Below are 223,637 nucleotides of genomic sequence, written 5' to 3'. Positions count from 1 at the left end.
CTCCGTCGACGTGCCCGGAACCGTCTCCCACCTCCTCGCGCTGTCGATGAGTCTCGGGCTGGCCGTCCTGGCCCTGTTCCTGCTGCGGCCCGACGCCGACGACACGTTCTATGTCAACCGGGCGACCTGGGTCGCCACGCACGGTACGGCCTCCCGGATGGACACGATGTTCAGTCCCGGCGTGCTGGAGCCCGCGTATGCCGGCGGCATCCCAATGCCGTCGATCGAGGCCCTCCAAGGTGTCCTGGCGCACGCGCTCGGGCTGCAGGCGCCCACGTTGTGCTACCTCGTCGCCGGACCGGCCTTGGCGTGGTTGGTGGGATGGACGACCTGGCGCCTCCTGCGGGCCTGGGCACCCCGACGGGCCGGTCTGGCGCTCCTCGTGGCGCTGATCTTCCTGCTGGCGAGCGCGGACAGCATCGTAGGGAACTACTCGCTCGGACGCATCTGGCAGGGCAAGGCGACCGCGTACGCGATCCTGCTGCCGCTCGTGTGGCTGTTCATGACGCGCGTCGCGCGAGGACGAGGTCGCCGCTGTGACCTGGTGCTGCTCTTCGTGGCAGGCGTCGCGTTCGTCGGGCTCACCACGACGTCGTCACTCCTCGCGCCGGTGGTGGGGGGCGCAGGCCTGGGCGCCGCACTGCTGCTGCGGTCACCGCACCTGGCGAAGGGTGCGGCGTGCTTCCTCGCGGGGCCGGTCGTCGCCGGACTAGTTCAGATGTTGGGTCCGGCCGCGATCGGCGGCGGAGGCGACAATGCGATGATCGCTCCTTTGGGTGCGTTCACCATCGCGTTCGGTCCCCACCTCGCGATGACGCTGCTCGCGCTGGCCGCGCTCGTGCTCGCGCCTCGGATCATCACGGGCTCGGCCGCGGTGCTGATCGGCAGTGGCGTCGTCGTGTCGATGGTCGCACTCCTGCCCGGCGTTTTCGAGCTCGCCGACACCGTGACGGGCGCGGGCGCGGTCGCCTGGCGTCTTGTGATCGGCCTACCCCTCTGGGTCATGGTGGGCCTCCTGGTCACCTGGGCGCCGACCGGCAGCTCCAAGGCGCTCGTCGCCGCCGTGGTGGCCACCGTGCTCGCAGTCCCACTCGTCCAAGGACGATGGTTGTGGGACGCCGCGGGAGCGTCCCTGACCTCGGGACCGACGTGGAAGGTCGACCAGGACGCGTTGGCGGACGTGCGGGCACTGAGACGGCTCGAGGTCCCACGGGGATTGTGGCAGCTTCCTCCGACGCAGATGGAGGTCTTGGCGATCTCAACGGTCGACGTGCAGGCCGCGACCCCACGCGCGTACTACCTTCCGACGTTGCAGGTCCCTGACGCGGAGGTGGGCGACCGGGTGCGCCTGATGCGCCTGGAGGTGGGCCAGCCCGTTACGGTCACGGAGGTGCGCACCGCCCTCGAGCGACTGAACGTGGCGGTGGCGTGTGTCTCGTCGGGCAACGCGATGGCTCGCCGAACGTTGAGCCGGGCGGTCGGGTACGAACTCGAGCCGGTCGGCGGCATGCACTGCCACGTCGGACGCGCTGACGCCTGAGACGATTCGTCTAGTGCGGCCGTGCGCGCCTAGAATGCCGGGGTGCTGCCGACCTCCGACGAATCCCCGCGCACGCTGGTCGTGATCCCGGCGTGGAACGAGCAGGAGACGGTGGCGGCGACCATAGCCGAGCTGTTCCGCTCCCAGCCCCACGTCGACGTCCTCGTTGTCGATGACGGATCGGGGGACGCCACCGCTCGTGTCGCGCATCAGGCGGGGGCGAAGGTCTGCCAGCTGCCCTACAACCTCGGCGTGGGCGGCGCGATGCGTGCGGGCTACCGGTACGCGCTGCGTCATGACTATGACGTGGTGGCGCAGCTCGACGCAGACGGCCAGCACGATCCTGAGTACCTGCCCCAGTTGATCGCTGGCCTGGCCGATGCCGACGTCGTCGTGGGCGCCCGCTTCGCCGGGGTGGGCGCCTACAAGGTGGGACTCTTCCGCGGGCTGGCAATGCGCTTGCTCGCGACGACGCTGAGTCGTCTGGCGGGGACGCGACTGACCGACGTCACCAGCGGCTTCCGCGTGGTAGATCGGCGCGCGCTGGCCGTGTTCGCCGCTCACTACCCGGCCGAGTACCTCGGGGACACCGTCGAGTCGCTCGTCATCGCACTGCGCAGCGGCTGTCGGGTCGTCCAGGTCCCGGTCGCCATGCGAAGCCGCGCCGGGGGACGGCCCAGCCAGACCAGCCTGAAGGCGATCGTCTACCTGGCGCGTGCCGTCGTGGCACTCGGGCTGGCCTTGGTCCGGCGGTGGCCGGCCACCATGGAGACCCAGCCGAAGGAGATCGCATGAATGCAGTGCTCGCACTCGGCCTGATCGGTTCGCTGGCCATGTTCGTCTTCGTGTTCGAGCTGCTGCGTCGACGTCATCTGCGCGAAAAGTACGCGATCTTGTGGATCACGGTCGCCCTCGCATCGTTGATGCTCACCTTCTTCCCGGGAACGCTCACCTGGCTCTCGGGCCTGTTGGGTGTCGAGGTTCCGTCCAACCTCCTGTTCTTCCTCGCGCTGATGCTGTTGCTGCTGACCAGCATCCAGCACAGCTTCGAGGTCGGAAGGCTGGAGGAGAAGACGCGCACGCTGGCCGAGGAGACGGCGCTGTTGAGGCTCGCCCTGGACGAGCGTGAAGACCGCGATCGACCTCAACACTGATGTCGTCGTCTGCCGCGAGGTACCTCGTCGTCGGGCTTTTGAGCTACCTGATCGATGTCGGCATCCTCGCAGCGGCGTGGCACCTACTCGACCTGCCGCTGTGGCTGGCGACCAGTCTCGGATTCTGGACGAGCTTTGTCGCGAACTTCCTGCTGAGCCGGCACTGGACCTTCGAGTCGTCCCGCCAGCCATCGGGGGGACAACTGGCCCGCTACGTCAGTCTGGTCGCGGTCAACTACGTGGTGACTCTCGTGGCCGTCACTGTCCTGCACGAGGCCGGTCTCAAGGTGATCGTGGCCCGCACCGTGGTCCTCGCCCTGCTGACGGCGACGACATATCTGCTCTATCGTCGTTGGGTGTTCACCGACCGCACCCATGATCATGACTGAGCCCATCTGCGCCGTCTGCTCGACTCCCATGCACCAGCAGTGGGACGACTGGTGCTTCCGCTGCGCTACGTGTGGGACGTGGGCGTCGACCCTCCCGGTCCTCATCAACTCCGACGCCGCCCACCGGGCTCTCGACGAGGACCTGCGGGACATCGGGCTCGCGACGCTCCGGCGCCAGAACCTGGCCATCGTCGTTCAACAGCTCGTCGACTCGGGTGTCAGCCCGCCCGCCCGTTTGTTGGATGTCGGATCGGCGCATGGGTGGTTCCTCAGAGCCGCCTCCGAGCGCGGCTTCGATGCGGAGGGCGTCGAGCCCGACGAGGCGGTCGCCGCGCGCTCCGATGCGGGCCGGGTACGGGTGGGCTTCTTCCCGGGAGCCCTCGCGGAGGACGAGCAATTCGACGCCATCACCTACAACGACGTCCTGGAGCACCTTCCGGACGTCGACGCCATGGTGGCGGCTTCGGTCCGGCACCTCCGTCCGGGGGGCCTACTTTCGATCAACATTCCCGACAGCGGCGGGATGATCTTCTGGGTCGCGCGAGTGCTGCGACGCATCGGGATGAGATCGGCCTTCGACCGCCTGTGGCAGGTGGGCCTGCCCTCTCCTCACCTCTGGTACTTCGACCGCCGAGGACTGGTCAGACTGGGAGAGCGCCACGGCTTGGAGCCGGTCTACTCGGGATCGCTCGACAGCGTGAGCCGGGTCGGGTTGTGGCAGCGAGTGCATTCCGACCGGCGACCGTCGGTGACGAGCGTCGCGGGCTTCGCGCTGGCGTGGCTTGCCGCGCCGATCCTCAACGCCGGCCGGGCGAGCGACATCATGCACGTCGTGTTCAGGCGCCGGCACGACGCTGCCTGACCTCAGGCGAGCCAGGCCAGCACGACGGGGCCGGCGTGCTCAGCCCAGGTGGCGGTGAGGAGGCCGGTGGCCTCCGCGGGTGCGTGGGCGTCGACGACCCGGGCCACGTGGAGCGTGCCGTCGCCCGAGCCGCTGCCGTGCACCGACGCGGTGAACGAGCGACGGGAGATGGGGGTGCCGTCGGGTGTCAGCATCGTGACCTCGCCGCGGCCCTCGCGGATCACGGCGGTCGTCTCGGCGACGTAGACCGGGTCGGTCGCGCCGTCGTAGACCCAACGGCGACCCAGCGCCGAGTGGTCCATCTCGCCGACGAGGTCACCGCCCTCGAGCGGTGCAGAGCGGTAGGTCAGCGGAACGTGGACGACCGTGTCATCGACCGGCAGCAGGAACCCCTCGATCCCCACCTCGCCCTCGGGATCGTCGAAGCGGAAGTTGGCCTGGAAAGCGGGAACCGGCGCACCGGCAGGCCACCACGGCTGGCGCGGCAGCCACGCCTCCAGCAGCTCGGCCTTGGTCGGATTCAACTCGGATCCCGGATGCACGACGCCCATGGCGTCATCGTGCCACGGGTTGCAGCCGGGCGGCGGCCAGTGCGGCGGCGACGATCGACAGCAGCGCGGCGCCGACGATGGGCGCCACGTCGTTGAACCCGTAGAGCCCCGCGCCGAGGACGGGACCGGCCACGTAGGTGAGGCCCACGGTCGCCGAGAGCTGGCCCGCGACGGCGGCGTGCTCGCTCGGCTCGACCGCGAGGGTGGCACCGGCGTTGTAGCCCGGGACCGCGAGCCCCAGCCCCGCCGCCACGACGACCATCGCCGGCAGCAGGGTGGCCGTGCTCGAGGCGTACACGGCCCCCGTGTAGCCGACCGCCGCGACGAGGCTGCCGACCACGATCAGCGCGCGTGGACCGCCCGGCACCCGCGGTGCCACGAACGCCTGCGTCACCGCGAAGCCGATGCCGATCAGCACGCCGGCGACGGCGACGACCTGCGCCGTGGCGGTGTCCGACAGCCCGAGCCGGTCCTGCACGAGGAAGCCCAGGATGATCTCCACGAGCGCCAGGCCGAGGAACAGGGCGCCGCCGGCCAGCAGGAACGGCAGCACGCGCGGATCGCGGAACCCGAGGCGCTCGCGCTCCGGTCGCTCCTGCCGCTCGGGGACCGGCAGGAGCCAGACGGCGACCAGGGTGGCGCCGACCAGCACCGGCGCGAGGTACACCGGCAGCAGCAGCCCGCCGATCGCCGCGAGGCCGCCGAGGGCGGGCCCGACGACCAGCGAGATGCCCTGCACCGCGCCGAACGCGCCCATCGCCTTCGTGCGCTCGATCGCGCCCTGGCTCGTGGAGGCGAGGTAGGTCAGCGCCGCCACCGGGACGGCCGCGAAGCCCAGCCCGTAGAGCACGCCGCGCGTCAGCGCGAACGCACCGAGCACGACCCAGCGGGGCAGCTCCTCCCGCGCGGCGAACTCGGTCATCACGGCGAAGCCGACGGCACCGACGGTGGCGATCAGCAGCCCGCGGACGAGCACGGCGTGCACGCCGATCCGGTCGACCTCGCGACCCCACCAGGGCCCGGCGACCACGAGCATCGCCGCCGACAGCGTCATGACGGCACCGAGGTCGACCTCTCCGAGGCCGACGAGCCGTGTGACGGGCGCCAGGACGGGGACGAGCATCCCCTGCGCGCTGTAGACGACGAGGGCCGACACCAGGAGCGTCGTGGTCATGGTCCGGGTCGATGGCACCGGCACAGCCTGCCACGGAAACGCCCTGCTGGGCAGGCCACTAGCCTGATCCCATGCCGCTGGAGATCCCCGGAGCCACCCACCTGCACTCGGGCAAGGTGCGCGACCTGTACACGTACGGCGACCACCTGCTGATGGTCGCCTCCGACCGGGTGAGCGCGTACGACTTCATCCTCGAGCCGGGGATCCCCGACAAGGGCGAGATCCTCACCCGGATGAGCCTGTGGTGGTTCGACCAGCTGGCCGACCTCGTGCCGCACCACGTCGTCAGCACCGACGTGCCCGCCGAGGTGGCGGGGCGCGCGCTGGTCGTTGAGCGGCTGGACATGTTCCCGGTCGAGTGCGTCGCCCGCGGCTACCTCACCGGCTCGGGACTGATCGACTACCGCGAGACGGGCGCCGTGTGCGGCATCCCGCTGCCCGACGGACTCGTCGACGGCTCGCGCCTGGACGCGCCGATCTTCACGCCCGCCACGAAGGCCGACCTCGGCGAGCACGACGAGAACGTCTCCTTCGAGGCGATCGTGGAGACCGTCGGCGTCGAGATGGCCGAGCGCCTGCGCGACCTCACGCTCGCGGTCTACGGCCGCGCCGAGGAGATCGCCCGCGAGCGGGGGATCATCCTGGCCGACACGAAGCTCGAGTTCGGTGCCCGCCCCGACGGCACCATCGTCCTGGCCGACGAGGTGCTCACGCCCGACTCGTCGCGCTTCTGGCCCGCCGACCGGTACGTGCCCGGCCAGGCCCAGCCCAGCTACGACAAGCAGTTCGTCCGCGACTGGCTGACCTCGGCCGAGTCGGGATGGGACCGCGCCTCCGACACGCCCCCGCCGCGCCTGCCCGACGAGATCGTCGAGCGCACCCGCGAGCGGTACATCGAGGCCTACGAGAGGCTCACCGGCCTGACCTGGTGAGGGATGGGCAGGGTGTTCGCACCCTGCCGGCCCTCGATTACAGTGTCGATGTAACTGAGGACACACCCCCCGAAAGAAGGCACCGTGACCAACCTCGCCGCCATCCTCGACGACACGACCGCGAAGTACCCGGAGCGCACCGCCATCGTCTTCGGCGACACGCGCCTGAGCTACGCGCAGGTCAACGGTGCCGCCAACCAGGTCGCGAACCTGCTGGTCTCGCGGGGGATCAAGCCCGGCGACAAGGTCGCGATCTCGATCCCGAACCTGCCGTACTTCACGATCGTCTACTTCGGCATCCTCAAGGCCGGCGCGACGGTCGTCCCGCTGAACGTGCTGCTGTCCGAGCGTGAGGTCGCCTACCACCTCGACGACTCCGACGCCGTGGCCTTCTTCGCGTTCGAGGGCACCCCCGACCTGCCGATCGGCGACCGCGCCTGGGCCGGCTTCAACCAGGTCGAGGGCTGCAAGGAGTTCTTCCTCATCAAGCTCGACTCGGCCGCGCCCGAGCCCATGGAGGCGCCGGAGTTCTACGGCCCGCTCGTGGCGCAGCAGTCGCCCGAGTTCACCACGGTCGAGCGCGACGACGACGACACCGCGGTCATCCTCTACACGTCGGGCACCACGGGCCAGCCCAAGGGCGCCGAGCTGATGCACCGCAACCTGCGGGCCAACGCCGGCCTCGGCCCGTCGCTGTTCGGCGCCGACGAGAGCGACCCCGACACCTACCTCGCCGTGCTGCCGCTGTTCCACATCTTCGGCCAGAGCGTCATCCAGAACACCGCGATCCTGTTCGGCGGCACGATCGTCTACCTGCCGCGCTTCGAGCCCGACGCCGCGCTGGCGCTGCTGCTCAAGGAGAAGATCACCTTCTTCGCCGGCGTCCCGACGATGTACTGGGGCCTGCTGCAGGCCCTGGCGCAGTCCGACGGCGGCGTCGACGTCGAGGCGATCGCGGCGACCCTGCGCGTCGCCGCGTCCGGTGGCGCGGCGCTGCCCGTCGACATCCACCGCCAGTTCGAGGAGAAGTTCGGCATCGTCATCCAGGAGGGCTACGGCCTGTCCGAGACGTCGCCGGTCGCCTCGTTCGGTGTCCGTGGCGAGCCCGTCCGCGTCGGCTCGATCGGCCGGGCCGTCGAGGGCGTCGAGCTCAAGCTCATCAACGACGACTGGTCCGACCTGGCCCACGACCCCGAGGCGATCGGCGAGATCGCCATCAAGGGCCACGGCATCATGAAGGGCTACTACAACCGCCCCGCCGCCACCGCCGAGGCGATCCACGGCGAGTGGTTCCGCACGGGCGACCTCGCGCGCAAGGACGACGACGACTACTTCTACATCGTCGACCGCAGCAAGGACATGATCATCCGCGGCGGCTACAACGTGTACCCGCGCGAGCTGGAGGAGGTGCTGATGACGCACCCGGCGGTGTCGCTGGTCGCCGTCATCGGCGTCCCGCACGAGTCGCACGGCGAGGAGATCAAGGCGGTCGTGGTCAAGAACGCCGACGACGCCACCACCGAGGCCGAGCTGCGCGAGTGGGCCAAGGGCGAGTTCGCGCAGTACAAGTACCCGCGCATCGTGGAGTTCCGCGACTCGCTGCCGATGACCGCGACGGGCAAGATCCTCAAGCGCGAGATCGACTGATCGCACGGCCGGGCCGCTCCGGGGCTCGGCGGCCCTATCCCTTCGATCGAGAGCAGAGTTGATGACGTCACCGGTACCCACCACGCCACTGCGCGGTGGACAGCACGAAGTCCGAGACGGGGTCCGCATGCTGCGGGCTGATTCCGACATCCCGTACCGGGATGGTGCGGAGAACCGCCTGTTGGACATCGTCCGTCAGAGCACCGACATCAGCTCGGACAGCGCGGAGATGCTGGCTGAGGCCTCGGGTTGGGCACAGCAATATCACACGCACCCCGCTCGGGCGAACATCTTGAGGTCCGTCGATATCCCGGCCACCGCGAAAGTCCTGGAGATCGGTTCGGGGTGTGGACCCTTGACGCGTTATCTGGGAGAGGTTGCCTCGCTAGTCGATGCCGTCGAGCCGGTGCCGATGAGGGCGCGCGTCGGGCGCGAGCGCACTCGGGATCAACCGCACGTGGAGGTGTTCGCGGGCACGCTCGAGGACGTCCCGACTGAACCCGCCTATGACGTCGTTGTGGTCGTCGGCGTGCTGGAGTACGTGGCAGACGGCGCGGCCGACCCAGCCGCCTACGTCGCGTTTCTCGAGGGATGTCGGGCGCGATTGGTTCCCGGTGGTCAGTTGGTCGTGGCCATCGAGAACAAGCTCGGCGTCAAGTATCTGACCGGCGCGGGCGAGGACCACAGCGGGCGGATCTTCGACTCGCTGGAGGACTACCCTCGCGGGACGCCTGCACGGACCTTCAGCCTCCAAGGACTGTCGGAGCTGATCTCCGCGGCGGGACTCTTCCCCCGTGTCTACTCGGTGTTCCCGGACTACAAGCACACGCGGACCGTGTTCGACCCAGTGGCGATGTCTGTGAAGGTGCCATCGCTGATCGAGGATCTCCCTTCATTTCCCAGCCGGTTCGCGGGTACCCGGTCCTTGCCGCTGGCGAGCGAGAGAAGACTGTGGCGCGAACTCGTCCGCGACGGGGTCGCAGCTCACTTTCCCAATTCGTTCCTCATCATCGCCACCGCCACTGATGCCGACGCGACGTTGTGGCCCGAGGATCGCTTGGCCGTGTACTTCTCCATCGACCGGCGCCGCGAGTACACCGCGACGAGCATCGTGCATGCGACTCCGGATGGGGTCAAGATCGAACGCACCTACGCCGACGTGCCGGGGCCGATGATCTCGCGAGGGATGACGACGTGGGACTACGCGAGCGGGACGAGCTTCCTCGAGGTGTTTCTTCGGTCCGACGAAGCCGAGCGGCGGGCGATGTTACGCCAGTGGGTGTCGCTCGTGGACGCTTACATGAATGCCAACCATGTGGCTCCCCTGGACTTGATCCCGACCAACCTCATCGTCGCTGACGACGGGGAGCTGACATTCATCGATGACGAGTTCCACGCTGACGCCCCAATCGAGCAGGTGGTGGATCGCGGGCTGTTCTGGATGGCGCACACGGTGATGAAGGACACCGCGCCAGAGCTCTGGGCTCCAGCCACCACCATCGGCGACGTCTTCCGGCAACTGGCGAGCCTGCTCGACATCACCATGGATGCGACGCGAGTCTCTCGGTTCCTGGAGGATGAAGCAGCCTTTCAGGCCGCGGTAACGGTTCGCCATCTCGGACCCAGGGCGACCCACGAGGCTCGTGACGCACTCGTCGTTCTGCACGACCGGAGCGTGTGGGCGTCACCTCTGGGTCGTCGCCTGCACCACGACCACGACAACGCTGTGTCCGAGCGAGACCGCCTATTGAAGGCTGCCTCGGTCATGTCGGCCAAGCTCGATGCACTCAGGCAGCGGGCCCGTGCGCGCAAGGACGCTCTCGTGGCCGAGCGGCAGAAGGTGGCGAGACTGCGTCAGAAACTGAGTCAGACTCGCGCCGAGCTCCTGAGCGTGCAGTCCTCCCGTGCGTTTCGTGCCGCACGGAGGATCAGGCGGACGTTCCGCATCAAGTGAGCGCCGCCCGCATCTAGTCGTAGAGCGACTTGACGCGCCCGACCACCCGCGCAGCTGATCCAGCATCAGCATGATCGTGGAAGATGCGGCGTCGCCAAGCGTGTTCCTCGGCCATGGTGGGGTCGGGTTCGTCGAAAAAGCCGTCCAGCGCTGCGGCCAACTCGTCGAAGTCGCGGCAGACGGGGCCGGGAAGGACGCGTTCCAAGTCGTAGAAGAGTCCGCGCTCTCGGTTCGCGTAGTGATCGAGGTCGTAGGCAAAGCTCGCCAAGGGCCGTCCAGTGAGCATGAAGTCGACCAGACAACTGGAGTAGTCGCTGATCAGACCCGACGCGACCCGGTAAAGCACTTCCAGATCAGGGTACCTGCGGCTCGACAGGTCGAGTGAGCCCAGCGGTGCCAGCTGGTGCCAGTAGGTGCCAGCCTGATCTGCCATGTGCTCACGTACGCCGAGGACCGCGCCGTGACGATCCATCCAGTCGGCCAAGCGCTCGAGGTCAGCATCGGTGAATCGGTAGTATGCCTCGGCCTGCGCGTCCTTGAACGTGGGGAGGAACATCACCAGCCGCCGGTCTCCGACCTCGCCGCGCAGGCGCTGCTCTGTCTCGCGCAAGTCGGGCGGGAGTCGGTCAGCGTCGCACGTGACGAAATCGTTGCGTGGTAGTCCGGTGTTCCAGATTTCGGTGTAGGACAACGGCCAGAAGGCAGAGGTCATCGCCAATTGGTCCATCCGACTGGAGGCGATCACCGCGCGCGACCCGCCGTTGTTTCGAAGGAAGGTTCGCTCCAGGTCGCGAGTGACGGCGGTCGACGCCGACCCGAAGCGCTTGAGGGGAATTCCGTGCCAGAGGTTGATGAAGTTGTGAGTCAGTGGCGACACGGGCCAGTGACCGTTGATCTGCGGTCCGTGCTTGACGAAGATCTGGCGTGACCGGATCAAATGCTCCTGACCTGCACGGCTCATCAAAGGCACGACCACGACGTTCTCGCCGGCGAGGTCGACGCGGCGGGATCGAGTGAGGATGACCTTCTTGATCGACGGATCGTCGCGGACGTACTCGAAGACAGCGCGCTCGTTGCCTCCGAGCGTGTGGTCATACGCGCACACCGGGAAGGCCCACCAGTGGTCGTACGTCGGCGTCCCTTCGTCCTCCTGTCGAAGACGCGGCCAGGACAGCGGGTCCTGGTAGTCGATCGTCCCGTCCGATCGTGCCTCGACAGACAGGCTGCGTTGGAGGTGATCGTCAGCGCTCACCCGCAGGAGATTGTGCTCGTACAGGTCGACCTTGGCGCTCGGCACTCGCTGGCTGATCTGGTGCTTCCACGTCGCCAGACCGGGCATCCGCCGGGGATTCTCGGTGATGAGGTTGCGCTTGAGCAAGGGGAATCCCTGCTCCACGAGGCTCCAGTAGTCGGAGGTGTAGACGGGCAAGTAGGGATAGAGCCCATCGACATAGGTGTCGACATCGAATCCGCGGGTGAGCAGGTAGCGGCTCAGCCCCACCTCGTACTTGACGATGACCAGCGACTTGGACCTCTCGGTCGTCACCGCGTCGAGCCGCCGCCGGAAGCCCTCGTCGGCGATCACCGGGCGGCGGAAGGCCAAGAAGTACGAGCTCAAGTGCAGATGATCGATCGGATCGATCGCGTTGGCCGCGCGCCAACGCCGCTTTGCCTCGACCAACGGTAGTGGTGCCTCGTCGCCGCTGTCCCGCGAGTAGGGGCGCTTCGTGGCGTGTATGCCCCACCAGTCGGCGCTGCGGGCCGACATGGTCGCGAACACCTCGTCCAATGGCCTGAGCAGGTAGGCGCTGTCGTTTGCGAACAGCACCTCGTCGTAGGTCTCGAGCACGTCCCACCCGACGAGATCGCGGGCAAGCAGCGACCACGAGCCGAAGTCGTAGCGGCCGTGGCGGATCGCCCATGCCCCGCTCGTCACGGCCGAGAGCTTCTCCAGTTCGCCGGGGCTCACGGTGGCGTCGGTGAGGAAGTACACGTCGGCGTGGCGCGACAGCTCGGTGACGTAGTCGACCACGTAGTCGTCGATGATCCCGTCGGGGTCGTAGCCCGCGAAGAGGCAGACCCGACGCACGGGCTCGTCCGGCTCGAAGGACGTCGGCGGCCGTAGTTCGGAAGCGGGTGGAAGGGTGGGCAGGCAGGCGTGCTGTCCGGCGGCCAGGTGGTGGACGAGCGGATTGACGTCGTCGCGCGTCGGGTCGAGGTGTTCGCTCCAGTACCACCAAGCATCGAAGTCGATGCGAGGGTTGATCAGCTGCTTCCACCCGGAGGTGCAGAAGTGCTTGTAGGGAGCCCTCTGGACGCTCTTACTCGCAGGGAATATGGCGCGGTAGGCCTTGACGTCCAGCGCCCTCGCACTCTTGACCAGGGCGATCTCGCAGGCGAGGACGACCTCGTCAGACGCTCGGTCGGGGTCCGCCAGTTCCGGAAGTCCTTCAGCGAGCACATGGTCGAGCATCGCCTGGGCTCTGGAGTCGTCGGTGCCCCGTGCTGCGTCCCAGGCGGCCGCGAAGGCACGCCAGGTGTCGACAAACGCGCCGAGGCTCATGACAGTTGCCTCTTCGGTGCGAGTCCGAGGAGCCGCTCGACGACCCGCCTCGAGCTCCTTCCGTCTGCGTGCTCGACGAACAACTCGCGCACACGGGCGTACTGCCGAGACACGGTGGGATCGGCCAAGGCGCGATCGATCTCTGCTGCCAGTGCTTTGGTGTCGCGGCACACCGGGCCGGGAAACACGTGATCCAGGTCGTAAAGCAGCCGGCCGTCGAACTGCTCCAGGTCGTGGACGAAGCTGATCGCCGGGCGCCCGGTCAGGGTGAAGTCCAAAGCCACCCCGTCGACGTCCGTCACGACGAGGTCGGTCGCCCGCAATACTGCGTGCACGCTCGGATACCGCGTGACGGAGATGTCGAGCGCGCGGGTGCCGAAGGCGCGACTGGTGGCGCGATCGAGATCGCCGTCCGCCTCGCGAATCCCCAGCACTGCTCCGGCGTCCTCGGCCGCGGACGCGAGTCGGTCGACCTCGGTGGGGGTGAAAAGGTACGGCTCGGCGTCGAAGCCCCGGCGAGGAAGGATTGTCGTGAACAGCACGAGGCGCCGACCGTCGAGCTCCTCTCGTAGGCGCTGCTCCTGTTCGTGCAGGTCAGCGGGCACGTCGTCGCGGACCAGGAAGTCGTGTGCCGGGATCCCGGTCGGCCACGCGTCGACGTAGCGCGTGCTCCAGTTGGAGGCGACCGCGGCGAGCCGGTCGGCGTCCGAGGCGGCGAGCACAGCGTCGAATACCCGGGTGGGTGCGGGGTGCAGCATCTCGAGGGGTCCCTCATGCGTCGGACGAGCGCTCTGAACGACGCGGGGCGCGGCCGCGGTACGCCCGTACTTCAGCAAGGTCAGGCCCCGACGGACGGCGATGACGTGGTGGCGCTCGGTCTTGACCCGCACATCGGTGGCGCGCAGCGGACGGTCGGCGACCAGCACGATCCCCGAGCGCATCAGTGCCTCGCGGCCCTGTGGACTGCGGACTGGGAGGGTCACCACGTTCTCGCCACTGAGTGGGATCCGCCGGGACCGAGTGAGTATGACTTTTGTGATGCCGGGATCGTGTGCCACCTGCTCGAAGATCGCGCGGCTGTTGTCCGGTAGTTGGTGCGTCTCGCGGTCGACGACGAAGGCCCACTGACGCAGGTCCTGAGTGGCCGCGGCGTCTAGCTTGGAGAATCGGGTGGGAGTCATATCCCAGTCCGGCACGTCGACCGTTCCGTCGTCGCGCTCCTCGATGGCGAAGCTGCGCGCCAGGCCGTCGGCCGGAGCGGTGCGCAGCAGATTGGTCTCGAAGGCGTCCACGGGGGCATCAGGGATGATGGCCCGGACCGTCTCCTTCCACCGCGCGAGCGCGGGCACGTCGTAATGGTTCCGATAGAGAAGGAACCGCTTGAGCAAGGGGAACCCGTCGGCGATCAGCCCGAAGACCCTGCGGGTGTAGACCGGATGGAACGGTTGGAGCGTCGGGACGAAGGTCGAGAAGCGGTGACCGTGGCCGATCAGCAGGTGGGTCAGCCCGATCTCGTACTTCTGGATGACCAGGCGCTTCGAGCGCTGCGTCGTGACGCCGTTCACGAGCCTGCGGAAGACGGGACTGTTGAGCACGGGGCGCCGGAAGGCCAGGAAGTAGGAGCCGACGAGGAAGTCGTACGTCACTGCGTCCTCGAACCCGTCGAGCAGCTCCTCGCGGACGGTGTCGAGCGGGATCGGGTCGGGGAACCCGTTCTCGGGGACGTCGCGCGTCATCGCGATGCCCTTCGTGGCCTGCAGGCCCCACCAGTCGCACGCCTGCGCGTCCATCCGCTCGAACACCGCGTCGAGCGGTCGGACGAGGTAGGACGAGTCGTTGACGAACAGGACCTCGTCGTACTGCTCGAGCCGCTCCCAGCCGACGAGCTCGCGGGCCAGCATCGCGTAGGAGCCGAAGTCGTAGGCGCCGTGGCGGATCGCCCACGCGTCCTGCGCGACCTCGCGCAGCTTGGCGAGCTCGCTCTCGGGGAGGTAGCCGTCAAACAGGACGAAGACGTCGCTGAAGCGCGCCAGCTCCCGCAGGAGGATGAGGACCGCTTCGTCGACGATGCCTTGGGCGTCGAAACCGGCGAACAGGGTCGCGCGGCGCACCGCCCGGTCGGTGGGCAGCACCGCGCCGGGGCCCGACGTGGTGCTCGCCGGCCGGGTGGACAGTCCCGCGTCGCGACCGACGAGGGCGTAGTGGACGAGGGGGTTGGTCGCATCGTCGGCCGGGTCGAGGTGGTTGGCCCAGTACCACCAGACGTCGAAGTCGGCGCGGGGCTTGCGCAACTGCTTCCAGCCCGTGCTGCAGAAGTGCTCGAGCGGGTCCGTGACCGTGTCAGGTAGCTCGGGCAGGGAGCGCGCGTAGTAGGCCTCGTCGAAGTACGGGGCGGCGGCGGCCACCTCGGCCTCGAGACGCTCAAGTTCGGGCATGGCCTCGAGCGCAGCCAGACGGTCGGCGCTCACTGGTGCGTGCGGAGGTGGTTGAGGAGAGGGTTGCCCTTGCGGCGCGCCACCAGCGGGTGCCTGGCGAGGTAGTGCTTGGTACTGAACTCCGGACCGGGATCCTTGCCCTCGGCGGCACCGTAACGCAGGTAGTGCAGCGCCGGGCTCATGCCGGTGGCGACGACCGCAGGGTAGACCCGCAGGTACCAGGGGCCGTCGAACAGGGCCGAGGCGCGGAGCTCGCGCGCATCGGCCAGCTCTCTCTCGGTGGCAGCGTTCGGCAGGACGCGACGCTTCAGCCAGCCCTTGGGTCCTGTCGCCGTGGACTCCTGCGCCGTCAGTCTCGCGTCTAGGGCCTCGGCCAGCCGGGCAGCCTGGTCCGTGGCCCGATCTGCCTGCGCGGAGCTCTCCGCGGTCGCCTCGTAGCGGCGGCGCAGCTCGGCCAACTCCCGCCGGCACTGCTGCAAGGATTCCTCGAGCATGACGATCTCAGCCCCCGTGGTGTCCACCCCCGTGATCCTCCTCGTCGTGTCGGCCGGAACTCGGACCAGCATACCGGCGTGGCGTCGGGCTCAGGGCCTGCCCAGTGCTCGGTAGGTCCACCCAGCGGCGCGCCATTGTGCCGGGTCGAGCGCGTTGCGGCCGTCCAACACCTGCAACTTGGCGACCAGCTGCCCAACACGCACGGGATCGAGCTCGCGGTACTCGCGCCACTCGGTGAGCAGCAGCACGAGGTCGGCTCCGGTCAGGGCCTCGGCGGTGTCGTCCACGTAGAGCAGGTTCGGGTACGACGACTTCGCGTTGCCCAGAGCGGCGGGGTCGGTGACGCGCACCGTAGCGCCCTGCAGCCGCAGTTGCTCGGCCACGTTCAGCGCGGGGGAGTCGCGGATGTCGTCCGAGTCGGGCTTGAACGAGGCGCCGAGCACGGTGATGCTGCGGCCCATCAGCGAGCCACCGCACTCCTCCCGCGCGAGGTCGACCATGCGCACCCGGCGACGCGTGTTGATGGCGTCGACCTCGGCCAGGAAGCTCAGCGTCTGGTCGGCGCCCAGCTCGCCGGCGCGCGCCATGAACGCGCGGATGTCCTTGGGCAGGCAGCCGCCGCCGAAGCCCAGGCCGGCGTTGAGGAACTTGCGGCCGATGCGGTCGTCGAGGCCGATCGCGTCGGCGAGCGCCGTGACGTCGGCGTCGGTGCGCTCGCACAGCTCGGCCATCGCGTTGATGAAGGAGATCTTCGTGGCCAGGAAGGAGTTCGCGGCGACCTTGACCAGCTGGGCGGTCGCGGGATCCATCACCAGGCGCGGCGTGTCCTCGGCCAGGATCGTGGCGTAGACCTCGTCCAGCAGCGCGGTGGCGCGCTCGCCGGCCTCGCCGTCGGGCACGCCGTAGACGAGGCGGTCGGGGTGCAGCGTGTCCTGGACGGCGAAGCCCTCGCGCAGGAACTCGGGGTTCCACACGAGCATCGCGTCGGGCTGGACGTCGGCCAGCCGGGCCGCGAGCCGCTCCGCGGTGCCGACGGGCACCGTGGACTTGCCGGCGATCACCGCGCCCGGCGTGACGACCTCGAGCAGGCTCGCGAAGGCGCCGTCGACGTACCGGAGGTCGGCCGCGTACTCGCCCCGCTTCTGCGGGGTGCCCACGCAGAGGAAGTGCACCTGGGCGTCGGCCGCCTCGGCAAAGTCGGCGGTGAAGGAGAGCCGGCCGCTCGCGAGCGTGCGCTCGAGCAGCTCGGGCAGGTTCGGCTCGAAGAACGGGGCGCGGCCGGCGGCCAGGCTTTCGATCTTGGCCAGGTCGGTGTCGACGCCGACGACCTCGTGGCCGAGCTCCGCCATGCTCGCGGCGTGGACGGCGCCGAGGTACCCACAGCCGATGACACTGATCTTCATGGAGCCACCGTAGCGACCGCAACCGGGCCCCGGGAGCGAAGTCACCATCCGTCTCGCCCGCCTCCTCGCTCGTGGTGCACAGGGGAAAGCCGATGTGGGAGGGTCGGTCCATGACGGTCGACATCACGCACAACGAAGCGGAGCAGCAGTACGAGATCGCGGTCGACGGCGAGCGCGCCGGCTTCACCGAGGCGCGGGAGGAGGGCGACGTCGTCGTCTTCCCGCACACCGTGATCGACGAGCGGTTCGAGGGTCAGGGCCTGGCGAGCCAGCTCGTGACCTACGCGCTCGACGACGTGCGCGCCCGGGGCAAGAAGGCCAAGGTCCACTGCAGCTACATCAAGCGCTTCGTCGAGAAGCGCCCGCAGTACCAGGACCTGCTGGCCTAGTGACCCAGGTCCTGCGACGCCGGCTCACACTGCTGGGGCCGGCGTTCATCGCTGCGGTCGCCTACGTGGATCCGGGCAACGTCGCGACCAACCTGACCGCGGGGGCGCGGTTCGGCTACACCCTCGTGTGGGTCGTCGTGCTCGCCAACCTGATGGCCGTGCTGATCCAGTACCTCTCGGCCAAGCTCGGGCTCGTGACCCGTCGGTCGCTGGCGGCCCAGGTCGGCGGCCGCGTCTCGGTGCGCGTCCGCTTCCTCTACTGGCTCCAGGCCGAGGGGATCGCCATCGCGACCGACCTGGCCGAGGTCATCGGCGGGGCGATCGCATTCCACCTGCTCTTCGGCGTGCCGCTGCCGCTCGGTGCCCTGCTGACGGCGGTGGTGGCGATGCTCGTGCTCGCCATCGGCGACCGCTGGGGGCAGGGTGTGCTGGAGCGGATCATCGTCGGCTTCCTGCTGCTGATCGCCGTCGGGTTCCTCGCCGGACTCGTCGTCGGCCCGCCACCGGCCGGCGAGGTGGCGCAGGGCCTGGTGCCGCGCTTCGACGGCGCCGAGAGCGTGCTGCTGGCCTCGGGCATCGTCGGTGCCACGGTGATGCCCCACGCGGTCTACCTCCACTCGAGCCTCACCGCCGACCGGCTCGGCGTGCGCGGGGAGCACTCGTCCCTGCGCGACCTGCTGGCGGCCACTCGGATCGACGTCGTGCTGGCGCTCGTCCTGGCCGGCATGCTGAACCTCGGCCTGCTGCTGATGGCCGCCGCGAACCTGCAGGGCATGCCCGGCACCGACACGATCGCCGGCGCCCACGAGCTGATCGGCAGCGAGATCGGCGTGGGCGTGGCCCTGCTGTTCGCGGTCGCGCTGCTGGGCTCGGGCATCTCCTCCACCTCGGTGGGCAGCGCGGCGGGCGCCGAGGTGATGCGGGCCCTGACGCCGTGGTCGCTCAAGCCGGTCACCCGTCGGCTGATCACGCTCGTGCCGGCGCTGTTCGTCCTGCTGCTGGGCATCGACCCCACGCGCGCCCTGGTGGTCTCGCAGGTCGTGCTCTCGATGGGCATCCCCTTCGCGGTCGTCCCGCTGGTGTGGCTGACGGCGTCACGCGCCGTGATGGGCGAGCACGTCAACCGGCGCGTCACCACGGTGCTCGCGTCGCTGGCCGCCGCCGCGATCGTCGCGTTGAACGTCGTGCTGTTGTGGCTGACGTTCGCCGGATGAGGCTCGTAGGCTGACCCCATGCCCGAGATGCCCGAGGTCGAGGCCCTCGTCCACTGGCTGGGCGACAAGCTCGACGGTGCCGTGGTGGCCGAGATCGAGCCCGCGTCGTTCGCCGTGCTCAAGACCTACGACCCGCCCGTCTCGGCGTTCGCCGGACTGACCGTCACCGGCGTCACCCGGCACGGCAAGTTCATCGACATCGACGTGGACGGCCTGCACCTGGTGATCCACCTGGCCAAGGCCGGCTGGCTGCGGTGGTCGGACCACTTCGGGGACAGCCGCGTCAAGATGGGCGGCCCGCTCGCCCTGCGCTTCCGCGTGGACCGCGGCGACGGCCCGCACGAGGGCTTCGACCTCACCGAGGCGGGCACCCGCAAGGGCCTGGCCGTCTACGCCGTGCGCGATCCGCAGGAGGTCGCGGGGATCGTCCGGCTCGGCCCCGACCCGCTCGCGCCGGGATTCGACCTGCGGCCGCTGCTGCAGCGACGGATGCAGGTCAAGCGCCTGCTGCGCGACCAGACCGTCGTGGCCGGGATCGGCAACGCCTACAGCGACGAGATCCTGCACGCCGCGAGGCTGTCGCCGTTCGCGATCGCGGAGAAGCTGGACGAGGACGAGGTGGTGCGGCTGGAGGCCGCCGTGACCTCGGTGCTCACCGAGGCGGTCGCCGCGGCCGACGGCAAGCCCGCCGCCGACCTCAAGGACGCCAAGCGCGAGCGGATGCGCGTGCACGGCCGCGCGGGCCAGACGTGCGAGGTCTGCGGCGACACCGTGGCCGAGGTGGTGTTCGCCGACTCCTCGCTGCAGTACTGCCCGACCTGCCAGACCGGCGGCACGCTGCTCAAGGACCGCACGACGTCGAAGTTCCTGAAGTAGCCCGTACGCGGGCCGGGAACGACGAAGGGGCGAGAGCCTCGCGGCCCTCGCCCCTCCTTCACACCTGCGGTGCGGTCACTTCTTGACGGTGATGATGACCTTCACCTTGGCGCTGCCGCCGTAGCCGTCGCGGACGGTCACGTAGAGCGCCTTCTTGCCCTTGAACTTCTTGTTCGGCACGAACTTGAACTTCGGGCCCTTGCCGCTGACCTTGCCGACCTTCTTGCTGAGCTTGCCGGCCTTGTAGGTGAGGCGGTCGCCGTCGGCGTCCTTGGCGCGGATGACGAAGGACTTGGCCTTCTTGCTCTTCGTGACGACCTTGACCGTCTTCTTGCTGGCGACCGGTGCCCGGTTCGGGACCTTGATCGAGCCGAGCGCCAGGTTGGCCGGGCCGGTGCAGGTGAGGTTCGACGGGACCGTGGACTCGTCGGCGCGGTAGATCGTGGCCGCGATCGTGAACGCCTTCGGCACGCCGAGCGCGACGGTGTGCTTCGTGGTGGCGGGGGCCTTGAACGCCGGAACGGTGCCGGTGGCCGGGATCGTCCACGCCGCGCCGACGTTCTGCGGGACCGGGGTCCGCGGTGCGGCGAGGCTCGGGATGCGGACCGCGGTGCTGCGGCCGCCCGAGGTCAGCGTGAGCGAGGCATCGGTGGAGGCACCGGCGGCCTCGCGGCCCTGCAGCAGGCCGCTCGTCGCGGCGCGGAGATCCTCGGGGAGGGTCAGCGTGATGTTCACGGCGCGGGCGGGGACCGTCTGACCCGCGCGGACCGAGGTCGGCACGGTCGTGGAGATGGCCACGCCGATGTTGTGCCTGCCCAGGTCCAGCGGACCGGCGGTGACGGCGCAGTTGTAGGTGAAGTTCTTCGACAGTCGGACGTCGGCGGCGTTCGCCGTGCCGGCGCCGGCCATCGTCAGCGCGCCGGCCATGCCGGCGATCAGCGTGGCGGAGACAGGCACGGCCAAGCGGCGCGCCAGGGGAGCAGTTCGGGTCACGAGGAACCTTTCGGTAACGGAGCTCCGCACGGGTGGGATCGAGCGGAACGGAACGGTGGAGCGTCATCGTAACAAGGTTTTAACTGTGAGTTAAGCCACTATTTTCAAGCGTTCCCCACTGCCTCGGGATTTGCTCCCATTTCCACCTGTGAATCGCCATCCACAGCGCAAACAGGAGCAGATCTCGCGCGTTGCGCGACCGTCCTAGGCTGGTGACATGGGCATCGGGAAGACGGGGCGGCGCGTCAACGCCGCGGTCGGCGGGTTCACGACGCGGGTGGACGGGCAGACCGAGGTCGCCGCCGCGCGCGCGGCACAGGCGCTGCGCCTCGCGGTGCGGCTGCTGCGCTGGCCCTCGCTCGGCGTGATGGTGGTGTCGTGGCCCTTCCTGGCCGGCCTGGCGATCGTCAGCGTGCTGGCCGAGGACGCCTGGCTCAGCGTGCTAGCCGGGCTGATCGCGGTCGTCGGCGCCCTGCTGTCCGGCGCGTTCGCCTGGCGCCGGCAGCGGATCCTCGCCGCGGTGGAGGACGAGCCGCAGCTCGCCACCGAGCTGGGGATCGCGGTCGCGATGAGCGACGACGTCGGCGAGGCCCGCCTCGTGCTGGGGCAGCTGGCCGGCGCCACGGGCGGCGTCCGCGTGTTCTCGCGCCTGAAGGGCCTCCGGCGCGGCTTCGGTCTCGGGCCCGGCGTCCTCCAGGACGTCGCCGACCTGCCCCGGGCGCGCTGGTTCTTCCCGCCGACGGTCGGCACCACCGTCACCCTGTTCCTCGGCGTGCTGTGGCTCGTGCCCGTCTCGTTCGTCAGCTGCCTGCTGCTGGCGATCGCCCTCGCCGCCCGCTGACCCGTCCCACTCGCGACCCCGGAACGCGCCACTCGACGACGGCGGTGCCGCCCCCCGCGGCGCGGCGCGGTCTCAGGGCCGATCCGCCCGGCAGCCCGGGCCGGACGGGTCGTTAGGCTGGGGCGCGTGTCGCGCGACGTCGAACTCACCGTGGTCGAGGGCGGCAACGCCCTCTCGGCCTTCCGCTCCCGAGCCCTGTTGGCCCGCCTCCAGGAGGTGGCCCCCGGGCTGACCGACGTCCGTGCACGGCACGTGCACTGGGTCGCCAGCGAGCGACCCCTCGATGCCGCCACGACCGACACGGTGACCCGCATCCTCGACTACGGCGACCCGGTCCAGGACGGACCCGACGGCACCCTCGTCGTGGTCGGACCCCGGCTCGGCACGATCTCGCCGTGGTCGAGCAAGGCCACGGACATCGTGCACAACTGCGGCCTCGACGTGCGCCGCGTCGAGCGGGTCACCGAGTACACCCTCGTCGGCGCCGAGCCCACCCCCGAGCAGCTGGCCGCGTGCGCCGACGTGCTGCACGACCGCATGACCGAGACCGCGCTGTACTCCCGCGAGTCCGCCGCCGACCTCTTCGACGAGCGCGAGGCCGAGCCGATGCAGCGGATCGACGTCCTCGGTGGCGGCCGCGAGGCGCTCGTCGCGGCCGACACCGAGTTCGGCCTGGCGCTGTCCCCGGACGAGATCGACTATCTCGTCGACGCGTTCACGGACCTCGACCGGAACCCCACCGATGTCGAGCTGATGATGTTCGCGCAGGCGAACTCCGAGCACTGCCGCCACAAGATCTTCAACGCCGACTTCGTGGTCGACGGCGAGCCGCAGGACCGCTCGCTGTTCGCGATGATCCGGCACACCGAGGCGATCGCCGGTCACGGCACGGTCGTGGCCTACAAGGACAACGCCTCGATCATGGAGGGTGGCCCGGCCACGCGCTGGCTGCCCGAGGCGGCCGACGGACCCAGCCGCTACGCCCCCCGCGACGGCGAGGTGCACGTGCTCATGAAGGTCGAGACGCACAACCACCCGACGGCGATCTCTCCCTACCCGGGCGCCGCCACCGGCGCCGGTGGCGAGATCCGCGACGAGGGTGCCACCGGTCGCGGCTCGCAGCCCAAGGCCGGCCTGACGGGCTTCGTCGTGTCGAACCTCAACCTGCCCGGCACCGACGAGCCGTGGGAGACCGAGCAGTACGGCCGGCCCGCCCACATCGCCAGCCCGCTCGACATCATGACCGAGGGCCCGATCGGTGCCGCGGCGTTCAACAACGAGTTCGGGCGCCCGGGCCTCGGCGGCTTCTTCCGCGTGTACGAGCAGACCGTCGACGGCGTGCGTCGCGGCTATCACAAGCCGATCATGAGCGCGGGCGGACTGGGCTCGATCAGCGCCGAGATGACCGAGAAGATCGCGTTCCCGGCCGGCAGCCTGCTGGTGCAGCTGGGCGGACCCGGCATGCGCATCGGCATGGGCGGCAGTGCGGCCTCCTCCCAGGCGGCCGGCGCCAACGCCGCCGAGCTCGACTTCGACTCGGTGCAGCGCGGCAACCCCGAGATCGAGCGGCGCGCGCAGGAGGTCATCAACCACTGCTGGTCCCTCGGCGAGGACAACCCGATCCTGTCGATCCACGACGTGGGAGCGGGCGGACTCTCGAACGCGTTCCCCGAGCTGGTCGACGACGCCGGCGTCGGTGCCACCTTCGAGCTGGGCGCGGTGCCGCTCCTGGAGAGCGGCCTGGCGCCCAAGGAGGCCTGGTGCAACGAGAGCCAGGAGCGCTACGTCCTGGCGATCGCGCCGGAGTCGCTGGAGCGGTTCGCCGCGCTGGCCGAGCGCGAGCGCTGCCCGTTCGCCGTCGTGGGCGTCGCCCGTGACGACGCGCAGCTCGTCCTCGAGCCGGTCGACCCCGCCGACGAGACGCCGATCGACATGCCGCTCGAGGTCCTGCTCGGCAAGCCGCCGAAGATGACCCGCGACGCCACCCGCGTGGCCCGGTCGACCAGCGAGCTCGACCTCTCGGACGTCGACGTGGCCGAGGTGGCCCACGACGTCCTGCGCCACCCCTCGGTGGCCTCGAAGCGCTTCCTCGTCACGATCGGCGACCGCACGGTGGGTGGCCTCACCCACCGCGACCAGATGGTCGGGCCGTGGCAGGTGCCGGTGGCCGACGTCGCCGTGACGCTCTCGGACCACGTGGGCTTCGCCGGCCAGGCGATGGCCAGCGGCGAGCGCACCCCCCTGGCCGCGGTCGACGGCCCGGCGTCCGGCCGGATGGCCGTGGGCGAGGCGATCACGAACCTGCTGGCCGCGCCGATCCACCTGCCGGGCGTCAAGCTCTCGTGCAACTGGATGGCCGCGTGCGGCGAGGACGGCGAGGACGCCGCCCTCTACGACACGGTGCACGCCGTCGCGATGGAGCTGTGCCCGGCCCTGGGGATCTCGGTCCCGGTGGGCAAGGACTCGCTCTCGATGCGCACGCGCTGGACCGAGGAGGACGGCACCGAGAAGCAGGTGACCGCGCCCGTGTCCCTCGTCGTCACCGCGTTCGCGTCGCTGCCCGACGTGCGCGGCACGGCCACCCCCGAGCTGCCCGCCGGAGCGGCGCTGCTGCTGGCCGATCTCGGTGCCGGCCGCAACCGCCTCGGCGGCTCGATGCTGGCCCAGGTGCGCGGTGAGTTCGGCGGCACGGTGCCCGACCTCGACGACCCGGCGCGCCTCGTGGCCCTGGTCGACGGCGTCAACGCGCTGCGCGACGCCGGCCTGCTGCTGGGGTACCACGATCGCTCGGACGGCGGCCTGTGGGCCGCGGTGTGCGAGATGGCCTTCGCCGGCGGCGTGGGCGTCGACCTCGACGTCGCCGACCTGGCCGCCCTGTTCACCGAGGAGCTGGGCGCCGTCCTGGCTGTCCCCGTGGAGCGGGCCGACGAGGCCGTCGCGCTGCTGGAGCAGCACGGCCTGGCCGACCTCGTCCACCGTGTCGGCACCTCCACGGCGGAGCGCCACGTGCGTGTGCCGGGCCTCGGTCTGGACGAGCCGCTCGAGGGCCTCGCCCAGACGTGGGACGAGGTCTCGTGGCGGATCTCGCGCCTGCGCGACAACCCCGAGTGCGCCGACGCCGAGCACGCCGCCATCGGCGCCCCCGTCCCGACGCTCACCGTGGAGCCCACCTTCGACCCCACCGACGACGTCGCGGCGCCGTACCTCGTCGGCCGCGCCCGGCCGAAGGTCGCGATCCTGCGCGAGCAGGGCGTCAACTCCCACGTCGAGACCGCCTTCGGCTTCGACCGTGCCGGCTTCGACACGTACGACGTGCACATGACCGACCTGCAGTCGGGTCGCTTCGACCTCTCCGACGTGGTGGGCCTGGCGGCCTGCGGCGGGTTCTCCTACGGCGACACGCTGGGCGCCGGCGAGGGCTGGGCGCGATCCGTGCTGTTCAACCCCGCGCTCACCGACGCGTTCGCCGGGTTCTTCTCCCGGCCCGACACGTTCGGCATCGGCATCTGCAACGGCTGCCAGATGTTCGCGGCCCTGGCCGACATCATCCCGGGCGCCGAGGCGTGGCCGCGGTTCACCCGCAACGCCTCCGAGCAGTACGAGGCGCGCCTCTCCCTCGTCGAGGTGCTCGAGTCGCCCTCCGTCTTCTTCTCCGGCATGGCCGGCTCGAAGGTGCCGATCGCGGTGGCCCACGGTGAGGGCTTCGCCAACTTCTCGGTGCGCGGCGACGCCGCCACCGTGCAGCGGGCGGCGCGCTTCGTGGACGTGAGCGGTCAGGTCGCCACGGACTACCCGGCCAACCCGAACGGCTCGCCCGACGGCCTCACCGCCGTCACGACGACCGACGGCCGGTTCACCGCGATGATGCCCCACGCCGAGCGCGTGCAGCGCAACGCGCAGCTGTCGTGGACCTCGGCCGACCCGTCGGTGGAGAGCCCGTGGCTGCGGATGTTCCGCAACGCCCGCGTGTGGGTGGGCTGACAAGACCCGCAGCGGCCATCGGGAACTAGTCACAACGGACGGTTTTCGCTTCCGGACTTGGGATAGGGGGCCCTCACCCGCGTACTCTCGGTATGTGGCCCTGTACCCCCCCGGCGAACGCACGAGCGAGCCGCTCGACGATCGGCTGCGCGACGATGACGCGCTGGCCGAGATCGAGCTGACCTCTCGGCTGATGATCGCCGCGTCGGGAGCCGCCGAGCCACTCTCCCAGGATGAGATCGACGGACTCCTGGGCGTCGCCCCCGACGCCTGATCGGCCTCGGTTGGCGGCTGCGCTCGCCCAGCACCTACCATGGGCAGAGTCTGCCCGCCCCATGCCGAGGAGTACCCGCGTGCGTTTTCGCATCCGACCGGTCGAGGCCTCGTTCTACGACCTCTTCACCGAGATGGCCAACCACCTGGTCATCGGTTCGGGCATCGTCGCCCGGGTCCTGGACCCCGAGGCCGACAAAGCCGCGCTCGCCGCTCAGATGAGTGACGCCGAGCACGCGGCCGACGACACGACCCACGCGATCATCAAGCTGGTGAACAGCACGTTCATCACGCCGTTCGACCGCGAGGACATCTACGCGCTGGCCAGCAGCCTCGACGACGTCATGGACTACATGGAGGAGGTCGTCGACTGCACGGCCCTCTACGGCGTCACTGAGTTCCCCGAGGACTTCGCCGCCCAGGTCCAGGTCCTGCAGCGGGCGTCGAACATCACCGCCGAGGCCATGCCGCGCCTGCGCACGATGAAGGACCTCGACGAGTTCTGGATCGAGATCAACCGCCTCGAGAACGAGGGCGACCGCAACCACCGCCGCCTGCTCGCCGACCTGTTCGACGGCAACTACAAGGCGATGCAGGTGCTCAAGCTCAAGGACATCGTCGAGGCCGTCGAAGCGGCCATCGACGCGCTGGAGTCGGTGGCGAACACCGTCGAGCAGATCGCCGTCAAGGAGTCCTGAGTGGACCTTGTGATGGTCATGGTGGTCACGGTCGTCGTGATCGCCCTCGTCTTCGACTACACGAACGGCTTCCACGACGCCGCCAACGCCATCGCCACCTCGGTGTCGACGCGCGCCCTGACGCCTCGCGTCGCGCTCGCGATGGCCGCGGTGCTGAACTTCGTGGGTGCCTGGCTGGGTGTCGAGGTCGCCAAGACGATCCAGGGCATCATCGACATCGACGGAGCCACCGGGTCCAGTGCTGCCGACCGGGCCCATGCGCTGACGATCGTGCTGGCGGCCCTCGTCGGCGCGATCACCTGGAACCTCATCACGTGGTACTTCGGCATCCCCTCGTCGTCGTCCCACGCCCTGATCGGCGGCATCGTCGGCGCCGGCATCGCGTCGGCCACCACGGTGGAGTGGAACACGCTCGTGGACAAGGTCGCGATCCCGATGGTGCTGAGCCCGGCGCTGGGCTTCTTCCTCGCGTTCGGGCTCATGACGGCGATCATGTGGATCTTCCGCCGGGCCAAGCCGACCCGGGTGCAGCGCGGCTTCCGGGCGGCGCAGACCGTCTCGGCGGCTGCCATGGCGCTGGGCCACGGCCTCCAGGACGCCCAGAAGACGATGGGCATCATCGTCCTCGCGCTCACGGCCGGCGGCCTGCACACCACCGACGACGTTCCCCTGTGGGTCATCGTCGCCTCCGCCAGTGCGATCGCCGCGGGCACGTACTCCGGTGGCTTCCGCATCATGCGAACCCTCGGACGCCGCATCATCGAGCTCGACCCGCCGAAGGGCTTCGCCGCCGAGGCCACCGCTGCCAGCGTCCTGTACGTCATGGCCATCGGCCTGCACGCCCCGGTCTCCACCACCCACACGATCACCTCGGCCATCATGGGCGCGGGCGCCACGAAGCGCTTCAGCGCCGTGCGCTGGGGCGTGGCCAAGAACATCGTCGTGGCCTGGGTCATCACGATGCCGGCGGCCGCCGCCGTCGCCGCGGCCTTCTACTTCGTCGCCCGCCCGTTCCTGCCGTAAGTCGTCTGAAGCGCTGGGAGTGACGTTCCCGGGGCCGACACGCCGTCGCGCACCCCGCAAACGTCACTGCCAGCGTTGCCGGGACGCGGGCTCAGCCGAACCGACCCTGGATGTAGGCCTCCGTGGCCGGGTCCTCGGGGTTGGCGAACATCTTCTCGGTGGGCCCGAGCTCCACGAGCCGTCCCGGCTGGCCCACGCCGGCGAGGTTGAAGAACGCGGTCTGGTCCGAGACGCGCGCCGCCTGCTGCATGTTGTGGGTGACGATCACGATCGTGTAGTCGTTCTTGAGCTCGTGGATCAGGTCCTCGATGACGCTCGTCGAGATCGGGTCCAGGGCCGAGCACGGCTCGTCCATCAGCAGCACCTCGGGCTCCACGGCCACGGCGCGCGCGATGCACAGGCGCTGCTGCTGGCCGCCGGACAGGCTCGAGCCGGGACGCTCGAGGCGGTCCTTGACCTCGGCCCACAGGCCTGCGCGGCGCAGCGAGCGCTCCACCACGTCGTCGGCCTCCGACTTCTTCATGCGCTTGCTGTTGAGGCGCTGCCCCGCGAGCACGTTCTCCGCGATCGACATCGTCGGGAACGGGTTGGGGCGCTGGAAGACCATGCCGATCTTGCGGCGGACGTTCACCGGGTCCATGTCGGAGGCGTAGAGGTCCTGGCCGTCGACCAGCACCTTGCCCTCGACGCGGGCTCCGCGGATCACCTCGTGCATGCGGTTCAGCGACCGCAGGAACGTGGACTTGCCGCAGCCCGAGGGGCCGATGAAGGCCGTCACCGCGCGGGCGGGCACGGCGATGTTCACGCCTTCGACGGCGAGGAAGTCGCCGTAGTAGATGTTCAGGTCCGAGACGTCGATGCTCTTGGCCATGGGGGTTCCTTCCGGGAGGTCAGCGCTCGCCCTGGGGCGAGAAGAAGTGGGAGACGAGGCGGGCGACGAGGTTCAGCAGCATCACGATGAGCAGCAGCACGAGCGCCGCGCCCCAGGCCCGCTCGATGCTCGGCCCCGGCGGGACGCCGGGCTGCATGATGGAGGAGTAGGTGAAGACCGGCAGGGTCGCCATCCGGCCGTCGAACAGGTTGAAGTTCACCGAGTCGGTGGCCCCGGCGATCACCAGCAGGGGAGCGGTCTCGCCGATCACGCGGGCGATCGCCAGGGTGATGCCGGTGACGATGCCGGCCAGCGCGGTGGGCAGCACGACCTTCATGATGGTGCGCCACTTCGGCACGCCCAGCGCGTAGGAGGCCTCGCGCAGCTCGTTCGGGACGAGCTTGAGCATCTCCTCGCAGGAGCGGACGACGACCGGGACCATGAGCACCGAGAGCGCCACGGCGCCACCGATGCCCATCCGCACGCCGTCGCCGAAGAACACCACGAACAGCGCGTACGCGAACAGGCCGGCCACGATCGACGGGATGCCGGTCATGACGTCGACGAGGAAGCGGATCCACGTGGACAGCCGACCGTCCTCGCCGTACTCGATGAGGTAGATCGCGGTGAACAGGCCGATCGGGACCGAGATGACCGTGGCCGCCGCGGTGATCAGCAGGGTGCCGACGATCGCGTGGTAGATGCCGCCGCCCTCGCCGACGACGTTGCGCATCGAGTAGGTGAAGAACTCGCTGCTCAGCACGGGCAGGCCCTGCTCGAGGACGCTCCACATGATGCTGCCGAGCGGGATGAGCGCCAGCCCGAAGGCGGAGGCGACCAGCAGGGTCACGAGCCGGTCGGTGGCCTTGCGGCGTCCCTCGACGAAGCGCGACCAGAGCGGGACGATCCAGGCGAGCGCGTAGCCGACGAAGGCCAGCCGCAGGTCGACCAGCCCGAAGAGGCCCGCGAGGACCAGCAGGATGGCGACGGCGTGGATCGCCCGCGGGGCCGCGGTCGGCAGCGTGTGCGTCCGCAGCGAGTCGGCGAGGTCGCCGGACGGCGGGGCGGGGGGGAGAGTCGTGGTCATGTCAGTTCGCTCCGGAGAATTCCTTGTTGCGCTCGACGATGGCGCGGGCGGCGAAGTTCACGGCGAAGGTGATCACGAACAGCACCAGGCCGGTGGCGATCAGCACGTTCACGTTGAGGCCGCTGGCCTCGGGGAACGACTGGGCGATGTTCGCCGCGATCGTGTTGGGGTTGCCCGAGCTGATGACGTTGAAGGTGACGACGCCCGAGGCGCTCAGCACCATCGCGACGGCCATCGTCTCGCCCAGCGCGCGGCCCAGCGCCAGCATCGCGGCGGACACCATCCCCGAGCGCGCGTAGGGGAAGACGGCCATCTTGGTCATCTCCCAGCGGGTCGCGCCGAGGGCGAGTGCGGCCTCCTCGTGCAGGCGCGGCGTCTGCAGGAAGATCTCGCGGCAGATCGCCGTCATGATCGGCAGCACCATGATCGCCAGCACGAGGGCGGCGGTCAGCAGCGTGCGCCCGGTGGCCGAGGCCGGACCGGCGAAGAGCGGGATGAAGCCGAGGTTCTCCTCGAGCCACACGTACAGCGGCTGGATGGCCGACGAGAGCGTGATGATGCCCCACGTGCCGTAGACGACGCTGGGCACGGCGGCGAGCAGGTCGATGAGGTAGCCGATGGGCTGGGCCAGGCGGCGCGGCGCGTAGTGCGAGATGAACAGCGCCACGCCGATGGCGACCGGCGTGGCGATCACGAGGGCGATGAACGCGGCCCACAGCGTGCCGAAGACCAGGGGCCCGACGTACTGCAGGAACGACTCGCCGCTCTTGACCTCGTCGGGCGAGGCGGTGATGCCGGGGATCCCCTCGGCGGTCAGGAAGATGCCGACGCCGGCGAGCGTCGCCAGGATGACGACGGCCGCGCCCAGCGAGATGCCGCGGAAGACGCGATCTCCCGGGCGGGTCGCCGTGCGCGGTTCGGTGGAGGTGCTCACATGGTGTCCTTGATGGAGTTCGTCTGGTGCCCATGACCCGGGCGAGGAGGCAGCCCCCTCGCCCGGACCGAAGGCATCAGCTGATGGTGTCGATCGCGGCCTGGGCCTTGGCGGAGAAGTCCTCCGACAGGGGCGCGGAGCCGGCGGCCTCGGCGGACGCGTCCTGGCCCTCGGTGCCGGCGACGTACGTCAGCCACTCCTTGACGAGCTCGGCCTCGGCGGCGTCCTCGTACTTCTGGCAGGCGATCTGGTACGAGACCAGGACGATCGGGTAGACACCCGCGGCCTCGGTCTTGCGGTCGATCTCCAGGGCCAGGTCGGTCGCGGCGCGACCCTCGACCTGCGTGGCGGCGTCGAGGACCTTGGCGGCGGCCTCGGGCGTCGGGGCGACGAACTCCTCGCCGACCTTGACCGAGACGGTGCTCAGCTCGCCGGCCTGGCTGGCATCGGCGTAGCCGATCGTGCCCTGGCCGCCGGAGACCGCCTGGATCACGCCGGAGGTCTGCTGGGCGGCCTCGCCACCCTTGACCGGCCACTCCTCGACCTCACCGTGCGTCCACGAGCCACCGGAGGCGGCGTCGAGGTAGGCGGTGAAGTTCTCGGTCGTGCCCGAGGCGTCGCCGCGGTGGACGGGCGTGATCGTGGAGTCGGGCAGCTCGGCGTCCGGGTTGTCCGCGGCGATCGTCTCGTCGTTCCACTTCGTGACGTCGCCGGCGAAGATCGCGCCGATGGTCTTCGGCGAGAGCTGGAGGCCGTCGACGCCGTCGAGGTTGTAGACGACGGCGACCGGGCTGACGTAGACGGGCACGGTGACGACGTCGGAGCCGCAGCGCTCCTTCGCGGAGGTGACCTCCGCGTCGTCGAGGTAGGCGTCCGAGCCGGCGAACGAGACGCCGCCGGCGATGAACTGCTCACGACCGCCGCCGGAGCCGATGGCGTCGTAGTTGACCGTGACGTCGGCGTTGGCGGTCTGGAAGCCCTGCTTCCAGGCGTTCACGGCCGACTGCTGCGAGCTGGCGCCGGCGCCGTTGAGCGTGCCGCTGAGCGAGCTGTCGGAGGAATCGTCCGCGTTGGCGGACTCGTTGGCGGCACCACAGGCCGACAGGCCGAACAGCAGCGCGGAACCCGCCGCGGTGGCGGCCAGGGTGCGCATGGACTTGCGGTTCACGTGTGTTCCCTCTCTGGAGCGTGTGTGAGGCGACTGCCTCGAACACCGCCACGCTAGGAAGCGCAGGTGTAGGGAACTCGCGACGAGGGTGAACGGAAGGTGAACCCTGGCCGAAGGCTGGGAGATCGACCCCGGGAGTCCGGGCGGATCAGACCAGCTCGGAGGCCAGCACCTTGCCCTTGCGGTGGTGGATCACCAGGGCGTGGCCCGGCGCGAGCACGGGTCCGCTGACGCCGAGCGCGGCGTAGACGTCGCGCAGCGTGGGCCGGTGCGTGCAGGCCACGGTGGGTCGCTTGGTGCCCAGCAGGGCCTCGACGGCCCGCTCGACCTTGGCCGGGGACGCGCCCTCGACCAGCCGGTCGTCGAGCTCCAGCAGCTCGTCGGTGGCGGCGACGTACGGGTCCACCGTCTGCACCGTGCGGGTGGCCGGGCTGCTGACGATGCGCCGCACGCCGAAGGCACTGAGCAGCGGCACGAGCTCCTTGGCTCGGTCGTGACCTTCCGCGGCGAGGGGGCGGTCTCGGTCGCCGCCGTCGAAGGCGTCTCGCGGGACCGCCTTGGCGTGGCGCAGGACCACGAGCGTGCGCGCCTTGTGCGACTTCCTCGCCACGAGGTCCTCGAACGACTCCAGCAGCCGTCGGTCGTGCTCGTACGTGAGCTTCTTGCGGGCCGCGCGGGGCGCGAACCACCTGATGTCGTCGACCTCGCGGTTGGGGCGGAAGTCGCTCTGGTCGTCCACCGGACGGGCGACCCAGTACGCGACCTGCTTGAGGCCGCCGCGGACACGGTAGGTCACCTCGGGCAGGGGGTGGACCAGCCGCACGCGGTACCCGGTCTCCTCGAGGATCTCGCGGACGGCCGTGACGGGCAGCGCCTCGTCGGGATCGGCCTTGCCCTTCGGGAAGGTCCAGTCGTCGTACCCCGGTCGGTGCACGAGGAGCACCTCGATGCCGCCGGATCCGCTCGGACCGGCCTTGCGCCAGACGATGCCGCCCGCGGCGGGGATGACCTTGCTCGCCATGGTGACAGTGTGCGCTCTCAGGCCCGGGACCGGCGAGAGCGTGCCCGCTCGATGAGCAGTTCCTGGACGTTCGCGCCCACGACGCGGGTCCAGGCCCCGTCGGGGCCCAGGTGCCACGCGAGGGTCTCGTCCGACGCCATCGTCTCGAGCAGGCCGGCCAATTGGTCGACGTGGGCCTGCGACGGCACCCGGACGAGGACCTCGACGCGGCGGTCGAGGTTGCGGTGCATGAGGTCGGACGAGCCGATCCACACCTCGCGGTCGTCGCCCAGGCCGAAGACGAACACCCGGCTGTGCTCGAGGAAGCGCCCGAGGACGCTGCGCACGCGGATGCGCTCGGACAGGCCCGGGACGCCGGGGCGCAGCGCGCAGATCCCGCGGATGATGAGGTCGACCCCGACGCCGGCCCGGGAGGCCTCGTAGAGCTTGTCGATGATCGCCTCGTCGACGAGGGAGTTGAGCTTGAACGCGATGTGCGCGGGCTTGCCCTCACGGTGCCGCGTGATCTCGCGGTCGATCCGGTCGACCAGACCCGACCGCAGCTCGCGGGGGGCGACCAGCAGGGAGTCGTAGTCGCTGGTCATCGCGAAGCCGGAGAGGCTGTTGAACAGCTCGGTGAGGTCGTGCGTGATCTCGCGGTTCGAGGTCAGCAGTCCGAAGTCCTCGTAGTGACGGGCGGTCTTGGGGTTGTAGTTGCCGGTGCCGATGTGCGCGTAGCGGCGCAGGCCGTCGGGCTCGTCGCGGATCACCAGGGCGAGCTTGCAGTGCGTCTTGAGGCCGACGAGCCCGTAGACCACGTGGCAGCCGGCGCGCTCCAGCTTGCGGGCCCAGCGGATGTTGGCCTGCTCGTCGAACCGGGCCTTGATCTCCACGAGCACCAGCACCTGCTTGCCCGAGCGGGCCGCGTCGACCAGCGAGTCGATGATCGGGGAGTCGCCCGACGTGCGGTACAGCGTCTGCTTGATCGCGAGCACGTGCGGATCGGCGGCGGCCTGCTCGATGAACCGCTGGACGCTCGTGGCGAAGGAGTCGTAGGGGTGGTGCACCAGCACGTCGCGCTTGCGCAGCGCGCTGAACATGTCGGCCGGGCTCGCCGTCTCGACCTCGGCGAGGTGCTCGTGCGTGCCGGGGACGAACGGCGGGAACTTCAGGTCGGGACGGTCGTTGTCGGCGATCTCGTTGAGGCTGCGAAGGTCCAGCGGACCGCGCAGGCGGAAGACCTCCTCGTCCGAGACGCCCAGCTCGCTGACCAGCAGCTCCAGGACGGCGTCGGACATGTTCTCGTCGACCTCGAGCCGCACCGGCGGGCCGAAGCGACGGCGCAGCAGCTCCTTCTCGAGCGCCTTGAGCAGGTTCTCCGCGTCGTCCTCCTCGACCTCCAGGTCCTCGTTGCGCGTGACGCGGAACGTGTGGTGGTCGATGATCTCCATCCCCGGGAAGAGGCTGTCGAGGTTGGCAGCGATGACGTCCTCGAGTGCGACGTAGCGGCCGTCGGAGGCCTTGGTCCATCGATGGATCACCGGCGGGACCTTGACTCGCGCGAAGTGCTCCTTGCCGGTGCGGGGATTGCGCATCACGAGCGCGATGTTGAGCGACAGGCCCGAGATGTAGGGGAACGGGTGCGCCGGGTCGACCGCCAGCGGCGTCAGCACCGGGAAGACGCGGTGGTGGTAGAACTCCGTGATCTGGCCGCGCTCCTCGTCGGTGAGCTCGTGCCAGCGCAGCAGGTGGATCCGCTCGTCCGCGAGCGAGGGCATGATCGCGTCGTGGAGCAGGTTGGCCTGACGCTCCATCAGCACCCGGCTGGCCTGCAGGCTGGACGACAGGACGTCGCGGGGGTTCAGGCCGCTCGCGGAGGGGACCGCCACGCCGGCGGCGATCCGCCGCTTGAGGCCGGCGATCCGGACCATGAAGAACTCGTCGAGGTTGCTGCCGAAGATCGCCAGGAAGCGCGTGCGCTCCAGCAGCGGGAGGGAGTCGAGCTCGGCCAGCTCCAGCACGCGCGCGTTGAACGCGATCCACGACAGCTCGCGGTCGAGGAAGCGGTCGTCGGGCAGCCCCCCGTCGTGCGCGTCGTAGGGCGGATCGACGTCGAACTCGTCGGGAGAGGACGCGAAAGGCTCAGGGACCGTCAGGTCGGTGGTCTCCATGGGCTCACGATGGCACGGGAAGGTGACGGGAGGGTGAACTCAGCCGAGCGCCCGCACCACCAGGTAGGCTCCGCCGGCGATCATGGCCCACAGCGGGATGGACAGCAGCACGAGGAAGAGCATCGAGCGGCGGAAGCCGGGGCGGGCCACGGGCGTCTCGCCCAGGGGCGCGGCCAGGCTGGGCTGCGGGTCCCTCTGGTCGACCTTGATCGCTTTCGCAGTGGCCATCGACTTGTCCTCTCGTCGCCTACGAGACGTGGTGTCGTCCCCCTCATGATGCGCCATGTCGCCAGAAAATGCGCGCCAACGGTCGGATCGGCGTGACTGGCGTGACGGATGGGGCTGCTACGTTCGCCCCCATGAGCGTGTCAGCACGGGTGCGGCGGGCGGCCGTCGCCGCAGTCGGAGCGGCTCCGAAGCCGCTGAAACGGGCCGCCTTCGGCAGGCCGGTGCGGCATGGCGACCAGGTGCTGCACCCCGACATGCAGGCCCTGCTGGCGCTCCTGCGACTCGAGAATCCCGACCCCGCCGCGACCCCGATCAGCCGCCAGCGACGCGACCTGGTCCGGGCCGATCGGCTGCTCGGCGGCGCCCAGCCGATCGGCGCCGTCACCGAGCGCCAGATCGCCGGTCCCGCGGGCCCGGTCCGGCTCCGGTTCTACACGCCGCGGGACCTGCGCGGACCCTCGCCCGCGCTCGTGTGGTTCCACGGCGGCGGGTTCACACTCGGCGACCTCGACAGCCACGACGCGGTGTGTCGCTACCTGGCGGAGCACGCGATGGTGCGCGTGGTCGCGGTGGACTACCGGCTCGCTCCCGAGCACCCGTTCCCGGCGGCCGTCGACGACTGCGTCGCGGCGTGGAGGTGGGTCTGCGAGAACGCGTCGGGACTGGCGCTCGACCCCGATCGGATCGCGGCCGGCGGCGACAGTGCCGGGGGCAACCTCGCGACCGTCGTGGCGCAGGAGATGGTCCGCTCCGGCGGCCCGGCACCCCGGTTCCAGCTGCTCGTCTACCCCGTCACGGACTTCACCACGATCACGCGGAGCCGGCGCGAGCTCGGCCACGGGTACTTCCTCACCGAGGACCTCATGGACGAGTTCTCGGGTGCGTACCTGGCCCGCGACGAGGACCGCTCGGACCCGCGGATCTCGCCGATCCGGGGCGACCTCAGCGACCTGCCGCCCGCACACGTCGTCACCGCGGGGTTCGATCCGCTGCGCGACGAGGGCGAGGCCTACGCCGAGGCGCTGCGGAACGCCGGGGTGCCGGTGACGGCCCACCGCGAGGAGGGACTGATCCACGGCTTCGCGACCATGGTCGGGTTCGGCACCGCCGCGCCGGCCGCCGTGCGACGGATCGCCGCCGAGCTGCAGCGCGGCCTGGTCTGACTCAGTCCGCGGCGTAGAGGACGTCCCGCGCCTTCTCGGTGAACCCGAGGCGCCGGTAGACCGCCAACGCCGGGTCGTTGTCGCCCTCGACGTACAGGTCGATCGCCGCGACGTCCTGTGCCCACAGGTGCTGCAGGCCGACGGCCGTGAGCGCGGTGCCGAGCCCGCCGCCGTGGGCCGACGGGTCGACGCCGACCACGTAGACCTCGCCGACGCCGTCCTCGACCTTGGTCCAGTGGAAGCCGACCACCGCGCCGTCGCGCTCGGCGACGAACAGGCCCGCGGGGTCGAACCACGCCTGGGCCCGGCGCCGATCGAAGTCGGCGCGGTCCATCGCACCCTGCTCCGGGTGGTGCGCGAACGCACGGGCGTTGACCTCCACCACGGCATCGGCATCGGCGTCCCGGAAGGGCCGGATCGCGACACCGACGGGCAGGCGCGGCTCGGCGACATCACGATCGGTGGTGGTCAGGACGAGCAGCGTCCGCACGGCGCGCAGCCCCGCGGCCGCGGCCAGGGCCTGGGCGCCCGGCAGGTCGCCGTGGGCCCAGAAGCGGGTCTCGCCGCGGGCGACCAGGTCGTCGACGAGCGCACGGCCGCGGCCCTGACGGCGGTAGCGCGGGTGGACGACGAGCTCGACGGGGGCGTCACCGACCGCGACGGCGCCCACGACCTCGTCGTACCGCTCCAGGCGCAGGGGAGCGCCGTCGCGCAGCGCGATCGTGGTGGCCTCGTTGAACGCGGCGACGCCGTCGGCCTCGAGGGCGGCCTCGGCCAGGTCGAGGAGCATCATGCCCGCTCCCTCAGCTCACGCAGGTGATGGGCCACCTCGGCCGCCATCGCCCGGGCGAACGACTCGGGATCGTCGTCGTCCGGCTCGGGCACGAGGTGGTGCACCGCGCCGGACTCGTGGAGGTCGAAGGCGCTGATCCGCTGCTCGGCGGACAGTTGGGCGGCGTGGTCGACGTCGCCGAAGACGATGGCGCTGGCACCCTCGGGCGGCAGCGGCGACAGCCAGGAGTTCTCGGCCGCGATCGTGCGGGAGGCGGGCAGCAGCGCCAGCGCGCCGCCGCCGCAGCCCTGGCCCAGCAGGACCGAGACCGAGGGGACGCGCATCGTCGACATCGAGCTGATGCAGCGGGCGATCTCGCCGGCGATGGCACCCTGTTCGGCGTCGGGGGACAGCTCGGCGCCCGGGGTGTCGATGAAGGAGACCAGCGGCAGGCCGAGCTCGTTGGCGAGCTTCATCCCGCGGCGGGCCTCACGCAGGGCCGCGGGGCCCATCGGCTTGATCCGGCTCTGCGTCGTACGGTCCTGGCCGATCACGACGCAGGGCTCGCCGTCGATCCTGGCCAGGGCGACGATCATCGCGGCGTCGCGCTCGCCGCGCTCGGTGCCCTGCAGGCGGATGATCTCGTCGCAGCCCCAGCGCAGCACCTCGCGGACGCCGGGGCGGTCCGGGGTACGGGTGAGCAGCACCGAGTCCCACGTCTCGTGGCGGCGCTGCGTCGCGCCCGGACGCCGGGTCCGGCTGGACTCCCGCGGCGGGTCGATGAGGATCGACAGCGCCGTGTCCACCATGAACGGCAGCTCCTCGGGCATCACGACGGCGTCGATGATGCCGCGGTTCGCGAGGTTGTCCGAGGTCTGGATGCCCGGCGGGAAGGGAGCGCCGTTGAGCAGCTCGTAGACCTTCGGGCCGAGGAAGCCGATGAGGGCGCCCGGCTCGGCGATGGTGATGTGGCCGAGCGAGCCCCACGAGGCGAAGACGCCGCCGGTGGTGGGGTGGCGCAAGTAGATGAGGTAGGGCAGGCCGGCCGCCTTGTGGTCCATCAGTGCCCGGGAGATGTCGACCATGCGGACGAACGCGGGCGTGCCCTCCTGCATGCGGGTGCCGCCCGAGGCCGTCGTGGCCAGCACGGGGATCCCCTCGGCGGTGGCGCGGCGCACGGCGCGCACGATGCGCTCGGCCGCCACCTGGCCGATCGATCCCGCGAGGAACTTGAACTCGTTCACCAGGACCGCCACGGGCCGCCCTCGCATCAGGGCGCGACCGGTGATGATCGACTCGTCGGTGCCCGCGCGCTCGGCCGCGGCCAGCAGGTCGGTGCGGTACGGCTCGGGGTGGACGGTGTGGTCGACCGGCTCGTCCCACGACTCCCAGGATCCGGGGTCGAGGACGAGGTCGATCAGTTCACGGGCGGTGAGGCGGGACACGGCACCCAGTATGGCTGGCCGGGGCGCCGTCGACCCGTTACGCCGTACCTCGTGGACCACTACAGTGACCGCCGTGTCCACGTTCCACGCCATCATCCCGGCCGGCGGCGCCGGAACCCGCCTGTGGCCGCTGTCGCGGAAGGCCCGGCCGAAGTTCCTGCTCGACCTCGAGGGGACCGGCCGCACGCTGATCCAGCAGACGTGGGACCGGATGCTCCCGCTCGCGTCGGTCGAGCACATCCACGTGGTGTCCGGTGCGGCGCACGGCAGCGCGATCGCCGAGCAGCTGCCCGAGCTGGTGAACCTGCTGCTCGAGCCGTCGCCGCGCGAGTCGATGCCGGCGATCGGCCTGGCGGCCGCGATCATCGAGCGCGCCGACCCCGACGCCGTCGTGGGGTCGTTCGCCGCCGACCACCGCATCCCCGATCCCGACCGCTTCGCCGACGCCGTGCGCGAGGCGATCGCGGTGGCCGAGCAGGGCTTCATCGTCACGATCGGGGTCGAGCCCACCGAGCCGTCCACCGCGTTCGGCTACATCGCGTCGGGCGACCCGCTCGAGGGGTTCGGCTCGGCCCGCGCCGTGCGCAGCTTCGTGGAGAAGCCCGACGAGGCGACCGCACGCGGCTACCTCGCCTCGGGCGACTTCGTGTGGAACGCCGGGATGTTCGTGGCCCGCGCGTCGGTCCTGCTGGACTCGCTCGCGCGCTTCCAGCCCGAGCTCGCCGCCGGCCTGCGGGCGGTCGCGGCCGCGTGGGGCACCCCGTCCTTCGTGGCCGAGCTCGGCCGCACCTGGCCCACGCTGGCGAAGATCGCGATCGACCACGCCGTCGCCGAGCCGGTGGCGGCGGAGGGCGGCATGGCGGTCGTCCCGGCCACCTTCGGATGGGACGACCTCGGCGACTTCGCCTCCATCGCGCCGCTGGGCTCATCGCCCGACGTGCTCTGGGTGGACGCCGACGGCGTGGCCCGAGGGCAGGAGGGCGTGCAGATCGCCGTGCTGGGCCTGCGCAACGTGGCCGTCGTGCAGACCGACGACGCCGTGCTGGTGCTCGACCTCGCCCAGTCGCAGCGGGTCAAGGAGATCGTGGCGCAGCTGCCCGGACTCGACCGCGACGACCTGCTCTGACCCTCAGGGGATCGCGCGCACGGGCCGGTGGCCGACCAGGTCCTTGAGCTCGGAGTCGGGCGTGCCGGGACCGGGCAGGTAGATCTGGGCGATCTCGCCCGTGCCCACCAGGGTGAGGTCGCCGTCCTCGGCATCGGTGTAGACCGTCTCGCCGCGGCTCAGCGGGACCTTCTCGCCGCGGGCGTTCAGCAGCTGCACGGCACCGCCGATGCACATGACGATCGAGTGCGCGGCGGCGATGATCGAGACGCCGTCGGGGTCGGCGGGGGACACCTGGGTGACCGCGAGCGCGAACTCCTCGACCTCCGGGTGGTAGACCTCGGTGGAGAACGAGGGGTATCCCGGCTCGACCCGCGCGACGCGGGCCATGCCGGCCTCGAGGCAGCGGATCAGGCCCTCGGGGTCGAGCGCCTTGCGGGTGAGGCCGGCGCGCATGACGTTGTCGGAGTTGACCATGGCCTCCAGGCACAGGCCCGACAGGTGCGCGTGGATCACGCCCGTGCCCAGGAACATCGCCTCGCCCGGCTGCAGCGTGAAGCGGTTGAGCAGCAGCGAGACGACGATGCCCACGTCGTCGGGATGGTGGCGGGCGATCATCGCCGCAGTGCTGTAGGCGCGCTTGATGTCGACGCCGTCGTGCACGAGCGCCTTGCACTGGATGACGACCTGAGCGATCTCGGCCGGCGGGGGCGGCGCGATGAGCAGGTTCTCCAGCACGCGGACGATGCCCTTGAATCCCGTCTTCGCACGCAGGGTGGCCGACGCGGCGTTGATCGTGGGGGTGTCGAGCTGGGAGAAGACGCGCAGGATCTCGGCGGTGGGGCGAAAGCCGACGAGGGTGTCGAAGGTGCTGAGCGCGTAGACCATCTCGGGCTTGTGGTTGGGGTCCTTGAACACGCGCTGCGGCGAGTCCAGCGGCACGCCGGCGGCCTCCTCGCGCGCGAACCCCTCCCGGGCCTCGGCCTGGCCGGGGTGCACCTGGATCGACAGCGGCTGCTCGGCCGCGAGGATCTTGAGCATGAACGGGATCTCGCCGGCCACGTCGGACAACGGGCGCAGGCCCTCGGGCGTCTCGACCTGCGAGGGGGCCAGGGGATGGGTGCCCAGCCACATCTCGGCGACCGGTTCCCCCGATCCCGTGCGCCCCAGGAATCGAGGGATGTCACTCGTGGAGCCCCAGTCGTACGCCTGGGTCATGTTGTGCAGACGGCGCATGTACTCAACAGTAGACTCCCTCGCGTGTCCGGACCCCGACTCGTCGCATTCGATCTCGACGACACGCTCGCCCCGTCGAAGTGCGCGATCCCCGAGCCCATCGGCGACCAGCTCGTCCGGCTCGCCGAACGGGTCGAGGTGGCGATCATCTCCGGTGGCCAGCTGGAGCAGTTTCGCAAGCAGGTCGTGGAGCAGCTGCCGCCCGCGCCGGCCGAGGTCCTGGAGCGGATCCACCTGCTGCCCACGTGCGGCACCCAGTACTACCGCCTGCGCGGCGAGGAGATCGTCACGGTCTACGCGCACGCCCTGACCGAGGACGAGCGCGATCGCGCCCTCGCCGCGGTCGAGCAGGAGGCCAGGCGCCTCGGCCTGTGGGAGTCGCAGACCTGGGGCGACATCCTGGAGGACCGTGGCTCGCAGATCACGTTCTCCGCGCTCGGCCAGAAGGCGCCGATCGAGGCGAAGATGGCGTGGGACCCCGACGGGACGAAGAAGGGCGCGCTGCGCGACGCCGTCGCGGCGGCGCTGCCCGACCTCGAGGTGCGCTCGGGCGGCTCGACCTCGGTCGACATCACCCACCGCGGGATCGACAAGGCCTACGGGATGAAGCAGCTGGCGGACGCCACCGGCATCAGCCTCGACGAGATGCTGTTCGTCGGCGACCGTCTCGACCCGGAGGGCAACGACTACCCGGTGCTGGCGCTCGGCGTCCCCTGCCACGCGGTCGAGGGCTGGCCCGACACCGTGGAGTACCTCGAGGAGCTCATCCCCACGCTGGGCTGAGCCCCGCCCTCCCGTTCTGCGTCCGCGCGGAGGCGGTCAGGCGCGGCCGGCGACCTGGCGGCGTGCGGACTCCTGGCGCTCGGCGGCGCGCTCCGCCGCGACCTCGCCGGACTCGCGGCGCGAGACGAACCGGTAGCCCACGTTGCGGACGGTGCCGATGAGCGTCTCGTTCTCGGGGCCGAGCTTGGCGCGCAGGCGGCGAACGTGGACGTCCACCGTGCGGGTGCCGCCGAAGTAGTCGTAGCCCCACACCTCCTGCAGCAGCTGCTGGCGGGTGAACACGCGGCCCGGGTGCTGGGCCAGGAACTTGAGGAGCTCGAACTCCTTGAACGTCAGGTCCAGGACGCGGCCGTCGAGCTTGGCGGTGTAGGTGACGTCGTCGACGACCAGGCCGCTGGCGCTGATGATGTGGCTGTCGTCCTCGGACTTGTCGCCGTCGGCGGCGACGCGGCCCATGGCCAGCCGCAGGCGGGCCTCCAGCTCGGCCGGGCCGGCGGTGGTCAGGATGACGTCGTCCATGCCCCAGTCGGCGGCGGCGACGGTGAGGCCGCCCTCGGTGAGGATGAGGACGAGCGGGCACTCGATGCCGGTCGTGCGGATCACGCGCGTGAGGCTGCGGACCTGCGCCAGGTCGTGGCGGCCGTCGACCAAAACGGCGTCGCACTGGGGCGCGTCGATGAGGGCGCTGGCCTCCGCGGGCAGGATCTTGACGTGGTGGGGGAGCAGCGCGAGCGAGGGCAGGACCTCGACCGAGGACTGCGAGCTCTTCGTCAGCAGCAGCAGGTGGGACACGTGATTGGCCTCCTATACACGTCGAGGCCCCGACGAACGCACCGTGTTCATCGAAGCCTCATTGCCTCGTCGACCATACTTCATGTCACGTGGCTGTGACGAGCGGCGCCCGATGAATGCGAACCACGTCACACCGATGTCACACGGGAACGAGCCGAGGAGGAGAGCCGGTGGACGGAGTCGAGGTGCTCCTGGTGGCCGTCGTCGTGGCGGTCGTGCTGGCCGCAGCGATGCAGTGGAAGAACGGGCGGTTCGCCGGATCGTCGGGCGACGACGAGAGTGGGCGGCTCGGCCCGGACGACCTCGGCGTGCCGCTGGGCGAGCGGGCCACGCTCGTCCAGTTCTCCAGTGCCTTCTGCGCGCCGTGCCGAGCCACGCGGCAGGTGCTGGGGCAGGTGACCGCGCTCGTCCCGGGCGTCTCCACGGTGGAGATCGACGCCGAGTCCGAGCTCGATCTCGTCCGGCGGGTGGGCGTGCTGCGCACGCCCACGGTGCTGGTGCTCGACGCGTCCGGACGCATCGTGGAGCGGGCCTCGGGGGCTCCCACGCGCGACCAGGTGCTGGTGGCGCTGGACCGCGCGCTCGCCTGAGTCGACATGAGGTGAGAACGAGTCCAGCGGCGGACAATGAGCCGACGCTCGATTGCGGCGTACGATGACTCCGATCTGACGCACGGCCCCCCGGGACCGCTGCCGCGGGCGCCCGACCGTGGGACACGCAGCTGACGTACCGACTGGTAATATTGAACAGGTGGACAATTACGAGAGGCGCTGACATGGCGGACGACGCGCCGGAGGTGAAGCCACGGCGAGGGCGCCCCAGAGCCGAGGATCGCCCCGAAGGTGACACGCTGCGTGACCGGGTGATGCGCGAGGCTTCCGTGCTCTTCCGGCAGAAAGGCGCGGCGGGCACGACGATCGCGGAGATCGCCCGACAGTCCGGCGTGACGGCGCCGGCGCTCTATTGGCACTTCTCCTCCAAGGACGAGCTCCTCAGGGAGCTGCTGGACGAGACCTGGCGAGGATTCAACGAGACGTTGGCGGACGCACTGCGGTGGGACCTGGCGCCCGCGGAGCGGCTTCGTGCTCTCGTGGTCGCGCACACACGCTGGCGTCTGGCGGAGGTCGAGATGCCGTCCGGCCTGGCCTTCGTGCAACTCGTCGAGTCGTTGCCCCCCGAGATGAGTGCAGACCTGCGTGCTGGCCTGCGCGAGTACGTCGCCCAGATCTCGGCGATTCTGGAGAGCGGGCGACGGTCAGGGGAGATGCAGTTCGAGGATCTGCGTACGACGACGCGTGCCGTGCTCAACATCTGCTTGCACTCGGCACGGTCCGGTGAGCACCCGCCTGAGAAGATCGCTCAGTTGAACGGCGACCTGGTTCTGGCCATGGTGGGCGCGCGCTGAAGCCGGCACTCGCCTTCACCGGGCGCTCTCGAAGGGCGGTGCCCGCAGCGTGAACACGGTCGCGATGTACATGATCACCGCAACGGTCACCATGACGTACAGGCCCGGCGCGAAGCATTCAGGACGTGTCAGCAGTCCGAAGCCGAGCGGACCCAGCGCCGCGATCGCGTAGCCCACTCCCTGGACCAGGCCCGAGACCGTCGCGGCGCCGGCGAGGGTCCGGGTCTTGCGGTTGATCATGACCAGCGTGAAGCTGAACATCCCCGAACCCCAGCCCACGCAGGCCGCCCAGAGCCAAGTGTGCTGACCGGGAGCGTGGATCAGCCCCAGGAACCCGACCAAGTACGCCACGCTGCAGGACGACGTGATCGCGATCGGATGCGACGCACGCGCGACCCAGCGAGGGACGGCCAGCGTGGCGGCGAGGCCTGCGGCCCCGAAGACCGCGACCATCGAGCCCGCCTGAGCGGGCGTGAGGCCCGCGTGGATCACGATGTCCGGGAGCCACGCGAGGATCGTGTAGGTCGTGAGAGAGGTCGTCCCCATGACGATCGTCAGCGAGATGGTGAGGCTGGTCCATCGCCGTGAGCTCGGTTGAACGCCGGTGATCTCGACCGGCCGCGGCGCCGGCGTGCGCAGGGCCGCACGCCAGGCGACCGCCAGTGCGGGAGCGGCGAGGGCGGGAACGAGGGCCCACACGCCGAGCGATGTCCGCCATCCCCAGCTCTCGGCCAGGCTGACGGCCAGCAGCGGTGGGACGACCATGCCCAGCTGGAGCGTGAAGATGTAGGTCGTGGTCACCGAGTCCTGGTGCGCAGGGAAGTGCTGCTTGGTGAGCGGCGGCAGGAGCACGTTGCCCACGCCCATCGCTGCGAGCGACATCGCGGTGGCGACGGCGTAGATCGCGAAGCTTCCGGTCTGTGACCGCGCGGCCATGGCGACAGCGCAGGTGGTCATCGCCGCGATGGCCACCGCATGGATGCCGAAGCGGCTGATCAGGCCTGGGGTGGCCAGGCCAAGTACGCAGAAGCACAGGGGAGGCAGGGTCCCGATAAAGCCGATCTGGCTGGGGCCGAGCTGCAGTTCGGCCACCAGCCACGTGCCGAGGGGGGACGTCGAGGTCACCGCAATCCGCAGGGTCGCGGCGGTGAGCACGATCGCGAGGAGTGATCCGGCGGTGAGCAGAAGCGCGGAGGCTCGCGCTCGGGGCGAGGTGTCGGTGCAGATCGCGTCCATGAGAACCTCGCACAGTGAGCAGGAAATAGGTAGGATGACCCAATGACTGCCAGCGAGCGTACAGGTGGACCGCGGCCCAGCAAGTTCGGCCTTGGCTCTCGCACGGACCTCCGAGAGAGCGCTGTCGACTACCTCACGGAGCGCATCCAGTCCGGTGACTGGCCGGTCGGACAGCAGATCCCGACCGAGTCCGAGCTCGCAGCCGAGGCAGGCATCAGCCGGAACACGATCCGTGAGGCCGTGAGCTCGCTGGTGCACACCGGATTGCTCGAGCGACGCCAGGGCTCGGGGACGTTCGTCGTGAGCCAGTCCGAGCTCACCGGGCTCTTCGAGCGCCATCTGTCGTCGAAAGATCGCCAGGACGTGCTGGAGATCCGGCTCGCCCTCGAGGTGGTGGCCGCCGCACTGGCCGCGACGCGTCGGACTGACGAGGACATCGAGGGACTTCTCGCCTCGATGACGGCGCGGCGTGAGACGGCCGACCGCAATGATGTCGACGGCTACGTCGAGGCCGACCTCCAGCTGCACCGGCAGTTCGTCCGAGCGGCCCAGAATCCGCTGTTGATCGAGCTCTACGACTCGATGCTCGAAGGGTTCCGGGAGACGATCGCGTCGTACTTCATCGAGACCGGGGATCCGTGCCACGAGGAGCACGAGGCCTTGGTCCACGCCATCATCGCCGGCGATCCCCTGAACGCGGCGATCGAGCTGCGCGTATTCCTCGATTCGCATCTGTACCACGTCGAGTCGACGGCGTGGCCTCGCGTGCACCAGGAGGTTGGCTCGCGCGAGGTGTGAGGTGATTCACGCATTCTGCTTGCCCGAGCATTAAATTAACGATACCGTTAATAAAATGCGGGCTCAGGGCTCGTTCTCGCTAGGACTGCCTGGAAGTGGAGAATCATCATGCGACACGTTCAACGTCGAGCGCTCGGTGCTGGCATCGGGATCGGACTGCTCGTGCTGGCTGCTTGCTCCGGTGGGGGCGGTGGCGGCTCATCGGACACCGCGCGCGAGGCGACGGGGCCGGCTCCAGACGAAGTGACCATGGGAATCAGGTCCGACATCGACACGTTCGACCCGCACCAGACCCTTGGTCAGTTCGGCGCGGGCCAGATGGTGCGCCTCGTGTACTCGACCTTGGTCATGCGCACCTCCGACGGCGATCTGATTCCCGGTGTCGCGGAGAAGTGGGACGTGGACCCGCACGGTGGCGACTTCACGATCCAGGAGGGCGTTCTGTGCTCCGACGGGTCCGAGCTGACGGCCTCGGTCATCAAGAAGTCGTTCGACCGCATGCTCGATCCGGACAGCGGCGCGCAGTACGTGGAACGCCTCTTCGCCGGCGGTGACGTCGAGTTCACGGCGGACGACAGCACGCGGACGTTCTCGATGAAGCTGGAGAACCCGAATACCGACCTGCTCCCAGCGCTGGCGAACGTCGGACAGATCATCTGCGGCGCCGGCGTGGACAATCCGGAAGCCCTGGCCAGCGAGCCTCAGGGGTCGGGCCCCTTCCGTTTGGTCTCGGCCAAGCGCGGCGATAGCTACGAGTTCGAGCGACGCGACGACTACGTCTCCCTGCCCGAGGGGGTGGAGGTCACCGACCTGCCGAAGCGGCTGAGCCTGAAGTACATCGCCGACGATTCCGCGATGGTCAACGCCCTGCTCGCCGGCGAGCTGACGATCGGACCGGTGATGGGCCGCGACGGTGAGCGGCTGGAGACCCGCGACGAGTTCAACCACCTGCCGATCGAGTCGTACGGCGGCGACGGGCTGATCTTCAACCAGAGCCCCGGGCTTCCGGGGGCGGACCCGGCTTTCCGCAAGGCGCTCGCGATGGCGGTCGATCCCCAGCTCTACACGCGGGCGTCGACTTTCGACCGGAGCAAGCCGCTGCGCACGCTCTACACGCCGAACCTCGACTGCTACACGGAGGACAACGCCGATCTGCTGCCCGAGGTTTCCGTCGACGCTGCTGCACAGGCACTCGACGCGGCCGGCTACCCGCTGAAGGGCGACGCTCGCGTCGGACCGGACGGCAAGCCGGTCACCCTGCGCTTCGTCGGAGACACGCTCAAGAACAGCGGCCCGCAGTACATCACGGACCAGTTCGAGAAGCTCGGGATCGTGGTCGACCTCAGCATGAATGACACCGCGACGGGCATCCAGAAGGTCTTCTCCAACGAGTTCGACCTCTACATCTTCCCGTTCGCCGCGTCGCTGGGGACGCCGACGCAGCACCTCGGCTCGGTCAGCGAGGAGGGTGGCGTGAACGTGTCGCACATCGACAACGCCGAGTACAAGAAGGCCGCGCAGGTCGCTCTGTCCGATCCGGATCGTCGGTGCGAGGCGTGGCAGGAGGGGGAGGCTGCACTGCTCACGAACCTGGACCTGCTGCCCCTCACGTGGCCAGTGGCGCACTACTTCGCCAAGGACGTGACGTTCGAGGGGATCTACTACTCCCTTGATCCGTTCACGATCCGCTCCACGAAATGAGCGAAGGCATCCGTGAGTCCGTGGTGGTGACGCAGGCGACTGCGTCACCACCCCGGCCCGGAGCCTCGTCGAAGAGGCGCTCCGGTCCGTCGAACGTGTGGCTGCGTGTCCTGCGGCAGGGTCTGCTGCGGCTGGTCGCCGTGCTCGGTGTCCTGATTGTGTCGACCTTCGCCATGGTGCGCCTGGTCCCCGGCGATCCGGCCCGGCGCATCGTGGGTCTGGAGGGCAGTGAGGACGCCTACCTCCAGGCGCGAGAGCAGATGCACCTGGACGACCCGCTGGCGGTGCAATTCGTCGCCTACCTGAACGACCTGGTTCACTTCGATCTCGGCAACTCGTTCACGAACCGGGAGCCGGTCACCGAGCTCATTGCTGATCGTGCGGTGCCCACCCTGCAGCTGACTGCCCTCGCCGTGGTGCTGGCCCTGGCCTTCTCGGTGCCCATCGGCATCGCGGTCGCACACGCGACCCACGGCCGCCGAGCGTGGCTACGCAGTGGCTTCACCTCAATCACCGGTCTGATCAGCGGCCTGCCCCACTACCTGACGGCCACGGTCCTGGTGTTCCTCTTCGCCATCACACTGACGTGGTTCCCGCCCAGCGGGACGGACGGCTTCCTGTACTTGGTCCTGCCGGCTCTGGCGCTCGCCGCCCGGCCCACCGCGATGCTCGCTCGGCTGGTCCGAGTCGAGTCGACCCGGGTGCTGAACTTGGACTACATCCGCACTGCCCGCAGCAAGCGCCTGCCCACGCGGATCCTGCACCTGCGCCACGTGCTCCCGAACGTCCTCACACCAGCGGTCGCGGTGGCCGGCACGCTGGTCGCCAGCCTCATCTCTGGGGCGATCATCGTCGAGCAGGTCTTCGCACGCAGCGGGCTGGGCACCGAGCTCGTCTCGGCCGTCCTCGACGGTGACTACCCGGTGGTTCAGGGGATCACGCTCTTCCTGGGCGTCGGAGTCGTCGTGATCAACACGCTGGTCGAACTGCTGGTCGTCACGCTCGACCCGCAGTCCGCTCAATCGCAGGAGGGCACATGAGTGCGGTGACCATGACCCGGCCGACGAGGCGCACCGGCCTGTTCCGGCGGATGGGCCTCGGTGGCCGCGTCGCGCTCCTGATTCTCGTGACGCTTGCGATCGTGGCCGTGGTCGCCCCTGCGCTTCTGGGTGACGAGGCGGCCAGTCAGGACGTCGCGAACTCCTTCGCCCCGCCCAGTGCCGAGCACCCGCTGGGGACGGACGCCCTCGGCCGTGACGTCCTCAGCCGAACCCTCGTCGGGACGCGCCTGTCGCTGCAGCTCGCCCTCACCAGTGCGGCAATCGCCGTCGGGGTCGCCGTCCCGCTGGGTGCCCTGTTCGGCATGGCGCGGGCTCGCACGCGCAAGGTCGGCGCGAGCGTGATCGATGTCAGCCTGAGCCTGCCGGACATCCTGATCGCGGTCATCGTCGTCACGGTGCTGGGTCCGGGCGGCGTCGGGGCCGCCACGGCCATCGGCATCGCGTTCATTCCCTATACGGCCCGCGTCGTCTTCGTGCTCTCCCACCACGTGGCGAGCCGTGACTACGTCATGGTCGGGCGGCTGCTGGGCCTGAGTCGCGGCAAGCTCCTGCGCGCTTACGTCCTGCCGAACATCGCCGACGCGCTGGCCGTCGCGCTGCTCACCCTCCTGGCCGAGTGCATCGTGGCTGTCTCGGCCCTGTCCTTCCTCGGGCTCGGGGTCCAGCCGCCCGACATCGACTGGGGGAGCCTCCTGACAGAGGGAGTCAAGGAGTTCTACATGTCACCAGCGGCCGCGCTGGCACCCGCGGCGATGATCGCGGTCACCGGTCTGGCCCTGGCTCTCGTGGCCGACTCGGTCGCGCAGGGGATGGACCCGTTCCAGAAAAGGAGGACGCGATGATGAGCGCCGAGACGGTCCTGGAGGTCGCGAACCTGTGCGTGGGCGTCGGCGCACAGGGCGAGGGGGCCTCGCTGGTCCGCGACGTGAGCTTCTCGATGCGGCGCGGCGAGATCGTTGGCGTGGTGGGGGAGTCCGGGTGCGGCAAGTCCATGACGGCGCTGGCCATCGCGGACCTCCTGCCGGTAGGCGTGACCTCCTCCGCCGACCGGTTGAGCTTCGAGGGCGTCGACCTGACCACGGCGGACCGGCGGACGGCGCTCAGGACGAGAGGGCTGAATCAGGCGGTGGTGTTCCAGGACCCGCAGGCCTCCTTGAACCCGGCGCTGAAGCTGGGCACCCAGATGACCGAGGCGGTGATGCACCACCAACGGCTGCCCCGGGCCAGTGCCCTGCGCCGCGCGGCCGAGAACCTGAGCGAGGTCAAGATCGCCGGTGCGGAGCAGCGTCTGCGCGAGTACCCATATCAGCTGAGCGGCGGGATGCGGCAGCGCGCGATGATCGCGATGGGACTCATGATGAGCCCGTCGCTGCTGATCGCCGACGAGCCCACTACGGCTCTGGACGTCACCGTGCAGGCCGACGTGATGCGCATGCTGCGCCGGCTCAACGCCGAGCACGAGACGGCAATCCTCTTGGTGTCGCACCACATCGCGCTCCTGCAGCAGGTCTGCTCGCGCATCCTGGTCATGTACGCCGGAGAGCTTGTCGAGGACCTTCCCTCCGTCTCCCTCGTGAAGGACGCGCGTCATCCCTACACGCGCGCTCTGATCGCGTCGGTTCCCTCCCTCGCTCACGATCCCTCGCGCCGCCTGGTGACCATCCCGGGCACCTTGCCCGACCCCGGTGCCCGCGGGGACGGGTGCCCGTTCAGGAACCGATGCAACGAGGCGGACGAGCGCTGTGACATCGCGCCACCACTGACGCGAGCCGGCGACCATCGCGTCGCCTGCTGGAGAGCCGAGGAGAACGCCCATGCTTGAGGTCGAGAACCTGCGGATCAGGTATCCGGGCCGTGACCGACCCACGGTCATCGAGGACGTCTCGTTCGCGATCGCCCCGGGAGGCGCACTGGGCCTGGTCGGCGAGTCAGGCTCTGGCAAGTCGACGATCGCGAAGGCCATCGTGGGTCTGGCGCCCGTCACCGGTGGGTCGATCGCGGTCGACGGCAGCCCGATCGATCATGCGCGAGCGCGCTCCCGGCGCGCCTTGCACGATCGCGTCCAACTGGTGTTCCAGGATCCGCGTGCGTCCCTCAACCCCCGCCGGAGCGTGGGAGACGCCGTGGCGGACGCCTTCGTCGGCGGGGCCACGATCAGCACGAGTGTCGAGCGCGGCCGACGGCTAGCAGAGCTGCTCGAGCAGGTGGGCCTGCCCGCCTCGTTCGCCGAGCGCTTCCCCAGCGAGCTCTCCGGTGGTCAGGCCCAGCGCGTGGCCATTGCCCGCGCTCTGGGTCGCCGTCCTCGGCTGCTGTTGCTGGACGAGGTCACGGCCTCGCTCGACGTCTCGGTCCAGGCCTCCATCCTCAACTTGCTGCGCGACCTGCGGGACGAGCTTGGCCTGACCTACCTCGTGATCGCCCACGACCTGGCGATCGTGAGGTACCTGTGCGACCACGCGATGGTTCTGCAAGCCGGAGTCGTGCTGGAGCGTGCGGCCGTCGCCGAGCTCTTCGACGAGCCGCGTCATCCCTACACGAAGGTGCTCATCGACTCGGTGCCCGAGATGGAGTCGCCGGATGGCCGAGAGCTCGCTCTCGTGACCGGTGATCCGCCGGACCCGGCGCATCGCCCCTCCGGGTGCGTCTTCACCAGCCGCTGTCCGATCGGACCCCTGCACCGGGTTGGCCGCGAGATCTGCCTCAGCGATCGACCGCCGCTGTCGCCCCAGGGGGACGCCGAGGTCGCCTGCCACTTCCCGATCACCCATAGTGCCGGCGCTCGCGAGGTGTTCGATGCGCCTCGCACGGTGTCCACCTAAGCGTCGAAACATCGATGAACCGAACGAAGGGCTGAGATGAACATTGTCGAGTCGCTGTGGAACCACGCCGATCAGACTCCGGACAGGCTGGCGCTACGCGCCGGCGAGGAGCGAATCACCTACGGCGAGCTGCGGCGGAAGATCGCACGGGTGGCCGGAGCGCACGCAGCACGAGGACTCGGCCCTGGCGCCACGGTGGTCCTCGTCGCGTCCAGCACGCCGGACTTCGTCGTCCACTACTACGCGCTCCAGGCGCTCGGGTGCACGGTCGTGACGATGAACACGATGTCCACCGATCGCGAGTTGCGCCACGTGCTGGGGGACACCGACGTTTCACTGGTCCTCGTCGAGGACGCGTCCTGCGAAGCGGTGGCAACGGCATGTGGCGCGACCGGGAACGCCTGGGTCGTGATCGAGGCGATGGAGGAGTCGGCCGAGGTGGGCGGGCTCGAGCGCTGGCACGACAGCGACCCCGACCACCCCGCGGTCCTGCTCTACACGTCGGGCACCACGGGAGCCCCGAAGGGCGCGGAGCTCACGGTGGCGAACCTGTCGGCCATGACACGCGTGCTGCCGCCCGTCCTCGAGCTCACCGAGGACGACCGCTTCGGGACGGGACTTCCGTTGTTCCATGTCTTCGGGCAGGCCCTCATCATGAACACCATCCTCTCGATGGGCGGGTCGCTGTCGCTGCTCAGTCCCTTCTCGGCGTCCGGGATGGTCCAGTTGATCCGGGAGCACCGCCTATCGGTCGTCGCGGGCGTCCCGACGATGTGGAACGCCATGCTCCTGGTGGACAACGCGTATCGGGCCGAGGACTTCGCCGACCTGCGCATCGCTGCGTCCGGCGGGGCGAGCCTCCCGCGCAGCGTCATCGAGGACTTCGCGGACCGCTTCCGATGCACGATCCTCGAGGGCTACGGCCTGACCGAGTGCTGTGGCGCCGCGGCGTTCAACGATGTCCGGCGCGAGCCGAAGGTGGGCACGGTCGGCCCGGCGCTGCCGGGCGTCACCATTCGGGTGCGCGACGCGCAGGGTGTCGAGGTGCCGGTGGGGGAGACGGGCGAGATCCACGTCAGCGGTCCGATCGTGATGCGCGGCTATCACGGGCGGGAGGAGGCTACCGCCGAGACGCTCGTGGACGGCGAGCTGCGCACGGGAGACCTGGGCTTCCTGGACGAGGACGGCTACCTCACAATCGTCGACCGGGCCAAGGACCTGATCATCCGTGGCGGCTACAACGTGTACCCGCGCGAGGTCGAAGAGGTGCTGTACTCGCATCCCGACGTCGTCGAGGCGGCGGTGATCGGGGTGCCGGACACTCATCTGGGCGAAGAGATCGGCGCGGTCGTCGTGCTGGCCGACGGCAGCGCGACCACCGTTGACGATCTACGAGAGCTGGCCCGTCGCGAGCTGTCGGCCTACAAGATCCCGCGGCTCTACACGTTTGTCGAGACCCTGCCCAAGGGAGCCACCGGCAAGATCCTCAAGCGGCACCTTGCCTCGGGCGATCTGTTCGCCCGCGCCTGACACGGACAAGGGCCGCGACCACCGGTCGCGGCCCTCGTCTGCGGTGCAAGGCTCAGACGGCGATCTGCCGGAAGTCGCCGAGGTGGTCGCCGGAGGGGAAGTCGTAGCTGCGCCCGATGAGGTAGGGCAGGTAGACGCTCCGGTCGGGGGTGTCCAGCGTGAACTCCTCGCATCGCGTGAGGGCGAGATCGGAGTAGGTGTAGGTCGCGTCGCCCCAGGACACGATCGGGATCGTCTCCAGGGGGTCGTTCTCGCCCCCCAGGAGGTCGACGGAGGCGGTTCCGGTCCATTGCGAGTGAACGTTGCGATGGGCGCCCCACACGGCAACGACGCGCGGGTCCTCCTGCAACGCCAACCCGTTCGTGGCCATCGAGGCCTTCAGCTCCAGCGAGGTCGCCTCCTGGGGCACTCCCGCGACCTGCTCGGTGAAGTCAGCCTCGATGCGCACGATCTCGCGACCGTAGCGCGTGCAGGACCCTCGGAAGGTCTCTCCCACAAAGCCGAACTCGGTCTCGCCCCGCTTCTTCGGCTCGCCCCACTTCTCGCGACCGATCGTGATCGGCATGTCTCCACTGAACGTCATCATGAGGTTGTAGGCGCCGGTGATGTCTCCGAAGCGAGCAGCCAGCCGGACGGTCGTGCACGTGAAGATCTCCCGGTCGCTGGCCTGGTGGCTCATGCTGACCGAGCCGAGCGGCTCGTCTGCGAGTTCGAAGCACGGAGGAAGCACCTCGCGGACGAAGCTCTCCTTCGTGCGGAACCCCACGCTGACGGACTCCCCCGTGTACACCGGTCGGTCCAGGAGTTGCTGGATGGTGTCGAGCTCCTCCGGTGAACTCACGAATCCCATGTCTGCCTCTTCTCAGTGGGTGAAACCAATTAATCGAACGATGCGTCAATTAAGTCCTACTGTAGACCAAACTCGATCGGAGCGGCAGGGCCTTGGGTAGAATCCTTGCCGCAGTAACTATTTAAGAGTACGTTAATAAAGCGCAGGTCGTCTGCGCTGGCCACAGGAGGATGTGAAAATGGGTTACGTCAAGTCGGCTGAGGAACTCGCCGGGATCGAGGCGCAGTTCGCGCCGTCGCGGCACATCAGCGAAGCGGTCTCCGTTCCGTTCGTCACCGAGCCGGAGTTCATCCGCGAGATCCTGCCCCCGTGCTTCTCGCCGGCGGACGAGCCCGTCGGCACGCTGCTGATCGGACGTCAGGTGAGTGGCCGCGGTCCCTACGAGGGCTACGGCATCCACGTCGCGGCGCGGTTCGGGGAGATCGAGGGCTCCTTCATCGTCTCGATGGTCCTGGATCTGGACATGCCGGTGGTGCTCGGTCGTGAGCGGTGGGGCGAGCCCAAGAAGTACGGTCCGAGCGAGATGGCGTTCGAGGGACGGAGCTTCCGGGGCTCGACCAGCCGCAACGGCGTGGCGCTCGTCGAGGTCACCGCTGAGTTCACCGACGAGCTGCCGGACCTCGACACCGAGGGAACGGCACTCGAGCTGAAGATGATGATGGCCGCCGAGGGTCCGGCGCTCCACTCGGATCCGATTGTCCTCGTGGACCGGGGCCGGGCCACCCACCGGTCGAGGCGCCGTGGCACCGCCGAGGTGCGCCTGTCCGGCTCACCGACCGATCCGTTGGGCGACCTGCCGATCGTCTCGTGGGGCGAGGCGACGTACTCCTACTCGGACTCGGAGAACATCTCGTGCGAGGAGACCGTTCTCCACGGGGCGGACCATGCTGCCTACCTGCCGTTCCTGCATGGGCGCTACTACGACGCGGTCGCCGGCGACTTCCGCCAGCGGTTCACGCCGAGCGCTGTCTTCGCCTGACCCCTGCCGTGGCCCGGCCCCTGACCTCACGGGTCAGGGGTCGGGCCACGTGAAGGGCTCCGCGTCGAGGAACCTCCTCAGCACGTTCGTGGTGAGGCGCGCGACATCGTTGTCGTAGTCGTCAGTCGGCAATGCGGTGGCGTACGCGATCGAGCCCACGGAGAAGACGGCGCCACCGGCGGGGGTCTCGAAGAACACGATGTCCGAGCGGACCAGGGGGTTGTTCGTCCCATCCAGCTTGGCGGCCGTGACCTCGATGTCCTCCACCACGAGCTGGTAGTGCGAACTGTGCAGTCCTTCGGATGTCGCGATCCGCACGGCGTGAGCGGGGGTGCCCAGGCTCGGGTCACACCGATCTATCTCGTCGCCGGCCGCACCTCCGTAGCCGATGCCGTGCTCGCCGAACATGCCGTCCCGTGGGATGCCGTCGAACATGAAGTCCAGCCGCGACGACCGCGCTTCGGGCAGGAGTCGATAGCCGGGAGTGTGGCGGCCCCACCCCTGCGAGGTCATTCCGACGCCGACGTACTTCTGCGGGGCACGCCCGCGATGCCGCCAGAGCCCGCCCGGTTCTCCGGACGTCGAGTGCACGGACTCACCCGGGGCGTCCGACCAGGAGCGAGTGCCGGCATTCCCCCGGCGCACCTCGACGACGCTCGGATCGAGGTCGGAGATGCTTGTGACCCAGTACAGGCCGTTCCCGCCGAGGTACATCACCCGCCCGCCGGCCGCGATGAAACCCTCCAGTCCGTCGAGCATCTGGCGTGTCCAGTACTCGGGGTGCGTGGCCAAGATGAGCACCTTCGCTCCGGCAAGAGCGGCCGAGCCACGTTGATGCACGTCGTGGTCGGTGACCAGCGCGTGATCGACGTCGAGCCGGTCCAGCCACGCGGTGAGGTAGAGATCAGCTCCCAGATGTCGGGGGGCCGCGGTCTGTCGGAGGTAGTGGTCCGGCCGGAAGCCGGGGGCCGGTCGCCGCCACCCGGCGTAGTAGACCGGGCTTCCGTCACGGTGGACGTCGTAGGTCGACGAGCCCCACTCGGGGTGCCGGGCGAGGTCGGCATCCAGCGGATGGAGCGGATTGGGCTCGTCCACCAGGCCCATCGCCTCGTAGTCGATGCGTGCGCTCAGCCGACTGCACGAGTAGGCGACGTAGGTGGCGGTGGGCACGAGGACCACGACGTCCGCCACTTGGTCCGGTCTCCGGACGATGAAGGGAATGCGCTCCCGGCGTGTACCGGTCGACAACGTGGCTGCGTAGAAGCCAGGCCGGGCCCCGGCGGGCACCTGCGCCGTGAGGGTCGAGTCCCAGTCCAGGTCGACGATGTCGTCGTCGTGGAAGTGCACGGCGTCGTAGAGATCCGGAGCCATCCGGTAATCGATCTCACTGCCGTCGTGGCCGTGGCCGGCGGCGGCGCGCGCCGGCCAGTTCCTCAACGTGCCGACGCGGTCAGGGGAGCAGCGATCGGTGAAACTGACTTCGTCCGGGGCGCTTCCGAAGGCGACATCACTCACGGTGGTCCACGACTCGCCACCATCGGTCGTCACGTGGAGTCTGGGGCGTTCGAGCCTGCCGGTGAAGTGGTGCGTGAGCGTGCTGGTGGCTGCGAAGGTGAGGTCGAGTGATGTCGGTCCCCACGGTCCGGAGGTCAACGTGGTCGACTGCTCCAGCCTCCGGCCGGTGTCGAGGTCGGTGGCGCGGAGCGTCATGGACCCGCCGGGCCCGATCCAGATCTGCGCGTGCGACCAGGCTGCAGGACGGATCGGCGCGGCCAGGGTGACCGTGGCCTCGTGGCCCGAGCGTCGGACTCGCGCGGTGAGGTGGCCCTGGGTGTCGAGCGCGAGGATGAACCCTGAGGAGTCGGTGTCGGTCGCCTCGGTCACCACCTGCTCGCCGACGGGGGACAGCGGCACGCTCGTGTGCAGATGGAGGTCGAAGTACACCCCCGTGGCGTCGGCGGGCAGAGGAATGTCGTGCAGGTGGCCCGACGACCCCGCGAGTGCCTGCTGGTGCCGCGTCGCCACGCCTCTCCAGGACTCCCACTCGCGCGCGACCTCTTCGAGGAGGCCGGGTCCGCCCACGCCTGCGTCGTCGCCGTGCAGGAGCCGGACGACCTCCACGTCCACGGTTGATGTGGTGGAGCTGATTCGTAGGTCGAGCTGTTCGCCCGGTGCCACGACGAGCTCCTGGGCGTATCCGGTCAACTCGTCAACGGGAACGGGCATGTTGCCTCCTCGGGAAATTGAACGGCGGTCAGGAAGTGCCGACATTGCGTCCGCCGTCGATGGGGATGACCGCGCCGGTGATGAAGTCCGACAGGGGGGTGACGAGGAACTCCAGGAGGTTGGCGCAGTCTTCGACTGTGCCCGCGCGACCCAGGGGGATTCCTTTTGCGCCCGTCGTGTGGGGCGTGAGTCGCTCCATCACGCGACCGGTCGCGATGAGGCCCGGTGCCATGCAGTTGACGTTGACGCCGAACGGGGCCATCTCCTGGGCCAGGTAGCGGGTGTACATGGCGATCGCGGACTTGGCGGCTCCGTAGTGCGCGTACTCGCCTCCGGCCATCGCCATGGAGCCAGCGACCGAGCTGACGGTGACGATTCGCCCGGAGTGCTGGGACTTCATGACGGGAGCGACGGCACCGCAGAAGTTGGTGGTGCCGTAGAGATTTGCCTCAAGGACACCGGAGATGACCTCCTTGGTGAGAAGACTGGGGGTGGTCTCGGACGGGAGTCCAGAGCCGCCTCCGGCGTTCACCACCAAGATGTCGATCCGGCCCCACGCGTCATGGACCGACCGGCAGGCGGCGGTGACCGCGGCCTCGTCCGCGACATCCAGCTCGAAGGCCAGGAAGCGCCGCCCGAGGCCGGCGATGAGGTCAGAAACGGGCTCGTCGGCCACGTCGCGCTCTCGCGCGAACTCACGGTGTGCGAGGAGGTCGCGGTCGACGACGGCGACGTCGGCACCGAGCTCCGCCAGGCGGAGAGTGTAGGCGCGGCCCAGGCCGCGGGCTGCGCCGGTGACCACCGCCGTCATGCCTCGCAGGTCGTGCCGCTGGTGGGCGATGGTTTCGCGCATGGCGCCATTACAGCGTAAATTTAATGCGCGTTCAATAGCCGTGCTCGAGTGAAGTCGCCGGCACCATGCCGACATCTTGAAATGTGGACGCTCGTCTCATCAATTGAGATTCGAGCGAGGTGGGGTGTGCACAACCGCCTACTGTGGGCGCATGTTCACGACACACCTGACCCGACGCCGCGCAGTGGACAACTGCCGCACGCGTTCGGCGCTGTGTCGTCTGCGCTGACCTCCGCCCGCACGTCCGTCAGCCCTCACTCCTGTTCGGAGAACCTCCATGCCCAACGACACCTCCGTCGTCGATCCGCGCGCGCTCCGCTTCACCGCCGCGATCACCGCCGCCGTCCTGGCGCTGGTGCTCGTGCTGCCGTCCCCGTTCCGCGAGGTGCTGCTGACCGTCCAGGTCGTCGTCTTCGCCCTCGGGGTCTTCGTGTCGCTGTCGGCGTCGCCGTGGGCCTGGCTGTTCCGCACCGCCGTCCGCCCGCGGATCGGTGCTCCCGCCCGCACCGAGGACGCCCGCCCGCCGCGCTTCGCGCAGGCGGTGGGCCTGGTCTTCGCCCTGATCGGCCTCGTCGCCTTCGCGACCGGCCTGACCACCGCCGGATTCGTCGCCGTGGGCTTCGCCTTCGTCGCCGCGCTGCTCAACGCCACCACGGGCTTCTGCCTCGGCTGCGAGCTCTACCTGACCACCCGCCGTCTCGCCAGGCAACTGGCGTGAGCGCCTGAACCGCACGTCGCAACCACCACTCCGCAGAGGAAAAGGAACCACCATGAGCCGCGAGACCGCACTCGTCACCGCTGACTGGGTCGAGGAACACCTGAACGACGAGAACGTCGTCCTCATCGAGGTCGACGAGGACGTCGAGGCCTACGACAAGGGCCACATCCCCGGCGCCATCAAGCTGGACTGGAAGAAGGACCTGCAGGACGGCGTCCGCCACGACTTCATCAGCAAGGACCGCCTCGAGGCGCTGCTGAGCGAGAAGGGCGTGTCGAACGACGACACGATCGTCTTCTACGGCGGCAACAACAACTGGTTCGCGGCCTACGCCTACTGGTACCTGAAGTACTACGGCCACCAGAACCTGCGCCTGCTCGACGGCGGCCGCAAGAAGTGGGAGCTCGACAGCCGTGAGCTGACCGACGAGGCCCCGTCGCGGGCGGCCACCACCTACACGTCGCAGGAGCCCAACGAGGACATCCGCGCCTACCGCGAGGAGGTCGTCGGGGCCATCGGCACCAAGAACCTCATCGACGTGCGCAGCCCCGACGAATTCGCCGGACGCCTGCTCGCCCCGGCGCACCTGCCCCAGGAGGCCGCGCAGATCGGTGGCCACATCCCCACCGCCGGCAACGTGCCGTGGAGCAAGGCCGCGAACGACGACGGAACCTTCCGCAAGGACGAGGAGCTCTCGGCCCTGTACTCCGACGCGGGCCTCGACCAGGGCAAGGACACCATCGCGTACTGCCGCATCGGCGAGCGCAGCTCGCACACCTGGTTCGTGCTGAGCGAGATCCTCGGCTACCCGAACGTCAAGAACTACGACGGCTCGTGGAGCGAGTACGGCTCGCTGCGCGGCGTGCCGGTCGCCCTGGGCGACGAGCCCGGAAAGGCCTGACCATGTGCGGAGCGATCAAGGGCGGACCCAGCCTCGAGGGCGTCGACGTGACGAACCAGGCCGTGATCCAGGGTGTCGTGCTGCGCGGTGAGCAGCCGGTGGGCAACGCCTACGTGCGCCTGCTCGACCGCAACGGCGAGTTCACCGCCGAGGTGCCGACGTCGGCGACGGGACAGTTCCGGTTCTTCGCCGCGCCCGGCACCTGGACGCTGCGCACGCTCGCGCCGCGCGCGGAGGTGGTCGACTCGCAGGTGGTCGCCGCCAAGGGCTCGGTCGCGGACGTGGCCGTCGCCATCTGACCCAGCGGTACTGAGGGGCCCCGGGAGTTCTCCCGGGGCCCTTCGTCATGTCCACGGCGATCCGTTCCGAGCGGTACCGAAACCGTGCCGAAGTGGGGATCGAAGGTGGATTCAGTGTGGAGATTCCGTGGATCTGGCCTCCGTAGCGTTCTTCTTGTCAACCCGGCCAGGCCGCAGAGCGCGGCCGGCAACCGAACACAGGAGAATCACATGCGCACCAACCGTTCCACCAAGGTCCTCGTCCCCCTCGCCACGCTGCTGGCCGCCGGCGTCATCGCCGTGGGCTCGGGCGCTACCTTCAGCTCGACCACGGGCAACACCATCAGCGCCGCCACCGCCGGCACGCTGACGCAGAGCAACTCCAAGGCCGGCCAGGCCGTCTTCAACCTCGACAACCTCAAGCCCGGCGACGTCCTCAACGGCTCGCTCAAGCTGACCAACACCGGCACGCTGCCCGCCAACTTCTCGCTGACCGAGGTGGCCTCCACCAACGGCTTCGACGGCGAGAACCTCAAGCTCGTCATCAAGAACACGACGAAGAACACGACCGTCTACTCGGGCACCTTCGGCGGCCTGGCCGACGGCACCAAGAACACGCTCGGCACGTGGGCCGCCGGCGAGGCGAACGACTACACCTTCACGGTCACCCTCGACCAGGCCGCGTCCAACACGCAGCAGGGTAAGGGCGCGACCGCCACGTACACGTGGGACGCCGTCCAGCTGGACGGAACCACCACCAACCAGTGACGCCCCGCTCCGGGGAACTGGGTTGACGGCAGGGCGTCGTTCGGGCGCCCTGCCACCCAGCCCGGAGCACACCGACCATCTCGCACCGACCGACGAAGGAGTCCTCCGATGAAGCATCTCACGCGCGCAGCCCGCCTGCTCGGTCGTGGCGTCACCACGCTGCTCCTCGCCGTCGTCACCGTCGCCTGCGTGGCCTACATCGCGCCCAGCCTCTTCGGCTTCGAGCGCTACGTCATCACCGGCGGCTCCATGTCGGGCACGTTCGAGAAGGGTTCGATCGCCTTCGAGCGTCCTGTGCCGGTGGCCGACCTCGCCGTCGGCGACGTCATCACCTACCTCCCCCCGGCGGACAGCGGCGTCTCGACGCTCGTCACGCACCGCATCACGCAGATCGAGCCCGGCGAGGGCGGCGCCCGCATCTTCACGACCCAGGGCGACGCGAACCCCGACCCCGACCCGTGGCAGTTCAGCCTGCTCTCGGGCACCCAACCGGTCGTGGAGCAGACCGTCCCCCATGTCGGGTACGTCTTCATGGCCCTGGCCGAGCGCGAGACCCGCATGCTCGTCATCGGCGTGCCGGCCGGCCTCATCGCGCTCGTCGCCCTGACCGACCTCGGCCGCGCCCTGCGTCGCCCCGAGGACGACGACGCCCCCGCCCCGCTGACCCCCACCGCCGGCACCCCGGCGACGAAGGCCGGCGCCCGGGCCCTCCCCGCGGCCGTCGGCGGCCGCCACGCGCTCACCTGAGCCGTCACCGCGCGCGCCGCCCTGAGCCGTCACCGCGCCCCGCCGCCCTGAGCCGTCACCGCGCCCCGCCGCGAAGTGTGGAACTCCCGGGGATCTCGTGTGGATCACCCGTGGAGCGCTGCTCCGTAGCGTTGAGCACATGAACTGGAACCGGAAGGTAGGTGGACCCATGAGCATCGATGCCAAGCGCCGTCCCCTGACCCTGCTGGCCGTTCTGGCCCTGCTCGCCGTGGCCGCGTTCATCTCCCCGGGCTTCTCGTCCGCCACCTTCACCTCCACCACGCAGGGCACGGCCACCGTGCGCGCCGCGGCGGACTGGACGCCTCCGACCGTCGCCGTGACGTCCCCCGGCACGGCGGTCCAGGGCACCGTCACGATCGAGGCGCAGGCCTCCGACTCCGGCCTCGGCGTCAAGGACGTCACGATCGAGTACGCCCCCGCCGGATCCGGCACCTGGACCGCGCTGTGCACCGACGCGACCGCCCCGTACTCCTGTGCGTGGACCACCACCGCGCTCGCGGACGGCCGGTACGACCTCCGCGCCCGCGCGACGGACCGCGCCGGCTACGAGACCACCTCCGACTCGGTGCGCACGGCCGTCGCGAACAAGCTGCTCGTCGTGATGAACGACCCGGGCGAGACGCTCCGCGGCACGGTGCAGCTCTCCGCGGGCGTCTTCAACACCGGCACGCTCAGCCACACGGTGCGGCTCCAGTACCGGCTGGCGGGCGCCTCGACCTGGTCGACCGCCTGCTCGAGCCTCACGTCGCCGTACACCTGCTCGTGGAACTCGGCCGCCGTCGCCTCGGGTGACTACGAGTTCCGCGCCCAGCTCACGGCCGGGTCGACCACCACCACCTCGGAGGTCGTCACCGACGTCACCGTCGACAACGTCGCGCCGACCGTCACGATGACCGACCCCGGCACACCGCTGAGCGGCACGCGCACCTTCGCCGCCACGGCCGCCGACGCCCATTCCGGCGTCGCCACGGTCGAGCTCCAGTACGCGCTCTCCGGCACCTCCACCTGGAAGTCGCTGTGCACCATCGAGGCGGAGCCCTGGTCGTGCCGGGTCGCCACCTCGACCCTGGCGAACGGCACCTACTCCTTCCGCGCCGTCGCCACCGACGAGGCGGGCAACACGACGACCTCCACCGCCGTGGCGAACCGCGCCGTCGACAACACCGTCTCCTCGGTGTCGCTCGACGACCCCGGCGCCATGCTGCGTCGCACGGCCACGCTCACCGCCGTCGCCAGCTCCACCGCCGGCGTCACGTCGGTGCGGATCCAGTACGCCCCGACCGGCGGCTCCACCTGGAGCGACGTCTGCACCGACACCACGTCGCCCTACGCCTGCACGTGGGACACCACGAAGGTCGCCAGCGCCGTGTACGACCTGCGCGCGGTCCTGCTCGACGGCTCGGGCCGGACCACGATCTCCGCGCTGGAGACGGTGCCGGTGGACAACAGTCCTCTCGCGGGAGCCGACGTCCAGACCGCCAACGGCTCGGGCAGCACCGCCGGCCTGGTGGGTGCGAACGACACGATCACCTTCACCTACACCGCACAGGTCAACCCGGCCTCGATCATGGCGGGCTGGAACGGCTCGGCCACGAACGTGCAGGTCCGGATCCGTGACGGCAACCTGCCGACGCTGCTCCGCGGCAGCAAGGGCGACACGCTCGACGTCCTCAACGGCAGCTCGGCCGTGGGCCTGGGCTCGGTCAACCTCAAGGCCGACCACGTCCGCTTCCTGCGCACCGTCAGCCTGAACGCCACCATGACGGCGAGCACCGCCACGGTCAACGGCCTGGAGCGCACGGTCGTGACCCTGAGGCTGGGCACCTTCGCCAGCGGGAAGGCGAGCGATCTCACGACCAACTCCACCGCCGCGGCGATGGTCTGGACCCCGAGCAACGCCGCCACCGACCTGTTCGGCAACCGCAGCTCCACCTCGAACGTCACCGAGTCCGGTGCCCTGGACCGGGACTTCTGATGCGACGCCTGCGCACGACCGCCTCTCGCTGGGCCGCCGCCGCCTGTCTGGCGATCGGCCTGGTCTACCTCACCCTGCTGCCGGCGGCGCCGTCGCGCGTCTACGTCGTCATGGAGATCGTGATCGCCGTGGTCGCGGGGGCCACCGCCTTGAAGATGTGGATGCACAACTGCTTCGAGTCGCACCTGGGCGCCGGAGCGCTCGTGGCCGCGACGGCGGGCAGCAGCCTGCTGGCCATGACGGTGGGCCTTCCGGGCGAAGGTGGGGGAGACCTGTCCGGCACGCGCCTGGTGCTGCTCGCGCTCAGCGCGGCCGTCGTGGTGCTGCTGGTGCAGGACGGGCGCGTGAGACGCGAGCAGGCTCTTCGCCGCCGCCGGCCCTATGCTCGGTGACCGTGGCCACCCAAGTGCTGGTCGTCGAGGACGACGACAAGATCGCTCCACCGCTCGTCCGCACGCTCGAGCGTGAGGGCTACGCCGTCGAGCGGGTCGCCGAGGGCCTCACGGCGGTCGAGCGGATCGCCTCCGGCGGCGTCGATCTGGTGCTCCTGGACCTCGGCCTGCCCGACATCGACGGGCTCGAGGTGTGTCGCAGGGTCCGCGAGGGCGGCTACGTCGGCGGCATCATCATCCTCACCGCCCGCGACGGCGAGCTCGACCGCGTGGTCGGCCTCGACGTCGGCGCCGACGACTACCTGTCCAAGCCCTTCGCCCTGGCCGAGCTCCTCGCCCGCGCCCGCGCCCTGCTGCGCCGCAGCGCGGCCGTCGAGCCCGCCGCGCCGGCGGCTGCGGCACCCGCCGCCGCGGGTCTGCGCGTGGACCCGGCGTCACGTCGGATCTGGGTGGACGACACCGAGGTGGCCGTGACGTCGAAGGAGTTCGACGTGCTCGTCCTGCTCGACGAGGTCCGCGGCGCGGTGGTCACCCGCGAGCGCCTCACGAGCGACGTGTGGGACGAGAACTGGTTCGGGTCGACGAAGATGGTCGACGCCACGGTGGGTCGCCTGCGCCAGAAGCTCGAGGAGGCCGGGGCGCCGGTGCAGATCACGAACGTCCGGGGCGTGGGCTTCCGGTTGGAGGACCAGGCCGATGCGTGAGCGGCTGGTCGTGGCCCTCGTGGGCATGACCGCGGCGATGCTCGCCCTCTACGGCATCCCGCGCGCCTACATGCTCGCCGACCTCGTCACCTCCTACGAGGAGCGCAAGATCGAGCGGGCCGCCGACCAGCTCGCCGCGGTCGTCGACGAGCGCCGCAAGACCGACGACGCGGTGGACGTGGAGTTCCTCAGCGGCTTCCTCAGCGAGGCCGAGACCCTGACCTACGAGCCCGAGACCGGGGCGTCCGTCGTCGCGGGACCCGAGCCCGACCCCGCGGACGACATCGTGGAGACGCGCGACCTGGAGGACGGCGGGACGCTCACGCTGTCGCGATCGCGCGACCTCATCGAGGAGCGGATCTCCGACGCGCTCGTGCCGCTGATCCTCATCGGTCTCAGCCTCGTGGCGATCGCCGCCGGTTTCGGCTACGTCCTGGCGCGACGGCTGTCGCGGCCCTTCGACGAGCTCGCCGAGGCGGCCGACCGCCTGGGTCTCGGACGCTTCGACGTGGATCCGCCGCACTACTCGATCCCCGAGGCCGAGGCGATCGGCGAGGCCCTGCGGACGAGCTCCGCCCGGCTGGGTGAGCTCGTGCGCCGCGAGCGCGAGTTCGCGGCCAACGCCTCCCACCAGCTGCGGACGCCGATCACGGCGCTGCGACTCGAGCTGGAGGACCTCTCGATGTGGCCGCAGACGCCGCCCGAGGTCGCCGACGAGCTGAACCGCTACCTGCCCGAGCTCGACCGGCTGAGCAGCGCGATCGACGAGCTGCTGGGGCTGGCCCGGGGACAGCGGCTCGGCGACGCCTCCGACGTCGACCTGAGCGAGCTGGTGAGTGACGTCGTCGCCCGCTGGAAGCCCATCGTCTCGCCCGACAACTACATGGTGCACCAGATCGACCGGGGCCAGGTCTTCGCGCGGATCGTCCCGGGTCCGGTGGTGCAGATCCTCGACGTGCTGATCGAGAACGCGTCGAGCCACGGCGTCAGCCCGGTCACCGTCGAGGCCAAGGACACCGGCTCCTACGTGGAGATCGTGGTCGCCGACCGGGGCCGCCGCACCTTCGGCAACGAGATCTTCAACCGGGGCGCCACCCGCAAGCAGGGCGACGTGGGCGGCCTCGGACTCACGATCGCCGCCGACCTCGCGAGCACGCTGGGCGGCTACCTCGAGCTGGTCGAGGCCGATCACACGACCTTCCGGCTGCTGCTGCCGGGTCGCGGCGAGTCAGGTGAGGTCGCGGTAGTGGTCGAGCAGGCGTGAGAGGACGCCGAGCGCGTCCTGCATCTCCTCGATGTGCGCCGGGTCCAGCACCCGCAGCATCTCCTTGAGGCCCGTGGTGGAGATGCCCTTCGTCCGCGGCAGGTACTCCACGCGGCACAGGTCGGACAGGTCGTCGAACTTGCCCGTCCAGTCGTCGCCCATGACGAACACGTCGACACCCTGATCGACGATGTCGCGGCGCTTCTGCTCCCACGACTCCTCGGGCAGGACCAGGTCGACGCCCTTGATCGCGCCGACGATGGCGGCGCGATCGGCGTAGGGGACCACGGTGCTCTTGCCCTTCCCGGCGTTGAAGTCGTCGGTCGAGACGCCGACGACGAGCCGGTCGCCCATCGAGGACAGGCGCTCCAGCAGGCGCAGGTGGCCGATGTGGAAGAGGTCGAAGGTTCCGTAGGTCAGGACGGTCGTCACGCGACTCAGGATACGGACGGGGCCGGCGCCCTCCCGCCCGGCGCGCAGGCACGGGCGAGGTTACGGTCGGAGCATGACCGACTGGCAGGATCCCGCAGCCGTTTCCCTCATGCTCGACGACCTGGACACGTGGGCCGTCGTGGGGTTGTCGAACAACACCTCGCGCACCGCCTACTCGATCGCGCAGCTGCTCCAGCGTCGCGGCAAGCGCATCGTGCCCATCCATCCCGACGCGCCGGTGGTGCTGGGGGAGCAGGGCTACGCGACGCTGGCCGACGTGCCGTTCCCGATCGACGTCGTCGACGTGTTCCGCCGCTCCGAGGAGGCCGGCCCGTTCGCCGACCAGGCCGTGGAGATCGGCGCGCAGGCGGTCTGGTTCCAGCTGGGCGTGATCGACGAGGCCGCGTTCGAGCGCACGATCGACGCCGGCCTGGCCATGGTGATGGACACGTGCCCGGCGATCGAGTGGAACCGCCGGGGCGCCTAGGTCAGGAGACCTCTTCGGGGTCGGGCAGGACGTCGTCGGGGTACTTCTCCAGGTACTCCGCCATGGCGTCCTTGCTCAGCGCCGTGAACAGCTCCTCCATCTTGTCCTGCTGGAGCACGACGATGCTGCCGTAGGTGGGGTCGGTCTGGGTGCCCTGCACCGGGGCCGTCATGAACGTGACGTCGTCGGTGCGGATGCCGCGCAGCGACAGGGCCAGCTTGGCCATCGCCGTGCCCGACCAGCCCTCGTCGACCGTGAGGTTCTGGGTCAGCGCCGAGACCGTCTTGGTGAGCTTCGTCGGGTTCGTGGTGACGCCCGAGCTGAGCATCTTGCCCATGAGGGAGCGCATGAAGTTCTGCTGGCGCTTGATCCGGTCGAAGTCGCCGCCGGCGAGTCCGTACCGGGTGCGCACGTAGTCGAGGGCCTTCTTGCCCTCGAGGGTCTGCGTGCCCGCGTCCCACTGGATCTTCTGCTGGGGGTCGTAGAACGACTCCGGGATCGTGACCTCGACGCCACCGACCGCGGTCGACAGGTCCTTGAAGCCCTCCCAGTCGATGATCGTCAGGTGGTCCATCTTCAGGCCGGTGAGGCTCTCCACCGTGTTGATCGCCGCGCGCGGCCCGCCGGCGCTGAACGCGGCGTTGATCTTCTCGGAGTGGTCGGTCTCGCCCTTCTCGTCGTAGATCGGGACGAACGAGTCGCGGGGCAGCGAGACGAGGTAGACCTTCTTCCGGTCCGCCGGGATGTGCACCACCATGAGCGTGTCGCTGCGGTACTTGCCGGTGGGCCAGTCGCCGGAGGCGGCGTCCTCGGCGATGGTGGTCTTCTTCGGCTGGCCCTCCTTCGGCTCGCCCTTGTCCGAGCCCAGCAGCAGGATGTTGAGCGCGCGACCCTCGTCGGGGTCGGGCTGCTCCTCGATGACCTTGACCTTGTCGACGTCGTCGAGCTTGCGCTTGAGGTTGAAGGCGTAGGCGGCGCCGCCCACGAGCGGCAGCAGCACGATCAGCACGGCGGCCCAGACGACGGCGGGATGACGTTGACGGAAGGATCGACGGTTCGACGCGCGCGATCCGGGTCGCCGGATCGCCTCGGGGGCGTCTGTCACCGCAAGCTCCTCATGGTTGTCGCAACCTTCCCAGTATGACGGCCGTTGCTGAGAGGAGTTTTCAGGAATCCAACACGATCGTCACGGGCCCATCATTGACCAGCTCGACCGCCATGTCGGCGCCGAACACGCCGCGCTCCACGCGCACGCCCGTGCTCTCGACGGCGGCACAGAACGCGTCGTAGAGCGGTTCGGCCACGGGTCCGGGAGCCGCTCCGCCCCAGGAGGGGCGGCGGCCCTTGCGGGTGTCGGCGTACAGCGTGAACTGGCTGATCGCCAGCACGCCGCCGCCGATCTCGTCCACCGACCGCTCGCCGGCCATGATGCGGAGCCGGGCGATCTTGGTGGCCAGCTGCCGCGCGTCCTCGGCGGTGTCGTCGTGGGTGACGCCCAGCAGCACCACGAGCCCCGGCCCGTCGAGGCGGCCCACGGTCTCGCCCTCGACACGGACTTCGGCCCGGCTCACCCGCTGCACCACCGCACGCATGGCAGGAGCGTAGCGGCGGCTTCTCCTGCGGCCGATAGCATGGAACCCATGGCCTTCCAGATTCCCAGCGACCTGCACCCCGAGCTGGTGCCCGTGGCCTGGCTCCTCGGGACCTGGCACGGCAACGGCCGGGGCGACTACCCCACGATCGAGGCGTTCGGCTACGAGCAGGAGGTGGCCTTCGCCCACGACGGCCGGCCGTTCCTGCACTACTTCAGCCGCACCTGGATCACCGACGAGGCGGGGGAGCGTGTGCGCCCCGGCGCCCTCGAGACGGGCTTCCTGCGTCCCTCGGAGGAGGGCAGGGTCGAGCTGGTCCTCGCGCACCCCACCGGCTACGCCGAAATCTGGTACGGCGAGGTCGACGGGGCCCGGATCACCCTGGCCACCGACGTCGTGGCTCGCACCGTGACCGCCAAGGAGTACACGGCGGGGCAGCGGATGTACGGCCTCGTCGAGGGCGCGCTGATGTACGCCCACGACATGGCCGCCGAGGGCCAGCCCATGCAGTCCCACCTCTGGGGAAAGCTCGAGCGTGCGTAGCCCGCTGCTGGACCGCCAGGGCGCCGTCGACTCCGAGGGTCTCGACGCCGGCGTCGCAGCCCACTACGGCTCCACCTTCGCCGCCGAGCAGCGCACGCTGCTGTCGGGCGAGGGCTTCGTCGACCTGTCGAACCGCGACGTCCTGCGGATCACGGGCCCCGACCGGCTGACGTGGCTGCACTCGCTCACGACCCAGTACCTCGAGGGCCTGGCCGCCGGGCGCTGGACCGACGTGCTGCTGCTCTCGCCGCAGGGCCGCATCGAGCACGACTTCAGCGGCGTCGACGACGGCGAGACCTTCTGGGCCCACACCGAGCCCGGTGCTGGGGAGGCGCTCGTGCAGTTCCTCGACCGGATGCGCTTCATGTCGCGCGTCGAGGTCGCGGCGGTCGACGACCGCTTCGTGGTCGGCCGTTACGCCGATGGTCTCGTCACCGAGCTCACCGACGACCTGACCACCGTCGCGGGCACGCCCGTCGGCGTGCTGGCCTGGGAGGCGCTGCGGATCGAGGCGGGTCGGCCGCGCTTCGGCCTCGACACCGACGAGCGCACGATCCCCAACGAGGTCGGGCTGCTCGGCTCGGCCGTCCACCTCGACAAGGGCTGCTACCGGGGCCAGGAGACGGTGGCCCGTGTCTACAACCTCGGCCGCCCGCCCCGGCGGCTGACCCTGCTCCACGTCGACGGCTCCGTCGACCACCTCCCGGCGCACGGTGCCGACGTCCTCCTCGGCGACAAGGTCGTCGGGCAGGTCGGCAGCGCCGCACGCCACCACGAGCTCGGGCCCATCGCGCTCGCGCTGATCAAGCGGAACACCCCGGTCGACGCCACGCTCCTCGCCGACGGCGTCGCCGCCGCGCAGGAATCGATCGTCGACCCCGACGCAGGCCTGCACGTGCGGGCCGGATTGAACTTGTGATGACCGAAGAGACCTCATTCGACGACCTCGGCCTCGACGACTCGCTCGTCGCCGTGGTGCGTGGGCTCGGCTACGAGACGCCCAGCCCGATCCAGGCGCAGGCGATCCCCGCGCTGCTCAAGGGCGGCGACGTCGTGGGCCTGGCCCAGACCGGCACCGGCAAGACCGCCGCCTTCGCGCTGCCCATGGTCCAGCGCCTTGACCCCGGCTCGCCGCGCACGCAGGCGCTCGTCCTGGCGCCCACGCGCGAGCTCGCGCTGCAGGTCAGCGAGGCGATCCAGAGCTACTCCTCGGGCACGGGCCTGAAGGTGCTGCCGGTCTATGGCGGCCAGAGCTACGGCGCCCAGCTGCAGGGCCTCAAGCGCGGTGCGCAGGTCGTCGTCGGCACGCCCGGTCGCGTGATCGACCACCTCGACCGCGGCTCCCTCGACCTGTCGCACCTCGAGATGCTGGTGCTGGACGAGGCCGACGAGATGCTCAACATGGGCTTCGCCGAGGACGTCGAGCGCATCCTGGCCGACACCCCCGAGTACAAGCAGGTCGCGCTGTTCTCCGCGACGATGCCGCCGGGCATCCGCCGGCTGGCGAAGCGGTACCTGCACGATCCGCAGGACATCTCGACCCCCGAGGCGAAGCGCAGCACCACGAGCGTGCGCCAGCGGTGGATGCCGGTCTCGCACCACAACAAGCTCGACGCGCTGACGCGGGTGCTCGAGGTCGAGCAGGGCGACGCGATGCTGATCTTCGTGCGCACGAAGTCGGCCACCGAGGAGCTCGCCGAGAAGCTTCGCAGCCGCGGCTACACCGTGGCCGCGCTCAACGGCGACCTCGCCCAGGCCCAGCGCGAGCGCACCGTCGGCCAGCTCAAGAGCGGCGCGATCGACATCGTCGTGGCCACCGACGTGGCCGCCCGCGGTCTCGACGTCGACCGCATCACGCACGTCGTCAACTACGACATCCCGCACGACCCCGAGGCCTACGTGCACCGCATCGGCCGCACGGGCCGCGCCGGCCGCTCGGGCGACGCGATCGTGTTCGTCACCCCGCGCGAGCGCCGGATGCTCGAGTCCCTCGAGCGGGTCTCGGGCCGTCCGGTGGAGCAGATGCCGGTGCCGACGCCCGACGAGGTCAACGCCCGTCGCGCCGACCGGTTCGCCAGCTCGATCACGAACGCCATGGGCGATCCGCAGTTCAGCGTCTACCGCGGGCTCGTCGAGCAGTACGCGCAGGAGCACGACGTCGACATGACCGACATCGCGGCCGCGCTCGCGGTGATGGGCCAGGACGACAAGGAGTTCTTCCTGCGTCCCGACCCGCCGCAGGAGAAGCGGGCCCCGCGCGAGCGCAGTGAGCGCGCCCCGCGTCCCACCTCCGACGGCATGGCCTCCTACCGGCTCGCCGTGGGCAAGCGCCACAAGATCCGGCCCGCGATGGTCGTCGGCGCGCTCGCGAACGAGGGCGGCCTGAAGCGGTCGGACTTCGGCAAGATCACGATCGGGCTCGAGCACACGATCGTGGAGCTGCCGGCCGACCTGCCCGACGCGGTGTTCGACCAGCTGGCCGGCACCCGCATCTCGGGCCGGAAGATCGACATCCAGCCCGATGCGGGCCGTCCGGGCGGCGAGCGCAAGCGCCCGCCGTCGAAGCCCTACGCCAAGGGCGCGAGCAAGCCGTACTCCAAGCCCGCGGGCCAGGACAAGCCCGACGCGAAGGACAAGAAGCCCCGCCACAAGAAGGGCTGAGGCGCGGCGCCCTGGTCAGGAGACCTGGGCGCGCACCATCAGCGGGTGGTGGTCCGAGGGCAGCGGGGCCACGAAGCGGCCGCCGGACATCCGGCCGACGTTCGCCCACTGCACCACGCGCGAGCGGCCGGGCCGCACCCAGACCTTGTCCACGTGGTCGCCCCACGTGACACCGACGACGGGCTTCGTGGACCAGCGCGGGTTCGCGGTGTTGAAGTGCTGGCGCGACACCGAGCGGGCCTGCTCGTAGGCGTCGTAGAAGCCGTTCGCGTGCATCACGGTCTCGAGCCGGCTGTTGCCGGCGCGACTGCGGTTCGTGTTGAAGTCACCGAGCAGGACGACGGGCAGGTTGTGCATCCGCTTGCCCCACCAGGCGAGCTGACCGTTGAGGTCGGTGAAGATCTTCGACGTCTGGGAGGCGCGGACGGCGGCGTTGGAACGGGCCTCGTCGACCTTGAGGTGGATCCCCACGAAGACGACGGCCTGGCCGCTGGCCCGGTGGCGCAGGACCGACCAGGGCGCGTCCTTGCCCTCGGGCTGTGCGACGCCGTCGAGCGGCAGGACGCACGGCTCGACCCGCACGGGCTCGCCGCTGTCGTCGCGGACGACGCGGTTGGTGGTCGGGTCGCGCTGCAGCTCGCACTCGGACGACTGCTGGGTGGCCGTCAGCCGCTGCGTGACCTGCTCGAAGGCCGCGGTGCGGTAGAAGAGGCGGTTGTCCTTGCCGCCGAGGGTCTCGGTGTAGCCCGGGATCTGGGCGCCCTTCCACTGGCTGGCCTCCTGGACGGCCAGGACGTCGGGCTTGAGCCGCAGGACCTCCTTGACCACGAGGGGCATCCGCGAGCTCCAGCCGCTGCACGCGTTCGAGCAGACGTTGTAGCTCATCAGGCGGTAGGCGGGGTGCCGCTGGGTGCTGAGCGACTTCGACGCGGCGGGGGTCACGCGGGCGATGCGGGCCGACCGCTTGCCGGCCTTGGAGCCGTTCACGGCACGCACCTGGATCCACACGGTGCGGTTGCGGCGCAGCTTCGTGATCGTCGCCTTGCGGGACTTCGTGGTGACCCGTGCCTTCTTGGCCTTCAGGACGCCGGCGTGGGAGCCGGCGACGAAGACCTGGTACTTCTTCGCGCGCGTCGCCTTCGGCCAGGTGATCGAGACCTTGGCGTACTTCTTGCCCGCCGACTCGTACGTGGAGGCGCCGGTGACCGACACCAGGCCGACCCCGCCGGGCTTCTTGGAGGCGGCCTCGGCGGGCGCGCCGAGCGTGGCCGCGGTGAGGACGGCGATCACGGAGCAGGCGAGCAGGCGAAGACGCATGGTCGAGAGCCTAACCGCCGCATGTCACTTCAGTCACATGGTTTTCGGCGCGACGGCGGGGCCGGGCGTCAGTTGAGCGTGCCCGGTGCGACGTCCTCGTCGATCTCCGCGGGCACCGTGACGACCTCGGTGGGCTCCTTCACGAGCTCCTCGTCCTCGCGCTCGAGGGCCACGGTGGCGCCGATCATGTTGTGGTCGGACAGCCACGGCCCGACGTAGCTGGTGCCGTTCAGGCTCGCCCACTGCTTCCAGGCCGGGACGGCCCACGCGTCGGACACGTAGATGTGGTCGACGTGGTCGGCGGACATGATCGCGGAGTCGCCGCGGCGGCTGCCGGTGTTGACCTGGGCGTTCTCGGTCTCCTCGGCGACCTCGACGGTGTCGCGGTAGCCGTTCGCGCGAACGATCGGGCCGACGGTGTCGCCGTTTCGGTGCGTGCCGGAGTTGAAGTCGCCGGCCAGCACGACGGGGTCGCCCGCGGGATTGACCGACGCGAGGCCCCCCATGAGGGTGCGCATCTCGGAGGCACGCTTGCCGGTGTTGTTGTGCCCGCTGAGCAGGTGGACGCTGACGACGACGAACGGCCGCTCGGTCTCCTTGTCCTCCAGGCGTGCCCACGTGGCCCAGCGGCCGTGGCCCAGCGACCAGCGACCGCCGGCGAGCTGCTCGAACTTCTCGGGCGAGTAGAAGAGGTAGCGCGAGTTGCCGCCGCCCTCGGCCATCACGAGGCCGCGCGGCCCCCCGCTGAACGCGGCGTTGGTGCTGGGGCCGACGCGCTTCCCCCCGGCCTCCTGCACCGCCATGACGTCGACCTCGGCCGCGTGCACCTGCGCGGCCTGCGGGCCGCGGCGGCCGCCGTAGCCGGAGCACGCCTCGGCGCAGATGTTCCACGAGCCGATCGTGAACTCCGACGCCTCGGGGGGAGTGGTGACCTTGATCGGCGGGCCGAACTCGCTGACGCCGGCCTCGCCGACCGAGCGGACGCGCACGTAGTAGGTCTTCTCGGGCTTGAGCGAGGTGGTGGCGAAGGAGGTGCCGCCCTTGGCCAGGCGCCGGACCTTCCGCGGCAGGTCGCGCTTGGAGTGCGACACCGCGATGTCGTACGTGGTGGCGTAGGCGGCGCGCTTCCACTTCAGCACCGCGCCCTCGGGCGCCGTGAGCTTCACCTTCGGCTTCGTCGGCACGTGCGGCAGCAGCGTGACGGTGCCCTCGACCGCGAGCTCGGTGGCCCCCTCGTCGACCGCCTCGACGCGGTAGCTCACGCGGCCCTTGGGGTCGGCGGCCTCCGGCGTGGGCAGGACCGCCTGCGGCCGGGTGGTGATGATCGTGCGCGTGGGCTTGGTCAGGTCGTCGCCGAGGCTGACCCGGTACTCGCTGCCGTTGCCCGCCCACGCCAGCGAGACCTCGCGCGGGTCGACGTCGACCGACGTGACCTTGAGATAGGGCTTCTCGAGCCCCGCCAGCTCGACGACCGGGCCGTGGCCCTCGGAGTCGGTGGTGGCGGCCAGCAGGCCGGCGAACCCGGTCAGCGCGACACCCGCGCCCACCAGGCACACGGTGCGAAAAAGTCCGGCCACGTGGGCATCCTACGGGGTCGCGACGACCAGCCTCGCGACGACGGGATTGTGGTCGGACGGGAACGGCGTGGAGTATTCGCGGCCGGTCTCGGTCTGGATGAAGTTCGCCGGCATCGACCACGACTCGACCGTGATTCCCGAGCTCGGGACGAAGATCGCGTCGACGTGATGACCGTTGGCCTTCGGCACCGGGACGCCGGCGTTGGCGCTGTTCAGCTCGGCGTTGATGACCGAGCCCGCCAGCGCGAGCGAGTTCACGATGCCGTGGCGCGCGAAGCGCTGGGTGGGGGCGTCGAAGCCGCCCGGGTAATTGCTCTGGTTCGCGTTCGACTCGTTCGAGTTGAAGTCCCCGCCCCACACCACGGGGAGGCGGTGCGGGTTGATGGCGTTGACCTTCGAGATCAGGCGCGCGGTCTGCTTGAGGCGGAGCTCGTCGCGAGGGGCGCCCTTGTGCGGCTCCAGGTGGGCGTTGGCGACGATGAAGGCGGTGCCCGTCCTGCGGTCGCGCAGCAGGTTCCACGTGGCGTACCGGCCGGTGCCGGAGTCCAGCGTGAGGCCGCCGCCGCCGAGGGCGGTGAATCGCGACGACCGGAAGTAGATCGTCTTGGCGCTCTTGTAGGCGCCGCGACTGAACCCGGGCAGCTGGGTGTGGAAGGCAGTCTTGGTCGCCGACTCCTGCGTCAGCACGACGTCGGGGGAGCCCGACCGGACCACCGCGCCGGCCAGCGGCTTGCGAACGGCCCACTTCGGCACGTTGCGCAGGAACCACGCGCCGCTGTCGGCACTGCGGCACTTGTCCTCGCCGCACAGGTTGTACGTCGCGACGGTGACCCGCGAGGGAACGGCAGCCAGCCTGGTACGCGTGACGGGACCCCACGCGCCCTTGACCGTGCCGTTCACGCCACGCACGCGGGCGTGGTAGGTCATGCCGCCGTTGAGGCCGGTCACCTTGGCGCCGAGGCCGCGGCGGCTCGCCTGGATCACCCTGCCGCTGAAGCGATGGTTGGTCGACAGCTGGATCTGGTAGCTCGAGGCGCTCCTCACCGGCGTCCAGTTGTAGGACAGGTAGTGCCCGCGGCCACCCACGAGGCGGTTCGCGGTGCCCTTGCCGACGCGCAGGTTCGCCTTCTTCCAGCGCGTGGAGGCCTTGTACTTCCCGCGGTACGACGTGAGGCGGTAGTAGAAGTCGGTGCCGGAGTTCGGGCGCAGCTTGCGGAACGTGACGGAGTTCTTGCGCGTCCTGACCTTCCGGATGCAGGACTTCGCGCGGGGCGCGGTCTTGACGCAGATCGCGACCTTCTTGGCGCGGGCGGGACGCGCCCAGTGGATCGTGAGGGTCGACGTGCTCGTCTTCGCGCGGATCTTCGTGACCTTGGCCGGCTTCTTGGGGGCGGCGTCCGCGGCGGTGGCGGGAGCGATGAGGAGGGTGCCGGTGAGGGCGAACGCGAGCAGGGCCCGGTGGAGCAAGGAGGTCATGGAGAAGCGGGCTGGGTCGAAGATGCGGCCGCCCGAGAGCACATCGGCCACCACAGGCTAACCCGAGCCCCACGCGTTCCATGTATTCGCGTCCCCGTGTCCGGTGCATCACACTTGCTTGCAAATGCTAACTTTTGCAAGCACGCTGGAGGCATGGGAAAGCTGAACATGCCGGGAAGCGTCGGGTCGGCCGTGGGGTCGCTCGGCGAGTACCTGCGTGACCAGCGCACCCAGGCGCAGATGTCGCTACGACAGCTGGCCGAGCTCGCGGACGTCTCGAACCCGTACCTCAGCCAGATCGAGCGAGGTCTGCGCAAACCGTCCGCCGAGGTGCTGCAGCAGATCGCGAAGGCACTGAGGATCTCGGCCGAGTCGCTCTACGTCCGCGCCGGCATCCTCGATGCCGAGCAGTCGGGAGCGCCCCTGGTCGAGGACGCCATCGACCGCGATCCGCGGTTGACCGCCCGCCAGAAGACGGCGTTGCGGGACATCTACCGTTCGTTCGTCGGAACCGCAGACCTCGAGGAGAACCCATGAGCATTACCGACACCATCAACGCCCAGATCAAGTCCATCCTGGACGACATCGCCGCCCTGCCGTCCACGGTCAAGGGCTTCGACGTGAGCACCCTGCAGAAGAAGGCCGAGACCCTCGCGCAGACCGCGCTCGGCTCGGCCACGGCCGCCTACTCCGATCTCGTGAAGAAGAGCGACGACTTCCGCGTCCTGGCCAAGAGCCTGACCGTCGACGACGTCCGCACGGCCGCCGAGGACTTCTCGGCCCGCGCCGAGGCCTTCGTCGCCGAGCTGCGCGGCAAGGTCGAGGACGTCAAGGTCGACGACCTCAAGAGCGCGGTCGACGACTTCCGTGAGAAGGCCGACGACCTCGTCGACGACCTCAAGGGCAAGGCCGAGGAGATCATCGACGAGCTCACCGCCAAGGCCGAGGACCTGACCGGCAAGGCCGCCGAGGCCGTCGAGGACGCCACCGAGAGCGCCGGCGCGGCTGCCGCGTCGTTCGCCAGCTCGGCCCGCATCCGCAAGGCCACGGCGCCGTCTGGCACGAAGAAGGCCAAGCCGGCCAAGAAGTCGAGCACCTCGGCCTCGACCGCCGCGAAGAAGGAGTCGGCCGCGACGAAGGCCGCGGCCAAGAAGTCGACGACCAAGGCCACCGCGGCGAAGAAGTCGACGGCGGCGAAGTCCACCACCGCCAAGAAGGCCTCGACCGCCAAGAAGGCCCCGGCCGCGAAGTCCACGACGGCCAAGAAGGCGCCGGCGACGAAGTCCGCGTCCACCTCGACCGCGAAGAAGGCCCCGGCCGCCAAGAAGACGACACCGGCGAAGACGACGCCGGCGAAGACGACGCCGGCGAAGAAGGCCACGGCGACGAAGTCCACCGCCGCGAAGAAGGCGCCGGCCAAGAAGGCCGCGACCTCGTCGACGACCACGTCGTCCACGGGCACGCCGACCGCCTCGGCCTGACCTCGTCCCCGAGAGAATCCACGGTGGGCATCACCTCAGGGTGGTGCCCACCGTAGTCTTCCCCCCATGGGTTTCGTGACCGGACTGATCTGGTGGGTCTTGGTGTGCACCAAGGTCTTCGCCCTGGTCGACTGCATCCGCCGCAAGCCGTACGACTTCGAGATGGCCGGCACGCTGCCCAAGAACATCTGGCTGGTGATCCTGCCGCTGTCGATCTTCGTCGACATCGTCGTGCGCCAGCCGATCAGCATCCTGCCGCTGCTGGGCACCGTCGCCGCGCTGGTCTACCTCGCGCAGACGCGGGGCTCGGGCTACTGACCCTCGCCCCGCGCCGGCTCAGCTGCGGCTGCGGGCGTACGCCTTGCGGAAGCCGTCGAACGCCTCCCACAGGCTGACCAGGCCCACGCCCGCCGCGATCCCGTTCATCGCCTTCTGGGTGATGCCGGCGTCCCACCCGAGGTGGGCGACGAGGTCGGGGTTCACGATCGCCCCGTCGAGGAGCAGCACGATCGTGGGCACGGCGAACAGCAGGGTGAGCGCGAGGTTCGCCCAGGCCGCCGGCCAGGTCCACCCGGCGCGGTACACCCACAGCAGGTGCAGCAGCTCCAGGCCCAGCGTGACGAGCACCAGTGGCAGGTACCAGGACCACAGGTCGGGGTCGGCCATCGGGATCCGCTCGCCGTCGGCGAAGAACGGCGAGCCGACGTGCTGCCAGATGATCAGCGCGGCGAACACCGGCAGGAAGACCAGCCCGGCGATGAGATCGGACAGGCTCGTCCCGGTGTCCGGCTGAGGCAGCTGGTCGACGGACCAGGTCTCGACCTCGGCCTTCGTCCCCGTCCAGTCCAGGACCACGAACACGAGCGTCGTCCAGAAGACCAGGTGGACGATCATCTCGAGCATCATCCACACGCCGCCGCCGATGATCGACCCGATCGGGTCGCCGTCGAATGCGTCGACGAGGACGACGACCGCGGTGACGATCGGTGCCACGACCGCGACGAGGATCGTCGTCAGACGCAGCCACGGGAAGAACAGCCGAGGACCGATGAGCACGGGCTCGCGCCCCGTGTAGTCGACGGCCACGCGCAGCGGGTCGCCGAGCTCCTCGAGGGCCTCGCGCTCCGCGTCAGGCGTGCCGCCGCGGGCCGCGACGGTGTCGCCGATCCGCTCGCGCAGCTCGGCGGCGACCTCGGTGCGGGTGCTGCCCGGCAGCCAGCGGGTGGCTGCGTGGACGTACCGGTCGGTCAGGGTGGTGGTCATCAGCTTCCTCCGGAGGTGAGCCGCCCCAGGGCGGTGTCGATCTCGTGCCAGTCGGCCAGCAGTGCCTCGGTGAGGCGCTCCCCGGCTTCGCTCGTGCGGTAGAACTTCCGCGGCCGTGCCTCGTCGGTGTTCCACTCGCTGGTGAGCAGTCCCTGCTTCTCGAGGCGTCGCAGCAGGGGGTAGAGCGTGTTGCCGTCCACGGCGATGCCCGCCGTGGCCAGTGACTCGAGCAGGCCGTAGCCGTACCCGGGCTCGCGCAGGCTGAGCAGCGACGCGAGCACGACGGTGCCGCGGCGCAGCTCCTGCAGGTGTTGCTGGGTCAACTCGTCCATGCGTCACACCATAGTGTGTGGCACACACTATGCGCAAGACGCACAGGTTGGAGTCCGGGCTGGCGGCGAAACGAAGAACCCCTCCCCGGCGAGGCCGGGGAGGGGTTCGGGTGAAGCGGGGTCAGGTCACTTGCGCTTGCGGGCGGTGCGGGAGCGCTCGCCGGCGTCCAGGACCACCTTGCGGATGCGCACGTTGCCCGGGGTGACCTCGACGCACTCGTCCTCGCGGCAGAACTCCAGGCACTGCTCGAGCGAGAGCTTCTTCGGCGGGATGACCTTCTCGAAGTTGTCCGAGGTGGCCGAGCGGATGTTGGTCTGCTTCTTCTCCTTGGTGATGTTGACGTCCATGTCGTCATCACGGGAGTTCTCGCCGACGATCATGCCCTCGTAGACCTCGGTGGCGGGCTCGACGAACAGCGTGCCGCGCTCCTGGAGGTTGGTCATGGCGAACGAGGTGACGGCGCCGGCGCGGTCGGCCACCAGCGAGCCCGAGGGGCGCGTGGAGATCTCGCCGAACCACGGCTCGTAGCCCTCGGAGATGTGGTGCGCGATGCCGGTGCCGCGGGTGTCGGTGAGGAACTCGGTGCGGAAGCCGATCAGGCCGCGCGCCGGGACCAGGAACTCCATGCGGACCCAGCCGGTGCCGTGGTTGACCATCTGCTCCATGCGGCCCTTGCGGACGGCGAGCAGCTGGGTGATCGTGCCGAGGTACTCCTCGGGCGCGTCGATCGTGAGGCGCTCGACGGGCTCGTGCAGCTTGCCGTTGATCTCACGGGTGACGACCTGCGGCTTGCCGACGGTCAGCTCGTAGCCCTCGCGGCGCATCTGCTCGACGAGGATGGCCAGCGCCAGCTCGCCACGGCCCTGGACCTCCCAGGCGTCGGGACGCTCGGTGGGCAGCACGCGGATCGAGACGTTGCCGATCAGCTCGGACTCGAGACGGTCCTTGACGAGGCGGGCGGTGACCTTGGTGCCCTTCTCGCGGCCGGCCAGCGGCGACGTGTTGGTGCCGATGGTCATCGAGATCGCGGGCTCGTCGACGTGGATGAGCGGCAGCGCGACCGGGTTCTCCGGATCGGCCAGCGTCTCGCCGATGTTGATCTCGCTGATGCCCGCGATGGCGACGATGTCGCCGGGGCCGGCCTTCTCGCCGGGCTTGCGGTCGAGGGCCTCGGTGATGAGCAGCTCGGTGATCTTGACCCGCTCGACCGAGCCGTCGCGCTTCATCCACGCGACCTGCTGGCCCTTCTTGAGCTCGCCCTCCTCGACGCGCACGAGCGCCAGGCGGCCCAGGAACGGGGAGGAGTCGAGGTTCGTGACGTGCGCCTGCAGCGGCGCGCCCTCGGTGTACTCGGGGGCCGGGACGTGCTCCATGATCGTCTGGAACAGCGGGATGAGGTTCTCGCCGGCGGGCAGCGTGCCGTCCTCGGGCTTCTCCAGCGAGGCGATGCCGGCCTTGCCGGAGGCGTAGACGACGGGGAAGTCGAGCGCGTCGTCGGCGGCGTCCTCGGGCAGCAGGTCCATGAAGAGGTCGTAGGTCTCGTCGACGACCTCGGCGATGCGGGCGTCGGGACGGTCGACCTTGTTCACCACCAGGATGACGGGCATCTTCGCCAGCAGCGCCTTGCGCAGCACGAAGCGGGTCTGGGGCAGCGGGCCCTCGGAGGCGTCGACCAGGAGCACGACGGCGTCGACCATCGACAGGCCGCGCTCGACCTCGCCACCGAAGTCGGCGTGGCCGGGGGTGTCGATGATGTTGATCGTGACGGCGTTGCCGGGGATGTCCTCGGTGCCGGGTCCGTAGTACTTGACCGCGGTGTTCTTCGCGAGGATGGTGATGCCCTTCTCGCGCTCGAGATCACCCGAGTCCATGACCCGATCGGTCACTTCCTGGTGGTCGGAGTACGCGCCCTGCTGTTGCAGCATCGCGTCGACGAGAGTGGTCTTGCCATGGTCGACGTGGGCGACGATGGCGACATTGCGCAGATCAGAGCGTGTAGGCACTCGCGCAATTCTACGGCAGGTTCTGAAACTCCCGATCCACGCAGGGCGTAATGAAGGTCACGTCCCTGCAATAGTTGCGGGTGCGTTAGTATTCTCGAGCCATGAACGACTCACCCCACGCCTGCGCGTTCGCCGCCGTCCGAGACTTCCTCGGTCAGGTCTTCACGACGGCCGAGGGTGAGTCACTCGAGACGGTCGCGGGCCTGAAACTGTCCTTCACGCACGCCAGACTGGTCTTCGCGCTCGCCCATCACGACCATCCGGTCGCCATCGGCGACCTCGCCGAGGCGGTGGGGTTGTCGGCGGCCTCGGCCGGTCGCAACGTCGAGCAGCTGGTGCGCAAGAAGCTCCTCGTGCGCACCGAGAACCCGGAGGACCGAAGGGTCAAGCTCGTCGCCGTCACCGATCTCGGTCGGAGTCTGGCGCAGAGCCACCTCAAGTCGAAGGAGGACGCCGTGCGCACGCTGCTCGACGACCTCGACACCGCACAGTGCCTCGCCCTCGTCGAGGCCCTCAAGCCACTTTCGAAGGAAGAACCAGATGTCAGCCAGTCCTCCTGAAGGAGTCGTCATCGACGACGACGACAAGATCACCCCGGAGATCCTCAAGGTCGCCGGCGTGGTGGTGCTCGGCGCGATCATGTCCATCCTGGACGTCACGGTCGTCAACGTCGCACTGCCCACGTTCCAGACCGAGCTGTCCACCGACGGCGAGCCGCTGGCGTACGCCACCGTCGCCTGGACGGCCACCGCCTACATGCTGGCGCTCGCGGCCGTCATCCCCCTCACGGGCTGGGCCGCCGACCGCTTCGGCACCAAGCGTCTCTACATGACCGCGATCGCGCTGTTCACCCTCGGCTCCGTCCTGTGCGCCGCGGCGTGGAACATCGAGTCGCTCATCGCGTTCCGCGTGCTCCAGGGCCTCGGCGGCGGCATGCTGATGCCGCTGGGCATGACGATCATGACCCGGGCGGCCGGGCCGCACCGCATGGGTCGCCTCATGGCGATCCTGGGCATCCCGATGCTGCTCGGCCCCATCCTCGGCCCGATCATCGGCGGCATCCTCATCGACGTCGCGTCCTGGCACTGGGTGTTCCTCATCAACCTGCCGATCGGCGCGATCGGCCTGGTCTACGCGGCCCGCGTGCTGCCGAAGGACGCGCCCGAGCCGAGCGAGTCGCTCGACGTCGTCGGCATGCTGCTGATGTCGCCCGGCCTGGCGCTGCTGCTGTACGGCATCTCGTCGATCCCCGGCGAGGGCACGGCGCTCGCCACCAAGGTGATCGTCCCCACCCTCGTCGGCCTCGTCCTGATCGCCGGCTTCGTGGTCTGGTCGTTCAAGCCGAAGCACCCGCTGCTCGACCTGCGGCTGCTCGGCAACCGCAACCTGCGCGTGTCGCTCATCGTGATGTTCCTGTTCGCGAGCGCCTTCTTCGGCGCGCTGCTGCTGGTGCCCACGTACTTCCAGCAGGTGCACGGCGAGTCGGTCATGATGGCCGGCATCCTGGTCGCACCCCAGGGCATCGGCGCGATGCTGACGATGCCGATCGCCGGCGCGCTCGTCGACCGGATCCCGGTCGGCCGGATCGTGCCGTTCGGCTTCATCGGCATCCTGGTCGGCATGTTCGGCGTGGCGATGAGCACCGATCCCAGCACCCCGTACTGGCAGATCATCCTGTGGCTGTTCGTCATGGGGTTGGGCATGGGCGCCACGATGATGCCGATCTTCACGTCGGCGCTCAAGACCCTCACGTCGCACGAGGTGGCGCGCGGCTCGACGTTGCTGAACGTCGTGCAGCAGGTCGCCAGCGCCTCGGGCATCGCGGTCATCTCGGTCGTGCTGACCAACGGCATGCAGAAGGGCTCGATCATCCCGGGCTCGGAGAAGATCCCGGGCGTCGAGGAGGGCCTCACGCCCGCCCAGCTGGCGGCCGGGTCGCACACCGATCGCGGCTCGGAGCTCGTCTCCCTGCTCGGCGTGACGCCCGACCAGCTGCAGGCCGGGTTCAACGACCTGGCTCACGCGTTCGAGCAGTCCTACTGGGTCGCGTTCGCGGTGCTGCTGGTGACGCTGATCCCGGTCGCGTTCCTGCCCCGCAAGAGCGAGCCGGTGAAGCTGCTCGACGACCAGGGCCAGCCCCCGGTCGTCATGCACTGATCGACCAATCCCTCGAACGGCCCACCCGCACACCGGGTGGGCCGTTCGTCGTCCACGGGTGCGCGCGCGTGCAGGACTACTGTTCAGGCATGCCCAGTCCGGAGGCCCTGGCGACGTTCGCGCTCGCGTCGCTCGTGCTGATCCTCGTGCCCGGCCCGAGCGTCCTGTTCGTCATCGGCCGGTCGCTGGCGCACGGGCGCCGCGCCGGGATCCTCAGCGTCGTGGGGAACGGGCTCGGTGGTCTGCCGATCGTCGTGGCCGTGGCCCTCGGGCTCGGCGCGATCGTCGCCGGCTCGGCCGTGGTGTTCACCGTCGTGAAGGTGCTGGGCGCTGCCTACCTGATCCACCTGGGGATCCAGGCGATCCGTCACGGCCGGATCGACGTGGCGGCCGCTGAGGACGGCCCCGACACCGACTCGCCGTGGCGCAGCCTCGCCGAGGGATTCGTCGTCGGCGTCACCAATCCGAAGACGATCGTCTTCTTCGTCGCCGTGCTGCCGCAGTTCGTGGACTTCGGGGCGGGGGCGATCGGAGCGCAGATGCTCGTGCTCGGCGTCCTGTTCCTGCTCATCGCGGTCGTGTGCGACTCCGGCTGGGCGCTGCTGGCGGGCACGGCGCGCGCGTGGTTCGTGCGGTCACCCCGCCGGCTGGCGGCGGTGCGGCGCACGGGTGGCGCGATGCTCGTCGGGCTCGGTGGGATGCTGCTGACCGCCCCGCGCACCTGAGCCGTCAGCGGCGACCGGCCTGCAGGGCAGCCCACACGCGACGGTCGGCCGTCTGGTAGCCCGGCAGCCCCACGTTCCTGCGGTACGCGCGCACCGCGACGGCGGTGCGGGCGTCGTAGATGCCCGTCACCTGGACCGACTGGCCCGCGGCGCGCAGCGTGCGCTGGAGCCGGTGCACGGGCTCGCCGACCTTGCCACGCTTGAGCGCGATCGGCGTCTTGCCGCGCGACAGCAGGGCGGTCCACAGAGGGCGCGACGCCGACGAGGTCTGCTTCCATCCGAGCGAGGCCCGGTAGGAGTTGACGGCCTTCGTGGTGCGCGCGTTCCAGCGGCCGGTGACGGTGGCCCGGTGGCCGGCGCGCTTGAGCAGGCACTGCAGCAGCTTCACGTCGCCGCCGCGCGAGCCCGCCTTGAGGCTGCGGTAGCGCTTCAGCGTGGGCGTGATGCCGCAGACCTTCTGCTCCTTCTTGGCCTTGGACCCGCCACCCACGGTGACGACGTTCTTGTCGATCGTGACCTTGCGTCCGCCGTAGGAGACCGCCACGTTGTTGTGGTACTGGTGCAGCCGGTCGCGCCGCCAGAACGTGTTGGCGAGGTAGGGCCGGCCGTCGGTGTTCGCCTTCCTGTTCGTCCAGGCGAACCACATCTGGTCGGGGAAGTCGAAGCCCTTGCGGTTCGCGTGGCGCGCCTCGTCGACGGCCTGGATCGCGGCGGAGGCGCTGGAGTAGAGGCCGACCTTGTAGTCGCGCTGGTGGACGCGCTGGACGAACGCGTCGATGAAGGTCATCACGGAGGCGCTGCACCGCGCGTTGCCGCGGTCGTACCACTCGATGTCGAGGTAGACGGCGTTCCCCTTGGCGAAGCCGTACCGCGCGGCACTGCGCACCGCCTCGTCGGCGTCGGCGCGGGCCTGGGCGCGGGCCTTCGTCAGGTCGTACGACATGCGCTCCTTCGAGGACTTCGAGTCGAAGCAGGGCGCCTGGTAGCCGACGTGGATCGGCAGGAACAGCCAGCCGCGGGACGCCTGGCGCTGGACCCACGCGGGGCTGAGGTGCGGCTGCTTCGACTCGTCGCAGTAGCGCGAGTTGCCCGAGGTGTAGATGCCGACGACCGTGTAGGGCGACGCGACGTTCCACGCGTCCATGACCTCGTTGGAGGGGGACACGCAGGTGTCGAACGCATAGCCGCCGAAGCGCTTCGGCGAGCTGGGCTTCGCCGCGTGGGCGGGCGCTGCCAGCATCGAGGCGACGAGCAGGAGTCCCAGCACCACGGCCAGGCGGCGGGCGATCGGGACGAGGGTGGAGCGCATCGTTCCAGCCTAAGCGGAGGCGACGGTTCCTCCAACGGATTCGTGGGGAACGAGAGAATCCCCGGTCGGGGACCGGGGATCTCGAGGTGGTGGCCAGGGCCGGGGTCGAACCGGCGACCTTCCGCTTTTCAGGCGGACGCTCGTACCAACTGAGCTACCTGGCCGTGCTCTGACGAGCGACGTTCACCCTACCGCACCGGCTGGGACGCGCTGAAATCGGTCGGACGTATCAACGGCGGCGGTCGTGTCTCCCTGCGTGCGTACCGGCTCGCACGGACGACAGCCGCGCCGCCGGTCGACGCACCCGAGACGAGAGAAGGACCATGACCCCCGCTCCCTTGCTGCTCCCAGGCCAGGCCGCCGCCCCGGACGGGCCCGCCGACATGACGATGATGTACGTCCTGCACCACGCCTTCCGGCGCGACCTGCGCGACTTCGACCGGGCGGCCGCGACGACGGCGACGGGCGACGGCGCCCGGTGGACCCTGCTCGCACAGCGCTGGCAGCGCTTCACGCACGAGCTGCACCAGCACCACGCCAAGGAGGACGAGGTCCTCTGGCCGCTGCTGCTCGAACGCGTCCGCGCCGCCTCCGACGCGGCGTCCGAGCGCGTCCTGCAGGAGATGGAGGCCGAGCACGCCGTGCTGGACCCGTTGCTCACCGCGGCGACGACCGAGCTGGAGCGGCTGTCGCACACCGACGACCAGCGGGCTCACGACCTGCTCTGCGACACCCTCGGGGACCTCGTCGAGGTGCTGGGATACCACCTGGCCCACGAGGAGTCGGCGGCGATCGCGATCCTCCAGCGGTACGTCGGCGGTGACGAGTGGGAGGAGCTCGAGCGCACCCGCTTCCGCTCGAAGCAGAGCCTCGCGGAGGCCCGCTTCTTCGTGCCCTGGGCCCTCAAGGGCCTCCCGGCGCACGCCGAGCACCGGGTGCTGAACCTGGGCGGCCCGCCCCTGCGTGTGGTCCACGCACTCTCGCGCCGCAGGTTCGCTGCGCAGGAGGCCGAGGTGTTCGGCCCGCAGGCCGCCTGAACACCGGCGCAGGAATGACGAGAGCCCCGCCCATACGGGCGGGGCTCTCAGCGATGGCGACCCCGACGGGACTCGAACCCGCGACCTCCGCCGTGACAGGGCGGCGCGCTAACCAACTGCGCCACGGGGCCTCATGCTGTGCGGTTGAACCGCGACCGCAAGCCTACCCGACGGTTCTTCGAGTCTCCAAAACGGGGTCCCTCACAGCGTGACGACCCACGGCTCGGGCGAGAGCGCAGGGAGGTGGAGCTCGTCGAGCAGGGCCTCGGGTGACCGGGCGCGGACCCCGAGCGAGGCGCCGATGAGGTGCCAGGCGCGCTCGGGGGAGAGGTCGCGGAGCGTCACGGGGCCGTCGCGCTTCGCGAGCCGCCTGCCCTCGGCGTTGAGGGCGAGGGCCACGTGCGCGTAGGTCGGAGGGACGACTCCCAGCTCGTGGGTGAGGTACGCCTGCGCGGGGGCGGCGTGCAGCAGGTCGTCGCCGCGCACCACCTGGTCGACCCCCTGCGCCGCGTCGTCGACCACCACCGCGAGGTTGTAGGCGTGGGCGCCGTCGCCACGGCGCAGCACGAGGTCGTCCACGTGCCCGGTGACCTCGCCGTGGAGAGCGTCCCGGATCGTCCACGTGCGCTCGCGGGCGCGCAGCCGGAGGGCGGGTGGGCGCTCGGCCCGGCGGACGGCTCGCTCGGCCTCGTCGAGGTCGCGGCAGGTCCCGGGGTAGGAGCCCGGGGGTGCGTGGGGCGCGCTGACCGCCTCCGCGATCTCGCGCCGGGTGCAGTAGCACTCGAAGGTCAGGCCCTCCGCGGTGAGGCGCTCGAGCGCCGCGGCGTAGAGCGGGTCGCGCTCGGACTGCCGCACGACCGGCTCGTCCCACGTGAGGCCGAGTGCCTCGAGGTCGGCCAGCTGGCTCGCCTCGAACTCCGGACGCGAGCGCTGCCGGTCGAGGTCCTCCACGCGGACGAGGAACGGCCGGCCGGTCGAGCGGGCGAACCACCACGCGAGGATCGCCGTGCGCAGGTTCCCCAGGTGCAGGTCGCCCGAGGGCGAGGGTGCGAAGCGTCCGGCCACGGGGCGACCCTAGCGGCCCTCCTCGTCGGGCACGGTCGCGCGCGGAGCGACCGCGCGGGCGAGCAGAGGGCACACCAGGACCGTCACGGCTCCGGCTGCCACCAGCAGCGAGGCGTCGGCACTTGACATGAGGTCCTGGTCGACGGCCACCGAGGTCACCGCCACGATGATGGGCAGGCCGGTGGCGGCGTAGAACCCGATCGAGAGCGCGTCACGGTTCCCGAATCGCTCACGGGCCGGACCCGTGAACCGCGAGGCGAGGTAGACGGGAATTCCGCGGACGAGAAGGATCAGGACGATCACCGTCAGGAACGTCGCCGGGGCCTCGACGATCGCGCCCGGGTCGATCGCCATCCCGGAGGTGACGAAGAAGATCGGGATGAGGAAGCCGTAGGCGATCCCGTCGAGCTTGTGCTCGATGAGCTCCCAGCCGTCGGGGATCGCGAAGCGCAGGAGGAACCCGGCGGCGAAGGCGGCCAGGACGATGTCGAGCTCGAACGTGACGGCCACGGCTCCCAGCGACACGAGCAGCAGCATCGTGAGGCGGATCGGCAGCTGGGAGGTGGTCTCCGCACCCTCCTGCAGCGCCGCGCGCAGATGGCTCCCGCCGCCGCGCAGTCGCCGCACCAGGACCGCCAGGAGGCCGACGATGGCCACGAACACGATCAGGACCACCAGCGAGGCGAGCGAGCCGCGCGTCCCGAGTGCCACCGCGATGGCGACGATCGGGCCCAGCTCGCCGAACGCACCGTGCCGCAGCACCGACGCCCCGACCCGGGACGAGAGCAGCCCCCCGTCGCGCAGGATCGGCAGGAGGGTGCCCAGAGCGGTCGAGGTGAGCGCGATCGCCAGGGCGATGTCCTTCTCGCCGGAGCCGCGATCGCCCAGCAGCAGCGCCACGGCGCCGAAGGCCAGGGCCAGGCAGATGCACCACGTGAACAAGGCCCGCCGGCCCGCGCCGCCGGTGAGCTCCGAGACGTCGATCTCGTAGCCGGCGAGCAGGAACAGCAGCCCCAGGCCCAGCTCGCGCAGCATGCCGATCGCCGGGTCGATCCCGGCGAGGTCCAGGGCGAAGGGACCGATCACCAGCCCCAGCCCCAGCAGCAGGACGACCTCCGGCACCACACGACCGCGGACCAGCCCGGCGAGCAGAGGCGCGATGACCATCGCCAGGCTGATCCAGAACAGCGAGGTCGCTGCCTCCTGCTCCATCGGCACCTCCGTCGGCACGAGCGCTGCGTGGGAGCAGCATGTACCCATCATGGGCCTGGTCGGACGATCACGTGCCGTCGAACCCGATGGTGGCCCTTCGGGAGTAGAGCCACCGCGCGAGCCAAGCTGCGACGAGGGCGCTGAGGACCATGTCGTAGCGCCCGACCAGGGCGACCAGCAGGACCAGCGCGACGAAGAACCAGAGCAGGCCCACCACGACACGAACGCCGTCGCTGCCGTACGGACCGGTCACGGCGAGCCGCGGCACCAGGACGAGTCCCACGGCAACCGGAAGGAGGGAGAGTGCGACGCCGAGCGGCCAGGCCAGGCCGGAGTCCGCCACCGTGTAGGTCAGGACCCAGTGCGCGAGCGCGCAGCCGAACGCGAGCAGACCGAGCCCGCGCCGCGGTGTGCGCTCGCCGGCCGGGCGCGCAGGGACGTCGTGACGGCCCCGGCGCCCCAGGAGGAACGCGCACACCACGACCGCGACGAGCACGGCTCCGGCGACCACGAGGACGGCGAGAGGTGGTCGCTGGTCGAACTCTCCGTAGATCACGGGCGTCACCGCGAGCACCAGGCCGGCGAGGACGAGGCCGGGCAGACCCACCCACGGGCGGTGCCGCGCGCGGGGAACGAGCCATTCCACGACCAGGACCGAGGCGCAGATGCTGATCGCGGTGTGGAACGCCGTGAGGTGCCCGGCGAGGAGCACGTTCGTGTGCCACACGACGCTGTAGGTGCCGATGCCGGAGTCCTCCCAGAACTGCGGGAGGAACCAGTAGCGGTCGACGATCGCCTCCTCCCACACCGCGTAGGCGACGCCGAGCAGGACCAGGCCGGAGAAGGAGAGTCCGCACCGATGGGCGACCTCGCGACACACCAGCGCCCCGCAGCCGTACAGGGCGACCATGAACGCGAGGTGCCAGGGAAGCACCAGGTCCAGGGGCGGGCTGGAGCCCGACAGGCCCTCCCCGAAGAAGGGTGCGAGGAGCAGGATCAGCAGCACCGGGCTCGTGAGGGCTCGCCGGAGCCGTCCGGGCCGGACCTCGCTCTGTGCCATGGCTCGACTTTCTCAGGAGTGGAGCCCGCTGCACACCGGTGGCGCAGGCCTGCCAGCGTGGGACCGGGTCCGGCTTCACTGGCACGCCGGCGCGGACCCGAAGTCATGAAGCGCCCTCGCCGAGCCGTTGCTCGGCCGTCCCGGCAAGCGTGCGGTCGCCGTGCGCAGGTTCGGCAGGTGCAGGTCGCCCGAGGGCGAGGGCGAGGGTGCGAAGCGTCCGGCCACGGGGCGTCCCCAGTGACCGATCGGTAGGCCGGTGCGCCACGCACTAGAGTCGCCCCGTGACATCAGACGGGGCGGAACTCGAGGACCTCTCGGAGCTGGCAGCGCGCCGGCGCATGTCCTTCCAGCGCAGCCCGGCCGCCATCAGCCCCCGCGGGCTCTTCGACGACGTGCGGCCGGCGGGCCGCTTCCGCTTCCTGGTCGCGGCCGTCGTCGCCTTCTCGGGCCGGGGCTTCCACGCCACCACGACGCGCGACATCGCGAACGTCGCCATGGCCAGCCCCGCCAGCCTCTACACCTACTACGACACCAAGTCCGAGCTGCTGCACGAGATGGCGACCATCACGTTCCGCTACGTGATCGACCTGCTGGAGGAGGTCGTCGACCGAGGCGAGCCGCCCGTCGAGACGATGACGCGGATCACCCGCGAGTACCTGCGCTTCCACGCCGAGGAGAAGGTCGTCGTGCTCGTGGTGAACCGCGACTACCAGGCGCTGGGCATCAGTCAGCTCGCCGACCTGATGGGGATGGCCGACCAGATCCACCAGATCGTGGAGTCGGTGATCGTCGCCGGCATCGAGCGCGGTGAGTTCAGCGTCCCGGACGTGCACACGGCCGCCCGCGCGGTCCTGCGCCTCGCCGACGTCTCGCCCTGGTTCAACGAGCGCTCGTCACGCACGATCGACGAGCTGGCCGACCATCACGTGGGGCTGATCCTGCAGATGCTCGGGCACGTCACCGCGGACTGACGATGCTCAGCCCGCCGTCGAGCGCGATGACCGTTCCCGTCAGGTAGGAGCCGCCCGGGCTCGCCAGCAGGATCGCGAGCGCGGCCGCGTCGTCCGGACGCCCGATCCGGCCCAGCGGCGCCGCGCCCTCGAACTCCTCGCGGGACTCGGCGAGCACCGCGGCCATCATCTTCGACTCGAACGGCCCCGGCGCGATGGCGTTGACCGTGATCCCACGGGGTCCCAGCTCCACCGCGAGGACGCGGGTGAGGTGGTGCAGTGCCGCCTTGGACGCCGTATAGGAATAGGTGGAGAGGGTGGGCACGCGCAGCCCGTCGATCGAGCCCACGTTGACGACCCGCGAGGGGTCGTCGGCCCGGGCGGACTTCTCCAACAGACCCACGAGCTCGCGCACGAGGAAGAACGGCGACTTGAGGTTGAGGTCCAGGACCTTGTCCCAGGCGGCCGTGTCGAACTCCTCGAGCGGGGCGCCCCACGTCGCGCCGGCGTTGTTGACCAGCACGTCGAGGCGACCGGTCTCGGCGCTGAACTCGGCGGCGAAGTCGCGACACCCGGTCTCCGTCGACAGGTCGGCGGTCCACGGCCGCAGCCCGGCCTCGCTCAGCTCCTGCTCGTCGAGACGGCGTGACACCACGTGGACCTCGGCACCAGCGTCCGCGAATCCGTCGGCGATCATCCGTCCGATGCCGCGGCCGCCACCGGTGACCAGGACGGTCCGGCCCGAGACGTCGAACAGGTCGCTCACGCGTTCACCGTCGTGGGGGTGTCGTGGCCGGACTCGAGGGCGGCGGCCACGCGCTCACGGTAGAGCTCGACGTTGCGCATCTTGATGTGCTCGTACCCCCGGACGAGATCGGGCAGGGCGGCGATCTCGCTGGCCCGCTCGACCCCCAGGTCGGGCAGGTCGCGGGAGAGGCGGTCGACGAGCTCGATGTACTCCTCGCGCAGGCCGCGCTCGATCCGGCGCAGCTTCGCGATGCCGAACGGGTCGAACGCGGTGCCGCGCAGGCGGCGCATCGCGTAGAGGACGTGGAAGACCGGCTTGAACCAGGCACCGAGCGACAGCTTGCTCTTCATCCCCAGGGCGCGGAAGACCGGCGGGTGGATGCGGTACTGCGCCTTGGCGCCGGGGCCGAACTCCGCCTCGAGCGCCGCCTGGAGGGCGGGATCGATCGACAGCCGCGCGACCTCGTACTCGTCCTTGTACGCCATCAGCTTGTGCAGGTGCTGGGCCACCGCCAGGACGAGAGCCGTCGAACCCGGCGCCACCTGGGACTCGCGCTCGCGCACCGCGGCGACGACGTCGATGTAGCGGCGGGCGTAGGCCAGGCTCTGGTAGGACTCGAGGTCCGCGGCGCGCGACGTGACGAGCTCGGTGTCGGGGCCGCCGACGGGGAAGCCGGCCGCCGTGACGAGCGAGCGGACCTCGTCGGAGACAGGCGCCAGCTCGGTCTCGCCGTGATCGGCGACGAGGTCGGCGAGCAGGCCGTTCTGGTCGGCGACGAACTGGCGGCCCCGACGGAATGCCTGGACGTTCCGCTCGACCGCGACGCCGTTCAGCTCCAGCGCGGTCTCGAGGCTCTGCGACCGCACCGGCAGCGCTCCGGTCTGGTAGGCCACGCCCAGCAGGAAGACGTTCGCGTACTGGTCGTCGTCGAACAGGTCCAGCGTCAGGGCACGTGCGTCGACGAACTGGCTGTCGGCGGCGCGGGTCACCTGCTGGATGCGGCCGACCGTGCTCTCGGCCTCGGGGAAGGAGACGGTCGTGTCCGTCACCATCGCGCCGGTCGGCACCTCGGCCGTCGAGACGATCGCGACGGTGCGGTCCTCGCGGGCGACACCGAGGTAGTTCTCCTGCGCCGCGACGAGCACGTCGCAGCCGAGGTAGAGGTCGGCCTGGCCGCTGGCGATCTTGTTCGCCCGGTCGACCGGCCCGTTCGTGAGCTTGACGTCGGAGACGACGGCGCCGCCCTTCTGGGCCAGGCCCGTCTGGTCGAGACCACGGACGAAGCGTCCGTCGATCTGGGCCGCGGTGGCGACGATCTGCGAGACCGTGACGACGCCCGTGCCGCCGATGCCGGTGATGCGCATCTCGAAGGAGTCCGAGGAGACGACGCGCTCCGGCTCGGGCAGGACCTCGGCCGAGATCGCCGGGACCTCGCGCTTCACCTTCGAGCCACCCGGGCTGACGGTGAGGAACGACGGGCAGTCGCCGTCGAGGCACGAGAGGTCGATGTTGCACGACGCCTGGTGGATCTTGGTCTTGCGTCCGAGGGCAGTCGGCACGGGCTGGACCGAGAGGCAGTTGGACTTGTCGCCGCAGTCGCCACAGCCCTCGCACACGCGCTGGTTGATGAAGGCGCGGGTCGGCGGGGCGTCGATGATCTTGCGCTTGCGCTTGCGACGCAGCTCGGTCGCGCACTCCTGGTCGTTGATGAGGACGGTCACGCCGGAGGTCCGGCTGAGCTCCTCCTGCGTCTCCATCAGGCGGTCGCGGTGGCGCACGTCGACGCCGCGGGGGAGCCGGCGGCGGCGGTAGCGGCGGGGCTCCTCGGTGGTGATGACAACCTTGGCGACGCCCTCGGCGAGCAGCTCGGAGACGATCTCGTCGACCGTCATCAGGCCGACGGCCTCCTGGCCGCCGGTCATGGCGACGGCGGAGTTGTAGAGCAGCTTGTAGGTGATGTTGGCGCCGGACGCGACGGCGCCGCGGATCGCCAGAGACCCGGAGTGGTGGAACGTGCCGTCGCCCATGTTCTGGAACAGGTGGCCGCTCTCGACGAACGGCGCCATGCCGATCCACGTCGCGCCCTCGCCGCCCATCTGGGTCATGCCGATGACGTCCCCGACGCGCTCCTCCGGCATCAGCGAGACCATGCCCGAGCACCCGATGCCGGCGCCGACGAGGGAGCCCTCGGGGACCTTCGTCGAGCGGTTGTGGGGGCAGCCCGAGCAGAAGTAGGGGGTGCGGTTCGCCGAGAGCAGGGGCAGTGCGATGCGAGCGCGGCGGCGCGGGCGGGTCGTCAGCTCGAAGTCGACCTCGGGGAGCGTGACGTGCTCGGCCAGCCGGACCCGCAGGACGTCGGCGATGATCTCGGGCGTGAGGTCGGCGTCGGCGCGGAACAGCGGCAGGCCCGTGAGGGTCTTCTTGCCGCTGACCGACGGCGCCTCGATGTGGCCGTACAGGATCTCCTTGAGGGCCGACTCGATGAACGAGCGCTTCTCCTCCACGACGATGACCTCGCACAGGCCGAGTGCGAACTCCTTGACCTGGTCGGCGTCGATCGGGTGGACCGCCCCCAGCTTCAGCAGCCGGATGCCCTTGGCCTCGAGGTCCTCGTCGTCCAGGCCGAGGCCGGCGAGGGCCTGGCGCACGTCGCGGTAGGTCGGGCCGGCCGCGACGATGCCGACGACCGCGCCGTCGCCGGCACCCTCGGTGCGGTTGATCCCGTTGGCCACGACGTAGCGGCGGGCGAGCTCGATGCGCTCGTTGAACAGGCTCCGCTCGAGCTCGGAGAGGGTCGGCTGCAGGAAGCGCGCGCTCACCGTGTGCGTGAAGTCCCGCCCCGCGATCCGGCTGGACGGGAAGACGGGCTCGAAGTCGGACGAGACGGTCGTGCTGGCCGTTCCGTCGGCGACGTTCGTGGCGATCTTGAGGCCGGTCCACAGGCCGCTGAAGCGGGACAGGGTCACGGCGTGCAGTCCGAGCTCGAGGCACTCCGCGGGGTCGGCCGGCACGAGGACCGGCATCCCCAGCTCGGCGATCGCCATCTCGCTCGAGCTCGGGACGGTGGAGGACTTGGCGATCGAGTCGTCGCCGACGATCGCGACGGCCCCGCCCTCACGGTGGGCGCCACCGAGGTTCGCGTGCCGCAGGGCGTCGGAGGCGCGGTCCAGGCCCGGGGCCTTGCCGTACCAGTAGCCGACGATCCCGTCGTTGGTCCGGTCGGGAGCGTTGCCGGCCAGCTGGCTGCCCTGGACGATGTTGGCCGCGAGCTCCTCGTTGAGTCCGGGCTTGAACTGCACGTCGGCCTCGTCCAGCAGCTTCTGCTGGCGTGACAGCTCGAGGTCGTACCCGGCCAGGGGCGAGCCCTCGTACCCGGACACCAGGCCGGCGGTGCGGCGGCCCTGACGACGGTCGTGACGCGCCACGTCGAGGGGCAGGCGCACGAGCGCCTGCAGCCCGGACATGAACACGGTTCCGTCCTCGACGGTGTACCGATCCGAGAGCTTCATCGACGACCTCCTGTGACGTGGATCTCTGATTCAATCGGAGTCGGCCTGTGATTTCACCGGTCAGAATCCCGAAATCCGCGGCCGAGTACCGTTCGCTTTGGGGGATTCCACAAAGGAGGCATCATGGACGACCACGAGAAGGCGCTGGCGGCGGCGCTGTGCGCCCGGGTGGCCGCGGATCTGGACGATCTCGGACCGCGGATCACGCGCAGCATCAGGCTCGCCCAGCCCGAGTACTCCCTGGTGCCGCTGGACGACCACGTCGAGCACGTGACCGAGCAGCAGCGGCTGCTGCTCGTCGCCCTCGGTCGGCACGAGGTCGTCGGCGTCGGCCAGCGAGCGCGTGCCGCGGACCTCGGCCGGCTGCGGGCGACCCAGGGCGTCAGCGTCGCCACCGTGATCGGCGCCTACCACGTGGGCAACCGCGAGCTGTGGCAGACGCTCGTCGCGTACGCCCAGGACGAGACGCCGTGCCTGCCCGGCCTGGCGACCCTGCTCTGGCGATCTATCGAGGTCATGACGGCCGAGATCGTGGCCGCCTACGAGACGACGGCCCGGGCCCGCCAGAACCACGTGCTGTCGTTGCGCCAGCGACTGGTCGAGCTGCTGGAGCGCGACGAGCTCGCGTCGGAGGCGCACGACGTCGCGGCCACGCTCGGTCTCGACCCGGCGGGGGAGTTCGTGGCCGCGTGCGTCGGGCTGGACGACGACCCGCTGTCGCACGCCGCCCGCCTGACGACCGGCCTGCGCCGCGGCACGGTGCTCGCGGTCGGCCACGCCTCCGGAGTGCAGGTGCTCGCCCAGGGACTGACGGCCGACGAGCTCGAGGAGGGGATCCGCTCGGTCGAGCCGGGCGCGCGACTCGGGATCGGCCTGGCCCGTCCCGCGCTGGTGGGAGCGCGCGAGTCGCTCGTCGACGCCCGCCTGTGCCTCGAGGTCGCGACCGACGCGCACCCCACGCGGCGCTTCCAGGAGGACTGGATGCGGGCCACGATCCGGGCGCAGGTGGGGCGGCTGGAGCCCGTCGTGAGCGAGCTGCGCGAGGTGGTCGCGGCCAATCCGCATCTGGTCGAGACGCTCGACGTGTACGTTGACTCCGGCTTCTCGATCGCCGAGTCCGCGCGGGTGCTGCACCTGCATCCGAACAGCGTCGCCTACCGCTTGGAGCGGTGGAATCGTCTCACTGGGTGGGACGCAAAGACCTTTCGAGGCTTGAGCCAGTCACTGCTCGCCGCAATCTTGTAACGATTTTTGCCTGCAATATAACGATTTTACATTGCAGAAACGCAATGTTGACTAAGCGCTCGCTTGTCTCCCGCTATCTTCGGATGTCATAGTGCTGGATCTGTGACGGATGTCACGCGGAGCCGAAGAGGAGACAGAGCGCATGACGCAGTCCGAATTCGATGTGATCGTCGTCGGCGGCGGTATCGCCGGCGTGTCGATCGCCAGTGAGCTGTCCGCGGACCGGTCGGTCTGTCTGGTCGAGATGGAGTCGTCCCTGGCGTTCCACACGACGGGTCGATCGGCGGCCACGTTCCTGGAGACCTACGGCGGTCCCAACATCCGCGCCCTCACCACCGGGAGCCGCGAGTTCCTGACCCGGCCCCCGGCGGAGTTCGAGCAGATCCTGATGACGCCCCGCCCGTTGCTGCAGTTCGCCAAGCAGGGACGCGAGAGCGTCATCGAGGAGCTCCACGCCGACGTGCTGCCGCTCGTGCCCGACGCCGAGCTGGTCGACGAGGCCCGCATGATGGAGCTCTTCCCGCTGCTGCGTCCTGGCTTCTCGAACGTCGGCATGTACGAGCCCGGCGCCATGGAGCTCGACGTGCTGGCCATCCACGGCGGCTACGTCAGGACCGCCCGCCAGAACGGCGCGGAGATCCACAAGAGCGCTCGCGTCGAGCGCATCGAGCGCGGTGACGACGACCGCTGGTCCGTCACGACGAGCGACGGCGAGGCGCGCCGTGCACCCCTGGTCGTGAACGCGGCCGGCGCGTGGGCCGACGTCATCGCCCGCACCGCGGGGGTCCGCGAGATCGGCCTGCGCCCGCTGCTGCGGACGATCTTCATGGTCTCCTCGCCCGGCGGCGCCACGACGAAGGACCTTCCGATCCTCGGCGACATCGACCAGGCGTTCTACGTCAAGCCCGAGGGCGAGCAGTTCCTGTGCTCCCCGGCCGACGAGACGCCCAGCGATCCCAAGGACGCCAAGCCCGACTCGCTGGAGATCTCGCGGGCGATCGACGAGGTCAACGACGCGACCACGATCGGCGTCAAGGGCGTCTCGACCTCGTGGGGCGGCCTGCGCAGCTTCGTGCCGGACCGCAACTTCGTGGTCGGCGAGGACCCGGAGGCGCCCGGCTTCTTCTGGTTCGCAGGCCAGGGCGGCTACGGGATCCAGACGGCACCCGCGACGGCGCGGCTCGGCGCGGCACTCGCCCGCGGCGAGCAGGCTCCGAAGGACCTCGTCGACCGCGGCCTCGATCCGGCGGCCCTCGTCCCCCACCGCCCCGGCATGCTCGTCGACGCGGGGCACTGAGACCGCCATGGAACTCCTGCAACAGATCATCAACGGTCTGACCATCGGCAGCACGTACGCCCTCGTGGCGATCGGCTTCTCGGTCGTCTACGGCGCACTGGGCCTGGTCAACTTCGCCCACGGCGACATCCTCATGGCCGGTGCGTTCACCACGTACGGCCTGTACACCCTCGGTGTCCCGCTGCCGCTCGCATGCCTCGGCGGCATCGTCGTGGGCAGCCTGCTGGCGGTCGCGGTGGAGGAGGTCGCGGTACGGCCGGTCCTCAGTCAGCACCTCCTCATCCCGATGATGACGACGCTCGGCGCGGGACTCATCATCCGCAACGTCGTCGAGCGCATCTGGGGCAACGGCACGCTGCCCTTCCCGTCGTTCACCGGCGGTGGCTACGTGCACATCGGCGACCTGCAGATCTCCAAGTCCGCGGTCGTGACGCTGATCGTGGCGTTCATCGCGATGATCGCGTTCCTGGCCTTCCTGAAGTTCACCAAGGCCGGCTTCGCGATCCGGGCGGTCGCCCAGGACATGACCGCGGCCCGCCTCATGGGCGTGCCCGTCAACCGCACCATCGCCGTGGTCTACCTGACCGGTGGCGCCATGGGCGTCGTGGGCGGCCTGCTCTACGCGAACACGCTCGAGGTCGTCTACCTGGGCATGGGCTTCGCGGTGCTGCTCAAGGGCTTCGCGGCCGCGATCGTCGGCGGCATCGGCAATCTGCAGGGCGCGATGATCGGCGGCCTGATCATCGGCGTCCTGGAGTCGACGGTCGGACCCGCGGCCGGCTCGTACCGGGACGCCGTGGCCTTCGTCCTGCTGATCGCGATCCTGCTCATCCGTCCCACCGGCCTGCTCGGTGCCCGAATCCAGGAGCGTGTCTGATGTTGCAGGTCCTCCCCAAGAAGCTCCTCTGGGCGCTCGGTGCGGCCGCGCTCGTGGTGGCCGTGCTGCTGCCGCGGATGGTCGAGCCGTACACGGTGCGCGTCGCCGCGCTGATCCTCGTGTTCACGGTGTTCGCCACCGGCCTGAACATCATCCTGGGCTTCACCGGCCTGCTGAGCTTCGGCCACGCCGCGTTCTTCGGCGTCGGGGCCTACGTGACGGCGCGCCTCTTGCTCGACACCGGGATGCCGCTGCTGCTCGTGATGGTGTGCGCCACCGTCGGTGCCGGCGTGGTCGGCCTGCTCGTCGGCCTGACCTCCTGGCGCTCGGGTGGCGACTACCTCGCGCTCGTCACCCTCGGCGTGGGGCAGATCTTCTACCTCTTCCTGATCAACGAGAAGGAGCTCACCGGAGGGGCCACGGGCCTGCCCGGCGTGCCGGCCGGCAACTTCTTCGGCTGGGACCTGGCGCCGCTGGAGAACACCTACACGTTCATCCTCGCCGTGGCCGTCCTCGTGACGATCTTCGCCTGGGTGCTGGGGCGGTCGTACTTCGGCCGGGCCATGCTCGCGGTGCGTGAGGACGAGATCATCGCCCGCGCCCACGGCATCAACGTGCCGTTGACGAAGGTCCTGTCGTTCGGCATCGGCAGCGCGATCGCCGGTCTCGCCGGCGTCCTGCAGGTCCTGCTGCTCGGCTTCGTCGGCCCGGCCACCTTCAAGGTGGACCAGTCGATCCTCGTGGTCGAGATCGTCCTCATCGGCGGCATGGCCACCACGATCGGCCCGCTGCTCGGCTCGGCGCTGGTGATCGGCTCGACCGAGTACCTGCGAGCGCTCGCGGACTACCGCTCCGCGGTGTTCGGCGTGCTCATGCTCGTGATCCTGCTGTGGCGCCCGGGCGGCCTGGCGCAGATCTTCGGCCTCAGCTCGCGCACCCCGAACGCCGTCCGGCTGCCGTTCGTCGGCAAGTACCTGACACGGCGCGCCGTCGCCGCCCGGGCGCGCAAGATCGGCGACGGGAACGCCGAGGACACCCGCGAGAAGGAAGAGGTGGGCCGATGAGCACGACCCTGCTGAAGGCGACCGACGTCGGCTGCCGGTTTGGTGGCGTGATCGCCCTGGATCGCGTCGACTTCGAGGTGGCCGAGAACGAGATCGTCGGGCTGATCGGGCCGAACGGCTCGGGCAAGACGACGCTGCTGAACGTCCTGTCGGGCATCTACAAGCCGACGGCCGGCTCGCTCATGATCGACGGGGCGGAGGTCAGGTGGCCGTCCTCGCGCATCCTGAGCAAGAGGTACAAGCTCGCGCGGACGTTCCAGAACATCCGGCTGGCGCCCGGGCTGACGGTGCGCGACAACGTGCTCATCGGCATGCACTCGACGTTCCACTGGTACGACGCGCTGCGGCGGGGACGGTCCTCCCGCGAGGCGTCGTCCCGGAAGGCAGCCGACGAGATCCTCGAGTTCGTGGGCATCGCCGGCAAGGCCGACGACATCGCCACCGACCTCAGCTACGGCGACCAGCGCCGGGTCGAGATCTCGCGCGCCCTGGCGACCTCGCCGAAGCTGCTGCTGCTCGACGAGCCGGCCGCGGGCATGAACCCGCGCGAGGCGGCCTCGCTGGTCACGCTCATCCAGCAGATCCACGCCGAGCGCGACCTGTCCATCGTCGTGATCGAGCACAACATGAACGTCGTCATGAACACCGCCTCACGGGTCATGGTGCTCGACGCCGGCCTGTGCATCGCCCACGGCGATCCGAAGACCGTGAGCTCGGACGAGCAGGTGCTCGAGGCCTATCTGGGGAAGAGGTTCCGCGATGTCTGATCTGTTGCTCGAGGCCAAGGACCTGGTCGTGAACTACGGTCCCGTGGCGGCCCTGGAGGGCGTCTCGATCGAGGTGAACCGCGGCGAGATCGTGGCGCTCGTCGGGGCCAACGGCGCCGGCAAGTCGACGCTGCTGAAGACCCTCTCCGGACTGGTGCGGCCCGCGACCGGTCACATCACGTTCGAAGGCACCGAGATCACCCGCACGCCGGCCCACCGCATCGTGTCGGCCGGGCTGGTGCACGTGCCGGAGGGACGCCACGTGTTCCCGCGGTTCACCCTGCGCGAGAACCTCGTCGCCGGTGCCTACACCGGGGACTTCCGCTCGGCGGCCAAGCGTGCCGACGAGATCATCGCGTCGACGCCGATCCTGGCGCGCCGCGCCGGCAGCACCGCCGGGCAGCTGTCCGGCGGCGAGCAGCAGTGGCTGGTCGTGGAGCGCGCCCTCATGGGCAACCCCACGATGATCATGCTCGACGAGCCGTCGATGGGCCTCTCGCCCGTGCTCGCCGACCAGATCCTCGAGCTGGTGAGCCAGCTGCGCGACCGCGGCGTGACCGTGCTGCTGGTCGAGCAGAACGCGCTCGGCGCGATGGAGATCGCCGACCGGGTCTACGCGCTCGGCACCGGCTCGATCCTCTACTCCGGAACGTCGGCGGAGCTGCGCGACAACGAGCACTTCGCCGACCAGTTCCTGGGCGTCGTCTCGGCGGACGCCGAGGCGGCCGCCGCCCCCAACCCCCCGCAAGAGAAGTAGGAGAACACATGTTCAGCAAGCGCGTGGCCCTGGCCGCAGCCCTCAGCACGGCCCTGTTGGCCGGTGCGTGCGGCGGCGGATCCGGTGGCAGTGACTCCGACACCGTCGTCTTGGCGGTCGCCGGACCGATGACCGGCGACAGCGCCGAGTACGGACAGCAGCAGCTGGCCGGCATCCAGCTGGCGGTCGACCAGTACACCGAGGACGGCGGCATCCCCGAGGGTCCGCTCAAGGGCAAGAAGATCAAGGTCGTCAAGTACGACGACGCGGGTGACCCGAACCAGGCCGCCTCCGTGGCGCAGAAGATCTGCGACGACGGCGACGTCATGGGCGTCTTCGGCCACGTGAACTCCTCGGCCACGTTGGCTGCCGAGCCGATCTACGAGCGCTGCGGCGTGCCGCTGATCGTCAGCTACTCGTCCAACCCCGAGATCACCGCGGAGCTGCACGAGAACCTGTTCCGCACCCTGGTCGACGACGCCAAGCTGGGCGCCGAGATGGCCAGCTTCACGCAGGGCGAGCTCAAGGGCACGAAGGTCGGCGTCATCTCCTCCGACGACGACTACGGCGTCGGCCTGAAGGAGAACTTCGAGGCCACCGCCAAGGAGCTCGACCTCGACGTCGCGAAGAGCCTCGTGACCACGACGGGCCAGAAGGACTTCAGCCCGCAGCTGACCGAGCTGAAGAACGCCGGCATCGACAGCCTCGTGCTGCTGAACCTGTACACCGATGCCGCGCTGCAGATCAAGCAGGCCAAGGGGCTCGGGCTCGACGTGCCGATCCTCGTGACGGCCAGCGCCAACAACCCCGAGCTGGTCAACATCGCCGGCGCGGAGGCCGCCGAGGGCACCTACGTCTCGGCGATCTTCGACCCGGGCAGCAGCAACGAGGGCACGCAGGCGTTCGTCTCCGCGTTCAAGGAGGCCAACGACCGTGAGCCGAGCGAGGGTGCGGCCGTCGCGTACGACTCCGCCTGGGTCGTGTTCAAGGCGTTCGACGAGGGCGCCGAGGACCGCGAGTCGCTGATCAGCACGATCGACGGCATCGAGTCCTTCGACCTGCCGATCGTCGGGGAGTTCGTGTTCAACGAGAACCACGAGCCCACCGTCGTGCCCGGCAAGCCGTCCCAGTCGCTCCTGCAGGTGCAGGACGGCGAGATCAAGACGCGCCCCGGCGCGTGAGTCCTCGTCCGGCGGGTGTGACCTCACACCCGCCGGACGCTCTTCCCCACCGTCGTCACGGCCGACCGGCCGAGGCAACTCCCAACCAGTGAAAACCAGGAGTGACATGTCGAGGAAACAGCTGATGCTGGCCGCGTTGGCCGGTGGAGCGCTCGTGCTGAGCGCGTGCGGCAGTGGTGACGAGAGCGGCGATAAGGACAAGATCGTCGTCGCGGTGGCCGGTCCGATGACGGGCGAGAACGCGATCTACGGCAAGAACCAGCTCGCGGGCGTCCAGTTCGCGGCGAGCCAGATCAACGAGGCAGGCGGCATCGAGTCCGGTCCGTTCAAGGGCGCCACGATCGAGGTGAAGTCGTTCGACGACGTCGCCGATCCCAACCAGGGCGCGTCCGTCGCCCAGAAGATGTGCGACGACGACGACATCATGGCGGTCTTCGGCCACAGCAACTCGTCGGTGACCCTCGCGGCGATGCCGATCTACGAGCGGTGCGGCATGCCGCTGTTCGTCAGCTACTCGTCGAACCCGGAGATCACCGCGGAGCTGCACGAGAACCTGTTCCGCACGCTGATCGACGACGCCTCGATGGGCGCGGAGATGGCGTACCAGGCAGGCCGGGACATCGGCGCGAAGAAGGTCGGCCTGCTCGCCTCGGACGACGACTACGGCACCGGCCTGGTCGAGTCCTTCGAGGAGACGGCCCCCGACGCCGGACTCGAGGTGGTCGACGCGATCGCCACGACGACCGGGCAGAAGGACTTCACGCCCCAGCTGACGACGTTGCGCAACAAGGGCATCGACACGCTGGTGCTGCTGAACACCTACACGGACGCCGCCCTGCAGATCAAGCAGGCCGACGCGCTGGGCTGGGACGACGTCAAGATCCTCGTGACGGCCGGGTCCAACACCCCCGAGCTGGTGAAGATCGCCGGCAAGGACGCGGTCGAGGGCGTCCTCGTCAACGCCGTGTTCGACCCGAACTCGTCCACCGAGGGCGTCAAGTCGTTCGTGGACGCGTACTCGGCCGAGAACGGCGAGGCGCCGGGCGAGGCGAACGCGGTGGCGTACGACTCGTTCTTCGTCTTCCTCGAGGGGCTCCAGGACGGCGGCAAGGACCGCGCGTCGCTGATCTCCTCCGTGGCGGACACCGAGTCGTTCGAGCTGCCCATCCGTGGCCCGTTCACGTTCGACGAGAACCAGGGCGCCGCAGTCGACCCGGACTCCCCGGCGACGGCGCTGCTGGAGATCAACGGCGGCGAGTTCGTGTCGTTCACCCCGTGACCGGTCGGGGTGCCCGTCCCTTCACGGGCACCCCGACCCTCCCCACCCCGCACCGCGTCCCCAGGAGACCCTCATGACCGATCCACTGAAGAAGATGGCCGACTGGGCCGCCGGCCTGCGCTGGGAGAGCATCCCGGCCGAGGTCCGCGAGCGTGCGGCGGACGCCCTGAGCGACACGGTCTCCACCATGGTCGGTGGCGCCACCACGACCTCCGCGGGCATCGCCGCCGAGGTGGCGGGACGCACGGCCGGCCCCTCCCCGCTGGTCGGTCGCGGGAGTGGGTCCTCGCCCACGATGGCGGCCTTCGCCAACGGCGTCGCGGCCAGCGCCCTGGACTTCGACGACGGTCACTACCTGGCCGGCGCGATCCACCCCGGCTCGGTCATCGTGCCCGCCGTGCTCGCCGCCTCGACGGCCGAGACGACGGTCGCGCAGGCCCTCACGGCGCAGGTCGTCGGCTACGAGATCGGCCTGCGCGCGGCCCACCTGCTGTGGCCCAAGCACGACGGCGACCACTACCACTGCACCGGCTGCGCGGGCGCGATCGGCGCCGCGGCCGCCGCGGCCGTGGTCTCCGGCGCCGACGCCGACGGCATCGAGCGCGCCGTGAAGATCGGCTGGCTGCACGCCCCCATGGCCACCTTCGGCACGCCGATGGTCAAGGAGTCGATCGGCTGGGGCGCCGCCACCGGCGTCATGGCGGCCGAGCTGGCCGCCGCCGGCTTCATGAGGTTGCCTGCCGGGTACGCCCTGTCCGAGAACGGCGTCCTCCCGGCGACACCGTTCCACGAGCCGGGAGCGTCCACCGATCCGTTCATCACCAGCATCGGCGAGGTCTACGAGACGGCGAACACCTACTTCAAGTCATTCGCGGCGTGCCGCTACACGCACGCTGCGGGGGCGGGCTTCCAGGATCTGCTCGCCGAGCACGCGATCACGCCCGAGCGGATCGCCCGCATCCGGGTGGGCACGCACCAGGCGGCCACCTTCCTCGACGAGGTCCGCCCCGGGACCATCGACTCCGCCCAGTACAGCTTCCCGTTCGTGCTCGCCTCGATCGCGCTGCACGGTGCCGCCGGTGCCGTGGAGATGGACGAGTCGGTCCTCAGCGAGCCCACGCGACTGGAGCTGGCCTCCCGCATCACGCTGGAGCACGCCCCGGACCTCGACCAGCACTACCCGGCCCGCTATCCCAGCCGGGTCACGATCGAGACCACCGACGGCACGACGGTCGACGGGGTCTACCTCGACGCCCCGGGCGACCCGGGCACCGACTTCGGCGCGGCCGAGCTGCAGGCGAAGTGGCAGCGGCTGCTGACCCCCGCCGTGGGGGAGCGCGCGCAGGACGTCCTGACCGGCCTGCGCTCCGACGACGCCCTCGTCCTGTCCGTCACGGCGCCCGCATGGGACGCCTGGGCATGACGTCCACCCACCTGAGGGCGCTCACCGAGCCGTTGCGGCTCGGGCCCGTGACGCTGCGCAACCGCATCGTGGTGACGGCCCACGCGACGCACAACATCGACACCGAGCACCTGCCGAACGAGGACGACGTCGCGTACTTCGCCGAGCGTGCCCGCGGTGGTGCCGCGATGGTCTCGATGGGAACCACCGCGGTGCACCCGAGCTCGCCGACGCCGTACGGGATCTACCACAACTTCGACGACCGGATCGTCGACCGCTACGTCCGCCTCTCCGAGGCCGTGCACGCGCACGGGGCGATCATCGTGCCCCAGCTCGGGCACATGGGCGGCCGGACGGACGGCGGCGACGGGGGAGTCTGGGCGCCCTCGGGCTTCTCGCACCACCTCCACGGGGCGGTCCCGCGTGAGATGAGCCGGCGGCAGATCGACGAGATCGTCGACGCCTTCGCGCAAGCAGCGGGGCGCGCCGTGCGCGGTGGGATGGACGGCGTCGAGATCGCGGTCGGCCACGGCCAGCTGATCAACCTGTTCCTCTCGCCGCTGACCAACCGGCGGTCCGACGAGTACGGCGGCAGCGACGAGGCGCGGTTCCGCTTCTGCCAGCGCGTGCTCGAGGCCGTCCGCGAGCAGATCGGCGGCGCGCTGCTCATGGTGCGCGTCAACGGCTCGGACGAGACCGAGGGCTCGCTGGACACCGACGCGTGGCTCGACATCGACCAGCGGATCGACGAGCTGGGGATCGTCGACGGGATGAACGTCTCGGCGAACTTCAACGGCTCGGTCATCCCCACGATGGCGGTCCGTCGCGGCTGCTACCTGCACTACGCCCGCGCGGTCCGCGAACGGGTGGGGATGCCGGTCGGCGCCGTCGGCCGGATCACCGATCCCGCCATGGCCGCCGCCGCGATCGAGGCGGGCGACGCCGACTTCGTCGGCATGACCCGGGCCCACATCGCCGACCCGCATCTCGTGACGAAGGTGCTCGAGGGCCGCGAGGACGAGATCCGGCCCTGCATCGGCTGCATCCAGATGTGCCAGGGCGAGCTGGGACGCCACCGCAACGTGAAGTGCGTCTACAACCCGGTCACGGGACGCGAGCGCTTCCTCGGCGACGTGGAGACCACGCTCGCACCGACCCCGCGCCGTGTCGTCGTGGTGGGCGGCGGCCCCGCAGGCCTCGAGACGGCTCGGGTCAGCGCGCTGCGCGGCCACGAGGTCACCCTCTTCGACGAGCGACCCGACACCGGCGGCACCGTGCGCGTGGCCGCCAGGACCGAGGGCCGCGACGGCCTCGTCGACGCGGTGGACTGGCTCGGCAACGAGGTGCGCCGGCTGGGCGTCGACCTGCGGCTGCGCCGCACGGCCGAGGCCAAGGACATCCTTGCGGTCGACCCCGACATCGTGGTGCTCGCCACCGGCGCGGCCGAGACCGTGCCCCAGTGGGCGGCGCGCGATCATCGCCGGCTCGTCGCCGCGGCCGACGTCGTGGCGGGCCGCCCCCAGCTCACGGGCCGCGTCATCGTGGTCGACGAGAACCACCGCACCAACGCGATGTCGGCCGCCCTGGTGGCCGCCGGGTCGGGGTGCGAGGTGACCTTCGTGACCGCCAACCCGGGTCCCGCCGAGCTCGTGGAGCCCGAGGTCCGCGACGACTTCCTGACGCTCATGCACGCCGCCGGGATCGCCATCGTGTGCTCGACGAAGGTCGTCGGCTTCGACCCCGACGGGCCGAGGGTGCTGTGCCGCGAAGGTGGCGTCGAGGCGCTGACCTACCGGCACGTCGACGAGCACGGCCGCCCGCTCGAGGCCTCCGGCGAGGTGGTCGGTCTCGAGGCCGACTGGATCGTCCACACGTGGACCGAGCCGCGGTCCGAGCTCTTCGACGAGCTGCCCGACGACGTGGTCGTCCACGCGGTCGGCGACGTCATGAACCCCCACCGCATCGAAGGTGCGGTCCACGCGGCCTTCCGACTCGCCGCGAAATTCTGACCTACCGAAAGGAACCACCATGTCCACCCCCTTCCCCCTGCGCGCGAGCGTCCGAGCCGGTTCGCTGCTGTTCGTCTCGGGCCAGCTGGGCCTCGTCGACGGCGCGCTCGCCGACGGTGCCTCGGACCAGACCGACCGCGCCCTGGCCAACTTCGAGGCCGTCGTGCGCGAGCACGGCGCCACGCTGGCCGACGTCGTCAAGACGACGGTCTTCATGTCCTCGATGGAGCACTACGCCGACATGAACGTCGTGTACGGCCGCTGGTTCCCGACCGATCCGCCTGCCCGCTCGGCGTTCGCCGTGCAGGAGCTCCCGCTCGGCGGCCTCGTCGAGATCGAGGGCATCGTCCAGCTTCCCGAGACCCGATGACCACGCCGGTCGCCGTCGTCACGGGCGGATCGCGCGGCATCGGACGAGCCTTCGTCCTGGAGTGCGCGCGCCGTGACCTGACCGTCGTCCTCACCCATCGGGGTCGGGGCAACGACGCCGAGGAGACCGTCCGCGCCGTCGAGGAGCTGGGCGGCCGTGCCGTCGCGGTCGTCGCCGACGTGACGACGGACGAGGGTGTCGCGGCGGTCGTGACGGCGGCGGCCGGCCTCGGCACCGTCCAGCTGCTGGTCAACAACGCCGGAATCCTGGCCCACGGCGAGCTCGACGAGACCACCGACGAGCTGTGGGACGCGGCGTTCGCGATCCACGTGAAGGCGCCCATGAAGCTGACCCGGGCCCTGCGCGACGACCTCGCCGCCAGTCGGGGCGCGGTCCTCAACCTCTCCTCCACCGGAGGCGTCGTCGGATCCGTCCACGGCGTCTCCTACGGAGCCTCGAAGTCGGCCGTGATCGGCCTGACCAAGTCCCTCGCGCGCGAGCTCGCCCCTCAGGTGCGGGTCAACGCCGTGGCACCCGGACCGGTCGCCACGGACATGTACAGCTCGATCCCGGCGGACGAGCAGGCGGCGGTCGAGAACGAGACGCCCCTGCGCCGCATCGCCGACCCGTCCGAGATCGCCCGGACCGGGCTGGACATCGCCTCCTGGCCGAACGTCACCGGTCAGGTCATCGTCTCCGACGGTGGACGCGTCATGTGACGTCGGCACATCCTGAACACCTTCCCCCCTCATTCCCGAAAGGACCCTTCATGGGACACACACCCGGCAACGACGCGACCAAGGTCGGCACCGCCATCATCGGCGGCGGCATCGTCGGTGTCACGCTCGCCTTCTACCTGGCCGAGCTCGGCGAGAAGGACATCGTCGTGCTCGAGGGGCGCGAGCTGGCCAGCGGGTGCACGGGCGGTTCGCTCGGCGGCGTGCGTCAGCAGTTCAGCACCCCGCTGGAGATCGAGCTGGCGATCCGCGGACGCCGCTTCTGGCAGACGTTCGAGGACGTCTTCGAGCAGCCGTGCCAGTACTACCAGGACGGCTACCTCATGCTGACCGGCCGAGAGGAGCTCTTCGAGAAGCTCACGCAGGCCGCCAAGACGCAGGCCTCGCTCGGCGCCCCGAACGTGGAGATGCTGTCGGCGAACGAGCTGCTGGAGGTCGTGCCGTGGCTCGGCGTCGACGGGCTCATCGGCGGCTGCTGGACCCCCGAGGACGGTCGCGTCAACCCGACGGACGGCGTCTACGGCGTCGCCGCCGCGGCGCGCCGCCTCGGTGTGAAGATCCGCGAGCGCCACGAGGTCGGCGACCTCACGCAGGTCGAGGGCGGCTGGCTCGTCGACGGTCCCGAGCCGCTCCTGGCCGAGCGCGTCGTCGTGGCCAGCGGACTGGGCTCGCCGAAGCTGCTGGCCAAGTTCGGGCTCGACATGGACATCTTCCCGATGTGGGTCCACTACGGCTTCACGACGCCGGTGCTCGGCGACCAGCGCCTGCCGCTGACGATCGACCTGGAGACGGGCTGGTGCGTCGAGCGCGAGCAGGACGGCGCGATGGTCACGATCCTGAGCTCCACGCTGCCCGAGCGCTACGGCGTGAGCGACATGCTCGCGGAGTTCGCGGAGGCGTCCGAGACGCGAGCCCCGCTCTTCGCCGAGGTCGGCATCCGCAACACGATCAGCGCGGCCGCCGACGCCACCGGCGGCGACGGCCACCCGTTCATCGGCGAGGTCGAGGCGGGACTGTGGACGATCACGGGCTTCGACGGCCACGGCACGATGATGGGCCCGGCGGCGTCGCAGCTGCTGGCCAAGCTCATGCTCGGCATGCCCGACCCGGTGCTCGACGTCAAGGCGTTCGACCCGCACCGCAAGGCCACCGAGAACCTCGAGTGGCTGCGGGCGGCCCGCAAGTGACGCGACCGGTCGCCGTCGTCACGGCGGCGAGCAGCGGCATCGGCGCCGGGATCGCTCGCACGCTCTCGTCCTCGTACGACCTCGTGCTGTTCTCGCGCTCCGAGGCCGTCGAGGAGCTCGCCGAGGAGCTGGGGGCCGTCGCGGTCCGCGGGTCCCTGACGGACGCGGCCGACCGCGAGCGACTCGTGGCCACGGCGATCGAGCGGTTCGGCCGCATCGACGCGGTGGTCTCCAACTCGGGACACCCGCCGAAGGGCGACCTGCTGACGCTCACCGACGACGACTGGAACGCCGGGATCGACCTGCTGTTCCTGAGCGTGGTCGACCTCGCGCGGCTCGTCACGCCGCACATGGTGTCGGCCGGCGGCGGAGCGTGGGTGTTCATCACGAGCTACGCGTCCCTGGTCCCCGAGGCCGTGATGCCCGTGTCGAGCGTGGTCCGCGCCGCCGTGCAGAACTGGGTGAAGCTCTACGCCGGGGCGGTGGCCGCCGACGGGATCCGGGCGAACTGCGTGCTGCCCGGCTTCGTGGCGACGCATCCCGTCGACCGCGAGCGCCTCGCCTCGATCCCGCAGCGGCGCTACGCCCAGCCCGAGGAGATCGGCTCCGTCGTGCGGTTCCTGCTCTCCGACGAGGCTTCCTTCGTCACGGGCCAGAACCACGTCGTCGACGGCGGCATGATCCCGCTTCCCTGAGCCCATCCGACCCGATCCCACTGACCGACCGAGGAGTCCCATGTCCGACCAGCCCGTCAAGCTCGCCCCGTTCAACCCGGAGTTCACCGCTCAGAACGGCCCCATCGACGTGGAGCGCCGCTCGCTGCCCCACGGGCTCTCAGAGCTCTCGGCCGGCATCGTCCGGTTCCCGTCCGGTGGCAGCTCGGAGCCGTGGACGCTGCCCTACGAGGAGGCGTTCTACGTCATCGAGGGCCAGCTCAGCCTCCACGTCGGCGACGAGACGGTCGTCGTGCCGGCGGGCGAGGTCGTGACGCTCGAGAAGGGCTGCACCGTCGTGTACGAGGGCGAGCCCGGGACCAGCGCGTTCTTCTCCCTCGTGCCGGCGAACTGGCTGGAGACGGCGGAGTCGTGATCGCCCTGACCGGCGCGTCGGGCAAGACCGGGACCGTGCTGGCGGACCTGCTGTCCGAGACCGGCACCCCGCACGTGCGGCTCTCCAGCCGTCCCGGTGTCGGTGACCGGCGCTTCGACTGGCTCGACCGCACGACGTGGGCCGCGGCCCTCGACGGGGTCGACACGCTGTACCTCGTCAAGCCTCCGCACGGCTCCGGCATGGCCGAGCGCGTGGCGGCGCTGCTCGAGGACCGCACGGGCATCGGCCGCGTCGTCCTGCTCTCGGAGATGGGCCGCGGCGACAAGGACCCGGAGGATCCCGACCGGGCGGTCGAGCGGGTCGTCGAGGCGTGGGACGGCGAGTGGACCGTGCTGCGCCCCAGCTGGTTCCTCCAGAACTTCTCCGTCGGCGGCGGCTTCCACGACGACGTCACCGGCGGGACGATCTCGCTGCCCACCGGCGACATGCCCGTCTCGTGGATCGACACGCGCGACCTCGCCGAGGCTGCGCTCGTCGTGCTGACCGAGGACGGTCACTGCTGCCGCGGCTACACCCTGACCGGACCGGAGTCCTTCGGCGTGGCCGAGCTCGCGCGGCGACTCGGCGCCGCCATCGACCGTCCCGTCGCGGCGGCCGATCCGCTCGGCGTGGACGACATCCTCGCGACGTACGACGACGGCACGGAGCGCGGCGCGTACTACGCCGAGCTCCTCGTCGACGTGGCCGCGGGCCGCTACGCCGAGATCACCGGCGACACCGCCGATCTCATCGGGCGCGAGCCGCGCACCTTCGACGACTTCGTGAGGGACCACCTCGCCGACTGGGAGTGAGAACAGAGCCATGGCTGTCTACGAGGCGCGCAAGGGCCAGGTGTCGTACGGGTACACGATCGGGATGCTCAGTGCCGAGTGGCACATTCCCTTCCCGCCGGGGGACATCGGCAACGCGTCCACGTTCGACTTCCCGATCCGCTACCTCGGGATCGAGGGGATGGACGGCTCGGCCGTGCTGAACGGCGCCGATCCGGAGTCCACCGGCCGCGTGGTCGAGGCCGCGCTGCGGCTGCAGGACGAGGGCGTGCGCGCGATCACCAGCAACTGCGGCTTCATGGCGGCGTACCAGCCGGCGGTGGCCGAGGCGCTGGACGTCCCGGTGTTCCTGTCGAGCCTGCAGCAGCTGCCGATGCTCACCTCGATGCTGGGCCGTCACCGCAAGCTGGCTCTCGTGACGGCGAACGGCGCGAACATGACGCCCGCGCTGCTCGACGCGGCCGGCGTGACCGATCACTCGCGCCTGCACGTCGTCGGGATGGAGAGCTACGAGCACTTCGTCGACGCGATCTTCCGCGAGACCGGCACGCTCGACACCGACGTCATGGAGCGCGACGTCGTCGACGCCGCGGTCCGCGCGACCCGAGAGGTCCCGGTCGGCGGCATCTTCCTCGAGTGCAGCGACCTGCCTCCCTATGCCTCCGCCGTGCATCGCGCGACAGGCCTGCCAGTGTGGGACTGGGCCCAGTTCATCCGCTATGTCCACGCCGCTGTGGCCCCGAAGCCGTACAGCGGCACCTTCTGACCATCGTTCAACCGCTCGTCCAAGGAGACATCCCGATGCCCGACACCACCTTCCAGGCCTACCAGGTCACCGCGCCGAAGCAGCCCGCCGAGCTGGTGACCCTGAGCCGGGACGATCTCGGCCAGGGCGACGTGCTCGTGCGGGTCACCCACTCGTCGCTCAACTACAAGGACGGCCTGGCGATGCTCGGCAAGCCCGGCGTCGTGCGGACGTTCCCGCTGACCTGCGGCATCGACCTGGCCGGCGAGGTGGTCGAGGCCGGCGGTGGATTCGCCGCGGGCGACCAGGTGGTGCTGACCGGCGCCGAGCTGTCCGAGACCAAGCCGGGTGGCTACTCGCAGTACCAGAGGGTCGAGGCGGAGTCGGTCGTGGCGGCGCCCGAGCGGCTCGGTCCGTGGGGCGCGATGGCCGTCGGCACCGGCGGCCTGACGGCCATGCTGTGCGTGCTGCGGCTCGAGGCGGCGGGCGTGAAGCCCGAGGACGGTCCGGTGCTGGTCACCGGCGCGACCGGCGGCGTCGGCAGCTTCGCGGTGTCGATCCTGTCCCGCCTCGGGTACGAGGTCCACGCGGCCACCGGCAAGGACAGCGAGCACCCGTACCTGACGAGCCTCGGCGCGGCGCAGATCATCGCCCGCGACGAGCTCTCCGGCGATCCGCGCCCACTCGCCAAGGAGCGCTGGGCCGCCGCGGTCGACAGCGTCGGCGGGACGACCCTGGCGAACGTGCTCTCGCAGATTTCGTACGGCGGCTCGGTCGCCGCGTGCGGCCTGGCCGGCGGCCACGGCCTGCCCGCCACGGTGATGCCCTTCATCCTGCGCAACGTCGCGCTGCTGGGCGTCGACAGCGTCCACGCGACCTCCGAGGCGCGGGCGCAGGCCTGGGCGCGACTCGACGAGCTCTTCACGGCCGACGACCTGCGCGAGGTGGCCGTGGACGCCGCCTTCACCGACCTGCCCGAGCTGAGCGAGAAGATCCTCGCCGGCCAGGTGCGCGGCCGCTACGTGATCGACGTCGCCGGCGCCTGACGCCTCGCCGGGCGCCTCAGCCCTGCGGGGCGGGGCGCTCGGTGAGCCGGATGACGGGGATCTCGCGATCCGTCTTGTCGTTGTACGAGGCGAAGTTCGGCGCCGAGGCGATGATCGAGGCCAGGGCGTCGGCGCGCTCCTGGCCGTGCAGCTGCTCGGCCGTCACGTCGATCTTCCGGTCGCCGATCTCGATCGTCACGTCGCCCGGGTGCGCGGCGATGTTGTGGTACCACGCTGGATTCCTGGCGGCGCCGTTCGCCGAGGCCACGACGAGCCACGAGCCGTCGCCACCCGGGAACCAGGCGACGGGCACCTCGCGCCGCTCGCCGCTCTTCGCGCCGACCGTGGTCAGCGCAAGGATCCTCATCGGGCCGAGCTTCGCGGACTCCGATCGCCGGGCCTTGCGCACCATGAACCGGTTGACCAGACGGACGACGGGGTTGCTCGTGCTCTTCCTGCCGCGAGTTCCGCGGGGAGTGTCGAAGCTCATGGTGGGGCCTTCCGCAGGTCGGTTCCCCTCGAACCTAGCGCGGCTGGGGCTCCGGGGCCGTGACGCTCGCGACGTCGGCCGGGGTGCGCAGCCAGCGCCAGTAGATCGCGATGCCGAGGGCCGACCCGGCGGCGTTGAGGATCATGTCGAGCATCGTGTCGGCGTAGCCGCGCGAGTGGTGGGTCGACTGCATCTGGTCCGAGGCCCACTCGCCGATCTCCCACAGCGAGCCGATGCCGAGCCACGAGAGCCACAGCGCGAGCAGCAGCAGCGCTGCCGTGTCGGCGCGGTAGCGGTGCAGCACCAGCCGGGCGATCCCCATCGTGCTCACGAGCGAGAAGGTGAAGTGCGCGAAGTCGTCGTACCACCAGATGCGGTCGTAGAAGTCCAGGCCCCAGCCCAGGACGGCACCGAGGATCACGAACGTCAGGCCGGTCAGCACCACCGGGTCGCGCAGGGTCTGCCACAGCGCGATGCAGCCGATGACGCTCGCGGCCATCGTGAGTCGCGTGAAGTGGTCGTTCGCGGTCAGCCCGACGACGGCGGCCCCGATCATCACGAGGATCGTGAAGGTCATGGCGGCCCAGTGCAGGCGGGGGGACTCCTCCTCCGCGGGCGCGGCGGGGGGCAAGGTGCGTGAAGGCATGTGATTCGAATCGAGTGAGGGGTCAAGTCTCACGACAGGGTATGCGAGGTGCGCAGCAGCCCGTGAATCCGCGGCGAGCGTTGACCCGGGAACGGCCCACAATATAGTTTGACGTCGAAGTCAAAACTAGAGGGAGTCATCATGGACAACCGAGTACTCGCGATCCTGGGTGCGAGCGGCGACGTCGGCGGCGGGATCGTCCGCTCCGCGGTCGAGCGAGGCTGGTCGGTGACCGCCGTGGGGCGCTCCGCCGAGCGACTGCAGCCTCTGGTCGACGAGCACGGGACGCAGGTGCGCCTCGTCGTCGGGGACGTCGGTACCGATGCGTCGGCGGCCGAGCTCGCTCGCGCGCTGGGCCCGCTCGACGCTGCCGTCGTCACGGTGTCGCCGAGGTACGAGACCCGAGAGGTCCTCGAGTGGCCGGTGGAGGAGTTCAACGCCTTCGTCGCCGGCAACGTGGGCGCCCACCTGGCCGCTGCTCGCCACGTGATGCCCCTCGTGCGCGACGGCGGTGACTTCCTCGGCATCGGTGGAGGCATGGCCGATGTGGTCATTCCCCGGTTCATCCCGCTGGCCACCGCGCAGGCCGCGCAGCGCCAGCTCTATCGCGGGCTCATCCGCGAGGGTCGTGGCGCCGCACGCGTGCGGATCCGCGAGCTCCTCGTCGCGTCCTTCGTGGCGGGCGTCAGCAACCGCGCGCAGATGCGGCCCGAGTGGATCACCGACGACGAGATCGGCGAGCACGTCCTGGGCCTGCTGGAACAGCCGGCCGGTCAGGACGACCCGGACGAGGCGATCTCGGTGCTGCGCTCGCCGCGCGAGCACCTGCTGCAGCGGTAGGACCGGGTCAGCCGGATCGCTGCCGGGTCGCACCTCGCACGAGGGCACCGCCGATGATCAGGCGCTGGATCTCGCTGGTGCCCTCGTAGAGGCGCAGCAGCCGGACGTCGCGGTAGATGCGCTCCACGGGGACGCCCCGCATGTAGCCCGTTCCGCCGTGGACCTGGACCGCGAGGTCGGCGACCCGGCCGACCATCTCGGTGCAGAACAGCTTCGCGACGGAGGGCGCGATCCGCGTGTCCTCGCTCTCGTGGAAGCGTCGCGCGCACTCGCGCACGAGCGACTCGCCGGCGAGGACACCGGTCTGCATGTCGGCCAGATGCGCCTGCACGAGCTGGAACTCGCCGATCGGCCGGCCGCCCTGCGTCGCCGTGGCGGCGTACGCGACGGTCTCGTCCAGCGCGCGCCGGGCGGCACCCACGGCGAGCGCCGCGATGTGGACCCGCCCGCGGGCCAGTGAGGTCATGGCAGCCCGGTACCCGACGCGCTCGTCGCCTCCGACGAGCGCGTCCCCCGAGACACGAACGTCGTCGAAGGCGACATCGGCCGTCCAGGCGCCCTCCTGCCCCATCTTCCTGTCGTGCGGTCCCACCTCGATGCCCGCGGCGTCGGCCGGGACGAGGAAGACCGCGATGCCGGGGTCCTTCCCCTCGGCGGGGCGCGTGCGCGCGAACGTCACGAACAGACCGGCGGTCGGAGCGTTGGTGATGAATCGCTTGCTGCCGCTGATCACCCAGTCGTCGCCGGACCGCGTGGCGCGCGTGGTGAGGCCGGCGGGGTCGGACCCCGCGCCCGGCTCGGTGAGCGCGAACGAGGCCACGACGTCGCCCGAGGCGATCGGCCCGAGCCAGCGCTCGCGCTGGCCCTCGGTGCCGTAGCCGACGAGGACCTGCCCCGCGATGCCGTTGTTCGTGCCGAACATCGAGCGCAGCGCCAGCGTCGTGTAGCCGAGCTCCATCGCCAGCTCGACGTCCTGGACGAGGGTCAGACCGAGTCCGCCCCATCGCTGGGGGATGGCGTAGCCGAACAGGCCGAGGTCGGCGGCGGCGGTCCGCAGGTCGGCCGGCATGAGGTCCTGCTCCATGATCTCGGCCTCCCGCGGGACGACACGGGAGCGGACGAAGTCACGCGTCAGTTCGAGGATCTGGGCGAACTCCTCAGGATCCACCTCGGGCGCGGTCATGCGACCCGCTCGAACACGCCCGCGAGGCCCTGGCCCCCGCCGATGCACATGGTCAGCAGCCCGTAGCGCTGCTCGCGCCGGTGCAGCTCTCGCGCGAGCGTCGCCAGCATGCGGCCGCCCGTCGCCCCGACGGGGTGTCCGAGCGAGATGCCGGAGCCGCTGACGTTCGTCCGCTCCAGGTCGGCCTCGGTGAAGTCCCAGGCGCGGACGACGGCGAGAGCCTGGGCGGCGAAGGCCTCGTTGAGCTCGATCAGGTCCATGTCGGCCAGGGTGAGGCCGGCGCGATCGAGCGCCGCGGCGCTCGCCGGCACGGGCCCGATGCCCATCACGTCCGGGCGGACGCCGCCCAAGCCCCACGAGACCAAGCGCACGAGCGGGCGGACCCCGAGGCTCTCGGCCTTCTCGCGCGTGGTGACGAGGGCGATCGCGGCCGCGTCGTTCTGCCCACTGGCGTTCCCTGCCGTGACGGTGGCCTCGGGGTCGGAAGCGCCCAACACCGGCCGCAGCGCGGCGAGCGACTCGAGCGTGACGTCGCTGCGCGGGTGCTCGTCCTGGTCGACGACGACGTCGCCACGCCGGTGGGGCACGGTCGTGGGGACGACCTCACCGGCCGTGAGACCCGCGGCGCGAGCCGCCACGGCGCGGCGGTGGGACTCGAGCGCGTACCGGTCCTGCTCGTCCCGGGTGATCCCGTACTCCCGGCGCAGGTTCTCGGCCGTCTCGAGCATGCCCCCTGGCACCGGGTGGAAGCGCCCGCCCGCCGTCTGACGGCCCCGGGCCAGAGCGTCGTGGATGCGTACTCCGGACCGGGAGGCGCCCCAGCGCATGTCGGTCGAGAAGTGGGCCGCGTTGCTCATCGACTCGGTCCCGCCAGCGAGAACGACGTCGTTCGCTCCGGAGCCGACCTGCAGTGCAGCGGTGATCACGGCCTGCAGGCCGGACCCGCAGCGCCGGTCGACCTGCTGTCCGCCCACGGTGACGGGCAGGCCGGAGTCGAGGGCGACCACGCGCCCGATCGCGGGGGCGTCGGCGGTGGGATAGCAGTGGCCGAGGATGACGTCGTCGACCGTCTCCGGCGGGATCCCGGTCCGCTGGAGCAGTCCGGTCACGGCGCTGACGCCGAGGTCGGTAGCGCTGAGCGGGGCGAGCGAGCCGCCGTAGCCGCCGATCGCCGTGCGCACCGGCTCGCAGATCACGACCTCACGCATCGGACTCCTCCTCCGCCGGCTCCCCGGAGCCGTGGCGGAGCCCCTGCAGGATCACCTCGACGAGTGCGGCCGACTCCTTCTCGAAGGAGGCGGCGAACGCCGGCTCCTCGCGGTCGGGTGCGAAGACCCAGTGCATGAACATGCCGCCGAGGATCAGGTCGGGGAGCGTGGCAGGGGAGGTGCGGGGGTCCAGCTCGCCGCGGGCGATCGCCCGCCGTGTCACCTGGCGGGCGGCGCGGGTCCGGGGCCCGATCACCATCTCGCGGTAGAGCCGGTCGAGCTCGTCGTTGCTGGTGCAGTCCACCAGGATGCGGTTCCCGGCCTGCGGCAGGAACGGCGCCGCGTACCAGTCGAGCCATTGCGCGTGGTAGTCGCGGACGTCCGCTTCCAGGCTGCCCATGTCCCGTGCGGTCGGGAAGTTCGTGCGGTTGAACGCGGACACGAGGAGCAGCTCGCGGCTCTCCCATCGCCGGTAGATCGCCGGCTTGCCGATCTTCGCCGCGCGGGCGACCGCGTCGAACGTCAGCCCACGCCAGCCCTGGAGGGCGTAGATCTCCAGGGCGGCACTCAGCACGAGTGGCTCGACGCGCGGGTCCCGCTTCCGCCCGGCGCGCCGGCGCGTTCCTTCGCTGGTGGATGACATCTGGCCGTCCTGCTCTGGCGAGTCCGCCGATGAGAGATTGAGTATGGGAGGCGTACGGAATGCTAGTTCATCTTCTCCCCGACGGCCGTCATCGTCGAGTCGTCCACGGGGAACGCCTCGGCGAGGCGTCGTCGCTGGATCTTGCCCGACGGCGTCCGGGGGATCTCCTGGACCACGAAGACCTCGCGCAGGCGCTTGTAGGGCGCCAGCCGCGGCGCCAGCCACTCGATCAGCAGCTCCGGATCGGGATCGGCGTCGGCGGCCAGGATCACCGCGGCCACGGGTCGCTCGCCGCGACGGTCGTCCGGAACCCCGAAGACCGCGCAGTCGGCGACGTCCGGGGACGTCAGCAGCACCTGCTCGATCTCGACGGGGGACACCTGGTTCCCGGAGACCCGGATGATGTCCTTGACGCGATCGCTCAGCATGACCCAGCCCTGCGCCTCCACGTGCCCGATGTCACCGGTGCGGTACCAGCCTCCGGGCAGGAACGGCGGCTGGCCGGCGGGAAGGTAGCCCGCCATCGCGGCAGGGCTCCGGACGACGATCTCGCCGGTCTCCCCCCGGGGCAGGAACTCGTGGCTCACCAGGTCGATGGCCTCGACCTCGACCTCCCTCGGAGGCAGTCCGACCGAGTCGAGCCGCGCAGCCCCGGGGGTGACGGGGTTCACCGCGATGATCGGCACTTCGGTCGTCCCGTAGGCCGGTGCCCAGTGGACGCCGGTGCGCTCGGTGACCCGCGCGGCGATGTCGCGGTTGACCGGGGTGGCCGACCAGTTGAGGTAGCGCAGGCTCGACAGGTCGAAGTCCTCGAGGTCGGGCATGTCCGCCAGGGCGGCGGCGATCGGCGCCACCGCCATGCCGATCGTCACGCGGTCCGCCTGGAAGCTCTCGACCATGGCGCGGGTGCTGAACTTCGGGAACAGCCGGATCGCCGCCTCCCCGATGAACGTCGCCCCGATGTTGACGATGCCCAGGATGTGGGCGAGCGGCGTCAGTGCCTGCAGCCGGTCCTGCGGTCCGATGTCGAGGCTCGCGCGCCACTGCTCCGTCGCCACGACGAGGCTGCGGTGCGTGTGGCGGACCGCCTTGGGCATCCCGGTCGTCCCGGAGCTGAAGGGCAGGGCGACCTCGCTGTCGGTCGGGTCGATCGCGTGGATCTCCTCCGGCACGTCGGCGAAGTCTCCGCTGAGGAGCGATGCCATCTCGGTCCATCCGGGACGCTCGTCGCCCGGACCCGTGACGACGGCGATCTCGGGGCGGTCGATCTCGTCGACGAACTCCGCGAGCTCGCGACTGGCCACCACGGCCCGCGGTCCGGTGAGGGTGAACGCGTGACGGATCTCGGTGCTGCGCCAGGCGCTCGGCATCAGCACGGCCGAGGCGCGCAGCCGGCACAGGGCGAAGAAGGCGAAGACCCACTCCGGCTGCGTGCCCAGGCACAGTGCGACCCGATCGCCGGGGCGCACTCCCAGCGCGTGGAGGCCTCGCGCCATCGCGTCGGACGCCGCCCGGATCTCCCCGTACGTGAGCTCGACGTCGCCCGCGAGCAGGCCGACGCGCTCCGGCGACCGGCTCGCCGTCTGGTCGAGGATCGTCGAGTAGTCGAATGCCGTCACGGTGTGCCTCCTTGGGGGATGTGGCAGGAAGGCTATTACGGACGGACTTCGGACACAATAGGGAGGGCTCTGGGAACGGGGTCTTTCAAGGCGATTGACAGTGGTGGAGGTCACACTTAGATTGACACCGACGTCGGAATTAATAAACGGCGCATTCGCACAGGGAGAACTGATGAGGACACACCATTTGACCCGCGCGAAGGTCGCTCTTGCGTCCTTCGCTCTCGCTGCGACCGCCGCCGCGTGCGGTGGCGGGGACGACGCCGCCGCCGGGGATGACAAGCACGCGTGGGGCATCAATGCCGAGCTCTCCGGCAATGTCGCCTTCTACGGCGAGTCGCTGCAGGCCGGGGTGAAGGCCTACGTCGACCAGGTCAACAAGGACGGCGGCATCGACGGTCACGAGATCGACCTGACGTCCGTCGACAACGCGGGCGACTCGTCGCGGTCCGCGACGAACGCGACGCAGCTGATCACGTCCGACGAGGTCAGTGCGATGTTCGGCTTCGTGCTCAGCGCGAACTGCTCGGCCGCCACGCCGGTCGTCGAGCGGTACACCGTGCCGCTCGCGTGCCTCTCGGTCGCGGAGAGCAGTGACTACGTCTACAACCTGGGGCCGAACAGCGCCCGCATGGGTGGCGCCCTCCTCGAGGCCGCCAAGGAGGTCTCGGGCAAGGACGCGCCGAAGGCCGCGCTCGTGCACCTGAACACCCTCACCGTCCTGGCGCTCGCCGAGGCGATCAAGGAGCAGGCCGACGGCGCCGGTGTCGATCTGGTGACGTCGCAGGAGCTCGACCTCGCCGCCACTGACGTCTCCCCGCAGGTCGCCAAGGTCGTGGCGTCCAAGCCCGACGTCGTCATCGTGAGCAACTTCGGGCCGGGCTTCCTGGCCGTGCTCAAGGCGGTCCGGTCGGCGGGTCTCGACGTGCCGGTGGTCTGGGCCGACGGCACCGGGAACCTGACGTCGCTCGAGGAGTCGACGGACGAGAACGTCTACGCGATGACGGCCTACGAGCTGGTGGACCCGGACAACGCCACCGGCGTCGCGGTCGACTACATCGACGCCATCTCCCCGACGCTGAAGGAGGTCAACGCCGTCACGCTGAACGCCGGCTACACCGCGATGGCGTACATCACCGCCAACGCCTTCGGGCAGGCCACGAAGGAGTGCGGCCACCCGTGCTCCGGCAAGGACCTCGCGAAGGTCCTGAGCACGGAGACGTTCGACATGGAAGGTCTGGTCTCGGACTTCTCCTACGAGGGTGACCACTACCCGTTCTCGGACTGGTACCTCTACCAGGTGACCGGGCCGAAGTACGAGAAGGTCTCCTCCTTCGACGTCGACTGAGTGCCTCCCGGACCGACCGGGCGCCCCTGCTGCCGCAGGGGCGCCCGGTCGCTCTTCGTCTCGGGCGAACTTCGAGGATCCTATTGCGAACGAAACCCGTACGTAATAGGATCCGAAACACACTGGTGGCGTGGATCACACCCTAGGAGGACCCGTGGCGGAGGCTGACGCCGGATCGAGCGACAACGAGATCCGTGACCGGATCGAGCGATTCCTCGACGAGCACGTCCCGCCAGGGTTCCCGGGCATCGGCGCGCTGGACGCAGGGGCGCGCGAGGAGTTCCTGGGCCCGTGGCGTGCTGCCCTGGCGGAGAGCGGCCTCATCGCCCCGGACTGGCCTCTCGAGCACGGAGGCGCCGGACTCTCCGAAGCGGAGCGCATCATCCTGGACGAGGCGTTCGCGCGGGCGGGTGTCCCGCAGTGGCCCCTCCCGACGGACCCGATCGGCTTCGCCCTGCTCGGCGCCACGGTGCTCGCGTGGGGGACGCCCGAGCAGCAGGCCCACTTCCTGCCGCGCCTGGTCACCGGCGAGCACCGATGGGCCCAGGGGTTCTCCGAGCCCGAGGCCGGCAGCGACCTCTTCGGCCTGAGGACCCGGGCCGTCCTCGATGGTGACGACTGGGTCGTCGACGGGCACAAGATCTGGCAGACGCAGGGCCATCGGGCCAACTGGATCTTCCTGCTCGCCCGGACCGACGCGACGGCGCGCAACCGTGACGCGCTGTCCTTCCTCCTCGTCCCGCTGGACCAGCCGGGGGTCGTCGTGACGCCGATCCGCTCGATGACGGGCGAGCACGAGTTCGCCGAGGTGAGGCTGGAGGGTGCGCGCACCGCGGCGAGCCATGTACTGGGCCGGCCGGGCGAGGGCGCGCGAGTCGCGCTCAGCCTGCTCGGGCTCGAGCGCTCCGCCTTCGGCGCGGCGCACGTGCACTACGCCCACGAGCTGGAGCGACTCGTGGCCCTGGCGCGCGAGCAGGGGCGCGCCACCGATCCGCTGGTGCGGCAGCGCATCGCCGACATCCGCATCGGCGTCGAGACGATGCGGATGCTCACCATGCAAGCGCGTGAGAACGCGCGGGGCGGGAAGGGGCCGGGGCCGGAGTCCTCGGTGTTCAAGCTCTTCGAGACCACGTTCGACCTGCGGCTCACCGACCTGGCGATGGACCTGCTGGGGATGGGTGGCACCGCCCGGACGGGCCCGCCCTCGGCCACGGTGCTGGGCCCGGACCCGGTCGGCACGCCGAACTCGGCCGCTGCCTGGCAGCAGTCCTACCTGCGCTCCAGGGCAGCGGTGATCTACGGCGGATCCAGCCAGATCCAGAGGACGACGATCGGCGAGCAGGTCCTCGGCCTCCCGCGCGAGCCCCGAGCGATGGCGGACCTGCGATGACGACGACACAGGACGCGGTCGCGCGGGAGCAGCAGGACCTCGCCGACTTCCGGCGCAGCGTGCGCTCCTTCCTGGCCGCCCACGGCGATCCCGATCGAGTTCCCGACTTCGGGACGGATCGTGACGTGTCCGCGGTGGCCGCGACCTGGCGCCGGGGATGTGCCGAGCTGGGACTGGCCGGACTGGGCGTGCCCGAGGCGTTCGGTGGTGACGGTGCGGCGCTGGCCTATCAGGTGATCGCCTGGGAGGAGGCCGGGCGGGTCGTCTCGCCGCTTCCCCTGACCACGACGGCGCTGGCGATCGCGCTGCTGCTGGCGACCGATGATCTCGAGGGGCAGGAGGCCTGGCTCCCCGGCATCGCCCGAGGCGACACGATCGTGGTGCCCGCCCTCCAGGAGCGGGCCCACGACTGGTCGCTCGACCTGCTCGACACCCGTGCCGAGAAGCGGGACGGCGGCTGGCGGCTGGAGGGCGCGAAGGACTGGGTCGTCGACCTCGACGTGGCCGACGTGGTGCTCGTCTGGGCGGGGACCGACGACGGGCCCGGCCTCTTCGCCGTCGAGGCCAGCGCACCGGGTCTGCGCCGCGAGACGGTGCCGTCGCTGGATCCGACGCGAGGGCTCGGCCGGCTGGAGCTGTCCGGTGCGCCCGCGCAGCCGGTCGGCCGACCTGGTGCGATCTCGGCCGAGCCGGCGCTCCTGGTGGGTGCGCTGGCCCTGGCTGCCGAGCAGCTCGGCGTGGCCTCGCGGGCGCTGGAGTCGGCTGTCGCGTACGCGACCGAGCGGACGCAGTTCGGCCGGCCGATCGGGTCGTTCCAGGCCATCAAGCACCTGCTGGCGGACCGGTACGTCGAGGTCGAGGCCCTGAGCGCCTCGGTGCACCAGACCGCGCGCGCGACCGACGCCGGGGATCCGCGGGCGCGACTCCTGACGCACCTGTGCCAGGCGGTCGGCTCCGACGTCGCCCTGGCGGCCGCGGGCGCATCCGTTCAGGTGCACGGCGGGCTCGGCTTCACCTGGGAGCACACCGCCCAGCTGTTCTTCAAGAGGGCGACCTTCGACCGGCAGTGGCTGGGAACGCCCGACCACCACCGCGAGCGCATCGCGCGACTGACCCTGGACTCGAACGAGTGACCACACGAGGAGTGAGCATGGAACCAGCCGACATCGGCTTCCGCCCGACGATCGGCACGGCGATCCGCCGGGCCGCGACGGAGTTCGGGGACGTCGACTACGTCGTGAGCCTCGACGACCGGATGACGTACGCGCAGGCCGAGGCGGCGTCCGCCGCCCTCGCCCGGCGGATGCTGGGGCAGGGAGTCGGCAAGGGAACCCGGGTGGGCCTGTTCTACGCGAACGGCACCGACTGGGTGGTCGCGTGGCTCGCCGCGTCACGGATCGGCGCCGTGGTCCTGCCGCTCAGCACGTTCTACGCCCCGGGCGAGCTGCGGAAGGTGCTGCGGCTCGGCGACGTCGACGTCCTGCTGGCGCCCGCCCGCGTGCTGAAGATCGACGTGCCGTCGTTCCTGGAGCAGGCCCTGCCCGGCCTGGCCTCCCACGACGGCCCCGGACTGCGGCTCCCTGACGCGCCGTACCTGCGACGGATCTGGCTGGACGGAGCCGACGATGCCCCCGCCTGGGCGGTCGCCCACGACCTGCGCGGTGAGCCGACGGAGGCGGACGCCGATGCAGGCCTCCTCGAGGCGGTCGAGGCCGAGGTCTTCCCCTCCGACGCCGCGCTGATCATCCACACGTCGGGCACGACGGCCGATCCGAAGGGCGTGGTGCACTCCCACGGCGCCGTGATGCGCCAGACGGCGATCATCCCGTCCACCATGGCGGCGATGGCGCCGGAGGGGCTGGCACCCAAGTACCTCTGCGCGATGCCCTTCTTCTGGATCGGGGGAGTGCTCGGCGCGGCCGGCACGCTGCACGGCCCGGTGACGCTCCTGGTCATGGACCGGCTGGACGCGGGCGGCGCGCTGGAGCTGCTGGAGCGTGAGCGGGGGACCGCGGTCGCCGGCTGGCCCACGTTCACCCAGCGCCTGCGACTGCACCCGGACTTCGGCACGCGCGACCTCTCCTCGGCGCCGTCGCTGCTCGACGGCCCGGCCGACCTCGCCCTGCAGGGCACCACCGACAACGTCCCGCGGCACCGCAGCATGACCGAGACGGCGGGCAGCTTCCTGACCACGGACATCACGGTGGTGGACGAGGACGGTGCGGCCGTGCCCACGGGGCTCGAGGGCGAGCTCTGGGTCCGTGGTCCCGGGTTCATGCTCGGCTACAACAAGCGCGAGGCCTGGGAGGTGCTGGACGACGACGGGTGGCTGCACACCGGGGACCGGGTGTTCCGACGTGAGGGCGACCCCTCCGTCTACTTCGCCGGTCGCTTCACCGAGCTGATCAAGACGTCCGGTGCCAACGTGTCGCCGAAGGAGGTCGAGGCGGTGATCGACGAGCATCCTGACGTCAACCACTGCTTCGTCGTCGGTCTGGGCGATCCGGAGGTCGGTCAGGAGGTCGTCGCCGCGGTCGTGCCGCGGAATCCGGAGACCTTCGATCCCGAGGTCGTGACGCGTCACCTGCGCTCGGAGATCTCCCCGTACAAGATCCCCAAGCGCTGGATCGTCGTCGAGGAGCTGCCGCTCCTGCCCACCACGAAGCCCGACAAGCGCGAGCTGCTGCGCCGGATCGAGTCCGGCGAGATCGGCTGACCGAGGGTCCCATTTCGTACCGGGTGGACCCATCCGCCACGCGCACGAGGCGAGGGGAGAGGGATATTCCCTGACGTGCAATGAATTACGTCAATCTTATTGCGTATGGTTCCCGTACGTATTACGCTCATCACACCGCGACGCACTGCGTCTCATCACTGCGAGGACACGCCGAATGACTCCACGAGAACCGTCCGTCCTGAGGACGGAGGGCCTGACGTTCCGCGCCGGCGGCGCCAAGATCGTCGAGGACGTGAGCCTCACCGTCCCGCCCGGCGAGTTCCTGGGCATCATCGGACCCAACGGTGCCGGCAAGACCACCCTGCTGAACCTGTTGACCGGCACGGTGCGCACGACCGCCGGCACGGTGTGGCTCGGCGACACCGACGTCACGCGGATGGCGCCCCACCGGCGGGCTCGCCTGGGCCTGGCCCGCACGTTCCAGACCTCGTACCTGCTGCTCGGGCTGACGGTGCTGGAGAACGTGCGCCTCATGGCGCAGACCCGCGGCGTCCGCCGCATGGGGCTGCTGCGGACGCTGACCTCCACGGACGAGACGCTCGACGCGGCCCACGCGGCACTCGAGCGGGTGGGCCTCGGGGGTGCCGCGACGCTGCAGGCCGGTGCGCTCTCGCACGGCGACCGACGCAAGCTCGAGCTCGCGATCGTGGTGGCCGCCGAGGCTCCCTTCGTGCTGCTGGACGAGCCCATGGCCGGCGTGAACTCCGAGGACGTCCACGACCTCACCGAGCTCATCCGACGGCTGCACGTGGACACCGGGGCGACCTTCCTCATGGTGGAGCACCACCTCGACGTCGTCCTGGGCCTGGCCGACCGGGTCGCCGTGATGCACAAGGGCGAGCTGCTCGCGGTCGACCTCCCTGACCGGGTCACCGCCGACGAGCGCGTGCAGACCGCCTACGTCGGGGAGCTCCTGTGACCGAGCACCTCCTGGAGCTGAGCGACGTCCATGCGTCGATCGGGGTCTCCCACATCCTGCAGGGCGTCTCCTTCGACGTGCCGGCGGGCGACGTCACCGTGATCATCGGCCGCAACGGCGTCGGCAAGACCACGACGCTGCGGGCGGTCCTCGGCCTCGTCGAGCGCACGGGGGAGATCCGCTACGACGGCCGCCGGATCGACGCGATGGAGACGTCGCGCATCGTGCGCGAGGGCATCGCCTACGTCCCGGAGGACCGCGACGTCTTCGCCGACCTCACGGTGGCCGAGAACCTCGCCCTCGCCGAGCGCAAGGGCCGGCCCCACCGCTACGACCTCGTGCACGACCTGTTCCCCGAGCTGGAGTCGCGTGCCAAGCAGCGCGCCGGGACGCTCTCGGGTGGTCAGCAGCAGATGGTCTCCCTCGCCCGCGGCCTGCTCAACGAGAGCCCCCTCCTGCTGATCGACGAGCCGACGAAGGGCCTGGCGCCCAAGGTGGTCTCCGAGGTCGTCAAGGCGCTCGAGCTGATCAAGGGCACCGCGACCGTGCTGATGGTCGAGCAGAACATCGCGGCCGCACGCCGCCTGGCCGACCACGTCGTGATCATGGCCGAGGGCCGGGTCGTGGCCCAGCATCCCGCCGCCGTGCTGCACGACGAGGCGACGATCCGCGAAGCACTCGGGGTCGGCACGACGCAGGGGGGCCACTGATGGACACCGTGCTCGTCCTGGCCTTCACCGGCCTGGGGATCGGCTCCCTGTACTTCCTGCTGTCATCGGGCCTGAGCCTGGTCTTCGGGCTGATGAACGTGCTGAGCCTGGCGCACGCCGCCTTCCTGACGGTCTGTGCGTACGCGAGCTGGCTCGTCGTCCGCGAGACGAACGGCGAGGACCCGACGCTCGGGCGCCTCCTGCTGGCGATCGTGCTGGCGACCCTGGTCGGTGGCCTCATCGCGCTGGTGACCGAACTCGTCCTGCTGAGGCCGCTCTACTCGCGCGACCACTTCGACATCGTGCTGGTGACCCTGGGCCTGGGGTTCGTCCTGACCGCGCTGATCAGCGGCATCTGGGGGCACGAGGAGCGGATCATCCCGCTGCCGGACTCCCTCACGTCGACGACGTCGATCTTCGGCGCGCCGATCACGAACGACCGGCTGATGATCATCGCGGTCGCCGTGGCGGTCTTCCTCGCGATCATGCTCTTCCTGCGCCACACCCGGCACGGCCTCATCGTGCGCGCCGGCGTGGAGAACCGCGACATGGTCCGGGCGCTCGGCATCGACGTGCGCCACTCGTTCACGCTCGTCTTCGTGCTGGGCGGACTGCTCGCCGGTGCCGGCGGAGCGCTGAGCGGCGTCTACCTGCGCGCGATCAGCCCCGCCACGGGCGAGGCCTTCCTCATCTTCGCCTTCATCGTGCTGATCATCGGCGGGCTCGGCTCGGTTCCCGGCGCGTTCGTCGCCGCGCTGGGCATCGGGCTGATCCAGCAGTTCGCGAACTACTACATCAACGGCGGAGCGGGTGACCTGCTCGCGGTGATGCTGATGGCGCTCACGGTGCTGGTCCGACCGCAAGGGCTCTTCGGCCGAGAGGGGCGTGCGGTATGAGTCGGCACACGATGGTCCGGGTGGGCGGCGTCGCCGTACTGCTCGTCGTCCTGGCCTGCGTCCCGTTCTTCTCGTTCACGACCGGCGGCTTCCTGCCCTATGAGATCAACAGCCCGGGCAGCCTGCAGGTCCTCGCGCTCGTGCTGGTCACGGCCGCGCTGGCCGTGTCGTTCGACATCGTCTTCGGGTACACGGGCCTCAACTCGTTCGGCCACGCCCTGTTCTTCACCCTGGGCGGCTACGGCTTCGCGATGACCCTGGCCCACACGGAGCTCGGGTTCGGCGCCGCCATCGGCATCGGCCTGGTGGCCTCGGCGGTCGGCGGAGTCCTCGTCAACGGAGTCGCGCTGCGCGTCGCGGGCCTGTCCTTCGCGATGGTGACGCTGGCCTTCGCCGAGGTCGTGGCCATCGGCATCGGCCGCAACTACTGGGGCACCGGCGGCGAGGAGGGCCTGACGGTCCCGTACCGCTCGATGCCCGAGCAGCTGGTGGGCGTCGTGAACACGCGCAACATCTACTGGGTCGCGCTGGCCACCCTGGTCCTGGTGGTGGCGGTGGCGCTGTGGGCGACCTCGACCCGCCTGGGCCGGATCTGGCAGGCGATCCGCGAGAACGAGCTGCGGGTCAACGTCATGGGCGTCAACACCTATCTGGCCAAGCTCGTCTCCGCCTCGCTCAGCGCGTTCCTCGCCGGGATCTGCGGCATCGCGTACGTCATCGTCCTGGGCGGCGGCGTGCCGCACATGGCCGGGCTCATGATGTCGCTGAGCCTGATCGTGATGGTCGTGATCGGCGGCCGCGGCAGGATCTGGGGCGCGGCGCTCGGAGCGGCGGTCTACGTCCTGCTCGAGCAGCGGCTCCCCGAGCTGGCGTCCTCCGAGGGCGTGAAGAACCTGCCCGAGGTCGTGCGCATCCCGCTCTCGGAGCCCCAGCTGCTCTTCGGCGTGGTCTTCATCGCGCTCATCTTCTTCTTGCCCGGGGGCATCGCGGGCTTGTTCTCCCAACGACGGACCCCGGTGGGGTCCTGATGAACCAGGAAGGTCCCATGACGTACCGATTCATCCAGTACGCGACAGAGGACGAGGGGACGATCGCCACGATCACCCTCGACCGACCGCGACAGCGCAACGCCCAGCACCGAGGCCTCCTGGTCGAGCTCGGGGACGCCTTCGAGCGTGCCGAGCAGGACGACACCGTCCGCGTCGTGATCCTCCGCGGCGCCGGGACGGCGTTCTCGGCCGGTCACGACATGGGCAGCGCGGACCTCATCGAGGAGATGTCGCCGGGGCCGGGTCAGCATCCGACCTACGGGATCAACGGCGGCACCAAGGGGACGGTCGAGTCGACCTACCTGCAGGAGTGGCACTACTTCTTCCACAACACGCGCCGCTGGCGGGACCTGCGCAAGATCACGATCGCCTCGGTGCAGGGCCCGGTGTACTCCGCGGGCCTCATGCTGATGTGGGCGTGCGACCTGATCGTCGCCGACGAGACGGCGGTCTTCGCCGACGTGGTCGGCACGCGGCTGGGCATGTGCGGGGTCGAGTACTTCGGCCACCCGTGGGAGTTCGGTCCGCGGAAGGCCAAGGAGCTCCTCCTGACCGGCGACTCCCTGTCGGTCGAGGAGGCGCACCGCCTCGGCATGGTCAGCAAGGTCTTCCCCGAGGGCAGCCTCGTCGACAGCACGATGGCGCTCGCGCGGCGCATCGCCCAGGTCGACACGGCCGCGGCCCTGATGATCAAGGACTCGGTCAACCAGACCCAGGACCACCAGGGGTTCTACAACTCGCTGCAGTCGGCGTTCACCCTGCACCAGCTCAACCACGCACGCTGGGCCGTCGAGACCGGGGGCCAGGCGCTCGTGCGCCCCCCCGAGTCCTCGGAGAAGGCGTCCAGCTGGAACCGCGTCGTCGGGCGCACCACAGCTTCCTCCGTCGCACCACGCGACGACCGAACGACCCCCCACGAGAGAGGCACGAGAGATTGAAGACGCACCGGAGCGCGAGGTACCTGCTGGTCGCAGGTGCCGCCGCATGCCTGACCCTGTCCGCCTGCAGCTCTGGATCGTCTGACGACGACTCCTCGAGCAAGGATCCCGTGAAGGTGGGGATCATCGTGTCCGAGACCGGCGTCTTCTCGACGCAGGCCAAGGACTTCCAGAACGGCTTCAACGCCGCCATCGAGCACCTGACCGACGGCACCGGTGAGGTGGACGGCCACAAGATCGAGGTCATGGTCGGCGACGACACCGGGGACGCGGCCGTCGGCACCGCCAAGGCGAAGGAGTTCCTGGGCCAGGGAGCGACCATCCTGGCCGGCACGACCGACTCCGCCGTCGCCGTGGCGGTCGCGGAGCAGGCCGTCCAGAACAACGCGATGTTCATCGGCGGAACCGCCGGCACCACCGCGTTCGTCGGGATGGACAAGAAGGTCTTCGGCACGGCCGGATCCTCCCCGGCGGGCCAGATGATCGTGCCCAAGATCCTCGGCGACGACCTCAAGGGCAAGACGCTCGTCACGGTCGACCAGGACTACGCGTTCGGCCAGACCATGGCGAAGGCCTACAAGGCCCAGCTCGAGCCGCTCGGGGTGAAGGTCGTCTCCTACCTGCTGCCGGTCAGCACGTCGGACTTCACGCCCACGATGCTGAAGGTGGAGAAGGATGCACCGGACTTCATCACCACCACGTGGGCCGGCAAGGGCTACAACCAGCTGCTCGGCTCGCTCGACAGCCAGGGCCTGCTCGACGACGCGACCTTCTTCAAGCCGCTGCTGCTCAAGAGCGACTGGGCGCCGGTCGGCGAGGCCCTCGGGGACAGCGTCGACAACTCGACGTTTTACCTGTCGTACTTCGCCGGGGCCACCGGCAACGAGGCCGACGAGGCGCTGCAGGCGTACTCGAAGGCCAACGACCACGCGATCGAGTACGACGACGCCGTGGGCTGGCACGCCGGGGCGATGGTGGTCCGGGCGATCCAGGAGGGTGGCACCGACACCGAGGCGATGGCCGAGGCGCTGCAGGGCCACTCCTTCGAGGGCCCGGCCGGCGAGGTCATCATCCGCGCCGAGGACAACCAGGTGACGGTGCCGCAGTTCACCGTGCGCCTCGTGGAGAAGGACGGCGAGTGGGGGGTCGAGATCCTCGACGAGTTCACCGCGAAGGAGCTCGAGCCGCCGGTGGTCAACGCGTTGAAGCAGTGACCTGACGCGACCGAGAGGGAGGGGGTGTGGCACCGGATCGGTGCCACACCCCCTCGTTCGTGTCCCTCAGTCCAGCGCGACGAGGACGGATCCCGGGCCGACGGTGATCGTCCCGTCGACCACGGTGCTCATGGCCAGCTCGACCAGTCCGCCCGAGCGGGAGGGCTGCAGCGACACGACCTCGCCGTGCACCTCGACGAGGGAGCCGACCACGGTGAACCGGCGCATGCGGAAGCCCCGGAGTGCCGCGATCCGCGCACCGGGTCCCGCCCAGTCCCGTACGGAGCGCTCCCACATGCCCTGGAGCAGGATGGCGCTGGCGTACATCCCGGGTGCTCCCGTCGCCCGGGCGTGGTCGTCGTTGTGGTGGATCGCCGTGTGGTCGCGCGTCGAGCCGGCCGCCACCACCAGCCGGTGGACGGTCAGCGGGTACGTCACGACGGGCAGCGCCTCGCCGACCGACACGCTCGCGAACGTCCTCGTGGTCAGGTCAGTCACCGTCGGCCCCTTTCGCCGGATGCGGGTCGTAGAGATAGATCTCGGCGCTCATGCGGCACACGCGCTCGCCCGACTCCACCACCACGTCGCGCTCGAAGCGCACGAAGGCGCCGCGCCCGACGCGGGTCTCCTTCGGTGTGCACGCCACCAGCCGGCGCGGTCCGGCGCCGGCCCGCTCGCCGACGAGAAGGGGCCGGTCGAACTCCAGTGACAGGTCGGCGCCGAACACCGCACTCGTCGCGGGGGCGCCGGGGACGACGTCGTCGCCGATCGGGCTCCACGCGGGCTGGGCATCGCGGCCGGCGCCCTCGGGATACAGCGGCCCGCGCTCGGGGCTCCAGACCGCGGGCAGCAGCGCCGACCACACGGACGTGTACGGCGCCACGATGCCGGGCCAGCCGTGTCGCCGAGCGGCCTCGACGTCGGTGTGGATCGCCGAGTCCAGCTCGATCGGCTCGAGGTACCGGCGGATCGCTCCGGGCTCCACCCGGTCCGGGCCGAACGTCACCCGGTCCTCGTCGATCAGCTCGCCCACGCGCGAGACCACCGGGTCCCAGGCCCGCATCCAGGTTGCCCCCTCGGGGCTGAGGTCGTCCACGGTTCCTCAGTACGACTTCGGCAGGCCGAGGACGTGCTCGCTCACGTAGTTGAGCACCATCTCCTGGCTCACCGGGGCGATCCGCATGAGGCGGGACTCCCGGAAGTACCGCTCGACGTGGTACTCCCGCGCGAAGCCGAAGCCGCCGTGCGTCTGCACGGCCGCGTCGGCGGCCTGGAAGCCGGCGTCGGCACAGAGGAACTTCGCCGTGTTCGCCTCGCGGCCGCACGGCTCCCCGCGGTCGTACTTCTGCGCGGCGATGCGCGCCATCGCCTCGGCCGCGTCGAGGCGCATGGCGGCCTCCGCGAGCGGGAAGGCGACGCCCTGGTTCTGGCCGATCGGCCGGTCGAAGACGACCCGATCCTTGGCGTAGGCCACGGCACGCCGCAGGGCGGCGCGACCGATCCCGAGGGCCTCGTTGGCCAGCAGGATGCGCTCGGGATTGATGCCGTCGAGCAGGTAGCGGAACCCCTTGCCCTCCTCGCCCACGAGAGCGCTGGCGGGGACGCGGAGGTCGTCGATGAAGAGCTCGTAGGAGGAGACCGCGTTGCGCCCCATCTTGGGAATGGCCCGCATCTCGACGCTGTCGTTCTGCAGGTCCACCACGAACATCGAGAGCCCGTCGGTGGGCCGGCCGCCCTCGGGAGCCGGACTCGTCCGGACCAGCATGACGGCCTTCTCCGACTGGGCCGCCTTGGTGATCCACACCTTGCGGCCGTTGATGACCCAGTCCGACCCGTCGCGTCGCGCCTGGGTCCGGATGCGGCTCGTGTCGGACCCCGCGTCGGGCTCCGTGATGGCGAAGCAGACGTGGAGGGTGCCGTCGGCGGCTCGGGGGAGCAGCTCCTCGCACAGGGCGTCGCCGCCGTGCTTGGCCACCAGGTTCAGCCCGAAGATCGTCAGGTGGAACGGACTGCAGCCGTTCATGCCGGCGCCGGAGGCGGCGATCTCGTACAGCAGAGCAGACGCCGCGGCGATGCCCATCCCGGCACCGCCGTACTTCGTCGGGATGGCGATCCCGAGCCAGCCGGCCTCGGCGAAGGCGTTGTAGAACTCCCAGGGGAACTCGGTCCGCTCGTCGCGCTCGGCCCAGTAGGCGTCGTCGAAGCGACCGGCGAGGTCGCGGACGGCGGTGCGGATCTCGTCCTCGGTGGGCAGGTCGTCCGTGGCGATGGTGCTCACACCAGCCACCGCCCGCCGTCGACGTAGAGCACCTGTCCGGTGACGAAGCTCGACCGCTCCGAGGCGAAGAAGAGCACGGCGTTGGCGATGTCGCCCGGCTGGCCGACGCGGCGCAGCGGCATGCGCGCGGCGTACTCGGCGACGCGCTCCTCCAGCGACACCCCCATGCGCTCGGCGACGGCCCGGGTCATCTCCGTGTCGATGTAGCCGGGAGCCACGCAGTTGGCGGTGATCCCCATCGGGCCCAGCTCGAGCGCGACCGTGCGGGTGAAGCCCTGCAGGCCCATCTTCGCGGCGGAGTAGTTCGCCTGCCCCCGGTTCCCGAGCGCGGCCGTCGAGGAGAGGTTCACGATGCGCCCGTACCTCTGCTCCACCATGCTGCGCTGGGCGGCGCGGGTCATCGCGAAGGTGCCGCGCAGGTGCACGTGCATCACGCTGTCCCAGTCGTCGTCGGTCATCTTGAACAGCAGGTTGTCGCGCGTGATCCCGGCGTTGTTCACCAGGACGTGCAGGCCCCCGAACGCCTCGACGGCGCGGGCCACGGCCGCCTCGGCCTGCTCGCTCACGCCGACGTCCGCGCCGACCCCGATGGCCTCGCCGCCGTTGCGGCGGATCTCCTCGACCACCGCCGCCGTCCGTGACTCGTCGAGGTCGAGCACGGCGACCTTGGCGCCCTGCTCCGCGAGCTCCTTGGCGACCTGGGCGCCGAGCCCCTGTGCTGCGCCGGTGACGAGTGCCACGCGGTCCTGGAAGGTGTTCATGACGTCCTTTCGGTGATGGCGCGCTGGTGCAGCGCCGACTTGTGGACCTTGCCGGTCGCGGTGAGGGGGAGGTCGTCGAGCACCGTGACGAATCTCGGGACCTTGTAGTTGGCCATGTGCTCGCGGGCCCAGGCGATGACCGAGGCCGCGTCGAGCGGCTCCCTGGCCACGACGAAGGCCGTGCCGACCTCGCCGAGGCGCTCGTCCGGGACGGCCACGACGGCGGCGGCGCTGATGGCGGGATGCCGCATGAGGATCTGCTCGATCTCAGCGGGGTAGGCGTTGAAGCCGCCGACGAGGAACATCTCCTTGGTGCGTCCGACGATGCGCAGGGTGCCGTCGGGAAGGTGCGTGCCCAGGTCGCCCGTCCTCAGCCAGCCGTCGTCGGTGAGCACCGACTCGGTCGTGGCCGGCTCGTCGAGGTAGCCGCTCATCACCGACGGGCCGCGGACGAGGATCTGGCCGACCGCGCCGGCCGGGACCGGGACGTCGAAGGAGTCGACGAGGCGGATCTCGAAGCCCGGTCGCGCGCGGCCCACCGTGGTCGCGATCGTCTCGGGCGAGTCGTCGTGGGCCGTGCTGGCGGCCGTGCCGGCCTCGGTCAGCCCGTAGCCCGAGACGACCACGTCGAAGGGCAGCTCGGCGTAGATGCGGCGGATCAGCTCGACCGGGATGTCGGCAGCGCCCGTGACGGCGACCCTCAAGGAGGAGAGGTCGACGTGATCGCGGTCCGGGTGGTCGAGCACCGACTGGTAGAGGGTCGGGGGCCCGGGGAACACCGTGACGGCGTGCTGCTCGACGAGGGCGAGCGCGCGTCCGGCGTCGAACACGGGCATGGGCAGCATGCGCGCACCGGTCATGACGCTCACGAGGATGCCGGCCTTCAGCCCGAACATGTGGAAGTACGGGTTCACCATGAGGTACCGGTCACCGCGCCGCAGTCCAGTCATCCGGGCCCAGTCGCTGGCGACGGCCAGGGACTGGCGCTGTCCGGAGACGACGCCCTTCGGGACGCCGGTCGTCCCGGACGTGAACAGGATGTCGGCAGGGTCGTCCGGCTGGACGGCGTCGCGTCGCCGATCCACCTCGTCGAGGTCCGCGGTGGTCGCGCGGGCGAGGAAGTCGGTCCAGCCGACGCCCGGCGCCGTGGCGGGTCCTCGCGCCACGACGATCGTGCGAAGGTCGGGGAGCTCCACGCTCTCGGAGGACTGGAGCAGGTCGACGTAGTCGGTGCCGAGGAAGTCGGTCACCGTCACGAGGACGCTGACCCGGCCGCGCTGGAGGAGGTCGGACGCCTCGAAGCCCTTGAAGCGCGTGTTGACGGGGATCAAGGTGGCGCCGGCGAGATGGATCCCGAGGACCGAGACGATCCACTCGGTGCCGTTGGGGGCCCAGACGGCGACGCGATCACGAGGACCGACACCGTCGGCCACCAGGGCGCCCGCGAACCGGCGAGCGCTCTCGAGCAGCTCGGCATACGTCAGCGCTCGCTCGTCCTCGACGATCGCCACCTCGTCCGCGTTGGCGGTCGCGCGGTCGTGCACCATCGCGGCGATGCTCGGCCAGCTGTCCTGGTTCTCGACCACGCTGAGCTCCTCACTCGATTCTTGACTTCGACGTCAATATAGACTTACATGGGGGCTCTTCGGAAGCCCTGGGCGTCATGAGCTCCACGGACCGAGATTCGACGGAGGTGAAGGTGGACGTTCGGCTCGCTCCCGAGCAGGTCGCGCTGCGGCAGACCGCTCGCAAGCTCGTCGCCGGCCATGGGCCGCACAGTGTCGCCGATCTGGACGACGGCGACCGTGCCGCTCGGCTGGACGCGGCCGTCGCGGCCGCCGGTTGGCGCGAACTCAGGGACGTCGGTGAGGGGAACCTCCCCTTGGCCTCAGGTGTCGAGGTCGCGATCGTCGCCGAGGAGCTCGGTCGCGGTGCGGCCGACGTGGCCTTCATCGGCCCCGTGCTGGCGGCGGACCTGGCCCGTCGTGCCGGCCGGCCCGAGCTCGCCGGCACCACGATCGCCCTGAGCCCCGACCTGCGCCGGCTCGGCCACGCGACCGGCACCGACGCCGAAGGCGACCTGGTCGCCGTGGACGCGACGTCCAGCACGGCCGCGCTGGTCCTGCGGGACGGCGCCGGAGGCATCGGACTCGAGCAGTGCCCCCTGCGACCCCCGGTGGCGCGAACCGACCTCACACGCGCCGTCGCGGGCGTCGACCTCTCGCGTGCGTCCGTGCTCGAGGGCACGCAGGCGCTGAGTCCGGACGACCTCGCCGCCTGGTCCGCCCTGGCGCTGGCCGCGCTGTCGGCAGATCTCGTCGGCGTCATGCGAGGAGCCGTGGAGCTGGCGCGGGACTACGCCACGGTGCGCGAGCAGTACGGCTCGCCCATCGGCGCCTTCCAGAGTGTGCAGCACCTGATCGCCGACGCCCACGTGGCGACCGAAGGGGCCTACAGCCTGACGCTGCACGCTGCCTGGGCGGCGGACGCGCTCGAGCCGAGCGCGGCGCTCCTCGCCGCCCGCGAGGCGAAGGCGTACGCCAGCCGCGCGGCGCGATCGGTCTGCGAGACCGCGATCCAGGTACACGGCGGCATCGGCAACACCTGGGAGTGCATGGCGCACGTGTACCTGCGCCGGGCCCTGCACTCCAGCGACATCCTGGGAGGAGCCGACGCCAGCCTGGCGTACGTGCTCGCCCAGCACGGACTCGAGGTTGGTGCCCATGGACTTCGGTGACTCTCCCGAGGAAGCACGCTTCCGGCAGCGCCTGCGCGGCTGGCTGGCCGAGAACAACCCGGGCCTGCCCGCGTCCTCGACGTCCGACGCGTACTGGGCCGGCCAGGCGCCGTGGCACCGGGCGCTCCACGGGGCCGGCTTCTTCGGCATGTCCTGGCCGCCGGAGGCCGGCGGTCAGGGTCTGCCCTCGGTCTACGACGTGATCCTCGACGAGGAGCTCGCCGCGGCGGGCGCCCCGCCGCGACCCAGTGTCGGCTATCTCGTCCAGGGCATCATGCGCCACGCCGGCGACGAGGCACGAGCCCGCTTCATCCCGGGCATCGTCAGCGGCCGCGACCGCTGGTGCCAGGGCTTCAGCGAGCCGGGCGCCGGCTCCGACCTGGCCGCGCTGCGCACCCGCGCCGTGCGCGACGGTGACGAGTACGTCATCACCGGCCACAAGGTCTGGACCAGCTACTCCGACCAGGCCGACTGGTGCCTCGTGCTGGCGCGGACCGACCCGGAGGCACCCAAGCATCGCGGGATCTCCGCGTTCGCGGTGCGGATGGACCAGCCCGGCATCCAGCAGCGTCCGCTGCGGATGATCAACGGCATCACGCGCGAGTTCGGAGAGGTCACCTTCGACGGCGCCCGGGCCCGGGCCGAGGACATGATCGGCGAGCCGGGGGAGGGCTGGGCGCTGGCGATGACCGTCGTCAGCCACGAGCGCGAGCCCGGTGAGCTGGGCTTCGTCTCCCGCTACCGCAAGGCCGTGCGCGAGCTCACCGAGCACGCCCGGAGCGCGCCCGGCGGCTACGACGTCGAGGCGCTCCACACGCTCGGCTGGTCGCTGATCGGCAGCGAGATGCTGCACCACCACGTCCGGCGGCGACTGTCCGACCGCCTCGACGGTGTCACGCACGGTCCCGAGGGCTCCGTGGACAAGCTGCTGATGATCGAGGTGGAGCAGCAGGTGGGCCATGCGGCCCTGCGTGCCAGCACCCTGCACCCCGATCGCGACGAGGACACGTGGCTGAAGATGTACCTCTACAGCCGGGCCCAGAGCGTCATGGGCGGAACGGCCCAGATCCAGCGGAACCTCGTGGCGACGCGGATCCTGGGACTACCCACCTCGTAGGTCCGCCAGCGGCGCGCGGGGGCTCCTCCTCCCCGCGCGACGCACGAGTGGCTCGGCACATCGCGTGCCGAGCCACTCGTCGTCGTGGTGCGAGCGTCAGAGCGCGAGCTCCATGGGCACACGTCCCTGCGCGATCGCGAGCCGGCCCGTCTCGGCGGTCAGGTCGTCGGTGGAGCCGAGCATCCGCTCGAGCAGCATCGCCCGCCGCAGGTGGTGGTGGAACGGATGCTCCGCGGTGAAGCCGATGCCCGCGAGCACCTGCTGGACGTGCTTCGTGGCCAGCCGCGCGGCGTTGCCCGCCAGCGCCTTGGCCATCAGGGCGTGCGCCGGCGTCAGGGGCTCGGGACCGCCGGGACCGGCCTGGTCGCAGCAGGCCGCCACCGCGGCCGCTGCGCCCTCCACCGTCACGAACGTGTCGGCCAGCCGGTGTCGGACGGCCTGGAACGCGGCGATCGGGGCACCGAACTGGATGCGGGAGTTCGCATGGTCGATGCCGAGCTCGAGCGTGGCGCGAGCGACTCCGACGAGCTCACTCGCCACAGCGATCCGGCCGAACGCCAGGACGCGGTCCCAGTCGACCTCGGTGCCGTCCCCGACCTCGTCGCGCGACAGGTCCGCCGTCACCGAGAGCAGGCCGAGGTCCGGGTCGATCCCCTGGACGGCCGTGCGGGTGAGCGCCTCGGCGGGCACCTCGATCACCGCGACCTCGTCGTCGTCACCGACCAGGATCGCCACGCGGTCCGCGTGCGCGAGGCGCGAGCCCGCGTGCGCGTGGACCGTGATGCGGTTGCCGTCCACGTGGGCCGGCAGCGCATGACCGCCGAGACGGGGCAGCAGGACCGCGTGGGGGGTCGCCAGCCCGCAGGCGGTCGCCAGGACGTCGTCGAGAGCGCCGGAGGTGGCGGTCGCCCGGCCCTGGGCCTCGAGCACGACACCGATGGCAGGCCCACCCCATTCCTGCAACGCGTCGTGCCAGCCCACCTGCGCGAGGGCGGCGTCGACGTCGGCACCGCCCGTGCGGGCCAGTGCCCCCGCGACGCTCCCGGCGAAGAGGTCGAGCTCGGTTCGGTCCATCAGTGCTCCTCAGCCAGTCCGAGCACGCGCCGGGCCAGCACGTTGCGCTGGATCTCGGTCGTGCCGCCGTAGATGGTGGCGGCGCGGGAGTACAGGAACTCCGAGCGCCAGCGCTCGCTCGCCGGATCGGATCCGGTGGTCACCGCTTCCGCCAGTGCCTCGGACGCCAGGTCGTAGACCGCCTGCTCGGTCGAGCTGAGCAGGAGCTTGTCGACCGAGGTCTCCGCGCCGAGACGTTCGCCGTCGGAGATGCGGTGCTGCGTGCGCCGCGACACCGAGCGCAGGGCGAACAGCTGCAACGCGACCTCGCCGACGGCGTGCGGGTCGAGGTGGTCGGGGTGGGCGTCGTGGAGCAGGTCCTCGAAGCGGCGGCGCACGTAGGCGCCGCGGTGCCACAGGGCCGTGCTGCGCTCGTAGGGCAGCAGGTCCATCGCGATCGACCACCCGCCGTCCTCGACGCCGAGCAGCCGGTCGGCGGGCACGTGGACGTCGTCGAAGAAGACCTCGCAGAACTCGTCCACCCCGTGCATCGTGCGCAGGGGCCGGACCGTGATCCCGGGTGTGTCCATGTCGACGAACAGCGCGGTGATGCCCCGGTGCAACGACTCCTTCGGCCCGGTGCGCGTCAGCAGGACGCAGCGGTCGGACAGGTGCGCGAAGCTCGTCCAGACCTTCTGGCCGGTCACCACCCATCCGTCGTCCGCCCGCACCGCGCGGCACGAGAGTGCCGCGAGGTTGCTCCCGCTGCCGGGCTCGGAGAATCCTTGGCACCAGTGCTCGTCGCCGCGCAGCAGCAGCGGCACGACCTCGGCCGCCAGCTCCGGGGAAGCGAAGTCGATCATCGTCGGGGCGAGGACCTCGGTCATCGACCAGCCACCCGGCTGGACGTAGCCGCCCGCCGTCAGTCGCTCGCCGAGGAGGGCTCGCAGGAGCGGCGCACCGCCCAGCCCGCCGACCCGCTCGGGCCAGCCCCAACGCCCGAATCCGGCCTCGTAGGCCAGCCGCTTCACCTTGGACAGGTGGGCGAACTGCCCCTCGAGGCCCGTGAAGGCCTCAGGGGTCGGGGTGAGGTCCTCGTGGTGGTGGACGATCCACTCGTCCAGCTCCTGCCGATACGTCCGGAGGTCCATCGCCGGGCTCAGACGTTCGTCGCGCTGGGCGTCGGCCGGCCGGGGTCGTGCGGCCGGCCGGAGTCGTGCGCACCGTTGCGCCGCATGAAGGTCATCCGGCGGGTCTGGAGCCGCCACCCGTCCTCGGTACGGGTGTAGGTGTCGGTGTAGTAGCCGATGCGCAGCTCGTGGGTCGCCTGGGCGACGAACTGCAGGGTCTGGACGCCCGACGCGGTGTCGCCGTCGAGCTCGATGAGGGGGAGGCCCGTCGTGTAGAGCCCGCGGGGTGCGGCCTCCATCAGGCGGGGGAAGTCGGTGGTGCTGTAGACGTCCCCGAATGCGCTGTACGTCCCGCCCGGTGCGAACACCCGGGACACCATCCCCTCGACGTCGTGCTGGCTCATGTACACGGCGTACCGGGCCAGCAGCTGCTGGATCTGGGTGATGTCGGCGATCGTGTCGTGGTCCACGGTGGGTCCTCCGGAGGGTGGGTGGGTCTTCAGGGTCTTGAGGGTGCTCAGATGCCGAGCGACTTGGCGATGATGGTGCGCATGACCTCGCTGGTGCCACCGTAGATGCGCGTCACGCGCGCATCGGCGTAGAGCCGCGAGATCGGATACTCGGCGATGTAGCCGTAGCCGCCGAACAGCTGCAGGCACCGATCGAGGCACCGGCCCTGCGCCTCGGTGGCGAAGAGCTTGATCTTGGCGGCGTCGACGGCGGACAGGCGGCCCGCGTCCAGCTCGACGATGCCGTGGTCGACCATGAGCTGCGCGGCGTCGATCTCGGTCGTGACCGAGGCGAGCTCGAACCGGGTGTTCTGGAACGAGGCGACCGGCTTGCCGAACACCTGGCGCTCGCGGACGTAGGACTTCGTCAGCTCGATCGCGGCGCGCGAGTTCGCCACCGCCGTCACGGCGATGCCCAGGCGCTCCTTGGGCAGGTTGTTGCCCAGGTACTCGAAGGCGCGACCCTCCTCGCCGAGGAGGTTGGCCACCGGCACGCGCACGTCGTCGAACGAGAGCTCGGCGGTGTCCTGCACGTGCATGCCCAGCTTCTGCATGGGGCCCGTGCGGGTGAAGCCGGGCGAACCGGACTCCACGACCAGCAGCGACAGTCCCTGGCGCGGGTTCTCCTCGTCGGAGGTGCGCGCGACCACGATGGTGAGGTCGGCCAGCATCCCGCCGGTGATGAAGGTCTTCGCGCCGTTGAGCACGTACGTGTCGCCCTCGCGCCGGGCGCGGGTCCGGATGCCCGACAGGTCCGAGCCGGTTCCCGGCTCGGTCATGGCCACGGCGGTGAGCAGGTGCCCCGAGGCGAAGCCCGGGAACCAGCGCTCCTGCTGCTGCTCGTCGGCGTACGCCAGGAAGTACGGGAGCACCACGTCGAGATGGCAGCGCAGCGGCCCGGTCGCCACGACGGCGGCCGACACCTCCTCGCTGATGATCGCGCCGAAGCGGTAGCTGGGCTCACCCGAGCCGCCGAACTGCTCGGGGATCGTCAGGCCCATCACGCCGAGCTCCCCGAGTCGCTCGAAGAACGACCGCGGCACCAGGCCGTCGGCCTCCCACTGGGGGTAGGCCGGAACGACCTCGTCGCGCAGATAGGTGCGGATCATCGACCGGAAGTCCTCGTGCTCCTGGTCGTACAGGCTCAGACGCATGGGCTCAGTCCTTTCGCGAATCAGGCGACACGCTGCAGGACGAGGGCCATGCCTTGGCCCATCCCGACGCAGAGGGTCACCAGGGCCAGTTCCTCGTCGCGCTCCTGCAGCAGGTGCATGGCCTGCCCGATCAGGCGTGCGCCGGTCATGCCGAAGGGGTGGCCCAGGGCGATCGCGCCGCCGTTGACGTTGACCTTGTCCTCATCGAGCTTGAGCGCACGCTGGGAGGCGATGACCTGGGCGGCGAACGCCTCGTTGATCTCGATGACGTCGAGGTCGGCAGCCTGCAGGCCGCACCGCTGGAGCACCTTCGCGGTCGCCTCGACCGGGCCGAGCCCCATGATCTCCGGAGAGATCCCGGTCGCGGCCGTGCCGAGGACGCGTGCCTTGAGCGGAGCGTCCAGCGTCGCGGCGACGCGGTCGCTCACCACCACGAGCGCGGCAGCGCCGTCGTTGAGCGGGCAGCTGTTGCCCGCCGTCACGGTGCCACCGGGGCGGAACACGGGTTGGAGCTGGCCGAGCTTCTCCAGGGTGGTCTGCGGCCGAGGGGAGTCGTCGCGGTCCACGACGGTGCCGTCGGGCAGCGTGAGCGGTGTGATGACCCGGGCGTTGAAGCCCGACTCCTCCGCGGCGGCGTACTGCTGCTGCGAGCGCAGCGCGAACGCGTCCTGGTCCTCGCGGCTGACGCCGCTGTGCTCCGCGACGTTCTCGGCCGTGTGGCCCATCGGGATGTAGTAGTCCGGCAGCGCTCCGTGCTCGCGGGGATCACTCCACGGGCCGTCGTCGCCCTCCGCACGGCGCGCCGTCCGTGCCCGCGCCTCGTCGAATCCGGGGTGCTCCACGCCCTCGGGCGGCGTCCGGAAGCGTGACACGCTCTCGGCACCGACGGAGAGGAAGGCCTCGCCCTCGCCGGCGCGGATCGCGTGGAACGCCATGCGTGTGGTCTGGATGGACGATGCGCAGGCGCGGTTGACGGCCACTCCCGGGAGGTCGTCGCGACCGAGCAGGACGGCGACGCGCCGGGCCAGGTTCTGCGACTGCTCACCCGTGTGGTTCGACGCGCCGAGGTAGAGGTCCTCGATGAGCGACGGGTCGAGACCCGGGACCTGCTCGAGGGCGGACGACGCGGCGAACGCGGCGAGGTCGTCGGCCCGGACGTCGGTGAGGGATCCCTTGTGGGCCCTCCCGATGGGGGTTCGGGCGGACGCGACGACGACGGCTTCTGGCACGGAGCTCTCCTGGATCGGTGGTGGACTACTTGGACGCGGCGGAGAGCCGGGCGAGGTTCGCCTGGAACTCGGGCTCGTCGAACGACTGCTTCTCGGAGTCGAGGATGGGGTCGAGGTCGGACGCCATGCGGTCGCGGAGGGGACGGTCGAGGGCGTCCAGGGTGCCCCGCACGGACTGCGGGGGCAGCGCGGCGACGCGACGAGCCAGCTCCAGCGCCTCCTTCAGCGCCTGACCGGCCGGGGCCACGCGGTTGGCCAGGCCGATGCGCAGCGCCTCCTGGGCCGAGATGCGGCCCCCGAGCAGGATCCACTCCTTCGCGCGCTGCAGCCCGATGTGCAGCGGCCAGGACAGCACCGAGCCGTCGCCGGCCACGAGACCCAGCGAGACGTGCGGGTCGGCCAGGAACGACTTCTCGTCCATCACGACCAGGTCGGCGAAACCGGCGAGGCTCGCGCCGAGACCCACGGCCGGACCGTTCACGGCGGCGATCAGCGGCAGGGGGAAGTCGACGACGGCACGGGCGATCACGGCCGCCTCGTCCATGACGTCGGAGCGCAGCTGCGGGTCCTGGACCATCTGGTCGAGCAGGCCGAAGTCCCCGCCGGCGGAGAAGGCCGGTCCGGCGCCGGTCAGGACGACCGCGCGGATCCCGTCGAGCGCCGCGACCTCGTCCCAGATCGTGGCGAGCCGGCCGTGCAGGGCGGCGTTCGACGCGTTGAGGTCGTCAGGCCGGTTGAGCGTGATGACGGCGACGGTGTCGTCGACCTCGACGGTGATGACGTCGTGAGACATGGGCAGCCACTCCTTGGGGATCGGAGCCTCAGTCTGCCCAAAACATTAGTCGACGTCAATAATGATTCTTGGCTACTCGATCTCGATGCCCAGCGCGTTGCACCACAGCAGCGTCAGCTGCTCCACGGCCTCGTTCATCTCGAAGTCGCCGCCGCGGATGAACATCTCCTCCGCGAAGCGCGCGACCATGCTGCCGAGGGCCGTGGCCGCGTACCGGACGTTCACCCGGCGGTCGGCCAGGCCCTTCTCCTGCAGCCGGGTGATCGAGCTCTCCATGCGCGAGGCGAGGTGGTCGTCGCGGCGCTTGCGCACGGCCTGGACCTCGGAGTCGTAGCGGCTGACCTCCTCGATCACCCGCATGATGCGGGCTTCCTTCTTGTAGGCCCGCAGGTACGCGCGGTTCGACTCGCGGATGCGCTCGACGACCGGGGGCGGATCGCCCTCGTAGGCCAGCTCGTCCATGCCCACCAGGCGCACCTCGACCTGTTCGGCGATCTCGCGGAACAGGGTCTCCTTGGAGTCGAAGTAGTGGTAGAAGGAGCCGTGCGAGACGCCTGCCTCGGCCGAGATGTCGGTGACGCGCGCGGGCAGGAAGCCGTCGCGCTCGAACACCGTCTTTCCCGCCTCGAAGAGGCGCACCCGCGTTCGGCGCCCCTTGGCCGAGCGAGGTTCGTTGTCCGCCATCACCACTCCTTCTGGTCGGTCGTCAGATTACACAGGCCCTGACGCACTGCGGGGTCCGTCGACCTTCAGCCGCGCTCCGGCCGTGCCGGGCTCACGATCGTGATGGTGCGGTGCACGAAGCGCGCCCTCTCGCCGTCGTCGACGATCACGTCCACGTAGCTCCCGGAGACGCCGGGCGTGCCGTCGGCCGGCGTGAAGATGAACTGCGAGCGGACGGTCAGGCGGTCACCGGACTCGCGGATGGTGGGGGCGCCACCCAGGTGGATCCCCGGCGGCGACGCGGCGGCGAACTCCTCCAGGGCCTCGTGGCCCACCGTGCGCCGCCGGCCGAACTCCAGGACGCCGTCCGGCAGGAACAGCTCGGCCCAGGCTCGTTGCTCGCGGGCGTCGATGTGAACCGCGTAGTCGGTCAGCAGCGTGCTCACCCGTGCGTATCGGGCGGCGTCGGTCGTGGTCATCCTCTGTCCTTTCCTGAATCAACGGTGATGTCGGAGTCGAATGGTCGTGCTGGCGCGTCGTCGGCGAGGAGGCGGTCCGCGAGGTAGCGTCGCGCGCCACCCGCGGCCAGCCGGGCGCGCTGGATCTTGCCGGTGGCGGTGCGGGGGAGCGGCTCCTCCCACACCACGAGCTCCTCGGGCAGCTTGCGGGTCGCCAGCCCGTCCGTCCGCAGCGCCTCGACGACGGACGCCAGGGTGGGGGCCCGGCCCGGCGAGGGGCGCACGGCCAGGGCGAGGCGCTCCCCGGTCTGCGGGTCGGGCACGGCGTAGGCCGCGACCTCCTCCACGTCCGGCAGCGACCGAGCGGCGGCGTCGATCTCGGGCAGCGAGACCTTGAGGCCCTTGCGGATCACGATCTCCTTGAGGCGGCCGGTCACGGCGAGGCGACCGTCGTGCACGGTGCCGAGGTCGCCCGTGCGGAACCACCCGTCGCCGGTGAACGCGGTCACCTGGTCGGCGGGGTCGGCGTACCCGAGGAACAGCATCGGCCCGCGCACCAGCACCTCTCCCTCGTCGGAGATCCGGATCTCGGTCCCCTCCGCCGGGGCGCCGTCGTCGCCCAGCCGCGACTCGTCGCGGTCCTCGGGCAGCGTGTGGGTGGCGACCGGGACCTCGGACGAGCCGTACACGCGGCTCGGGACGATGCCCCAGTCCCGCATCGCGGTCTCGACCAGGTCGCGCGGGATCATGGCGCCGCCGAGTGCCACGGATCTGATCGGCAGGTCGCGCAGTCCCCGGCGCGCAGCCTCACGCAGGAGCTCCTCGGCGATCACGGGCGCGCCGCCGAGCACCGTGCATCCGTGCCGGATCACGCGGTCCAGGGAGGCCGCGGGCTCGAACCGCTCCTCCAGGACGAGCGCGCCGCCGCGATCGATCGCCAGGTGCACGTGCATCAGTCCCGTGATGCTCGCGATCGGACTGCTGAGAAAGGCCGCGTCGTGCTCGGCGAACGCCGTGGTGACGGCCATGTTGCGGGCACCGGCCCGCAGGGTGCGGATGGAGTGCAGGACGGTCTTCGGACGGCTCGTCGTCCCCGAGGTGGGCAGGGCCACGGCCGGGGCGGCGGGATCGGGCTCGGGCCCGCTCCCGGCGGGCGCCCCGTCCGTCACGACGGAGTCCAGGTCCAGGACGGGGACACCCAGGTCGTCGAGACCGATCTCGACCCCGTCGGGCGCCAGGGCGGCGCTGATCCGGTGCTGGTCCCGTGCGTGTCGCACGTCGGACATCCCGGCCTTCCGGTCGAGCGCCACCACGAGGGCGCCGGTCCGCAGGAGGGCCAGGTAGGCGGCGACCGCGGGGGCGCTGACGGGCGCCACCAGGAGCACCACGCTGCCCGGTCCCACGCCGAGGCCTCTCAGTCGTCGGACGGCGGCCGACACGCGGCGGGCGAGCTCGCCGTAGGTCCAGGTGCCCTCGGCGTCGACCAGCGCGACGCGCCCGGCTTCCCGCTCGGCCCAGTCCTCCAGGCCGGAGCCGAGCGGTCGCTCGTCCCACAGGCCCCGCTCGAGGTACGACCGCTGCACCTGCTCGGGCAGGGCGCTGGCCGGCTCACGCATGCTCGACCCCGAGCTCGGCCAGGATCTTCTCGGTGTGCTCGCCCAGCCCCGGGACGCCGTCCAGTCGCGCCGGCGCCGATCCGAGGTCGAAGGGCGGGAGGAGACTGGCGACCGGCCCGACGGGCGACGGCACGTCCGCCCAGCGACCTCGCTCCTCCAGCTCTCGATGGCGGGCCGCCTCGGGCACGCTGCGCAGGATCGCGCTGCCGATGCCGGCGGCGTCGGCGCGATCACAGATGTCCTGCGCGTCGTGCGCACTCGTCCACCGTGCGATCTCGGCGTCGATGACGTCCGTGTGGTGCCAGCGCTGCTCGTTCGTCGCGTAGGCCGGCTCCTCGGCGAGGTCGGCGCGATCGAGCAGGTCGCGCGTGAGTCGCTGCCACTCCCCGTCGTTCGTGGTGCCGAGGACGACCTGGCGGCCGTCGCGCGTGGGATAGGCGGAGTAGGGGGCGACCGTGGGCGAGCTCATCCCGTGGGGCACGCGCTCCTGGCCGGTGTAGTGGGCGTGCAGCAGCGCGAAGCCGAGGAAGTCGGTCGTGACGTCGAACATGTTCACGTGGATGGGCGCACCGCGCCCGTGCCGTTCCCGATCACGCAGTGCCGCGAGCGCCGCGACGACGGCCATGAGCCCGCTGCCTACGTCCGCCGACGGAATCGCGGGACGTGCCGGGCGCCCGGGCCAGCCCGTCGAGGCGCAGGATCCCGCCTCGGCCTGCACCAGCAGGTCGTAGGCGCGGCGGTGCCGGTTCGGCCCGTCGTGTCCGTACCCGGAGATGTCGATGGCGATCTGCCCCGGACGTGCCGCCACGAGCGCCTCGGCGTCGAGGCCCAGTCGCTCCGCCGCGCCCGGCGCGAGGTTCTGGATCACGATGTCGGCCCGGTCCAGCAGTGCCTCCAGGGCGGGCCGCGAGGCGGGGTCCTTCACATCGAGCGCGACGGACTCCTTGTTGCGGTTCAGCCAGACGAAGTGCGTGGCGAGCCCACCCGCGTCGCGGTCGAAGTGCCGGGTGAAGTCGCCCACGCCCGGGCGCTCGACCTTGATCACGCGGGCGCCGAGGTCGGCGAGCATGCGGGTCGCGTACGGGGCCGAGACGGCCTGTTCGAAGGCGACGACCGTGATGCCGTCGAGCGGCAGGGTCGTGGTTTCCACGGCGATCCTCCGGGGTGCTTGTGGGGTGCGTCGCCTCACTATAACTTTGACGTCAATATCAAAAAAGGAGAACTCATGCGAGAGACGATGGACGGGACCCCCGCCCTCCGCGCGGAGCTCGACGACACGGGCGTCCTGCTCGTCACGCTCGACCGACCCGGGGCACGCCATGCCCTCTCGCTCGACCTGCTCGAAGCCCTCGCGCAGGCGTTGGACCTCGCGGCCACGTCCGATGCCGTGCGGGCGGTCGCGCTGACGGGTGCCGGCGGTGCCTTCTGCGCCGGCGGCGACGTCCGGCTGATGGCGCAGGGCCGCAGCATCTTCGGTCCGGCCGACGAGCCCGAGCGCCGCGCCGCCGCGCAGTCCGACGCCCAGCGGCGGACGGTCGTCCGGTTGCGCGAGCTCGGCAAGCCGACCGTGGCGATCGTGGACGGGCCGGCCGTCGGCGCGGGCCTCGCGCTCGCGCTGGCGTGCGATCTGCGAGTCGCCGGGGAGTCGGCGATGCTCATGACCGGCTTCGGTCGTGTCGGCCTCGCGGGGGACTTCGGGTGCAACTGGCTGCTGCACGACCTCGTGGGCCGGTCGACCGCGCGCGAGCTGCTGCTCACCTCGGCACCCGTCCCCGCGTCGGAGGCGCTGCGGCGGGGCCTGGTCAGCGAGGTGCATCCGGACCACGAGCTGATGGAGAGAGGCCTCGCGCTGGCACGACGCCTGGCCCGGGTCCCGGCCGCCGCGGTCGAGGCCATGCTGTCGGCGTCCGATCTCGCGCCGTCGCTGTCCTTCGCAGAGGCGTGCGACCGCGACGCACGGATCCATGTCCGCCTCGCCGGGACGGACGCCCACCGCGCGCTGGTCGCGCGGCTGGTCGAGCGGTCGTCAGCACGGTCGGCCGGAGCGGACGGATGACGCGGGTCGTCCTCGTCACCGGTGCCGCTCGCGGCCAGGGCCTGGCGGTGACCCGGGTGCTGCTGGACGAGGGCTGCGCCGTCGTGATGGGCGACCTCCGTGAGGAGGCCCTCGTCCGGGCCGCGGCGGACCTGCCCGAGGACCGCGTGCTGGTCGCGCCGATGGACGTCAGTGCCGCGGCGGACTGGGATCGAGTCACGGCTGCCGTCGAGACGCGCTTCGGTCGGCTCGACGGGCTGGTGAGCAACGCCGGGCTCCTGCACCGAGCCGCCCTGGTCGACGAGGAGGTCGGCGACTTCGAGCGCGCGTGGCGCGTGAACACGCTCGGCCTGCTGCTCGGGCTCCAGGCGTGCGTCCCCCTCCTCAAGGCGGCCGACGACCCCGCTGTCGTCGTCACGGTCAGCAATGCCGCCATGCGTCCGTTCGTGGGTCATGCCGGGTACTCCGCGTCGAAGTGGGCCGCTCGTGGTCTGGCGCAGGTCGCGGCACTCGAGCTGGCCGAGCTGGGCATCCGGCTCAACACGGTGCTGCCCGGAGCGATCGACACGCCGATGCTGCCCGCGGCGAGCGTTCCCCGCGTGTCCTCCTGGGTGCCCCTCGGGCGTCCGGGAACCCCCGAGGAGGTCGCCCACGTCGTGGCGTTCCTGCTCTCCGACCGCGCCTCGTACCTGGTGGGCTCCGAGCTCCTGGTCGACGGCGGACAACTGATGAGGACCCACCTGTGACCCGCTACTGCCTGCACTCGTCCACCACCAACCACGGGACCGTCGAGCAGGTGGTCGGCGAGGTGCGTCGGGTCGCCGAGGCTGGCCTGGGCGGCTACTGGGCGCCGATGCTGAACGGCCTCGACACGATGACCGCGCTCGGTGTCGCCGCGGCGCTGGTGCCCGACGTGGAGGTCGGGACCGCCGTCGTGCCCATCCCGTTGCGCTCGCCCTACGCGCTGGCCCAGCAGGCGCTCACCGTCGCCGAGCTGTCGGGAGGTCGGCTCACCCTCGGCCTCGGGACGTCGCACCGGCCGTTGGCCGAGGGGATCTTCAGGGCCGAGTGGACGCCTCCGCTCGCGACCATGACGACGTACCTGGCCGAGCTGAGGGATCTCATGGCGGGCGGGCAGCCCGAGCGCATGCAACCGCGGATCCCGTCGCCCCAGGTCGTGCTCGGGGCCGTGAATCCGAGGATGGCGGCCGTCGCGGCCGAGCATGCCGACGGTGTCGTCACGTGGGCGGCGGGACCGCGCACGATCGAGCAGGTGATCGCGCCCGCCGCGGCGTCGCGGACGACACCGTTCAGGATCATCGCGGCGATCCCGCTGTGTGTGACGAGCGATCCGGACAAGGTCCGCGCGGCGATCGCGCGCAAGCTCGGCGCGAACGACGCCCTGCCGTCCTACCGGCGGGTGCTCGAGCGCGAGGGCGTCGACGGGATCGCCTCGGTCGCCATCGTCGGGGACGAGGGTGAGGTGGTGGCCGGGCTGCGCCGCCTGACCGAGGCCGGGGTCACCGAGGTCGCGGCCCATGTCGTCGCGCGCGGAGGGGACGAGGAGCGGACGTGGGCACTGCTGACCGATCTCGCGGCGCAGCGATCCCGGAACTCCCTTGACGACATGTGACCCGCACCATAAAGTGACGTCGATGTCAGAATCGGTTCCGGGCTTCCGGAACCGCATGCGCCAGCGAGGGAGAGTCGAACCGTGGTCTTCGCGCAAGCAGTCTGGGGCTCCATAGTCACCGGAGCGCTCTACGGCTTGGTGGGAGTGGGCTTCGTCCTGCTCTTCCGGGCCTCGAAGGTGCTGAGCTTCTGCCAAGGGGCCTTCATGCTCCTCGGCGCCTTCATCTTCTACGACCTCGTGAAGCGCCACGAGCTGCCGTTCACGGTGGCCACGCTCATCACGGTGTCGGTCGTGGCGGTCCTGAGTGCCCTGGTCTACCTCGCGTGCTTCGCCCGCATCGCCGCACGAGAGCCGTTCGCCACCTCCGTGGCGACGATCGGTCTCGCCGGCGTCCTGCAGGCGATCGTCGCGGTGCGGTACGGGACGAGTCCGCTCGCTCTGCCGGACGTCGTGGGGACCACCTCGTTCAAGGTCGCCGGCGCCACGATCACGGTGGCGGACCTCGTCTCGGTCGCGATGACCCTCATCGTGGTCTCGGTGCTGCTGCTGGTCCTGGCCAAGACGCAGCTCGGCCTGCAGATGAACGCAGTCGCCGACAACCCCGGGCTGTCGGTGCACCTGGGCGTGAGCGCGGCACGGATCGCGACCATCGCCTGGGGTCTGGCCGGACTGACGGCGGCCTTCGCGGGCATCGCGTTCGCCCTGCGTGCCTCGGTCGATCCGGTGGGAGTCGCGAACATCGGGTTCTTCGCCTTCCCGGCGATCATCCTGGGCGGGCTCGACTCGGTGCCGGGTGCTCTGGTCGGCGGCCTCGTGCTCGGCACGCTGCAGAACTTCGTCGCCGCCGCCTTCGGCGCCGAGTGGGTCGACCTGATCGCCTTCTCGATGATGCTCGCGTTCCTGATGGTGCGCCCGACCGGCCTGTTCGGCAAGGCCGAGGTCGTGAGGTTGTAGTGATGGAGATGTCGACGCAGGTGCCTGCCACGCCCCCCGCCTCCGACCGGACAGACGGCCCGGACCAGCCCGGTACCGATCCCGGCTCGCGCGGCCCTCGATCGCCGCGGCTCACCCGATGGAGGGCCGCGCTGGCCCGCCCGGGGGCACCGACGAGTCTCGTCGTGACCCTGTTCCTCATCGCCGCGGCCCTGTGGGCGGCCGGCGGAGGGCCCTACGTCAACCTGATCGCCCAGTCGTGCGCGATCTTCGCCATCGCCTCCGTCGGCCAGTCCATCCTCGTCGGCGGTGCCGGGCAGATCGCCCTCAGCGGCGGTGCCTTCATGGGCATCGGTGCGTTCACCGCGGGGATCATGGCCCGCTGGGGTGTCGAGAGCTTCCCGATCATCCTGCTGACGAGCGTCCTGGTGGGATGGACCGTCGGCATCGTCTCGGGACTTCCCGGGCTCCGGTTCAAGGGCCTCTACCTGCTGCTCTCCAGCCTGGCGCTCCAGTTCATCGTCACCTCGCTGACGCGGCAGTACCAGGCGGCGAACGAGCCCGCGGGGCTCGTGCTGCCGCCCCTGACGATCGGGTCGTGGGACCTGTCGCACGGCACGGGCCTGTACTGGCTGCTGATCATCATCCTGCTCGTGGTCTCCGCCCTGACGGCGCTCGTCGAGCGCACGGGCGTCGGCCTGGCCTGGCGCGCGCTCAAGGAGAGCGAGGTCGCCGCGGCGATGAGCGGCGTCGACGTCGTGCGCTGGAAGCTCTACGCGTTCGCGGCCAGCGGCGCGGTGACGGCGATGGCGGGCTGCCTCTTCGCGTACTGGGTCGGTCGCGCCGACTACGAGTCCTACACGCTGACGCTCACCATCACGCTCGTCACGATGATCTTCATCGGCGGCGTCAACTCACGCCTGGGCGCCATCATCGGCGCGGTCGTCATCTCGGTGCTGCCCTACTTCCTGCAGAACCAGGTGTCCGTCTGGATCCAGGACGCCGGGCTGAACTTCGACTGGTACCTCAGCAACGTCAGCACGGTCAATGCCGGCCTGTTCTCCCTGCTGTTCGTCCTCGTGATCCTGTTCGAGCCCGAGGGCATCGAGGGGATCCTGCACAAGGTCGAGTCCAAGGTGCGTGGGCTCCTGCGCCGCGCCCGCGTGAAGAAGGAGGCCGGCCGATGACCGCGAGCCTGTCCGTCCGGGACCTGAACGTCTCCTACCGCGGGGTGCCGGCGGTGAGCGACTACGCCGTGGACCTCGAGCCCGGAACCCTGACCATGATGCTGGGGCGCAACGGCGCGGGGAAGACGTCGACCCTGCGCGGGATCGTCGGGTTCCTGCCCGGCGAGACCGGCCGGTCGTCCGGCCGCATCGAGCTGCTCGGCAAGCCGGTCCGCCGACCGGATCCGCTGACTCTCGCGCGGGCGGGCCTGGAGCTGATCGCCGAGCGGAACAAGGTCTTCACCGGGATGACGGTCGACGACCAGCTGCGTCTCATCGCGCCCGACCGGGCGCGCAAGCTGGAGGTGCTCGAGTACTTCCCGCGGCTGCAGGAGCGGCTGGCGGTCCGCGCCGGGCTGCTGAGCGGCGGTGAGCGCCAGATGCTCGCCACCGCCCTCGCGCTGCTGCGGTCCCCGGAGGTGCTGCTGGTCGACGAGCTGTCCCTCGGCCTCGCGCCCGCGGTGGTCCGCGAGCTCATGCAGCACCTGCGCCGGCTAGCCGACGACCAGGGCATCGCGATCCTCGCCGCCGACCAGTCGGTGTCCGAGGCGCTCGCCGTCGCGGATCGGGTCCAGGTGATGGACGACGGTGCCGTGGTGGCCGAGGGTGCCATCGGAGAGCTGGACGTCGAGGGAGTCCTCGACACGTACCTCGGTCGAGAGAAGGTCTGACGTGCTGCTGCAGCTCAAGGAAGTCGACGTCGAGCTCGGGGGAGTCTCGATCCTGCGGGACATCAGCTTCGGGGTCGACCAGGGCGAGACCCTCGGAATCGTCGGCCCGAACGGTGCCGGCAAGACCACGATCCTCAACGTCATCAGCGCCGTGGTCCCCACGGTCGCCGGCGAGGTCCGCTTCCGCGGCGAGCCGTTCGGAGGTGTGACCCCGCACCGGGTGCGTGACCACGGGATCGGGCGCAGCCTGCAGTCGACCCAGTACTTCAACGACCTGACGGTCCTGAACCTCGTCTCGCTGGGGCTGCTGAAGAACTCGGTCTGGGGAGCGCTGCGGTTCACCGACCACCGGCGGGCCGACGATGCGGAGTCCCGTGCCATGGCGGCGCTGGACCTGCTGGACCTCGGTGGCTACGCCCACCGGCCGCTCAAGGAGCTCTCCAGCGCGGTGCAGAAGCTCGCCGACATGGCGCGGGCGCTCGCGATCGGCACGGAGCTCGTGCTGCTGGACGAGCCGACATCGGGCGTGAGCGCCTCGGAGCGCGGCGCGATCTCCGACGCCCTCGCCGAGATGAGGCGCCTCGGGCGGACCATCGTCCTGATCGACCACGATCCCGGCTTCGTGGTCGCCAACTGCGATCAGCTGATGGCCATGAACTTCGGCGAGGTCCTGCGGATCGGTGCGCCGGACGAGGTCATGTCCAGCGCCGAGGTCAAGCGTTCCTACCTCGGCCAAGAGGCCGACTGAACCCCATGGAGGCACAGTGAAGAACACGTCCACGCGTCGTTTCAGGGCGGCCACGGCCGCGGCCGCGCTCGCCCTGCTCGTCGCGGCCTGCGGCGGCGGCTCCGACGACGAGGCGGCCGAGGGGGACGGCACCTACAAGTGGGGCATCAACGCCGAGCTCTCCGGGGTGACCGCCTACTACGGCGAGGGCATGGAGGTCGGCCTCGAGTCCTACGTCGAGGAGGTCAACGCGGCCGGTGGGATCAACGGTCACGAGATCGAGCTGGTCACGCTGGACAACGGGGCGGACGCCTCCCGCACCGCGACCAACACGACGCAACTGGCCACGGCGGAGGAGGTCAGCGCGATCTTCGGCTTCGTGCTGAGCGCGAACTGCTCGGCCGGCACGCCGGTGGCGGAGCGCTACAAGGTGCCGCTCGCCTGCATGTCGCTGGCGGAGAGCAACGACTACGCGTTCAGCCTCGGCGCGGACAACACGCGGGCCGGGTCCGCGATGATCGCCGCAGCGAAGGAGGTCTCGGGCCAGCAGAACCCCCGGGCCGCGCTGGTCAACATCAACACCCTGACCTCCATCGGGTTCGGGGACCAGGTGGAGGAGAAGGCCGCGGCGGAGGGCGTCGAGCTCGTGACACGCCAGGAGATCGACCTGGCCGCCAGCGACTCCTCCACGCAGATCGCGAAGCTGGTCGCGGCGCGACCCGACGTGGTGATGATGAGCAACACCGGTCCCGGCTTCCTCAGCGTCCTCAAGGGACTGCGCAGTGCGAAGATCGACGCCCCGATCATCTGGGTCGACGGCACGGGCAACCTGCCGTCGCTGGCCGAGTCGACCGACGAGGGCGTCTACGCCCTGACCGTCGCCGAGGTCGTCGACCCGGCGAAGGCCGAGGGTGCCGCCGCGGAGTTCCTGAAGTCCGTCGGCTCGCGGATGAAGTCCGACAACCTGCTCCAGGTCAACGGCGCCTACACGGTGCCCGCGTACATGACGGCGCGCCTGTTCGGTGCGGCGATGGAGACGTGCGGCTATCCGTGCAGCGGCGAGGACCTCAGGAAGGAGCTCGAGAAGACTTCGATCGAGCTGCCGGGACTGGCGTCGGAGTTCGGCTACGCCGAGGGGGACCACTACCCCTACGCGCAGTGGCACCTGTACCAGATCACGGGCGAGCAGGTCAGCCACGTGGAGTCGTTCGAGTCCGACTGAGGCCGGTGGCGATCACGCCCGGGCCGAGCGCCGCAGGATGCGCTCGGCCTGGGCGTAGATCGGCCCGTCGACCATCCGGCCCTCGAAGGTGGTGACGCCGCGGGCGGCTCCCACGTGGTCGAGCAGGCGACGCGCCCAGTCGACGGCCGCCGCCGTGGGCGCGTAGGCCGAGCGGATCGCGCCGATCTGGCTGGGGTGGATCGCGACCGTGGCGTCGAACCCGATCGCGACGGCGTCGAGGCACTCGGCAGTCAGTCCGTCGAGGTCCGGGATGTCCATGTGCACGGCGTCCAGCGCGATCCGGCCGCTGGCCTTGGCGGCGATGAGCGCGCGCGAGCGCGCGTGCCGGGCGATGTCGCGGTAGCTGCCGTCGACGTGCCGGCTCGACTGCCCGCCGAGCCCCGCGACGAGGTCGTCGGCTCCCCAGAAGACGGCGATGACGTTGGCCGCGGCGGCGATCGCGTCGACCGACTGCAGACCGCGTGGTGTCTCGACGAGCACCACGACCTCGGCGGGGACCGCCTCGACCTCGGCGACGCTCTCGGACTTGGCGAGCATCACCCGACGTGTCCCCGTCTCGCGGACGAGGTCCAGGTCGGCCGCGTGCTCGGGCGACGATGCGGCGTTGACACGCAGGACGGTGCGCTGCGGATCCCAGGCGGACGAGCTCGCCGCTGCGCGCACGGCATCGCGAGCCGCGGCCTTCCGGTCCGGCGCGACGGCGTCCTCGAGGTCGAGGATCACGACGTCCGCGGCCGCCAGGGCCTTCGGGTAGCGGTCCGTCCGGTCGGCGGGGCAGAACAGCCAGGCCGGTCCCGGGTCCCAGTCACTCATGGGGCGCCATCCGGACGAGCGTCTGGCGCACGGCGGTGGCCACGACCTCGTCCCGCTGGTTGAGCGCGACGTGCCGCAGGGACACCACACCCTCACCCGGGCGGCTGGACGACGGCCGCTTGTCGAGCACCGCCGTCTCGGCGTAGATGGTGTCCCCGTGTCGGACGGGCGCCGGGAAGGTGATCTCGCTGAAGCCGAGATTCGCGACGATCGTCCCCTGCGTGAGCTGGGCGACCGACAGCCCGACGAGGGTGGAGAGCGTGAACATCGAGTTCACGAGCCGCTCGTGGAACGGCTCCTGCTGGGCGCTCTCGTGGGCGTCGAGGTGCAGCGGCTGGGTGTTCATGGTCAGGGCGGTGAAGAGCACGTTGTCGGCCTCGGTCGCGGTGCGCCCGGGACGGTGCACGTACACCGTGCCGACCTCGAACTCCTCGAACCACAGGCCGCGCTGGACGATCCGCCGGACGCTCATCGCGACTCCACGTTCTCGACGGACCCGCTGAGATCGACGGTGAACGAGGCGTCGGTCAGGTCGCGCACCTGCTGCACCGTCGTCCCGGGAGCCAGGTCGACGAGCGCGAGCCCGCCGGGCCTCACGTCGAAGACGGCGCGGTCCGTGATGATGCGGTCCACCACGGCCCGGCCGGTCAGGGGGACGTCGCACTGCTCGACGACCTTCGGACTGCCGTCCTTGGCGACGTGATCGGTCAGCACCACGATCCGCCGCGTGCCGGCGACGAGGTCCATCGCGCCGCCCATGCCCTTGACCAGGGCGCCCGGGATGGCCCAGTTCGCGAGGTCGCCCGTGGCGGAGACCTGGATCGCACCGAGGATCGCCACGTCGACCTTCCCGCCTCGGATCATCGCGAAGGACTCGGCGGAGTCGAAGAAGCTCGCACCGTCCGCCACCGTGACGGTCTGCTTGCCGGCGTTGATCAGGTCGGGATCCTCCTCCCCGTCGTAGGGGTAGGGGCCGAGGCCGAGGATGCCGTTCTCCGACTGCAGCGTCACGTCGACACCGGCCGGCAGGTGGTTGGCCACGAGCGTCGGGATCCCGATGCCGAGATTGACGTAGTCACCGTCCCGGAGCTCGGCCGCCGCCCGTGCGGCCATCTCGTCACGCGTCCACGTCATGCGAGGACTCCCTGGGGACGGGGGCCGCGGGTGGTGCGCTGCTCGATGTGCCGGGTGACGTCGCTCGCCTCGATCAGACGGGACACGTGGACGCCGGGTGTCTGGACGTCCTCGGGATCGATCGCGTCGACGAGGTGCTCGACCTCCGCGACCGTCACGCGGCCGCACGTGGCGATCGCGGGGTTGAAGTTCCGGGCCGCCAGCCGGTAGCGCAGGTTGCCGTGGCGGTCGCCCGTGTGGGCGTGGACCAGTGCGACATCGGCGACGATCGCGCGCTCCATCACGTACTCGAGACCGTCGAACTCGGCGAGGGGCTTGCCCTCCGCCACGACCGTCCCGACTCCTGTGCGGGTGTAGAAGGCGGGGATGCCGGCTCCGCCGGCCCGCAGGCGCTCGGCGAGCGTGCCCTGCGGGTTGAACTCGACGTCCAGGAGCCCGTCCAGGTACTGGCGGGCGAACAGCCTGTTCTCGCCGATGTACGACGCGACCACCTTCCGCACCTGCTGGTTCTCCAGCAGGAGTCCCAGGCCCTTGCCGTCGACGCCCATGTTGTTCGACACCACGGTGAGGTCGCGGACTCCGGAGTCCCGCACCAGCTCGATGAGCGTCGAGGGGATGCCGCAGAGCCCGAAGCCCCCGACGGCCAGCGTCATGCCGTCGAACAGCAGGTCCTCCAAGGCAGCCTCGGGTGGTCGGATCTTCGTCACGGGATCTCCGTTCGTTCATTGGACGGTCGCCACCATGTCAGCCCACGGGGCACGGAACGCGCAAGAAGCTCGTGGATCGCCGATCCGTTCTGCTCACTGGGCGGTCCAGCCGATGTCGCGGCGTCCACTGAGTGAACGCTCTGCGCTACTCTGGCCGCGTGGCAGGCCGGGACCCGATGGTGCGCAGGTTCGCTTCCCTCCTGCGCGCCTTGTCGGTCGCCCAGGAGTCGGGCTCCTCCACGACCGAGGCCGCAGCCCGCGCCGGGATGCCGCGGCCGACGGCGCACCGCGTCCTGACCGCGATGCTCGACGAGGGATTCGTCGACCGCGACCACCGAACCGGGCGCTGGTTCCTGGGTCCGGAGGCCTACGTGCTCGGGATGGCGGCCGCCGCCCGGTACGACGTGACGCCCGCGGCGCGACGGATCGTCGCGGAGCTCGCCCGCCGCACGGGCGAGAGTGCCTTCTTCTCGGTCCGTCGCGGGGACGAGACGGTGTGCCTGCTGCGCGAGGACGGCAGCTTCCCGCTGCGGTCCCACGTCCTCCACGAGGGGATCCGCTTCCCGCTGGGGGTCGCGTCGGCGGGCCTGGCGATCCTGTCGATGTGCCGCCCCGACGAGATCGACGCGTACCTGGCGCGGACCGATCTGACGGACGACTGGGGACCCGACCACACGGCGGAGGCCATCAGGGATCGGGTCGCGGTGACCCAGCGCGACGGCTATGCCGTGAACCCCGGGCTCATCGTCGAGGGCAGCTGGGGGCTCGGCGCCGCGGTGTTCGACGCGTCCGGGAGTCCTCAGTGGGCCGTCAGCCTGACGGGCGTGGAGTCGCGCTTCGGCGAGGACCGGCGCACCGAGCTGGGCGCCGCGCTGCTGGAGGCCTCGCACGCGATCACGCGATCGATGGGCCGCACCGTCGGCGGCTTCCCAAGATGAGCGGGCAGAGTCCGCAGTACCCCCTACGGGATTCGAACCCGCGCTACCGCCTTGAAAGGGCGGCGTCCTAGGCCGCTAGACGAAGGGGGCCGGACAACCCGTCAAGCATAGGGCACCGGGGCGTCTGCCCGATCATGGCAGCCGAGTTCTCCCGCCCTCCTAGACTCGGGGCGTGATCGACCTCGACGCGGACCGGTTCGAGCAGCTGGTGACCGCCGCGCTGGCCGAGGTGCCGGCCGAGCTGGCCGACCTGCTCGACAACGTGGTGCTGTTCATCGAGGACGATGCGCCGCCGCACGACCCGCACCTGCTGGGCCTCTACGACGGCATCCCGCTGACCGAGCGCGACTCCACGTACGCGGGCGTCGTGCCCGACCGCATCTTCGTCTACCGCCATCCCACGCTCGCGATCTGCGACACCGAGGAGGACGTGGTCGAGGAGGTCCGCATCACCGTGGTCCACGAGATCGCGCACTTCTTCGGCATCGACGACGCCCGCTTGCACGAGCTCGGCTATGCCTGAGCGCATCGTCCGCCGGGCCGCCGACCGCTACCGCACCGTCGCCGACGGCACCGAGACGCTCCACTCGTTCTCCTACGGGAGGCACTACGACGCCGCGAACGTCGCGTTCGGTCCGGTGGTCGCCATCAACGAGGAGCGGCTGGCGCCGGGCGCCGGCTACGACGAGCACCACCACGCCGACGCCGACATCGTCACGTGGGTCCTCGACGGGGTGCTCGCCCACGAGGACTCCACGGGCCAGCGGGGCGAGATCGCACCGGGCCTGGCCCAGCGGCTCAGCGCCGGCTCCGGGGTCACCCACGCCGAGCGCAACGCGAGCGACACGGCGCCGCTGCGCTTCGTCCAGATGATGCTGCGCAGCCGCAACGAGGACGCCCCCGAGTACGCGCAGGCGCAGGTGCCCGAGGGCCCCGGGCTGCACGAGACGGTGCCCGTCCACGCCGACGCCGAGCTGCTCGTGGCGCGCCCCGCGGAGGACCCGCTCGAGGTCGTCGCCGACCACGGCGCGCTCCTGCACGTCACGCTCGGAACGGCGACGGTCGACGGCACGCTCCTCGAGCCCGGCGACGAGCTGCGTGTCGATGGCGCGACGACGTTCAGCCTCGCCGGGAAGGGCGCTGAGATCTTGGTCTGGCGGCTCGTCGGTCCGCAGCGCTAGCCTGCTTGCATGCAGGGGTGGACGAAGCACGCGGACGCCGTCGCCGCACTCCGCGCCTCGTGGGACGCGATCCCGCCCGGCCGGCCGGTCCGCCTCGCGAAGCGCACGTCCAACCTCTTCCGCCCGCGCTCGCGCCCCGACGGTCCCGGGCTCGACGTCTCCGGGCTCGACGGCGTCATCGAGATCGACCCGGTGGCCCACACGGCCGACGTGCAGGGCATGTGCACCTACGAGCGCCTCGTCGACGAGACCCTCGCCCACGGGCTGATGCCCACGGTCGTGCCGCAGCTGCGCACCATCACCCTCGGCGGGGCGGTCACCGGGCTGGGCATCGAGTCCACGTCGCTGCGGCTGGGCCTGCCCCACGAGGCGGTGCTCGAGATGGACGTCCTCACCGGCTCGGGTGAGATCGTCACGGCCACGCCCGACAACGAGCACGCCGAGCTGTTCGCGGCGTTCCCCAACTCCTACGGCAGCCTCGGCTACGCGGTCCGGCTTCGGATCGCCCTGGAGCCCGCACCCGCGCAGGTGCGCCTGCGGCACGTCCGGTTCGCGTCCGTGGTCGACGCCGCCAAGGCCATCGCCGAGATCGCCGACGCGGGCACGTGGCACGGGGTGCCGGTCGACGCGGTCGACGGCACCGCCTTCACTCCCGACGAGGTCTACCTGACGCTGGCTCAGTTCGCCGACGGCGTCGGCCCCACCAGCGACTACACCGGCCAGGACGTCTTCTACCGCTCGATCCGCGAGCGCGCCGAGGACGTCCTGACCATCCACGACTACCTGTGGCGCTGGGACACCGACTGGTTCTGGTGCTCGGGCGCCTTCGGCGCGCAGCACCCGCTCGTCCGCCGGGTCTGGCCGCGCCGCTGGCGCCGCAGCGACGTCTACCACCGCATCGTCGCGCTCGACTCGAAGGTGGGCATCAGCCGCCTGCTCGACCGGGTCAGAGCCGTCCCGGGCCGCGAGCGCGTCATCCAGGACATCGAGGTCCCGCTGGAGCGGCTCGACGACTTCCTGACGTGGTTCGACCGCGAGGTCGGGATGCGCCCCGTCTGGCTGTGTCCCCTGCGCACCCGCCGCGCCTGGCCCACCTACCCGCTGGCGCCCGGCGAGGTCTACGTGAACGTCGGCTTCTGGGGCACGGTCGTCGTCCCGGCCGGCACCGCGCCCGGCACGGTCAACCGCCGCGTCGAGGCCGAGGTGCACCGGCTCGGCGGCCACAAGTCGCTGTACTCCGAGGCGTTCTACGACCGGGAGACCTTCGACTCCCTCTACGACACCGCGGGACTCGACCGCGTGCGTGACCGGTACGACCCGCAGGCCCGACTCCACACTCTGTACGACAAGGCGGTGAGGAACTCATGAGCATCGCATCCGAGACGCGACTCACGATCGCTCAGGCATTCGACCGGCTGCTGCGTGACGGCATGCCCATCCGGTTCGAGGCGTTCGACGGCAGCTCGCTGGGGCCCGAGGACTCCCTCCTGCGCCTGCGCCTGCTGAACGAGCGTGGCCTGGCCTACCTCATGACCGCCCCGGGCGACCTCGGGTTCGCCCGCGCCTACGTCTCGGGCGACCTCGAGATCGACGGCGTCCATCCCGGCGATCCCTACGACATCATGGTCGCGCTCATGAGCCGCCTGCGCTTCCGGGTGCCGAGCGCTCCGGAGATGGTGCGGATCATCCGCAGCCTGGGCTTCGGGAACCTCAAGCCGCCCACGCCGCCGACGGAGGAGCACCTGCCGAAGTGGCGCCGGGCCCTGGAGGGGCTGCGGCACAGCAAGACGCGCGACGCCGAGGCCATCGAGCACCACTACGACGTCTCGAACCGCTTCTACGAGCTGGTGCTCGGCCCGTCGATGACCTACACGTGCGCCGTGTTCCCCAAGGCCGATGCCAGCCTGGAGGAGGCCCAGAGCGAGAAGTACGACCTGATCTGCCGCAAGCTCGACCTCAAGGCCGGCGACCGCCTGCTCGACCTGGGCTGCGGCTGGGGCGGCATGGTCCGCCACGCGGCCCAGCACTACGGCGTCCGCGCGCTCGGCGTCACCCTCTCGCGTGAGCAGGCCGCCTGGGCGGGGGCCGCGATCGAGCGCGAGGGGCTGTCCGGCCTGGCCGAGGTGCGCCACAGCGACTACCGCGACGTCACCGAGACCGGGTTCGACGCGATCAGCTCGATCGGCCTCACCGAGCACATCGGCGTACGGCAGTACGCCGACTACTTCGGCTTCGCCCGCAGCCGGGTCAAGGTCGACGGCCGGATGCTCAACCACTGCATCACCCGTCGAGACAACACCGGCCGGGCCAACGCGGGCCAGTTCATCGACCGGTACGTGTTCCCCGACGGCGAGCTCGCCGGCGCCGGCACCATCGTCACGGCGATGCAGGACGCCGGCTTCGAGGTGCGCCACCTCGAGGACCTGCGCGACCACTACGCGCTGACGCTCAAGGCGTGGTGCCAGAACCTCGTCGACCACTGGGACGAGGCGCTCGATGAAGTGACGCCGGGCCGGGCCAAGGTCTGGGGCATCTACATGGCAGGATCGAGGTTGGCCTTCGAGAGGAACGAGATCCAGTTGACCCACGTCCTGGGCGTGAACACCCCCGCCGAGGGAAGCTCCTCCTACCCCCTGCGAGTCGACTTCTGATGCGGATCGCCACCTGGAACGTCAACTCGATCCGCAGCCGCATCGGGCGCGTCGTCAGCTGGCTCGAACGTCACGACGTCGACGTCCTGGCGATCCAGGAGACGAAGTGCCGTGAGGACCAGTTCCCGGCCCTCGAGCTGAGTGCGCTGGGCTACGAGTACGCCCATGTCGGCGTCAACCAGTGGAACGGCGTCGCGATCATCTCGCGCGTCGGCCTGGAGGACGTCGAGCGCTCGTTCGGCGTCGACCAGCCGATGTTCGACGACCTGCTCGAGCCGCGCGCCATCGGCGCCACCTGCGGCGGTGTGCGGATGTGGAGCCTCTACGTGCCCAACGGGCGCGACCTCGACCACGCCCACTACGCCTACAAGCTCGACTGGCTGGCGCGGCTCCGCGCCTCGGGCGAGGCGTGGCTGGCCAAGGATCCCGACGCCCAGATCGCGCTGACCGGCGACTGGAACATCGCGCCGCAGGACGACGACGTGTGGGACATGGCCGTCTTCGAGGGGCGCACCCACGTGTCGCCCGCCGAGCGCGCCGCGTTCTCCGCGATCGTCGACGCGGGCTACGCCGACGTGGTCCGGCCGCACACCCCCGGCCCCGGCGTCTACACGTACTGGGACTACACCCAGCTGAGCTTCCCGAAGAAGAAGGGCATGCGGATCGACTTCGTGCTCGGCTCCCCGGCCCTGGCGGCGCGCGTCGAGGGCGCGTTCATCGACCGCGAGGAGCGCAAGGGCAAGGGCGCCAGCGACCACGCACCCGTCGTGGTCGACCTCGCCGACTGAGTCAGGCGCGGCGCTCGCGCGCGTTCTCGACGCCGGCCTTGAGCAGGATGAACGGCAGCAGGAACGAGGCGAGCGCGGCGGCGAGCCAGACGATCACCGCGGCGATGAGCCAGGTGCTCAGGCCCGAGATGGTCAGGGCATCGCCGAAGAGGCTGGCGATCCACAGCGCCACGAGAGTGGAGACGATGCCGACGCCGCCGAGGAAGGCCTCGGCGTTGCGCTTCACCACGACGAGGATGAACGGGGACAGGATCGCCTGCGCCAGGGCGAAGATCACGACCGTGATGACGAATCCTGAGGTGGTGACCTCGAGATCGTCCAGCACGGCGTTGGCCACGAGCAGGCCGATGGCGGCGGAGACGAGGTTGATGGCCGCGCGGATGAGCAATCGGATCATGCCCGAACTCTAGGGCCCCCGATGGGCTGCTGCCCAGCGTTCAGTCGCCCTCGTCCACGACGAGCGCCTCGCGATCGACCTGGTCGGCCCGGAACGCGGCGCGGCCGACCATGTGCGCCGAGACCGGGGCCGTCAGCAGCTGGAACAGCGCGACGACGGCCACGAGCGTGAGGTCGCCCACGCTCTCGATCCGCAGGGCCAGCCCCGCCAGGATCAGCAGCAGCCCGAACGTCTGGGGCTTCGTGGCCGCGTGCATGCGGGTGAGCACGTCGGGGAAGCGCACGACGCCGATGGCGGCGACCAGCGCGAACGCGGCCCCCAGGATCAGCAGGGTGCCGGAGAGGACGTCGACGGCCAGGCTCCAGTCCATCACTGGCCACCGCCCGACGCCTGCGCGGCGTAGCGCGCGATGCTGACCGAGCCGAGGAACGCCACGAGCGCCAGCGCCACGAGGATCGGCAGGGTGGTGTTGTGGCGCCCGATCGCCGCCTCGACGCCGATCGCGCCGACGCACGCGGCCACGAACACGTCCGACGCGACGGTGCGGTCGAGCATGGTCGGGCCGCGGACGATGCGCACGAGGCACAGCAGGCCCGTGAGGCCGAGCAGTGCGGCGCAGACGATTCCGACGAAGGTCATGCGTGCTCCTCGAGGAGTCGGCGTTCGCTCTCGTTGATCTCGGCCTTGGTGCCGATGGCCTTGAGCAGGCGGTGCTCCTGCATCCGGGCCTTGCGGCGGGCGGTCTCGATGCGCTCGGGGGTGCCGGCGTCCAGCACGTGCAGCCACATCCGCTGGCCCTCGGAGTCGAGCTCGATGAGCAGCGACCCGGGCACCAGCGAGATCAGCTCTCCGGTGAGCGTCTGGCGCAGCTCGGACCTGCTGACGAGGTCGATCCTCAGCACGGCGCTGGGCGGCGGCGCCTTCGGACGGATGGCGAGCCAGGCCACGCCGAAGCTCGCGACGCTGAGGTCGGCGAGGAACCGCGTGATCAGCACCACGGAGGCCCAGGGCCGGACCGTTCCGTCCACCGACACGCGGGGGAAGGGAAAGACCATGACGATGATCGCGCTGACGAGCAGACCGCCGATGAGGTTGATGGGGGTGACCTCGCCCCACAGCAGCAGCCACACGACGGTGAGCCACAGGATCACCGGGACGTGCCACACGTGCAGGCCCCGTGCGCGGTCAGCCATCGCCCAGCACCGCCTCGATGTAGGGAGTGCGCTCGTGCAGCTCGTCGGCGGCGCGCTCGGTCATCGCGAACAGCGGGCCGGCGAACACGGTGAGCGCGATGGTGACCAGGCCCAGTGCGATCGTCGGCAGCGCCATCCGGGACGGCAGTCGCTCACCCTCGGTGTCGGTCTTCCAGGTGGTCTCGCGCTGGGTGGCGGTCGAGACGCCACTGCGGCCGTGCAGCGAGCCACCGAGTCCGGCCGGTCCGAACGGCACCGGGGTGTCGTCCTCGGGATCGGCGAGCGGCTGCCAGAAGGCGCGGTTCCAGATCTTCGCGACGGCGTACAGCGTCAGCAGGCTCGTGGCGACGGCGGCCCCGACGCCGAGCAGGGCGAGCGAGTCGCCGGCCTCGACGCCGGCCTCGAGCAGCGCCAGCTTGCCCAGGAAGCCCGAGAACGGCGGGATGCCGGCGAGGTTCATGGCCGGGACGAAGAACATGACGGACAGCACCGGGGCATAGCGGGCCAGCCCGCCGAGCCGGTCGAGGTTCGTCGTCCCGGATCGATACTCCACCAGCCCGGCGACCAGGAAGAGCGTGGTCTGCACCGTGATGTGGTGGATGATGTAGAAGATCGCGCCGGCCACGCCGAGCTCGCTGCCCAGGGCGATGCCGAAGAGCATGTAGCCGATGTGGCTGACCAGGGTGAACGACAGCACACGCTTGATGTCCGACTGCGCGACCGCGCCCATGATGCCCACCACCATCGTCAGCACCGACGCCCACAGCAGCAGCGTGCGCAGCTCGTGCGTGGGGAAGAGCAGGGTCTGGGTCCGCAGCATCGCGTAGACGCCGACCTTGGTCAGCAGGCCCGCGAACACGGCCGTGACCGGTGCCGGGGCGGTGGGGTAGGAGTCGGGGAGCCACGCCGACAGGGGGAACACCGCGGCCTTGACCGCGAAGGTCAGCAGGAGCAGCAGCTGCAGCATCGTGGCGGTGCTGTCGGGCAGGTCCTGCATGCGCAGCGCGAGCTGGGCGAAGTTGATGGTGCCGGTGGCGGCGTAGACGCAGGCGACCGCGATCAGGAACAGCGCCGACGAGGCCAGGCTCACGATGATGTAGATCGTTCCCGACCGCACGCGGGCCTCGGTGCCGCCGAGGGTGATGAGCACGTACGACGACGCCAGCAGGATCTCGAAGCCGACGAACAGGTTGAACAGGTCGGCCGAGAGGAAGGCGTTGGAGACGCCGGCGCTCAGCACGAGGAACGTGGGGTAGAAGACCGAGAGCGGGGTGTCGCGGCCGAACTCGACGATGCCCTGGCCGATCGAGTACAGCAGCACGCACAGCGTGACGATCGTCGAGATCAGCAGCAGCAGGGAGCTCAGCCGGTCGGCCACGAGGCTGATGCCGATCTCGGCGGGCCAGCCGCCCACGTTGAACGCTTGCGGGCCGTGCTGGTCCGCGCGCACCAGCAGCACCGAGGCCGAGGCCACGACGGCCAGCAGCGTGAGAATGCTGATGACGCGCTGGGCCCCGGCGAACCGGCCGAACGCCAGGCACAGGCCCGCGCCGAGCAGGGGCAGGATCACGGGGGCGAGGACCAGCTGGTCCAGCAGGCCGTCGCTCATGCCGTCACCTCCGTGGAAAGAGCACCGTACGCCGGCGCCGGCATGAGGGCTGCATGACTCACTCGCTGGCGCTCGCTCATGCGGGCACCTCGTCCTCGGGGGCGAGCGTGGAGTCGCCCGCGTAGCCCTCGTCGGGAAGCTCGGAGTCGGCCTCGTCGAAGGTGGCCGAGACCTCGTCGCGCTCGGCGCGGCGGCGGATCAGGTCGTCCTCGACGTCGTCCTGGACGTCGTCGGTGCCGGTCAGCTGCCAGGCGCGGTACGCCAGCGCGAGCCCGAACGCGGTGGTGCCGAGGGTGATCACGATCGCCGTCAGCGCCATCGCCTGGGGCAGCGGATCGGCCATCGGGTCACCGGACAGCCCCAGGATGGGCGCCGCGCCGGCGGGTCCGGAGACCACGAGGAACAGCACGTTCAGGCCGTTGCCGATGAGGACGAAGCCCACGAGGATGCGGGTCAGGCTGCGCTCGAGCACGAGCGTGACCCCGCTGCCCACGAGGACGCCGACGACGGCGATCAGCATCAGGTTCGCTGTCACACCGGCACCTGGTCCTTCCGGGGGTCGGGGGCGCCGCCGTCCTCGTCCTCCATGTGGGCGTCGATGCCGCTGCCGAGGCTGCGCAGGACGTCGAGTGCGAGGCCGACGACGACGAGGTACACGCCGATGTCGAAGAAGACCGACGTGACCAGGTGCAGCTCGCCGAGCACCGGGATCGGGACGTCGATGATGGCGCTCTGGAGGACGCCGCCGCCGAGCAGCGTGGGCAGCAGGCCCGAGAGGGCCGCCACCGCGAGGCCGAGGCCCAGCACGAATCCGGCGTCGACCGGCGCGGCGTTGTCGAGCTCCTCGCGACCGCCGGCCAGGTAGCGGATCATCAGCGCGAGGCCCGCGATGAGACCGCCGGCGAACCCGCCACCGGGGGAGTTGTGGCCCGAGATCATGAGGTAGACCGAGAAGACGATCACCGTGTGGAACACCAGGCGGGTGACGATCTCGAACACGATCGAGCGGCGCTGGTCGTGGAGGTTGGCCGCGAGCCAGGCGTTGGAGTCGGGGGTGACCACGCGGCGCGGGCGGACCTGGCGTCCGGCGCGGTCGGTCAGCAGGAAGATCAGGCTCGCGATGCCGGTCGCGGCGACGACGAGCACGCTCAGCTCGCCGATGGTGTCCCAGGCACGGATGTCGACGAGGGCCACGTTGACGATGTTCTTGCCGCCGCCGTACTCATAGGCCGGCTCGGCCCAGCCCGCGGAGATGGGGGTGGCGGTGCGGGCGTTGGTGGCGACGAACGCGAACCCGGCCACCGAGAGGCCCACGGCGGTGCCCAGGCCGACCCGCCACCAGCGGGCGATGTTGAACGGCCGGTCGCTGAAGAACGGGGGGAGACGGCGCAGCACGAGCACGAACGTGACGAGCAGGAACGTCTCGACGAGCACCTGGGTGAGCGCGAGGTCGGGGGCGCCGTGGGCGACGAACAGGATCGACGTTCCGTAGCCGGTGACGCCGAGCAGGAGCACCGCGCGGAGACGGCGGCGCGACCGGACGGTGAGCACGGCCGCGGCGATCATCACGACGCCGACGACGATCTGCAGGGGGTTGTCGGAGACCCGGACCTCGGGTCGCTCCCAGGCCCGCACGAGCGCGGTGCCCGGCACCACGACGAGCGTCACCAGGATGATGCCGAGGTAGACCGGCAGCGAGCCTCGCTGCGTGCGGCCGGTGACCTCGACGGCCAAGCGGTCGACCCCGCGCATGACGGCTTGGTAGGCGCGCTCGGCGTCGGGGAACGGGAGCCGGTCGACGATCGCGTGCTGGGCGGCCGCCACCGGACGGCGCCACACGAACAGGGCGATGCCGGCCGCGACGGCGAGGATCGAGAGCCACAGGGCCGGGGTGAAGCCGTGCCAGAGGGTCAGCACCGCCTCGTGCGAACCGGGCGGGAACTGGTCGGAGTAGGTGGCCAGCCGCGGGGTCAGGAACGGCCCGGCGAGACCGGCGACGAGGCTGAGGGCAGCGAGCACGGCGGGCACGGCTGCGAACCACGGCGAGAAGTCGCGCGGCCTGCACGGCTCGACGCCGGGCTTGTCGGCGAACGTGCCCCAGACGAAGCGGGCGCTGTACGCGACGGTCAGCACCGAGCCGATCACGATGCCCGCGAGGGCGATCAGGCCCCAGGCCGGGTGGCCGAGGTCGTGGCCCAGATCGACGAAGGCGGCGAGCGCCGCCTCCTTCGCGGTGAAGCCGAACAGCACGGGCAGGCCGGCCATCGACGCCGCGGCGACGACGGTGGTGACGAAGAGCAGGGGGCGGGCCTGCCGCAGGCCCGACAGCTCGCGCAGGTCGCGCGTGCCGACCGAGCGGTCGATCACGCCGACGACGAGGAAGAGTGCCGACTTGAACAGTCCGTGGGCGCACACCAGGGCCAGCCCGGCGAACGCGGCCGACCGCGTGCCCGCGCCGACCACGGCCATGAGGAAGCCCAGCTGGCTGACGGTGCCGTAGGCCAGCAGCAGCTTCACGTCGTACTGCCGCAGCGCGCGCAGGCCGCCCAGGATCATCGTGGCGACGCCGAGGCCGATCAGCACCGGGCGCCAGCCGGGGGTCTCGGCGAAGGCGGGGGCCAGCAGGGCGACGAGGTAGATGCCGGCCTTCACCATGGCCGCGGCGTGCAGGTAGGCGCTGACCGGGGTGGGGGCGGCCATCGCGCCCGGGAGCCAGAAGTGGAACGGCAGCAGGGCCGACTTGGAGAGCGCGCCCACCAGGACCAGCGCGATCGACGCGGTCACCGCGGCACCCGGCTCGGGCGGATCGGCGAGGATCTCGCTCAGGCGCGCGGTGCCGCTCAGCTGGTGCAGTCCGACCAGGCCCACCAGCATCGCCAGGCCACCGAACGTGGTCACGATGAGCGCGTTGAGGGCGGCACGGCGGTTGGCGCGGCGCTCGGGGTTGTGGCCGATCAGCAGGAAGGACAGGACGGTCGTGAGCTCCCAGAACACGTAGAGCACGTAGACGTTGTCCGCGAGCACCAGGCCGAGCATCGCGCCGGCGAAGGCGGTCAGGACGCCGGAGAAGCGCCAGATCTCGGTGTCCTTGGGCCGGAAGTACCAGGCGCAGTAGACGAGGACGAGGGAGCCGACACCCGTGACGAGCAGCGCCACGATGCCGCTGAGGGAGTTCACGGCGAAGTCGAGATCGAGTCCGATCTGGGGAATCCAGGCCACTCGCTCGTACGTGGGATCGCCGTCGGTGGCCCGCGAAACGGGCCCCAGGAGCCACACGAATGACGCCGCCGGGACCAGCGCGAGGACCAGGAAAGCCCGTCTATCCAGCATGCGGACGAGCGCAGGGGAAGCCGCTGCAACGAGAAAGTGCAGCGCGACGAGGAAGACCATGGGCTCGGCTCAACCCTAGCGGGTAGCCCCCTGTGAACTGTCCGGCAGGAGTGCGAGAATGGGCGCCATGGCCGACCCCGCGAACTCCCGTTCCCCAGGTCTGCCGTCAGAAGGTCCCGGGACTCGGACCGGGGCCGAGATCTGGGTACGGCGGATCGTCGTCGTGCTCGTGCTCGTGGTGGCGGCTCTCGTCGTCTACGGACTGCTGGCCGCGGCTCTGCCGCGCTGGTGGGCCCAACGTGTCGGGAACCAGGTCGACGGACGCATGACCGTCGGCATCTTCTGGGGTGTGTTCTACGGCTTCATCTTCAGCTTCCTCCCGGTGCTCGTCGTGTGGCAGGTCCGACGCCCGTTCCTGAAGTGGCCGTGGAAGGTCGGCGTCTTCCTGGTGGCGCTGCTGCTGGCGGCGCCGAACTGGCTCACCCTGGCGATCAGCCTCGGCGACAACAGCGCGTCGGATGCCGGATGGATCACGCTGGTGAACGAGGCGCCCGGCTTCCAGTGGGCGACCTTCTTCGGCGCCCTCGTGGGCGTGCTGGCGTCGTTCGCCCTGATCGCCACGATCACCGCGGCGCGGCGACGCAAGTCGAAGGTCTCCGAGCTACGAGGTCAGTTGGCGGAACGGGACGCGGCGACGCGGGCGGGGACGGCAGAGTCGAGCGTCGAGCACCGAGAGGAACCACCCCATGCCTGAAGCGTCCGCCAGTCCCACGTCCGAGCCGGGTCGTCCCGGCGCGGGACGGCGCGCCAAGAACGTCCTGCCCCCGCGCGAGGACCCGAATGCCTGGTACCGCCAGCCGCTCGCGTCCCTCGACTTCGAGACCACGGGCATCGATCCCCACCGGGACCGGATCCTGAGCTTCGCCGCGCTGTCGGACGTCGGCGGGGACCTCATGGGCATGGTCAATCCCGGCGTGCCGATCCCCGAGTCCTCGGCCGACATCCACGGCATCACGGCCTCCGACCTCGCCCGCGCGCCGATGTCGGCGCAGGCGCTGCGTCCCGTGCTGGCCTGGGTCCACGACGTGATCGAGCGCCGGATCGGCCTGGTCGTCTACAACGCCTCGTTCGACCTCACGCTGCTGCGCGCCGAGGCCATCCGTCACGACCTCGACCAGCCCGACTGGGACCGGCTGCTCGTCGTCGACCCGTTCGTCATCGACTGGGGCATCGACCGCGAGCGCGAGGGCCAGCGTCGGCTGGCCGACGTCGCCGCGCACTACGGGGTCCGCCTCGACCGGGCGCACGACGCGGCCCACGACGCCCGCGCGGCGCGCGAGATCGCGATCACGATGGGCAAGAGCTTCGAGAAGGCGATCGGATCGAGCCTGACGATGCTCATGGCGCAGCAGCGCTACTGGATCGCCGCGCGCACGATGGACTGGAACAAGCGCGCGCACGAGCTGGGCCGCGGGCTGACGATCCCCGACCTCAACTGGCCGTTCGCCTGAGTCAGTCCGAGGCCAGCGCCGCGTCGACCACCGACTTCGCCGCGGCCTGCACCTCGGCCAGGTGGTCGGCTCCGCGGAACGACTCGGCGTAGATCTTGTAGACGTCCTCGGTGCCCGACGGACGCGCGGCGAACCACGCCGACTCCGTGGTCACCTTCAGGCCGCCGATGGCCGCGCCGTTGCCGGGAGCCTCCGTCAGCACCGCCGTGATCGGCTCGCCGGCCAGCTCGGTGGCCGTGACGTCGTCGCGACTCAGGTTCCCCAGGCGCGCCTTCTGCTCGCGGTCGGCCGGGGCGTCGACGCGGGCGTAGGCCGGATCGCCGTGCCGCTCGACCAGCTCGCCGTAGAGCACGCTCGGCGTCTTGCCGGTGGTGGCGATGATCTCCGAGGCCAGTAGTGCCGCGATGATGCCGTCCTTGTCGGTCGTCCACACGCCCCCGTCGCGCCGCAGGAACGACGCACCGGCCGACTCCTCGCCACCGAAGCCGAACGAGCCGTCGATGAGTCCCGGCACGAACCACTTGAATCCGACGGGGACCTCCACGAGCGGGCGGCCGATCTGCTGCGCGACCCGGTCGATCATCGAGGACGACACCAGGGTCTTGCCGATCTGCGCCCCGGCCGGCCAGTCGGGGCGGCTGCCGCCGAAGAGGTGGGCGATCGCGACGGCGAGGAAGTGGTTGGGGTTCATCAGGCCGGCGTCCGGGGTGACGATGCCGTGCCGGTCGGAGTCGGCGTCGTTGCCGGTGGCCACGTCGAACCGGTCGCGCTGCTCGATGAGCGAGGCCATGGCGGCTGGCGACGAGCAGTCCATGCGGATCTTGCCGTCCCAGTCCAGCGTCATGAACCGGAAGGTGCCGTCGACGAGCGGGTTGACCACGGTGAGGTCGAGCCCGTGCCGGTCGGCGATCTCACCCCAGTACGCCACGCTCGCGCCACCGAGCGGGTCGGCACCGATCCGCACGCCGGCGCCCGCGATGGCGGCGAGGTCGATCACGTTCGGGAGGTCGTCGACGTACGTCCCGAGGAAGTCGTAGGGCCGGCAGGCGGCTCGGGCGCGGGCGAACGGGATGCGGCGCACGCCTGAGAGGCCCGCGGCGATGAGCTCGTTCGCCCGGGCCGCGATGACGGACGTGGCGTCGCTGTCGGCGGGACCACCGTGCGGCGGGTTGTACTTGAAGCCGCCGTCGGCGGGCGGGTTGTGCGACGGCGTCACGACGATCCCGTCGGCCAGGCCGGTGGTCCGGCCGCGGTTGGCCCGCAGGATCGCGTGCGACACCGCGGGCGTGGGCGTGTACCCGTCGCGGTCGTCCACCAGCACGTCGACGTCGTTGCCGACGAGCACCTCGATCGCCGTGGCCCACGCGGGCTCGGAGAGGGCATGGGTGTCGCGCCCGATGAACAGCGGCCCGTCGATGCCCTGGTGGGCGCGGTAGTCGCAGATCGCCTGAGTCGTGGCCGCGATGTGGGCCTCGTTGAACGCGGTGTTCAGGCTCGACCCGCGGTGACCGCTGGTGCCGAACGCCACCTGCTGCTCGACCACGTCGGGGTCCGGCCTCAACGTGTAGTAGGCCGTCACGAGATGGGCCAGGTCGACGAGGTCCTCCGCCGCGGCCGGCTGTCCTGCGCGCTCCGTCATGCGTCCATCATGCCGTTTCCGACGCTTCGCACCCGGTCGACGATCTCGGAGGTGAGCAGGTCCGGGTGGGTGTCGGGCAGCCAGTGGCCACTGTCGACCTCGACGAAGCGGAAGTCGCCGCTGACGTGGTCGCCGCAGCGCTCGGCGCCGTAGCGGCCGATCGCGAGATCGGTGGCGCCCCAGACGAACGTGGTGGGCACGGTGACGTCGGGCGTGGCCGAGAGCTCGGGACCCATCGCGCGGTACCAGTTCAGCGTGGCCGTGAGGGCGCCCGGCTCGCTGAGCTTCACGACGTAGGCAGCCTCGTCCTCGGGGTCGACGTCGCCGCCGTACATCGCGCGCAGGCGGGCGCCGTCGTCCTCGAGCAGCACCTCCTCCGCCTTGCCCGGCCGGCGCAGCAGGCCGATGTACGCGCCGCGCTGCTGCTGGTCGGGGTCGCCGGCCAGCGCCTCGTTGTAGGCCGCGAGGTGGGGCACGGATACGGCCGTCAGGGTCAGCACCCGGTCGGCGTGACGGGTGGCCGCGACCCACGAGACCGCGGCGCCCCAGTCGTGTCCGACGAGGTGGAACCGCTCGTGCCCGAGCGCCGCCATGATCGCGACGACGTCGTCGGCGAGGATCTCGGCGCGGTAGTGCTCGACCCCCTCGGGACGCGCCCCCGGGCTGTAGCCGCGCTGGTCGGGGACGACGACCCGCAGCCCCTCGGCGGCGAGGCGCTCGGCGACACCGCGCCACGAGCGGCGGTCCTGGGGCCAGCCGTGCAGCAGGACCACGGGCGTGCCGTCCTCGGGGCCGAACAGGTCGAGGTCGAAGGTGAGGCCCGCGGCCTCCACGGTGCTCACACCGCTCCCGCGGGGAGCTTCGGCCAGCAGTCCGTGGCCCGCGTCGCATCGAACCCTCCGGCGGCGCGGCTGCGCGCCTCCTTCTGGACGATCGCCGTGGTGAGCAGGAACAGGGCCAGCGAGTAGGTCAGCATGACGACGAAGCCGCCGAACGCGGATTCCTCGGGGACGCGGTCGGCGATGCGCGCCGCGATGAGCCCGTCACTGAACAGGAACAGCAGCGCGCCGATGCCGGCCCGGAGGTCGACCGCGAGGGCCGTGGCGGCCGTCGAGGCGAGCAGCAGGGCGTAGACCACGACCGGGACGCGAAGCCCCGGCTCGAGGCCCGACCACACCCAGGCCAGCAGCAGGACCGCTCCCGCCGCGAGGGCGAGCGGGATCCAGACGGTGCGGCGCAGCACGTCGAGGGCGCCGCGGCGGACGAAGAAGGTCACGAAGCACACGTGCGCCGCGGCGAACGACGCCATGCCGGCGATGAAGAGGCCGTCGATCTCCAGGAAGAGGTCACCGAACAGGCAGAGGACCAGCGCGATCGCGAGGAGTCGCGGACCGCGCTGCTCGATCACCCACGCGACGAGGAGAGGGGCGAGGAGGCACTTGGTGATGCTGTCCCAGGGCTGGGCCTGCGCCAGCACGAGGGCCAGGTGCACCACGACGGCGATGCCGAAGGCGGCGAGCCAGGGGCTCCGGAGCGAGTTCATGGGCTCACCGTAACGCGGCTCACACGTGCACAATGGATCCATGAGCACCGGAACGATCCAGGAGTTGGACCAGGACGAGTGCCGTGAGCTGCTGAAGGTCGGCCGGTTCGCGCGGATCGCGTTCGACGCCGGCGACCGCCTGGAGCTGCTGCCCGTCAACTACGCGTACGACGACGACACGATCCTGATCAGCACGAGCCGCACCTCGGGCCTGGCGACGATCGTCGATCGGCGGTTCGTGCTGGAGGCGGATCACCACGACGACACCTACCAGACCGGCTGGAGCGTCATCGTGCGTGGAACCGCCCAGGAGGCCACCGCCGAGCAGCTGGAGTCGTTCGGCACCCGACTGCCGAGCTCGTGGGCCGGTGCGACGGGTGCGTCCACGCACATCGCGATCACGATCGAGGAGATCGGCGGCCGGCGCGTGCGTCAGTTCGCCAGCTGAGCCGGTCGGGACCGCTCAGTGCGGCGACATGAATCAGTGCGGCGACATGAATCCCAGAGATGTGCGGCCCAGCCCCGGGAACACGGTCCCGACCCCCACCTCCGGGAAGCGCGTCTGCAGGATCTCGGCCAGGACGTTGCGGTAGTCCGTGGTCACGGCGAGGTCGCCGTCGACCTGCCGCCCGTTCGCGAGCGTGGGCCAGTTCGCGTAGTAGCCGCCCTTGACGCCCGCGCCGAACGCGAAGACCGCGTTGCCGTAGCCGTGGTCGAGTCCCGCCGCCCCGTTCTGGCCCAACCGCCGGCCGAACTCGCTGAGCGTCACGATCGTCACGCGTGAGGCGTGCGGGCCGAGATCGGTCAGGAACGCCGCGATGGACTGCGACATCTGCTCGATCTGGCGGCTGATCCTCCACGAGATGTCGACGTGGTGGTCCCAGCCGCCGAAGTCCACCGCGATCGCGCGCACCCCGACACCCGAGCGGATCAGCGCGGCGGAGCTCGCCAGGGCCTTCCCGAGCTCGTTGTGCTCGGGGTAGACCGCCCCGTTCTGCGGCCCCTTCTTCTCCTCGGCGGCGATCGGGCCGCTGCGCCGGTCCAGCGCGATGGCCTCCTGGCCCGCGCGCCCGATGACGGTCCCGGCGTCGCGATACATCGTCGAGAGCACCGAGCGCAGCCGCGGGCCGAGGGTCGCGTGGTCGGCCCAGGGCACCGAGAGGGACGAGAAGTCGGACGTCGCGAACGACGGCTCGGGCCCGATCAACGAGGTCGGCATGACGGTGGACCCGACGCGGATCCCGTCGAAGACGTCGTTGGACGTGAAGCAGCCGATCACGCGGTTGAGCCAGCCGATGCGCTCCGACGAGCCGGGGTCGGCGTCCTCGACCAGCTCCATCGCCTCGAAGTGCGAGCGGTTCGGTGTGGGCAGTCCGACGGCGTGGATGGCGGCCATCCTGCCGCTGTCCCACAGGCTTGCCAGCGGCGCGAACGACGGGTGCAGGCCGAAGGTGGCGTCGGGCCGGAGCAGCTCGCCCTTCTTGACCGCGATGGACGGCCGCGCGGCGTAGTAGGCCGGCTCGGCGTGGGGCACCATCATCGACATGCCGTCGGCGCCGCCCCGCAGCGACAGCACGACGAGGATGTTGCCGTTCGTGGCTCCGTACGCCGTGGACGTCAGCACGTCGCCGAACATCACCGTGGAGACGCCGGCCATGCCGATGAGTCCGGCGGACTTCAGCACGTTGCGGCGGGTGACGCCGTAGTCGGCGCAGGCGTCGTCGTGGCCGTTGGTCATCGCAGCATCGCCTCCGGCGCGTTGAGGATCGCCGTACGGATGAGGGTGAGCATCCAGGCGAGGTAGCCGGTGTCGCGTTCCCAGGCCTTGGTGAACACGTGGGTGGCGGGGTTGCCGATCAGCTTCGCGGCACCGTCGACCGTCTCACGGGTGGCCTGGCGCCCGGTCATCATCACGGCCTGGTGGTGCACGAGGTCCTCGAGGGGGAGGGGCCACACCGGCGGGATCAGGTCGCGCACCTGCGGCTTCGTGGCCTGCGTCAGGGTGCTGGTGGTGTTGGCGGCCCACGTGTGGGTGGTCCACGTGCGCAGCATCCGGGCGGGGGAGAGGTACGTGTCGGAGTTCTCGGGGAAGCCGTCGGGCCGCGGCCACGAGAACAGGGCCTGCCCCGTCCAGGTGCAGTGCCAGGTGAACGAGTCGAGATGGGTGCCCGACCCCGCGCCGGTCGGCACGATGTCGCAGGCGCGCTGGGTGGCCAGCACGTCCTCCACCGGAGTGCGCGCCTTGCGGAACGCCGCGGCGCGGAAGCCGGGATGGCGGACGAGCGTGCGCAGGCAGGCCTTGATGTCCGTGCCGGAGTCGAGGTACGTGGCGGCCACGGCGTCGACCGTGCTCTGCGGCGGATCGTCGCTGACGAATCGCACGCACAGCCGGTGAGCGATGCGCGCGGCGGTCTCGGGCCGGCCCGCGAGCCAGTCGAGGTAGGCGTTGACCTGGGCGCGGCCGTCGGCGGCGGCGTTCTCGAACCTCCGTCCGAGGACGGTGACGGCGCCGACGTGGTGCCGGCTCGGGTCGTACCCCGCGGCGTAGTCCTTGCCGACGGCCACGGTGAACCCGGTGAGCAGCCGGGCCGAGCTCTTCACGTCGTCCTCGCTGTAGCCCGCGGTCCGTCCCACGGTGTACAGCTCGAGCAGCTCGCGACCCAGGTTCTCGTTGATCTGGCTCTTGGTGTTGCGATGGTTGGACAGGTAGCCCGACATCGACGGATGGGTCACGGCCGCGCGCAGGAGCTCGCGGTAGGTGCCCAGGGCGTGCGGTCGGATCGCCTTGGCGTCGTAGTCCATGCGCCACGGGAAGCTCGAGTCCTCGCCGGCGGGGATGTGCAGCAGGTTGGACCAGAAGTCGACCATCACCTCGTGCACCTGGAACCGCGCCGTCACGCGTCGGCTGAGGGTATGACGGACGAGGTCGTGGCCGTACTGACCACCGTTGTGGACTCCCGCTCGCGCGTTCTCCCAGGCCAGGGCGGGGGAGTCCCGCAGGTGGGGGAACCAGGCCAAGGTGGCGTCCGCCTCGGGGTCGGCGCCCGGTGACAGCTGCGCCTCGAACCACGCGTCGGCATCCTGGTGGCGCAGGACGTCGGCGGCCAGGCGCCCGTTGTACCCGTAGGTGAAGCGGCGCACCAGGTGCTGGGCGGACTCGGGGAGCCGAGGCCGCGTGCCGGGAAGGGTGACCATCAACAGGCCCCCGAGGCCCTGGTCGTGGCCGTGTCGGAGGCGATCAGGACGGTGAGCCAGCGGGTTCCGTCCACCGCCGGCGCGGCCACGCCGTACTCGAAGCCGGGAGCCTGGTGGCACAGCGACAGCAGGCGACCCGTCTCGCCGTAGGGGGAGGACAGCCAGGCATCGACGGAGTCGCGCACCGCGGTGGTGGAGCTCGCTCCGCCCAGGGCCCGCGTCACGGCCGTGACGGTTCGACCCCGGCACTCCGCGGCGGGCACCTGGCGGCCGGCCCCACGGTGCTCGGCGGATCCGGGATCGACGGCCCGGCCGCGGGAGGCCATCCACGCGGAGTGTCGGCGGGCGGACTCGGTGAGGCAGGCCTCGGCGCCACGATCCTCGGCCGACTGCACCTCGGGGCGTGCGTACGTCCTCCGGGCGGACTGCACCGCAGCGAGCAGGGTCTTCTCGTCGGCGCTGAGCGTGGCCGGCCGCGTCGGGGCGGCGCGCTTCGCCGCCCGGGCGGTGACGGTGAGGGTGGTCGAACGAGCGCTGGCGTGACGGTGGACCCGGCCGCCGGTGCGGTGCTTCACCCGCGGCGCGACGGCGCGGTAGCGCGTGGCTCCGGCCGCAGGCCTGACCCGGACGGTCGCGCTGCCGCGGACCTTGCGGGAGGCGGCGTTGCGCCAGGCCTTGCGCTTCGTGTCCCACCGCTGCAGTCGGACCGTCCGAGGATGCTTCGTCGACGTCCGGATGCCGAAGGTCACCGTGCCTCCGGCGTCCACGGTGCGAGGCGTGGCACTCAGGCGCAGGGCCGGCTTGGCGGCGGCGGGAGTGACCACGGTGGTCGAGGTCAGGCCGAGGGCGGTCTCGCGCTCGTCGGCGATGACGATGGCGCCGCCGACCAGCACTGTCGCGACGGTCGCCACGACGAGCATGGTGGCGATGCGACGGAGGTGACCCATGAGACCGAGGATGACGGAGCGACGGGGTAAAAACTGCAAAAGAACGGCCCACCCCCCGAGGGGGTGGGCCGTCGTCACCCAGGGGATGGGCCGGGTCTAGTCCGTTCGGATCAGGGGCGGTCCGAGGAGGCCTCGAAGAGCGAGCCCTGCTCACCCTGCGGATCCTCGCCGGTGAGGTTGGCCAGCGCACGACGCACGTTGGTGAGCTGCGCGTTGATGCTCTCGCGACGGCGCTCGATCTCGGCGACCTCGCGCTCGGACTCGAGGCGGACGCGCTCGGCCTCGGCCTTGGCCTTCTCGACGATGGTGATCGCCTGGCGGTGGGCCTCGTCGGTGCGCTCGCGCTCGGTGCGCTCGGCCTCGACGCGCTGGGTCTCGGCGTCGGCCCGGCGGGCGGCGAGGTCCTTCTCGAAGTCGGCGACGGCGCGCTGGTGCTCGGCCGTGATCCGGTCGAGCTCGGCCTGGGCGGCCTCGGTGACCTTCGCGGCCTCGTCGAGGGCCTGCTTGCGCACCTGGTCGGCCTCGGCCTGCGCCTCCGTGCGGGTGGCCTCGGCGTAGTCGTCGGCCTCGCGCCGGGTGGCGCCGGCGTACTCGTCGGCCTCGCGGCGCGTGGTGACGTCGTAGGCGTCGGCCTCCTTGCGGAGCCGGCGCACCGCGTCGGCGGCGTCGGTGCGCTGCTTCTCGATCTCCTTGGCGGTGGCCTTGCGCAGCGTGGCCGACTCCTCCTCGGCGAGGCTCAGGATCTGGCCCACGCGGGCGCCGAGATGGGAGAAGTTGGGCTCGGTCACCGAGGCCAGCCGCTCCTCGACCTCGGCGATCTGCTGGCGCAGCGCTTTCGCGTGCTCCTTGAGCGTGGCGATGTGGGCGTCGACCTCGGCGGGATCGTACCCACGCATGACGGTGCGGAAGGAGGAGTTGGGGCTGCTCATGGTGTCACCAGTGTCTCAGAGGGGACAAGCACGCCGCAGGCCGTCGGGAGGCGGGACGGGTGGCCCGCATCACGTCGTGGCGTCGTCCCTCGATGTCGCCGGGCCCCCGGTCAGGGTGCTCAGCATCTGGCGCAGGTTCGCCAGCTGATCGTTGATGCTGTCGCGTCGTTGCATCGCGGCGGCAACTTCTCGCTCCGACTCGGCCCGGATGCGGTCGGCCGTGGACTTCGCGTCGTGGACGAGGCCGTTCGCGCGGGCCTGGGCGTCCTCGATCAGGCGTCGGGCCTCGCGCTCGGCGTCGGCCCGCTCTGCCTCGGCGGCGGCGCGCTGCTCGCTCACCCGGCTCTCGATCTCGTCGAGCCGGGACCGGTGCTCGGCCTCGGCGTCGTTGAACTGCTGCTCCGCGGCGTCGCGGCGGGCCGCCATGGCGACTTCGAAGTCGGCGTTCGCCGCGGCGGCCTTCGCGCGCTGGCGCTCGACGAGGGTCTCGGCCTCGTGGCGCCGGGTGGCCACCTCGCGCTCGGCGGTGTCGAGCAGGTCGGCAGCGGTGCTCCTGGCGTCCTCCACGGTGCGGGTCGCCTCGGCCTCGGCGTCGGCCCGCGTGGCCTCGGCGTGCACCTGCGCCTCCTCGCGGAGGCGGGAGATCTCCTCGTGGGCGGCGGCGCGGGAGGCCTGGACCTCGGCCTCGGCGGAGCCGCGCAGCTCGGCGGCCTCCTCGCGCGCGAGGGCCAGGACCTGCACCATCCGCTCCCCGAGGTGCTCGAACGACGCAGGCTCCTGCGGGCGCTCCTCCTGCGCCGGGGCACTGTCGGGACGCTCACGGAGGGACTCGACCTGGCTCTCGAGCTCGGTGACGCGCGCCTGGACCTGGGCGGGGTCGAAACCGCGCAGCACGATGCGGAAGTCGGCGGTGGACTCGGTCATGCGGATGGGTGCTCCTCGCTGCCGGGGTGATGGGTGTCAGGGCCCGAGAGAACCGTGATGACGTCGGAGAGACGGGCCAGCTCGTCGGCTGCGCGATCGCGCGCGACCAGCAGGGCGTCGGCCTCGTGGCGGGCCCGCTCGACGAGGACGCGGGCCTCCTCCTTCGCCTGCGCCAGGCGCTCGCGCGCCTCGGCGAGCAGGGCGGTGGCCTCGTCGCGCCGGGCCTTGCTCTCGCGCAGCGCGTCGCGCTGGGTGGTGAGGACCTCGTCGCTCACCCGGGCGCGCAGCAGGCGGGCGCCCGACTCGGCCTCGCCCAGGCGGCGCGAGGCCCGCTCCTGCGTCGCGTCGGCCATGGCCTGGGCCTGTGAGCGCAGCCGCGTGGCCTCCAGTCCGGCCTCGACGAGGATCCGCTCGGCGCGCTCCTGGGCGTCGGAGAGGACGTCGTCGGCGGCCCCGGCCAGGTCAGCGGCGGCGGCCTCGGTCTCGGCGAGCTGGGCGGAGATCCGCTGGCGGATGCGGCCGGCGAGCCCACCGGCGACGAGTCGCGTGTGCCGCAGGACGGCGGCGGCGTCGCGGTGACCCTGCTGGCGCATCCGCTCGGCCTCCAGCCGGCCGTTGCCGACCAAGAGGTCGATCGTGGTGCGGGTGTCGTCGAGCTCGGCGCGGGCGGCGGCGATGGTGCGCTCGGACTCGGCCCGGGCGTGCTCGATGCTGCTCTCGGCCTGCTCGCGGGCGTGGGCCAGCAGCCGCTCGGACTCCGATCGGGCGCGGTCGGCCTCGTCGATCGCGGACTCCACGACCATCTCGGCGTTGCGGGTGGCGGCCTGTGAGATCTCGAGGGTGTGCTGCTCGGCCTCGTTGACGATGCGCTCGACGTACTCCTCGGCCTCGCTGGTGCGGCGCTCGGCGTCGGCCTCGGCCGTGCCCACCCGCGTCGTCGCTCGCTCCTCGGCCCGGCGGGTGATCTCGTCGGCCCGCTCGCGGGCGTCGGCCAGGAGCCGACCGGCCTCGACCGCAGCCTCGGTGAGCATCGCGTCGGTGCGCTCGCGCGCCTGCGCGAAGACGGACTCGGCGTCGCGCTCGGCGGCCTCGCGGCGCTCCTCGGCGTCGCGCACCAGCATCGTGGCCTGCTCGCTCGCGTCGGCGACGATGGTGGAGGCGTCCTCGGACGCTCGGTCGAGCTGCTCGGTGACGTTGACCAGCTGGGCCTGCGCGGTGTCGCGCACGTGACGGGCGTCGTCGTAGAGCAGGTGCGCCTCGGCCTGCAGGCGCCTGGCCTCGGTGGTGATGCGGTCGGCCTCGGCGGCCGCGGAGGCCTCCAGCTCGAGGGCCACTTCCTGGGCATGGCGCAGCAGATCGGCGACACCGCGGGCGTGGGCGGTGGCCGATCCGGATCCGGTGGTGTGATCGGCCGACATGATCTGCCCAGTGTTCCATGCGGACCTGCCCCGATCGAGGGGGTGAGACGGGCCTTTTCGTCCGGTGAGACAGGTGTCACTACGAGTTCGACCCGCCAGTAGGTCGACTGGGGACGCCCGGCGGACAGGACGGCGTCGGCGTGGGTCCCTACGATGGCGGGAGCCGGGCGGACCGCGTCGACGCGAGCCCGGACCACCGCCGCCCAGCGGCGACCCGAACGTGAGGACGAGCATGACCACCACGACCCGCGAGATCCACTTGGCCCAGCGCCCCACGGGCCTGCCCGGACCGGAGACCTACCGGTTCGTCGAGCGCGAGCTGCGCGACCTGCGCGAGGGCGACGTGCTGGTGGAGAACATCGTGCTCACCGTCGACCCCTACATGCGCCCCCGGATGAACGACGTGAAGTCCTACGTCCCGCCGTTCAAGCTCGACCATCCCCTCGACGGCGGGGCGATCGGCGTGGTCGTCGAGTCCCGCTCCGACGCGCTGCCCGTCGGCAGCATCGTGCGGCACGGCCTCGGCTGGCGTGAGCACGCCGTCCTGGCCGGCGAGTACGCGACGAAGATCGAGCTGAACGGCCTGCCGTCCTCGTACTTCCTCGGCGTGCTGGGCATGCCGGGCATGACGGCCTATGCGGGCCTGTTCGACGTCGCCGCGTTCCAGCCCGGCGACTCGGTGTTCGTGTCGGCCGCGGCCGGCGCCGTGGGCAGCCTCGTCGGCCAGTTCGCCCGACTCGCCGGAGCCGATCGCGTGGTCGGCAGCGCCGGCTCGGCCGAGAAGGTCGCGCTGCTGGTGGACGAGCTGAAGTTCGACGCCGGCATCAACTACCGCGAGGGCGACGTGATGGGCCAGGTCGGCGCCGCGTTCCCCTACGGCTTCGACGTCTACTTCGACAACGTGGGCGGCGACCACCTGGAGGCGGCGCTCGAGCACATCAACGAGCGGGGCCGGATGGCCCTGTGCGGCTCGATCTCGGGCTACAACGACCCGAACGCCAGTGGCCCGCGCAACATGTTCAAGGCCGTGGGCAAGCGACTCACGCTGCGCGGCTTCATCGTGAGCGACCACGAGAGCGTGCGGCCCGAGTTCGAGCAGAAGGTGGGGCAGTGGCTCACGGGCGGCGACCTCGCCTACCGCGAGACGACGTGGAACGGCCTCGACGCCATGCCCGAGGCGTTCGCGGGCCTGCTCACCGGCGCCAACACCGGCAAGGCGATCGTGCGCCTGCGCGAGGATCCGACCGTCTGACCGTCCGCCTCGGGGATTGACAGGATTACTGAGTGGACTCATAATTGAGTGGGCTCGGTAGATGGTCGATCGGCGACCGGTCGGGTCCTCGCCGCGCCGCGGCACGACTCATCACGCCGACCTCCCCGAGGAGATGCACCATGCGGGCCTTCGTCATCGACGACTACAAGCAGCCTCTACGCGAATCGGAGGTGCCTGAGCCCGTCGTCGGCGAGCGCGACGTGCTGGTCGACGTGGGCGCGGCCGGGGTGAACCAGCTCGACGAGAAGCTCCGCACCGGAGAGTTCAAGCAGATCCTGCCGTACGCCATGCCTCTCGTCCTCGGTCACGATGTCGCGGGAACGGTCGTCCGCACCGGTGCGCAGGTGCAGGGCTTCGCGCCGGGCGACCGGGTGTACGCCCGCCCGCGCGACCACCGGATCGGCACGTTCGCCGAGCGCATCGCCGTCGACGAAGCCGACCTCGCGCCGGCTCCCGCCTCGGTCGGCCTCGTCGAGGCGGCCTCACTGCCCCTCGTGGCGCTCACCGCGTGGCAGGCCCTCGTGGTCAAGGGGCAGGTGAAGCCGGGGCAGCGCGTGCTCATCCACGCCGGGGCCGGCGGCGTCGGCTCGATCGCCATCCAGCTCGCCAAGCACCTCGGCGCCCACGTCGCCACGACGGCGTCCGGGAAGAACGCCGACTTCGTCCGCGACCTCGGCGCCGACGTGGTGATCGACTACCGTGCCCAGGACTTCGAGCAGGAGCTGGCCGGGTACGACCTCGTCCTGGACAGCCTCGGCGGGGAGAATCTCGAGAAGTCGCTGCGCGTGCTCCGCCCCGGCGGGAAGGCGATCGGCATCTCGGGGCCGCCGGACCCGGCCTTCGCCCGCGAGCAGGGCATGAATCCGCTGCTGCGCCTGGCGATCGCCGCGTTGAGCCGCAAGATCCGCAAGCAGGCCAAGCGTGCGGGAGTGACCTACGAGTTCCTGTTCATGACCGCCGACGGCGCCCAGCTGCGCGAGGTCGCGGACCTGGTCGACCAGGGCGTCCTGCGCCCGGTCGTCGGCCAGACCTTTCCGTTCGCGCAGACACCGCAGGCCCTCGAGGCGCTGACCCGGGGTGGCCTCCGGGGCAAGGTCGTCGTCACCGCTGCCTGACCCCACCGCGGCGCAGGCTGAACGTGCTGCGCGCCACCGCTCTGAAGGAGCCTTCGCATGAGCACCGCCGAACCGGTCAACACCTCGTACGCGAACGCGCCGACGAGGACCGTCACCACGCAAGGGACGACATTCGCCTACCGTGAGCTCGGTCCCGAGGGCGGTCCTCCAGTGGTCTTCTTCGTGCACCTCGCCGCCACGCTCGACAATTGGGACCCGCGCATCGTGGACGCCATCGCGGCGAACCGCCACGTGATCGCGTTCGATCAGCGTGGCGTCGGCGGCTCCTCGGGTGCCGTCCCCTCCACGCTCGAGGAGGCCGCGGACGACGCTCACGCGTTCATCACCGCGCTCGGCTTCGACACGATCGACGTCTTCTCCTTCTCGATGGGCGGCATGATCGCCCAGGACCTGGTCGTCAAGCATCCGGGCCTCGTCCGCAGGCTCGTCCTCACCGGCACCGGCCCCCGTGGCGGCAAGGGCATCGACAAGGTCGCGCGCACCACCTACGGGGACATCCTCCGGGCCACCGTCACGCGGTCGGATCCCAAGGAGTTCCTGTTCTTCAATCGCGACGAGGCTGGCAAGAGGGCGGGGAAGGCGTTCATCGAGCGACTCCAGGAGCGCACGACCGACCGCGACGATGCGATCAGCACGAAGGCGTTCAACGCCCAGCTGAAGGCCATCCGGCGCTACGGCCGCTCCCGCCCGTCGGACCTTTCGGTGGTCACCCAGCCCACCCTGATCGCCAACGGCGACAACGACCGCATGGTTCCCTCAGTCCTGTCGGAGGACCTGCACCGGAGGATCGCCGGATCCGAGCTGATCATCTACCCGAACTCCGGGCACGGGGGCATCTTCCAGTACGGGGAGGAGTTCGCCCCGGTCGCCGCCGACTTCCTCGCCCCGTAGCGGCCGGGGCCGGTCGCGTCGGGCGCCTCGGACCCTCATCCGGGCAGGATCGCCGCGAGCTGGGCGCGCATGGTGGCGAGGATCTCGGGGACGCTCGCGTCCGCGGTCGCGCTCGGCGCCAGGTTCAGGAACATCACGGCCGAGACGACGCCGGCCATCGCCGCTGCCTCCTCGCCGCCCAGCCGCGTCCGTTCGCTCAGGAGGTCGGCGATCGCCCGCTCGGTCTGCGCGACGATGGACAGCGCCTCGGCGTGGTGGGGCTCCGTCGGGTCGCCGAAGACCATCTCGCGCAGGTAGGTCCGTCCGTTGTCGACCTGGACGCGATTGCACTCGACCACGGGGGAGAGGAGGGCGAGCAGGCCGTCGAGCGCGCCGGTCGTCCCGGCGGCCGCCGTGCGACCCCGCTCGAGCGCGCTCGCGTAGTGGGCGTTCTGCACCAGGAGCAGCAGCTCGCCCTTGGTCCGGGCGTAGAGGAACAGGGTGCCGGTGCCGATGTCCGCAGCGTCCGCGATCTGCTGCGTCGTGACGTCGTCGACACCGTGTTCGGCGAACAGCTCACTGGCAGCCGCGGTGATGCGGTCGAGCTTGGCCTGCTTGTTCCGCTCGCGTCGCCCGGGCGGCGTGGGCGCCACTGCCATGGAGGGCCTCCTGGAATAAATGATGACTGAAGTCAGTTATGAGTGTAGTCACTGTCGTGGTGGGGCGGATCGACGCAGCGATCCTCCCACGCCGGTGCGGGACCAACCTGTCGCGCACCGGCGACCGTGACCGTCCCATTCGCTCCCCTGTCCTCGCGGGCCGGGAGTCAGACCGAGAAGGAAAGTCCTCATGACCTCACTCAACGGCGCCGTCGTCCTCGTCACCGGCGCGAACGGCGGCATCGGCACCCACTTCGTCCGCGAGGCCCTCGCTCGGGGCGCGTCGAAGGTGTACGCCACCGCCCGGAGCCCGCGCGACTGGAACGACGAGCGCGTCGTTCCGCTGGCGCTCGACGTCACCGATCCCGAGTCCATCCGAGCAGTGGTCGAGGCCGCTCCGGACGTGACGGTGCTGATCAACAACGCCGGCGCGTCGGTCTCCACCCCGGGCATCCTCGCCCACAGCGACGAGGAGATCCGCCGCAACGTGGAGACGAACTTCCTCGGCCCGCTGTTCCTGGCTCGCGCCTTCGCGCCCGTCCTGTCCGCGCGGGGCGGGAACGCCGCGATCATCGACATCCACTCGGCCCTGTCGTGGCTGGCCGTCGCCGGCATCTACTCGGCCACCAAGGCCGCGCTCTGGTCGGCGACCAACTCGCTGCGACTGGAGCTCCAGCCCTCGGGTGTCCAGGTCGTCGGCGTGCACGTCGGCTACGTCGACACCGCCATGGCCGCCCACACCACCGACCCGAAGCTGGATCCGGCGGTGCTCGTCGCCACGGTCCTCGACGCCACCGAGGCCGGCGAGTACGAGGTCCTCGCCGACCAGACCTCCGTCCAGGTCAAGGCCGCGCTCTCGGCGCCGCTCGAGGCGCTGTACCCGCAGCTCGCCGCGACCCGGTGAGCAGCGCGGGGCGGGACGAGCGCGCCCTTCGCGCCTGAGGGGGACCCCGCCTCGTCAGTGCGACTGGCGTTGCAGAGCCATCAGCAGCGCACCGCGTCCGGCCTGCTCGAGGTCCGCGCGCAACGCCTCCACGGCCGACTCCTCGTCGATCAGCAGCTTGTCCATGAGGTCACGGTGCAGGGCGGCCAGCTTCGCGACGGTGAAGTCGGGGCGCAGGTTGGCGAGCAGGAGTCGGAGCTCGTCCTCGCACGACTGGTGGGCCGCGAGGAGCCGCTCGTTGCCGGATGCCTCCACGATCGCGCGATGGATCTGGCCGTGGGTCTCGATGAGCGTCCCCCAAGGCGTGTCCTCGGGCAGGGACTCGAGTCGTCGCACCGCGTACTCGACGGGGGAGAGGTCCGCGCGCCGGCTCAGCGCGAGTCGCAGGCTGCCGAGCTCGACCACGCTGCGGAACTCGAAGACCGTGTCGATCCGCTCCCGGGTCAGCGCCGGGACGCGCGCACCCTTGTGGGGCTCGTGGACGACGAGCCCTGTCGCGGTGAGCTGCTTGATCGCCGCGCGAACGGTGTGGCGGCCAGCATCGAAACGCGCGGTGAGCTGCTCCTCGCGGAGGTGCTCGCCGGGAGCGAGGTTCCCGTCGAGGAGATCCGCTCGCAGTGCGGCGACGATCCGATCGGGAGCGCTGATCCTCAGTGGCGTCCCTGCGGAGCCGTCGGCGGACTTCATGCGCAGATCCTTCCACTGGCGGTGCTGGGAGCTGACCGACGACCGGAGCGACGTTCCTTGTCGCGATGGGATGATTGTGGCACAATCGCGTCGAATTGTGACACAATACGCGGACGCGAAGGGAAGCCACTCATGGCGATCGCACCATCCAGGCCCCGCACGCAGCGCAGGCTGCCCCGTTGGAAGGTCCTCGCGCCATTGCTCGGCGTCCGTCGCTGGGAGCGCGACCGTCTGACGCGGCGGTTGCGGCGCGCCCTCACGGTCCCGGATCTCGCCGACATCGCACGTCGCAGGACGCCGCGGTCGGTCTTCGAGTACGTCGACGGAGCGGCTGAGGCCGGACTGGGTCTCGAGCGCGCCCGCCAGGCCTTCGCGAGGGTGGAGTTCGACGCCCGCGTCCTGCGTGACGTGGCCTCGGTGGACACCGGCACCACGATCCTGGGTCGCAGGGCCGACCTCCCCCTCATCCTGGCGCCGACCGGGTTCACCCGGATGATGCACCACGAGGGCGAGCCCGCGGTCGCTCGCGCGGGCGCGACCGCAGGGGTCCCGTACACGCTGTCGACGATGGGCACGACGTCGCCGGCGGACCTCATGGCCGCAGCGCCCACCGGCCGGAACTGGTTCCAGCTCTACCTGTGGCGAGACCGTGCCGCGACGCTCGAGCTGATCGAGTCGGCCCGTGCGGCCGGGTACGACACGCTCGTGCTGACCGTCGACACCCCGGTGGCGGGCAACAGGCTCAGGGACGCGCGCAACGGACTGACCATCCCTCCCACGCTCAACGTCCGGACCTTGCTCGACATGTCCAGGCATCCCTCGTGGTGGGCGAACCTGCTGACCACCGCACCCCTGGAGTTCGCTGCGCTGCGGAAGTTCGACGGCACGGTGGCAGAGCTGGTGAACACCATGTTCGATCCCGCGGTGAGCTTCGAGGACCTCGCATGGCTCCGCAGTCAGTGGGCCGGCAACCTCGTCGTGAAGGGCCTGCAGTCGGTCGACGACGTCCGACTGGTGGTCGACGCCGGTGTCGACGGCATCGTCGTGTCGAACCACGGTGGACGGCAGCTCGATCGAGCAGCCACGCCCCTGGAGCTGCTCCCCGCCGTCGTGGACGCCGTGGAGGGTCGCTGCCAGGTCTTCCTGGACACCGGAATCCTCTCCGGCGCGGACATCGTGGCAGCCCTGGGGATGGGAGCCGACGCCTGCATGGTGGGCCGTGCCTACCTGTACGGCCTGATGGCAGGAGGCGAGCGCGGGGTGGACCGCGCGCTCGACATCCTCCGTTCCGAGATGACGCGAACGATGCAGCTCATGGGTGCGGCGTCTGTCGCCGACCTGCGCGGGAGGGCGCTGCTCCGACCGTGAGATGACGCCGCCGGCGCAGGCCCGGCCCCGGGTCAGTCGCGAGCCGGCGAGGATCGGCTGTGGTCGTCGTCGACCAGATGGGTGCGGTCCCACGCCGACATGACCATGAGCGTCTTCGTGCCCGCGACGATGCCGGTGCGGCGAATGGCGTTGACGACCTGTTGCAGGTGCTCGACGTTGCGGACCCGGAAGCGCACGAGGGCGTCCGGGTCGCCGGCGATCGTGTAGTACTGCTGCACCTCCGGCACGCGCCGGGCGATCTCCTCGATCTTCTCCGTGGCCGTGTCCCCGGTCAGCCGGATCTCGGTGAAGGCATCGATCTCGCCGACGGCCGCGTCATCGATGACGGCGACGTATCCCCGGATCACGCCGGTGTTCTCCAGCTTCTCGATCCGCCGCGCCACCGGCGCGCTCGACAGGCCCACGCGGCGTCCGATCTCACTGACGGGCATCCGTGCGCTCCGTCGCAGGAGGTCGAGGATCTGTCGGTCGATGGCGTCCATTCCGGGCTCCCGTAGACATAGAGGATCATGCGTCGTCCACACGATTCTAGGGGTCGAAAGGACGCAAGACGCACGGATGGGTCCACATTCGCAGGGATCGAGCGGAATGGTTGCGTGGAGACGTGACGCGCACCACGCTTCTGCTGAACCGCCGACCGGAGGAGCGCCATGACCGTGGAGACCCGCACGACCGAGCCCTGGTCCGTCCTTGACGTGACCGGGCACCTGCGCACGGACGACCGCGTCCCGAGCGGCGACACGGCCCTCGACCTGCGCGGGGCCTACCGCGACATGGTGCTCGCCCGACGTGTCGACGCCGAGGCGATCGCCCTGCAGCGCCAGGGTGAGCTCGGTCTCTGGCCGTCCATGCTCGGGCAGGAGGGCGCCCAGGTCGGTGCCGGCTCGGCCCTGCGGCCCCAGGACGTCGTGTTCCCCACCTACCGGGAGCACGCGGTGGCCTGGTGCTTCGGTGTCGATCCGGTCCAGCTGCTCGGTCTGTTCCGTGGCACGACCATGGGTGGCTGGGACCCGCGCGAGCGGAACTTCAACCTCTACACCCTGGTCATCGGGGCACAGACGCTGCACGGCGTCGGATACGCGATGGGGATCGTCCGCGACGGCGACGTCGGCACTGGTGACCCCGAGCGCGACCGCGCCGTCCTGGTCTTCCTCGGTGACGGCGCCCTCAGCGAGGGCGAGACCAACGAGGCCTTCGTCTGGGCCGCGGCGCAGCAGCTCCCGGTGGTCTTCTTCTGCCAGAACAACCAGTGGGCCATCTCGGCGCCCTTCTCGGTGCAGAGCCGGATCCCCGCCGCCGAACGGGCCCAGGGCTTCGGCTTCCCCGGTGTGCGCGTCGACGGCAACGACGTCATCGCCTGCCACGCGGCCACCCAGGAGGCCCTCGCGACGGCTCGCGCCGGTGGCGGGCCGACCCTCATCGAGGCGGTCACCTACCGGCGCAATCCCCACACGACGTCCGACGACGACCTGCGCTACCGCAGCGGCTCCGAGAACGACGAGTGGGAGGGCCGCGACCCGATCGACCGCCTGCGACTGCTGCTCACCGGCGCGGACGCCCCCGAGCGCCTCGACGACGACTTCCTGGCCGAGCTGGCGCAGGAGGAGCAGGCCCTCGCTGAACGGCTGCGGACCGGGTGCCGCGCGCTTCCCGTGCCGTCACCCGAGGACCCGTTCGTCCACACGCTCGAGCAGACGCCTGCCGAGCTGGCCCGACAGCGCGACGAGCACCTGGCTTTCGTCGCCGCCGGAGAAGGAGACCACGCATGACCACCGCGCTGGCCCACGCCCTGAACGCCGGCCTGCGTCACTCGATGGAGTCCGACGACAAGGTCCTGCTGATCGGCGAGGACATCGGCGAGCTGGGGGGCGTCTTCCGCGTCACCGACGGACTCGCGAAGGACTTCGGCGAGGACCGGGTCGTCACGTCGCCGCTCGGTGAGGCCGGCATCGTCGGCAGCGCCATCGGGCTGGCCATGGCCGGCTACCGACCGGTGTGCGAGATCCAGTTCGACGGCTTCGTCTTCCCCGCCATGAACCAGATCATCACCCAGCTCGCCAAGTACCGTCACCGTTCCGAGGGGGCCGTCTCGCTCCCCGTGGTCATCCGCATCCCGGTCGGCGGTGGCATCGGCGCCATCGAGCACCACAGCGAGTCGCCGGAGGCGTACTTCGCCCACACTCCCGGCCTCCGCGTCCTGTGCCCCTCGAGCGCGCAGGACGCGTACGACCTGCTCGGCCAGGCCATCGCCTGCAACGACCCCGTGATCTTCCTCGAGCCCAAGCGCTCGTACTGGGCCAAGGGTGACGTCGACGCCACCGCCGCGCCGTTGCCGATGGACCGGGCGCGCATCGTACGTCCGGGCGACGACCTGACGCTGGTGACCTACGGGGCACTCGTGCCGACCGCGGTCAAGGTGGCCGCCGCGGCCGCCGAGGAAGGACGGTCGATCGAGGTCATCGATCTCCGGTCGCTCTCGCCGATCGACGACGCGACCATCGTCGCCTCGGTCGAGCGGACCGGCCGGCTGGTCGTCGCCCACGAGGCGTCGCAGACCGCGGGACTGGGCTCGGAGGTCGTGGCGCGCGTCCAGGACCAGGTCTTCTACTCGCTGGAGGCGCCGATCATCCGGGTCACGGGATACGACACGCCCTACCCGGCCAGCCGGCTCGAGCACGACTGGCTCCCGAACCTCGACCGCATCCTCGACGCCATCGACCGCAGCTTCACCTACTGAGGGCAGCAGACCACATGACGAACGTCCAGCAGTTCCACCTCCCCGACGTCGGCGAGGGCCTGACCGAGGCCGAGATCGTGACCTGGCTCGTCGCGCCGGGCGACGTCGTCGAGGTCAACCAGACCCTCGTCGAGATCGAGACGGCGAAGTCCCTCGTCGAGCTCCCGTCGCCGTTCGCGGGCGAGGTGACCGAGCTGCACGCCGCTGAGGGCGAGACGGTCGACGTCGGCAGGCCCATCATCAGCATCGCGACCGCCGGAGCCGCGCCGGAGGAGGCACCCGAGAGCCCGGCCGGGCCCGCGGAGGCCGAGCACGAGGCGGCCGACGCCGACGAGCCGAAGCTGCTCGTCGGGTACGGCGCGAAGGAGACGAGTGGCCGGCGTCGGCGCCGTGCTGCCCAGCAGGCTCAGGCCGAGAGGCCCGCGGCTCCGTCGGCGCCCGCAGCGGCACCGGCCGGGCCCGTCAGGACCAAGCCGCCGGTCCGGAAGCTCGCGAAGGTCCTCGGCGTCGATCTGACGTCGCTCACGCCGACCGGACCCGGCGGCATCGTCACCCGCGCTGACGTGCTCGACGCCTCCTCGAGCAACGGCGCGTCCCCCGTGGCCCCCGACCCCGTCGCGACCACGCCCACCGACGCCGCACCGGCCGAGATCCGCATCCCGATCAAGGGCGTGCGCAAGCACACCGCGGCGGCCATGGTCAGCTCGGCCTTCACCGCGCCCCACGTCACCGAGTTCGTGACGCTCGACATCACCGCGACGATGGACCTGCGGGCCCGGGTCGCCGCCCGGCGCGACTTCAAGGACGTCAAGCTCAGCCCCCTGTGCTTCATCGCCAAGGCCTTCCTGCGCGCCATCGAGCGCACCCCCTCGGCGAACTCCCGGTGGGACGAGGCGGCACAGGAGATCGTGCAGATGCGCGAGGTCAACCTCGGCATCGCGGCGGCGACGCCCCGGGGCCTCGTGGTGCCGAACATTCGCAGCGCGCAGCGTCTGGGACTGGCCGAGCTCGCCACGGCCATCGCCGACCTCGCCGCCACGGCCCGGTCGGGCAAGACCCCGCCCGAGGCCATGGCGCAGGGCACGGTCACCATCAGCAACTTCGGCGTCTTCGGCGTCGACACGGGCACCCCGATCCTGAACCCGGGGGAGACCGCGATCCTCGGTGTCGGCACGATCACGCGCCAGCCGTGGGTCGTCGGGGAGGGCGCCGACGAGCGTCTGGAGCCCCGGTGGGTCACGACCCTGGCGCTGTCCTTCGACCATCGGGTCATGGACGGCCAGCAGGGGTCGGAGCTGCTCGCCGACACGGCGGCCTTCCTGCGCGATCCCGCCCTCGCAACGCTCTGACCCGCACCACACGAGAGGTTCACCATGACCCAGAAGTTCGACGTCGTCGTCCTCGGAGCCGGACCCGGCGGCTACGTCGCCGCGATCCGCGCGGCCCAGCTGGGCCAGCGCGTCGCGGTGGTCGAGGAGAGGTACTGGGGAGGCGTCTGCCTGAACGTCGGGTGCATCCCGTCGAAGGCGCTGCTGCGGAACGCCGAGATCGCGAGCACCTATCGCCACCACGCTGCCGACTTCGGCATCGTCGGTGACGTCTCGTTCGACTTCGGGGTGGCCCACGACCGCAGCCGCAAGGTCGCCGACGGCCGGGTCAAGGGCGTCCACTTCCTGATGACGAAGAACGGGATCACCGAGCTCGACGGTCGCGGGGTGCTGACCGGTCCGCGGACCATGGACGTGCGGCGCCCCGACGGGACGGTCGAGCAGATCGAGTTCGAGCACGCCATCATCGCCACGGGGTCGCGGACCAGGATGCTGCCCGGCGTGGAGCGGTCGGCCCGGGTCGTGACCTACGAGGAGCAGATCCTCGACCGCGACCTCCCGGGGTCGATGCTGGTGGTGGGAGCCGGTGCGATCGGCATGGAGCTGGGCTACGTCGCCCGGGCGTACGGCGTCGACGTCACCGTGGTGGAGTACCTCGACCGCGCACTGCCGAACGAGGATCCCGAGGTCTCGAGGGAGATCGCCCGGGCCTACAAGAAGCTCGGCATCGACGTCCTCACGTCGACGAAGGTCGAATCCGTCACCGATCATGGCGACCGGGTCACGGTCGTGTACTCCCGTGGCGACGTGCAGGAGAGCGTTGACGTCGACCGGGTGCTGGTGTCGGTCGGGTTCGCGCCCAACGTCGAGGGCATCGGTCTGGAGGCGGCGGGCATCGAGCTCGACGAACGCGGAGCGATCGCGATCGACGAGAGGATGAGGACGAACGTCCCCCACATCCACGCGATCGGCGACGTGACGATGAAGCTCCAGCTGGCGCACGTCGCCGAGGCCCAGGGCATCGTGGCGGCCGAGACGATCGCCGGAGCGCAGACGATGGAGCTCGGGGACTACCGCATGATGCCGCGGGCGACCTTCAGCCAACCTCAGGTCGCCAGCTTCGGGCTGACCGAGGCCGAGGCGGTCGCCGAGGGCCACGAGGTCACGGTCGTGAAGTTCCCGTTCTCGGCCAACGGCAAGGCCCACGGGCTCGGGGAGCCGACGGGCTTCGTCAAGCTGGTCGCCGGTGCGGAGCACGGCGAGCTCCTCGGCGGTCACCTGGTCGGCCCCGACGTGTCCGAGCTCCTGCCCGAGCTGACGCTCGCCCAGAAGTGGGACCTCGGCGCGTTCGAGCTGGCGCGGAACGTGCACACGCACCCCACGCTCAGCGAGGCGCTGCAGGAGACCTTCCACGGCCTCGCCGGCCACATGATCAACCTCTGACCCGCCCGCCCGGCCAGCGCACCGCGCCCCTCGAGAGCAAGGAACCCCATGCCCGCCCAGCGCCTCATGCCCACCGACGAGTCCGCCGACCTCATCGAGCTGACCCGCAGCATCGTCGACAAGGAGCTGCGTCCGGTCATCGCCGGCTTCGACGCGTCCGCGACCTTCCCCCGAGACGTCTTCCGGACGCTCGGGCGGGCCGGTCTGCTGTCGCTGCCGTACCCGGAGGAGGTCGGGGGTGGTGGCCAGTCGTACGAGGTGTACCTGCAGGCGCTGGAGGAAATCGCCTCGGCGTCCGCTTCGGTCGGCGTCGGGGTCAGCGTGCACGCCCTGTCGTGCTTCGGGCTGTTCACCGCCGGGACCGACGACCAGAGGCAGGAGTGGCTGCCCGAGATGCTGTCGGGTGAGCTGCTGGGCGCGTACTGCCTCTCGGAGGCGCACGCGGGCTCGGACCCCGCGGCCATGCGGACCCGCGCGGTGCGCGAGGGGGACGAGTACGTCATCACCGGCGCCAAGGCGTGGACGACGCACGGTGGCCGGGCCGACTTCTACAAGGTCATGGCGCGCACGTCGGACGACGGCCCGCGAGGCATCAGCTGCTTCCTGGTGCCGGCTGACACACCCGGCCTGACGGCCGACAATCCCGAGCAGAAGATGGGCCTGATGAGCTCGACCACCGCGACGATGCTGTTCGACGGCGTCCGCGTCCCGGCCGAGCGACGCCTCGGAGCGGAGGGGCAGGGCCTGCCCATCGCGCTGGCCGGGCTCGACGCGGGGCGCATCGGCATCGCCGCCGTCGCCACCGGCCTGGCGCAGGAGGCGCTCGACGTCGCACTCGCGTACGCCAAGGAGCGGGAGGCGTTCGGCAAGGCGATCATCGACCACCAGGGACTCGCGTTCCTGCTGGCCGACATGGCCGCCGCGGTCGAGTCGGCCCGTGCCACCTACCTCGCCGCGGCCCGACTCAAGGACGCGGGCCGTCCGTACTCGCGGCAGGCGTCGATCGCCAAGTTGGCCTGCACCGACAACGCCATGAAGGTCACGACCGACGCGGTGCAGGTCCTGGGCGGCGCCGGCTACACCAAGGACTTCCCCGTCGAGCGGTTCATGCGCGAGGCCAAGGTGATGCAGATCTTCGAGGGCACCAACCAGATCCAACGCCTCGTCATCAGCCGCAGCCTCGCGCGCTGACCCCCCCCACGACCCCAGGAGAACCATGCAGCTCATCGACACCGCCGCCATCGTCACGGGCGGGGCGTCCGGACTCGGCGCCGCGACCGCGCGAGCCCTCGCCGAGAAGGGTGCGACCGTCCACGCGCTCGACCTGCCGGCGGCGATCGAGCAGGCGTCCCAGGTGCCCGGAGTGACCTACGTGGCAGCCGACGTGACCGACGAGTCCCAGGTCGGCGCCGCCGTCGCGACGGCCAGCGCCGACGCTCCGCTGCGCACCGTGGTGAGCTGCGCCGGCATCGCCCCGTCGGCACGCATCCTGGGCCGCAGGGGCGTCCACGACCTGGCCCTCTACGCCAAGGTCGTGCAGATCAACCTCGTCGGCACGTTCACCGTGCTCGCCCTGGGGTCGGAGGCCATCGCCGCGACCGAGCCCGACGAGCACGGCCAGCGCGGGGTCATCGTCAACACCGCCTCGATCGCCGCCTACGACGGACAGGTCGGCCAGGTCGCCTACGCCTCGTCGAAGGGCGGCGTCGTCGGCATGACCCTGCCTGCCGCCCGCGACCTCGCGCAGCACGGCATCCGCGTGTGCACCATCGCGCCGGGCATCGTCGACACGCCGATGCTGGCCACCGTCAGCGACGAGTTCCGGGCGGGCCTGGCCGCCGGCGTCCCGTTCCCGCAACGCCTGTGCTCGCCGGCCGAGTACGCCCAGCTCGTCACGATGGTCGTCGATCACGACTACCTCAACGGCGAGACCATCCGGATGGACGGCGCCCTGCGGATGGCGCCCCGATAGGCGACGGAGTGCGAGCTCGTCGCGCCCTCGGCCGTGGGATGATGCCTCGATGAACGCGTCGGCCGGACCCGAGCGCTCCGGTGTGCCCGACTGGCTCCGGATGCTCGACGACGACGTGTCGGCCAACGAGATCGAGGAGCATCGCGCCCGTCTCCTGGCGGAGGCTCCGGCCGAGCGGCACGCGGCGCTGCAGACGGAGGTCGACCTCGTTCGGACCATCCGCGACCGCCTCGACGAGCGGCGTCGGGTGGCGCGTGAGCTGGCGGCACTGAACGACCTCGCGCGACGGCTCGCCACCCTGCACGACCCGGCTGACGTGCTGCAGCAGGTGGCGGTGCAGGCGCGCCAGCTGCTCGCCGTCGACGTCGCCTACATCATGCTGCGCCAGCCCGACGGGATGCTGCGCATCGAGTACGCCGACGGGTCCATGGGGTCGGCGCTCACCGGCATCGAGCTGCACGAGGGCGAAGGTCTGGGCGGCGAGGTCGTGCGCACCGGACGGCCCATGTGGACCCGGTCCTACCTCACCGACGAGTCGATCGCCCGGCTCCCTGCCGGCGACGCCGCGGCCGTCAGCGAGCAGCTGGGAGGCATCGTCGGCGTGCCACTGCGTGTCGGCGCCGAGCCGACCGACACGCTCGGCGTCCTCCTGGCGGCCGATCGTCGGCCCCGGCGGTTCCACGAGCACGAGATCGAGTTGCTGGCCGCGCTGGCGGCGCATGCCGCGGTCGCGCTCCGCAATGCCACCCTCTTCGAGTCCTACCAGGCCGCCCTCGACGAGGTGAGCGAGAGCAACACGACCTTGCAGCAGGCGAGCGAGCTGCGCGAGACTCTGGCTGATGTCGTGGTGCGTGGCGGCGGCGTCGCGGACGTCGCCGATGTCATCGCGCGTGCCGTCGGTGCGGCCGTCGCCGTCGTCGATCGCACGGGGGAGGTGCTCAATCCCGGACCTTCGGTCGCCGAGGTGCCCGTGCCGGACGACCTCTCCCGGTTCGACGACGCCCGGACGCACACGTGGGAGACCGAGTCGGGACACCACGTCTCGGCCACGGCGATCGCGCTGAGGGACGGTGTCGGAGGAGCACTCGTGGTGGCGACGAGCGCGCCCATGAGCCCGAACGCGCTGCGCCTGCTGGAGACGGGCGCCGTGGCGGTGGCGCTCGCCGTGGTGTCGGAGCGAGCCGTGGCCCTCGCCGAGCTGCGATCGCGCGGCGAGCTGCTGGCTGCGGCGCTCACCTCAGGTCTCGACGAGGCCGGCCTGCGTCGTCGGGCTCGAGCCGCCGGGGTGGACCTGGACGCGAGCGGCTCGGTCCTGGTGCTCGACCACGGAGTGGAGGCCGAGCGAGCTCAGCGACGTCTGGGTGAACGGGTCGCGGCCGCCCTCGGTGGCTGGTCGGCCGACCACGCCGGCCACACCGTCGTGCTGCTGCCACGCGTGGAGCCGGTCGTGGCTCGCGACCGCGTGGTGCGCGTCGAAGGACCCGAGCTGCCCGGCGCGGTCGGCGTCGCGGTCTGGCCGGGCGGGGTGACGGCGCTGCGCGCGGCGCACGAGTCGGCGCGCCAGACCGCCGCGCTGCTCGTGGCTCTGGATCGCGGCCACTCCTGTGCGCTCGTCGCCGAGACCAGTCCTTACGCGTCGTTGTTCGGGAGGGCCGGCCGCGGGGACGCCAGGGCATTCGTCGACGACCAGATCGGCGCGCTCGTGCGGCACGACGCCGAGAGGAACCGCCACCTGGTCGACACGCTGGAGACGTACCTGGGCCAGGCGCAGCACCACGCTCGCACCTGCGCGGCGCTGCACGTGCACGTCAACACCCTCTACCAGCGGCTCGACCGGATCACCGAGCTGCTCGGTGACGACTGGCGCGGCACCGACCGCGCCCTGGAGCTCCAGCTCGCGCTGCGGTTGCGCAGGCTCGCGGAGCGCCTCGACACCCACGGGTGAGAACCTCCACTCGGAGCGCACAACGCCGGAGAGTTCCTCCATGTGACGCGGGCCACAGGCCTGGTCTTCTGATTCCCGTGACCACCACATCCATCCGTAGGCGCCGCGCATGACCACGTCCGTCGCGCGGGACGTCGCGGTCACCGCCATCGCCGAGGAGCTCGTCGGTCTGCTGCCCGCGGGGGCCGTGCTGACCGAGCCCGACGTCATGGAGGGCATGAGCCGGGACCAGGCGGCGTGGGCGCCGTACGGACGACCCGCCGCCGTGGTCCGCGCCACGTCCACCGACGACGTCGTGCAGGTCGTCCGTGCCTGCCTGCGGCACGGCGTTCCCGTCGTCGCCCGCGGCGCCGGCACCGGGCTCTCCGGCGGAGCGAACGCCCTCGACGGCTGTGTCGTGGTCTCGCTCGAGCGCATGAACCGGGTGCTGGAGATCAACCGCCTGGAGCGGCTCGCCGTCGTGCAGCCCGGCGTGGTCAACGACGTGTTGCGCGAGACGGTGGCCGAGCACGGTCTCTGGTACCCGCCGGACCCCGCCAGCTCCCCGTGGTCGACGATCGGCGGCAACGTCGCGACCAACGCCGGAGGGCTGTGCTGCGTCAAGTACGGCGTCACCCGCGACTACGTCCTGCAGCTCGAGGTCGTCACGGGCCGCGGTGAGGTCGTCCGGCTCGGCCGGCGCACCGCCAAGGGCGTCGCGGGCTACGACCTGATGGGCCTCGTCGTCGGGTCCGAGGGCACGCTCGGCATCGTCACCGAGGTCACCGTCCGCCTCCGCCCGCTGCCTGCCCCGGCCGTGACGGTCGCCGGCTTCTTCTCCTCCGTCGTGGATGCCGGCGCGGCCGTGCGGGCCGTGGGCGAGGCCGGCCTGGTGCCGTCCGCACTCGAGCTGGTCGACCGGCACTGCCTGCGGGCCGTCGACGCGTGGAAGAACATGGGCCTGTCGACCGAGGCCGAGGTCGTCCTGCTGGGCCGCTTCGACGAGCCGGGCGAGACCGGCGAGGCTCTCGCCGAGCAGATGGTCGCGTGCTTCCGTGGCGCCGGCGCCACCTGGGCCGAGCGCTCGACCGACGAGGACGAGGCCGAGGCGCTGTTCGCCGCCCGCCGCCTGGCCTATCCAGCGCTCGAACGCCTCGGACCGGTCCTGACCGAGGACGTCTGCGTCCCCAAGGAGCAGGTGCCGGAGATGCTGGCGCGCATCGAGCGCATCGCGGTCCGCCACGACATCGTGATCGCGAACATCGCCCACGCCGGGGACGGGAACCTGCACCCGCTGCTGGTGACGCCCCCGGGCGACGAGGTGGCCCGGGCGCGCGCCGAGGCCGCTTTCGACGACATCATCGCCGACGCCATCGCGCTCGGGGGCACCGTCACGGGCGAGCACGGCGTCGGCCTGCTCAAGCGCGAGGGCCTCACCGCCGAGCTGTCGGCCGAGGTCGTCGAGATGCACCGCGCCGTGAAGGCCGCCCTCGATCCGTCCCACCTGTTCAACCCCGGCAAGGTCTTCACCTCGCCGCCGACCACATCGACCGCACCCCCCACAGGAGAAATGTCATGACCCGTCCGTCCACCACCCGCAAGCTCTTCGGTGCCCTCGGCGCCGGGGCGCTCGTCCTCGCCCTGGCCGCATGCGGTGGCGGCGAGGATGGCGACGGCGACTCGGCCGCCGCCGCGAACCAGCTCACCTGGAACTACAGCCTCCCCGACTCCGCCCCGGTGCTGCTCGGCATCGAGGAGGGCATCTTCGAGAAGCACGGCATCGACCTCGTCGCCGAGGAGGCCGCGGCCACCGACCTCGTCGGTGCCCTGATCTCCGGCAAGGTCGACCTGAGCGTCAACACCGGCCCGGGCATGGCCGTGGCCGCCGGGCAGAACGTCCCCGTCGTCGCGGTCAGCGGTGTCAGCACCTTCGAGGCGGGCGCCTCGGGCAGCTCGGGCTCGGCGCTCGTCGTGCCGAAGGGCAGCGACATCACGACGCCCAAGGACCTCGAGGGTCGCAAGGTCGGCGTAAACCTGCTGAAGTCGGCCTCGGAGTTCGGGGTGCGCCAGGTCGTCGTCGACGACGGAGGCGACGACAAGAAGGTGGAGATCGTCGAGGTGCCCTTCGCTGCCGTCGCCGACGCCTTCGCCTCCGGTGACATCGACGCGGCCCTCGTGGCCGACCCGTTCATGACGCAGCTGATCGACGGTGGCGCCGAGGTGCCGTTCGGTGATCCGATCGAGACGGTCTTCGCCGAGTCGCCCCGCCTGGTCATGACCGCGACCCGCGAGTGGGCCGACGCCAACTCCGACACCGTCGACGCCCTGCAGGACGCCGTCGCCGAGTCGATCGAGCTGGCCGACGAGGACCCGGACAAGCTCATCCCGATCTTCGAGAAGTACTTCAAGATGAAGCCGGAGGTCGCCAAGGCCACGAAGATCAACAAGCTTCAGGCCGACATCTCGCCCTCGAGCTTCGACACCATCAACGACGTCCTGGCCCAGTACGGCGGCATCGCGAAGCCGATCGACGTCGAGCAGGTCGTGGCGAAGTGACCGTGTCCGAGCGCGTCGCGGAGGATCGGGAGGTGGTGTCCGGCGCAGCGACGTCGGCACCGGTCCCGCCCTCCGCGGCGCGGCGGACCCGCCGCGCCGTGCCCGCCCTGGTCAGCCAGGTCGCGGCCGTCGCGGCGGCCCTGGCCGTGTGGTCGTGGCTCGCCGTCACCGACCAGGTCAGCGACTCGGCGCTGGCCGGCAGCGTCGAGTCCTTCGCCCGCCTGGCCGAGGTGCTGGGCACCTCCGAGGCCTGGACCGCCATCGGTCAGACGCTCACCGCCTGGTCGATCGGCCTCGCCGTGGCCCTGGCCGTGGCCATCCCGATCGGGCTGCTGCTGGGCCGGAGCACGCTCGCCTACCGCAGCTCGAGGTTCACGATCGACTTCCTGCGCACGATCCCCGCGCTCGGCCTGATCCCCCTGGCGGCGCTCGTCTACGGCGCGAGCCGGGAGGCCGTGCTGCTCATCGTCATCCCCGCCTGCATCTGGCCCCTGCTCCTGCAGACGATCTACGGCGTGCGGGACACCGATCCACTGGCGATCGAGACGGCTCACAGCTACGGGCTCGGCCGGTGGTCGATCCTCGGCCGCGTCGTGCTGCCCAGCGCCATGCCGTACATCGCCACGGGCGTGCGGCTGTCGGCGATCATCGCGATGCTCCTGGTGATCTCGGTCGAGCTGCTGGTCCTGGTGCCCGGCGTCGGCTCACTGATCGCCGTGGCGCAGCGCAACGGCGAGACCGTCGACGTCTACGCCTACACGCTGCTGTCCGGCTTCCTCGGCCTCGCCGTCGTGCTGCTGTTCAGGCGCCTGGAGCGTCGGGTCATCGCCTGGCACCCGTCCGTTCGGGGGCACCGATGAGGCGCCGGCTGACGGCGCTGGCCGTCGAGGCCTGGCTGCCCGTCGCGCTCGTGACCACGTGGTGGTTCGCCTCGGCCAACAGCACGTCGATCTACTTCCCGCCGCTGCAGACGATCCTCGAGCGATTCCAGGAGCTGTGGCTCTTCGAGCGGGTCCCGACCGACGTGGCGTTCAGCCTCACCAACCTGGGTCTGGGACTCGTTGCCGGGCTGCTCGCAGCCCTGGCCGCGGGCGTGGCGCTGGGGCTGATGCCCCGGGTCAACACCGCCCTGACCCCGCTCTTCGAGTTCATGCGCGCGACGCCCATCGTGGCGCTGCTCCCGCTCATCGTGGCGATGTTCGGTCTCGGCGTGACGTCGAAGGTCGTCATCATCGCGCTGGGCGCGTTCTGGCCGACCTTCCTCAACACCGTCGACGGGGTGCGCGCCGTGGACCCCCTGGTGCGCGACGTCGCTCGCACGTACCGGCTCTCGGCGGCCACGCTGGTGACCCGGGTGATGCTCCCCAACGCCGCGCCGCAGATCATGGTCGGTGTGCGGACCAGCGTCTCCGTGGCCGTCGTCGTCATGGTCGGTAGCGAGCTCTTCGGGTCCAGCGAGGGCATCGGCTACTTCATCCTGCAGTCGCAGCGCAGCTACGCGATCGCCGACATGTGGTCCGGGCTGATCCTGCTCGGTCTGATCGGCTACGCCCTCAACCTGCTCAGCGCCGGCGTCGAGCGGCTCGTGCTGTCATGGCACGAAGGCCGTCGTGCCGGTTCGACCACCGTCGCCGCCGGCGGCGCCTGATCCCTCGGAGTCCTCATGAACCAGTCATCCACGGTCCCCGCCGTCCGCATCGCCGGACTGCAGCAGACCTTCGACGTCAACGGAGCCTCGCGACACGTGCTCGACGGCGTCGACCTCGAGATCCGGACGGGAGAGACCGTCTGCGTCGTGGGCCACTCGGGCACGGGCAAGTCGACGTTGCTGCGCTGCGTCGCCGGGCTCCAGCGGCCCAGCGGGGGAGAGGTCGCGGTGGCGGGGCAGGCCGTGGCGGGTCCGCCGGACGACCTGGCGGTCGTGTTCCAGGACTACGGCCGCTCGCTCATGCCGTGGCTGCGCATCCGCGAGAACGTCACGTTGCCGTTGCGTCGCTCGCTGTCGCGGCAGGAACGCAACGCCCGTGCCGCCGAGGCGCTGGCCGCCGTCGGTCTGGACGGTGTCGAGCGGCTCTACCCCTGGCAGGTGTCCGGCGGCATGCAGCAGCGCGTGGCCATCGCGCGAGCCCTGGCCTACCGGCCGCAGGTGCTGCTGATGGACGAGCCGTTCGCGTCGGTGGACGCCCAGACCCGTGCCGACCTGGAGGACCTGGTCGTGCGCATCGCGGCCGAGTCCCGGCTGACCCTGATGGTCGTCACCCACGACATCGACGAGGCGGTCTACCTCGGCGACCGGGTCGTCGTGCTGGCGGGCAAGCCGGCGCGGATCGCCGCCGACCTCGAGGTCGACCTGCCGCCCGGCCGCGACCAGCTGACGACGAAGGCCGATCCGGAGTTCCTGCGCCTGCGCGGCGAGGTCATGAGCCTCATCCGCCGCGAGACGGCGAGCATCGCCGAAGGGGTGTCGGCATGAGCGCCACGATCGAGGTGGTCGAGGCCGTGGCCGGGCCGTTCGAGGTGTTGAGCCGGCCCGGCACGACCGAGCCGGTGCTGGCGGTGCACGGTGTGTCCAGCAACAACCGGTTGTGGTCGTGGGTCCTCGACGCCGCGCCGGAGGTGAGCATGATCGCTCCCGACCTCGCAGGCCGCGGAGGGTCGCCGGCGCGCCCCGGTCCGTCCTCGGTGGCCGAGCACGCCGACCAGCTGGTGACCCTGCTGGACGCGCTGGGACTCGATCGTGTCCACCTCCTCGGCATGTCCCTGGGCGGCTTCATCGTCAGCGAGCTCGCCGCCCGTCACCCTGAGCGCGTCCGCACCGTCACCCTGGTCGACGGCGGGCTGCCGCTCGACTTCGGCGAGCAGGGACCGCCGCCGGCCGCGGCAGTGGCCTCTCAGTTCCGCGCGCAGTACGCCGCCGACCGGGTCTGGGCCGACGAGTCGGCGTACCTCGACCACTACCGGGGGAGCGTGGCGCCGTTGACGGGCGCCGACGACCCGCGCATGCGGACCCTCGTGGGGCATGACCTCGCGGAGGTCGACGGCGGGCTGTCGGTGCACCGGGACCTCGAGACGGTCGTCGACGACGCGGTCTCGGTCTTCACCTCCGAGGCTCCGGCCGCGGCGCTCGCCGCCGTGCGGGCACCGATGAGGCTGGTCTACGCGCCCTGGAGCATCGGCGTCGACTCGGCTCCGATGTACGCGTCCGCCCACGTGGAGCGCTTGGTCGCGACGACGCCGTCGCTCGTCTCAGCCGCTCTCGTGGACGGTGTCGATCACGCGGCGATCATCATGACCGACCACGGTGCGGCGGCCTGCGCCGCGGCGCTGCGTGCCAACCTCGAGTCGTGAGTGAGGCGAGGGGCGCCCACGCGTCCCCGTCGCAGCTGCCCCGTGGTGGGCCCCGTGGGACTCGAACCCACAACCCGCGGATTAAAAGTCCGCTGCTCTGCCAATTGAGCTAGAGGCCCGCGCCGGTGGCGCAGGGACCAGTGTGCCAGCCGGGACGGGGACGCTCAGCCCCGGCGGAGCATCGCGCGCGACTCCAAGGCCTGTCGCCCCGAGCACCCGACTTTTGTGACAGGAGTCGGTCCGGGGTGCCCGAGCAGCCCGAAAGGTGTCACAAAAGTCGGGCGAGGGGTGGCGCGGTGCTTCGGGCACCGTCAGCCACGGCGGAGCATGGCGCGCAGCTTGCGCACGAGTCGGACGACGAGTCCGCCGGGCGTGACGCGCTCGAGGCGGTCGATCCGCGTCGTCAGCTCGTCGATGCGCTGCTGCTGGCTCTTGAGCTTCGCGTCGCGCTGCTCGGCCAGGCGGGCGTGCCGCGAGCCGGCGCCCTGGTAGGTGGGCGTGTTGAACGGGTACTCGTAGCGCTTCGGGTGTCGCGTGAGGTCGATGACCATCGCGTGCCGCAGCCACTCGAGCCGGGAGGCCACCTCGGACAGGTCGGGTGCCGCCAGGGTGTGCACGGCGGGCGGGAGCGAGGCCTGCGCCAGCCGCTCGTCGAACTGCGAGCCGTCGCGGCCGTCCTGCCAGCGGTGCTCCAGGCCGTTGCGCTCGAGGAACGCGGTGTAGCGGCCGAAGCGCTCGGGCATGGCATCGTGGAACGGCGCGAGGTCGGTGGCCTCGGCGAGGTCCTCCGCGCGGATGGGCTCGTCGAAGTGCGGCTGCAGCCGGTGCGGCATCCGGTGGTACTCGGCCAGCTCGAGCGTGCGCGAGTCGTGCGCCAGCATGAGCGCGGGCGTGCCGGCCAGCAGCGCCGCGACGTTCCCGTGGAAGCGCGTGCCGTAGACGAAGTCCTGCTGGGCCAGGAAGTCGTACCAGGTCCAGGTGTCGACGAAGAGCCGCATGCGGTCCTGCTGGTACAGCGGGTGCCGCAGGTGCGTGGGCACCAGGGGATCCGTGACGTGGGGGTGGGGGACGCCCCACAGCAGCAGCCGCAGGTCGTGCTGGTCCTGGCCGACGTAGGTGAGGTTCTGGTGCCGCGCGGCCTGCTCGGTGGCGAACGCGCCGATTCCCGGCACCTCGGGGGTCAGGTTCAGCCCGAGAGCCGCGTCGACGCCCAGCTCTGCCGGCTCCCGCACCTTCAGGTCGGGGCCCTGCAGGAACAGCGACGGGCAGCCGATGACGTCGATCGCGGCGCCGGGGAACCCGAGGTCCACGAGGAAGTCGCGGGTGAACTCGCCGCGCACGCCGATCGAGGGGGAGCGCTCCAGCACGGCCGCCACGAAGCGACGGCTCACGTCGCGGACGCTCGCGAGCGCGTCGAACGATCGGTCGGCCGGGGCCTGCGCGCCGATGCCGATCACGGTGGTGGGGATCGTCAGCTGCTCGATGAGAGCGGCGAGGTGGTCGAGCTTGTCCGCGAAGTCGGCGCGGAACGAGTTCGCCATCGGCACGACGAAGTGGTCGAACTCCTCGTTGATGCGGGCGGCGTCCTCGGCGGTGGCGGTGCGGCGCTCGCTCAGGGTGGAGTTCGCGACCAGCTCGTGCGGCGCCACGTCGAGGGCCTTCCACACCGAGTGTTGGAACAGGAAGTTCCCGCTGTTGGAGTTGAAGACGTCCTGCGTCAGCGTCGTCTCGGGTACGACTGCCGTGAACGGGTCCTTGCCCGCGCGGATCAGGATCCGAGCCATGGCGTCAGTGTGGCAGAGCAACCCGCGCCCGCGTGTGTGTGACCCTCGTCACCTCGTCTCCCGTCCGCCGGGATGGCGACGTAGACTGACGGCGTCACTTTGTCTGGTACCCGCTCCGGGACTGGAACGAAAGGCAACACACATGTCGCACCCCCGCGTGGGTGTGGTCGGCGCCGGCCGTGTCGGTGCTGTCCTCGCCGCCCGGCTCCAGCGAGCCGGCCACCATCTCGTCGGCGTCAGCGGACGCTCGGACGCGTCGCACCTGCGCGTCCAGACCCTGCTCACCGACATCCCCGTGCTCGACCGTGCCGAGGTCGTCCGCCGGGCCGAGATCGTCATCCTGGCGGTGCCTGACGACGCACTGGCCGACGTCGTCGCCGAGCTCGCGCCCCTCGCCGGTCCCGGCCGGCTCTTCGCGCACACCAGCGGCCGCCACGGGCTGGCCGTCCTCGCGCCGTTCGTCCACGCCGGCGCCCGCGCCATCGCGATGCACCCGGCGATGACCTTCACCGGCACCGAGGTCGACATCGACCGCGGCTGCGTCTTCGGCGTCACCGCCGAGCCCGCCGACCGCGACGTCGCCGAGACCCTCGTCGCCGACCTGGGCGGCTCGGTCATGTGGGTCGAGGAGGCCGACCGCGCCACGTATCACGCGTCGCTCGCCCACGGCGCCAACCACCTGACCACGATCGTCACCCAGGCGATGGACCTCCTGCGCGAGATCGGCGCCGACGACCCGGCCGCCGTGCTGCGCCCCCTGCTGGCCGCCGCGCTCGACAACACGCTGGACTACGGCGACGCCGCCCTCACCGGCCCCGTCGCCCGTGGGGACGTCGACACGGTCCGCGCCCACGTCGCGCACCTGCACGACCCGTCCGTGCGACGCACCTACGCCGCGCTGGCCACCGCCACCGCCGACCGCGCCGAGTCCACCGGCCGGATCGACACCGACACGGCCGACGCCGTGCGCACCGCCGTGATCCGCGAGAAGGTCCGCTGATGCCCACCGTCGTCCGCACCGCGGCCGAGCTGCGCGCCGCCACGTCCGGCACCGTCGCCCTCGTGCCCACGATGGGCGCGCTCCACGACGGCCACGGGAGCCTCATGGAGCACGCGCGGCCGCTCGCCGAGACCCTCGTCGTCTCGATCTTCGTCAACCCCACGCAGTTCGCGCCGGAGGAGGACCTCGACGCCTACCCGCGCACCTTCGAGGCCGACCTCGAGCGATGCGACGCCGCCGGCGTGGACGTGGTCTTCGCGCCCACGGTCGAGGAGATGTACCCGCACGGGCTCGACGGCGCGATCATGGTCGACCCCGGCCCGCTCGGGTCGATTCTCGAGGGCGCCGCGCGGCCCACCCACTTCCGCGGGGTGCTCACCGTCGTCGCGAAGCTGTTCGGCCTCGTGCGTCCCGACGTCGCCGTGTTCGGCGAGAAGGACTACCAGCAGCTCACGCTCATCCGGCTGATGGCACAGGAGCTGTGCCTGGGCGTCGACGTCGTCGGGTGCCCCACCGTGCGCGAGGCCGACGGCCTGGCGATGAGCTCGCGCAACCGCTACCTGACCGCGTCCGAGCGCGAGCGTGCCGCCGCGATCTCGGCCGCGCTCCGTGCCGGCGTCGACGCCGGTCCCGACGGCCCCGAGGCCGTCCTCCATGCTGCCGGGAAGGTGCTGGCCGACGCCGGCATCGACCCGGACTATCTCGTGCTCACCAGCCCTGACCTCGGACCGGCGGAGGCCGGCCGGGAGTCTCGCCTGCTGGTGGCCGCCCGGGTGGGCCGACCGCGCCTGCTCGACAACTGCGCGGTCCCTCTCGGGGCCGACGCGAAGAACCGAGGGAAGTGACCCGATGCTGCGCACCATGATGAAGTCCAAGATCCACCGCGCCACCGTGACCCAGGCCGACCTGCACTACGTCGGCTCGGTCACCGTCGACGAGGACCTGCTCGACGCGTCAGACATCCTGCCCGGCGAGCTCGTGCACATCGTCGACGTCACCAACGGCGCCCGCCTCGAGACCTACACGATCGCCGGCCCCCGCGGCTCGGGCGTCATCGGGATCAACGGCGCCGCGGCCCACCTCGTGCACCCCGGCGACATCGTCATCCTCATCGCCTACGCGCAGGTCGACGACGCCGAGGCGCGCCGGCTCGAGCCCAGCGTCGTGTTCGTCGATGCCGACAACTCGATCGTCACGCTCGGCCACGACGCCGCCGAGGTCCCGGCCGACTCCGGCCTCAAGCGAGGCGACCTGGTGACCGTATGAGCGAGCGCGGGCGCGTGACCGTGGGGTCGGAATGACCCTGCTGGCGATCGACGCGGGCAACGCCGAGACCAGCATCGGGCTGTTCGACGGCGACGAGCTCGTCGCCGACTTCGTCGTCGCCTCCGACGAGCGCCGGACCTCCGATGAGTGGTTCCTCGTGGTGGAGGGCTTCCTGCGCCGCTCGGGGCTGCCCGAGGTCGACGAGATCGCCATGTGCTGCACCGTGCCCGCCCTGCTGGTGGCGCTGCGGCGCACCTACCTGCGGTACTACGAGAACATTCCCGCGTGGGTCGTCGGGCCCGGCGTGAAGACCGGCGTGCCGATCCACACCGACAACCCGCGTGAGGTCGGCACCGACCGCATCGTCAACGCGCTGGCGGCGAAGGAGCTCTACGGCGGCCCCGCGATCGTCGTCGACCTCACCGGCACGGCCACCGTGGTCGATGCGATCGACGCCAAAGGTCGCTACCTCGGCGGCGCGATCGCGCCCGGCGTCGAGGTCTCGCTCGACGCGATCGTCCGCCGCAGCGCCCAGCTTCGCAGCGTCGAGATCACCACGCCTCGCGACGTCATCGGCAAGAACACCGTGGAGGCGCTGCAGTCCGGGATCGTCTTCGGCTTCGCCGGCCTCATCGACGCGATCGTCGAGCGGATGATCGAGTCCCTCGGCGAGGACCCCGACGACGTCTCGGTCATCGCCACCGGCAGCCACGCCGCCGTCGTGCTGACCGAGTGCGAGACGATCACCGCCCGCGACCCGAAGCTGACCCTCCAGGGCCTGCGCCTCGTCGCCGCGAAGAACCGCTGACCGCGTCCCCCTGCCCACTTTTGGAACAGGATCCACGTTCTGACGCGGTCGGCACGTGGATCCTGTTCCAAAAGTGGCGACTGGAGACGTCGGACACGCGGCCGCGGCAGCAGGGCTGAGGTCAGACCAGGGCCGGCCGGGCCGCCGAGACGTCGTTCGTGGTGATGCCGTCCACTCCGAGGGCCGCGAGCCGCTCGATCTGGCGCGGGTCGTCCACGGTCCAGGCGGTGAGGGTGCCGCCGCCGGCGTGCACGCGGTCGACCAGGGCGCGGTCGACCCGGCGGGCGCTCACGTGGAACTCGTCGAAGCGGTCGATGTCGGTGGCGTTCGGCCGGCCGCGGGTCACCAGGCCCACGGCGTGGTGCACCGGCAGGGCGGCCTCGGCGAGGGCGCGGTCGAAGCTCATCAGCGTGACGCGGCTGTGCCCGCCGAGCTCCTCCAATACGGCACGGACGTAGGAGCGCGGGTCCGCGGGCGCCGACTTCATCTCGACCACGAGCCGCACCTCGGTGCCGCGCAGCGCGTGCACGACGTCGCGCAGGGTGGGCACCGGAGTGCCGGCGAACGCCGGCGACTTCCAGCTGCCGGCGTCCAGCTGCGCCAGCTCGGCCAGCGTGAACCGCTGCACCGACAGGCCGACCTTCGAGGTCTGGACGTGGCGGATGTTCGTCGTGCGAAGCGGCGAGCGGTCGTGCATCAGCACGATCGAGCCGTCCGCGGTGGGCTGGACGTCGAACTCGAGGGCGTCGGCCCCCAGGCGCACCGCTTCGCGGAGCGCGGGAATGGTGTTCTCGGGGTGCGTCGCGCTCTGGCCCCGGTGTGCGGTGATCCGCGGAGCTGTCGTCATGCCTCCACGGTGCCCCGCCGACCTGACCGTGAGATGAACGCAGGCTGTGGATCCGCCGAACATGCGACGCCCGCCGGAGGCCGGCGACCTGTCCGGCCGACCGCGCCGGGGCGCGCTAGCCTCCGGGGATGAGGATCTTGCGCCTGGTCGCCGACGTGTTCTGGTTCGTCAGCCGGTGGAGCTTCCGGTCGGAGCCGGCACCGAAGGGCCCCACGATCCTGCTGGCGGGCCCCCACACGTCGAACTGGGACTTCGTCCTCATGCTGGCCATCGCGTGGAAGTCCGGCTTCCGGCCCCACTTCCTGGGCAAGAAGGAACTGTTCCGCGGCCCCGCGGGTCCGTTCATGCGGGCGCTCGGCGGCATCGAGGTCGACCGCCAGAACCCGGCGGGCGTCATCGACGAGCTCATCGAGCACGCGCGGTCGGGCGACAACTTCCAGCTCGTGATCACGCCTGAGGGCACCCGCGGCAACGTCAAGCGCTGGAAGTCGGGCTTCTACCGGCTGGCGCGAGAGGCCGACCTGCCCGTCACCCTCGGCTACTGCGACCGCACCACGATGACCGCCGGCCTCGGCCCGACGATCCGCCTCACCGGGGACGTCCGCGCCGACATGGACGTCATCCGAGCGTTCTTCGCCGACAAGGCCGGCGTCCGCCCCGAGCGTCGCGTCGAGCCGCGGCTGGCCGAGGAGGACCGCCCGGCCGAGTGACCGTGGGCCACGCCTTGGCCTCCGTCGCTCGACTTTTGTGACGCGGTTCGGGCGAAATCGGACCAGGCCGGCGAATGTCGTCACAAAAGTCGCGGCTGAGGCGGGGAGCGTCGGTGTGCAGGTGGGGCCGACTAGACTCGTGCCTCGTGACCGAGACGCCTGAGCTTCCCGAGGACGACCTGCCCGAGCAGATGCGGGTGCGCCGGGAGAAGCGCCAGCGGATGCTGGACGCCGGCGTCGATCCGTACCCCCTGCTCGTCGAGCGCACCCACACGATCCGCGAGATCGTCGAGGCGCACGATCCCGAGCAGCTCGGCCCCGACGCGCACACCGGCCTGACCGTGTCGATCACGGGCCGCGTCATCTTCCTGCGCAACACCGGCAAGCTCTGCTTCGTCCGCCTGCGCGAGGGCGACGGCAGCGAGATCCAGGCGATGCTCTCCCTCGCCGAGGTGGGGGAGGAGTCGCTGGCCGACTTCAAGGCGCTCGTCGACCTGGGCGACCACCTGGGCGTCACCGGTGAGGTCATCACGAGCCGCCGCGGCGAGCTGTCGGTCATGGCCTCGCAGTGGCGGATCGCGGCCAAGACGCTGCGTCCCATGCCGGTGGAGCACAAGCCGCTCTCCGACGAGGCCCGCACCCGGATGCGCTACCTCGACCTCGTGGTCCGCGAGGAGGCCCGCCAGAACGTGCGCGTCAAGGCCGCCGTGCTGAAGTCGCTCCGCGCCACCCTGGACCGCCACGGGTACATCGAGGTCGAGACGCCCGTCCTGCAGCACACCAACGGCGGCGCCGCCGCGCGCCCGTTCCACACGCACCTCAACGCCTTCGACGAGCCGCAGCTGCTCCGCATCGCGCTGGAGCTGCACCTCAAGCGCTCGCTCGTCGGCGGCATCGACAAGGTCTACGAGATCGGCAAGACCTTCCGCAACGAGGGCGTCGACAACACCCACAACCCCGAGTTCATGATGCTCGAGGCGTACGAGGCCTACGGCTCCTACGACACGATGGCCGAGCTGGTGCAGGCCCTCGTCGTCGATGCCGCGCGCGCCGTCGGCAAGACGGTCGTCACGGGTCGCGACGGCACCTCGATCGACCTCGAGGCGCCGTGGCGCCGCGCCACCATCCACGAGCTCGTGGCGGAGGCCACGGGCGCGGCGATCGACGTGCACACCCCCGAGGAGCAGGTGCGCGAGGTCGCTCGCGACCACGGCGTCTCGCTGCAGGACGGCTGGGGCGCGGGCGAGGTCGTGCTCGAGCTCTTCGAGAAGCTCGTCGAGCACACCCTCATCCAGCCCACGTTCGTGTGCGACTACCCCGAGGCCGTGCGCCCGCTGGCGAAGAAGCACCGCACCACCCCGGGCCTGGTCGAGGCGTGGGACCTCATCATCAACGGCGTCGAGCTGGCGCCCGCGTACTCCGAGCTCAACGACCCGGTCATCCAGCGCGAGCGGCTCGAGGAGCAGGCCCGCCTCGCCGCGGCCGGCGACCCCGAGGCGATGGACGTCGACGAGGACTTCCTACGGGCGCTCGAGTTCGGCATGCCGCCCGCCGGCGGCATCGGTCTCGGCGTCGACCGGCTCGTCATGCTGCTGCAGGGCATCGGCATCCGGGAGGCCATCCTCTTCCCGGTGCAGCGCCGCGAGTAGGTATCACCCGTTGCGCGACTGATCTCGTCATCGACATCAGTCCGCAGGGACGCACTCGGGGCGTCGGAGGCGGAACCTTCGATACCTCAGAGGTGTCCCCCCATGAGAACCGCTTCCGAACAGCTCGACGCCCTCCGGGGCCAGGTACGTGAGGTCGCCCCGGCGGTCACCGGCGACGAGGACCTCGGTCCCTTCAAGCTGCTGCCCGGCGTCTGGACCAATGAGCCCGACCTCGCCGGCCGCGGTTGGAACATGATCGCGCTGCCGTTCGGCCCGCCCCAGGGCGCGACCTTCCGGCCCGCGTACCGGCTGCTGCTCCACCAGTACAACGAGAAGCTCACCTTCAGCCTCGTCGACAAGGCCGTCCCCAACCGGGGCATCGCGCCGGCCGCCGGAGGCGTGACCCCGCACGCGGACCAGCTGCTCGTCGCACTCGACTACGAGCAGGGCATCAACCAGCTCGTCGGCGAGGACTTCCCCGCCTCGGGCCTGCAGGGCGACCCCGGTGGGGCGATCCACCACGAGCCGGGCCTGTTCCTCAACATGTCCGACCCGTTGAACGAGGACGTCGTCGACATCGCGCGACTCGCGACGGTCCCGCACGGTGACTCCGTGCTGGGGCTGGGCACCGCCTCGATCTCCGACGGGCCGCCGACCATCCCGCCCATCAACGCGCTACCGCTCGGCGTCAACCAGGACATCGAGCAGAACCCCTACCTGGCGCCGTACAAGCACTTCCACGAGAACCTCTTCCGTGGACTGTTCGACCCGCTCGACTCGACGGCGCTGCTGAAGGCCGCGAACGAGGGCGTGGACATCGTCCGCACGACGAAGCTGGAGTTCGACAGCACCGTCGCCACCGGCGGCATCTCGAACATCCCCTTCATCGTGCGGCAGGCGAACGCCTCGGAGATGAAGTCGACCTTCTGGATCCAGGAGGTCCGGCGCGAGGACGGCAGCACCGGCCTGCGCCTGCAGTACGTGCAGGTCGTCCAGCTGGACTTCTTCGACCGCTTCGACGGCGGCCCGGGCCGGATCAAGTGGCCGCACGTCAGCATCAACACGCTCGCGAAGGTCGAGGACGCTCCCGTCCCGTCCCCCGCCGGCTACTCGGTCATGCCGAGCTGAAACCACTCCCACCCTTCCTGACAGGACCACCGAGATGACCGACATCCGCTTCGAGGGCGACTTCATCCACCTGGAGGGCCTCGTCGTGCGCGCCACGGCGAACGACCTCATGCTCGACGCCACCGCGCGCCGCAAGACCAACACCCCGTTCCGGCGGGCGCTGGTCCACGACTTCGACGACGGTCTGACCCTCAACTGGGACAGCGACTATCCCGGCGGGGTCAGCGTCAACAGCTGCAAGCAGATCCTGGGCTTCAACAACCGGGACTGGCTGATCGTCCGCAGCCGGATCATGCAGCAGTTCGGCACCGACTTCATGCTCGACGGCGGCGCGGAGCGGCGAGGCCGGTTCTCGACCTCGATCCGTCGCAACCCGTTCCGTCGTGCGCTGGTGCACGGCTTTGGCGACCAGCTGGTCGTGAACTGGGACCGCGACTACACCGGCGGCGTCGTCGTGAACGGCCGCGTCACGATGCCCGACGGCGCAGTCGTCGCGGGGCAGGACGTGGCGGCCACCCTCACGACCCTCACGGGTCAGGTGACCGCACTGACGACCGAGCTGACCGCGGCCACGGCGGCGATCGCCGACCTCACGGCCCGCGTGACCGCGCTGGAGACCGAGGCCACGACATGAGCGTGCGGTCGGTGCGCCAGGCGATGTCCGCGATGGGCCTGGGTGGCGCCGGGAACCTCTCGGTGATGCGCGACGTGCTCGGATTCTGGCGCGGCACGCCGCCCCCTGACCCCAGCACGGGGTCGCCGGTGCAGGTCACGCTCGGTGAGGCCTTCACGGCGCTCGAGCGCAAGCACGTCCACCTCAACCTGATCGAGGTCGGCTTCGACGCCGCCTCGGTGACGCTGGCCGAGGCCGACGAGCGCGTCGACTACGCCGTGCACCGGATTCGTCGGATCTACGCCGACGCGTCGCTCGGGCTCGGCCGGGTCCAGTACTTCTGGATCGACGTGCCCGCGGCCGACGGGTACGAGGACCTCGGCAGCGAGTCCGAGGCCGACGACCTGTCCGACGACTGGGGCGTCCCGAACGACGGGGTCGACATGTTCCTCGTCGCGAACATCAGCGACGACTTCGTGGGGATCTCCCCGGTGCCCGGCGACTGCAGCAAGGGCGGGAAGTCCGACGGCCTCGTCGGCGGCGAGGTCGGCCGCGCGGCGGAGGCCTTCTCCCGCACCGCGGCGCACGAGCTCGGCCACTTCCTCGACCTCTCCCACAACCACGGGGACGACTGCCCGACGGCCACGTCGGCGCGGGAGAACCTCATGGCCCAGACGCGGTGCGCGGTGAGCGTCCGCAGCTCGGTCCTGTTGACCTCGGGCCAGGGCAGCACCGTGCGCGGCCGCTGCCAGACCCGTGCGGGCCAGTGAGCCCCGCACGCGAAAGGACGCATCATGCCTGACACCACCCCCTTCGAGCAGCGCGACGACGATGAGCTCGTCGAGCTCGCACACCGCTCGCGCGGCGACATCGCCAAGGAGTCGCTCGTCGCCCTCGTGCGGCGCGACCCCGCTCGCGCCACCCCCGTGGCCGTCGAGCTGCTGACCGCACACGCCGAGCCGCGGGTGAGGTCGCTCGCGGCGGTCACCCTGGGCCGCAGCCAGGATCGCGATGCGGCGGCTGCCCTGACCCGGGCTCTCGCCGACGCCGATCCCACCGTCGTGCGCCGTGCCGCGCAGTCGCTCGCCCGCGTGGGCGACGCGTCGGTGCTCCCCGAGCTCGCGCGGTCGCAGCCGCCCGAGGCCACGCCGGCCGGGCGCGCGGTGCTGACGGCGCGCCTGCTGATCGGCTACCGCAACCACCACCCCGAGCTGCTCGTGCCGGCCACGGCCGAGGTCACGGAGTTCGGACGGCGCCGGGGCGAGGAGATCGCCTTCGGCGGCCGGGCCAAGGTGACGAGGGCGACCGTCCTGGCCGCCGTGCGCGCCGAGGTCCCGGCCCTGTCGTTCGCACCGCGTGAGCTGCTGATGTTCACGTGCTCGGGGGCGGCGGGAGCCGTGGCCCTCGCGGATGACGTCGGCGAGGTCGACCTGTCGGTGCCGCAGATGCTCGGCGTGATGGTGCGCGAGCGCGTGTGCTCCGAGCGGTACTCGCTGGACTGCTACGTGCTCAGCGACGACCGCGACGCCACCGGCGGCCGGCGCCCGTACCTGTGGCTCGTGCGACCGAGCGGCCGCGTGGTCCACGTGGGTCGCGTCGAGGTGGCCGACGACCGCGCCCGGTTCTCGGTCAGCGGCTCGGTGGCGCCCTACGCCAACCCCGTGAAGGTGATGGGCGAGCGGACCGCGTCGGGCACCCTCACGATCGAGTCGGCCCTCGTGGGCAAGCCGGCCACGGGAGCGGCGCGGGCGGCGACTCCTCCGGCCCGCGAGGCCCTCATGCGGTGAGAGGAGGCGCGGAACCGGCAGCGTCCGGATCCCGGGACGGCCGCCACGCGTGCGCGTCGTTTGGCAGGTTGAGGCCATGACCACCCCGACCGAGACCCAGCGAGCCGACCGGCGGGCGTCGACCTCCAGGCCGATCCACGACCTGCTGGCCGAGCGCTGGAGCCCCCGTTCGTACGAGCCCGATCACCAGGTCGCCGAGGAAGAGCTCACCACGCTGCTCGAGGCGGCGCGGTGGGCCCCGTCCGCGCAGAATCGCCAGCCGCGACGGTTCATCGCCGGCCGCCGTGGGACGCGGCTGTACGAACGGCTGGCGTCGACCGCGAACGAGCGCAATCAGGTGTGGGCGCCGCGCTCTTCGGCGCTCGTGCTCGGCATCGTCGAGCGGACCGCGGCCGACGGCTCGAACCAACGGTTCGGTGAGTACGACCTCGGGCAGTCGATCGCCCACCTGTCGATCCAGGCGCAGCATCTCGGGCTGCAGGTGCGGCAGATGGGCGGCTTCCACGCTGAGCTGGCGGCGAGTGAGTTCGGCCTGCGTCCGCCGCTCGTTCCGTTCATCCTCGTGGCCGTGGGCCGGGCGACCCCCGTCGAAGCGCTCGAGTCGGAGTTCGTCGAACGTGACACCGCCCCGCGTGAGCGACTGCCGCTGGACCAGGTGGTGCTCGATCGATCGTGACGCGGGATTGCGGGGAGGGACTCGCTAGGCTGTGGCCCGACAGTGACGATCAGGGCGGTCCATGGCGTTCGAGAAGAAGTACAGCGACGAGGTGCGCGACGCAGCGGTGCGTCGCGTCGTCGAGCGCCGACAGGCCGAGCCGGGCAACCGGGCAATCCTGCGCGAGGTCGCCGAGGAGTTCGAGGTCGGCGAGCAGTCCCTGCGCATCTGGGTGAAGCGCCTCGACGACGGGATGTTCTCCTCCGGCGACGCCGTCCGCCTGCGCCAGGCCCCCAAGGACCAGCTGCTCGCCCGGATCGCCGAGCTCGAGGCCGAGCTGGCTGCCGCGAACGAAGAGATCGAGGTGCTCAAGCGGGCGTCGGCGATCTTCGCGGCCGAACTCGCCAAGCGCTGACCCGCCGACCGTCGTCCACATGTCGGGACGACGGGGAGGGAGGGTTGTTCCGGTCGCAGACTGAACATCGTCACCCACCCGCAGGAGCGATCGATGTCCGGTTACGACTACATCAGTGCGGTCACCGGCTGCACGACCGAGATCCCGGGCCGCTTCACGATCAGCGGCCCGTCCTTCCAGCTGCTCGCGGACGGCTCCGTCGCGACCGGAGGTCCCGGCAGGGCGCCCGGGCCGCTGGACCTCCTCGTCTCGGCCCTGGTCACCAACCTGCTCAACGTCCTGCACGGGGCTGAGGAGCTCGACGTCGACGAGGCGGATGTCCGCACCGTCCACGTGCGTGCCCGCACCTCGCGCTACACGCCGGACCGTCTGAAGGTGGGGCGGGTGGAGATCGAGGTGGTGATCGATGAGCTCGACCCGGCCGCCGCCGAGATCCTGCTGGAGCAGTACCGCCGTGGATGCCGCGTGCTGCCGGCCGTCGAGACGGTGCTGGACGTGCGCATGCGCGCCGTCGCCGCCGCGGACGCCGCGGCCTGACTCTCTCTACCGTCTATACTAGAACTTCTAGTATCCGTGTCGTATGTTCACGGCTCCGTATCGTAGAGAAGACAACCCCATGTACGTTTCACTGCACCTGAGCCCGCAGAGCCGAGGCGCCGAGGACGATGCCGAGATCATCGCGAAGCTGGCCGACACGGCAGTCGAGGCGGAACGCCACGGCGTCGCCTCCATCGGCCTGACCGAGCACCACCTCGCGGGCTACAACACCTACGTCGACTCGTTCATGATGGGCGCGCACCTCGCCGCACGGCTGACCACGGCCCACCTCTCGCTCACGGTCGTCCAGATGGCGCTGCACCACCCGCTGCGGGTCGTGGAGAAGACCAACCTGCTGGACAACCTCATGCGCGGCCGCCTGATGGTCGCTTTGGCTCCCGGGTCGGCCTCCCCGGTCGAGCTCGGTGCCTTCGGCGTCGAGTCCCTCGACCGGAACCTCGTCACGGCCGAGCGGATCGAGGCGGCGTTCCGGGCCTGGGAGTGGGACGGTGACTCTGCCGGCGTCGACGTCGGCACGAGCGTCGACCGCGGCGTCGTGACCGGGAGGATCAGCCCCGCGCCCTACCGGCTCCCGCGGCCGCTGATCGGCCGCGCGACACGCACTCCGGCGACGATCCAGCGGCTGGGCGCCGAAGGGATTCCGGCGATCCTCGGGCAGTGGCTGACCAAGGACGGCGACAACCGCGAGCAGCTGGCCCTGTACGAGGACGCCCTGCTGGCCGGTGGCCACGACGACGCCATCGCGCAGGAGTGCCTGCGCTGGCTCGGCTTCGGGCTGACGATCGTGGTGGCACCGACCCAGGCGGAGGCCGAGCGCCGGTGGAGCGAGTACGTCGAGCTGGGCGGTGAGGGCCCTCAGCCCGGGAAGCTCGGCGGGGCGGACGAGTGGCGCGCGGAGTGGACCAGACGGGAGGTGGCCCGGGCCTCCGGGTCACTGGTCGGCGACCCCTCGCGGATCGTGGAGGAGATCCAGGCGATGGAGGCGGCCGGTGCCCGCCACGTGCGCATCATCCCGGCCCTGCCCGCGAACCGACTCGACGACCGTGACGAGATCTTCGACCTGATCTTCTCGGAGATCCTGCCGCACGTCGGTGCCGAACGGCTGCCGGAGCCCTCCCGCACGCGTCAGACCGCGAGCAGCGCCTTGGTGTAGTCGTGGTCGGGCGCGAGCACGACGTCGGCCGTCGCTCCCTGTTCGACGAGCCGGCCGTGCCGCATGACGGCCACCCGATCGGCGACGTCGGCGACCACCGCCAGGTCGTGCGTCACCAGGAAGTAGGTCAGACCGAACTCGCGCTGGATCTCGCCGAGCAGCTCGAGCACCTGCGCCTGGATCGTGGCGTCGAGCGCCGACACGGGCTCGTCGAGCACCAGCAGACGTGGCTGCAGTGCCAGGGCACGGGCGATGGCGACGCGCTGTCGCTGTCCGCCCGACAGCTCCCGCGGCCGCCGGTCGGCATACGTGGACGGGAGCCGCACCAGGTCCAGCAGCTCCGCGGCCCGCTCGCGCCGGCTCCTGCGGGTGCCGATCCTGAAGGCATCGAGCGGCTCGGCGACGATGGCACCGACGCTCAGCCGCGGATTCAGCGACTCGAAGGGGCTCTGGTACACGATCTGGACCTCACGGCGCAGGTCGCGCAGCGCCCGGCGGTCCAGGCTGCCCACGTCCCGCCCGAGCACGTCGACCCGGCCGGTGTCGGGGCGCTCCAGGCCGAGGATCATCCGGCTCGTCGTCGTCTTGCCGGAGCCGGACTCGCCGACCAGGGCGAACGTCGATCCGCGCGGCACCTCAAGCGAGACGCCGTCCACGGCCTGGGTGGCCCGGTGCCCGTCGCCGAACCGCTTGCGGACGGTGGTCAGGCGGATCGCGGGGTCCGGTGAGACGGCTGCCGGCGTACGGCGCGCCCGGTGCCGGTACGCCTCGGCGATGCTGAGCACGCGCCCCTGCTTCACTCGTACCGAGCTCGCCAGCAGCTCGCGGGTGTACCGGTGCTGCGGCGCGGCGAAGACCTCGGCCGTCAGGCCCGACTCCACGACGCGCCCTCGTTCCAGCACGATCACGTGCTCGGCGTGGTGCGTCGCGAGCGCGAGGTCGTGCGTGATCAGCACGACGGTGCTCGCGTGCTTCCGGCGCGCCTCGTGGATGCTGCGCAGGACGTCCTGCCCGACCAGGACGTCGAGCGCGCTGGTCGGCTCGTCGGCGATCACCAGCTGCGGGCGCTGGCTGAACGCCATCGCCACGAGGATGCGCTGCCGCATGCCGCCGGAGAGTTCATGGGGGTAGCGGCGCAGCAGCTCCTCGGGTCGCTCGAACCCGACGTCGCGCAGGTCCTCGGCGATCCGAGCCTCGACCTGCGCGGTGGTCAGTGCCGACTTGGCCAGCGTGAACGCCTCACGCAGCTGGTGCCCGATCGTGCGGGTCGGGTTCAGCGAGGCGATCGGATCCTGGGGCACGAACCCCAGCTGCCGACCTCGCAGCGGTCGGAAGGCCTTGTCGCTGCGGGCCAGCACGTCCTCGCCCTCGAGCGCGATCGCGCCCGACCTGACCGATCCGTTGTGGGGGAGCAGGCGCACGATCGCATGGGCGAGCGTGCTCTTGCCGGACCCGGACTCGCCGATGATCGCCGTGACCGCTCCTCGGGGGATGTCGAGGGACACGGAGTCCAGCGCCGTGTCGACGTCGTCGTCGCGCCGGTAGGTCACGCTCAGGTCCCGGATCGCCAGGATCGTGTCGGTGCCGGTCATCGGTGGTCCTCCTGCAGGAGATAGGCGATCCGGTTGAGCAGCACGACCACGGCGGTCAGCGCGACGCCGGGGATGATCGCGACCCACCACGCGTGGGCGAGGTACTTCTGGCCGCCGGCGATCAGGACGCCCCACTCCGGAGAGGGTGGCGCCTCCCCGAATCCCAGGTAGCTCAGTGACCCGATCGCCAGCATCGCGAGTCCGAAGTGCAGGGCGGTGTACGACAGCACGGGCTGGAACACGTTGGGGACGATGTGCCGCGTGATCGTGCGGACCGGCCCCGCGCCGTAGGTCCGGGCCGCTTCGACGAAGGTGAACGTGCCCGACTGGATGACGACGCCGCGGACGAGTCGAGCGAAGCCGGTCGCCTCGCCGAGCCCGATCGCGATCGCGGCCACGTAGGCGCCGCGGCCGTAGGTGGTGATGACGGCGAGGGCCAGCAGGACCGAGGGCACCGCCATGACGGCCTCCGTCCCGACCCCCAGGACGCGGTCCAGCCAGCCGCCCGGACGCAGGCCCGAGGCGATGCCCACCGCGCTGCCCAGGACGAGTGCCACCACCACGGCCAGCGCCGCGGAGAACAGGGAGATCCGCAGGCCGTGGACGACCCGTGCGTAGAGGTCCCGGCCGATCTCGTCGGTGCCGAACCAGAAGGTTCCGTCGGGTGCTGTGAAGGGCACGCCCTCGAGCTCGAAGGGGTCGTGGACCGCCACGAGGGTCGGGAACACCGCGATCACGACGAGCGCGCCGAGCAGCAGCAGGTGCACGTGCAGCTCGCGGAGTCGCCACCGGTGGCGCCGTGCCGGCGGTTCCGCCGTGACGAGGCCAGCGAGGTCGGGCGCACCGGTGTCGAGCCGGGTGGGCTCCGAGGTGAGGGTCTGGGTCATGAGGAGATCTCCTGGTGGACGGCGGCGCGGCGGCGCAGGCGGGGGTCGAGCAGGACGTAGCCGATGTCGACCAGTGCGTTGATGACGACGTAGACCAGGGCCAGCACCACGACCAGGCCCAGGACCACCGTGAGGTCGACGGCCTTGACCGAGTCGACCATCAGGCGGCCGATGCCGATCCTGGAGAACACGACCTCGATCACGACGGTCCCGCCGAGCAGGCCGCCGACCCGCAGGCCGAAGATCGCCAGGAAGGGGAATGCCGCATTGCGCAGGCAGTGGCGCCACAGCGTGTGGAAGCGACCTGCGCCCTTCGCCGGTGCGGTGACCGCGGCGTACGTCGTGGCGATCTCGGTTCGCAGGCTGCTGATCAGGACCTGGGCGAACTGCGCGGCCCCGAGCAGCGCAAGCACCGTCGTGGGCAGGACCAGGGCGGACAGGCTCTGGCTGCCGCCGCTGGGGAACCAGCCGAGCGTGATGGAGAAGACGTAGATGAACAGGATGCCGATCCAGAACACCGGCAGGCTCACGTAGGCCGAGGGGAGCAGCGCCGCGAAGGAGCGCACGGCTCGCGACCGCGGGTTGACCGCGAGCACCGCGAGCAGGAAGCCCAGCGGCACGGACAGCAGCAGTGACAGCCCGGCGAGGGCGAGGGTGTTGGGCAGCGCCTCGGCGAGCAGGTCGGTGACCGGACGGTCGTTGACCAGCGAGTTCCCGAGGTCCCCGTGCAAGAGCCCGACGATGCCGTTCCAGTACTGAGTGGACAGGCTGTCGCTGAGGCCGACCTCGTCCCGGAGCAGGTCGAGGTTGAGATCGGAGATGTCCGCCTGGCCGAGGGTGTCGGTCGTCCCGATCCTTGCGAGCACCGCGTCGCCGGGAAGCACGAACAGCAGGAGGAACGCGAGGGTGTACGCCGCGTACACGACGGCCACCGCGTGGGTGGCCTTCGCCGCGACGAGGCGGGCGACGACGCGCGCGCCCGCCGTGCGCGAGGGCCTCGTGGGTGCGAGGGGTTCGGCTACGGCCATGGGTCCTGCCTCCTGAGGGGTGCGTCCGGGGGCGGCGCAGGACGCGCCACCCCCGGACCGGTCACTTGTCGAGCCAGACGTCGCCCAGCCACGGCAGGTGCGTGGCCTCGAACGTCGGCAGGTGAGTGGTGTTGCGGTAGGCGAGCGGCTGGATGAAGTCGTACAGCGGGATGTAGTACGACTGCTCGAGGATCCTGCGCGCCGCCTCGGTGGCGAGCTTCTTGCGCGGTTCGACCTCCGGCTCGGCCAGGATCTGCTCGAAGGTCGCGTCGAGCTCGTCGTCCAGGCCGCCGTATCCACCCCGGAGGACGTCGGCGTCGGGCCGCGTGCCCGAGCCCCAGCTGAACGCGTAGTCGCCGGACTGCAGCCGCTGGTTCAGCTCGGCCGGCGTCAGGCTGCTGAACTTGAGCTCGACGCCCAGGTCCTTCCACTGCGCCTGGACCACGGCGATGTTCGGCTCGTGCGAGACGGTGGAGGCGCCGTAGACCAGGTCGAACGAGAGGCGGTCACCGTCCTTCTCCCGCACGCCGTCGGGGCCGGGCTTCCAGCCGGCGGCGTCGAGCAGCCGCTTGGCCTCGTCGAGGTCGCTCTTGATCAGGTCGGACTGGTCCGACCAGAACGGGTTGCTGGCGGCATAGGCGCTGGTCGGCGCGATGTCGATCGCGGAGGCGCGCTCGAGCACCGCCTCGCGGTCGACCGCGAGGGCCAACGCCTTGCGCACGTCCAGCTCGTCGAGCCCGGGAACGTCGACGTTGGTCACGAACCCCAGCGCCGAGCCGGGCAGGGGCTCCCGGCGGATCGTGATGTCCTCGTTCGTGGAGAACTCGGTCTTGTCGGCCGGTTCCGTGTTGTGCAGCAGGTCCAGGTTGCCGGCGCGCAGCTCCGCGGCGGCGATGCTGTTGTCGGGGGTCGTGAACACCTCGATGCCCGCGAGGCGTGCCGGGCCCTGGTTCTCCGCGCCGGCCGGCGGCCAGGCGTAGTCCTCACGACGCTCCAGGACGTAGCCCTCCTCGCCGCGGCTCTCGGAGATCGCGAACGCGCCCGAGCCGATGATCGTGTCGCCCTCCTGGCGCTCGTCGAACGAGAGCTTCGACGTCTCCGGCGCGACGATGCCCAGCGGGGTCGAGGACACGGCCTGGAGGAACGAGGAGTTCGGCGAGCCGAACTCGAACACCACGGTGGTGGGGTCCGGTGCCTCGATCGAGGACAGGTCGCCGATCCACTGGTTCGCGACCGCGTACTTGGCGCCCTGGGAGCGCAGCGCGTCGAAGTTCAGCTTGACCGCTGCCGCATCGAGCTTCTCGCCGTTGCTGAACGTCACGTCGTCTCGCAGGGAGAACTCGTAGCGCGTCGCGTTGTCGTTGACCGTCCACTCCGTCGCGAGCCACGGCTCGAACGTTCCGTCGGCCTTGTTGAAGACCAGGGAGTCGACGATCCCGCGCAGGGGGACCACGGGGCCGTAGCCGGTGTTCGCGGCGGGGTCGGTCCCCTGGACGTTGGTCGACCGGTACTTCAGGACGCCGCCTTCGACGGGAGTGGACGACCCCGACGATCCGGTGTCGTCGCCACCGCAGGCGGTGAGCAACAGGGCGGCGGAGGCCAGGACTGCCGCCAGGACCCTTCCTTGGCTTCGGGGATGGCGCTTCATCGTGAGCTCGCTCTCTGGGGGGTTCGCGTCGTCGTCGGCGACGCCTGCAGACCGAAACGCTAGAGCGAAGAGCGACAGGTGAAACAACATCTCACTATATGAAACTTCTACGAGCGGACGATAAAAAAAACTAGCCTCGCACCTGTACTTCTACGAGTCACTGCTAGACCAACCCCAAGGAACGCCATGTCCAAGATCAAGATCGAGGCGACCAGCGCCGTCTTCTACTTGCCCTACTACGTCGCCGAGGAGAAGGGCTACTTCGAGGCCGAGGGCCTCGACGTCGAGCTGATCCGCAACCGGCCGAACGACGAGACCGAGCTGCGATTCATCGAGCGGCCCGAGAGCGTCTCCTCGTTCAGCAGCTTCAAGCTCTTCGAGGCCGGTCAGTCCCAGCTCTACAACGCCTGCGAGTGGGGCCAGCTGCGCCGGTCGCAGGACAGCCAGGTCAACGGCAAGGTCGTGGCCCGCCGCGCGGCCGTCGCGAGCCAGGCCATCATCGTCCGCCCGGACGCGCCGTACGACGTGCCCGGCGACCTCGCGGGGGTGCGGGTGGGCGTCAACTTCCACCACGGGTCGCACTACCTCGTCCTCCAGCTGCTCGAGGGCTTCCTGCCGCGCACGGACATCAACCTCGTCGGCATCAAGGGCAAGGAGCGGTTCGAGGCGCTGCGCGACGGCGACATCGACGCGGTCGCGGTGATGGAGCCGTGGATCACGGTCGCGGAGAAGCAGGGCTACAAGATCTTGGCCGAGGGCCACTACTTCGGCGCGGAGATCGCGGGCGAGAGCCTCGCCGAGGACGAGTTCACGCGCATCAACCGTGCGGTCAACCGTGCGGTCGACGACATCCGCGAGGACATCCGGCCCTACCTGAAGTACTTCATCGCGCAGGCCTCGAAGGTCGCCGAGCTCGAGCCCGAGGACTTCTCGCGGGGTCGGCTGCGCTACATCCACGCCGGGCCGTACCCGGAGGACCACTTCAACCGGACGCTCGACTGGATCGCCAGCTGGGGGCTCATCGACTCCGAGAACCAGTTCGTCCAGCTGGTC

General features: G+C 70.7%; 218 protein-coding genes and 4 tRNA genes (2 of these 222 cut by a window edge). 131 read left to right on the top strand and 91 right to left on the bottom strand.

The window, feature by feature from the left end; translation table 11 throughout:
- The 5 genes in view from B5D60_RS06665 to B5D60_RS06645 are tightly spaced (at most 42 nt apart) and all read left to right on the top strand, a layout consistent with a single transcriptional unit that may run on beyond the window.
- Nucleotides 1–1,540, top strand: the 3' portion of a protein-coding gene (locus B5D60_RS06665) for a DUF6077 domain-containing protein (protein WP_153302893.1). The gene continues 398 nt to the left of window position 1, outside the view; 1,540 of the gene's 1,938 nt are visible here — the last part of the coding sequence; its start codon lies off the left edge, out of view; it ends in the stop codon at nt 1,538–1,540.
- Nucleotides 1,541–1,582: 42 nt separating this feature from the next.
- Nucleotides 1,583–2,335, top strand: coding sequence for a glycosyltransferase family 2 protein (locus tag B5D60_RS06660; protein WP_231948985.1), 753 nt, complete (start codon nt 1,583–1,585; stop codon nt 2,333–2,335).
- Complete coding sequence (locus B5D60_RS06655; RefSeq protein WP_078699424.1) at nt 2,332–2,694, top strand: DUF2304 domain-containing protein; 363 nt, start codon at nt 2,332–2,334, stop codon at nt 2,692–2,694. The genes B5D60_RS06660 and B5D60_RS06655 overlap by 4 nt, the downstream gene beginning before the upstream one ends.
- Nucleotides 2,694–3,083, top strand: a complete 390-nt coding sequence (locus B5D60_RS06650; RefSeq protein WP_078699422.1) for a GtrA family protein — start codon at nt 2,694–2,696, stop codon at nt 3,081–3,083. The genes B5D60_RS06655 and B5D60_RS06650 overlap by 1 nt, the downstream gene beginning before the upstream one ends.
- Nucleotides 3,084–3,111: 28 nt before the next feature.
- The gene (locus tag B5D60_RS06645; RefSeq protein ID WP_172806282.1) at nt 3,112–3,945 is read left to right on the top strand and encodes a class I SAM-dependent methyltransferase; all 834 of its coding nucleotides are present in this window, start codon (nt 3,112–3,114) and stop codon (nt 3,943–3,945) included.
- Between the two features lie 2 nt (nt 3,946–3,947).
- Here the strand turns inward: B5D60_RS06645 and B5D60_RS06640 are convergent, their stop codons facing one another.
- Both B5D60_RS06640 and B5D60_RS06635 read right to left on the bottom strand, forming a co-directional pair.
- Nucleotides 3,948–4,469 (bottom strand): maltokinase N-terminal cap-like domain-containing protein, encoded by a 522-nt coding sequence (locus B5D60_RS06640; protein WP_197684419.1) that lies wholly within the window; start codon nt 4,467–4,469, stop codon nt 3,948–3,950.
- Between the two features lie 31 nt (nt 4,470–4,500).
- A complete protein-coding gene (locus B5D60_RS06635; protein WP_078699418.1) occupies nt 4,501–5,670 on the bottom strand; it encodes an MFS transporter in 1,170 nt (389 codons plus the stop codon).
- A gap of 71 nt (nt 5,671–5,741) precedes the next feature.
- On the opposite strand from B5D60_RS06635, the gene B5D60_RS06630 reads away from it, so the two are divergent.
- The 3 genes from B5D60_RS06630 (at nt 5,742) to B5D60_RS06620 (ending at nt 10,203) form a co-directional block, all read left to right on the top strand.
- The gene (locus tag B5D60_RS06630) at nt 5,742–6,602 is read left to right on the top strand and encodes a phosphoribosylaminoimidazolesuccinocarboxamide synthase (protein WP_078699417.1); all 861 of its coding nucleotides are present in this window, start codon (nt 5,742–5,744) and stop codon (nt 6,600–6,602) included.
- A gap of 84 nt (nt 6,603–6,686) precedes the next feature.
- The gene (locus B5D60_RS06625) at nt 6,687–8,249 is read left to right on the top strand and encodes a long-chain-fatty-acid--CoA ligase (RefSeq protein ID WP_078699416.1); all 1,563 of its coding nucleotides are present in this window, start codon (nt 6,687–6,689) and stop codon (nt 8,247–8,249) included.
- A 127-nt stretch (nt 8,250–8,376) separates the two neighbouring features.
- Nucleotides 8,377–10,203 (top strand): class I SAM-dependent methyltransferase, encoded by a 1,827-nt coding sequence (locus tag B5D60_RS06620; RefSeq protein ID WP_172806281.1) that lies wholly within the window; start codon nt 8,377–8,379, stop codon nt 10,201–10,203.
- 13 nt (nt 10,204–10,216) lie between these two features.
- Here the strand turns inward: B5D60_RS06620 and B5D60_RS06615 are convergent, their stop codons facing one another.
- The 4 genes from B5D60_RS06615 to B5D60_RS06600 form a co-directional block, all read right to left on the bottom strand.
- Nucleotides 10,217–12,766 (bottom strand): CDP-glycerol glycerophosphotransferase family protein, encoded by a 2,550-nt coding sequence (locus B5D60_RS06615; RefSeq protein ID WP_078699413.1) that lies wholly within the window; start codon nt 12,764–12,766, stop codon nt 10,217–10,219.
- Nucleotides 12,763–15,201, bottom strand: coding sequence for a CDP-glycerol glycerophosphotransferase family protein (locus B5D60_RS06610; protein ID WP_078699412.1), 2,439 nt, complete (start codon nt 15,199–15,201; stop codon nt 12,763–12,765). The genes B5D60_RS06615 and B5D60_RS06610 overlap by 4 nt, the downstream gene beginning before the upstream one ends.
- 29 nt (nt 15,202–15,230) lie before the next feature.
- The gene (locus B5D60_RS17185; RefSeq protein ID WP_231948983.1) at nt 15,231–15,722 is read right to left on the bottom strand and encodes a hypothetical protein; all 492 of its coding nucleotides are present in this window, start codon (nt 15,720–15,722) and stop codon (nt 15,231–15,233) included.
- Between the two features lie 63 nt (nt 15,723–15,785).
- Nucleotides 15,786–17,099: a UDP-glucose dehydrogenase family protein gene (locus B5D60_RS06600; protein ID WP_078699411.1), complete on the bottom strand. Its 1,314-nt coding sequence runs from the start codon at nt 17,097–17,099 to the stop codon at nt 15,786–15,788.
- A 110-nt stretch (nt 17,100–17,209) separates the two neighbouring features.
- Between B5D60_RS06600 and B5D60_RS06595 the strand changes: the two genes are divergently transcribed.
- From B5D60_RS06595 to B5D60_RS06585, 3 genes are read left to right on the top strand one after another with little or no spacing between them, the layout of a single operon-like run.
- On the top strand, nt 17,210–17,488 hold the full coding sequence (locus B5D60_RS06595) for a GNAT family N-acetyltransferase (protein ID WP_078701317.1): 279 nt from the start codon (nt 17,210–17,212) through the stop codon (nt 17,486–17,488).
- The gene (locus B5D60_RS06590; protein WP_078699410.1) at nt 17,488–18,702 is read left to right on the top strand and encodes an Nramp family divalent metal transporter; all 1,215 of its coding nucleotides are present in this window, start codon (nt 17,488–17,490) and stop codon (nt 18,700–18,702) included. Before B5D60_RS06595 ends, B5D60_RS06590 begins: the two co-directional genes overlap by 1 nt.
- A gap of 18 nt (nt 18,703–18,720) precedes the next feature.
- Complete coding sequence (locus tag B5D60_RS06585; RefSeq protein WP_078699409.1) at nt 18,721–19,578, top strand: Fpg/Nei family DNA glycosylase; 858 nt, start codon at nt 18,721–18,723, stop codon at nt 19,576–19,578.
- Nucleotides 19,579–19,653: 75 nt separating this feature from the next.
- Here B5D60_RS06585 and B5D60_RS06580 read toward each other — a convergent pair whose 3' ends face one another.
- Nucleotides 19,654–20,571 (bottom strand): DUF6801 domain-containing protein, encoded by a 918-nt coding sequence (locus B5D60_RS06580; RefSeq protein WP_153302891.1) that lies wholly within the window; start codon nt 20,569–20,571, stop codon nt 19,654–19,656.
- A gap of 217 nt (nt 20,572–20,788) precedes the next feature.
- On the opposite strand from B5D60_RS06580, the gene B5D60_RS06575 reads away from it, so the two are divergent.
- The 5 genes from B5D60_RS06575 (at nt 20,789) to B5D60_RS06555 (ending at nt 27,387) form a co-directional block, all read left to right on the top strand.
- The gene (locus B5D60_RS06575; protein WP_078699407.1) at nt 20,789–21,412 is read left to right on the top strand and encodes a hypothetical protein; all 624 of its coding nucleotides are present in this window, start codon (nt 20,789–20,791) and stop codon (nt 21,410–21,412) included.
- Between the two features lie 126 nt (nt 21,413–21,538).
- Nucleotides 21,539–25,393: a phosphoribosylformylglycinamidine synthase gene (gene purL / locus B5D60_RS06570; protein ID WP_078699406.1), complete on the top strand. Its 3,855-nt coding sequence runs from the start codon at nt 21,539–21,541 to the stop codon at nt 25,391–25,393.
- 94 nt (nt 25,394–25,487) lie between these two features.
- Nucleotides 25,488–25,667, top strand: coding sequence for a hypothetical protein (locus B5D60_RS06565; protein WP_078699405.1), 180 nt, complete (start codon nt 25,488–25,490; stop codon nt 25,665–25,667).
- 79 nt (nt 25,668–25,746) lie between these two features.
- The gene (locus B5D60_RS06560; protein WP_078699404.1) at nt 25,747–26,364 is read left to right on the top strand and encodes a DUF47 domain-containing protein; all 618 of its coding nucleotides are present in this window, start codon (nt 25,747–25,749) and stop codon (nt 26,362–26,364) included.
- Nucleotides 26,365–26,376: 12 nt separating this feature from the next.
- The gene (locus B5D60_RS06555; protein WP_078701316.1) at nt 26,377–27,387 is read left to right on the top strand and encodes an inorganic phosphate transporter; all 1,011 of its coding nucleotides are present in this window, start codon (nt 26,377–26,379) and stop codon (nt 27,385–27,387) included.
- A 91-nt stretch (nt 27,388–27,478) separates the two neighbouring features.
- Here the strand turns inward: B5D60_RS06555 and pstB are convergent, their stop codons facing one another.
- The 7 genes from pstB to B5D60_RS06520 all read right to left on the bottom strand — a co-directional run bounded on the left by pstB (nt 27,479) and on the right by B5D60_RS06520 (nt 34,846).
- Nucleotides 27,479–28,258 carry a phosphate ABC transporter ATP-binding protein PstB gene (gene pstB, locus B5D60_RS06550; protein WP_078699403.1) on the bottom strand — a complete coding sequence of 260 codons (780 nt, stop codon included), beginning with the start codon at nt 28,256–28,258 and terminating at the stop codon, nt 27,479–27,481.
- A 19-nt stretch (nt 28,259–28,277) separates the two neighbouring features.
- A complete protein-coding gene (gene pstA / locus B5D60_RS06545) occupies nt 28,278–29,345 on the bottom strand; it encodes a phosphate ABC transporter permease PstA (protein WP_078699402.1) in 1,068 nt (355 codons plus the stop codon).
- 1 nt (nt 29,346) lies between these two features.
- The gene (gene pstC, locus B5D60_RS06540) at nt 29,347–30,279 is read right to left on the bottom strand and encodes a phosphate ABC transporter permease subunit PstC (RefSeq protein WP_078699401.1); all 933 of its coding nucleotides are present in this window, start codon (nt 30,277–30,279) and stop codon (nt 29,347–29,349) included.
- Nucleotides 30,280–30,355: 76 nt separating this feature from the next.
- Nucleotides 30,356–31,447, bottom strand: coding sequence for a phosphate ABC transporter substrate-binding protein PstS (gene pstS / locus B5D60_RS06535; protein WP_231948982.1), 1,092 nt, complete (start codon nt 31,445–31,447; stop codon nt 30,356–30,358).
- Nucleotides 31,448–31,595: 148 nt separating this feature from the next.
- Nucleotides 31,596–32,468 (bottom strand): NUDIX hydrolase, encoded by an 873-nt coding sequence (locus tag B5D60_RS06530; protein WP_078699400.1) that lies wholly within the window; start codon nt 32,466–32,468, stop codon nt 31,596–31,598.
- Between the two features lie 17 nt (nt 32,469–32,485).
- Nucleotides 32,486–34,618 (bottom strand): RNA degradosome polyphosphate kinase, encoded by a 2,133-nt coding sequence (locus B5D60_RS06525; RefSeq protein ID WP_078699399.1) that lies wholly within the window; start codon nt 34,616–34,618, stop codon nt 32,486–32,488.
- Nucleotides 34,619–34,657: 39 nt separating this feature from the next.
- The gene (locus tag B5D60_RS06520) at nt 34,658–34,846 is read right to left on the bottom strand and encodes a hypothetical protein (protein ID WP_078699398.1); all 189 of its coding nucleotides are present in this window, start codon (nt 34,844–34,846) and stop codon (nt 34,658–34,660) included.
- A 131-nt stretch (nt 34,847–34,977) separates the two neighbouring features.
- Between B5D60_RS06520 and B5D60_RS06515 the strand changes: the two genes are divergently transcribed.
- The gene (locus tag B5D60_RS06515) at nt 34,978–36,009 is read left to right on the top strand and encodes an alpha/beta hydrolase (RefSeq protein WP_078699397.1); all 1,032 of its coding nucleotides are present in this window, start codon (nt 34,978–34,980) and stop codon (nt 36,007–36,009) included.
- Nucleotide 36,010: 1 nt separating this feature from the next.
- Here the strand turns inward: B5D60_RS06515 and mshD are convergent, their stop codons facing one another.
- Both mshD and B5D60_RS06505 read right to left on the bottom strand, forming a co-directional pair.
- Complete coding sequence (gene mshD / locus B5D60_RS06510) at nt 36,011–36,802, bottom strand: mycothiol synthase (protein WP_078699396.1); 792 nt, start codon at nt 36,800–36,802, stop codon at nt 36,011–36,013.
- Nucleotides 36,799–38,226 carry a carboxyl transferase domain-containing protein gene (locus B5D60_RS06505; protein WP_197684418.1) on the bottom strand — a complete coding sequence of 476 codons (1,428 nt, stop codon included), beginning with the start codon at nt 38,224–38,226 and terminating at the stop codon, nt 36,799–36,801. Before B5D60_RS06505 ends, mshD begins: the two co-directional genes overlap by 4 nt.
- Before the next feature lie 73 nt (nt 38,227–38,299).
- Here B5D60_RS06505 and B5D60_RS06500 point away from each other — a divergent pair, with 73 nt between their 5' ends.
- Entirely contained in the window at nt 38,300–39,352 is a 1,053-nt protein-coding gene (locus B5D60_RS06500) for a mannose-1-phosphate guanylyltransferase (protein WP_231948981.1), read from the top strand.
- Nucleotides 39,353–39,355: 3 nt separating this feature from the next.
- Here B5D60_RS06500 and manA read toward each other — a convergent pair whose 3' ends face one another.
- A complete protein-coding gene (gene manA, locus B5D60_RS06495; RefSeq protein WP_078699395.1) occupies nt 39,356–40,567 on the bottom strand; it encodes a mannose-6-phosphate isomerase, class I in 1,212 nt (403 codons plus the stop codon).
- 24 nt (nt 40,568–40,591) lie between these two features.
- Between manA and B5D60_RS06490 the strand changes: the two genes are divergently transcribed.
- The gene (locus tag B5D60_RS06490; RefSeq protein ID WP_078699394.1) at nt 40,592–41,350 is read left to right on the top strand and encodes an HAD-IIB family hydrolase; all 759 of its coding nucleotides are present in this window, start codon (nt 40,592–40,594) and stop codon (nt 41,348–41,350) included.
- A gap of 36 nt (nt 41,351–41,386) precedes the next feature.
- On the opposite strand, the gene B5D60_RS06485 is transcribed toward B5D60_RS06490, so the two are convergent.
- Nucleotides 41,387–42,142 (bottom strand): winged helix-turn-helix transcriptional regulator, encoded by a 756-nt coding sequence (locus tag B5D60_RS06485; protein ID WP_078699393.1) that lies wholly within the window; start codon nt 42,140–42,142, stop codon nt 41,387–41,389.
- Between the two features lie 170 nt (nt 42,143–42,312).
- Here B5D60_RS06485 and B5D60_RS06480 point away from each other — a divergent pair, with 170 nt between their 5' ends.
- Nucleotides 42,313–42,732, top strand: a complete 420-nt coding sequence (locus B5D60_RS06480) for a TlpA family protein disulfide reductase (RefSeq protein ID WP_231948980.1) — start codon at nt 42,313–42,315, stop codon at nt 42,730–42,732.
- A 185-nt stretch (nt 42,733–42,917) separates the two neighbouring features.
- Complete coding sequence (locus B5D60_RS06475) at nt 42,918–43,547, top strand: TetR/AcrR family transcriptional regulator (protein ID WP_078699392.1); 630 nt, start codon at nt 42,918–42,920, stop codon at nt 43,545–43,547.
- Between the two features lie 15 nt (nt 43,548–43,562).
- Here B5D60_RS06475 and B5D60_RS06470 read toward each other — a convergent pair whose 3' ends face one another.
- Nucleotides 43,563–44,783, bottom strand: a complete 1,221-nt coding sequence (locus tag B5D60_RS06470; protein ID WP_078699391.1) for an MFS transporter — start codon at nt 44,781–44,783, stop codon at nt 43,563–43,565.
- Between the two features lie 42 nt (nt 44,784–44,825).
- Here B5D60_RS06470 and B5D60_RS06465 point away from each other — a divergent pair, with 42 nt between their 5' ends.
- The 7 genes from B5D60_RS06465 (at nt 44,826) to B5D60_RS06435 (ending at nt 52,692) form a co-directional block, all read left to right on the top strand.
- Entirely contained in the window at nt 44,826–45,581 is a 756-nt protein-coding gene (locus B5D60_RS06465) for a FadR/GntR family transcriptional regulator (RefSeq protein WP_078699390.1), read from the top strand.
- A gap of 249 nt (nt 45,582–45,830) precedes the next feature.
- Entirely contained in the window at nt 45,831–47,282 is a 1,452-nt protein-coding gene (locus B5D60_RS06460; RefSeq protein ID WP_172806278.1) for an ABC transporter substrate-binding protein, read from the top strand.
- Complete coding sequence (locus B5D60_RS06455) at nt 47,279–48,322, top strand: ABC transporter permease (protein WP_078699388.1); 1,044 nt, start codon at nt 47,279–47,281, stop codon at nt 48,320–48,322. The genes B5D60_RS06460 and B5D60_RS06455 overlap by 4 nt, the downstream gene beginning before the upstream one ends.
- A complete protein-coding gene (locus tag B5D60_RS06450) occupies nt 48,319–49,185 on the top strand; it encodes an ABC transporter permease (protein ID WP_078699387.1) in 867 nt (288 codons plus the stop codon). The genes B5D60_RS06455 and B5D60_RS06450 overlap by 4 nt, the downstream gene beginning before the upstream one ends.
- A complete protein-coding gene (locus tag B5D60_RS06445) occupies nt 49,182–50,165 on the top strand; it encodes an ABC transporter ATP-binding protein (protein WP_078699386.1) in 984 nt (327 codons plus the stop codon). The genes B5D60_RS06450 and B5D60_RS06445 overlap by 4 nt, the downstream gene beginning before the upstream one ends.
- A complete protein-coding gene (locus tag B5D60_RS06440) occupies nt 50,158–51,162 on the top strand; it encodes an oligopeptide/dipeptide ABC transporter ATP-binding protein (protein ID WP_078699385.1) in 1,005 nt (334 codons plus the stop codon). The genes B5D60_RS06445 and B5D60_RS06440 overlap by 8 nt, the downstream gene beginning before the upstream one ends.
- A 36-nt stretch (nt 51,163–51,198) precedes the next feature.
- Entirely contained in the window at nt 51,199–52,692 is a 1,494-nt protein-coding gene (locus B5D60_RS06435; RefSeq protein ID WP_078699384.1) for an AMP-binding protein, read from the top strand.
- A gap of 52 nt (nt 52,693–52,744) precedes the next feature.
- On the opposite strand, the gene B5D60_RS06430 is transcribed toward B5D60_RS06435, so the two are convergent.
- The gene (locus tag B5D60_RS06430) at nt 52,745–53,533 is read right to left on the bottom strand and encodes an acetoacetate decarboxylase family protein (RefSeq protein ID WP_172806277.1); all 789 of its coding nucleotides are present in this window, start codon (nt 53,531–53,533) and stop codon (nt 52,745–52,747) included.
- Between the two features lie 187 nt (nt 53,534–53,720).
- Between B5D60_RS06430 and B5D60_RS06425 the strand changes: the two genes are divergently transcribed.
- Nucleotides 53,721–54,521, top strand: coding sequence for an acetoacetate decarboxylase family protein (locus tag B5D60_RS06425; protein ID WP_078699382.1), 801 nt, complete (start codon nt 53,721–53,723; stop codon nt 54,519–54,521).
- Nucleotides 54,522–54,554: 33 nt separating this feature from the next.
- Here B5D60_RS06425 and B5D60_RS06420 read toward each other — a convergent pair whose 3' ends face one another.
- On the bottom strand, nt 54,555–56,747 hold the full coding sequence (locus tag B5D60_RS06420; RefSeq protein ID WP_153302890.1) for a N,N-dimethylformamidase beta subunit family domain-containing protein: 2,193 nt from the start codon (nt 56,745–56,747) through the stop codon (nt 54,555–54,557).
- 28 nt (nt 56,748–56,775) lie between these two features.
- Nucleotides 56,776–57,600 carry an SDR family NAD(P)-dependent oxidoreductase gene (locus B5D60_RS06415; protein WP_172806276.1) on the bottom strand — a complete coding sequence of 275 codons (825 nt, stop codon included), beginning with the start codon at nt 57,598–57,600 and terminating at the stop codon, nt 56,776–56,778.
- A 277-nt stretch (nt 57,601–57,877) separates the two neighbouring features.
- Between B5D60_RS06415 and B5D60_RS06410 the strand changes: the two genes are divergently transcribed.
- From B5D60_RS06410 to B5D60_RS06370, 9 genes are all read left to right on the top strand, one after another.
- Complete coding sequence (locus B5D60_RS06410; protein ID WP_078699379.1) at nt 57,878–58,318, top strand: DUF4395 domain-containing protein; 441 nt, start codon at nt 57,878–57,880, stop codon at nt 58,316–58,318.
- A 52-nt stretch (nt 58,319–58,370) separates the two neighbouring features.
- Nucleotides 58,371–59,219: a sulfurtransferase gene (locus B5D60_RS06405; protein ID WP_078699378.1), complete on the top strand. Its 849-nt coding sequence runs from the start codon at nt 58,371–58,373 to the stop codon at nt 59,217–59,219.
- Between the two features lie 2 nt (nt 59,220–59,221).
- Nucleotides 59,222–59,518, top strand: coding sequence for a DUF1416 domain-containing protein (locus tag B5D60_RS06400; protein ID WP_078699377.1), 297 nt, complete (start codon nt 59,222–59,224; stop codon nt 59,516–59,518).
- A gap of 210 nt (nt 59,519–59,728) precedes the next feature.
- Nucleotides 59,729–60,265, top strand: coding sequence for a TasA family protein (locus tag B5D60_RS06395; RefSeq protein WP_078699376.1), 537 nt, complete (start codon nt 59,729–59,731; stop codon nt 60,263–60,265).
- A gap of 108 nt (nt 60,266–60,373) precedes the next feature.
- Nucleotides 60,374–61,012, top strand: coding sequence for a signal peptidase I (locus B5D60_RS06390; protein WP_078699375.1), 639 nt, complete (start codon nt 60,374–60,376; stop codon nt 61,010–61,012).
- A gap of 169 nt (nt 61,013–61,181) precedes the next feature.
- Nucleotides 61,182–63,008, top strand: coding sequence for an Ig-like domain-containing protein (locus B5D60_RS06385; protein WP_078699374.1), 1,827 nt, complete (start codon nt 61,182–61,184; stop codon nt 63,006–63,008).
- Nucleotides 63,008–63,400, top strand: a complete 393-nt coding sequence (locus B5D60_RS06380; RefSeq protein ID WP_078699373.1) for a hypothetical protein — start codon at nt 63,008–63,010, stop codon at nt 63,398–63,400. Before B5D60_RS06385 ends, B5D60_RS06380 begins: the two co-directional genes overlap by 1 nt.
- A gap of 2 nt (nt 63,401–63,402) precedes the next feature.
- Nucleotides 63,403–64,104 carry a response regulator transcription factor gene (locus B5D60_RS06375; protein ID WP_153302889.1) on the top strand — a complete coding sequence of 234 codons (702 nt, stop codon included), beginning with the start codon at nt 63,403–63,405 and terminating at the stop codon, nt 64,102–64,104.
- A complete protein-coding gene (locus B5D60_RS06370; RefSeq protein ID WP_078699372.1) occupies nt 64,097–65,368 on the top strand; it encodes an ATP-binding protein in 1,272 nt (423 codons plus the stop codon). Before B5D60_RS06375 ends, B5D60_RS06370 begins: the two co-directional genes overlap by 8 nt.
- On the opposite strand, the gene B5D60_RS06365 is transcribed toward B5D60_RS06370, so the two are convergent.
- Nucleotides 65,333–65,800, bottom strand: a complete 468-nt coding sequence (locus B5D60_RS06365; RefSeq protein WP_172806275.1) for an adenylyltransferase/cytidyltransferase family protein — start codon at nt 65,798–65,800, stop codon at nt 65,333–65,335. The two genes, B5D60_RS06370 and B5D60_RS06365, sit on opposite strands and share 36 nt — an antisense overlap.
- Before the next feature lie 73 nt (nt 65,801–65,873).
- Here B5D60_RS06365 and B5D60_RS06360 point away from each other — a divergent pair, with 73 nt between their 5' ends.
- Nucleotides 65,874–66,287 carry a CoA-binding protein gene (locus tag B5D60_RS06360; RefSeq protein WP_078699370.1) on the top strand — a complete coding sequence of 138 codons (414 nt, stop codon included), beginning with the start codon at nt 65,874–65,876 and terminating at the stop codon, nt 66,285–66,287.
- 1 nt (nt 66,288) lies between these two features.
- On the opposite strand, the gene B5D60_RS06355 is transcribed toward B5D60_RS06360, so the two are convergent.
- Complete coding sequence (locus tag B5D60_RS06355) at nt 66,289–67,392, bottom strand: LCP family protein (protein WP_078699369.1); 1,104 nt, start codon at nt 67,390–67,392, stop codon at nt 66,289–66,291.
- A gap of 61 nt (nt 67,393–67,453) precedes the next feature.
- Nucleotides 67,454–67,879, bottom strand: a complete 426-nt coding sequence (gene dtd / locus B5D60_RS06350; protein ID WP_078699368.1) for a D-aminoacyl-tRNA deacylase — start codon at nt 67,877–67,879, stop codon at nt 67,454–67,456.
- A gap of 48 nt (nt 67,880–67,927) precedes the next feature.
- Between dtd and B5D60_RS06345 the strand changes: the two genes are divergently transcribed.
- Genes B5D60_RS06345 through B5D60_RS06335 form a run of 3 tightly spaced genes read left to right on the top strand, consistent with a single transcriptional unit; the run spans nt 67,928 to nt 71,083 of the window.
- Entirely contained in the window at nt 67,928–68,422 is a 495-nt protein-coding gene (locus B5D60_RS06345; RefSeq protein WP_078699367.1) for an FABP family protein, read from the top strand.
- Entirely contained in the window at nt 68,415–69,341 is a 927-nt protein-coding gene (ygfZ, locus tag B5D60_RS06340) for a CAF17-like 4Fe-4S cluster assembly/insertion protein YgfZ (RefSeq protein WP_078699366.1), read from the top strand. Before B5D60_RS06345 ends, ygfZ begins: the two co-directional genes overlap by 8 nt.
- Complete coding sequence (locus tag B5D60_RS06335; protein WP_078699365.1) at nt 69,341–71,083, top strand: DEAD/DEAH box helicase; 1,743 nt, start codon at nt 69,341–69,343, stop codon at nt 71,081–71,083. Before ygfZ ends, B5D60_RS06335 begins: the two co-directional genes overlap by 1 nt.
- A 15-nt stretch (nt 71,084–71,098) precedes the next feature.
- Here the strand turns inward: B5D60_RS06335 and B5D60_RS06330 are convergent, their stop codons facing one another.
- From B5D60_RS06330 to B5D60_RS06320, 3 genes are all read right to left on the bottom strand, one after another.
- Nucleotides 71,099–72,400, bottom strand: a complete 1,302-nt coding sequence (locus B5D60_RS06330) for an endonuclease/exonuclease/phosphatase family protein (protein ID WP_078699364.1) — start codon at nt 72,398–72,400, stop codon at nt 71,099–71,101.
- Between the two features lie 68 nt (nt 72,401–72,468).
- Nucleotides 72,469–73,977: an endonuclease/exonuclease/phosphatase family protein gene (locus tag B5D60_RS06325; protein ID WP_153302888.1), complete on the bottom strand. Its 1,509-nt coding sequence runs from the start codon at nt 73,975–73,977 to the stop codon at nt 72,469–72,471.
- Between the two features lie 9 nt (nt 73,978–73,986).
- Complete coding sequence (locus B5D60_RS06320) at nt 73,987–75,504, bottom strand: endonuclease/exonuclease/phosphatase family protein (RefSeq protein ID WP_153302887.1); 1,518 nt, start codon at nt 75,502–75,504, stop codon at nt 73,987–73,989.
- A 102-nt stretch (nt 75,505–75,606) separates the two neighbouring features.
- Between B5D60_RS06320 and B5D60_RS06315 the strand changes: the two genes are divergently transcribed.
- From B5D60_RS06315 to B5D60_RS06305, 3 genes are all read left to right on the top strand, one after another.
- Nucleotides 75,607–75,990, top strand: coding sequence for a helix-turn-helix domain-containing protein (locus B5D60_RS06315; RefSeq protein WP_197684416.1), 384 nt, complete (start codon nt 75,607–75,609; stop codon nt 75,988–75,990).
- Nucleotides 75,987–76,934 (top strand): hypothetical protein, encoded by a 948-nt coding sequence (locus B5D60_RS06310; protein ID WP_078699361.1) that lies wholly within the window; start codon nt 75,987–75,989, stop codon nt 76,932–76,934. The genes B5D60_RS06315 and B5D60_RS06310 overlap by 4 nt, the downstream gene beginning before the upstream one ends.
- Before the next feature lie 66 nt (nt 76,935–77,000).
- The gene (locus B5D60_RS06305) at nt 77,001–77,252 is read left to right on the top strand and encodes a DUF2516 family protein (protein WP_078699360.1); all 252 of its coding nucleotides are present in this window, start codon (nt 77,001–77,003) and stop codon (nt 77,250–77,252) included.
- 18 nt (nt 77,253–77,270) lie between these two features.
- Here B5D60_RS06305 and B5D60_RS06300 read toward each other — a convergent pair whose 3' ends face one another.
- The 3 genes from B5D60_RS06300 to typA form a co-directional block, all read right to left on the bottom strand.
- A complete protein-coding gene (locus B5D60_RS06300; RefSeq protein ID WP_078699359.1) occupies nt 77,271–78,197 on the bottom strand; it encodes an HAAS signaling domain-containing protein in 927 nt (308 codons plus the stop codon).
- On the bottom strand, nt 78,197–78,529 hold the full coding sequence (locus B5D60_RS06295) for a PadR family transcriptional regulator (protein WP_078699358.1): 333 nt from the start codon (nt 78,527–78,529) through the stop codon (nt 78,197–78,199). The genes B5D60_RS06300 and B5D60_RS06295 overlap by 1 nt, the downstream gene beginning before the upstream one ends.
- 126 nt (nt 78,530–78,655) lie before the next feature.
- Nucleotides 78,656–80,533, bottom strand: coding sequence for a translational GTPase TypA (typA, locus tag B5D60_RS06290; RefSeq protein WP_078699357.1), 1,878 nt, complete (start codon nt 80,531–80,533; stop codon nt 78,656–78,658).
- A 101-nt stretch (nt 80,534–80,634) separates the two neighbouring features.
- Here typA and B5D60_RS06285 point away from each other — a divergent pair, with 101 nt between their 5' ends.
- The 3 genes from B5D60_RS06285 to B5D60_RS06275 all read left to right on the top strand — a co-directional run bounded on the left by B5D60_RS06285 (nt 80,635) and on the right by B5D60_RS06275 (nt 83,415).
- Nucleotides 80,635–81,093 carry a MarR family winged helix-turn-helix transcriptional regulator gene (locus B5D60_RS06285; protein ID WP_078699356.1) on the top strand — a complete coding sequence of 153 codons (459 nt, stop codon included), beginning with the start codon at nt 80,635–80,637 and terminating at the stop codon, nt 81,091–81,093.
- Entirely contained in the window at nt 81,074–82,690 is a 1,617-nt protein-coding gene (locus tag B5D60_RS06280; RefSeq protein WP_078699355.1) for a DHA2 family efflux MFS transporter permease subunit, read from the top strand. The genes B5D60_RS06285 and B5D60_RS06280 overlap by 20 nt, the downstream gene beginning before the upstream one ends.
- An 89-nt stretch (nt 82,691–82,779) precedes the next feature.
- Complete coding sequence (locus B5D60_RS06275) at nt 82,780–83,415, top strand: LysE family translocator (RefSeq protein ID WP_078699354.1); 636 nt, start codon at nt 82,780–82,782, stop codon at nt 83,413–83,415.
- Between the two features lie 4 nt (nt 83,416–83,419).
- Here B5D60_RS06275 and B5D60_RS06270 read toward each other — a convergent pair whose 3' ends face one another.
- Nucleotides 83,420–84,724, bottom strand: coding sequence for a glycoside hydrolase domain-containing protein (locus B5D60_RS06270; protein ID WP_078699353.1), 1,305 nt, complete (start codon nt 84,722–84,724; stop codon nt 83,420–83,422).
- Nucleotides 84,725–84,811: 87 nt separating this feature from the next.
- A tRNA-Phe gene (locus B5D60_RS06265) sits at nt 84,812–84,888 on the bottom strand.
- 159 nt (nt 84,889–85,047) lie between these two features.
- Here B5D60_RS06265 and B5D60_RS06260 point away from each other — a divergent pair.
- Nucleotides 85,048–85,761, top strand: a complete 714-nt coding sequence (locus B5D60_RS06260) for a hemerythrin domain-containing protein (RefSeq protein WP_078699352.1) — start codon at nt 85,048–85,050, stop codon at nt 85,759–85,761.
- A 54-nt stretch (nt 85,762–85,815) separates the two neighbouring features.
- Here the strand turns inward: B5D60_RS06260 and B5D60_RS06255 are convergent.
- The 4 genes from B5D60_RS06255 to B5D60_RS06240 form a co-directional block, all read right to left on the bottom strand.
- Nucleotides 85,816–85,892: transfer RNA gene (locus B5D60_RS06255), tRNA-Asp, on the bottom strand.
- A gap of 70 nt (nt 85,893–85,962) precedes the next feature.
- Nucleotides 85,963–86,826 (bottom strand): tRNA glutamyl-Q(34) synthetase GluQRS, encoded by an 864-nt coding sequence (gluQRS, locus tag B5D60_RS06250; protein WP_078699351.1) that lies wholly within the window; start codon nt 86,824–86,826, stop codon nt 85,963–85,965.
- A 9-nt stretch (nt 86,827–86,835) separates the two neighbouring features.
- Nucleotides 86,836–88,038 (bottom strand): cation:proton antiporter, encoded by a 1,203-nt coding sequence (locus B5D60_RS06245; protein ID WP_078701309.1) that lies wholly within the window; start codon nt 88,036–88,038, stop codon nt 86,836–86,838.
- 67 nt (nt 88,039–88,105) lie between these two features.
- Nucleotides 88,106–89,098 (bottom strand): hypothetical protein, encoded by a 993-nt coding sequence (locus tag B5D60_RS06240; protein WP_078699350.1) that lies wholly within the window; start codon nt 89,096–89,098, stop codon nt 88,106–88,108.
- Between the two features lie 281 nt (nt 89,099–89,379).
- Here B5D60_RS06240 and B5D60_RS06235 point away from each other — a divergent pair, with 281 nt between their 5' ends.
- The gene (locus B5D60_RS06235; protein ID WP_153302886.1) at nt 89,380–90,069 is read left to right on the top strand and encodes a TetR/AcrR family transcriptional regulator; all 690 of its coding nucleotides are present in this window, start codon (nt 89,380–89,382) and stop codon (nt 90,067–90,069) included.
- Here the strand turns inward: B5D60_RS06235 and B5D60_RS06230 are convergent.
- Both B5D60_RS06230 and B5D60_RS06225 read right to left on the bottom strand, forming a co-directional pair.
- Nucleotides 90,056–90,814: an SDR family oxidoreductase gene (locus B5D60_RS06230; protein WP_078699348.1), complete on the bottom strand. Its 759-nt coding sequence runs from the start codon at nt 90,812–90,814 to the stop codon at nt 90,056–90,058. The genes B5D60_RS06235 and B5D60_RS06230 overlap by 14 nt on opposite strands.
- Nucleotides 90,811–94,335 carry an indolepyruvate ferredoxin oxidoreductase family protein gene (locus B5D60_RS06225; RefSeq protein WP_269456878.1) on the bottom strand — a complete coding sequence of 1,175 codons (3,525 nt, stop codon included), beginning with the start codon at nt 94,333–94,335 and terminating at the stop codon, nt 90,811–90,813. Before B5D60_RS06225 ends, B5D60_RS06230 begins: the two co-directional genes overlap by 4 nt.
- A 93-nt stretch (nt 94,336–94,428) precedes the next feature.
- Here B5D60_RS06225 and B5D60_RS06220 point away from each other — a divergent pair, with 93 nt between their 5' ends.
- From B5D60_RS06220 to B5D60_RS06135, 18 genes are all read left to right on the top strand, one after another.
- A complete protein-coding gene (locus B5D60_RS06220; protein ID WP_078699346.1) occupies nt 94,429–95,550 on the top strand; it encodes a PucR family transcriptional regulator in 1,122 nt (373 codons plus the stop codon).
- A 142-nt stretch (nt 95,551–95,692) separates the two neighbouring features.
- On the top strand, nt 95,693–96,847 hold the full coding sequence (locus B5D60_RS06215) for an NAD(P)/FAD-dependent oxidoreductase (RefSeq protein WP_078699345.1): 1,155 nt from the start codon (nt 95,693–95,695) through the stop codon (nt 96,845–96,847).
- 7 nt (nt 96,848–96,854) lie between these two features.
- On the top strand, nt 96,855–97,724 hold the full coding sequence (locus tag B5D60_RS06210) for a branched-chain amino acid ABC transporter permease (protein WP_078699344.1): 870 nt from the start codon (nt 96,855–96,857) through the stop codon (nt 97,722–97,724).
- Nucleotides 97,724–98,788, top strand: a complete 1,065-nt coding sequence (locus B5D60_RS06205; RefSeq protein WP_078699343.1) for a branched-chain amino acid ABC transporter permease — start codon at nt 97,724–97,726, stop codon at nt 98,786–98,788. The genes B5D60_RS06210 and B5D60_RS06205 overlap by 1 nt, the downstream gene beginning before the upstream one ends.
- On the top strand, nt 98,785–99,555 hold the full coding sequence (locus B5D60_RS06200; RefSeq protein ID WP_078699342.1) for an ABC transporter ATP-binding protein: 771 nt from the start codon (nt 98,785–98,787) through the stop codon (nt 99,553–99,555). Before B5D60_RS06205 ends, B5D60_RS06200 begins: the two co-directional genes overlap by 4 nt.
- A complete protein-coding gene (locus B5D60_RS06195; protein WP_078699341.1) occupies nt 99,548–100,312 on the top strand; it encodes an ABC transporter ATP-binding protein in 765 nt (254 codons plus the stop codon). The genes B5D60_RS06200 and B5D60_RS06195 overlap by 8 nt, the downstream gene beginning before the upstream one ends.
- An 8-nt stretch (nt 100,313–100,320) precedes the next feature.
- Nucleotides 100,321–101,493 (top strand): ABC transporter substrate-binding protein, encoded by a 1,173-nt coding sequence (locus B5D60_RS06190; protein WP_078699340.1) that lies wholly within the window; start codon nt 100,321–100,323, stop codon nt 101,491–101,493.
- 106 nt (nt 101,494–101,599) lie between these two features.
- Nucleotides 101,600–102,772: an ABC transporter substrate-binding protein gene (locus B5D60_RS06185; RefSeq protein WP_078699339.1), complete on the top strand. Its 1,173-nt coding sequence runs from the start codon at nt 101,600–101,602 to the stop codon at nt 102,770–102,772.
- Nucleotides 102,773–102,845: 73 nt separating this feature from the next.
- Nucleotides 102,846–104,195 (top strand): MmgE/PrpD family protein, encoded by a 1,350-nt coding sequence (locus B5D60_RS06180; protein WP_078699338.1) that lies wholly within the window; start codon nt 102,846–102,848, stop codon nt 104,193–104,195.
- Nucleotides 104,192–106,183 (top strand): oxidoreductase, encoded by a 1,992-nt coding sequence (locus tag B5D60_RS06175; protein WP_172806274.1) that lies wholly within the window; start codon nt 104,192–104,194, stop codon nt 106,181–106,183. The genes B5D60_RS06180 and B5D60_RS06175 overlap by 4 nt, the downstream gene beginning before the upstream one ends.
- 19 nt (nt 106,184–106,202) lie before the next feature.
- The gene (locus tag B5D60_RS06170; protein ID WP_078699336.1) at nt 106,203–106,553 is read left to right on the top strand and encodes a RidA family protein; all 351 of its coding nucleotides are present in this window, start codon (nt 106,203–106,205) and stop codon (nt 106,551–106,553) included.
- A complete protein-coding gene (locus B5D60_RS06165; protein WP_078699335.1) occupies nt 106,550–107,272 on the top strand; it encodes an SDR family NAD(P)-dependent oxidoreductase in 723 nt (240 codons plus the stop codon). The genes B5D60_RS06170 and B5D60_RS06165 overlap by 4 nt, the downstream gene beginning before the upstream one ends.
- Before the next feature lie 50 nt (nt 107,273–107,322).
- Nucleotides 107,323–108,477, top strand: a complete 1,155-nt coding sequence (locus B5D60_RS06160; RefSeq protein WP_078699334.1) for an NAD(P)/FAD-dependent oxidoreductase — start codon at nt 107,323–107,325, stop codon at nt 108,475–108,477.
- A complete protein-coding gene (locus B5D60_RS06155) occupies nt 108,474–109,172 on the top strand; it encodes an SDR family oxidoreductase (protein WP_078699333.1) in 699 nt (232 codons plus the stop codon). The genes B5D60_RS06160 and B5D60_RS06155 overlap by 4 nt, the downstream gene beginning before the upstream one ends.
- 40 nt (nt 109,173–109,212) lie before the next feature.
- Nucleotides 109,213–109,566 carry a cupin domain-containing protein gene (locus B5D60_RS06150; RefSeq protein ID WP_078699332.1) on the top strand — a complete coding sequence of 118 codons (354 nt, stop codon included), beginning with the start codon at nt 109,213–109,215 and terminating at the stop codon, nt 109,564–109,566.
- Nucleotides 109,563–110,378 carry a Rossmann-fold NAD(P)-binding domain-containing protein gene (locus B5D60_RS06145; RefSeq protein ID WP_078699331.1) on the top strand — a complete coding sequence of 272 codons (816 nt, stop codon included), beginning with the start codon at nt 109,563–109,565 and terminating at the stop codon, nt 110,376–110,378. The genes B5D60_RS06150 and B5D60_RS06145 overlap by 4 nt, the downstream gene beginning before the upstream one ends.
- A gap of 10 nt (nt 110,379–110,388) precedes the next feature.
- Nucleotides 110,389–111,123: an aspartate/glutamate racemase family protein gene (locus tag B5D60_RS06140; protein ID WP_078699330.1), complete on the top strand. Its 735-nt coding sequence runs from the start codon at nt 110,389–110,391 to the stop codon at nt 111,121–111,123.
- Nucleotides 111,124–111,158: 35 nt separating this feature from the next.
- Complete coding sequence (locus B5D60_RS06135; protein WP_078699329.1) at nt 111,159–112,148, top strand: MDR family oxidoreductase; 990 nt, start codon at nt 111,159–111,161, stop codon at nt 112,146–112,148.
- 16 nt (nt 112,149–112,164) lie between these two features.
- Here B5D60_RS06135 and B5D60_RS06130 read toward each other — a convergent pair whose 3' ends face one another.
- Together B5D60_RS06130 and B5D60_RS06125 are read right to left on the bottom strand one after the other, a co-directional pair.
- On the bottom strand, nt 112,165–112,638 hold the full coding sequence (locus tag B5D60_RS06130; protein WP_078699328.1) for a nitroreductase/quinone reductase family protein: 474 nt from the start codon (nt 112,636–112,638) through the stop codon (nt 112,165–112,167).
- Between the two features lie 34 nt (nt 112,639–112,672).
- Nucleotides 112,673–113,284, bottom strand: coding sequence for a hypothetical protein (locus tag B5D60_RS06125; RefSeq protein WP_153302885.1), 612 nt, complete (start codon nt 113,282–113,284; stop codon nt 112,673–112,675).
- Nucleotides 113,285–113,425: 141 nt separating this feature from the next.
- On the opposite strand from B5D60_RS06125, the gene B5D60_RS06120 reads away from it, so the two are divergent.
- Nucleotides 113,426–114,124 (top strand): SDR family NAD(P)-dependent oxidoreductase, encoded by a 699-nt coding sequence (locus B5D60_RS06120; RefSeq protein ID WP_078699326.1) that lies wholly within the window; start codon nt 113,426–113,428, stop codon nt 114,122–114,124.
- A 7-nt stretch (nt 114,125–114,131) separates the two neighbouring features.
- On the opposite strand, the gene B5D60_RS06115 is transcribed toward B5D60_RS06120, so the two are convergent.
- From B5D60_RS06115 to B5D60_RS06100, 4 genes are all read right to left on the bottom strand, one after another.
- Nucleotides 114,132–115,307, bottom strand: coding sequence for an acyl-CoA dehydrogenase family protein (locus B5D60_RS06115; RefSeq protein ID WP_078699325.1), 1,176 nt, complete (start codon nt 115,305–115,307; stop codon nt 114,132–114,134).
- A complete protein-coding gene (locus tag B5D60_RS06110) occupies nt 115,304–116,515 on the bottom strand; it encodes an acetyl-CoA C-acetyltransferase (RefSeq protein WP_078699324.1) in 1,212 nt (403 codons plus the stop codon). The genes B5D60_RS06115 and B5D60_RS06110 overlap by 4 nt, the downstream gene beginning before the upstream one ends.
- Nucleotides 116,508–117,158: a TetR-like C-terminal domain-containing protein gene (locus B5D60_RS06105; RefSeq protein ID WP_078699323.1), complete on the bottom strand. Its 651-nt coding sequence runs from the start codon at nt 117,156–117,158 to the stop codon at nt 116,508–116,510. Before B5D60_RS06105 ends, B5D60_RS06110 begins: the two co-directional genes overlap by 8 nt.
- 62 nt (nt 117,159–117,220) lie before the next feature.
- Nucleotides 117,221–118,777, bottom strand: a complete 1,557-nt coding sequence (locus tag B5D60_RS06100) for a class I adenylate-forming enzyme family protein (RefSeq protein WP_197684415.1) — start codon at nt 118,775–118,777, stop codon at nt 117,221–117,223.
- Nucleotides 118,778–118,949: 172 nt separating this feature from the next.
- Here B5D60_RS06100 and B5D60_RS06095 point away from each other — a divergent pair, with 172 nt between their 5' ends.
- The 10 genes from B5D60_RS06095 (at nt 118,950) to B5D60_RS06050 (ending at nt 129,978) form a co-directional block, all read left to right on the top strand.
- The gene (locus B5D60_RS06095; RefSeq protein WP_078699322.1) at nt 118,950–120,125 is read left to right on the top strand and encodes an ABC transporter substrate-binding protein; all 1,176 of its coding nucleotides are present in this window, start codon (nt 118,950–118,952) and stop codon (nt 120,123–120,125) included.
- Between the two features lie 154 nt (nt 120,126–120,279).
- Nucleotides 120,280–121,515, top strand: coding sequence for an acyl-CoA dehydrogenase family protein (locus B5D60_RS06090; RefSeq protein ID WP_197684414.1), 1,236 nt, complete (start codon nt 120,280–120,282; stop codon nt 121,513–121,515).
- The gene (locus tag B5D60_RS06085) at nt 121,512–122,648 is read left to right on the top strand and encodes an acyl-CoA dehydrogenase family protein (protein WP_078699321.1); all 1,137 of its coding nucleotides are present in this window, start codon (nt 121,512–121,514) and stop codon (nt 122,646–122,648) included. Before B5D60_RS06090 ends, B5D60_RS06085 begins: the two co-directional genes overlap by 4 nt.
- Before the next feature lie 17 nt (nt 122,649–122,665).
- A complete protein-coding gene (locus tag B5D60_RS06080; protein ID WP_078699320.1) occupies nt 122,666–124,231 on the top strand; it encodes a class I adenylate-forming enzyme family protein in 1,566 nt (521 codons plus the stop codon).
- Between the two features lie 175 nt (nt 124,232–124,406).
- Nucleotides 124,407–125,171: an ABC transporter ATP-binding protein gene (locus B5D60_RS06075; RefSeq protein ID WP_078699319.1), complete on the top strand. Its 765-nt coding sequence runs from the start codon at nt 124,407–124,409 to the stop codon at nt 125,169–125,171.
- A complete protein-coding gene (locus tag B5D60_RS06070; protein ID WP_078699318.1) occupies nt 125,168–125,881 on the top strand; it encodes an ABC transporter ATP-binding protein in 714 nt (237 codons plus the stop codon). Before B5D60_RS06075 ends, B5D60_RS06070 begins: the two co-directional genes overlap by 4 nt.
- A complete protein-coding gene (locus B5D60_RS06065; protein ID WP_078699317.1) occupies nt 125,881–126,777 on the top strand; it encodes a branched-chain amino acid ABC transporter permease in 897 nt (298 codons plus the stop codon). The genes B5D60_RS06070 and B5D60_RS06065 overlap by 1 nt, the downstream gene beginning before the upstream one ends.
- On the top strand, nt 126,774–127,805 hold the full coding sequence (locus tag B5D60_RS06060) for a branched-chain amino acid ABC transporter permease (RefSeq protein ID WP_078699316.1): 1,032 nt from the start codon (nt 126,774–126,776) through the stop codon (nt 127,803–127,805). The genes B5D60_RS06065 and B5D60_RS06060 overlap by 4 nt, the downstream gene beginning before the upstream one ends.
- 17 nt (nt 127,806–127,822) lie before the next feature.
- The gene (locus B5D60_RS06055; RefSeq protein ID WP_078701306.1) at nt 127,823–128,764 is read left to right on the top strand and encodes an enoyl-CoA hydratase; all 942 of its coding nucleotides are present in this window, start codon (nt 127,823–127,825) and stop codon (nt 128,762–128,764) included.
- A gap of 110 nt (nt 128,765–128,874) precedes the next feature.
- On the top strand, nt 128,875–129,978 hold the full coding sequence (locus B5D60_RS06050) for a substrate-binding domain-containing protein (protein ID WP_172806272.1): 1,104 nt from the start codon (nt 128,875–128,877) through the stop codon (nt 129,976–129,978).
- Between the two features lie 66 nt (nt 129,979–130,044).
- Here the strand turns inward: B5D60_RS06050 and B5D60_RS06045 are convergent, their stop codons facing one another.
- The 5 genes from B5D60_RS06045 to B5D60_RS06025 are packed head-to-tail and all read right to left on the bottom strand — an operon-like array spanning nt 130,045 to nt 134,603.
- Entirely contained in the window at nt 130,045–130,476 is a 432-nt protein-coding gene (locus B5D60_RS06045) for a hotdog family protein (RefSeq protein ID WP_078699314.1), read from the bottom strand.
- A complete protein-coding gene (locus B5D60_RS06040; protein WP_078699313.1) occupies nt 130,469–131,074 on the bottom strand; it encodes an FAS1-like dehydratase domain-containing protein in 606 nt (201 codons plus the stop codon). The genes B5D60_RS06045 and B5D60_RS06040 overlap by 8 nt, the downstream gene beginning before the upstream one ends.
- Nucleotides 131,075–131,080: 6 nt before the next feature.
- Nucleotides 131,081–132,256: an acyl-CoA dehydrogenase family protein gene (locus B5D60_RS06035; RefSeq protein ID WP_197684412.1), complete on the bottom strand. Its 1,176-nt coding sequence runs from the start codon at nt 132,254–132,256 to the stop codon at nt 131,081–131,083.
- A complete protein-coding gene (fabG, locus tag B5D60_RS06030) occupies nt 132,253–133,017 on the bottom strand; it encodes a 3-oxoacyl-ACP reductase FabG (protein ID WP_078699312.1) in 765 nt (254 codons plus the stop codon). Before fabG ends, B5D60_RS06035 begins: the two co-directional genes overlap by 4 nt.
- Nucleotides 133,014–134,603 (bottom strand): AMP-binding protein, encoded by a 1,590-nt coding sequence (locus B5D60_RS06025; protein WP_197684411.1) that lies wholly within the window; start codon nt 134,601–134,603, stop codon nt 133,014–133,016. The genes fabG and B5D60_RS06025 overlap by 4 nt, the downstream gene beginning before the upstream one ends.
- Before the next feature lie 113 nt (nt 134,604–134,716).
- Between B5D60_RS06025 and B5D60_RS06020 the strand changes: the two genes are divergently transcribed.
- Nucleotides 134,717–135,754, top strand: coding sequence for an acyl-CoA dehydrogenase family protein (locus B5D60_RS06020; protein WP_078701303.1), 1,038 nt, complete (start codon nt 134,717–134,719; stop codon nt 135,752–135,754).
- Nucleotides 135,741–136,871 (top strand): acyl-CoA dehydrogenase family protein, encoded by a 1,131-nt coding sequence (locus tag B5D60_RS06015; RefSeq protein ID WP_078699311.1) that lies wholly within the window; start codon nt 135,741–135,743, stop codon nt 136,869–136,871. Before B5D60_RS06020 ends, B5D60_RS06015 begins: the two co-directional genes overlap by 14 nt.
- A gap of 96 nt (nt 136,872–136,967) precedes the next feature.
- On the opposite strand, the gene B5D60_RS06010 is transcribed toward B5D60_RS06015, so the two are convergent.
- The 10 genes from B5D60_RS06010 to B5D60_RS05965 form a co-directional block, all read right to left on the bottom strand.
- Complete coding sequence (locus B5D60_RS06010; protein ID WP_078699310.1) at nt 136,968–137,945, bottom strand: acyl-CoA dehydrogenase family protein; 978 nt, start codon at nt 137,943–137,945, stop codon at nt 136,968–136,970.
- Nucleotides 137,945–139,075, bottom strand: coding sequence for an acyl-CoA dehydrogenase family protein (locus B5D60_RS06005; RefSeq protein WP_078699309.1), 1,131 nt, complete (start codon nt 139,073–139,075; stop codon nt 137,945–137,947). The genes B5D60_RS06010 and B5D60_RS06005 overlap by 1 nt, the downstream gene beginning before the upstream one ends.
- Nucleotides 139,076–139,083: 8 nt before the next feature.
- A complete protein-coding gene (locus B5D60_RS06000; protein WP_153302883.1) occupies nt 139,084–139,524 on the bottom strand; it encodes a nuclear transport factor 2 family protein in 441 nt (146 codons plus the stop codon).
- A 47-nt stretch (nt 139,525–139,571) separates the two neighbouring features.
- On the bottom strand, nt 139,572–140,717 hold the full coding sequence (locus B5D60_RS05995; protein WP_078699308.1) for an acyl-CoA dehydrogenase family protein: 1,146 nt from the start codon (nt 140,715–140,717) through the stop codon (nt 139,572–139,574).
- A gap of 20 nt (nt 140,718–140,737) precedes the next feature.
- The gene (locus B5D60_RS05990; protein WP_078699307.1) at nt 140,738–141,946 is read right to left on the bottom strand and encodes an acetyl-CoA C-acyltransferase; all 1,209 of its coding nucleotides are present in this window, start codon (nt 141,944–141,946) and stop codon (nt 140,738–140,740) included.
- A gap of 25 nt (nt 141,947–141,971) precedes the next feature.
- Nucleotides 141,972–142,739 carry an enoyl-CoA hydratase/isomerase family protein gene (locus tag B5D60_RS05985; protein ID WP_078699306.1) on the bottom strand — a complete coding sequence of 256 codons (768 nt, stop codon included), beginning with the start codon at nt 142,737–142,739 and terminating at the stop codon, nt 141,972–141,974.
- Between the two features lie 72 nt (nt 142,740–142,811).
- Nucleotides 142,812–143,423, bottom strand: a complete 612-nt coding sequence (locus B5D60_RS05980; RefSeq protein WP_078699305.1) for a TetR/AcrR family transcriptional regulator — start codon at nt 143,421–143,423, stop codon at nt 142,812–142,814.
- A 65-nt stretch (nt 143,424–143,488) separates the two neighbouring features.
- Nucleotides 143,489–143,881 carry a nuclear transport factor 2 family protein gene (locus tag B5D60_RS05975; protein WP_078699304.1) on the bottom strand — a complete coding sequence of 131 codons (393 nt, stop codon included), beginning with the start codon at nt 143,879–143,881 and terminating at the stop codon, nt 143,489–143,491.
- Nucleotides 143,878–145,476, bottom strand: a complete 1,599-nt coding sequence (locus B5D60_RS05970; protein ID WP_078699303.1) for a class I adenylate-forming enzyme family protein — start codon at nt 145,474–145,476, stop codon at nt 143,878–143,880. Before B5D60_RS05970 ends, B5D60_RS05975 begins: the two co-directional genes overlap by 4 nt.
- Complete coding sequence (locus B5D60_RS05965; protein WP_197684410.1) at nt 145,469–146,626, bottom strand: CaiB/BaiF CoA transferase family protein; 1,158 nt, start codon at nt 146,624–146,626, stop codon at nt 145,469–145,471. Before B5D60_RS05965 ends, B5D60_RS05970 begins: the two co-directional genes overlap by 8 nt.
- Before the next feature lie 75 nt (nt 146,627–146,701).
- Here B5D60_RS05965 and B5D60_RS05960 point away from each other — a divergent pair, with 75 nt between their 5' ends.
- From B5D60_RS05960 to B5D60_RS05925, 8 genes are all read left to right on the top strand, one after another.
- Nucleotides 146,702–147,532, top strand: a complete 831-nt coding sequence (locus B5D60_RS05960; RefSeq protein WP_078699301.1) for an enoyl-CoA hydratase-related protein — start codon at nt 146,702–146,704, stop codon at nt 147,530–147,532.
- The gene (locus tag B5D60_RS05955) at nt 147,529–148,257 is read left to right on the top strand and encodes an SDR family NAD(P)-dependent oxidoreductase (RefSeq protein WP_078699300.1); all 729 of its coding nucleotides are present in this window, start codon (nt 147,529–147,531) and stop codon (nt 148,255–148,257) included. The genes B5D60_RS05960 and B5D60_RS05955 overlap by 4 nt, the downstream gene beginning before the upstream one ends.
- Nucleotides 148,254–149,144 (top strand): LLM class flavin-dependent oxidoreductase, encoded by an 891-nt coding sequence (locus tag B5D60_RS05950; protein WP_078699299.1) that lies wholly within the window; start codon nt 148,254–148,256, stop codon nt 149,142–149,144. Before B5D60_RS05955 ends, B5D60_RS05950 begins: the two co-directional genes overlap by 4 nt.
- A gap of 81 nt (nt 149,145–149,225) precedes the next feature.
- Complete coding sequence (locus B5D60_RS05945; RefSeq protein ID WP_172806270.1) at nt 149,226–150,098, top strand: branched-chain amino acid ABC transporter permease; 873 nt, start codon at nt 149,226–149,228, stop codon at nt 150,096–150,098.
- A 164-nt stretch (nt 150,099–150,262) separates the two neighbouring features.
- Nucleotides 150,263–151,264 (top strand): branched-chain amino acid ABC transporter permease, encoded by a 1,002-nt coding sequence (locus B5D60_RS05940; protein ID WP_172806269.1) that lies wholly within the window; start codon nt 150,263–150,265, stop codon nt 151,262–151,264.
- A complete protein-coding gene (locus B5D60_RS05935) occupies nt 151,261–151,974 on the top strand; it encodes an ATP-binding cassette domain-containing protein (protein WP_078699296.1) in 714 nt (237 codons plus the stop codon). Before B5D60_RS05940 ends, B5D60_RS05935 begins: the two co-directional genes overlap by 4 nt.
- Nucleotide 151,975: 1 nt before the next feature.
- The gene (locus B5D60_RS05930; protein WP_172806268.1) at nt 151,976–152,722 is read left to right on the top strand and encodes an ABC transporter ATP-binding protein; all 747 of its coding nucleotides are present in this window, start codon (nt 151,976–151,978) and stop codon (nt 152,720–152,722) included.
- 16 nt (nt 152,723–152,738) lie between these two features.
- Nucleotides 152,739–153,923 (top strand): ABC transporter substrate-binding protein, encoded by a 1,185-nt coding sequence (locus B5D60_RS05925; RefSeq protein ID WP_172806267.1) that lies wholly within the window; start codon nt 152,739–152,741, stop codon nt 153,921–153,923.
- A gap of 12 nt (nt 153,924–153,935) precedes the next feature.
- On the opposite strand, the gene B5D60_RS05920 is transcribed toward B5D60_RS05925, so the two are convergent.
- The 4 genes from B5D60_RS05920 to B5D60_RS05905 are packed head-to-tail and all read right to left on the bottom strand — an operon-like array spanning nt 153,936 to nt 156,598.
- Nucleotides 153,936–154,757 (bottom strand): HpcH/HpaI aldolase/citrate lyase family protein, encoded by an 822-nt coding sequence (locus B5D60_RS05920; RefSeq protein ID WP_078699293.1) that lies wholly within the window; start codon nt 154,755–154,757, stop codon nt 153,936–153,938.
- Nucleotides 154,750–155,229, bottom strand: a complete 480-nt coding sequence (locus tag B5D60_RS05915) for a MaoC family dehydratase (protein WP_078699292.1) — start codon at nt 155,227–155,229, stop codon at nt 154,750–154,752. Before B5D60_RS05915 ends, B5D60_RS05920 begins: the two co-directional genes overlap by 8 nt.
- Nucleotides 155,226–155,891, bottom strand: coding sequence for a CoA transferase subunit B (locus B5D60_RS05910; protein ID WP_078699291.1), 666 nt, complete (start codon nt 155,889–155,891; stop codon nt 155,226–155,228). Before B5D60_RS05910 ends, B5D60_RS05915 begins: the two co-directional genes overlap by 4 nt.
- Nucleotides 155,888–156,598: a CoA transferase subunit A gene (locus tag B5D60_RS05905; protein ID WP_078699290.1), complete on the bottom strand. Its 711-nt coding sequence runs from the start codon at nt 156,596–156,598 to the stop codon at nt 155,888–155,890. The genes B5D60_RS05910 and B5D60_RS05905 overlap by 4 nt, the downstream gene beginning before the upstream one ends.
- Before the next feature lie 158 nt (nt 156,599–156,756).
- Between B5D60_RS05905 and B5D60_RS05900 the strand changes: the two genes are divergently transcribed.
- Nucleotides 156,757–157,536 carry an IclR family transcriptional regulator gene (locus tag B5D60_RS05900; RefSeq protein ID WP_231948979.1) on the top strand — a complete coding sequence of 260 codons (780 nt, stop codon included), beginning with the start codon at nt 156,757–156,759 and terminating at the stop codon, nt 157,534–157,536.
- Nucleotides 157,537–157,553: 17 nt separating this feature from the next.
- Here the strand turns inward: B5D60_RS05900 and B5D60_RS05895 are convergent.
- Nucleotides 157,554–157,626 (bottom strand) — tRNA-Glu (locus tag B5D60_RS05895).
- Nucleotides 157,627–157,708: 82 nt separating this feature from the next.
- On the opposite strand from B5D60_RS05895, the gene B5D60_RS05890 reads away from it, so the two are divergent.
- The 5 genes from B5D60_RS05890 to B5D60_RS05870 are packed head-to-tail and all read left to right on the top strand — an operon-like array spanning nt 157,709 to nt 162,156.
- Nucleotides 157,709–158,059 (top strand): metallopeptidase family protein, encoded by a 351-nt coding sequence (locus B5D60_RS05890; RefSeq protein ID WP_078699288.1) that lies wholly within the window; start codon nt 157,709–157,711, stop codon nt 158,057–158,059.
- Nucleotides 158,052–158,717: a pirin family protein gene (locus tag B5D60_RS05885; protein ID WP_078699287.1), complete on the top strand. Its 666-nt coding sequence runs from the start codon at nt 158,052–158,054 to the stop codon at nt 158,715–158,717. Before B5D60_RS05890 ends, B5D60_RS05885 begins: the two co-directional genes overlap by 8 nt.
- Before the next feature lie 9 nt (nt 158,718–158,726).
- Complete coding sequence (locus B5D60_RS05880) at nt 158,727–160,085, top strand: FAD-binding oxidoreductase (RefSeq protein WP_078699286.1); 1,359 nt, start codon at nt 158,727–158,729, stop codon at nt 160,083–160,085.
- Nucleotides 160,082–161,368 carry a class I SAM-dependent methyltransferase gene (locus B5D60_RS05875; RefSeq protein WP_078699285.1) on the top strand — a complete coding sequence of 429 codons (1,287 nt, stop codon included), beginning with the start codon at nt 160,082–160,084 and terminating at the stop codon, nt 161,366–161,368. The genes B5D60_RS05880 and B5D60_RS05875 overlap by 4 nt, the downstream gene beginning before the upstream one ends.
- Nucleotides 161,368–162,156, top strand: a complete 789-nt coding sequence (locus B5D60_RS05870; protein WP_078699284.1) for an exodeoxyribonuclease III — start codon at nt 161,368–161,370, stop codon at nt 162,154–162,156. Before B5D60_RS05875 ends, B5D60_RS05870 begins: the two co-directional genes overlap by 1 nt.
- Before the next feature lies 1 nt (nt 162,157).
- Here the strand turns inward: B5D60_RS05870 and B5D60_RS05865 are convergent, their stop codons facing one another.
- The 7 genes from B5D60_RS05865 to B5D60_RS05835 form a co-directional block, all read right to left on the bottom strand.
- Nucleotides 162,158–162,553: a phage holin family protein gene (locus tag B5D60_RS05865; protein WP_078699283.1), complete on the bottom strand. Its 396-nt coding sequence runs from the start codon at nt 162,551–162,553 to the stop codon at nt 162,158–162,160.
- Nucleotides 162,554–162,593: 40 nt separating this feature from the next.
- A complete protein-coding gene (gene mnhG, locus B5D60_RS05860) occupies nt 162,594–162,923 on the bottom strand; it encodes a monovalent cation/H(+) antiporter subunit G (protein ID WP_078699282.1) in 330 nt (109 codons plus the stop codon).
- Nucleotides 162,923–163,192, bottom strand: coding sequence for a monovalent cation/H+ antiporter complex subunit F (locus B5D60_RS05855; RefSeq protein ID WP_078699281.1), 270 nt, complete (start codon nt 163,190–163,192; stop codon nt 162,923–162,925). The genes mnhG and B5D60_RS05855 overlap by 1 nt, the downstream gene beginning before the upstream one ends.
- A complete protein-coding gene (locus B5D60_RS05850; protein ID WP_078699280.1) occupies nt 163,189–163,746 on the bottom strand; it encodes a Na+/H+ antiporter subunit E in 558 nt (185 codons plus the stop codon). Before B5D60_RS05850 ends, B5D60_RS05855 begins: the two co-directional genes overlap by 4 nt.
- Complete coding sequence (locus tag B5D60_RS05845) at nt 163,739–165,355, bottom strand: Na+/H+ antiporter subunit D (RefSeq protein WP_078699279.1); 1,617 nt, start codon at nt 165,353–165,355, stop codon at nt 163,739–163,741. Before B5D60_RS05845 ends, B5D60_RS05850 begins: the two co-directional genes overlap by 8 nt.
- A 76-nt stretch (nt 165,356–165,431) precedes the next feature.
- Nucleotides 165,432–165,890 (bottom strand): Na(+)/H(+) antiporter subunit C, encoded by a 459-nt coding sequence (locus tag B5D60_RS05840; RefSeq protein WP_197684409.1) that lies wholly within the window; start codon nt 165,888–165,890, stop codon nt 165,432–165,434.
- Nucleotides 165,887–168,745 (bottom strand): Na+/H+ antiporter subunit A, encoded by a 2,859-nt coding sequence (locus B5D60_RS05835; RefSeq protein ID WP_078699278.1) that lies wholly within the window; start codon nt 168,743–168,745, stop codon nt 165,887–165,889. Before B5D60_RS05835 ends, B5D60_RS05840 begins: the two co-directional genes overlap by 4 nt.
- A gap of 163 nt (nt 168,746–168,908) precedes the next feature.
- Here B5D60_RS05835 and B5D60_RS05830 point away from each other — a divergent pair, with 163 nt between their 5' ends.
- Both B5D60_RS05830 and B5D60_RS05825 read left to right on the top strand, forming a co-directional pair.
- Nucleotides 168,909–169,439, top strand: coding sequence for a hypothetical protein (locus B5D60_RS05830; RefSeq protein WP_078699277.1), 531 nt, complete (start codon nt 168,909–168,911; stop codon nt 169,437–169,439).
- Nucleotides 169,432–170,196 (top strand): exonuclease domain-containing protein, encoded by a 765-nt coding sequence (locus B5D60_RS05825; RefSeq protein ID WP_078699276.1) that lies wholly within the window; start codon nt 169,432–169,434, stop codon nt 170,194–170,196. Before B5D60_RS05830 ends, B5D60_RS05825 begins: the two co-directional genes overlap by 8 nt.
- A 1-nt stretch (nt 170,197) precedes the next feature.
- On the opposite strand, the gene pgm is transcribed toward B5D60_RS05825, so the two are convergent.
- From pgm to B5D60_RS05810, 3 genes are read right to left on the bottom strand one after another with little or no spacing between them, the layout of a single operon-like run.
- Nucleotides 170,198–171,835, bottom strand: a complete 1,638-nt coding sequence (pgm, locus tag B5D60_RS05820; RefSeq protein WP_078699275.1) for a phosphoglucomutase (alpha-D-glucose-1,6-bisphosphate-dependent) — start codon at nt 171,833–171,835, stop codon at nt 170,198–170,200.
- Entirely contained in the window at nt 171,832–172,677 is an 846-nt protein-coding gene (locus B5D60_RS05815; RefSeq protein ID WP_078699274.1) for an alpha/beta fold hydrolase, read from the bottom strand. Before B5D60_RS05815 ends, pgm begins: the two co-directional genes overlap by 4 nt.
- Nucleotides 172,674–173,378: a lysoplasmalogenase gene (locus B5D60_RS05810; RefSeq protein ID WP_172806266.1), complete on the bottom strand. Its 705-nt coding sequence runs from the start codon at nt 173,376–173,378 to the stop codon at nt 172,674–172,676. The genes B5D60_RS05815 and B5D60_RS05810 overlap by 4 nt, the downstream gene beginning before the upstream one ends.
- Before the next feature lie 40 nt (nt 173,379–173,418).
- Between B5D60_RS05810 and B5D60_RS05805 the strand changes: the two genes are divergently transcribed.
- Nucleotides 173,419–173,826, top strand: a complete 408-nt coding sequence (locus tag B5D60_RS05805; protein ID WP_078699272.1) for a pyridoxamine 5'-phosphate oxidase family protein — start codon at nt 173,419–173,421, stop codon at nt 173,824–173,826.
- Nucleotides 173,827–173,859: 33 nt separating this feature from the next.
- Here the strand turns inward: B5D60_RS05805 and B5D60_RS05800 are convergent, their stop codons facing one another.
- The 6 genes from B5D60_RS05800 to B5D60_RS05775 form a co-directional block, all read right to left on the bottom strand.
- Complete coding sequence (locus tag B5D60_RS05800) at nt 173,860–175,116, bottom strand: DUF1501 domain-containing protein (protein ID WP_078699271.1); 1,257 nt, start codon at nt 175,114–175,116, stop codon at nt 173,860–173,862.
- Nucleotides 175,113–176,573 (bottom strand): DUF1800 domain-containing protein, encoded by a 1,461-nt coding sequence (locus B5D60_RS05795; RefSeq protein WP_078699270.1) that lies wholly within the window; start codon nt 176,571–176,573, stop codon nt 175,113–175,115. Before B5D60_RS05795 ends, B5D60_RS05800 begins: the two co-directional genes overlap by 4 nt.
- On the bottom strand, nt 176,573–177,520 hold the full coding sequence (locus tag B5D60_RS05790; RefSeq protein ID WP_078699269.1) for a spore germination YkwD domain-containing protein: 948 nt from the start codon (nt 177,518–177,520) through the stop codon (nt 176,573–176,575). The genes B5D60_RS05795 and B5D60_RS05790 overlap by 1 nt, the downstream gene beginning before the upstream one ends.
- A gap of 110 nt (nt 177,521–177,630) precedes the next feature.
- Nucleotides 177,631–178,449 (bottom strand): DivIVA domain-containing protein, encoded by an 819-nt coding sequence (locus tag B5D60_RS05785; protein ID WP_078699268.1) that lies wholly within the window; start codon nt 178,447–178,449, stop codon nt 177,631–177,633.
- Nucleotides 178,450–178,518: 69 nt separating this feature from the next.
- Nucleotides 178,519–179,373: a coiled-coil domain-containing protein gene (locus tag B5D60_RS05780; RefSeq protein WP_078699267.1), complete on the bottom strand. Its 855-nt coding sequence runs from the start codon at nt 179,371–179,373 to the stop codon at nt 178,519–178,521.
- Nucleotides 179,370–180,791 (bottom strand): coiled-coil domain-containing protein, encoded by a 1,422-nt coding sequence (locus B5D60_RS05775; protein WP_078699266.1) that lies wholly within the window; start codon nt 180,789–180,791, stop codon nt 179,370–179,372. Before B5D60_RS05775 ends, B5D60_RS05780 begins: the two co-directional genes overlap by 4 nt.
- 220 nt (nt 180,792–181,011) lie before the next feature.
- Between B5D60_RS05775 and B5D60_RS05770 the strand changes: the two genes are divergently transcribed.
- The 3 genes from B5D60_RS05770 to B5D60_RS05760 all read left to right on the top strand — a co-directional run bounded on the left by B5D60_RS05770 (nt 181,012) and on the right by B5D60_RS05760 (nt 184,091).
- Entirely contained in the window at nt 181,012–182,043 is a 1,032-nt protein-coding gene (locus B5D60_RS05770; RefSeq protein ID WP_172806265.1) for an NADP-dependent oxidoreductase, read from the top strand.
- Nucleotides 182,044–182,183: 140 nt separating this feature from the next.
- Nucleotides 182,184–183,179, top strand: coding sequence for an NADP-dependent oxidoreductase (locus B5D60_RS05765; protein ID WP_078699264.1), 996 nt, complete (start codon nt 182,184–182,186; stop codon nt 183,177–183,179).
- A 57-nt stretch (nt 183,180–183,236) separates the two neighbouring features.
- Complete coding sequence (locus B5D60_RS05760; RefSeq protein ID WP_078699263.1) at nt 183,237–184,091, top strand: alpha/beta fold hydrolase; 855 nt, start codon at nt 183,237–183,239, stop codon at nt 184,089–184,091.
- Nucleotides 184,092–184,126: 35 nt separating this feature from the next.
- Here the strand turns inward: B5D60_RS05760 and B5D60_RS05755 are convergent, their stop codons facing one another.
- Nucleotides 184,127–184,729 carry a TetR/AcrR family transcriptional regulator gene (locus B5D60_RS05755; RefSeq protein ID WP_078699262.1) on the bottom strand — a complete coding sequence of 201 codons (603 nt, stop codon included), beginning with the start codon at nt 184,727–184,729 and terminating at the stop codon, nt 184,127–184,129.
- Between the two features lie 190 nt (nt 184,730–184,919).
- Here B5D60_RS05755 and B5D60_RS05750 point away from each other — a divergent pair, with 190 nt between their 5' ends.
- Entirely contained in the window at nt 184,920–185,633 is a 714-nt protein-coding gene (locus tag B5D60_RS05750) for an SDR family oxidoreductase (RefSeq protein WP_078699261.1), read from the top strand.
- A 54-nt stretch (nt 185,634–185,687) separates the two neighbouring features.
- On the opposite strand, the gene B5D60_RS05745 is transcribed toward B5D60_RS05750, so the two are convergent.
- On the bottom strand, nt 185,688–186,359 hold the full coding sequence (locus tag B5D60_RS05745; protein ID WP_078699260.1) for a GntR family transcriptional regulator: 672 nt from the start codon (nt 186,357–186,359) through the stop codon (nt 185,688–185,690).
- Between the two features lie 132 nt (nt 186,360–186,491).
- On the opposite strand from B5D60_RS05745, the gene B5D60_RS05740 reads away from it, so the two are divergent.
- Nucleotides 186,492–187,727, top strand: a complete 1,236-nt coding sequence (locus B5D60_RS05740) for an alpha-hydroxy acid oxidase (RefSeq protein WP_078699259.1) — start codon at nt 186,492–186,494, stop codon at nt 187,725–187,727.
- Nucleotides 187,728–187,759: 32 nt separating this feature from the next.
- Here B5D60_RS05740 and B5D60_RS05735 read toward each other — a convergent pair whose 3' ends face one another.
- Nucleotides 187,760–188,230 carry an Lrp/AsnC family transcriptional regulator gene (locus B5D60_RS05735; protein WP_078699258.1) on the bottom strand — a complete coding sequence of 157 codons (471 nt, stop codon included), beginning with the start codon at nt 188,228–188,230 and terminating at the stop codon, nt 187,760–187,762.
- Nucleotides 188,231–188,398: 168 nt separating this feature from the next.
- On the opposite strand from B5D60_RS05735, the gene B5D60_RS05730 reads away from it, so the two are divergent.
- The 13 genes from B5D60_RS05730 to B5D60_RS05670 all read left to right on the top strand — a co-directional run bounded on the left by B5D60_RS05730 (nt 188,399) and on the right by B5D60_RS05670 (nt 203,056).
- Nucleotides 188,399–189,517: a thiamine pyrophosphate-dependent enzyme gene (locus B5D60_RS05730; RefSeq protein WP_078699257.1), complete on the top strand. Its 1,119-nt coding sequence runs from the start codon at nt 188,399–188,401 to the stop codon at nt 189,515–189,517.
- Nucleotides 189,514–190,485, top strand: a complete 972-nt coding sequence (locus tag B5D60_RS05725) for an alpha-ketoacid dehydrogenase subunit beta (RefSeq protein ID WP_078699256.1) — start codon at nt 189,514–189,516, stop codon at nt 190,483–190,485. Before B5D60_RS05730 ends, B5D60_RS05725 begins: the two co-directional genes overlap by 4 nt.
- Nucleotides 190,486–190,499: 14 nt before the next feature.
- Nucleotides 190,500–191,834, top strand: coding sequence for a dihydrolipoamide acetyltransferase family protein (locus B5D60_RS05720; protein WP_078699255.1), 1,335 nt, complete (start codon nt 190,500–190,502; stop codon nt 191,832–191,834).
- A 24-nt stretch (nt 191,835–191,858) separates the two neighbouring features.
- Nucleotides 191,859–193,256, top strand: a complete 1,398-nt coding sequence (gene lpdA / locus B5D60_RS05715; RefSeq protein ID WP_078699254.1) for a dihydrolipoyl dehydrogenase — start codon at nt 191,859–191,861, stop codon at nt 193,254–193,256.
- Between the two features lie 48 nt (nt 193,257–193,304).
- A complete protein-coding gene (locus B5D60_RS05710) occupies nt 193,305–194,447 on the top strand; it encodes an acyl-CoA dehydrogenase family protein (RefSeq protein WP_078699253.1) in 1,143 nt (380 codons plus the stop codon).
- 25 nt (nt 194,448–194,472) lie between these two features.
- Nucleotides 194,473–195,228, top strand: coding sequence for an SDR family NAD(P)-dependent oxidoreductase (locus tag B5D60_RS05705; RefSeq protein WP_078699252.1), 756 nt, complete (start codon nt 194,473–194,475; stop codon nt 195,226–195,228).
- Nucleotides 195,229–195,277: 49 nt separating this feature from the next.
- On the top strand, nt 195,278–197,173 hold the full coding sequence (locus B5D60_RS05700; protein ID WP_078699251.1) for a helix-turn-helix domain-containing protein: 1,896 nt from the start codon (nt 195,278–195,280) through the stop codon (nt 197,171–197,173).
- A gap of 109 nt (nt 197,174–197,282) precedes the next feature.
- Entirely contained in the window at nt 197,283–198,731 is a 1,449-nt protein-coding gene (locus B5D60_RS05695) for an FAD-binding oxidoreductase (protein WP_078699250.1), read from the top strand.
- Nucleotides 198,728–199,708, top strand: a complete 981-nt coding sequence (locus B5D60_RS05690; protein WP_078699249.1) for an ABC transporter substrate-binding protein — start codon at nt 198,728–198,730, stop codon at nt 199,706–199,708. The genes B5D60_RS05695 and B5D60_RS05690 overlap by 4 nt, the downstream gene beginning before the upstream one ends.
- 32 nt (nt 199,709–199,740) lie before the next feature.
- Nucleotides 199,741–200,568, top strand: coding sequence for an ABC transporter permease (locus B5D60_RS05685; RefSeq protein WP_172806264.1), 828 nt, complete (start codon nt 199,741–199,743; stop codon nt 200,566–200,568).
- Nucleotides 200,565–201,356: an ABC transporter permease gene (locus B5D60_RS05680; RefSeq protein WP_078699247.1), complete on the top strand. Its 792-nt coding sequence runs from the start codon at nt 200,565–200,567 to the stop codon at nt 201,354–201,356. The genes B5D60_RS05685 and B5D60_RS05680 overlap by 4 nt, the downstream gene beginning before the upstream one ends.
- 15 nt (nt 201,357–201,371) lie before the next feature.
- The gene (locus tag B5D60_RS05675) at nt 201,372–202,181 is read left to right on the top strand and encodes an ABC transporter ATP-binding protein (RefSeq protein WP_078699246.1); all 810 of its coding nucleotides are present in this window, start codon (nt 201,372–201,374) and stop codon (nt 202,179–202,181) included.
- Nucleotides 202,178–203,056 (top strand): alpha/beta fold hydrolase, encoded by an 879-nt coding sequence (locus tag B5D60_RS05670; protein WP_078699245.1) that lies wholly within the window; start codon nt 202,178–202,180, stop codon nt 203,054–203,056. The genes B5D60_RS05675 and B5D60_RS05670 overlap by 4 nt, the downstream gene beginning before the upstream one ends.
- 43 nt (nt 203,057–203,099) lie before the next feature.
- Here the strand turns inward: B5D60_RS05670 and B5D60_RS05665 are convergent.
- A tRNA-Lys gene (locus B5D60_RS05665) sits at nt 203,100–203,175 on the bottom strand.
- 192 nt (nt 203,176–203,367) lie between these two features.
- Complete coding sequence (locus B5D60_RS05660) at nt 203,368–204,840, bottom strand: polysaccharide pyruvyl transferase family protein (RefSeq protein ID WP_078699244.1); 1,473 nt, start codon at nt 204,838–204,840, stop codon at nt 203,368–203,370.
- Nucleotides 204,841–204,982: 142 nt separating this feature from the next.
- Here B5D60_RS05660 and B5D60_RS05655 point away from each other — a divergent pair, with 142 nt between their 5' ends.
- Genes B5D60_RS05655 through B5D60_RS05640 form a run of 4 tightly spaced genes read left to right on the top strand, consistent with a single transcriptional unit; the run spans nt 204,983 to nt 207,914 of the window.
- Nucleotides 204,983–205,840 (top strand): Rossmann-like and DUF2520 domain-containing protein, encoded by an 858-nt coding sequence (locus B5D60_RS05655; protein WP_078699243.1) that lies wholly within the window; start codon nt 204,983–204,985, stop codon nt 205,838–205,840.
- Complete coding sequence (gene panC, locus B5D60_RS05650; RefSeq protein ID WP_078699242.1) at nt 205,840–206,685, top strand: pantoate--beta-alanine ligase; 846 nt, start codon at nt 205,840–205,842, stop codon at nt 206,683–206,685. Before B5D60_RS05655 ends, panC begins: the two co-directional genes overlap by 1 nt.
- A gap of 4 nt (nt 206,686–206,689) precedes the next feature.
- Entirely contained in the window at nt 206,690–207,106 is a 417-nt protein-coding gene (gene panD / locus B5D60_RS05645) for an aspartate 1-decarboxylase (RefSeq protein ID WP_078699241.1), read from the top strand.
- A 31-nt stretch (nt 207,107–207,137) separates the two neighbouring features.
- Nucleotides 207,138–207,914 (top strand): type III pantothenate kinase, encoded by a 777-nt coding sequence (locus B5D60_RS05640; RefSeq protein ID WP_078699240.1) that lies wholly within the window; start codon nt 207,138–207,140, stop codon nt 207,912–207,914.
- Nucleotides 207,915–208,035: 121 nt separating this feature from the next.
- Here B5D60_RS05640 and B5D60_RS05635 read toward each other — a convergent pair whose 3' ends face one another.
- Nucleotides 208,036–208,761 carry a glycerophosphodiester phosphodiesterase gene (locus B5D60_RS05635; RefSeq protein WP_172806263.1) on the bottom strand — a complete coding sequence of 242 codons (726 nt, stop codon included), beginning with the start codon at nt 208,759–208,761 and terminating at the stop codon, nt 208,036–208,038.
- Between the two features lie 128 nt (nt 208,762–208,889).
- On the opposite strand from B5D60_RS05635, the gene B5D60_RS05630 reads away from it, so the two are divergent.
- The 10 genes from B5D60_RS05630 (at nt 208,890) to B5D60_RS05585 (ending at nt 217,429) form a co-directional block, all read left to right on the top strand.
- Nucleotides 208,890–209,471, top strand: a complete 582-nt coding sequence (locus tag B5D60_RS05630) for a 1-acyl-sn-glycerol-3-phosphate acyltransferase (RefSeq protein WP_172806262.1) — start codon at nt 208,890–208,892, stop codon at nt 209,469–209,471.
- Nucleotides 209,472–209,662: 191 nt separating this feature from the next.
- On the top strand, nt 209,663–211,120 hold the full coding sequence (lysS, locus tag B5D60_RS05625) for a lysine--tRNA ligase (RefSeq protein WP_078701299.1): 1,458 nt from the start codon (nt 209,663–209,665) through the stop codon (nt 211,118–211,120).
- Nucleotides 211,121–211,222: 102 nt separating this feature from the next.
- Nucleotides 211,223–212,248 carry a heme-binding protein gene (locus tag B5D60_RS05620; RefSeq protein WP_078699238.1) on the top strand — a complete coding sequence of 342 codons (1,026 nt, stop codon included), beginning with the start codon at nt 211,223–211,225 and terminating at the stop codon, nt 212,246–212,248.
- 34 nt (nt 212,249–212,282) lie between these two features.
- Nucleotides 212,283–212,882 (top strand): hypothetical protein, encoded by a 600-nt coding sequence (locus B5D60_RS05615; protein WP_078699237.1) that lies wholly within the window; start codon nt 212,283–212,285, stop codon nt 212,880–212,882.
- A complete protein-coding gene (locus B5D60_RS05610; RefSeq protein WP_078699236.1) occupies nt 212,879–213,631 on the top strand; it encodes a zinc metalloprotease in 753 nt (250 codons plus the stop codon). Before B5D60_RS05615 ends, B5D60_RS05610 begins: the two co-directional genes overlap by 4 nt.
- A 24-nt stretch (nt 213,632–213,655) precedes the next feature.
- Nucleotides 213,656–214,648 (top strand): HEAT repeat domain-containing protein, encoded by a 993-nt coding sequence (locus B5D60_RS05605; protein ID WP_078699235.1) that lies wholly within the window; start codon nt 213,656–213,658, stop codon nt 214,646–214,648.
- A gap of 76 nt (nt 214,649–214,724) precedes the next feature.
- Entirely contained in the window at nt 214,725–215,324 is a 600-nt protein-coding gene (locus B5D60_RS05600; protein WP_078699234.1) for a nitroreductase family protein, read from the top strand.
- A gap of 61 nt (nt 215,325–215,385) precedes the next feature.
- Nucleotides 215,386–215,718, top strand: a complete 333-nt coding sequence (locus tag B5D60_RS05595) for a transposase (RefSeq protein ID WP_078699233.1) — start codon at nt 215,386–215,388, stop codon at nt 215,716–215,718.
- 93 nt (nt 215,719–215,811) lie between these two features.
- Nucleotides 215,812–216,255: an OsmC family protein gene (locus tag B5D60_RS05590; RefSeq protein ID WP_078699232.1), complete on the top strand. Its 444-nt coding sequence runs from the start codon at nt 215,812–215,814 to the stop codon at nt 216,253–216,255.
- A gap of 79 nt (nt 216,256–216,334) precedes the next feature.
- Nucleotides 216,335–217,429: an LLM class flavin-dependent oxidoreductase gene (locus tag B5D60_RS05585; protein WP_172806261.1), complete on the top strand. Its 1,095-nt coding sequence runs from the start codon at nt 216,335–216,337 to the stop codon at nt 217,427–217,429.
- Here B5D60_RS05585 and B5D60_RS05580 read toward each other — a convergent pair.
- From B5D60_RS05580 to B5D60_RS05565, 4 genes are all read right to left on the bottom strand, one after another.
- Nucleotides 217,402–219,021 carry a dipeptide ABC transporter ATP-binding protein gene (locus tag B5D60_RS05580; protein ID WP_078699230.1) on the bottom strand — a complete coding sequence of 540 codons (1,620 nt, stop codon included), beginning with the start codon at nt 219,019–219,021 and terminating at the stop codon, nt 217,402–217,404. The two genes, B5D60_RS05585 and B5D60_RS05580, sit on opposite strands and share 28 nt — an antisense overlap.
- Nucleotides 219,018–219,908, bottom strand: coding sequence for an ABC transporter permease (locus tag B5D60_RS05575; RefSeq protein WP_078699229.1), 891 nt, complete (start codon nt 219,906–219,908; stop codon nt 219,018–219,020). Before B5D60_RS05575 ends, B5D60_RS05580 begins: the two co-directional genes overlap by 4 nt.
- Nucleotides 219,905–220,936, bottom strand: coding sequence for an ABC transporter permease (locus B5D60_RS05570; protein WP_078699228.1), 1,032 nt, complete (start codon nt 220,934–220,936; stop codon nt 219,905–219,907). Before B5D60_RS05570 ends, B5D60_RS05575 begins: the two co-directional genes overlap by 4 nt.
- A 61-nt stretch (nt 220,937–220,997) precedes the next feature.
- Nucleotides 220,998–222,584, bottom strand: a complete 1,587-nt coding sequence (locus tag B5D60_RS05565) for an ABC transporter substrate-binding protein (RefSeq protein WP_172806260.1) — start codon at nt 222,582–222,584, stop codon at nt 220,998–221,000.
- Nucleotides 222,585–222,770: 186 nt separating this feature from the next.
- Between B5D60_RS05565 and B5D60_RS05560 the strand changes: the two genes are divergently transcribed.
- Nucleotides 222,771–223,637 carry the 5' portion of an ABC transporter substrate-binding protein gene (locus tag B5D60_RS05560; protein WP_078699226.1) on the top strand. It continues 30 nt past the right edge of the window, so 867 of the gene's 897 nt are visible here — the first part of the coding sequence; its start codon is at nt 222,771–222,773; its stop codon lies off the right edge, out of view.

This window comes from Aeromicrobium choanae (assembly GCF_900167475.1).
Lineage (GTDB): Bacteria > Actinomycetota > Actinomycetes > Propionibacteriales > Nocardioidaceae > Aeromicrobium > Aeromicrobium choanae.
The sequence above is the reverse complement of the archived record's forward strand: the minus strand, read 5'-3'. Positions and strand labels throughout refer to the sequence as shown.

Excerpts from the sequence above, each read along its gene's own strand:
- B5D60_RS06655 (WP_078699424.1), top strand. The coding sequence starts at position 2,332 with ATGAATGCAGTGCTCGCACTCGGCCTGATCGGTTCGCTGGCCATGTTC.
- B5D60_RS06650 (WP_078699422.1), top strand. The coding sequence starts at position 2,694 with ATGTCGTCGTCTGCCGCGAGGTACCTCGTCGTCGGGCTTTTGAGCTAC.
- B5D60_RS06645 (WP_172806282.1), top strand. The coding sequence starts at position 3,112 with ATGCACCAGCAGTGGGACGACTGGTGCTTCCGCTGCGCTACGTGTGGG.
- B5D60_RS06635 (WP_078699418.1), bottom strand. The coding sequence starts at position 5,670 with ATGACCACGACGCTCCTGGTGTCGGCCCTCGTCGTCTACAGCGCGCAG.
- B5D60_RS06630 (WP_078699417.1), top strand. The coding sequence starts at position 5,742 with ATGCCGCTGGAGATCCCCGGAGCCACCCACCTGCACTCGGGCAAGGTG.
- B5D60_RS06620 (WP_172806281.1), top strand. The coding sequence starts at position 8,377 with ATGCTGCGGGCTGATTCCGACATCCCGTACCGGGATGGTGCGGAGAAC.
- B5D60_RS06615 (WP_078699413.1), bottom strand. The coding sequence starts at position 12,766 with ATGAGCCTCGGCGCGTTTGTCGACACCTGGCGTGCCTTCGCGGCCGCC.
- B5D60_RS06610 (WP_078699412.1), bottom strand. The coding sequence starts at position 15,201 with ATGCCCGAACTTGAGCGTCTCGAGGCCGAGGTGGCCGCCGCCGCCCCG.
- B5D60_RS06600 (WP_078699411.1), bottom strand. The coding sequence starts at position 17,099 with ATGAAGATCAGTGTCATCGGCTGTGGGTACCTCGGCGCCGTCCACGCC.
- B5D60_RS06595 (WP_078701317.1), top strand. The coding sequence starts at position 17,210 with ATGACGGTCGACATCACGCACAACGAAGCGGAGCAGCAGTACGAGATC.
- B5D60_RS06585 (WP_078699409.1), top strand. The coding sequence starts at position 18,721 with ATGCCCGAGATGCCCGAGGTCGAGGCCCTCGTCCACTGGCTGGGCGAC.
- B5D60_RS06575 (WP_078699407.1), top strand. The coding sequence starts at position 20,789 with ATGGGCATCGGGAAGACGGGGCGGCGCGTCAACGCCGCGGTCGGCGGG.
- B5D60_RS06555 (WP_078701316.1), top strand. The coding sequence starts at position 26,377 with ATGGTCATGGTGGTCACGGTCGTCGTGATCGCCCTCGTCTTCGACTAC.
- pstB (WP_078699403.1), bottom strand. The coding sequence starts at position 28,258 with ATGGCCAAGAGCATCGACGTCTCGGACCTGAACATCTACTACGGCGAC.
- pstA (WP_078699402.1), bottom strand. The coding sequence starts at position 29,345 with ATGACCACGACTCTCCCCCCCGCCCCGCCGTCCGGCGACCTCGCCGAC.
- B5D60_RS06530 (WP_078699400.1), bottom strand. The coding sequence starts at position 32,468 with ATGGCGAGCAAGGTCATCCCCGCCGCGGGCGGCATCGTCTGGCGCAAG.
- B5D60_RS06525 (WP_078699399.1), bottom strand. The coding sequence starts at position 34,618 with ATGGAGACCACCGACCTGACGGTCCCTGAGCCTTTCGCGTCCTCTCCC.
- B5D60_RS06520 (WP_078699398.1), bottom strand. The coding sequence starts at position 34,846 with ATGGCCACTGCGAAAGCGATCAAGGTCGACCAGAGGGACCCGCAGCCC.
- B5D60_RS06515 (WP_078699397.1), top strand. The coding sequence starts at position 34,978 with ATGAGCGTGTCAGCACGGGTGCGGCGGGCGGCCGTCGCCGCAGTCGGA.
- mshD (WP_078699396.1), bottom strand. The coding sequence starts at position 36,802 with ATGATGCTCCTCGACCTGGCCGAGGCCGCCCTCGAGGCCGACGGCGTC.
- manA (WP_078699395.1), bottom strand. The coding sequence starts at position 40,567 with ATGCGCCGTCTGCACAACATGACCCAGGCGTACGACTGGGGCTCCACG.
- B5D60_RS06475 (WP_078699392.1), top strand. The coding sequence starts at position 42,918 with ATGGCGGACGACGCGCCGGAGGTGAAGCCACGGCGAGGGCGCCCCAGA.
- B5D60_RS06470 (WP_078699391.1), bottom strand. The coding sequence starts at position 44,783 with ATGGACGCGATCTGCACCGACACCTCGCCCCGAGCGCGAGCCTCCGCG.
- B5D60_RS06465 (WP_078699390.1), top strand. The coding sequence starts at position 44,826 with ATGACTGCCAGCGAGCGTACAGGTGGACCGCGGCCCAGCAAGTTCGGC.
- B5D60_RS06460 (WP_172806278.1), top strand. The coding sequence starts at position 45,831 with ATGGGAATCAGGTCCGACATCGACACGTTCGACCCGCACCAGACCCTT.
- B5D60_RS06455 (WP_078699388.1), top strand. The coding sequence starts at position 47,279 with ATGAGCGAAGGCATCCGTGAGTCCGTGGTGGTGACGCAGGCGACTGCG.
- B5D60_RS06450 (WP_078699387.1), top strand. The coding sequence starts at position 48,319 with ATGAGTGCGGTGACCATGACCCGGCCGACGAGGCGCACCGGCCTGTTC.
- B5D60_RS06445 (WP_078699386.1), top strand. The coding sequence starts at position 49,182 with ATGATGAGCGCCGAGACGGTCCTGGAGGTCGCGAACCTGTGCGTGGGC.
- B5D60_RS06440 (WP_078699385.1), top strand. The coding sequence starts at position 50,158 with ATGCTTGAGGTCGAGAACCTGCGGATCAGGTATCCGGGCCGTGACCGA.
- B5D60_RS06435 (WP_078699384.1), top strand. The coding sequence starts at position 51,199 with ATGAACATTGTCGAGTCGCTGTGGAACCACGCCGATCAGACTCCGGAC.
- B5D60_RS06425 (WP_078699382.1), top strand. The coding sequence starts at position 53,721 with ATGGGTTACGTCAAGTCGGCTGAGGAACTCGCCGGGATCGAGGCGCAG.
- B5D60_RS06420 (WP_153302890.1), bottom strand. The coding sequence starts at position 56,747 with ATGCCCGTTCCCGTTGACGAGTTGACCGGATACGCCCAGGAGCTCGTC.
- B5D60_RS06415 (WP_172806276.1), bottom strand. The coding sequence starts at position 57,600 with ATGCGCGAAACCATCGCCCACCAGCGGCACGACCTGCGAGGCATGACG.
- B5D60_RS06410 (WP_078699379.1), top strand. The coding sequence starts at position 57,878 with ATGCCCAACGACACCTCCGTCGTCGATCCGCGCGCGCTCCGCTTCACC.
- B5D60_RS06405 (WP_078699378.1), top strand. The coding sequence starts at position 58,371 with ATGAGCCGCGAGACCGCACTCGTCACCGCTGACTGGGTCGAGGAACAC.
- B5D60_RS06400 (WP_078699377.1), top strand. The coding sequence starts at position 59,222 with ATGTGCGGAGCGATCAAGGGCGGACCCAGCCTCGAGGGCGTCGACGTG.
- B5D60_RS06395 (WP_078699376.1), top strand. The coding sequence starts at position 59,729 with ATGCGCACCAACCGTTCCACCAAGGTCCTCGTCCCCCTCGCCACGCTG.
- B5D60_RS06390 (WP_078699375.1), top strand. The coding sequence starts at position 60,374 with ATGAAGCATCTCACGCGCGCAGCCCGCCTGCTCGGTCGTGGCGTCACC.
- B5D60_RS06385 (WP_078699374.1), top strand. The coding sequence starts at position 61,182 with ATGAGCATCGATGCCAAGCGCCGTCCCCTGACCCTGCTGGCCGTTCTG.
- B5D60_RS06380 (WP_078699373.1), top strand. The coding sequence starts at position 63,008 with ATGCGACGCCTGCGCACGACCGCCTCTCGCTGGGCCGCCGCCGCCTGT.
- B5D60_RS06370 (WP_078699372.1), top strand. The coding sequence starts at position 64,097 with ATGCGTGAGCGGCTGGTCGTGGCCCTCGTGGGCATGACCGCGGCGATG.
- B5D60_RS06360 (WP_078699370.1), top strand. The coding sequence starts at position 65,874 with ATGACCGACTGGCAGGATCCCGCAGCCGTTTCCCTCATGCTCGACGAC.
- dtd (WP_078699368.1), bottom strand. The coding sequence starts at position 67,879 with ATGCGTGCGGTGGTGCAGCGGGTGAGCCGGGCCGAAGTCCGTGTCGAG.
- B5D60_RS06345 (WP_078699367.1), top strand. The coding sequence starts at position 67,928 with ATGGCCTTCCAGATTCCCAGCGACCTGCACCCCGAGCTGGTGCCCGTG.
- B5D60_RS06335 (WP_078699365.1), top strand. The coding sequence starts at position 69,341 with ATGACCGAAGAGACCTCATTCGACGACCTCGGCCTCGACGACTCGCTC.
- B5D60_RS06330 (WP_078699364.1), bottom strand. The coding sequence starts at position 72,400 with ATGCGTCTTCGCCTGCTCGCCTGCTCCGTGATCGCCGTCCTCACCGCG.
- B5D60_RS06315 (WP_197684416.1), top strand. The coding sequence starts at position 75,607 with ATGGGAAAGCTGAACATGCCGGGAAGCGTCGGGTCGGCCGTGGGGTCG.
- B5D60_RS06310 (WP_078699361.1), top strand. The coding sequence starts at position 75,987 with ATGAGCATTACCGACACCATCAACGCCCAGATCAAGTCCATCCTGGAC.
- B5D60_RS06305 (WP_078699360.1), top strand. The coding sequence starts at position 77,001 with ATGGGTTTCGTGACCGGACTGATCTGGTGGGTCTTGGTGTGCACCAAG.
- B5D60_RS06300 (WP_078699359.1), bottom strand. The coding sequence starts at position 78,197 with ATGACCACCACCCTGACCGACCGGTACGTCCACGCAGCCACCCGCTGG.
- B5D60_RS06295 (WP_078699358.1), bottom strand. The coding sequence starts at position 78,529 with ATGGACGAGTTGACCCAGCAACACCTGCAGGAGCTGCGCCGCGGCACC.
- B5D60_RS06285 (WP_078699356.1), top strand. The coding sequence starts at position 80,635 with ATGAACGACTCACCCCACGCCTGCGCGTTCGCCGCCGTCCGAGACTTC.
- B5D60_RS06280 (WP_078699355.1), top strand. The coding sequence starts at position 81,074 with ATGTCAGCCAGTCCTCCTGAAGGAGTCGTCATCGACGACGACGACAAG.
- B5D60_RS06275 (WP_078699354.1), top strand. The coding sequence starts at position 82,780 with ATGCCCAGTCCGGAGGCCCTGGCGACGTTCGCGCTCGCGTCGCTCGTG.
- B5D60_RS06270 (WP_078699353.1), bottom strand. The coding sequence starts at position 84,724 with ATGCGCTCCACCCTCGTCCCGATCGCCCGCCGCCTGGCCGTGGTGCTG.
- B5D60_RS06260 (WP_078699352.1), top strand. The coding sequence starts at position 85,048 with ATGACCCCCGCTCCCTTGCTGCTCCCAGGCCAGGCCGCCGCCCCGGAC.
- B5D60_RS06245 (WP_078701309.1), bottom strand. The coding sequence starts at position 88,038 with ATGGAGCAGGAGGCAGCGACCTCGCTGTTCTGGATCAGCCTGGCGATG.
- B5D60_RS06240 (WP_078699350.1), bottom strand. The coding sequence starts at position 89,098 with ATGGCACAGAGCGAGGTCCGGCCCGGACGGCTCCGGCGAGCCCTCACG.
- B5D60_RS06220 (WP_078699346.1), top strand. The coding sequence starts at position 94,429 with ATGGACGACCACGAGAAGGCGCTGGCGGCGGCGCTGTGCGCCCGGGTG.
- B5D60_RS06215 (WP_078699345.1), top strand. The coding sequence starts at position 95,693 with ATGACGCAGTCCGAATTCGATGTGATCGTCGTCGGCGGCGGTATCGCC.
- B5D60_RS06210 (WP_078699344.1), top strand. The coding sequence starts at position 96,855 with ATGGAACTCCTGCAACAGATCATCAACGGTCTGACCATCGGCAGCACG.
- B5D60_RS06205 (WP_078699343.1), top strand. The coding sequence starts at position 97,724 with ATGTTGCAGGTCCTCCCCAAGAAGCTCCTCTGGGCGCTCGGTGCGGCC.
- B5D60_RS06200 (WP_078699342.1), top strand. The coding sequence starts at position 98,785 with ATGAGCACGACCCTGCTGAAGGCGACCGACGTCGGCTGCCGGTTTGGT.
- B5D60_RS06195 (WP_078699341.1), top strand. The coding sequence starts at position 99,548 with ATGTCTGATCTGTTGCTCGAGGCCAAGGACCTGGTCGTGAACTACGGT.
- B5D60_RS06190 (WP_078699340.1), top strand. The coding sequence starts at position 100,321 with ATGTTCAGCAAGCGCGTGGCCCTGGCCGCAGCCCTCAGCACGGCCCTG.
- B5D60_RS06185 (WP_078699339.1), top strand. The coding sequence starts at position 101,600 with ATGTCGAGGAAACAGCTGATGCTGGCCGCGTTGGCCGGTGGAGCGCTC.
- B5D60_RS06180 (WP_078699338.1), top strand. The coding sequence starts at position 102,846 with ATGACCGATCCACTGAAGAAGATGGCCGACTGGGCCGCCGGCCTGCGC.
- B5D60_RS06175 (WP_172806274.1), top strand. The coding sequence starts at position 104,192 with ATGACGTCCACCCACCTGAGGGCGCTCACCGAGCCGTTGCGGCTCGGG.
- B5D60_RS06170 (WP_078699336.1), top strand. The coding sequence starts at position 106,203 with ATGTCCACCCCCTTCCCCCTGCGCGCGAGCGTCCGAGCCGGTTCGCTG.
- B5D60_RS06165 (WP_078699335.1), top strand. The coding sequence starts at position 106,550 with ATGACCACGCCGGTCGCCGTCGTCACGGGCGGATCGCGCGGCATCGGA.
- B5D60_RS06160 (WP_078699334.1), top strand. The coding sequence starts at position 107,323 with ATGGGACACACACCCGGCAACGACGCGACCAAGGTCGGCACCGCCATC.
- B5D60_RS06150 (WP_078699332.1), top strand. The coding sequence starts at position 109,213 with ATGTCCGACCAGCCCGTCAAGCTCGCCCCGTTCAACCCGGAGTTCACC.
- B5D60_RS06140 (WP_078699330.1), top strand. The coding sequence starts at position 110,389 with ATGGCTGTCTACGAGGCGCGCAAGGGCCAGGTGTCGTACGGGTACACG.
- B5D60_RS06135 (WP_078699329.1), top strand. The coding sequence starts at position 111,159 with ATGCCCGACACCACCTTCCAGGCCTACCAGGTCACCGCGCCGAAGCAG.
- B5D60_RS06130 (WP_078699328.1), bottom strand. The coding sequence starts at position 112,638 with ATGAGCTTCGACACTCCCCGCGGAACTCGCGGCAGGAAGAGCACGAGC.
- B5D60_RS06125 (WP_153302885.1), bottom strand. The coding sequence starts at position 113,284 with ATGCCTTCACGCACCTTGCCCCCCGCCGCGCCCGCGGAGGAGGAGTCC.
- B5D60_RS06120 (WP_078699326.1), top strand. The coding sequence starts at position 113,426 with ATGGACAACCGAGTACTCGCGATCCTGGGTGCGAGCGGCGACGTCGGC.
- B5D60_RS06115 (WP_078699325.1), bottom strand. The coding sequence starts at position 115,307 with ATGACCGCGCCCGAGGTGGATCCTGAGGAGTTCGCCCAGATCCTCGAA.
- B5D60_RS06110 (WP_078699324.1), bottom strand. The coding sequence starts at position 116,515 with ATGCGTGAGGTCGTGATCTGCGAGCCGGTGCGCACGGCGATCGGCGGC.
- B5D60_RS06105 (WP_078699323.1), bottom strand. The coding sequence starts at position 117,158 with ATGTCATCCACCAGCGAAGGAACGCGCCGGCGCGCCGGGCGGAAGCGG.
- B5D60_RS06095 (WP_078699322.1), top strand. The coding sequence starts at position 118,950 with ATGAGGACACACCATTTGACCCGCGCGAAGGTCGCTCTTGCGTCCTTC.
- B5D60_RS06085 (WP_078699321.1), top strand. The coding sequence starts at position 121,512 with ATGACGACGACACAGGACGCGGTCGCGCGGGAGCAGCAGGACCTCGCC.
- B5D60_RS06080 (WP_078699320.1), top strand. The coding sequence starts at position 122,666 with ATGGAACCAGCCGACATCGGCTTCCGCCCGACGATCGGCACGGCGATC.
- B5D60_RS06075 (WP_078699319.1), top strand. The coding sequence starts at position 124,407 with ATGACTCCACGAGAACCGTCCGTCCTGAGGACGGAGGGCCTGACGTTC.
- B5D60_RS06065 (WP_078699317.1), top strand. The coding sequence starts at position 125,881 with ATGGACACCGTGCTCGTCCTGGCCTTCACCGGCCTGGGGATCGGCTCC.
- B5D60_RS06060 (WP_078699316.1), top strand. The coding sequence starts at position 126,774 with ATGAGTCGGCACACGATGGTCCGGGTGGGCGGCGTCGCCGTACTGCTC.
- B5D60_RS06055 (WP_078701306.1), top strand. The coding sequence starts at position 127,823 with ATGACGTACCGATTCATCCAGTACGCGACAGAGGACGAGGGGACGATC.
- fabG (WP_078699312.1), bottom strand. The coding sequence starts at position 133,017 with ATGAACACCTTCCAGGACCGCGTGGCACTCGTCACCGGCGCAGCACAG.
- B5D60_RS06015 (WP_078699311.1), top strand. The coding sequence starts at position 135,741 with ATGGACTTCGGTGACTCTCCCGAGGAAGCACGCTTCCGGCAGCGCCTG.
- B5D60_RS06010 (WP_078699310.1), bottom strand. The coding sequence starts at position 137,945 with ATGGACCGAACCGAGCTCGACCTCTTCGCCGGGAGCGTCGCGGGGGCA.
- B5D60_RS06005 (WP_078699309.1), bottom strand. The coding sequence starts at position 139,075 with ATGGACCTCCGGACGTATCGGCAGGAGCTGGACGAGTGGATCGTCCAC.
- B5D60_RS05995 (WP_078699308.1), bottom strand. The coding sequence starts at position 140,717 with ATGCGTCTGAGCCTGTACGACCAGGAGCACGAGGACTTCCGGTCGATG.
- B5D60_RS05985 (WP_078699306.1), bottom strand. The coding sequence starts at position 142,739 with ATGTCTCACGACGTCATCACCGTCGAGGTCGACGACACCGTCGCCGTC.
- B5D60_RS05980 (WP_078699305.1), bottom strand. The coding sequence starts at position 143,423 with ATGGCGGACAACGAACCTCGCTCGGCCAAGGGGCGCCGAACGCGGGTG.
- B5D60_RS05975 (WP_078699304.1), bottom strand. The coding sequence starts at position 143,881 with ATGACCACGACCGACGCCGCCCGATACGCACGGGTGAGCACGCTGCTG.
- B5D60_RS05970 (WP_078699303.1), bottom strand. The coding sequence starts at position 145,476 with ATGCGTGAGCCGGCCAGCGCCCTGCCCGAGCAGGTGCAGCGGTCGTAC.
- B5D60_RS05960 (WP_078699301.1), top strand. The coding sequence starts at position 146,702 with ATGCGAGAGACGATGGACGGGACCCCCGCCCTCCGCGCGGAGCTCGAC.
- B5D60_RS05955 (WP_078699300.1), top strand. The coding sequence starts at position 147,529 with ATGACGCGGGTCGTCCTCGTCACCGGTGCCGCTCGCGGCCAGGGCCTG.
- B5D60_RS05935 (WP_078699296.1), top strand. The coding sequence starts at position 151,261 with ATGACCGCGAGCCTGTCCGTCCGGGACCTGAACGTCTCCTACCGCGGG.
- B5D60_RS05920 (WP_078699293.1), bottom strand. The coding sequence starts at position 154,757 with ATGAGTGACTGGGACCCGGGACCGGCCTGGCTGTTCTGCCCCGCCGAC.
- B5D60_RS05915 (WP_078699292.1), bottom strand. The coding sequence starts at position 155,229 with ATGAGCGTCCGGCGGATCGTCCAGCGCGGCCTGTGGTTCGAGGAGTTC.
- B5D60_RS05910 (WP_078699291.1), bottom strand. The coding sequence starts at position 155,891 with ATGACGTGGACGCGTGACGAGATGGCCGCACGGGCGGCGGCCGAGCTC.
- B5D60_RS05885 (WP_078699287.1), top strand. The coding sequence starts at position 158,052 with ATGCCTGAGCGCATCGTCCGCCGGGCCGCCGACCGCTACCGCACCGTC.
- B5D60_RS05880 (WP_078699286.1), top strand. The coding sequence starts at position 158,727 with ATGCAGGGGTGGACGAAGCACGCGGACGCCGTCGCCGCACTCCGCGCC.
- B5D60_RS05875 (WP_078699285.1), top strand. The coding sequence starts at position 160,082 with ATGAGCATCGCATCCGAGACGCGACTCACGATCGCTCAGGCATTCGAC.
- B5D60_RS05870 (WP_078699284.1), top strand. The coding sequence starts at position 161,368 with ATGCGGATCGCCACCTGGAACGTCAACTCGATCCGCAGCCGCATCGGG.
- B5D60_RS05865 (WP_078699283.1), bottom strand. The coding sequence starts at position 162,553 with ATGATCCGATTGCTCATCCGCGCGGCCATCAACCTCGTCTCCGCCGCC.
- mnhG (WP_078699282.1), bottom strand. The coding sequence starts at position 162,923 with ATGGACTGGAGCCTGGCCGTCGACGTCCTCTCCGGCACCCTGCTGATC.
- B5D60_RS05855 (WP_078699281.1), bottom strand. The coding sequence starts at position 163,192 with ATGACCTTCGTCGGAATCGTCTGCGCCGCACTGCTCGGCCTCACGGGC.
- B5D60_RS05850 (WP_078699280.1), bottom strand. The coding sequence starts at position 163,746 with ATGGCTGACCGCGCACGGGGCCTGCACGTGTGGCACGTCCCGGTGATC.
- B5D60_RS05845 (WP_078699279.1), bottom strand. The coding sequence starts at position 165,355 with ATGAGCGACGGCCTGCTGGACCAGCTGGTCCTCGCCCCCGTGATCCTG.
- B5D60_RS05835 (WP_078699278.1), bottom strand. The coding sequence starts at position 168,745 with ATGGTCTTCCTCGTCGCGCTGCACTTTCTCGTTGCAGCGGCTTCCCCT.
- B5D60_RS05825 (WP_078699276.1), top strand. The coding sequence starts at position 169,432 with ATGCCTGAAGCGTCCGCCAGTCCCACGTCCGAGCCGGGTCGTCCCGGC.
- pgm (WP_078699275.1), bottom strand. The coding sequence starts at position 171,835 with ATGACGGAGCGCGCAGGACAGCCGGCCGCGGCGGAGGACCTCGTCGAC.
- B5D60_RS05810 (WP_172806266.1), bottom strand. The coding sequence starts at position 173,378 with ATGAACTCGCTCCGGAGCCCCTGGCTCGCCGCCTTCGGCATCGCCGTC.
- B5D60_RS05805 (WP_078699272.1), top strand. The coding sequence starts at position 173,419 with ATGAGCACCGGAACGATCCAGGAGTTGGACCAGGACGAGTGCCGTGAG.
- B5D60_RS05800 (WP_078699271.1), bottom strand. The coding sequence starts at position 175,116 with ATGACCAACGGCCACGACGACGCCTGCGCCGACTACGGCGTCACCCGC.
- B5D60_RS05795 (WP_078699270.1), bottom strand. The coding sequence starts at position 176,573 with ATGGTCACCCTTCCCGGCACGCGGCCTCGGCTCCCCGAGTCCGCCCAG.
- B5D60_RS05790 (WP_078699269.1), bottom strand. The coding sequence starts at position 177,520 with ATGGGTCACCTCCGTCGCATCGCCACCATGCTCGTCGTGGCGACCGTC.
- B5D60_RS05785 (WP_078699268.1), bottom strand. The coding sequence starts at position 178,449 with ATGAGCAGCCCCAACTCCTCCTTCCGCACCGTCATGCGTGGGTACGAT.
- B5D60_RS05780 (WP_078699267.1), bottom strand. The coding sequence starts at position 179,373 with ATGACCGAGTCCACCGCCGACTTCCGCATCGTGCTGCGCGGTTTCGAC.
- B5D60_RS05775 (WP_078699266.1), bottom strand. The coding sequence starts at position 180,791 with ATGTCGGCCGATCACACCACCGGATCCGGATCGGCCACCGCCCACGCC.
- B5D60_RS05765 (WP_078699264.1), top strand. The coding sequence starts at position 182,184 with ATGCGGGCCTTCGTCATCGACGACTACAAGCAGCCTCTACGCGAATCG.
- B5D60_RS05760 (WP_078699263.1), top strand. The coding sequence starts at position 183,237 with ATGAGCACCGCCGAACCGGTCAACACCTCGTACGCGAACGCGCCGACG.
- B5D60_RS05755 (WP_078699262.1), bottom strand. The coding sequence starts at position 184,729 with ATGGCAGTGGCGCCCACGCCGCCCGGGCGACGCGAGCGGAACAAGCAG.
- B5D60_RS05750 (WP_078699261.1), top strand. The coding sequence starts at position 184,920 with ATGACCTCACTCAACGGCGCCGTCGTCCTCGTCACCGGCGCGAACGGC.
- B5D60_RS05745 (WP_078699260.1), bottom strand. The coding sequence starts at position 186,359 with ATGAAGTCCGCCGACGGCTCCGCAGGGACGCCACTGAGGATCAGCGCT.
- B5D60_RS05740 (WP_078699259.1), top strand. The coding sequence starts at position 186,492 with ATGGCGATCGCACCATCCAGGCCCCGCACGCAGCGCAGGCTGCCCCGT.
- B5D60_RS05735 (WP_078699258.1), bottom strand. The coding sequence starts at position 188,230 with ATGGACGCCATCGACCGACAGATCCTCGACCTCCTGCGACGGAGCGCA.
- B5D60_RS05730 (WP_078699257.1), top strand. The coding sequence starts at position 188,399 with ATGACCGTGGAGACCCGCACGACCGAGCCCTGGTCCGTCCTTGACGTG.
- B5D60_RS05725 (WP_078699256.1), top strand. The coding sequence starts at position 189,514 with ATGACCACCGCGCTGGCCCACGCCCTGAACGCCGGCCTGCGTCACTCG.
- B5D60_RS05720 (WP_078699255.1), top strand. The coding sequence starts at position 190,500 with ATGACGAACGTCCAGCAGTTCCACCTCCCCGACGTCGGCGAGGGCCTG.
- lpdA (WP_078699254.1), top strand. The coding sequence starts at position 191,859 with ATGACCCAGAAGTTCGACGTCGTCGTCCTCGGAGCCGGACCCGGCGGC.
- B5D60_RS05710 (WP_078699253.1), top strand. The coding sequence starts at position 193,305 with ATGCCCGCCCAGCGCCTCATGCCCACCGACGAGTCCGCCGACCTCATC.
- B5D60_RS05705 (WP_078699252.1), top strand. The coding sequence starts at position 194,473 with ATGCAGCTCATCGACACCGCCGCCATCGTCACGGGCGGGGCGTCCGGA.
- B5D60_RS05700 (WP_078699251.1), top strand. The coding sequence starts at position 195,278 with ATGAACGCGTCGGCCGGACCCGAGCGCTCCGGTGTGCCCGACTGGCTC.
- B5D60_RS05695 (WP_078699250.1), top strand. The coding sequence starts at position 197,283 with ATGACCACGTCCGTCGCGCGGGACGTCGCGGTCACCGCCATCGCCGAG.
- B5D60_RS05690 (WP_078699249.1), top strand. The coding sequence starts at position 198,728 with ATGACCCGTCCGTCCACCACCCGCAAGCTCTTCGGTGCCCTCGGCGCC.
- B5D60_RS05680 (WP_078699247.1), top strand. The coding sequence starts at position 200,565 with ATGAGGCGCCGGCTGACGGCGCTGGCCGTCGAGGCCTGGCTGCCCGTC.
- B5D60_RS05675 (WP_078699246.1), top strand. The coding sequence starts at position 201,372 with ATGAACCAGTCATCCACGGTCCCCGCCGTCCGCATCGCCGGACTGCAG.
- B5D60_RS05670 (WP_078699245.1), top strand. The coding sequence starts at position 202,178 with ATGAGCGCCACGATCGAGGTGGTCGAGGCCGTGGCCGGGCCGTTCGAG.
- B5D60_RS05660 (WP_078699244.1), bottom strand. The coding sequence starts at position 204,840 with ATGGCTCGGATCCTGATCCGCGCGGGCAAGGACCCGTTCACGGCAGTC.
- B5D60_RS05655 (WP_078699243.1), top strand. The coding sequence starts at position 204,983 with ATGTCGCACCCCCGCGTGGGTGTGGTCGGCGCCGGCCGTGTCGGTGCT.
- panC (WP_078699242.1), top strand. The coding sequence starts at position 205,840 with ATGCCCACCGTCGTCCGCACCGCGGCCGAGCTGCGCGCCGCCACGTCC.
- panD (WP_078699241.1), top strand. The coding sequence starts at position 206,690 with ATGCTGCGCACCATGATGAAGTCCAAGATCCACCGCGCCACCGTGACC.
- B5D60_RS05640 (WP_078699240.1), top strand. The coding sequence starts at position 207,138 with ATGACCCTGCTGGCGATCGACGCGGGCAACGCCGAGACCAGCATCGGG.
- B5D60_RS05635 (WP_172806263.1), bottom strand. The coding sequence starts at position 208,761 with ATGACGACAGCTCCGCGGATCACCGCACACCGGGGCCAGAGCGCGACG.
- B5D60_RS05630 (WP_172806262.1), top strand. The coding sequence starts at position 208,890 with ATGAGGATCTTGCGCCTGGTCGCCGACGTGTTCTGGTTCGTCAGCCGG.
- lysS (WP_078701299.1), top strand. The coding sequence starts at position 209,663 with ATGCGGGTGCGCCGGGAGAAGCGCCAGCGGATGCTGGACGCCGGCGTC.
- B5D60_RS05620 (WP_078699238.1), top strand. The coding sequence starts at position 211,223 with ATGAGAACCGCTTCCGAACAGCTCGACGCCCTCCGGGGCCAGGTACGT.
- B5D60_RS05615 (WP_078699237.1), top strand. The coding sequence starts at position 212,283 with ATGACCGACATCCGCTTCGAGGGCGACTTCATCCACCTGGAGGGCCTC.
- B5D60_RS05610 (WP_078699236.1), top strand. The coding sequence starts at position 212,879 with ATGAGCGTGCGGTCGGTGCGCCAGGCGATGTCCGCGATGGGCCTGGGT.
- B5D60_RS05605 (WP_078699235.1), top strand. The coding sequence starts at position 213,656 with ATGCCTGACACCACCCCCTTCGAGCAGCGCGACGACGATGAGCTCGTC.
- B5D60_RS05600 (WP_078699234.1), top strand. The coding sequence starts at position 214,725 with ATGACCACCCCGACCGAGACCCAGCGAGCCGACCGGCGGGCGTCGACC.
- B5D60_RS05595 (WP_078699233.1), top strand. The coding sequence starts at position 215,386 with ATGGCGTTCGAGAAGAAGTACAGCGACGAGGTGCGCGACGCAGCGGTG.
- B5D60_RS05590 (WP_078699232.1), top strand. The coding sequence starts at position 215,812 with ATGTCCGGTTACGACTACATCAGTGCGGTCACCGGCTGCACGACCGAG.
- B5D60_RS05585 (WP_172806261.1), top strand. The coding sequence starts at position 216,335 with ATGTACGTTTCACTGCACCTGAGCCCGCAGAGCCGAGGCGCCGAGGAC.
- B5D60_RS05580 (WP_078699230.1), bottom strand. The coding sequence starts at position 219,021 with ATGACCGGCACCGACACGATCCTGGCGATCCGGGACCTGAGCGTGACC.
- B5D60_RS05575 (WP_078699229.1), bottom strand. The coding sequence starts at position 219,908 with ATGACCCAGACCCTCACCTCGGAGCCCACCCGGCTCGACACCGGTGCG.
- B5D60_RS05570 (WP_078699228.1), bottom strand. The coding sequence starts at position 220,936 with ATGGCCGTAGCCGAACCCCTCGCACCCACGAGGCCCTCGCGCACGGCG.
- B5D60_RS05565 (WP_172806260.1), bottom strand. The coding sequence starts at position 222,584 with ATGAAGCGCCATCCCCGAAGCCAAGGAAGGGTCCTGGCGGCAGTCCTG.